Here is a 206,242-nt window from a genome sequence, read left to right as displayed (position 1 = left end):
GCGGGGTACAAACCCGCCGACCGGCATACGACCTCGAGCTGCGCGCTCCTCTCACCGAGCGGGGTAGAAGCCCACCGACCGGGGTACAACCACACACACTCAAACCCCGGATATCTACCCCGCTCGACACCGAAGTACCCCGCTCGACGAGAGGGCGCCCGGGCCTCGATACGCCCTCCTCTGCTGCGCCCTCCTCGGCTGCGCCCTCCGTACGTCCCCCGCTACTCACGGACAGGCTCCCCCTGGCTACTCGGCCGGCCACCCGGCGCGGCGGACCGCCGTGCAGAAGAAGGTTCGCTCCGCCGGCTGACGGTCGAACCGCTCGCTGACGCCCGAAACCACCGCTGACGCCGCTGCTGCACCGTCACCGGCCGTTTCGGCCGTCAACCGCAGCGGCGCCTGGATCTCGGAAGCACTCTCCGCGGTGCCCCTCGATACGCTCCCCGTTCTACTCCTCCACCACTCAGGACAGGCTGCTCCAGTACTACTCGGCCGCCCAGGAGGCGATTCGCTCCTCCCGCCGCGTCATCCGGAACGTTCCGCCCGCCCCGCTCCTCCGCTACTCAAGACACCGCTCGGCCGCCCGGGAGCAGGCGAGGTTTGGTCCAGGACAGCCAATACCTGCCCAGCCACAGGCGCCGGTAATGCCGGCCCGGGAGCACGCGACCGGAGGTGCGACGCACCTGTCCATAGGTCAGTGGCGGCGGCCAGACGATCGGAGCGGAATGCTGCCACTTCCCACGGGCGCTATTCGCGGCGAGGATTCCCACGGCACCGACCAGTGACATGGGCCAGTCGACAATGCCATTGCGAGCAAATCCGACAACGCCCAGGCGACCGCCCGGCCGGAGCAGATCGCGAAGACGCAGCAGCCCCTGCTCCGTGTCCGGCAGATGATGCAAGGTCGCATTCGACACGACCACGTCGAAGCTTTCCAGTTGAAATGGGTAGGAAAGTACGTCCCCATGGACCCAGCCGACGTCGCGGTCTGCCCAGCGATCCCGGGCACGCTCCAGGACGCCGGCGTCAGCATCCAAAGCGGTAACCTCGCATCCGGCGGCAGCAAGTCGCGCGCTCAAGAAACCGTCGCCGCAGCCAACGTCGAGGACGCGGCTGCCAGGCCGGGCGCAGCCGACGAGCAACCGGTCGTAGTGGATGTTGATGTTCCACGGTTCGCCTGAACGTGCCACACCCTCACCGTACGGCGACGATGCCCGTTTCGAGGCTCATCGACCCCGCACACGCGGGGACACTGTCAGTCCGGCTGATGCTCCGGCGCATCCGCAATCGCCTCGCGGATCACCGACCAGGCGATGGCTGACGAATATCCTTTGCGCGCAAGCATTCCCGCGAGACGGCGGGCCTGGACGGTGGCGTCAAGGCCATGCATGGTGCGCAGCTTCTTGTCGACGAGTTGTCGTGCTCGGTCGCGTTCGGTCTCGTCGTCGATCGCGTCGAGCTGATCGTTGATCACGTCGTCGTCGAAGCCCTTGCCGCGCAACTCCTGGGCGATCGCCCGCCGCGCGAGGCCGCGGCGGGAGAGCTTGGACCGCACCAGGGCTTCGGCGTTGGCGGCGTCATCGATCAGCCCGACCTCTTGAAGCCGGTCAAGCACCTCGGTCGCCACCTGATCGTCACAACCGCGCTCGCGCAGCGTGTCGGCCAGCTGCTGGCGACTGCATGGCGCGGCAGTGAACCGGCGCAGCACGATGGCCCGGGCGACTTCGTGCGGGTCGGCGTCGCGGCCGCCGCGATCCGCGGGCGGCTCGCGGTCGTTGCGTGCCTGGCGCGCCGCACGTCTTCCGACTCCCGCACCGCTACGGTCGGACACGACCGCCGAGCGGCCGCCGCTGCTGCGTCGCTCGCTCCCCCACCGCGTGGAGTCCCGATCCCCGGTCTCCCGCCCGTCTGCCTCGACGTCGCCGCCCGGCCGACCGGTTACGCTCGAACCGGCCCAGGGGCCGACGATCACGTCCGCGGGATCGAGGAAGTCCGGTAGCGAATCCTGTGCACTGTCAAAGGGATTCATCTGCAGCGCCCGCCTTCGTCATACGTGGAGGTCATCTCGGGGGACCAGACGCCCGCCGCCGGTCCCCCGAGATGAGGATCAGAAGTCGACCGCGGTGACCACGGAATCCTCGGCCGGCGCCTCGGTCTTGGGGCCGACGCCGAGCTTCTCCTTGATCTTCTTCTCCAGCTCGTCCGCCAGGTCGGGGTTGTCCTTGAGGAAGTTGCGGGCGTTCTCCTTTCCCTGGCCCAGCTGGTCGCCCTCGTAGGTGTACCAAGCGCCGGCCTTGCGCACGAAACCCTGCTCGACGCCCATGTCGATGAGGCCACCCTCGCGGGAAATGCCCTGGCCGTAGAGGATGTCGAACTCGGCCTGCTTGAACGGTGGGGACACCTTGTTCTTGACGACCTTGACGCGGGTGCGGTTGCCGACCGCGTCGGTGCCGTCCTTCAGCGTCTCGATGCGGCGCACGTCCAACCGGACCGAGGCGTAGAACTTCAACGCCTTGCCACCTGTGGTGGTTTCGGGGCTGTTGTGCACCATCACGCCATCCACGAAGTAGTTGTGCGTCCCGGCAACCTCGATGTCGAACCGGTGCATCGAGCGGGTGCGCGGCTTGACGTGAACGTCGAGCACGGATGCGGGAACCAGGACGCCGCGGGGCTCCACGAACTCCGGCTCCACGGCAAACTTGCCTTGCAGACGGGGCAGCAGCTTGTAGGCCATCGACGGATGCACATAGGGCGCGACGATCTCCTGGAACCGATCGGTCCCCGCACGTGACATCGTCAGCACGGCGACCTGTCGCTCACCGCTGAGGCGAAGCCGACAATCCACGCCGTGCACGTCCCGCAAGTAGGAGGCGACTCGCGCCCTCGATGCCTCGCTGAATGCCTCGACACAGATCTCGATGCGACCGCTACCCCCGGCCGTGCGCTCCTGCAAACCCTTGGACCTCATGGTGAACGAACCGTCGTCCATGAACCAGACGGCGAGAGCAAGTGGTGTCAGCGCCTTGAGGAAATCGTCCGTGAGGTGCTTCTTGCCGTCACCCCAGTAGATCACCTCACGCAACTCGCCGAGTTCAGGAAGAGGCGAAAGATCAACGTGCACAGCGCCGTTCGGCCGCTCAGATCGTGATTGCCCGATGTTGCCGAGCATCGCGCACTTCCAGTCCAGGTAGTCCACCTGCGTGGCGCCGTGGCCCATGCGGAACCGCACGCCGTGCCGGCCCTGAGTGTTGGGGGTCAGGTGACCGTCCCCCATCAAGCCACCGAGCACGACCTGCCACTGCTGGTCGCTGAGTCGCGCAGTCTCACTCACCATGACCCGGTCGCCGGGGATGATCTCGGCCGCTTCGCGCCAACCGCCGGGAGTGCGAATGAGGTGGTTTTCGGTCGCGGCGAACTGTGACCGCCCATTACCGCCGGACTTCTCGACCGTGAATTGCAGGAACTTGTCGGTGACACCGTTGTCGAACCACCCGGTGACCGGCCGGTTGACGATCCGATTGGTGTCCGGGTCATAGGTGCGAACCTCGACCTCAAGCTGCTGGTTGACGATCTTGCCGATCTTCTCCGTCGTGCCGTCTGCGAGCGTCACCCGGGTGCCGTAGGAGAAGCAGCCGAACATGACCCCGATCTTCTCGCGCAACTGGTTGATGAAGATCGCGGTGGTGCCGGTGTTGTTGAGCGCGCCGGTGATCTTGCGCAGCGCCTGGGACATCAGCCGGGCCTGCAGACCGACGTGGCTGTCACCCATCTCGCCCTCGATCTCGGCGCGCGGCACGAGTGCAGCGACCGAGTCGACGACGATGATGTCCAGCGAGCCGGAGCGGATCAGCATGTCGGCGATCTCCAGCGCCTGCTCACCGGTGTCGGGCTGGCTGACCAGGAGTGCGTCGGTGTCGACACCGAGCTTCTTGGCGTATTCGGGGTCGAGAGCGTGCTCGGCGTCGATGAATGCCGCGATGCCACCGGCGCGCTGGGCACTGGCCACCGCGTGCAGGGCGACAGTGGTCTTACCCGATGACTCGGGACCGTAGATCTCGACGACACGACCGCGCGGGAGACCGCCGATGCCGAGCGCGACGTCGAGCGCGATGGCGCCGGTGGGGATCACGTCGATCGGTGGCCGGACGTCGTCGCCCAGGCGCATGACCGCGCCCTTGCCGTGCGCCTTCTCGATCTGAGCCAGGACGGTGTCGAGGGACTTGAGCTTGTTGTCGCCAGCGCTCGGGCCACCGGTCGTCTTTGCTGCCATGTGCTGCACTCCTTCATGAGTTCGAGGTGAGTCGCGTCCACCGGCGACCGTCCGGGCTCGCTGTGCAGGTCGAGCTCTGGAACGTGTCAGACGCTAGGTCCCCGCACCGACAACCCGCCCTGAGCTGTCCACGCACCTGTGGACGACGGGCCGTCGTTCGAGGACTTGTGGACGAGCCTAGATCATCTTCCCGAACATCCGTACGAAGGGTGCCGGCGTGGCGTGTCGCGACCGGCCCGCCATACGACCGCCCACCCGGCGGCCCCGAAACTGCACGCGATGCGCACCCAACCTTTCGCCGCACGAAACAGTTGAGAGGGAGTGAGTAGCCGACCATACTTCGTGCCAGCCGTCACGGCACGGACCACTGAGGGGGTAGCGGTGCGCCATCCGACGGACGACGACTTCGCCACCTTCGTCAACACCTCGTCCGAACGGCTGCTGCGCACCGCGTGGATGCTTACCGGCGACGAGCGAGTCGCCGAAGAGCTCGTCCAGGAAGCCATGGCATGCATGTTCGTGAAGTGGCGACGGGTGCAGCACGACAGACCGCTCGCCTACGCCCCGCCGCATCGTCGTGAACCTGAGCAACGACCGCTGGCGCCACCGCGCGCACGAAACGGTGAGCAAACTCGGCATCGTGCCGGATCTCCCGGCCGCTGACCGGCATCACGACGTCGATGATCGCGACCTTGCCGTCCGGCTGCTGGAGCAGCTTCCGGCGCGGCAACGCGAGGTGGTCGTGCTGCGCCACTACGCCGGCCTCACCGAACAGGAGACGGCCGAGACCCTCGGCATCAGCCTCGGGACAGTGAAAAGCACCTGCCATCAAGCACTTTCAACCCTCCGCAGGGCCATGCACGACGCTGAGGAAGCATCATGACCGATCACGCCGAAGACATCGAGCAACTCTTCGCAGCTGCACGGCCAGGTGCCATGAGTGTCGATGCGGACCTGGCCCGGGAGACTGGCCGCCACCGCATCCGCTCCCGGCGGATGGCGCTCGCCGGCGCTGCTCTCGCACTCGTGGTGGCCGGCGCGGGCACGGTCCAGCTCGCCGGGCGCACGGGCGACACGACCAGTCCCGCCCGCACGACGCATTCGGCACCGTCGCCGTCGCATGCGGTGCCGTCCCCGCGGCATTCCCTCCCCAGCGGAATGCTCTTCGAACGCAATGGCGCGGCGAAGCGCCTGCCCTATGACCAGGTGACGCTGCCCGGCACGCCGAGCGGCAGCTACGCCATCGACGGCACCCTGGCGCACCTCACCATCAGTGCCGTGCGGGGCGAGCGGAAAACGCCGCTGCAGGTTACGGGGCCGTCCGCGAACGGCCTGTTCACCGCGCGCGACGGGGACACACAACTCGTGGCGTTCGCGGTGCCGGCCAGCACCAACACCGCCTACCTCGTCCCGAGCGGCACCGAGGCCCACCGGGGCGTGCCCCTCGCATCTGGCGGGCAGGTTGCCGTCGCCGCACTTCCGGCCACCTCGCAAGTCACCGGCGCGTGGTGGTGGACCGGCATTGGCAGCACCTTCGGAGCGACCGGCGGCGGCGCCGGCACGCTGCACGTACTCCCTGCCGAAGACCTCAGGATCTTCGTCCTCCCCGGGCTGCACAGCTGGGGAGTGTGGTCGGAGACCGGGCTGGCCTGGCGGACCTCCCTCACCAGCGTCATGGACACCGGGGGCGCCGACGGCGGCGGCCTGCCACGCACCTATGCCCGGCTGCTGCCGGCCTCGGCGACGCACATCGAGGTCACCAGGAATCCGTCGGTGCGTGATCCCCAGGTTGTCATCCGGAGAGTGCCCGGCACGGCATACCAGCTCGTGCTCGTCACCTCGATGGGGATCGGAACGAGGCAATGGACGGTCCTCGTCAGAGAGGTCAGCTGGGTCGACGCCGCCGGTCACGCGCACCACGACGCCGGCTGACGGCGGCCCCCGCCCGTATGCCGAGAGCGATCAGGCGTTCCGGCGCTCGCTGAGCGGCAGGTCGCGGCCGAGCCACCGCTCCTCAGGGATCTGCAGATCCCGGCACAGCGCGAGCCAGACCTCGCGGGGCTTGACCCCCTCAGCGAGCGCCTCGTCCGGGGTGCGGTTGCCCAGCTGTTGCAGGACGTGACTGCCGCCGAGGACCCCGGCATACGCCGAACCGAACTCGTCGGACATCAAGCGGCGGTATTCGGAGAGCTTCACGCGTCCAGGGTAGGCGCCGCAACGGACAGCCCGTCACGAGCGCGGCCACTGACAGCGCCAGCAGGCCGCCACGGGCGGCTACCGGCGGGTAAGTTGGCCCGGTATGACGACCAGCGATCGACTGCAGCACAAGCGCGTCCTGATCACCGGCGCCGCACGCGGCATCGGTGCCGCGCTCGCCAAGCGCCTGGCCGAACGCGGTGCGCGCGTCGCGGTCGCCGGTCTCGAACCGGAACTGCTGGAAACCGTCGCGCGCGAAATCGACGGCCCCTGGCGGCAAGTGGACGTCGCCGATCGGACTCAGGTGGACGCCGTCACCAGCGAACTTGTCGGCGAGCTCGGCGGGCTGGACATCGTGGTGGCCAACGCGGGCATCGCCCGGCAGTTGCCGATCGTCGGCGGCGATCCGGAGGTGATGGAGCGCACCCTGGCGGTCAATACGCTCGGCACCTACTACACCCTGCGCGCCGCCGCGCCGCACGTTGCGCACCCCGGCGGCTACCTGCTCGCGACCTCCTCCCTCGCCGCAGCCGTGCATGCACCGCTGATGGGCGCCTACTCCGCGTCGAAGGCGGCCGTCGAGGCGATCGGCAACACCCTGCGCTGGGAACTGCACGGCACGGGTGCGCGGGTCGGGGTCGCGTACTACGCGGAACTCGACACGGACATGACCAGTCGTGGCTTCGGGACCCGTGCCGGATCGGCGCTGCTGGGCGGGCGCACGTCGGTCACCGTCGTCACGCCGCTGTCCGCCGCCATCAACGCGCTCGACCGCGGGATAGCCCGGCGGTCGCGGATGATCTGGGCGCCGTGGTGGATCGCGCCGCTGCTGCCGGGCCGGATGATCGCGCAGCGGATTGCCGAGCTGAAGCCGATGCCGGACCTGCAGCGCGCGCTGCAGCTGGCCCGCGACGAGGAGACGGATTTCACCACAGCACAACCGAATTCGCCGGCCAAGGAGGATGTATGACGCGCGCCGGCCAACGGGTCCCACCAGGAACCTGGCGGACCAACGGACCGCTTGCCGCCGGCTTCGCGAGCCTCGCCGGTCGCGTCACCCACACGGCACCTCCGGCGGTCTTCACGGTGCTGGGCCGCGGCCGGCGAACCTTCTGGGGCTGGCTCGGCTTCGCCGCCACGCTGATGCCGTTCGGCTCCCTGGACCGCTGCGACGGCGAGCTGGTCATTCTGCGGGTCGCGCTGCTGCGCGGGAGTGACTACGAGATCGCGCACCACGAGCGCATCGCGCGCCGAGCCGGGCTGTCCGCGGATCAGGTCGAGCAGGTGGTCGGCGCGACACCGGAGTCGTCATACTTCAGCGAGCGGCAGCGTGCCCTCATTGCAGCAACCGATGAGCTCATCGCCGACGACGACCTTTCCGACGGCACCTGGACGCTGCTGCACGACCACCTCGGCGACCGCGGCAGTGTCGAATTCCTCCTGCTTGCAGGGCAATACCGGATGCTGGCCACGACACTGCACGCGTTGCGGATCGGGCCCGACCCCACCGAGTGACGCATTCCCCTCCGAGTGACGCCATTGCATCTGCGTCACTCGGTGGTACGTGAGTCAGTGAGCGTGCGGGTATGTCGGCGGCAGATGGGAAGCTATCCCGACGATGACCGACGACGTTCTGCAGCGCTTCTCCCCCGCCACGCGCGCGTGGTTCGAGGGGTCCTTCAGCGCGCCGACACCCGCCCAGGCAGGCGCGTGGGACGCCATCAGCAACGGCGACCACACCCTCGTCGTGGCACCGACCGGTTCGGGCAAGACGCTCTCGGCATTCCTGTGGGCCATCGACCGTATGGCGGCAGCGCCCGCACCCGAAGCTGCTATCGAACGTTGCCGAGTGCTCTACGTCTCGCCGATGAAGGCGCTGGCCGTCGACGTCGAGCGCAATCTGCGCTCACCCTTGGTCGGCATCCAGCACGCAGCCGATCGGCTCGGGATCGGCCGGCCGGAGGTCTCGGTGTCGGTGCGCTCCGGCGACACCCCGGCGAGCGAACGCCGAACCTTCGCACGACGCCCCAGCGACATCCTGATCACCACGCCGGAGTCGCTCTTCCTGCTGCTCACCTCGGGAGCGCGTGCGGCGCTGACCGGCGTCGAGACCGTCATCATCGACGAAGTGCACGCGGTCGCCGGCACCAAGCGCGGTGCGCACCTCGCGCTCTCGCTCGAACGCCTCGACGCGCTCCTGCCCCGCCCCGCCCAGCGCATCGGGCTGTCCGCCACCGTCCGCCCGGTGGAGGAGGTCGGGCGCTTCCTCACCGGCGGGCGCCCGGTCACCACGGTGCAGCCACCGGCCGAAAAGCACTGGCAGCTGGACGTGGTCGTGCCGGTGCCGGATCTGACCGACCTGGGACAGACCGCGGGGGACCTTGACCAGCCTGGAGACCCCGCAAGCCGGGCGTCCATCTGGCCGCATGTGGAAGAGCGCATCGTCGACCTCATCGCGGCGCACACGTCGACGATCGTCTTCGCCAACTCCCGCCGCCTGGCCGAGCGGCTGACGGCGCGGCTCAACGAGATCTGGGCCGACCGACTGGCCGGCGACGCCGAGAGCTCTGCGCCCTCCAGGGGCGCCTCGCCCGCGCAGGTGATGGCCCAAGCAGGTCAATCACACGGTGCGCCAGCGGTCCTGGCGCGTGCACACCACGGCTCGGTCGCCAAGGAGCAACGTGCCGAGATCGAGGACGCACTCAAGTCCGGTCGGCTGCCGGCCGTCGTCGCGACGAGCTCACTGGAGCTGGGCATCGACATGGGCGCAGTCGACCTGGTCGTCCAGGTCGAGTCGCCACCGAGCGTCGCGAGCGGTCTGCAACGCGTGGGGCGGGCTGGGCACCAGGTCGGTGCCGTGTCGCACGGCGTGTTCTTCCCGAAGTTCCGCGGCGACCTCGTGCAGACGGCGGTCGTCGTCGGCGGCATGCGGGCCGGAATGATCGAATCCCTCGCCATACCAAAGAATCCCATCGATGTGCTGGCACAGCACATCGTGGCGATGTGCGCCATGGACGACTGGTCGGTGGACGAGTTGCAGCAGCTCGTATGCCGCACGGCATCCTTCGCGACGGTGCCGCGGACGGTCACCGAATCCGTGCTGGACATGCTCGCCGGACGCTACCCGTCCGACGAGTTCGCCGAGCTCCGGCCGCGGATCGTCTGGGATCGCATCACCGACACCCTCAGCGGCCGGCCCGGAGCGGGACGGCTCGCGGTCACCAGCGGCGGCACGATCCCCGACCGAGGCCTCTACGGCGTCTTCCTCGCCGGCGGGGACGGGCCGGGGCGGCGTGTCGGCGAACTGGACGAGGAGATGGTCTATGAGTCACGGGTCGGCGACGTCTTCACCCTCGGCACGACGAGCTGGCGCATCGAGGACATTACGCACGATCAGGTGCTCGTCACGCCGGCGCCCGGGCAGCCGGGCAAACTGCCCTTCTGGAAGGGTGACGCTCCCGGCAGGCCCGCCGAATTAGGTCTCGCACTCGGCGGATTCGTGCGCGAGCTGGTGGCGCTCGACGACGCCGGTGCACGTTCGGTCGTGGCGGATACCGGGCTCGACGAGTGGGCCGCCGACAATCTGCTCGCCTACCTGCGGGAGCAGCACGAGGCCACCGGTCAGGTTCCGCACGACAAGGCGATCGTCGTCGAACGCTTCCGCGACGAGCTCGGCGACTGGCGGGTCGTCATCCATTCGCCGTATGGCGCCCCGGTCCATGCACCCTGGGCGCTCGCGATCGCCGCGCGCATCCGCAAGCGCCTGGGCATCGACGTGCAGACGATGCACGGCGACGACGGCATCGTGCTGCGCCTTCCTGACATCGATCCCGACAGCGACGCCGCCGACCCCGCCCGACTGCTGGAACTCGTCACGCTCGATCCGGAGACTATCACCAGTGTCGTCACCGACGAGATCGGCGGATCTGCTTTGTTTGCAGCGCGTTTCCGTGAGTGCGCCGCACGCGCCCTGCTGCTGCCGCGGCGCAATCCGGGACGCCGCCAGGCGCTCTGGCAGCAACGCCAACGCTCGGCGCAACTGCTCGAAGTGGCATTCCGCTACCCTTCCTTCCCCATCGTGCTCGAAGCCGTGCGCGAGTGCCTGCAGGACGTGTTCGACGTGCCGGGGCTCGAGACGCTGCTGCGGGACATCGCCGCCCGGCGGGTGCGGGTCGTGCAGGTCGACACCGATGCGCCGTCGCCGTTCGCGACCAGTCTGCTGTTCGGCTATGTCGCCCAGTTCCTCTATGAAGGCGACTCCCCGCTCGCCGAACGCCGTGCCGCTGCCCTGGCGCTCGACCCGTCGCTGCTGGCCGATCTGCTCGGCACCGGCGAGGGGGCATCGCTGCGCGAGCTGCTCGATGCCTCCGTCGTGCGCGACACCGAGCTCTCCCTGCAACGGCTCACCCCGGAGCGCGCCTGTCGCCACGCCGAGGACCTCGCCGACCTGGTCCGGGTGCTCGGTCCCCTGACGATGGACGCGATCGAGCTGCGCACCCGCCCGGAAGTAAAGCACGAAACACGTTCCTGGATCGACGAATTGGTGTCTGCACGGCGCATCATCGAGGTCCGCTGGGGCGAGACGCCGCGCTACGCCGCAGTCGAGGATGCGGCCCGGCTGCGGGATGCCCTCGGCGTGGCGCTGCCCGCCGGCATACCCGCGGCGTTCCTCGAGCCGGTCGCCGATCCGCTCGGTGACCTGGTCGCCCGGCATGCCCGCACCCACGGACCGTTCCCGGACGTCGAGGTCGCCGAGGCTCTGGGCATCGGGCGGAGCGTCGCCCACGACGCGTTGCGCCGGCTGACCGGCGCCGGTCGCCTCGTCGAGGGCGAGCTGCGGCCGACCGAGCTCGGCGGCGGGATTCACGGCGTCGACTACTGCGATCCCGAAGTGCTGCGCACCATCAAGCGCCGCTCGCTCGCGGCGCTGCGCGCCGAGGTCGAGCCGGTGCCTGCAAGCGACCTGGCGCGCTTCCTGCCGGCGTGGCAGGGCGTCGGCGGCAAGCTGCGCGGACTCGACGGCGTGCTGCGGGTCGTGGAGCAACTCGCGGGCGCGAGACTGCCGGCCAGCGCGCTGGAGACCCTCGTGCTGCCGGCACGGGTCGCGTCATACGACCCGGGGATGCTGGACGAGCTGATGGCCGGCGGCGACGTCGTCTGGCAAGGCCATGCGGCGCTTCCGGGCGACGACGGCTGGGTGTCGCTCCATCCGGCGGACACCGCAGCTCTGACGCTCGCGGCGCCGGATGAGACGGTCGACCTCACCGACCTGCACCGAGTCCTGCTCGGCCTGCTGGCCGGCGGCGGTGCCTACTTCTTCCGCGCCCTGACCGATGGTGTCGGCGCAGCGGAGCTACCCGCCGGGGACGACGAGGTGCTTGCCGCGCTCTGGGACCTGGTCTGGTCGGGGCGGGTCAGCGGTGACACCCTCGCGCCGGTGCGGGCGCTGCTCGCCGGCGGACGCACCGCGCACAAGGCGCGCGCACTGGGCCCGCGGCGTTCTCGCTACGGACGCGCAGCCGCCCTCGGCGGGATGCGACCGGCCCGGCGGACCGTCACGCGCGGCGGACCGCCCACCGCCACGGGCCGCTGGTCGGTGCTGCCGGAGCCCACGACCGACGCCACTGCCCGGGCATTCGCCACGGCGGAAGTGCTGCTCGACCGGCACGGCATCGTGACCAGAGGCGCTGTGCAGGCCGAGGGCGTGCCGGGTGGATTCGCCGCCGTCTACCGCGTGCTCGCCGCCGCCGAGGACTCCGGCCGGGTGCGGCGCGGCTACTTCGTCGAAGGCCTCGGCGCGGCACAGTTCGGTGGCTCGGGCGCGGTCGACCGTCTGCGTGCGAGCGGCAAACGCGTTGAGCCGCAGCGCAATCCGTGGGATGTCGTGCCCGTGGCCGAGACAGCCGCCGTCGTCCTCGCCGCCGCCGACCCCGCCAGCCCGTTCGGCGCCGCGCTGCCCTGGCCCAAGCGCGACGACGCGCCGGCCGAGCACCGCCCGAGCCGGCGGGCCGGTGCCATGGTCGTCCTCACCGACGGTGGGCTGACTCTCTTCGTCGAGCGTGGCGGGCGCACCGTCCTCAGCTTCACCGACGCCGTCGACCGGCTCGAAGCGGCTGCCGCTGCCCTGGCGAAACTCGTGCTCGCTCCAGCCGATTCACACCGCACGCCGCGGCTGCGCGGGCTGACCGTCGAGAGCATCGACGGCGCGCCCGCACTCGGTTCCGCGCATCCGCTCGCACCGGCGCTGCTCGACGCCGGCTTCCACACTGCGCCGAAAGGGCTGCGTCTGCGGCGCTGACGCCCGATGTCAGCTGGTCACATCGCGCCGCTGCAGGAGCACCGCGACGAGTACGAGCGCGACGACGGCATACAACGCGAGTCGCAGCACCAGCGTGATCCCGGTGACGACGGCGGTCTCGGGCGCCACGACATAGCGCAGCAACAACCCGGGAAACCACTGTCCGCCGAACGACAGCCGGTCACCGAGGATGTTCTCCAATGGACCGGCCCACACGATCCCGGCGCCGAGCCCGATCGGAACCGACCGGGTCACCGTGCCGATCATGGTGCCGAATACACCCCAGCCGACCACGAAGCACATCGTCCGCAGGTAGTCCTCCGCCGCCATGCGCCATGAGGCCAGGTCGAGCCAGGCGCCGGTGTCGATGCCCTTGCCGGGCGCCATGGCGTATGCCGTGACGATCCCGGCCAGGAAGAGCACGGCAACCACGACGGCCCCGACCGCGATCCGGGCGGCGAACGTCCCGGCCGCCAGGACGACTCGGCGGGGTTGCTGCAGCAGCGAGGCTCGCCACGTGCCCCGGGTGAACGAACCTGCGCTCATCCCGACGAAGAGCGCCAGGATCAGCACCGAGGTGAAGGACACGGCCGCGCGGACCGCAAGCGTGGCTCCTCCGGACTGACCGAGTGCCTGCAGGCTCACGCCGCCGGCCGCGCGCGGGGGCGCCTGATCGATCATCACGACGGTCAGGATGGCCGAGTAGACGATCGTCAGCGGTATGGCGATCAGCCAGGTTCGCTTGGCGGACAACCGGATCCACTCCGCGGTGAACGTGTTCTTCATGATCTGGTTCCTGTTCCGACCAGGTCGAGCACCCGGTCCTCGAGTGACTGACGTTGGTGGTGGAGTTCGACCAGGCGCACGCCGTCCTCGATCGCACAACGGCTCAGCTCACCGGCCAGCTGCGCGGGGTCGCCGCGGCCCACCTCGACCGCGAAACCATCCGCGCGGCGCTCGACGGCCAGGCCCCGGCCGGACAGCATCCTGCCCAGCGCGTCGTTGTCGGAGGTGTCCAGCCCGCGCAACAGGATGACCTCGGCGCGCGAGCCCGGCAGATCCTGCAGTGCCCCCGAGTAGCGCAGGCCGCCCTGGTCCAGCACGACGACCCGGTCGCAGACGTGCTCCAGCTCGGCCAGCAGGTGCGACGAGATCAGCACGGTACGGCCCTGCGCCGCGATCCGGCGCACCATCGCCCGGATGTCGCGCATCCCCGCCGGGTCGACGCCGTTCGTCGGCTCGTCCAGGACGACCAGCTCGGGGTCACCGAGCAGCGCCGCACCGATGCCCAGCCGCTGCTTCATGCCCAGGGAGTAGGACCGATACGGATCCCCCTCTCTCCCCTGCAATCCCACCAACTCGAGCACCTCGGGTATGACGCCACGGTTGTGTCCGCCCAGCCGCGCGAAGTAGTGCAGGTTGTCCCGGCCGGACAGGTTCCCGAAGAAAGCCGGACCTTCGATGAGTGCACCGACGCGCGAGAGGTAGTCGCCCGGGCGGGACAGGTCGTGTCCCAGGACGGTGCCGCGACCGCTGGTCGGGCGAACCAGGCCGAGCAGCATCGCCATGATGGTCGTCTTGCCCGCACCGTTGGGGCCGATCAGGCCGGTGATCGAACCTCGTGCGAGGTGCAGGTCGACGCCGTCCACCACCGTGCGCCGGCCATACCGTTTGGTCAGCCCGGTCACGGCGACCACGTCCACCCGCTCGGCGTCGCGCGCATTGTGTCCGGGCCGGGTTTGCTTCTGTGCATTCATGATTCAAGCGTGGCCGGCCGCAGTCGCGCGAGCATCGCCCTGACGTGGAGATCGTCATACGTCAGCTGTTGAGGCGCCGGGCAGGCTTCGATACGTTCCCCCCGCTTCGCTCCTCCACCACTCAGCCGACCACCGTCTGGCTGGCCGGCTCCAGGTATGCCGATCGCGCGGTATGGCGCGCGCTGGGCATGCTCGGCAGCTCGCCCACCCTCCGCTCGGCGAGTCAGTCCGGAGCAGGCGGACCGGCGAGGCCGTGCTGGTAGGCGATCACCACGAGTTGGGCGCGATCGCGCGCATGCAGCTTGGTCATCGCCCGGCTCACGTGGGTGCGCACCGTCGCCTGGCTGACGAACCAGCGCCGGGCGATCTCGTCGTTCGACAAGCCTTCTCCGACCAGCCCGACCACCTCGCGTTCGCGCTCGGTCAGCAGTGCGGCAATCGGCGACGGCTCGCGTCGTACAGCGGAAGCGCCGGCATCCGGTTGCATCGCGAACCTGGCAATCAGCCGACGGGTGACCGTCGGAGACAGCAACGCGTCGCCTCCGGCGACGACGCGCAGCGCCCGCACGAGCTCGTCCGGCTCGGTGTGCTTGACGAGGAAGCCGCTGGCGCCGAATCGTAAGGATTGAAAGACGTATTCGTCAAGATCGAAGGTCGTCAGCATCACTACCCGGACACCGCGAAGCTCCGGGTCCGAGGTGATCTGCCGCGTCGCCTCCAACCCGTCCAGGTCTGGCATCCGGATGTCCATCAGCAACACGTCGGGCCGCAGCCGCCTGGCCGCGTCGACCGCCTCACGCCCGGTGGTCGCCTCGGCGACGACCTCGATGTCCGGCTCCAGCCCGACGAGGGTGGCGAATCCACGACGTACCAGCGCCTGGTCATCGGCGACAACAACGCGAATCACGCTGTCGTCCAATGAGCTTGGATGGCGTAGCCGCCTTCGGGTCGCGGCCCGTGCCGCAACACGCCACCGGTTGCACGGACACGCTCCGTCATACCGACCAGGCCGTGGCCGCCGCCCGGAGGTTGCGCGATGCTGCCGATCGCCGGGCCGTCGTCCGTCAACTCCACGCGCAGCTCCGTGCCGTCCGACCGCAGCACCAGCCGCAACCGTCCGCCCGGCGCGTATCGCACGGCATTGGTCAGTCCCTCCTGCACGACCCGGTATGCCGCCGCCTGCACCGGCGCCGGAATCCCCTGCAATTGCCCACGATCGACGTTCACGTGCAAGCCGGCCTCCCGCGCACGCTCGACCAGCTCATCGATCTCTCGCAGGTCCGGTTGCGGCCGGGTCGGGGCCGTGCCCGGCTCGCGCAGCGAGCCCACGATCGCGCCCAGCTCAGCGAGCGCATCGCGGCTGGCGATCCGCGCCGCGCGCGCCGCCTCCGCCGCTTGCCGCGGCTCGTCATACGCCAGTCGCTCGGCGAGCGCGGCCTGCACGGTAATGGCCGTGAGCGCGTGCGCGACACTGTCGTGCAGGTCCCTTGCCAGCTCGAGTTGCTGCTGCACCTGAGCTCGCATCTGCTGCTGCTGCACCACTTTCCGGCGTTCGAGCGCACGATCGGCCACCGTCCGCAACCACTCGGCCAGCACCAGTGCGGCGATGCCCCAGCTCACGACGATGGTCACGCGGGTGATCAGGTTCGGGCCGCCGCCCAGCCAGGCGCACAGTGCGACGGCAAGCACGGCAAGCGGCCCGAGTCGCAGCGCGAGGCGACGCTCGCCGTAGAAGCCGAAGCAGAAGACGCCGAGCGGCAGGAGGAAGTAGGTCGGCCCGTTCGGGTAGTTGCGCAGCAAGTAGACGCCGACGGCCACGCACGGCACCACCAGGCTGGCGAGCGGCGAGATCCGGCGCGCCAGCACCGCCGCCATACCCACCAGCCCCACGGAGATCGCGACTGCGTCGATGCCGCGCTCACCCCCACCGTGGGCATGCAACTGGTTCGCCGACCCGATGACGGCGACCGCACCGAACGCAGCGAGCACGTCCAGCAGATGCCGCTGCCACCACGGGGGGACGACGCGTGCGAGGTCAGTCATGCCGCCAGCGTAGGCAGCCCGGATGCGCCGATCGTCATACCAGTGTTGAGATGATGTGGACATGAGGAGCGCGGCCCGTGCCTGAAGGCGACGCTGTATGGCGCACCGCCCGGCGTCTCGACGACGCGCTGCGCGGTGGAGCGCTCGTGGGGTGCGAGCTGCGCTGGCCGAGCCTCGCCGGCACGCGGCTGCATGGCATGACGACACTGGAGATCGTGCCGCACGGCAAGCACATCCTGCACCGCCTCGACTCCGGGCTCACCCTGCACAGCCACCTGCGAATGGAAGGGTCGTGGCGGGTGCGGCGCACGGCCGACATGACCCCGAACACCGTGCGCAACAACGACATTCGCGCGTTGCTGGCGACCGCGGAGCGCACCGCGATCGGGTTGCGGCTGGGCATGCTCGACCTGGTCGACAGTCGCGACGAGCGACGACTTGTCGGCCACCTCGGCCCCGATCTGCTCGCCCGCGACTGGCACGACGATGCGGCTCACACCGCCCTCACCCGGTTGCGCAGTGCGCCCGGGCGCCTGATCGGCGCGGCGCTGCTCGATCAGCGCAACCTGGCCGGACTCGGCACGATCTGGACCACTGAGACGCTCTTTGCACGGCGCATCGACCCGTGGGCGCCGGTGCAGGCCCTCTCGGACGAGAGGCTGCTCTCCGTCGTCGACACCGCACACCGCTTGCTGGTCGCGTCGATCAGCCGGACCGGATACGTCGACACCGCAGCGGCATACGGGCACATCGGCGAACCCTGTCCACGGTGTGGCCGGCTGCTGCGAAACGGCCGGATCGGCGAACCGCCGACGCAGCGATCGCTGGTCTTCTGTCCGGGCTGCCAGGCGCGGGCGTGACTCAGGCCGCGGAGGAGACCACGGCGGCGGAGTCGGGGACCGGCAGCGGCACGGGCGCCGCCAGCTCCTCGGCGGCGGCGAGCCGCTGGGACACCGACAGCAGCGCCTCGGACATGCGCACGCCGAGCGCATCGCACACGGCCGCCAGCAACTCGGAGGACGCTTCCTTCTCGCCACGCTCGATCTCGGAGAGATATCCCAGCGAGAGCTGGGCCGCCTGCGCGACCTCCCGCAGCGTGCGTCCCTGCTCGCGACGCACGCTGCGCAGCACGCCACCGAGCTCACGACGGAGCAGGATCATGGCGCCTCCCTCGGCATCGACAACGGAACGAACGCCCTCAGCTTAGCTCCCGGCACCGTCAGCCCACCGGGAGGACGCTCCACGCATCGATCAACACCCGCCGCCCGGTCAGACATTCCCGCTCCCGGACACGCACGAAGCAAGCAGCTCCAGCACCGCGTCCACGGTCTGCTCGCGGATCGCGGCCCGGTCTCCGGACAGTTCCAGCATGCGCACCTCGTCGACCGGCACCCCTGGCGCGTCGTCCCAGCCGACCGCGATGAACACCCGACCCACCGGCACGTCGTCCTGAGGGTCGGGACCGGCGACGCCGGTCGTCGCCAGACCGTGCGTCGCGCCGAGCAGCCGCCGCACACCGTGCGCCATCTGCCGCGCCACTTCGGCCTGCACCGGGCCACCGGCGGCCAGCAGCCGCTCACCGACGCCGAGCACGCTGGCCTTCACGTCTGTCGCGTATGACGTGACGCTCCCCCGCACCACCGCACTCGCACCGGGAACGGCAGTCAGCGCGGCACACACCAGGCCGCCGGTCAATGACTCGGCCACCGCGACGGTGTCTCCGCGCCGGGCCAGCGCCGCGATCAGTTCCGCTCCGGACACGATCAGCTCCCGCCTGTCGCCCGGCGTGCCCGGCGGGCTCGCGAGCGTTCGCTGTTCTCGCGCAGCTTGAGCGCCCGGAAGACATAGTCGACACCGGTCGCGACGGTGATCGCGAGCGCGGCGATCATCACCACCCAGGCGACCACGTCGAACCACCCGGTGATGGGCAGCAGGAAGAGCCCGATCGCCACCGCCTGCAGCACGGTCTTCAGCTTGCCGCCACGGCTGGCCGGCAGCACTCCGTGCCGGATGACCGACAGCCGCAGCAGGGTGATGCCGACCTCGCGGATCAGGATGACGGCGGTGACCCACCAGGGCAGCCGCCCGATGACGGACAGGCCCACGAGCGCCATACCCATCAGGGCCTTGTCCGCGATCGGGTCCATCATCTTGCCGAAATCGGTGACCAGGCCACGGGATCGAGCCAACTGCCCGTCGATGCGGTCGGTGACCGAGGCGATCGCGAAGATGATCACGGCGATCGTGCGAGATCCGGTGTTGTGCCCGCCGTCGGCCAGCAGTGCCCAGCCGAAGAACGGCACGAGCAGGATGCGGAACATCGTCAGCGCGTTGGCGATGTTCCAGGTGCTGACGCCGGTGCTGGGGGTGGACGCCGGGTCGGGCATCGGTGGCGCGATCAACGGCTCACCGGCCGCGCGCCGCCGCTCGAACTCCGCACGGCGGCGCTCGATCTCGGCCCGCGCGATCGGTTGCCGCACCTTGTCCACGGCCGGTTCCTCGCGAGCGGTGGGCCGGTCCTCGCGACGGGCCGCGCTCACGCGGTGGACCCCGCGGGCTGCGCGACGAGGTCAATGCCGACCGTGCCGGTCACCCGCGCCACGACCACGTCGCCGACGGCGACACTCCCCGGCTCGACCGTCAGGATCGTCTCGCCGTCGACGTCCGGCCCCTGCTGACCCGCCCGACCGCGCACCTGTACCCCACGAAGTTCTCCGCTCGTGCCTCGCTCCGATACTTCGTGGGGGCCCCAAAATTCGGCGTCGTCACCGTCGGCGGTGCCGTCGGACTCGACGAGCACCTCGACGGTCTCGCCGACGCGATCGGTCGCGCGCTGCTCGTTCAGCTGCTCCGCCAGCGTGCGGAAGTGCTCCAGCCGGGCGGCGACCTCGGCGTCGGGCAGCTTCCCGTCATACGTCTCGGCCTCGGTGCCATCCTCGTCGGAGTAGCCGAACACCCCCACCACGTCGAGGTTCGCCTGCACCAGGAAGTCCTCGAGCTGCTCCAGGTCCTCGTCCGTCTCGCCCGGGAAACCGACGATCACGTTGCTGCGGATGCCAGCGTATGGCGACCGCGAGCGCACGTCGGAGAGAAGCTGCAGGAAGGAGTCCTTGTCGCCGAAGCGGCGCATCCGGCGCAGCAACGGGCCGCTCGCGTGCTGGAAGGAGATGTCGAAATAGGGCACGACGCCGGGCGTCGACGTCATCACGTCGAGCAGGTCAGGACGAATCTCCGCGGGCTGCAGGTAGGACACCCGCACCCGCGAAATGCCTTCCACCGCAGTGAGTTCCGGCAGCATCGTGTCCAGCAGCCGCAGGTCCCCGAGGTCCTTGCCGTATGACGTGGAGTTCTCCGACACCAGAAAGATCTCGCGCACGTCGTGCTGTCCCAGCCAGCGCGCCTCGGCGAGCACGTCGGCGGGCCGGCGCGACACGAACGCACCCCGAAAGCTCGGGATCGCGCAGAACGCACACCGGCGATCACAGCCGGAGGCGATCTTCAGCGGAGCCCACGGCCGCCCGTCCAGCCGGGCCCGGATGACCCGCGGCGACGAGGCCGGCGATGCGACGTCGACGTCGTCCGGGCGGCGTATGTCGCCGTGGCCGGGCTGCGCGACGCCCGCGCCCTGGCGGTCGACCGGGCTGATCGGCAGCAGCCGGCGCCGATCGGACGGTGTGTGCGAAGCAGGCGCGTGGCCGCCCAGGACGGCGCTCAGCTGGGCGGACATGTCGGCGTAGGTATCGAAACCGAGCACCGCGTCGGCCTCGGGCAACTGGGCGGCGAGTTGTTCGCCGTACCGTTCGGCCAGGCAACCGACGGCGACCACGGCCCTGGTGCGGCCGTGCTCCTTCAGGTCGTTCGCCTCCAGCAGCGCGTCGATCGAGTCCTTCTTGGCCTGCTCGACGAAGCCGCAGGTGTTGATGACGGCGACGTCGGCGTCGGCGGCGTCGTCGACCAGCGTCCAGCCGGCGCCGGCCAGCCGGCCGGCGAGTTCCTCGGAATCGACCTCGTTGCGAGCGCACCCCAAAGTGACCAGAGCGACGCTGCGGGATTCCATGGGTCCAACTCTATGGGACGCGGCCCCGGCCACCGCCACCCGTGATGTGATGGCGGTATGGCGAACACCGACACCTCCTCCAGCCTCGACCACGTCCGTGCCCTGCTGGCGCAGCACCCGCTGATCGACGGCCACAACGACCTGCCCTGGGCGGCACGCGACCTGGTGCAGTACGACTTCGACAAGCTCGACCTGGCCGCCGGCACCGCCGACCGGACACACACCGACATCGTCCGGCTGCGCGAGGGGTGCGTCGGAGGGCAGTTCTGGTCGGTCTACGTCCCCTCGAACCTGCCTGGCAGCGCCGCCGTCACGCAGACGCTGGAACAGATCGACGCGGTCCATCAGATGATCGGCCGGTGGCCGGACACGTTCGGGCTGGCGCGGACCGCCGACGAGGTGGAGTCGGTCTTCGCCTCCGGTCGCGTCGCGTCGCTGCTGGGCGCGGAGGGCGGTCAGTCGATCGACAGTTCACTCGCGGTGCTGCGGATGATCTACGTCCTCGGGGTGCGTTACATGACGCTGACGCACAACGACAACAACCCGTGGGCCGATTCGGCGACCGATGAGCCGGTGCACGGCGGGCTGACCCGCTTCGGCGTCGAGGTGGTCCGCGAGATGAACCGCATCGGGATGCTGGTCGACCTCTCGCACGTCAGCGCCGACACCATGCGCGCCGCGCTCGCGGTCTCCGAGGCGCCGGTCATCTTCAGTCACTCCTCCGCGCGTGCGGTGTGCGACTACCCGCGCAACGCTCCCGACGACGTCCTGGAGACGCTGCGCGACAAGAACGGCGTGATCATGTCGACCTTCGTGCCCGGCTTCGTGTCCCAGGCGTGTGCGCAGTGGCGCAATGACGCCGCGGACGCCGCCCGCGACGCCGGCATCACGCCCACCGACCTGGGTGCCTTCGGACCGTTCGCCGACCAGTGGGCGCACGAGCACCCGATGCCGGTCGCGACCCTGGACGACGTGATCGCGCACTTCGTGCACATCCGCGAGGTCGCAGGCATCGACCATCTCGGAGTGGGCGGCGACTTCGACGGTGTGTCGGTCCTGCCCGAGGGGCTGGGCGACGTCTCGGCATACCCGAAGGTCTTCGCCGCGCTGCACGATCTCGGCTGGTCCGACGAGGACCTCACCAAGGTCGCCGGCGGCAACGTGCTGCGCGTGCTGCGCGACGCCGAGGCCGTGGCCCGTGACCTGCAGACCACCCGGGGCCCGAGCGTCGCGACGATCGAGGAACTCGACGGCTGACGCGGCGGGCGCCGTTTCAGCGCCCTAAACCTCGACCGTCGAGACTTCGGGACCAGCCCGCAATTCCACAAGGACCAGTAGATGGTGCACTGAAGCGCACCATCTACTGGTCCTCCCGCTCGGGACCTCGCCGACTCCGCGCCCGCGAACAACGCCGTCATGCGTTAAGAAACCGTCAAGAGGCGCAAAGGCCGCGTCAACGGGGCAGGTTCGGCGCGCGCGCCGGATGACGCTGGATGCCATGACCGAATATCTCGTCGCCGGCATCATTGCCGTCGCGCTCCTGGCGTATCTCGTCTACGCCCTGATTCGCCCGGACAAGTTCTGATGAGCGAGTGGGTCAGCGGCGTACTCACGATCGCGTGCCTGGTCGCGGTGCTCGCCGCTGTGCACGTGCCTCTCGGCGACTACATGGCCAAGGTCTTCACCAGCGAAAAGGACCTCGCCATCGAGCGGGTGTTCTATCGCGCAGCCGGTGTGGATCCGAAGTCCCAGCAACGGTGGACACGGTATGCCGTCTCGTTGCTGACGTTCTCCGGCATCGGCATCGTCGTGCTGTGGCTGCTGTGCGTCTTCCAGGGCCGCTTACCGCTCGACCGCGGCGCGGCAATGGACTGGCACACCTCGATCAACACGGCCGTCTCGTTCGTCACCAACACCAACTGGCAGAGCTACTCCGGTGAGTCGGGCGCGAGCGCGTTGCTGCAGACGACCGGGCTGGCCGTCCAGAACTTCCTGTCCGCCGCTGTCGGGCTGGCCGTCGCGGTGGCGCTGGTGCGCGGCCTGGTTGCGCGCAAGACCGGCCTGGTCGGCAACTTCTGGGTGGACGTGGTCCGCGCGACCATCCGAATCCTGTTGCCACTGTCCGTAATTGCCGCGATCGTGCTGCTGGCCGGCGGGGTCGTCCAGGACCTGTCGGCACCGATGGTCATCGACACCATCACCGGCTCGCACCAGACGATCGAGAGCGGACTGGTCGCGAGTCAGGAGGCCATCAAGGAGCTCGGCACCAACGGCGGCGGCTACTTCAACGCCAACTCGGCGCACCCTTTCGAGAACCCCAACGGGTTCACGAACCTTTTCGAGATCTTCCTCCTGCTGGTCATCCCGTTCTCCCTGCCGCGCACCTACGGCCGGCTGGTCGGCGACAAGCGCCAGGGGTATGCCGTGCTCGGCTTCATGGCGTTCCTCTGGACGACCATGCTGATCGTCATCACCTGGGCCGAGCAGGCCGCCTCACATGCGGCGACCGGCGCGATGGAGGGCAAGGAGGTTCGCTTCGGCGTGTGGGCCTCGGCGTTGTTCGCCAACTCGACCACGTCGACCTCGACAGGTGCAGTGAACTCCTGGCACGAGTCGTACAGCCCGATCGGCGGCGGCGGCGCCCTGGTGAACATGCTGCTCGGCGAGATCAGCCCGGGTGGTGTCGGATCCGGTTTGTATGGCGCGCTCATCGTCGCCATCCTCGCGGTGTTCATCGCCGGCCTGATGGTCGGGCGCACGCCGGAGATCCACGGAAAACAGGTGGGGCGCAAGGAGATCACCTATTCCGCGCTCTATTCGGTGACCACTCCCGCGCTCGTGCTGCTCGGCACCGCGTCGGCGCTGATGGTCAGGAGCGCGAAGGGCGCCATACTCGCGACCGGCCCGCACGGCCTGAGCGAGATCCTCTACGCCTACGCGTCGGCGGCGAACAACAACGGTTCGGCGTTCGGCGGACTGAGCGCTGATCAGCCGTTCCTCAACCTGACGCTCGCCGTCTGCATGCTGCTCGGCCGCTTCCTGCCGACCATCGCGGTGCTCGCGCTGGCCGGTTCCTTCGCGGCACAGCATCGCCGGCCCACCACGGACGGCACGATGCCCACGCACACCCCGCTCTTCGCGGGCCTGATGGTCGGAGTGGCGCTGCTTGTCACCGGCCTGACGTTCCTACCCGTGCTCGCTCTCGGCCCACTCGCGGAGGCCTTGCGATGAACCAGCGGAGCGAGCGATCAGAAGAAAGCACCACAGACGTCATGACTGCTGAACCTGCTTCTGCGGCAACGCATCCGACCAAGAACGAGTCACCGTCGTCGCTCTCCAACCTCTGGCGACAGCTGGGCCCGGCACTGCCTGGGGCGCTGGTGAAGTTCGACCCACGGCATCTGTGGCGGCAGCCGGTGATCTTCGTGGTGTGGGTCAGCGCGGTGCTCACCACGGTGCTGGCAATCGGCCACCCCTCGTGGTTCGCCTGGCTGGTGTCGGTGTGGCTGTGGGCGACGATCTTCTTCGCCAATCTTGCCGAATCGGTGGCCGAGGGGCGTGGCAAGGCCCAGGCGGACAGCTTGCGCAAGACCCGCGCGACGGCAACCGCCCGGCGTCTCACCGACACGGGCGAGGAGGAGATCGCCGCCTCCGATCTGCACCTGGGCGACCGAGTCGTGGTCGGGGCCGGGCAGCAGATCCCGGGCGATGGCGATGTCGTGGAAGGCATTGCCACCGTTGATGAATCGGCCATCACCGGCGAATCGGCGCCCGTGGTCCGCGAGGCCGGGGGCGACCGGTGCGCGGTCACCGGGGGCACCACCGTGCTGTCGGACCGGATCGTCATACAGATCACGGCGAAGCCGGGCGAGACCTTCATCGACCGGATGATCGCGCTCGTCGAGGGTGCCGAACGGCAGAAGACCCCCAACGAGATCGCGCTCGGCATCCTGCTGACCGTCCTGACGATCATCTTCCTGCTCGCGGTCGCGACGATCCCGCCGTTCGCCGGCTGGGCCGGTCACCGCCCGAGCGTCACCGTGCTCGTCGCCCTGCTGGTCTGCCTGATCCCCACCACCATCGGGGCACTGCTGTCCGCGATCGGCATCGCGGGCATGGACCGGCTCGTGCAACGCAACGTCCTGGCGATGTCCGGCCGCGCGGTGGAAGCTGCGGGCGACGTGACCACGCTGCTGCTGGACAAGACCGGCACCATCACGCTCGGCAACCGGCAGGCGTCCGACATCGTCGTCGTCGGCGCCAACGACGCGGCCGAGGTGCACCGGCTGGCGCACCTGTCCTCCCTCGCCGATGAGACCCCCGAGGGTCGCTCGATCGTCACGTGGACTGCGGATCAGCTTGGTACGACGATGGATTCGCCCGCCGACGCGGTCGTGGTGCCGTTCACCGCGCAGACCCGGATGAGCGGCCTGGACCTGCCGGACGGCACCATGCTGCGCAAGGGAGCGGCAGCCTCGGTCGCCAAGCTCGTCCGGGAGACCGGCGGCACCGGGGCCGACGCCGCCATGGAGATCGCCGACCGCATCTCGGCGGCAGGCGGCACCCCGCTCGTCGTCGCGGCCGGCCGCCAGGGCGGGTCGATGAACGCCGTCGGCGTCATACATCTGAAAGACGTCATCAAGCCCGGTATGGCGGAGCGCTTCGCCGAGCTGCGCAAGATGGGCATCCGCACGGTGATGATCACCGGGGACAACCCGTTGACTGCCAAGGCAATTGCCGACGAGGCCGGGGTCGACGACTTCCTTGCCGAGGCGACGCCCGAGGACAAGATGCGGCTGATCAAGGCCGAGCAGGAAGGCGGCCGGCTGGTCGCGATGACCGGTGACGGCACCAACGACGCGCCGGCGCTTGCCCAGGCCGACGTCGGCGTCGCCATGAACACCGGCACCTCGGCCGCCAAGGAAGCCGGCAACATGGTCGACCTCGACTCGGACCCGACGAAACTGATCGACATCGTCGGCATCGGCAAGCAGTTGCTGATCACCCGCGGCGCGCTGACGACGTTCTCGATCGCCAACGACCTGGCGAAGTACTTCGCGATCATCCCGGCGATGTTCGTGGCCAGCTACCCGGGCCTGACGGATCTGAACATCATGAAGCTGCACTCGGCGAACTCGGCGATCCTGTCGGCGGTCATCTTCAACGCGCTGATCATCATCGCGTTGATCCCGTTGTCGCTGAAGGGTGTTCGCTATCGTCCGCTGCGCGCCGACCAGCTGCTCACACGCAACATCCTGATCTACGGAGTCGGCGGAGTGATCGTCCCGTTCATCGGCATCAAGCTCATCGACCTCCTCGTCCAGTTCCTCCCCGGGATGTGATCCTCATGGCAACGTCATCACTCACCATCGGCCGCCAGACACTGGCTGCGGTCCGGCTGTTCATCATCCTCACCGTGCTGCTCGGCGTGATCTACCCCGCCGTCGTCTGGGGCGTCGGGCGCGTCGCCTTCCACGACCAGGCCACCGGATCACTGATCCGTGTGGACGGCAAGGTGGTCGGCTCGTCGCTGATCGGGCAGCAGTTCACCGGTGCGCAGTGGTTCCACGGCCGGCCGTCGGCCACGAACTACACCGGCAGCACCAGTGGCGGCTCCAACCTCCCTGCGGACGACAAACGCCAGGAAGCCGCGGTCGCGGCACGCGCGAAGGCGCTCGCCGGCCTCGGCGGGACAGCTCCCGACGCGCTGACCATGAGCGCCAGCGGGCTCGATCCGGACATCTCCCCGGCATACGCGAAGTTGCAGGCGCCATCGGTCGCCAAGGCGCGGGGCATCTCCCTCGCCGAGGTCGACAAGCTCATCGCGGCCGCGACCACCGGCCGAGACGTCGGGTTCCTCGGCGAGCCGAAGGTCGACGTGCTGCGACTCAATCTCGCGCTGCAGCGCCTGACCGCGAAGGGGTGAGCCGGATGGACGGCCAGGAGGCAGTCACCGAGCTCAGCGGGGACAATCGTCGTATGACGCGTGGCCGCCTCCGCATCTACCTCGGTGCTGCCCCGGGTGTGGGCAAGACCGTCAAGATGCTGCAGGAAGGCCACCGCAGGCAGCAACGCGGCACCGACGTGGTCGTGGGCGTCATCGAGACCCACGACCGCGCCTACACCGCCGAGCAGCTCGAAGGGCTGGAGATCGTCCCGCAGCGGGAGCTCCGGCACGGCGACACCGTGCTGCACGAGCTGGACGTCGATGCGGTGCTGCGCCGCCGGCCGGACGTGGTGCTCGTCGACGAGCTGGCACACCGGATCATCGGCGGCCCCCACGAGCGCCGCTGGCAGGACATCGAGCAGTTGCTGGATGCCGGCATCGACGTGCTGTCCACCGTCAACGTCCAGCACCTGGAGTCGCTGAACGACGCCGTCTTCCAGATCACCGGCGTCCGGCAGCAGGAGACAGTGCCGGACGCGGTGGTGCGGGCGGCCGACCAGATTGAACTGGTCGACATGACCCCGGAGGCCCTGCGCCGCCGGCTCGCGCACGGGCACGTCTACCCCGCCGAGCGGGTCGACGCAGCGCTGGCCAACTACTTTCGTGGCGGAAACCTCTCCGCGCTGCGCGAGCTCGCGCTGCTGTGGACCGCAGACCGGGTCGACGAGGCATTGTCGCGCTACCGCGACGATCACGACATCGAGTCGATCTGGCCGGTGCGCGAGCGGGTCGTCGTCGCACTCACCGGCGGTCCCGAGCAGGAGACTCTCCTGCGACGCGGCGCGCGCATCGCCGGCCGCGGCGCCGGCGGGGAGCTGTATGCCGTGCAGGTCGTCTCCGACACCGGCCTGCGCGACGTGAAACCCGAATCAGCTGCTGCGGCAAGGCAACTCGTGACCGAGCTGGGCGGAACGATGCACACGGTCACCGGCACCGACGTGGGCGAGGCGATCCTGGAATTCGCGCGCGGCGTCAATGCCTCCCAGATCATCATCGGCGCGTCGCGGCGCACCCGGCTGCAGCGGATCTTCGGCCGGGGCGTCGGCGACACCGTCGTCGACGGGTCCGGCGACATCGACGTGCTGATGGTCTCCCACGAACTCGCCCACGGCGGCCGACGCCCGGCGGTGACCTGGGTCGGCGTCGGGCTGCACCGGGAAGTGGCCGGCTGGCTGCTCGCCACCGTGGGGCTGCTGGTGCTCACGGTGCTGCTGGACCGCACCGCGCACACTCACGCACTCCCCCTCGAGATGTTGATCTACCTGGCCTACACGGTGCTCACCGCGATCGTCGGCGGCATCTGGCCGGCGTTGGCGACTGCCGTGCTGTCCAGCCTGGTGCTGAACTGGTTCTTCACCTCCCCAACCGGAACTCTGACGATCAACCAGCCAGAGAACGTCGGCGCCGTGCTGGTCTTCGTGATCGTGGCCGCGTCTGTGTCGTGGGTCGTGCACCTCTCGGTCCGGCGCACCTCGCAAGCCGTTGCCGCAGAATACGATTCGCGGGTTCTGGCTGAGCTCACCCACTCGCTGCTGGCTGTCAAGGACCCACTGCCCGAGCTGCTGGGCCAGGCCCGCGACCTCTTCTCGGTGACCGGCGCGGCCATCGTCCGCACGACGCACTCGGGCGTACCCGGTCAGCCGGTGATGGTCAGCGGTGAGGTGCCGCTGACCGAGCTGGAGGCGCGGCTGAGCCGGGTCCCCATCGACGAGGACCACCAGTTCGTCCTCGGCGGGGACGTCGTGGACGCCAGCCAGCAGCGACTGATGGAGGCCTATGCAAGCGTGGCGGCCGCCATACTCCACCGCAACGAACTGGCCCGGCAGGCGGCCGCGGCCGCCGGGCTGGCCAAGGACAATCGCTCGCGTGCAGCTCTTCTCGCGGCGGTCTCGCACGACCTGCGGACCCCGCTGTCCGCCATCAAGGCCGGCGTGTCGAGCCTGCGCAGCACCGACATCCGGCTCACCCCCGCCGATCAGCGAGAACTGCTGGAAACCGTTGAGGATGCTACCGATCGGTTGGACGGGCTGATCGAGAACCTGCTCGACATGTCCCGCATCCAGTCCGGCAACATCACTGCACGCACCGACGACGTGCTCGTCGCCGACCTGGTCGCGCACACGCTCCGCTCGGTCAGCGCCCCGGACCGCGTGCACGTCTGGCTGCCGGACCCGCAGGTCAGCTGCCTCGCCGACCCGGGTCTCGCCGAACGCGTGCTCGCCAATCTGGTGGAGAACTCGTTGCGCTATTCCCCCGGCCGCCAGGAGGTCGTCATCTCGGCCGAACGCCTCGGTTGCTGGGTCGAGGTGCGCGTCGTCGACCGTGGCCCCGGCGTCCCGGAGTCGCAGCGCACCGGCATCTTCGCGCCTTTCCAGCGGTATGGCGACAGCCCGCGCGGCAACGGCGTCGGGCTCGGCCTGGCCGTCGCCAAGGGACTCACCGAAGCAATGGACGGCACCCTGGACGCCGAGGACACTCCCGGCGGCGGACTCACCATGTGCGTGCGCCTGCCCGTCGTGCCGCCGGCCGATCCCGTGGAAGGACACGCATGACCAAGATCCTGGTGGTCGACGACGAGCCCGCACTGGTGCGCACGCTCAGCATCAATCTGCGCGCCCGTGGCTACGAAGTCACGCACGCGTTCGACGGCCGCACCGCGTTGCAGTGCATTGCCGAGGACACCCCGGACGTGGTGGTGCTCGACCTGGGGCTCCCCGACCTGGATGGCGTCCAGGTCATCCGCCGGGTCCGCCGCACCAGCGAGCTGCCGATCATCGTGCTGTCCGCCCGGCACGACTCCGACGACAAGGTCGAGGCACTCGACGAGGGCGCTGACGACTACGTCACCAAACCGTTCGGCATGGACGAGTTGCTCGCGCGGGTACGAGCAGCCGTGCGGCGCCGCACGCCCAGCTCCGCGCACCCCGAGCCGGTGCGCACCGACCACTTCACCCTGGACTTCGCCGAACGGGTCGCGACACGCGACGGCAGCCCGGTGAAGCTGACGCCCACTGAGTGGAACCTGCTGGAAGCACTCGCGATCCGGCCCGGTCACCTGGTGCCGCAAGCCGAACTGCTGCGCGAGGTCTGGGGTCCCGGCTATGAGAAGGACACCCACTACCTGCGAGTGTATGTCGCGGGGCTGCGCCGCAAGCTGGAGCCTGAACCCGGCCGCCCGCGCTACCTGCTGACCGACCCCGGCCAGGGCTACCGCTTCAGCTGCTGACCGGCCACGGGCAGAGCCGGGGATTCAACTGCTGACCGGCTTGCGCCGCATGGCATGCGCGGCCAGGACCACGAGGCCGGGGATCCACCCGACCCACGCACCCCAGACCAGACCGCTGTTCGCGAACGTCCCGGCAGCCCCGGGCATCGTGGGACCGGTCGACCAGATCTCCACAGCGGCCACGCCCGCAATGCCGCCGCCGATCACCACCGCCAGCCACCCGGCGAGGAACACCGCGAAACCGCCGTTGCCCGCGCGGGTGGACATCGTCGCGGCCATTATCAGCACGAGCGAGACCACCAGGATGATCACCACCCCGGCCAGCAGCGCCGTGAGATATTTTCCACTGCTGCCGGCCGGCCAGGGCAGTGTGCCGAGCAGGCCGAGCAGGTAGCCCTTGAGCGTCCCGGGGTTGCGGGAGACGTTGTGCAGGACCGCTTGATAGTTGGCGTAGGAGCTCGCGACCGCGAGCAGGGCCGCGACGACGGCGCCGAGGATCGCCGCCGGGAAACCGCTCGACCCGCGATCGACCGGCAGCATGGGCCGGCCGGATGCAGGTATGCCGGATGGCGGCGCAGGCGCGTAGCCGGGGACCGGCCGCTGGTAGCCCGCCTGCGGCTGCGGGGCTCCTGCCGGCATACCGAACGGCGGCGTGTTGCCGGTGGGCCGGCGTGCGTACTGAGCGGTGTCTCCTGATGCCGCCCGCGGCACCGACGGCGGCGGACCGTCGCGGCGGATCTCCTGGGTGCGGTCCTCGTCGTCAGTCATCGCGCCGGTCCGTCAGCTGCCAGGCGTCCTCGCTGCCGTCGGAGTCGTCGTCGGCCGCGGCGTCATACGGCTGCTCGCCGGGCAGCGGATCGTCGCCGCGCAGCAACGCGAGAGTGGTGGGCAGGTCGTCGGGTTTGACGAGCACGTCGCGGGCCTTCGAACCCTCCGACGGGCCGACGATGCCGCGGCTCTCCATCAGGTCCATCAGCCGGCCGGCCTTGGCGAAACCGACCCGCAGCTTGCGCTGCAGCATCGAGGTCGAGCCGAACTGGCTGTTGACCACGAGCTCGGCCGCCTGCAGCAGCAGGTCGAGGTCGTCGCCGATGTCCTCGTCGATCTCCTTCTTCGGCGCGGAGACCTGCACGTCGTCGCGATAGCGGGGCTTGAGCTGGCCGCGAACGTGCGAAACCACTTCTTGCACTTCGGTTTCGGTGACCCACGCGCCCTGCACGCGCATCGGCTTGGAGGCGCCCATCGGCAGGAAGAGGGCGTCACCCTGACCGATCAGCTTCTCGGCGCCCGGCTGGTCCAGCACCACGCGCGAGTCGGCGAGTGAGGAGGTGGCGAACGCCATGCGCGAGGGGACGTTGGCCTTGATCAGGCCGGTGACCACGTCGACCGACGGGCGCTGGGTCGCCAGCACCAGGTGGATGCCTGCGGCGCGGGCGAGCTGGGTGATGCGGACGATCGACTCCTCGACATCGCGCGGCGCGACCATCATCAGGTCGGCGAGCTCGTCGACGATGACCAGCAGGTAGGGGTAGGTCTGCATGACCCGCTGCGACCCCGGCGGCGGAGTCACCTTGCCGGCGCGCACGGCCTTGTTGAAGTCGTCGATGTGCTTGTAGCCGAACGCCGCGAGATCGTCGTAGCGCGTGTCCATTTCGCGCACGACCCACTGCAGCGCCTCGGCGGCCTTCTTGGGATTGGTGATGATCGGTGTGATGAGGTGCGGAATGCCTTCGTATGCCGTGAGTTCCACCCGCTTGGGGTCGACCAGCACCATCCGCACCTCGTCCGGGGTCGACCGCATCATGATCGAGGTGATCATCGAGTTGACGAAGGACGACTTGCCGGCGCCGGTCGCACCTGCGACCAGCAGGTGCGGCATCTTCGCGAGATTGGCGATGACGTAACCGCCTTCGACGTCCTTGCCGACGCCCATCACCATCGGGTGCGTGTTGCTGCGCGCGGTGTTGCTGCGCAACACGTCGCCGAGGCTGACCTTCTCGCGGTCGGTGTTGGGGATCTCGATGCCGATCGCGGACTTGCCCGGGATCGGCGACAGGATGCGGACGTCGGCGGAGGCCACGGCATACGCGATGTTCTTGGAGAGAGCGGTGACCCGCTCGACCTTGGTGCCCTGGCCGAGTTCGACCTCGTAGCGGGTCACCGTCGGACCGCGGGTGAAGCCGGTGACTTGCGCGTCGACGCCGAATGAGTCGAGCGTGTCGGTCAGTGCCTCGACCACGCGGTCGTTGGCGGCCGAGCGAGACTTCGGCGGGGTGCCGGGCTGCAGCACGTCGTTCGGCGGCAGCGTGTAGGTGACGTCGCCGGCCAGCTGGAGTTGCTCGACACGCTGTGGCAGCGGTGTGGTCGGGGGCGCCTGCAGCGGGACGTCGGTCGTGGGGGCCTCGGGCGGGCCGCCCTTGGTGCCGGGCAGCGGCATCGCGCCGCGCCGGTCGGAGGCAGGCTTGCCGGCGCCGCGTGTGTCGGCGGGCGTGCTTTCGACGGCAGGCGCCTCGTGTGCACCGTCATACGGCTCGGAGTCGCCGGGGTCCTTCTCCCCCGGCCGCAGCACCCGGCCGCTCTTGGTGCGCCTCGGGGTGACGATCGCCGCCTGCTCGAAGGCCTCGTCGCCGTCCAGGCCGGGGTCGCCCTCCGCGCTCTTGCCCTTGCGCCGGCGGCGGCGCTTGCCGCCGTCAATCTGGTCGCCGTGCAGGTCTTGCGCAACCGCGTCGATGGCTTCGTCACCGTCGTCGTGAAGACTGCTGTGCGCGAAGAGCCGCTCGCGCAGCACCGCGAGGCGAGCGGGGATCATCGTCACCGGCGTCGCCGTCATCACCAGCACGCTGAAGACGAGCAGCAGCACCAGCAGCACCATGGCGCCGGCCGTGTGCACGGCGGCGACGACCGGGCTGCTGGCCAGGAATCCGATGATCCCGCCGGCGCCGCGCAATGCGGCGGTCTGGTTCGGTTGCGGAATGCCCTTGGCAATGCTGGTGATCCCGCACACCGCGATCGCGAAGAGCGCCAGGCCGATCATCACCCGGTTGGTGCCCTGATCACCTCGCGGTGAACGCATCAGGTGCACGCCGGTCAGCACCAGCACCAGCGGCAGGACGAGCGCACCGAGACCGAAGGTGCCTGCGACGATGGCGTGTATGACGCTGCCCGCCGGGCCGCTCAGACTCCACCACTCGCGAGCCGCAATGACCACGGCTGCCGCGATGAGGGCGAAACCCAGCCCGTCACGGCGGAGTTCGGGCTCGAGATCGCGCGCGGAGTGCCCGACGCGACGCGCCGCACCGCCGGCGACGTGGGCGACACCCATCCAGGTGCCTTTGGCGGCGCGCAACGGCAGCGGCAGTCCACCGCTGGCGGGCTTGCCGCCGGACCGGGCCGTGGCGCCGGTCGCCTTCTTGGCCGGCGGGCGCGTCGAACTGCGCCCCGAGGCGGGACGTGAACGCGCACCGGACCCGCCCGACCCGGACTTGCTGCGGGTCGCGCGCGCGGTCGACGAGGACGAGCGAGTAGCCACTGAACCACCGTACGCGAGAGTCTCACCAGCCTCATACGAAACACGCCGGGCTCCTGGCGCGTGACGCCGCCCGGGGCGCCGGATCGAGAGCCGGTGCGGCCGCCTGGAAGTAGACGCCAGGTGCGAAAATCCGTCGACCGCTCGCCAGCAGCCCGCGTAAGGTTCCGCCCGTGGTGGTCGCGACCGCACGCCAAGACGCGTGCCTACCAGGCGAAGTCGCTCGCTTGCTGGCGAGCGTGCCCGGGTGGTTCGGGGAGCCAGCCGCGAATGCGGATTACATCGAGGCAGCCCGCACCATGGAAACGTGGACCGTGAGGAATGATGCAGGCGTAGTTGTCGGCGTCATGCTGGTCAGGCGGCAGTTTCCGCACGCCGCCGAAATCCACCTGATCGTGGTCGACCGGTCGTCGCACGGCAAAGGAATCGGCTCAGAGATGCTGCGTGCACTTGAGGCCGATACGGCGCTGCACGGAGTGCGATTGCTCGAAGTGAAGACCTTGGGCCCGTCGAGCGCGGACGCCAACTACGCCCGGACCCGGCACTTCTACGAGAAGGCGGGATTCCTGGCAATGGATGAGACCGACCTTTGGGGCCCGGAAAATCCGTGCCTGATCATGGTGAAGCCTCTAGCCGAGCACTGAACTCCGGTCCCCTCGGAGTGGCACCAGCGTCCTGGCTGAATCGAGAGTCTGCAGATGCCTTCGCGTCGCGCCGCTGTGGCTCCGCAACTGCCGGTGGCTCGGGTTGCTTGCCGAATCGTGCCGCAGGAGTGGTTCGCGCTGGTTGGGCACAGATCTCGTGTTGCCGCCGTCTCGATGGCGAAAGACAGACGTTCTAATTGAGGGGTGGTCGACCTGACTTTGCCTACGCCACATGACCTTTCGTGAACGCCATGAGCAACACAGGGACAATAGTGGGCGTCCAACGCTTTGCGCTCATCCTCATCGGGATTCGGCTCACCTCATGGTAGTTGTCGACTGAAGTCCGACGCTGGGCGAAACGGTGAGGTACACCGCAGATCCCCACTGCGCTGCAACTTTCGCGGCGAATCCCGACGGGGTCGCATCAACGCCAATTTCGACAGCGTTCGCACTGTAATCAATACCCCAACGCCGAAGCGTGACACCGTTCGCCGCAAACAGCGACGATGCGGTGACCTGCGCGAGGACGCGATGGAGGTCGTCCAGCGAGTACCTGCACGGCTTGACCGTGACGGCGGCGCCCTCCTGCCGGAGAGCGGCAATAGCGTTATCCACGGACGCGGTGGGACCCTCATCAGCGGATGCGTTGGTGTCGTTGCCGGTGTCACACGCCGTCACCGAGGCGTCCCCCTCTGTTGCCACTCCGCCATAGCGCGACGGCACCGCATCGATCGCGGCCCGCAGGTTGTCGAGTCCGTGAAGGCGCGTCGCCGACGCAGCCAACGCCGCGTCGGTCTGACCTCTCGCGCCACTGCCGGGCGCCGCCCGAGATGGCACGATGGACACGATAAATGCCACAGCAAGAACGACCGGCGCAAGCCCGGCAACAGCAAACCTTCGTACCCTCATGACAAGGCCCATCCTCCCGTGGTCACGTAGACCGTCACCACACCGTGAATTAGGTCTAAGCCGACGTTCGGTCGCCGGCAAGAGGTATACGAGGAGGCGGATTCCTGGCACTCGATGAGATCCATCTGTGGGTCCGGAAAATCCGTGCCTGCTCACGGTGAACCTCTACCCGGGCACTGGACTCCGACCCCCTCGGCATGGCGCCAGGCAACCCTCGGCGCCCTGCCGAGTATGCCCAGCGCGCGCCCCACCGCGCGCTGGGCATACTCCCGCCGCAGTTCCCACGGTTCGGACACGGCTTCCACGGCGGTGATGAGCCGTAGTAACGTCCCGTCTCAGGTCATGAGTCTCAGCGCGAAGCCCCGGCTTGCTGAGCGGCAACCCTCCACCGCGGTGGGGTGCTCCGGGTGACGACCGGGCCGGCGTGACAACACGTCGGCAAGCGCGGATCGACTCTGCCTTGCATCTTCCGTCGATCCCTCGATCGGCGAAGGAGCAGCACGTTGAGCATCACCATCGACCCCCTGCAGGACACCGCGACCGCATCATTCGGTGCAGCCCGGACCTCACGCCCGGCGCCCTCACGCCCGGCACCGTCGCGGTCAGCCCAGAGCCTCCCGCGCACGGTGTCCGCCGAGCTCGGCGTCCCCACGGTGCACCGGACGGTCACCGACTACGCCAACTTCGACCACGGTGCGACGACCCCCGCACTCGTCTCCGTCGCGGAGGCGGTCCGGACGACCGAGCGTCGCTACGGCTCGGTCCACCGCGGAGCCGGCTACGCCAGCCGCGTCACGACGGCCTGGTTCGAGGCTGCGCGCGCCGAGGTCGCGAGCTTCGTCGGAGCCCGCCCGGGCGACGAAGTCGTCTTCACCCGCAACACCACCGACGCGTTGCGTCTCCTCGCGCACTGCCTCCCGCAGAACACGCAGGTCTTCGCCTGGGAGTCGGCACATCACGCCGCCCTGCTGCCGTGGCCGGAGGAGCGCACCACGCGCCTGCCGGTCCCGGGCAGCGCGGAGCACGCGGTGCGCCTCTTGCGCGAGGCGCTGCGTCATACGGACGCGGAACACACGCTCGTCGTGATCACCGGTGCCTGCAACGTCACCGGCGAGATCTGGCCGGTCGCCGAACTCTCCGCTGTAGCAAGGAAGTTCGGTGCCCGTACGGTGCTGGACGCCGCGCAATACGCACCGCACGTGCCCCTGGACATCGACGCCCTGGACGTTGACTGGGTCGCCTTCTCCGGCCACAAGCTCTATGCCCCGTATGGCGCAGGCGTGCTCGCGGGCCGGCGCGACTGGCTGGACGCCGCCGATCCCTACCTGCCTGCGGGCGGAGCGACGATACGTGTCCGCCGGGAGCGCACCGACTGGCAGACCGGCCCGGCCCGGCACGAGGGCGGCACGCCCAACGCCACCGGCGCCATCGCGATCGCGGCTGCCTGCGCCGCCCTGCGCGCGAACCGCGCCACGATCGAGGCGCACGAGGCCCAGCTCTACGCGCGCCTCTCGGCCGGGCTGTCGGCCATCGACGGCGTCCGCATCGTCAGCGCGCTCGGCGACCGGCCGAACGTCGGCGTCGTGACGTTCACAGTCGAGGGCTACGACCCGTCGCTGGTCTCGCAGGTGCTCGCGGACGAGCACGCCATCGCCGTACGCGACGGCCGGTTCTGCGCCCACCTGCTGTGCGATGCGATCGTGGGTGATGGCGCCTCCGCCGTCCGCGCCAGCCTGGGCCTGGCCACCACCGGCGAGCACGTCGACCGGCTGATCACCGGCGTGCGCCGCCTGGTCGAGGACGGCCCGGCGCTGTCCTACGTGCGCACCGAGGAAGGCTGGTCGGCGCCCGCCGACCCGCGCGACCTGTCCGAGCCGTTGCCCTGGTGACTTCACCGGCCGTAGTCCTGCGCATCGCAGACCGCCTGCGCGGTGCCCAGCCGGACGTATACCAGCGTGACAGATGTGACGCACGCCACCAGTGTTATGTGATCTCGCTGACTTTTTCCACAAAAGTCACGAAATGATCACGGTCCGACTTGGAAATCCTCGCCGGACCACGTAGTTTCATCGTTCGGTGGTTCAAACCTCGTCCCCCTGGCGACGGTACGACCCATCACCGGGACTGCGCCCCCTGTTCAGTTCCGGCCCCTACTGTCTGTGGCTCGCTGCGCACAACCTCGTCGAGCGGCCACCACAGCCCGGGATGGTCCCGGAGGCACGACGAGGATGGGGAACCCAATCTGGTTGCAACCGCAGCCTTGGGGTGAGAGCAGGTCCGCGGACCTGCCGGGCACCTGACAGCCCGACCCGACAGCTAACCCCGTATGCGCACGTCAGGAGAGGAATCAATGGACCTCAGCAAGAACCTCAGCAGCAAGACCCGCGTCGTCGGCATCGGGGTTGCCGCCGCCGCAGCGCTCGCCGCAGCCGGCGTCGCCACCGCAGGTAGCGCCCACGCTGCCTCGTTGAGCACCTGGGAGCGCGTCGCCGCGTGTGAGAGCGGTGGCAACTGGTCGATCAACACCGGCAACGGTTTCTACGGCGGCCTGCAGTTCACCCACTCGACCTGGATCGCGTATGGCGGTGGCGCCTACGCGTCCAACGCCAACCTGGCCAGCGAGTCGGCCCAGATCACCATCGCCGAGAAGGTCCTGGCTTCCCAGGGCCCCGGCGCCTGGCCGGTCTGCTCCGTCCGCGCGGGCCTGACCCAGGGTGGCGGCTCGCCCGTCACCGCACCGCCCGCGTCCTCGGCTCCGAAGCAGTCCGCTCCGCAGTCCTCCGCCCAGCAGCAGTCCAGCAGTGCACCGCAGACGTCGCGCTCCAGTGCGCGACCCACCTACACCGCACCCAAGGTCTCCTCGGTCCCGCAGGTCGCGATCTCCGGCAAGACCGTCACGGTCAAGGCCGGCGACACGCTGAGCCAGCTCGCCGAGAAGCTGCACATCAAGGGTGGCTGGCAGGAGCTCTACGCTGCCAACAAGGGCACCGTGAACAACCCGAACCTGATCTTCGTCGGCCAGCACCTGCACCTGCCGGCCTGATCCGATCGGATCGATTGCCGCTCCACGCGGCGATCACTCGAAGGCCCCGGCTCACCATTCGGTGGGCCGGGGCCTTCGGCATACCAGCCCGCCTCATTCCGCCGAGCGTGGTACTTCTCCACCGAGCGGGGTAGAACCCGAGCCTGGGAAGGCCCGGATTTGTACCCCGCTCGACGCGGATCTACCCCGCTCGGCGAGAGAGACCGGAGGGCTCACTCGCCCTCAGTCCGGGGTGTGATGGACTGGCACGTATGCCGACCGACCGCACTCCCACCGTTGAAATGCTCTGGGAGGCGTGCGATCCCGACGAGACACTGTCGACGCGCTTCGGCTTTCGCGACGCCGCGGCAGCGGCCACCTGGGTGACTGCCACCGTCGAGCAGCACTGGGCGGTCCGAGTCGTCTCGTGCGACCACATCGTGATGAGTTTCCACAATGTGCTGGCCTGGCTGAGCACTCCGGACGGTCCCATGCTCGCCAAGTGGTCGATCGCGCAGGACGGCTTCGCGCGCCTGGCGAACGCCGGTGATCTCGTCGCCTGGCTCGACCGGCAAGGTCTTCCCGTCTCCGCGCCGATCGCCACGAACGACGGCCGGCATCAGGTCGACGTCGGCGGGCGCTCAATGTCCCTGCAGCACACGATCGACGGCGAACTGCTGGACGTCGACGATCCGCAGCAGGTGTATGCGGCGGGCGTGACCCTGGCCGCGCTGCACGCGGCGCTGGCGGCATTCCCGCAAGCCGAGCGGTTCGGCGGCGCCCGCGGCTGGGGACGGCAACCGCTCAGGACACAGGTATCCGCCTGGCTCGACTCTGCGTCGGAGCAGGCCCCGCTCGCTGCTCGGCGACGCCTGCGCGAGATGCTCGAGCGTTCTCCGGACCAAGTTCTGCCGACCCAGCTGATCCACGGCGACTACCGGGCGGCCAACATCCTCTGCGCGGACCGCGAGATTGTCGCCATACTCGATTTCGAGGACGCCGGGCACGGGCAGCGCGTTGCCGACCTAGCCCGCTCCGCGGTCCTGCTCGGCACCCGCTTCCGCGATTGGGGCCCGGTCAGTCCGCTGGTGCGAGAGGGGTTCCTCGACGGGTACCAGTCCGTGACCTCGCTCACCGATGCCGAGCATGCCTGGTGGGACCCGCTCGTGTTGTGGTTCTCGCTGACGATGATCCCGTCGGGAGATGACCCCACTGGGTGGGCGGACGCCGCGCTGCGCCAGCTCGGCTGATCGCAGGGCTAGCCGGACGCACCAAACCCACCGAGCGGGGTACTTATCTGCCGAGCGGGGTAGAACCCGAGCCCAGGAGCGTCCGTGCTTGTACCCCGCTCGGTGCAGATGTACCCCGCTCGGCGAAGAAACGGGAGCCGGGAACGCTCAGGCGTCGATGACGATCGGGATGATCATCGGCCGGCGCCGGAGCTTGCCGCCGACATAACCGCCGACGGCGCGACGGATGACCTGCTGCAACTGGTAGGTGTCGCTGATGCCCTTCGCGCGAGCCTCCTCCAGCGCCGCCTCCAGCTTGGGCCGCACCTTGTCGAAGACGTCGTCCTCCTCCGCGAATCCTCGCGTCTGGATCTCCGGGCCGGCCGCGATCTTCCCGGTGTCGGCGTCCCGCACCACGATGATCGTGACGAAGCCCTCGTCGCGCAGGATCCGGCGATCCTTGAGCATCGTCTCATCGGTGGTGCCGACGAGGGAGCCGTCGACATACACATAACCGCAGGGCACGGCGCCGACGATCCGAGCGCGCCCGTCGACCAGGTCAACGACGACGCCGTCCTCGGCGAGGATGACGCGCTCGGCCGGCACTCCCGTCGCCTCGGCGAGCTCGCCGTTGGCGACCAGGTGCCGCCATTCGCCGTGGATCGGCATCACATTGCGCGGCCGCACGATGTTGTAGACGTAGAGCAGTTCGCCGGCGCTGGCGTGCCCGGAGACGTGCACCAGCGCGTTCCCCTTGTGTATGACGCTGGCGCCGCGCCGCATCAGGCCGTTGATCACCCGGTAGACGGCATTCTCGTTGCCCGGGATGAGCGAGGACGCCATCAGCACGGTGTCACCCGGTCCGATGTCGATGGTGTTGTGATCGCCGTTCGCCATCCGGGACAGGGCCGCCATCGGCTCACCCTGCGAACCGGTCGAGACCAGCACGATCTGGTCGTCGGCGAACTTGTCGATCTTCTTCAGGTCGACCAGCACGCCGTCGGGCACGTGCAGATAGCCGAGGTCGGACGCGATGCCCATGTTGCGCAGCATCGACCGGCCGACGAACGCGACCTTGCGCCCATGCGCCTGCGCCGCGTCGAGCACCTGCTGCACGCGGTGCACGTGCGAGGAGAAGCACGCGACGATGATCCGGCGTTCGGCCTTGTCGAAGACCCGCTCGATGGCGGGGGTGATGTTGCGCTCCGGCGTCGTGAACCCGGGCACCTCAGCGTTGGTGGAGTCGGTCAGGAAGAGATCGACACCCTCCTCCCCCGCCTTCGCGAACGCGCGCAGGTCGGTGATGCGGCCGTCCAGCGGGAGCTGGTCCATCTTGAAGTCGCCGGTGATCAGCAGATTGCCACCACCCGTGCGGATGAAGACCGCGAGCGCGTCCGGGATGGAGTGATTGACCGCGAGGAAGTCGCAGTCGAAGACACCGAGCTTCTCGTTCCCGCCCTCCTTCACGGTCAGCGTGTATGGCGTGATCCGGTGTTCCTTCAGCTTGGCCTCGACGAGGGCGAGCGTCAGCGTCGACCCGATCAGCGGGATGTCCGGCTTCAGGCGCAGCAGGTAGGGCACGGCGCCGATGTGATCCTCATGCCCGTGGGTGAGCACGATCGCGTCGATGTCGTCGAGCCGGCCGGAGATGTATTCGAAGTCCGGCAGGATCAGGTCGACGCCGGGGTGGTCCTCGGGGAAGAGGACACCGCAGTCGACGACGAGCAGCCGGCCGGCATACTCCACGACCGTCATGTTGCGGCCGACCTCGCCGAGGCCGCCGAGCGGCACGACGCGCACGCCGCCCTTCGGCAAGGGGCCGGGCAACTCCAGTTCGGGGTGCGGGTGGCTCATGCACACCCCTCCTTCGCCCGACCCCACGAAGTTCTCCGCTCCTTCGTCGCTCCGATACTTCGCGGGGGTCCCGACAGGGTGCGCATTCGCCCTGAGTCTTCTGGTCGCTCGCTGCGCTCGCTCATGCCGTGATGTTCGATTCGTCGAGCGCGCGGCGCAGGATGTCGTGTTGCTCCGCAGTCGCGGGCAGCAGCGGCAGCCGGCAGAAGTCGGACTCGATGATGCCCAGCTGCTTCAGGGCGGCCTTGGCCATGATGGCTCCTTGGGTGATCGTCATGATGGCGTCCATCACCGGGATGAGACGCCGATGTATGGCGCGGGCGGTCGCCAGCTCCCCGGCATCCACCGCCTGGATCATCGCAGCGAACTGGTCGCCGGCGACGTGTCCGGTGACGGCGACGTGGCCGACCGCACCGATGGACAGCCACGGCAGGGCGAGCACGTCGTCGCCGGAGAACCACAGCAGGTCGGTCTGCGCCATGACCTTGCTGGAGGTGTAGAGATCGGCCTTGGCGTCCTTGACCGCCCTGACCTGGGGTATCTCCGCGAGCCGCAGCAGCGTATCGGGTGCGAGCGCGGTGCCGGTGCGTCCCGGGATGTCGTAGAGCATCACCGGCACGTCCGCCGCAGCGGCGATGGCCCGAACGTGCTCGATGATGCCGGCCTGCGGGGGCTTGTTGTAGTAGGGCGTGACGACGAGCGCGTTCGTGGCGCCGGCGGCGACCATCGCCTGTGCCGCAGCCATCGAGTGCGCGGTGTCGTTGGTGCCCACCCCCGCCATCACCGGGACCTTGTCCCCGACCGCTTCGACGACCGCGCGCACGACGGCAACGTTCTCCTCGTCCGTCGTGGTGGCGGACTCGCCGGTCGTGCCGTTGACCAGGATGCCGTCGTGACCGTGCCGGACGAGATGGTCCGCGAGCCGCTGTGCTCCATCCAGGTCGAGTGACCCGTCCTCGTGCATGGGAGTCACCATGGCCGTCAGCAGCCGTCCGAAGGGGTTCGTCATACGCCCCAGGCTAGTCGGCGGTGGCGCAGTGGTGGGGAGGCCTTCCGGGTGCCGCGAATCCGGTGGCTCGCGCGGAAATGAAAGATCGCGTCGTCACCCGCTCGGGGGTCCGGGTGACGACGCGATCAACGGTTACATCGGGTGGCCGGGGAAAGCGTTACATCTGTTAAATGTGATCTGGATCACATTTTGTAACGACCGTCCATGTTGTATGTCGCGACGCTCGTGCACCGGGCACCGCAGGCGCTCGCGCTGATAGCGTCTGGACCTGTGAAGCAGTACCTCGACCTGCTCGACCGGGTCATCTCCGACGGCACCCGCAAGGACGACCGCACCGGCACCGGCACGCTGTCGGTCTTCGGGCACCAGCTGCGCTTCGACCTGGCCGAGGGTTTCCCGGTGCTGACCACCAAGAAACTGCACCTGCGCTCGATCTTCGGCGAGTTGCTGTGGTTCCTGCGCGGCGACACCAACGTCGCCTGGTTGCACGAGCGCGGTATCTCGATCTGGGACGAGTGGGCCGACGTGAACGGCGACCTCGGACCCATTTACGGGCATCAATGGCGGTCCTGGCCGACCCCGGACGGGCGCACCGTCGATCAACTCGCCCAGGTCATCGAGGGCCTGCGCACCAACCCGGACTCCCGGCGGCACATCGTCTCGGCGTGGAACGTCGCCGACGTCGACCGGATGGCGCTGCCGCCGTGCCACACCATGTTCCAGTTCTACGTCGGCGCGCCTTCCGCGGACGGGCGACGGACCCTCTCGTGTCAGCTCTATCAGCGGTCGGCCGACGTCTTCCTCGGGGTGCCGTTCAACATCGCGTCCTATGCGCTGCTCACCGCCATGGTCGCGCAGGTGACCGACCTGGTGCCGGGCGACTTCGTGCACACCCTCGGTGACGCGCACCTCTATCTCAACCATCTCGATCAGGCGCGGCTGCAGTTGACGCGCGAACCAGGTCCGCTGCCGACCCTGCGGCTCAACCCGCAGGTCCGCGAGATCGACGGGTTCGAGCTGCCGGACATCGCGCTCGACGGGTATGTCGCGGCGCCCTCGATCAAAGCCCCGATCGCGGTATGAGCGCCGACGCATGACGATCACCTTCATCGCCGCGGTCGCGCGCAACGGCGTGGTCGGCCGCGACGGGCGTATGCCGTGGCGAATCCCGGGCGAGCAGAAGGGATTCAAGGCCGCCACCATGGGTCACCCGATGGTCATGGGCCGGCACACCTTCGAGTCGCACGGGCTGCTGCCGGGCCGCCGGCACATCGTGCTCACCCGCGATCTTTCGTGGTCGGCCGACGGCGTCGAGGTGGCCCACTCGGTCGACGAGGCGCTCCTCCTCGCCGACGACGAGGATTTCTTCGTCACCGGCGGCGCTCAGGTGTGGGAGCTTTTCGCGTCATACGCGGACCGGATGGTGCTCTCGGAGATCCCGCTCGATCCCGAGGGCGACACGGTCTTCCCGGGCTGGCCGTTCACTGATTCGCCGGTATGGCGTGAGGCGTCCCGCAAGCCACACGACGGCTGGACCGTTGTCACCTACGAACGGCGCAACCCGCGCACCCAGGTGGAGGTCGGACCCGGAGTCGCGGCGGCGTCGGCCACGCAGATCAAGGCCGGCGTGACGTGTGCGATCGGCGACGGCGAGCGGCTGCTGCTGACCCGGCGGCAGGACAACGGGCTATGGTGCCTGCCCGGCGGCGCCGCCGAGATCGGCGAGACCTGGTCGCAGAGTGCGGTCCGCGAGGCGCACGAGGAGACCGGGCTGGAGGTTGCCGTCGACTCGGTGCTGGCGGCATACAGCCGGCCGGACATCGTGATCGTCCACCCGGACGGTCGCCGGCGCACCCCGTTCGGCGTGTGCTTCCGGGCACACGTGGTCGGTGGCACCGCGGGCGTGTCCGACGAGGTGAGCGAGTCGCGCTGGTTCATGGCGCAGGAGGCGGCGCGGCTGCCGATCATCCCCGCGCACCGTCCGCTGGTGCGGGCGTTCTTCGAAACCGACTCCGGCGTCACGCTTTTCGACTGATGTGCCGAGTGACGCGTTCCGCACAACCGGCCCGCGCCACTGATCGAGAGGACCCCTCGTGCATTGACAGGACCCATAACGCGCCCGGATTTCGGGTCCTCTCAATGCATATGGGTCCTCTCAGTCAGGCAGGAGGGCGGAAGCGCGCCTTCACCCGCAGCGCTACTGGAAGAACTCCTCGTGGTGGATGCGCGCGGGGTCAATTCCGTGCGACGGGAGCGTGTCCCGGACGTTGTGCACCATGTCGATCGGACCGCACAGAAACCACTCGTCCACGTCAGCAATCGGCGCCGAGACCGCTTCGACGATGCGCTCGAGACGGTCGCCGTCGATCCGGCCGGCTCGCATCGGGTCGTCCACGGCCACGCGCGAGAAGACCTCGACGAGGTCGAAGCGATCGCCGTACAGCTGCGCAAGTTCCGCCAGTTCGGCGGCGAACATCGTGCTCGCGGGCGTGCGGTTGCCGAAGACCAGTGTCACCCGCGAGCCGGGCTCGTCCTCCAGCACCGAACGCACCACCGAGATCACCGGGGTGATGCCGGAGCCGGCGGCGACCGCGACGATGTGCCGCTTCTCCGCGGGGTTGGTGGGGCAGACGAAGTCGCCGAGAGGCGCCAGCACCTCGATCCGATCCCCCACTGCGACAACGTGATTGAGCCGGGTCGACATGGCGCCGCCCTCGACCTCGTTCGACGCGATCCGCAGCCGGCCGGTGGCGGCCGCTTGCGCCCGCGACATGCAGATCGAATAGGAGCGACGCACGTCGGCACCGTCCAGCTCGGCGCGCAGCGTCAGGTGCTGACCCGGCTGGAACGCGAAAATCTCGCGCAACTCGTCCGGTATGCCGAACGTCACCGCGACTGCGCGGTCGGTCAGCCGTTCCAGCCCGACGACCGGCAGCGGATGGAACTGCGGACGGCGGTGATGCACGGACGGTTTCAGCAGGCTCATATCCGATGCAAGCTTCGCACGATGCGGGCGCATTCCCGCACCCGGCCACCCCGGGCGGCCCCGGCGGCGGGATGGGAAACTGACCCCATGAGTGACACCGGGGTCCGCACCGCACGAGCAACCGACGTGCCGGCGGTTGCGCGCGTGCAGGCGCAGGTATGGCGCCGGGCGTATGGCGACCTGGTCGATCCGGCGGTGCGCGACGCCTTCACGCAAGCCGCGTTCGAGCCGGCCTGGCGCGAGTCGTTGCAGTCGCCGCCGACGCCGCGCCACCGGCTGCTGGTCGCGACCGAAGGCGAGACCGTCGTCGGATTCGCCGCGATCGGGCCGGCGACCGACGAGACCGACGCCACCGTGGGCGAGATCTACGCGCTCGGCGTCTCACCGGCGCATCGCGGGCACGGCAACGGCTCGCGGCTGCTCAATGCTGCCGTCGACACCTTGCAGGCGGGCGATTTCGCGACGGTCACCGCGTGGACACTGAACCAGGACGAGCCCACTCGCGCCTTCCTCACCTCGGCCGGTCTGCAACCGGACGGCGCCTGGCGAGACCGGGTCATCGCCGCCGACGGCCGGACCACCCGCGAGGTCCGGCTCACCGCCGCCGTGACCGACCGCACCGACACCGCGTCCTGAGAGCCCCTGCCTGCGCGTGGCCGGCGCCGGCCCACGGCATACCGTGGGTGCGTGACCACTCAGCCGACCTGGATCGAGCTCGACGGCGTCGTGAACATGCGCGACCTCGCGGGCCTGCCGACCACCGACGGCCGCACGGTGCAGCCCCACCGGCTGCTGCGGTCGGACAACCTGCAGGATCTGACGCCCCACGACATACAGGTCCTCGTGCAGGATCACGAGGTGACCGACATCGTCGACCTGCGCACCGACGTGGAACTGCGGATCACCGGCCCGGGTCCGCTGCGTCAGGTCGAGTCGATCACCCATCACCACCACTCACTCTTCCCGGATGACAAGGAGATCGACGCGCGCGACGCGCTCGTGCTGCCGTGGCACAAGTCCGCGGAGCCCGTGGAACCGGCGCGGCACGAGGACGCCCAGGCCGGCCACTACCTCGGCTACCTGGTGCGGCGCCCCGACTCGGTGGCGGCGGCGCTCGACGTCATCGCGACGAGTGCGGGCGCGACGGTCGTGCACTGTGCCGCCGGTAAGGACCGCACCGGCACCATCTCCGCGATGGCGCTGTCGGTCGCAGGGGTCCCCCGCGAGGAGATCGTCGCCGACTACGTCGCGAGCACCGAGCGAGCCGAGCGGATCGTGCGGCGGCTGATCGGTCTGCCGGGGTATGCCGACACGTTGCGCGACGTCCCCATCACTGCGCACCACTCGCGGCCGGAGACGATCACCCGCGTGCTGGACGCGATCGACGCCGACTATGGGTCGGTTGCCGGCTGGCTGCGATCGGTCGGCTGGACCGATCTGCAGTTGGACAGGCTGCGCGCGAAACTCGTTGACTGAAGGGGTGTTCGCGCTCAGCGCGGCTCCGAGCGAGCCTGGGCGACGGCGACGAATCGCTCGAAGAACGCGCGCCAGGTCCGTTCCAGCTCGTCGTCGTGGTCGCGGGCGGTCTGCTTCACCTCGGCCGGGTCCAGGCCGAGCCGGCGCAGGTAGTCCTCGTCCCAGCCGGCCACCCGCTCGGCGCTGCACTCCGGGTGCCACTGCGTCGCCCAGGCCACGTCACCGAGCCTGAACGACTGGTTGCGGCAGTGCATGCTGGACATCAGCAGCGGTGCACCCTCGGGCAGGCGCGTGATCTGGTCGCGGTGGCTCTCGATGCCCACAACCGGCGCCGAAAACGCAGCGAACAGGGGGTCATTCGCCCCCGCGGGCTGCGGCGTCAGGGTGGTGACACCCTTCTCGGGCGTGCCGTAGTCGGGCTCCACCCGGCCACCGCCGACGTGCGCGAGCAACTGCGCGCCGAGGCAGATCCCGAGCATCGGCACCCCTGCGTCCAGGCAGTCCAGTGCGAGGGCGCGCTCCGCCGCAAGCCACGGCCTCCCGTCATCGGCGTCGGGCAGGAATCCGCCGCCGAGCATGATGAGTGCGTCGAGTTCGGTTGCGGATGAAGGGATCTCGTCACCGTCATCGGCCTTGCGCAGGTCGACGGTCACCCCGGCGAGTTCGGCCCACGCCAGCAGCCGGCCGGGCCCACTGTCCACTTCGTTGCGAATGATGGTGAGCGTCAGCGGTTTCGTAGCCACCGGACCAGCCAAGCACACCCAGCGGGCACTGTCATACGAGGCCGAGGAAGTGCTCCAGACCGACGGTCAGCCCCGCATGCTCCGGCACCGCGCGGACGCCGGCGAGCACACCCGGCATGAAGCTGACCCGGTCGAAGGAGTCGTGCCGGATCGTCAGCGCCTCTCCCTCGCCGCCGAACGACACCTCCTGGTGCGCGACGCGGCCGCGGAGCCGTTGGGCGTGCACCCGGATGCCGTCGACGTCGGCGCCGCGGGCACCGCGCGGGTCGCTGGTCGTGGCATCGGGCACCGCCCCCAGGCCGGCGTCGAGGCGGGCCCGGGCAATGAGCTCGGCGGTGCGCGCCGCCGTGCCGGAGGGCGCATCGACTTTGCCGGGGTGGTGGGTTTCGACGATCTCGACCGACTCGTAGAAGCGCGCCGCCTGCTGGGCGAACGACATCATCAGCAGCGCTCCGACCGCGAAGTTCGGTGCGATCAGCACCCCCACCGCGGGGTGAGCGGCCAGCAGCGACTCCACTGCGGCAAGCCGTTCGGTCGTCCAGCCGGTCGTCCCGACGACCGCATGGACCCCGTGCTGGATGCAGTGCCGGACGTTGCCCGGCGACGCGTCCGGCACGGTGAAGTCGACCGCGACCTGGGCGCCGCCCAGGTCACCGAGCTCGTCGCCCGCGTCATACCGGCCGGTGAGCACGAGGTCGCTCGCGCCCTCCACCGCGGCGCACGTGGTGCTGCCCATCCGCCCGGAGGCGCCGATCACCGCAACCCGCAGAGAAGTCGTCACCCGGCCAAGGTTAGACGAGGCGCCACGCAGCACGCGCCATACGCAAGCCTCGACCGTCGAGGGTTACGGCACTCCGACAGCGGACTCCCGCCCCTCGCCCAGGAGTCCGCCCGCCTGGCGTCTTCATGGCCGTACTATATTATTCGTTACCTAAGTTAATGATCTGGTATGCCGCCTGACGACCGTCCCGACATACCCGTAGCCCGAAGGCGCACGAACCGACGATGACCGAAGCACCCCAGCCCGAACTGAAGACCCGCAGGCCACGCGGCAAACGCCGCCGCTACGAAGCGGACCACCCCCGCTACAAGTGGGTTGCGCTGTCCAACACGACGCTCGGCGTGCTCATGGCCACGATCAACTCCTCAATCGTCATCATCTCGCTGCCGGCGATCTTCCGTGGCATCCACCTGAACCCGCTCGGTGCCGGCAACATCAGCTACCTGTTGTGGACGCTGATGGGCTACCTGGTCGTCTCCGCGGTGCTCGTCGTGGCACTCGGACGCCTCGGGGACATGTTCGGCCGGGTCAAGATCTACAACCTGGGCTTCGTCGTCTTCACGGTCGGCTCGATCCTGCTGTCGCTCGATCCCGCCACAGGGGGCAACGGCGCGTTGTGGATCATCGTAATGCGCATCATCCAGGGCATCGGTGGCGCCATGCTGATGGCCAACTCGGCGGCGATCCTGACCGACGCCTTCCCGAGCACTCAGCGCGGTATGGCGCTCGGCATCAACATGGTGTCCGCAATCGGCGGGTCGTTCATCGGGCTGATCCTCGGTGGCGTGCTTTCCCAGTGGCACTGGCGCGCGGTCTTCTGGGTGAGCGTGCCGATCGGGCTGGCCGGAACGGTGTGGGCTTATAAGTCATTGCACGAGCTCGGCACGAAACGGGGCGGGCGCCTCGATATACCTGGCAACATCACCTTCGCGGTCGGCGTGACCGCACTGCTCGTCGCGATCACCTACGGCATCCAGCCGTACGGCGGGCACTCGATGGGCTGGACCAACCCGTGGGTGCTGGCCGGTCTCATCGGCGGCGTGCTGGTGCTGGCGGCCTTCTGCGTCATTGAGACCAAGGTGCCGGACCCGATGTTCTCGATGAAGCTGTTCAAGATCAAGGCGTTCAGCGCCGGCAACTTCGCCGGCTTGCTGGCCTCCATCGGCCGTGGCGGCATGCAGTTCATGCTGATCATCTGGCTGCAGGGCATCTGGCTCCCGCTGCACGGGTATAGGTACGAGGACACCCCACTGTGGGCGGGCATCTTCTTGCTGCCGCTGACGATCGGCTTCCTGATTGCCGGGCCTGTGTCGGGATTCCTCTCCGACCGGTTCGGAGCACGCGCCTTCGCGAGCGGCGGATTGCTGCTGACCGCAGCGACTTTCGTGGGGCTGATGCTGATCCCAGTCAACTTCCACTACTGGATGTTCGCCGTGCTGCTGTTCATCAACGGCATCGGTTCGGGCATGTTCTCCGCTCCCAACACCACGGCGATCATGAACTCCGTCCCCGCAGACCAGCGCGGCGCGGCGTCCGGGATGCGCGCGACGTTCTTCAACTCCGGCACGTCCCTGTCCATCGGCATCTTCTTCTCGCTGATGATCGCCGGCCTGGCCAGGAACCTCCCGGACGCGATGCGCACGGGCCTGATGGGTCAGCATGTGCCCGCCGCGGTCGCGGACCAAATCGCCGGGCTGCCTCCGGTCGGGTCGATGTTCGCCGCGTTCCTCGGCTTCAACCCGATCGAGAGCCTGCTCGGCCCGACCGGCGTGCTCGCCAAGATCCCGGCCGGCAACGCACAGACCCTGACCGGCAAGGAGTTCTTCCCGCACCTGCTGTCCGGGCCGTTCCACGACGGTCTGGTCGTCGTGTTCACTGCCGCAGCGATCATGATGATCGTCGCCGCGATCGCCAGCCTGATGCGGGGCAGCCGGTACGTGCACGAGGAGTCCCACGAGATCCTGCCGCCGAACGGAGAGGACGAGGTCCTGCCCACGGTCGACGTCGCCGGGTCTCGGGGATAATTCTCGAGTGACCGACCTCGCGCCCGGACCGCTCAGCTCCTGGACTTGGCTCACCTCATGGCGCTTCGACGCCGTGGGGGTCGTGCTCAGCGTGCTGCTGCTGGTCCCCTACGTCTGGCTGCTGGTGGCCGCGTGGCGACGCGGCGTGCAGTGGCCGTGGTGGCGGATCGCTTCGTACGTCGTCCTCGGAGTCGGCACGCTGCTCTACGTCACCTGCGGCGTCGTCGGTGTCTACCGGCAGACGTTCTTGTGGATGTTCGCGGCGCAGGTGGCGATCATCGGCACCGTAACTCCGATGGGTCTGGCTGTTGGTGATCCGTTGCGCCTGCTCGCAGCCGCCACGGGATCCACCGACACCGTCCTGCATCGCGTCGTCCGCTCCCGGATCGTGCGGCTACTCATCTTCCCCGCGGTGAGTTCCGTGCTCGACATCGGCGGGATCCTGGCGGTTTTCTTCACCGGATATGGTCAGCGGGCAATTGAGTCTGAACTCGTCGGCACGCTGTTGATCCTGCAGCTGCTGATCGTCGGATTGATCTTCGTACTGCCGACGCTGGCGGAAGACCTGCTGCCCGGATGGGCGACACCAGCCGTCCGGACGTTCCTGGCGTTCTTCGACGGCATCGCCGACGCCGTGCCCGGCATCCTGGTGATGGTCGCGAATACGACTCTCTTCCCACATTTCCCGGGATTCTCAGCCGCCGCCGATCCCCTCCGTAGCGGCCTGAGCCACTACATGGACCAGAAGTACGCGGGCGGCGCGCTGCTCGCGGTGGCCGAGGGGATCGGCGTACCGATGCTGGCGGCCGTCTTCGTCGAATGGCTGCACAGCGACGCCGCGGAGGCTCGCGCCACAGACGCCGAGCTGGACCGGGCAGAGGCAGCACGCACACCCGCCGCGACGACCGCACCCGAAGGATGCCATGCCGACCAGCCGGAGACCGTGGCTGACCAGCCGTGGTGGCTCACCGACCCACGGCTCGCGGACCGCTACGGCAAGCGTGACGACTGAGCTGACGACCGACGACGCGCTCCTCGCCTCCTGGGTGGGGGACGTTGCCGCGCTCGCGCCTCGGGGTGATCCGGATTCCGCCCGATCCTCGGGGGTCGAACTGCTCGCCCGCTGGGACGAGCCGCCCCGGCGCTACCACACCCGTCAGCACCTGATCGAGATGCTGGCGGCGACCGACACGCTCGCCGCCAGCATCGGCCTGGGGCCGCGGGAGCGGCGCATCGCACGGGTGGCCGCCTGGCTGCACGACGCGGTGTATGACGTGCGCACCGACCCTGGCGACAGCGAACGCGCGAGCGCGCAGCTCGCCCGAAACCTGTTGATCTCCCTGGGTGTCGGTGCAGCCGAGGTGGAGTTGGTGGAGCAGTTGATCCTGCTGACGATCGACCACGGCACGCAGCTGTCCGGCGACGTTGCGGCTGTCTTCAGCGACGCCGACCTGGCGATCCTGGCCGCTCCGCACGAGCGCTTCGACGAATACTGCGCGCAGGTGCGGGCGGAGTATGCGCACGTGCCGGCCGCGTCATACGCCGAAGCGCGCAGCGCAATCCTGCGCGACCTCGTGGAACGTCCGGAGGTCTATCGCACGGCGTACGCGCGCGCTGCCTGGACGGTCGCCGCGCGTAGCAATGTCGCCGGGGAGATCTCGCGCCTGGTGTGAACCCGTGCGTTCAGCTACCTGCCTTCGCCCGTTCGCCAATGCCCGACGTATGACGCCCGGCTGGCACTGCTGCAGCGCGCGCTCCCTACCGGGATCCGATCCTGCCCATCGACACCGTGGTTCCATCACGCTCGGCGAGCCCGTATCGAGGCGCAACCCACCGCTGACGGTCGAAATCACCGGTGACGCCGCTGCTGCACCGTCACCGGCCGTTTCAACCGTCAACCGTCGCGGCGCGCCACCTGGGTGGCCTCGATACCCTCCCCCCGCTGCTCGACCACCCTACGAGTCGAAGCCCAGTCCGAGCCGGTCCAGGCTGCGCAGCCACAGGTTGCGCTTGCCGGCGTTCTCATCGGCGCGGGCGAGCGACCAGCGGGTGGTCTGAATCCCGATGGATGCCAACGGTTCCGGTGGGAACGGCAGTGGCTTGGTCTGCACCAGCGGAGTGCGGGTGCGTTCGGTGTCGCGACCATCGAGCAGGTCGAGCATCACCTGCGCGCCGAAGCGCGTCGCGCCGAGGCCGAGACCGGTGTAGCCGAGCGCATATGCCACGCGGTGGTCGTATGCCGAGCCGAAGAACGCACAGAAGCGGGTGCAGGTGTCGATCGCGCCGCCCCAGCGATGACTGAAGCCGATGCCCGCCAGCTGAGGGAACGTCGCGTCGAAGTGTTCGGCGAGCTTGCGGAAGGTCTCCGGGCGGTCGTCGTGGGCGGCGTCGAGTTGCCGGCCGTAGTGATAGACCGCGTCATACCCACCCCACAGGATGCGGTTGTCCGCGCTCAGCCGGTAGTAGTGGAACTGGTTGGCGCTGTCGCCGAAGCCCTGCCGGTGCTGCCAGCCGATGGACGCCAGCTGCTCGTCGGTGAGCGGCTCGGTCATCAGCACGTGGTCGTAGACCGGCACGCAGAAGAGCCGCAGCCGGCGCAGCAGGGACGGAAAGATGTTGGTGCCCAACGCAACCCGCTGCGCGTGCACCACCCCATGGTCGGTGCGCAACTCGATCTCGTGGTCGTGGCGGCGCAGTTCGCGCACCGGGGTGTGCTCGACGATGCGCACACCGAGGCGCTCGGCCACTGCCGCCAGACCCCAGGCCAGCTTCGCCGGGTCCACCAGCGCGACCCCGCGCCGATCCCAGACCCCGCCGAGGAAGGTCGGCGAGTCGAGCTCGGCCCGCACCGCCTGCCGGTCCAGCAGCACACTGCCGGGCTCGGTCACCTCCTCCACGAGCTGGTAGGACTCCGTGGCGACGTCGATCTCACCGGTGCGCTCGAAGTCGCAGTCGATGCCGTAACGCCGCACGGTCTCCTCGATCTGGTCGAGGTTCGCCATACCGAGCCGGTCCAGCTCGTCCTGGGCGGCCGCACCGAAGCGGCTCAGGCCGTTGTCCCTGCCGTGGGTGAGACTGGCTGCGCAGAAACCACCGTTGCGGCCGGACGCCGCCCAGGCGATGCGACCGCCTTCGAGCAGCAACACCTCCCGATCCGGGTCAGCTTCCTTGGCGAGCACCGCAGCCCACAGACCGCTGAATCCGCCTCCGACAACTGCAAGTTCGGTCGACGTGTCGCCGTCGAGGGCGGCACGCGCCGCCGGCCGGGCAGGGGTGTCCAGCCAGAACGACTCGCGGCGCGCGGTGGAGATCCGCGCGTCGATGGTGTCCATCGTGATCAGCCTTCGGTGTGCTCGTCTGCCACGTCGAGGGCGGCATCGATGATGTCGAGGCCGGTGCTCAGTTCGTCCTCGCTGATGGTCAGCGGCGGCACGACGTGGGTGCGGTTCATGTTGACAAACGGCCACAGTCCGGACTGCTTGCACGCAGCAGCGAACGCACCCATCGGTGCAGCGGCAGCACCGGAGGCGTTGAACGGCACCAGCGGCTCGCGGGTCTCCTTGTTCTTCACCAGCTCGATCGCCCAGAACATGCCGAGGCCGCGCACATCGCCGACGCTCGCGTGCTTGTCCTTCAGCTCCTGCAGCCGTGGCTCGACGACGGTCTCACCCAGCTTGCGCGTGCGCTCCAGGATGTTCTCGTCCTCGAACGCGTGGATGGACGCGACGGCAGCCGCGCACGCGAGCGGGTGACCGGAGTAGGTCAGGCCGCCCGGGTAGGAGCGTTCGGCGAACCGCTCCGTGGTGCGGGGTCCCATGATGACGCCGCCGAGCGGGACGTAGCCGGAGTTGATCCCCTTCGCGAAAGTGATCAGGTCGGGGGTGACACCCCAATGGTCGATCGCGAACCATTCGCCGCACCGCCCGAAGCCCGCCATCACCTCATCGGCGATCAGCAAGATGCCGTATTCGTCGCACAATTCGCGCACACCCTGCACGTAGCCCGGCGGTGGCACGAGGATGCCGTTGGTGCCGACGACCGACTCCTGGATGATCGCCGCGATCGTCTGCGGACCCTGCAACTGCACGACGTCGCGCAGGTGCTGCAGAGCGCGCTCGGACTCCTGCTCCGGGGAGTCGGCGTGGAATGCCGAGCGGTAGGGATAGGGACCGAAGAAGTGCGCGACGGCCTGTCCGGTGGATTCGTTCTCCCAGCGGCGCGGGTCGCCGGTCAGCGCGATCGCCCCACCGCTCGCCCCGTGATAGCTGCGGTATGCCGAGAGCACCACCGGGCGCCCGGTCTGCAGCCGGGCCATGCGGATCGCGTGCTCGTTGGCCTCCGCTCCACCATTGGTGAAGAACACGCGGTCGAGGTCGCCCGGCGAGCGTTCGGCGATCAGCCGGGCCGCCTCGCCGCGCACATCGCTGCCCATCGCCGGCGCGATCGTCGCCAGGCGCGCAGCCTGCTCCTGGATGGCGGCCACCAGCTTCGGGTGCCCGTGGCCCAGGTTGAGGTTGACCAGCTGCGAGGCGAAGTCAAGGTAGCGGTTGCCGTCGTAATCCCAGAAGTACGAACCCGATCCACCCGCGACGGGCAGTGAGTCGACGTGCGCCTGCGCACTCCAGGAGTGGAAGACATGGTCGCGGTCATCGGCCCGGACCTGCTCTGCGGCGGCCGGGTCCGGTGTCATTGCGGTGCTCATTTCTTGTCCGCGTTCGTCGGGAAGCCGAGGTCGACGCTCGAGCTGCCCGGGTCGGGCCAGCGGCTCGTCACGACCTTGCGCCGCGTGTAGAAGTTGATGCCCTCGGGACCGTACATGTGGGTGTCGCCGAAGAGCGAGGCCTTCCAGCCACCGAAGGAGTAGTAGCCGACCGGCACCGGGATCGGCACGTTGACGCCGACCATGCCGACCTCGACCTCGAACTGGAAGCGCCGTGCCGCTCCGCCGTCGCGCGTGAAGATGGCCGTGCCGTTGGCGAACTTGTGGCTGTTGATCAGCGCCATACCTTCGTCGAAGGTGTCGACCCGCACCACGGCGAGCACCGGGCCGAAGATCTCGTCGGTGTAGGCGATGTTGTCCGGCTGCACGTTGTCCAGCAGCGTGACGCCGAGGAAGAATCCCTCATCCGTGCGTCCTTCGCGACCATCGACGACAACGGTGGCACCGTCCTTCTCGCCCCGGTCGATGTAGTCGACGACCTTGTCGCGGTGCGCAGCACTCACCAACGGGCCCATTTCCGAGGTGGATTCATTGCCCGGGCCGATCTTGAGGTCGGGCAGCCGACGGCCGATCGCCTCGACCAGCGGGTCGGCGACAGAGCCGACCGCCACGACTACCGAGATCGCCATACAACGTTCGCCGGCCGAGCCGTATGCCGCCGACACAGCCGCGTCGGCCGCGACGTCGAGGTCGGCGTCCGGGAGCACCATCATGTGGTTCTTGGCGCCGCCGAGCGCCTGCACGCGCTTGCCCGCCTTCGTGCCGGTCTCGTAGATGTACTGCGCGATCGGGGTGGATCCGACGAAGCTGATCGCGTCGACTCGGGGGTCGGTGAGCAGTCCGTCGACCGCGACCTTGTCCCCCTGCAGCACGGTGAAGACGCCGTCCGGCAGGCCGGCTTCCTTCCAGAGCTGCGCGAGCAGCAACGACGCCGACGGGTCCTTCTCGCTCGGCTTGAGGATGAACGCGTTGCCGCACGCGATCGCGTTGGCGCACATCCACAGCGGCACCATCATCGGGAAGTTGAACGGCGTGATGCCCGCCACGACCCCGACCGGCTGCCGGATGGAATAGACGTCGACGCCCGTCGACGCCTGCTCGCTGAAGTCGCCCTTGAGCAGATTGCTGACGCCACACGCGAAGTCGACGTTCTCCAAGCCACGCGCAAGCTCGCCCGCAGCGTCGGAGAGCACCTTGCCGTGCTCGGCGGTGATCAGCGCGGCGAAGTCGTCGGTGTGCTGGTGCACCAGCTCCCGGAAGGCGAAGAGCACGCTGGTGCGGGCCGCGAGCGACGACGCGCGCCACGTGGCTGCCGCGGCGGACGCGGAGGTCACCGCGGCGTCGACATCTGCGGGGGTGGCAAGCAGCAGACCGCCGGTCTGCTCACCCGTCGCCGGGTTGTACACGGGCGAGGTCTGCGTCGACTCCCCGGCGGTGCGCCGGCCGTCGATCCAGTGCGGGATCTGTTCCATGCAGCCAGATTACGTGACATGACTTGCCCACACAATAGGTATTATGTAATGTCACAAAAATGATCCAGCTGATCGCCGCCCAGCTCAGCGAGCCGACGTCGCGTGGGCTCGCTGATGCAGTGGGTCGCGCGGTCGCCGCCGGATCACTCACTGCCGGAACGAAATTGCCGCCTATCCGGCAGGTCGCCGACCAGCTCGCACTGTCCCCCACCACCGTCAGCTCGGCCTGGGCAGCGTTGCGCCGGGCAGGAACCATCCGGACCGACGGGCGGCGCGGGTCGTTCATCGCCGAGCCGCGTGGCGGTCTGGCCGGACGCCGCTACCAGCATGCGATCGGCAGTCCGGTGCAATTCGCCCTCGACCTGTCGACCGGAGTGCCCGACCCGCACCTGCTGCCGTCGCTGGCCGCAGGAGTGCGGGCCATGGGCGAGGCACCCGCACCGCACAGCTACCTCGACGACCCGGTCGTGCCCGAGCTCGCCGACTGCATTCGCTCCACCTGGTCCTACTCCCCCGAGCGGCTCACGATCGTCGACGGGGCGACCGATGGGCTTGAGTCGATCCTGCGGTTGCTGGGCAGTTACGGCGCACGGGTCGCCGTGGAGAACCCGGCGTTCCCGCCATTCCTGGACCTGCTCGACCAGGGTGGAATGCAGCCGATACCAGTCGGTTTCGATACGCACGGGCCGTTGCCAGGACAGCTCGCGACAGCAGTGGACGCGGGTGCGTCGATCTTCATCTACCAGCCGCGCGGGCAGAACCCGACGGGTGTCTCCCTCACTGCCGCTCGCGCCGCCGAGTTGGCATACGTCCTCTCCGGCACTGCGGTCACCGTCATCGAGGACGACTCGCTCGACGGCATCGCGGCCGGCGCGGCCATCAGCCTCGGCACGCACCTTCCCGGCCAGGTGCTGCATCTGCGCAGCTTCTCCAAGGCGTACGGGCCCGACCTGCGGATCGCGGCGGTCGGCGGACCGGCACGGTGGATCGTCGCGCTCGAACGCCAACGGCAACTCGGCCAGGGCTGGACCAGCCGGCTGCTGCAGCGGCTGCTGCTCGGCCTGCTGACCTCGCCCACGAGCCAGCACGAGGTCGCGGCAGCACGCGACACGTATGCCGAGCGACGCCGGCACCTCGTCGAGTCGCTCCGATCCGCCGGAGTAGCGGTCGGCGGGGATGACGGCATCAATCTCTGGGTGCCGGTGCTCGACGAGGTCGCTGCGCTGCAGAGTCTGGCAGCCGGCGGCATCGGTGCGGCCCCGGGCTCACCGTTCCAGCTGGACGCCCCGGCAGCTCCGCAGCACATCCGGGTGACCGTCGGCCTCGTCTCCGAACGACGCGAGGACGTGGCGCGCGCGCTGGTCGCGGCCGCAACCGCAGGAGGACTGATAAGCCGGTGACGCAAACACCGGCACGTCGAGCATCCGGCCGTCATACCGACGGCGAAGGTCCTGAGGCTTATTCTGCGTTGACGTTGCGGTCGCAAGCTCCCTGCAACCCCAACGCATCTCAAGCCTCCTGTGTCTGTTCAGAACAAGCTGCGAACGAGGTTCACCATGTTTCAATTCATCGACGGCAGGCGTGTCGCCGGCACCGGCGGCACCATGCCCCTCATCAACCCGGCCACCGAAGAGGTGATCGAGCAGCTCGATCTCGCCTCCTCGGCCGACGTGGACGCCGCCGTGCACGCGGCGACGCGCGCCTTCCCTGCGTGGTCCGCCGCGACCCCGGCCGAACGGTCCACCGTGCTGACCGCCTGGGCCGCGCTGCTCGCCGAACGCGCGGAAGATTTCGCGCAGCAGGAGAGCGCGCAGGCCGGCAAGCCGATCCGGCTGGCGCGCGAGTTCGACGTGCCGGGCACGATCGACAACGTCGCGTTCTTCGCAGGGGCGGCCCGCCACCTGCCCGGCCTCGCGACCGGTGAATACTCCGCCGGCCACACCAGCAGCATCCGCCGCGAGCCGATCGGTGTGGTCGGCTCCATCGCCCCGTGGAACTATCCACTGCAGATGGCGGCGTGGAAGATCCTGCCGGCCGTCGCCGCGGGCAACACCATCGTGCTCAAACCGTCGGAGCTGACCCCGCTGACCAGCCTGCTGTTTGCCGAAACCGCCCGGGCCGCAGGCATTCCCGCCGGAGTCATCAACGTGCTCACCGGCACCGGCCTCGATGCGGGCACACCGCTCATCGAGCATCCGGACGTCGCGATGGTGTCCTTCACCGGCTCCACGGCCGTCGGCCAGCAGATCGCGGCACGGGCGGCGGGCGCCGCGAAGCGCACCCACCTCGAGCTCGGCGGCAAGGCACCCTTCGTCGTCTTCGACGACGCCGATCTCGACGCCGCGATCCACGGCGCCGTGGCCGCGTCGCTGATCAACACCGGGCAGGACTGCACCGCCGCGACCCGCGCTTACGTGCAGCGGCCGCTCTATGACGCGTTCGTGAGCGGCGTCGCGGACCTGATGCGCACGGTGCGTCTCGGACCGACCGGCGACCCGGCCACCGACCAGGGCCCGCTGATCAGCGCCCGGCAACGCGACCATGTCGCCGGTATGACGCAACGCGCGGTCGCCGCCGGCGCGACGGCGGTCAGCGGTGGCTCGGTGCCGGAGGGTCCCGGCTTCTACTACCCGCCGACGCTGATCACCGGCGCGGCGCAGGACAGCGAGATCGTCCAGCGCGAGGTCTTCGGTCCGGTACTCGTCGCACTGCCCTTCGACAGCGACGACGAAGGCATCCGGCTGGCAAACGACACGCCATACGGGCTCGCCGCGTCCGCCTGGACCCGCGACGTCTACCGGGCCGGGAGGGCCACACGGGAGATCCGCGCCGGCGCCGTCTGGGTCAACGATCACATCCCGATCCTCAGCGAAATGCCGCACGGCGGCTACAAGCAATCGGGCTACGGCAAGGACATGAGCCAGTATTCGTTCGAGGAATACACCGTCGTCAAGCACGTCATGCACGACATCACCGGAGTCGCCGAAAAGCCCTGGCATCGGACAATTTTCGGCGCCTGAACTCACCCGCGGATCCGGTCGCGGTCCCGGTCCCGGCGCCACCCGAGTGTCGCCAGGACCGCGGCTGCGAGCGCCCAGGCCAGCACGATCGCCACGTCCTGCCAGGGATGCCCGGGCGACCGGACCCCGAAGTCGGCCGCCTGCCCCTGGGTGGCGATCGCTGCCCACGCAAGATTGCCCCAGTGCAGTGTCGGCAGGTATGGCGACAGCGCCGCGACCGGAGCGGGCAGTCCGCTCACCGGTGTCATGAACCCGGAGGTGTAGGACAGCGGCAGGAAGACCAGGTTCCCGATGACACCGGCCGCGCCCGGTCGCACCCAGTAGGCGAGGGCGAATCCGAACGGCGCCAGGCACACGACCCCGAAGAGTACGACCACCCACAGTCGCAGCAAGTGCCCGAGCGGCAGGCCGACGCCGACGCATCTGGCGAGCACCGCGTTCCCGGCGAGCACCACTGTGGCAGCGGCGAATCCGAGCAGCACCTTGCCGCCGAAGAACGACCACATCGGCATCGCCGAGACTCGCAGCCGGCGCAGCCAGCCCGATCCGCGTTGCTCCGCGGCGGCGACGCCGACAGCAAAGATCGCCTGGTTGACCACACCGAAGCATGTGAACGAAACCATCAGCATCGCGGCGACGGGGAGGCCACCTCGGAGATGACCATGCACGGTCGCGCCGAAGAGCACGAACAGCACCATCGGCATGGTCACTAGTGCGACGAACCACCCGCTACGGAAGCCGCTGCGCCACTCGGCGCAGAAGATCGCGACCGCTGCAGTACCTCCCCACGGCATACGGGCCCTGGGAGCTGGTGGCACCGACTCGATCATGCCGCTTCCTCCCCGGTGAGTGCGACGAACGCGGACTCCAGGTCCGCGTCGACGACGGTGAGATCGGCAATCCGGTGACCGGCCGTGACAAGCGTCCGGAGCAGTCCCTCCGGGTCGGTGGTCAACAGGTCGAAGCGGCCGTCCGGGGTGCGCGAAACGCTGCGGACACCACCATGATTCGCGAGCTCTTCCCCACGGATCGCGGCACGCAGCTGCACGCGCCGCACGCCGACGGCGCCGACGATTTCCGCCGTCGTGCCGTCCGCGATCTTGCGTCCGTGGTGCAGCACCACGACCCGGTCGGCGACCTCCTGCGCCTCGCGCAGGTCGTGGGTGGCCAGCAGGATCGACCGGTCCTGAGCTGCGAGTCGGCGGATCGCTCGCAACAGACGGCGCCGGCCCGCCACGTCGAGCGCCGCGGTCGGTTCGTCCAGGACCAGCAGGTCCGGCCTCCCGGTGAGCGCGAGGGCAAGCGAAAGTCGTTGCCGCTCACCGCCGGACAGCTCGCCCACCCGGCGGCCGGTCAACCCATCGAGGTCGACGGTCCTGAGCAGCTCCCCGGCCGGAGCGACCCGCGGGTAGAGCCGTTGGGTGAGACGCACGGTCTCCCCGACGGTCAACCCGGCCGGTCCGGTGGTGTCCTGCAGCATCGCGCCCATGCGGGCTCTGGCCCGGCGCGCCGTCGGCGGCATACCGAAGACGCTGACCGTTCCGGCGCTCGGGTTCCGCAGGCCGAGCAGCATGTCGAACAATGTCGACTTCCCAGCGCCGTTCGGCCCGAGCAGCGCGACGATCTCACCAGGACGCAGCACGAGGTCGACCGAGTCGACCGCCGTGGTGCCGCGAAAACAGCGGCTGACGCCGCACAAGACTGCCATGGGTTTCATGTGCTCGACCCTGCCGGTGCGGGGGCGATCGCAGCAGTGCCAACGGCCACCCTTTCCGCCCATGACCTTCGGCACGGGCGCTGCGGCTCGTGGGGTTCTAGGGTCGAGGAATGCGGATGGTCGATCGGTTGCAGTTCCTCAATGGGCTGATCGCCATTGCGATCTTCGCGGTGGCGCCGCTCTTCCTGGGCGGGCTGCCCGACCTGCCGGACCCGCTGCGAGTCGTCTACTGGGTGTGCATCGCGCTCGTCGGCGGGCTCTTCACGCTGATCGCGGGGACGCCGATCGCCTTCCCGCGTAACCCGCGGACCTGGACCATTGCCGGTGCGCTCGTCGTCGGCTGCTACGTCGCCGCGGCCCTCGGCTCGATCTACGGCTTCGGCATCATGCTGCTCGCGTTCGCCACCGCGTTCTGGGCGAATTTCGTTCCGATCCGAGTCTCGATCCTGACTATCGTGCTATTGCTGCCGCTGAACACCGCGCTCGCTTTCGCCGTTGCCCACGGGGCGACATCGAATCTCGTGCTGAACGCGTCGCTGACGCTGCTCGTCGAGTGCTTCGCGCTCGTGACGACCACCCAGGTCGCTGCCGCCGAGCGAGCACGCCAGGACGCAGAACGCGCCAATCACGCTCTGCGAGAAGCGCAAGCGCAGTTGCGCACCCAGAGCGCGACCGAAGAGCGGCTGCGGATCGCCCGGGAACTGCACGACGTCGTCGGCCACCGGCTCGCCGGTCTCACGCTGACGCTGGAAACGGCGCGCCATCTCCCGCCCGAGCAGGGCGCGCCATACCTGGAGAACGCGCAGCGGGCGGGCAAGGAGCTGCTCGGACAGGTGCGCAACGTCGTGAGCGAGTTGCGCGAAGGGCCCGCGACCCCGGCCTCCCTCGGCGAGTTGGGGCACACCTGGCCGGGACTCGACGTGCACCTCACCGACCTCGACCTCGCCGAACGGCTGCCGGAGGACGTGCGGCACGCAACCGTGCGTCTGGCTCAGGAGGCACTGACCAATGCGGCACGGCACGGTGCGGCGACTCGGGCGTGGGTGACCCTGGAGGACTGCGACGGTAGCTTCTCGGTCGTGGTGCGCGACAACGGCGTCGGCACCACCACAGCGGTAGAAGGGAACGGATTGCGCGGCATGCGAGAGCGATTCGAGGCCCTTGGCGGATCGGTTGTCTGGCACGGTATGCCGAACGGCGGGTTCGTGGTGCAGGCGTCCGCGCCGCTGGAGGCCCCGTCGGCCGTCGGGGGCGCCATGGTGCAGGAGCACGTATGACGGTGGCACCCTCGATCCGCGTCCTCGTGGTGGACGACCAGACGATCGTGCGCGACGGCATCGTCGGCCTGTTGCAGCTCAGCGGGCGAGTGCAGGTTGTCGGCGCGGCGGCGGATGGCCGGGAAGCTCTGGAAATGCTCGCGGTTGAGCGGCCCGACGTCATACTTCTCGACTTGCGGATGCCGGTGCTGGACGGCATCGCAGTGCTGCGCGAGCTGGGCCGGCACGACGACCCACCGCCGTGTCTGGTGCTGACGACGTTCCAGGACGACGAGCAGGTGCTGGAGTCACTGCGGGCGGGCGCCCGCGGCTACCTGCTCAAGGACGTGTCGCTCGAGGACCTGATCGCCGCCGTCGAGACCGTCGCGGGCGGCGGGTCGATCGTGTCGTCATCCGTCACGCAGCGACTGCTCCAGCGGATGAGCGAATCTTCCTCTGCTGCATCCGAACCCGCCGATCTTCCGGTGCATGTCGAGCTGACCGTGCGCGAACGCGAGGTCCTGCGCATGCTGGTCGGCGGCTTCTCCAACAAGGAGATCGCGTCCGCCCTCCACCTCGCGCCCGGCACGGTCAAGAACCACGTCTCGACGGTGCTGGCCAAGCTCGGCGTCCGCGACCGCACGCGCGCCGTGCTTCGCGCGCTCGAACTGGACCTGGTCTGAGCCTTCGGCCGCCGAGAGCCCACCGAAAGTACAGCACTTGTCGCCAGCACGGTCGGCTCGCAGCATCTGCTGCCCACTCGGCACGTTCCCCTGGACGATCAGAGGAGTTCGGCCAGCTCGCGGCGCAGGTTCTCCGCCCAGCGCGCGCGGGTGGCCGGCATCGTCGGTAGTCCGGGAGGTGCCGGGTCGGACATCCGCGCGGCAAAGGTCATCGCGGCCGCAGCCATCAGCGAGACCAGGTCGGCCGGATCACGTTCCGCCAGTGCGGGTTCGAACGCGAAGAAGTCCATCGCTGACACCACGCTGCCACTCATGGCGCAGTCCGTGGCCAGGAGCGCGTGGTCCAGCCACGGAGCACCGCGGCGCGCCTGGCCCCAGTCGATCAGCACGTCGCGACCGGGCGCGAAGATCAGGTTGTCGGCACGCACGTCCCAGTGCAGCACCGACTCTCCGTCGATGAGTGTCGCTGCCCGCTCGGCGTGCGCAGCCAGCTGATCGTGATGCTTCGCCCACCACGGATCGACCTGGCCGAGGCGTTCGCCGAGCAACTTCCAGGCGTCGGTGAAGAGCGGCGCGTGCCCCCGGGCCGAAGGCAGCCAACCGGCGCTGACGTCATCGAGCACACGCCGCACCTTCGCGACCACCCCGCTGGCTCGGCGCAGGTCATCAGCCGACCACGGCACCCCGGGAAGCTCGCCGGGCAGGTCTTCGAGCAACAGCGCAACCCAGCGGCCATCGTCATACAGATCAAGCAGCCGCGGCAGGCACGGGTGCTCGGGCAGGCCGGCGAGCAAGCGTCCCTCCGAGCGGATCAGCCCCGGCGTGTCCGGATTGAGTTCGGGGCCGCACGCCTTCGCGAAAACCCTTGTGCCGGAATCAGATCGCAGACGCGCTGCGGGCCCGGGCGACATACCGCCGGTGCAGTCGATCACGTCGGCGATCGGGTCGCCCAGCCGCCCACGGACCCACTGGCGCACCTCGACCGGCGCCTGCGCGAACCCGATCCGCTGCCCCCGCGCGTGCTGGTGCGAACTCATGGGCTGATCTTCGTCCGCCCCGAAGCCTGGCCGGGTGACATGCGGCCTCGCGACTTCGGGCGACGGCTGCGCCGCACGATGTATGCCGTGGGCGTCACTCCGTTGTAGCGAATCACCCGCTCCCCCACGATCTTCAAACCCCTTGCCTTCGCGACGGATTCGGCGAAGACACGCTTGTCATCCGACAGCAGTACACACCGGCCGTCTGCGGTCAGCACCCGCTCGATCTCCCGCAGGATCGCGGGGTAGAGCGTGCGGTTGAGTTCGTTGCTGCCGATCCGCTTGCCGAACGGCAGGTCGCTCACCACCCGGTCGACGGACCCATCCGGGAGAGGCAGGTCCGCCGCGTCTGCCTCGATCACCTCGACCCGTCCGCCGAGCCCGTGCGACGCGATGTTGTGCCGGGCGGCCGCAACCGATGCGCCGTCGTTGTCGACACTGATGGATCGGCCGACGCGCAGCATGCCATCCAGCACGGGTACCGTCCCTACTCCCCCGCACACGTCCAGCAGGGTCTGCCCATCCTGCAGCTTCGCCAACCGCACCAGACCAGCGGAGACCGGTCCGGGAGTCGTCGCCGGCAGCCGTTCGAATGCTCCGTAGCGGGCTGCCCAGGCCCACGGTCCCAGCTCCGCGCGAGCACTTCCGCTCTGAGTGGCTTCCCGCGACAGATCCAGATTCACCGCCCAGTGCGACGGGTCATTGCGCCAGCCGAGGCGGTCCTGGACCGCGTCGATGATCCCGGCCCGGCGTTTCTGCTCCGCAGACCCGGGCAGATGCACCCGGAAAGTGACGCTCGCACCCAATCCGTAGCTATCCCAAGGAATTTCACCCACGGCGCTCGCCGTTTCCGCCGCGGTACCCCCATCATCGGGCAGGTCCAGCGGCACGGCGACCCGATCGACCATTGCGGGCAACCGGTCACGTTCGACGGCGGAATCACATCGCACCGTCCCAGGACCGGCCAGCACCGATCGCACTTCGTCCCGCTCGAGGAGATCACCCCGGACGAGGTCCTCCAGGCCCGCGGGGCAGGTCAGCAGCAACGACACGCAGTGAGCCTAGCCTCGCGCGAGGCGGCAGGATCCCAAGCATGCCCAGCGCGCGCCATACCGCGCGATCCGCATACTGGCGAGGGTGGGCAAGCCCCGGCATACCGGAAGACCCGGCCGCGCCCTGACGCGCGACCGGGCCTTCCGGCAGTCTCAGCCCGCTGCGGGCGTTGCCGGGGCCACCGGAGCAGCACCGCTCGCCGACTTGCGAGCGTGCACCAGGCCGAGCCCGCCGAGGATCAACAGCAGCACGGCACCGATGTAGGACAGGATCGCGGCGATCCCGGCGATCGTGCCCATGGTGGCGAATGCGTAACCGTAGAGCAGCAATCCGCGCAGGGTGTCACCCTGGAAGACTTCCTGCTTCAGAGCGGTCAGTTTCTGGGCCTCGGCCGAGTTCGGGTCCTTCGCCGCTGCCGCCATCTGCTGGGTGGAGATCTGGGCGTAGGACTTGCCGCCGGTCATCTCCTGCAGGTGAGCGGCGATGAAATAGTTGGCATAAGCCTTCGCCTGCGGGCCGGTGGTCATCTGCTGACCCGAGTACTTGCCGAGCTCCTTCTTCATCTCCGGAGTCGTCAGCGCCGGACCGCCCGGCATGGTGATCTGCTGCTGGGACAGCTGCGAATGCACCTGGTCCCCAATGAAACTGTGGGCCCAGGTCAGCAGACCTCCGGCAACCAACAGGATGACAGCGACAAGAACGGCTGACCACGAAACCAGCCGGTCGACGAATGCACGCATAAAACCTATCTCCTCGAAATCGTGAGTGTCATCACCCACACCGGGTAACTACTACGCAGAGTAGTAGTAGTTACCCGGTGCGGCAAATCGGCTGCTGCCGGCCGGCTGTGACCCGGCCGGAAACGACAAGACGGCCCGGTCACGCACGAAGCGTGACCGGGCCGTCCTGGTCGTATGGCGGATCAGTCCTCGACGGACACCGGCTCGGCGTCGGCCTCCGCCGACTCCTCACCGTGCCCGCCAGCGTCCTTGCCGCGACCGCGTCCGCCACGACGGCGGCTGCGCTTGCGCGGCTCGCGCGCCGACGCGTCGTCGGACTCGTCCGACTCGGTCTCGGCCACCTCGGCGTCGTCGGCAACAGCCGGCACCGACGCCTCGGTCGCACCAGGAGCTGCCTCCTCGGCACCGCCCTTGCTCTCCTCGACGACCGCGAGCGACAGCTTGCCGCGCGGGTCGATCTCCTTGAGCTCGACCTGCACCTTCTGGCCGATCTTCAAGACGTCCTCGACAGCGTCGATCCGCTTGCCGCCGACCAGCTTTCGCACCTCGGAGATGTGCAGCAGGCCGTCCTTGCCCGGGAGCAACGACACGAACGCACCGAAGGTCGTGGTCTTCACGACGGTGCCCAGGAAGCGCTCGCCGATCTCCGGCATCTGCGGGTTGGCGATCGCATTGACCGCGGCGCGCGCGGCCTCGGCCGACGGGCCGTCGGTCGCGCCGATGTAGACGGTGCCGTCGTCCTCGATGGACAGGTCGGCGCCGGTGTCCTCCTGGATCTGGTTGATCATCTTGCCCTTCGGGCCGATGACCTCGCCGATCTTGTCGACCGGGATCTTCACCGCGATGACACGCGGGGCGAACGGCGACATCTCGTCGGGAGCGTCGATCGCCTCGTGCATGACCTCCAGGATGTGCAGGCGCGCGTCGCGTGCCTGGGTCAGCGCACCGGCCAGCACGTCGGCGGGGATGCCGTCGAGCTTGGTGTCCAGCTGGATGGCGGTGACGAACTCCTTGGTGCCGGCGACCTTGAAGTCCATGTCGCCGAAGGCGTCCTCGGCGCCGAGGATGTCGGTCATCGCGGCATACTCGGTCTTTCCATCGACCTGAGCCGACACCAGACCCATCGCGATGCCCGCTACCGGCGCACGCAACGGCACACCGGCGTTCAGCAGCGACAGGGTAGATGCGCACACCGAACCCATCGAAGTGGATCCGTTGGAGCTCAACGCTTCCGACACCTGACGAATCGCGTACGGGAACTCCTCACGCGTCGGCAGCACCGGCATCAGTGCACGCTCGGCGAGCGCGCCGTGGCCGATCTCGCGGCGCTTGGGCGAACCCACGCGACCGGTCTCACCGGTGGAGTAGGGCGGGAAGTTGTAGTTGTGCATGTAGCGCTTGCGCGTCACCGGCGACAGCGTGTCCAGCTGCTGCTCCATGCGCAGCATGTTCAGCGTGGTGACGCCCATGATCTGGGTCTCGCCGCGCTCGAACAGCGCCGAACCGTGCACCCGCGGCAGCACCTCGACCTCAGCCGAGAGGGCGCGTATGTCGGCCAGCCCACGCCCGTCGATGCGAACCTTGTCCCGCAGGATGCGCTGGCGCACCAGCTGCTTCTGCACCGAACGGAAGGCAGCCGAGACCTCCTTCTCACGACCCTCGAACTGCTTGCCCTCACCGGCGAGCAGCTTCTTGAGGTTCTCCTTGATGTCGTCGAGCTTCTCCTCGCGGTCCTGCTTGCCCGCGATGGTCAGCGCGGCCGCGAGCTGGTCGCTGGCGTCCTTCTCCACGGCGGCGTAGACGTCGTCCTGGTAGTCCAGGAAGAGCGGGAACTCCTGCACCGGCTTGGCGGCCTGGGTCGCCAGCTCGGTCTGCGCCTCGCACAGCACCCGGATGAAGCCCTTGGCGGCCTCCAGGCCCTGCGCGACGATCTCCTCGGTCGGTGCCTGCTTGCCCTGGTTCTTGACCAGGTCCCAGGTCGACTCGGTCGACTCGGCCTCGACCATCATTATTGCTACATCGGAGTCACCGGCGGCGTCCGTCACGAGGCGGCCGGCGACGACCATGTCGAAGGTCGAACGCGCGCTGTCGGAGAAGTTCGGGAAGGCGACCCACTGGCCGTCGATGAGCGACACGCGCGTGGCGCCGATCGGGCCGGAGAACGGCAGACCGGAGATCTGCGTCGACGCCGAGGCGCCGTTGATCGCCAGCACGTCGTACTGGTGGTCCGGGTTCAGCGACAGCACCGTGATGACGACCTGGACCTCGTTGCGCAGCCCCTTGACGAAGGCGGGGCGCAGCGGGCGGTCGATCAGGCGGCAGGTCAGGATCGCGTCGGTCGAGGGACGTCCCTCACGACGGAAGAAGCTGCCCGGGATCTTGCCCGCGGCATACATCCGCTCCTCGACGTCCACGGTGAGCGGGAAGAAGTCGAACTGGTCCTTGGGCTGCTTGCCCGCGGCAGTGGTGGACAACAAGGTCGTCTCGTCGTCCAGGTAGGCGACGACCGCACCAGCGGCCTGCTTCGCCAGGCGCCCGGTCTCGAACCGGACCGTGCGAGTGCCGAACGAGCCATTGTCGATGACTGCTTCGGCGAAAGTGATTTCTGGACCCTCCATTGGGCCCTCCTGTTCTTTTCATCAGGCCACGCATCGTCGTTGTGCGTGGTGCTTCCTTCGATTACGGGTGTATGGCGCACGCGGCCGCATCCTTGTCGGGCCTCGCTGCCGTCACCCGCCTACGACAACAAGGCGGTCACCGGATCGGTAACCGCCTTGTCGGCATAAGTCTTGTGATGGTGTACGCGCTCAGCGACGCAGCCCGAGACGCTTGATCAGCGAACGGTAGCGCTCGATGTCGACCTCTTCGAGGTAGCGGAGCATGCGCTTGCGCTTGCCGACCAGCAGCAGCAGGCCGCGGCGGCTGTGGTGGTCGTGCGGGTGCTGACGGGCGTGCTCGGTGAGGTCCTTGATGCGCTGCGTCAGCATCGCGATCTGCACCTCGGGCGAACCGGTGTCGCCCTCTTTGGTGCCGTATTCGGACATGATCTGGGCCTTGACGGCAGTCTCCAGAGGCATGAGTGGGGGATCTCCGTTCGTCATGAGTTGCGCGGTGCACCTGGGCATTTCCACCAGGGCGCTCTTGGTCCGCGGCCGGTTTCACGGCGAGTCAAGGCTAGCAGCCGGACGGCGCTGTCCCTAATCGGCAGATAGCGACCACCGAGTGCGGCAACGTCATACGTCGTGGTCCACGACAGAGTCGGGCTGGGAGCGCGCTGCGTCATACGTTCTAATTGTCGGTCATGGGCAAGTCTGCGCGCACCGAACGAAGTCGCTACGAGAGCGAGGTGGCGGCGTATGTCGCGGCCGGTGGCGACGAACAGGTGCAGCGAGTCATCACTGCCGTGCACGGTCTCGCACGGCGCCTGTCGCAGTGGTACACGCAACAGCTGTCCCACCACGACCTGTCCCCCGGCGAATGGGCCGTGTTGCGGCACCTGGCGGCCGAGTCCGACGACAACGTATCCACCCCGTCACAGCTGGCCGACGCGACGGCGGTCGCGCCGTCGTCGATGACGCACCGGCTGGACCGGATGGCCGAACGGGGGCTGATCAGCCGCACGCCGGACGCCGAGAACCGCACCCGGATCCTTGTGCAGCTGACCCGGCAGGGCTGGGACATGTTCCGGCAGGTCATCCGGGAGGGCGACCTGGTCGAATCCGACGTGCTGGCACAGGTCCCCACCGCCCAGCGGGCCAGGCTCGCCCAGTTGCTTGAGCTCGCGATCGCCGGCCTGGACGACGCCCTCAAGTAGCTCCGCCGAGCGCGAGTATGCCGAGCGCGCCACACCGCGCGCTCGGCATACTCCCGTCGGGCCGGAGACTCAGCGCTTGGACCCTGCCCGCAGTCGACGGTGCAGACCGGCTCCGGCCAGCGCCGCGCCACCGAGCACCGCCGCACCGGCGAAGAGAATGCGCTCGTTGTCGCCACCCGACTGCGGGCCGTCGGTGATGATCGGCGGGCCGGTCGTGGTCGAGGTGCCCGTCGACGTCGCCGTGGAAGTGGCCGTCGAGGTCGAGGTGCTGGTCGGGCTGCCCGTCGGCTTCGACGTCGGGCTGGAGGTCGTGCAGGACAGTGCCGGCGCGGTCGCGCTGCCACCGGCACGGATCTTCAGGTAGGGCTGCTGGGTGAACGCCAGCAGCGCCTGCACGGTCGAGCGGTGTTCCTTGTCACCGGGCACAGCCTTGGCCCCCTGAGCAGTCAGCGACGCGAAGGTCGCCTGGTCATAGGCGATCGCACCCTGCAGCGCAGCCGGTGCCGAGCACCCGAACTGCAGGCTCTGCACGAAACCCTTTGCCTTGGCAGCGAGTTCGGGCTTGCCGCCGATTGCAAATGCGACTGCCGCCAGGCCCGTGCTGTTGGCGTTCGGAGCGGCCTGGGCCGCGGGCTCGACGACCCCGCCGTTGGCTCGCTGCTCGCTCGCGATGAAGTTCACCGCTTTGGCGATTGCGGTCTGGTGACCGCCGGCCGCGGCGAGCGCTTGCACCGCGAAGGAGGTGGCGTCGGTGTCGCCGGTGCAGGACCCGCTGAAGCTGATCCGGAAGCCCCCGTCCGAACACTGTTGCTTGGCAAGGAAATCTGCTGCCTTGCTGTCCGGCTGGCCCGCTCGCGCCATACCGATGACCGCGAGCGACTGACCGATCGCATTCGAGTAGTCGCCGTATGCCGACCGGTCCTTGAACTGCCCGCTGGGCTGCTCCAGCGACTTCAGCTGCGTGAGGTAACCCGCGGTCGGCAAGCCCTGTGCCTCGGCGAAGACCAGCAGCTTGGCGGTCGCTGCGGCATACAGGTCCTTGTCGTAGGTGTTGTATGACGCGGCGTTCTTGGTGACGTATGAGGCGGCTCGCGCGGCCTCGGTCTGCCCGGAGCCCAGCGTGTCGAGCCCGAGCACCCCGTCGATCGTCAGGCCGTAGTCGGCGTAGCTCGTGCCACCGGAGCTCACGCTGAAGTGGTCGCCACCCGATGCGAGCTGCGTGGCGAGGAAATGGGCTGCGGTGCTGCCGTCCGGTGCCACTGCGTGCGCCGGGGCCGCGAGCGTGAGTGCAGTGAGGCCGGCACAGCCGAGCGCGAGCGCACCCGTGAGACCCGCACGGGTGAGGAGAGAACTGGTCATGGGGAGGCCTTCCACGAGATCACGGCCCGCGGTGGTCGATCCGATGCGGATCTCGCGGGCCACGACGAGATCTCCGGTGGACGCGCAGGTGCTCCGGCTCGCCGGTGCCGGTGTGTCCCGGGCGGCATACGGTTGCGGGTCAGCGCCGGATTCGCACCGGCTTTCCCTGCTGTCTGGTTCGTGCGTCCATCGCGGAGCTTAGCCGCACCGTCAGCGCCTGGTTGCCATCCGCCCACGCCGCGCTGCGCTCGGTCCGGCTCGGAGCTACCTCAGTGCCCGGGAAACCAGATGCCGATCTCCCGCTCGGCCGACTCCGGGGAGTCCGAGCCGTGCACGATGTTCTGCTGCACCGGCAGACCCCAGTCACGCCCGAGGTCGCCGCGAATGCTGCCGGGGGCGGCTGCCGTCGGGTCGGTGGCACCGGCGAGCGAACGGAAACCTTCGACCACCCGGTCGCCCTCGACGATCGCGAAGGTCGCCGGACCGCTCGCCATGAAATCGACCAGCGGCTGGTAGAACGGCTTGCCCTCGTGTTCGGCGTAATGCTGCGCGAGCCGCTCCCGGTCGGGCGTCATGATCTGCAGCGAGGCCAGCGTGTAGCCCTTCGCCTCGATGCGGCGCAGCACCTCTCCCGTGAGGCCGCGCTTGAATCCGTCCGGTTTGACGATGACCAGGGTGCGTTCCATGGGTGCCATTCAAGCGGATGGCCTGGTAGGCGGAGCAGCGCGGGGCCTCCCGCCATACCCGGGCCTCCCCTACACGCGCGCCTCCCCCCTCTCGCGAATGACGGCTTCTTCGGCGAGCGACGGCGAGATTGCACCGTCGCTCGCTGAGGAAGCCGTCATTCGGCGTATGGGGGCGCGCGGCTGACCTACGCTACGAGGATGGGCTGGCTGTCCGCCTGGTGGAACGACGAAGTGATCGGTCACTACAAGGGTCCGTTGCTGCTCGCGTTCGTGGCGTTCGTCGTCACGTTCCTGACGACCCGTACGATCACCCGGCTGATCCGGGCCGGCAAGGGACCCTTCCACAACGTCAGCGACGGCGGGGTGCACCTGCACCACTCGACGCCCGGCACGGTGCTGCTGGTGATCGGTGCGTTCACCGCCCTCGGTGCGCGCCAGACCGGACCGATCGCCTACCTGGCGGCGCTGTGCGTCGGCGTCGGGGCGTCCCTGGTGCTCGACGAATTCGCGATGATCTTCCACCTGACCGACGACTACTGGACGCAGGACGGCCAGCTGTCGGTCAACGTCGTGATGCTGGTGACTGCCTGCCTGGGTATGGCGCTGGTCGGTGTCTCGCCGACCAGCGTGACCGGCCTGAGCGGCACCGCCCGCGCGGTCCGGGGCACGGTGACGGTCGCGCTACTGGTGCACCTGGTGCTGGTGCTCGCCACCGTCGCGAAGGGCAAATATCCGACGGCAGTGATCGGCTTCTTCCTCGCTCCGGTCGCGTGGTATGCCGCATTCCGCATCGCCCGGCCTCGCTCGCGCTGGGCCACCCGGTGGTATTCCCCCGCGAAGCTGGAAAGGGCAACCGCACGGGCCACGAAGTTCGATGACCGGTGGGGACCGGTGCGCCGGCATTGGGACGACTTCGTCGCCGGGACGCCGACGCCGCCATCCGGACCGGACGCCGGCGCGCGCTGACGTCAGGCAGCGATCTTGTCCAGGAAGAGCAGCCCGAAGAGGAAGACCGACAACGCGAGGCGGTAGTAGACGAACGGGCGGAAGTCGTGCGTGGAGATGTAGCGCATGAACCACCGGATGACGGCATACCCGACGACGAACGCAAGGACCGTCGCGATCGCGATCTGTCCCCACCCGTCACCGCCGCTGCCGTGCAGGTCGGCGAGTTCGAACAACCCGGACAGCACGACCGCCGGTATGGCGAGCAGGAACGAGTAGCGCGCGGCGGCTTCCCGGCTGTAGCCCATGAACAGACCGCCGGAAATCGTTCCGCCCGAACGGGATACGCCAGGGATCAGCGCGAGAGCTTGCCATAGCCCGAAGCGGATGCCGTCCTTGCTGTCGAGATCATCCAGCGTTTTGTGCTGATCGGTGGTGGCGTCCGCGACGGCGATGATGATCGCGAAGACGAGCAGCATGCTGGCGGTGACCCACAGGTTGCGCAACGGCCCTTCGATGAAGCCCTTGAAGGCCAGGCCGAGCACGCCGATCGGGATGGTGCCGACGACGACCAGCCACCCCATCCGGGCATCCGGATCGGCGCGCGGCACCTTGCCGGCAACCGAGAGCGCCCACTGATTGATGATGCGGACGATGTCCCGCCAGAAGTAGACGATGACTGCCGTCTCGGTGCCGAGCTGGTTGACGGCGGTGAACGCCGAGCCACCGCCGTCGTTGCCCCAGAAAAGCCGGCCGACGATCAGCTGGTGCGCCGAGGAGGAGATCGGCAGGAACTCGGTCAGTCCCTGCACGATCCCCAGCACGATCGCTTCGATCCAGGTCATGCGGTGTCCTGTTCCTGGCGGTGGGCGGTCAAGGCATCCATCTTGCGGCCCTGGACGAGCGCAGTCACCCACAACGCGAGAAACACCAGGCCGACCACGAACATCATCGGCAGCACGAATCCCGCGAGCACCGAGGCGACCTCGACAAGCCAGCCCAGCGTCACGCCCCACGTGCGGCGCAGCGTGCCGGACGCGACCACACACAGCACCGCGAGCACCAGCCCCACCACGAGGTATGCCGTGTGGGCGGCGTTGTCCTGCGATTTGGCGATCGCCCACGCGACCAGCGCCCCGAGGAACACCACGACGGTCTGCGACCCGACGACGATGCCGGCGAAGCGGCGCGTCATCTTCTCGCCCACGCCGTAGACGAGCATGCCGCGGATCAGCACAGGTGGCCTCACGACGTCGTGACGCCGAGCAGCGCGCGGACGTCCGCTGCCGTGGCGATCGAGCCGGTGGCCAGCACTCCCCCGGCGACGCCGCCCTCATCGGCGAGCTCCGCGGCACGGTCGATCGCGTCGGCAAGATCCGGCACGACGTCGACCCGGTCCTCCCCGAAGATCTCCACGGCGAGGGCGCCCAGCTCCTCGGACCGCATGCTGCGATGCGACGAATTGCGGGAGATCACCACGTGATCCAGCACCGGCTCGAGGGCCCCGAGCATGTCCTCGGCATCCTTGTCGGCAAAGATCGCCAGCACGCCGACGAGGCGGCTGAAGGTGAAGGAGTCGTTCATCGCGTCGCGCAACGCCCGGATGCCGGCGGCGTTGTGCGCCGCGTCCACCAGCACCGTCGGCGAGCGCCGCACGATCTCCAGACGCCCCGGCGAGTCCAGGTCGGCCAGCGCCGAGCGCAACAGGTCGATGTCGAGCGGTCGCTCACCGCCGCCGAGGAACGCCTCGGCCGCGGCAATGGCGGTCGCGACGTTGTGCGCCTGGTGCACCCCGAACAGCGGCAGGTAGAGATCGGGGTAGACGGCTGCGAGGCCTTGCACGGTGAGTTGCTGGCCGCCGACCGCTTGGTCGCGCTCGGTCACCTCGAAGTCGATCGTCTCCCGCTTGGCGGAGGCGCCGACCTGGGCGACGCGCTCGGCGATCAGCTGGTCGACGCCCGGCTCCTGCTCCCCGACGACGGTGATGGCGCCGGACTTGATGATGTCGCGCTTCTCGAGGGTGATCTCCTCGACCGTCGAGCCGAGCAGCCGGGTGTGATCCAGCGAGATCGGGGTGATGACGGCGACCTGCCCGTCCGCGACATTGGTGGCGTCCCAGCGGCCGCCGAGGCCGACCTCGACGATCGCGACGTCAACCGGGGCGTCGGCGAAGGCGGCGTACGCCATGACGACCAGGAACTCGAAGTAGCTCGTGGTGGGCTCGTCCACGGCACGTGCTTCGTTGTCGATCAGCTCGACGTAGGGCAGCACGTCGTCATACGTCGCGATGAAGCGCTCGGGCTCGATCGGCTTGCCGTTCAACGAGATTCGTTCTCGCATGTCGTGCAGGTGGGGCGAGGTGAAACGCCCGGTGGAAAGGCCTGTCTCGCGCAGGATCCGTTCGACGGCGCGTGTCGTGGTCGTCTTGCCGTTGGTGCCGGTCAGGTGGACGACGGGGAACGTGCGCTGCGGGTCGCCGAGTAGTTCGAGGATGCGACGCACCCGCTCCAGCGACGGCTCCGGGCTGGACTCCGGGGTGCGCGCGAGGATGGCGTCCTGCACTTCGCGCAGCCGCGTGCGTACGGCGAGGGCACGCTCGGCCTCACGTTGCGCGGCATCCGGCCGGCCGCTAACCATGGTTCTCCTCCAGCTTCAGGTGCAGCCACACCGAGTCGGGCACGCCACCGCCGGTGTGCTCGCGCCCGGTCTCGGTGAAGCCGTAGTGCTCGTAGAAGCCGCGCGCGCCGTCGTTGCCGTCCAGGTAGGACAGGACAAGTTCGTCATACCCGTCGGCCTTGGCCCTGGCGATGGCGGCACGCAACAGCATCCCGCCGACCCCGGAGCCCTGGAACTCGGGCAGCACGTAGAGCTTCCACAGCGCCAGATGGCCGTCGAGGGGACCGACCGAGGTCATGCCGATGATCTCGCCGTCGTATTCGGCGACGGTGACGCGACCGGCCCGTATGCCGGGGACGGTCGCGTCCGCGGTCCACCACTTGGCCAGGCCCATCGCGACGTAGTCGTCGCCGGCGATCGGCCCGTACGTCACCGGCCAGGTCTGCTGGCCGACGGTGATCACACCCTGCAGGTCGTCGCCGGTGGCGGCGCGCAGCAGCACCCCGCTGGCTACCTTCATCGCACGGCCTCCTTCGCCTGCTCCGCCCGTTCGACGGAGATCGACACGTGCTTGCCACCGCCCAGGTCGGCGTCGGTGGCACCCGGCAGCGTGTGTCCGGCACCTGCCGAACCGAACTGCACGGCCAGCGTCTCACGCATGATGAGTTCTTGGTGGGCGACGGTCGCCTGCCACGCCTCGTCGTCGCCGGCGATGCCCAGCCGGATCCGGTCGCTCACGTCGAGCCCGGCCTCGCGGCGCGCCTGCTGCACGGCGCGGATGATGTCGCGCGCCAGGCCCTCACTGCGCAGCTCGTCGGTGACCTCGGTGTCGAGCACGACGAAGCCGCCACCGGCCAGCATGGCCGGTGCACGGTTGCCCTCGGCCTGGTCGGTCACGACCGACTCAAGGGTGAATTCGCCCTCTTGCAAAGCCAATCCGCCGCTCGTGACAGTGCCGTCCGCAGCGACCGACCAGTCGCCGGACTTGCTGCCCTTGATCGCCTGCTGCACGTCCTTGCCGAGCCGCGGACCCGCGGCACGGGCGTTGACGGTCAGCTTCTGCTCGATGCCGAAGTCCGTCGCGCTCGCAGTCGCCAGGTCGACCAGCCGCACCTCCCGCACGTTGACCTCGTCGGCGATCAGGGTGGCGAAGTCCTGCAGCGCCGCGACGTCGTCGGTCACCACGGTCAGCGTTGTCAGCGGCAGCCGGACCCGCAGCTGCTGCGCCTTGCGCACCGACAGCGTGGTGGAGCAGATCGCCCGGGCGCGGTCCATCGCCCCCACCAGCCGCGCGTCGGCCGGGAGGTCGGTCGCGTGCGGCCAGTCGGTCAGGTGGACCGAACGGCCGCCGGTGAGCCCTCGCCATACCTGCTCGGCGACGAAGGGCAGCAACGGCGCCGCCACCCGGCATACGGTCTCGAGCACGGTGTATAGCGTGTCGAACGCGGCTTGACTGTCACTGTCTGGACAACCTGCATCTGTTCGGGGTCCCCGCGAAGTATCGGAGGGAGCCTGCGACCGGAGAACTTCGTGGGGTGATGTTCCCCAGAAGCGTTCTCTTGACCGTCGGATGTACCAGTTGGTGAGCACGTCCAGGAAGCCCTGCACGGCCTCGCACGCGCCGGCGACGTTGAACTCGTCCAGGTCCATCCGGACCGTCTCGACCAGTTCGCGCGTCTTGGCCAGGATGTAGCGGTCCATCACGTCGGGTGAGTCGGTCCGCCAATGTCCTTCCGTCTCAGCCGCGTTCGCGTAGAGACTGAAGAAGTACCAGCTGCTCCACAGCGGCAACAGCACCTGGCGCACACCGTCGCGGATGCCCTGCTCGGTGACGATCAGGTTGCCACCGCGCAGGATCGGGCTGCTCATCAGGAACCAGCGCATCGCGTCGGCGCCGTCGCGGTCGAAGACCTCGTTGACGTCCGGGTAGTTGCGCAGTGACTTGGACATCTTCTGCCCGTCGCTGCCCAGCACGATGCCGTGGCAGATGACGTTCTTGAACGCCGGCTTGTCGAAGAGCGCGGTCGCCAGGATGTGCAGCATGTAGAACCAGCCGCGGGTCTGCCCGATGTATTCGACGATGAAGTCGGCCGGGAAGTGGTGCTCGAACCAGTCGGCGTTCTCGAAGGGATAGTGCACCTGGCCGTAGGGCATCGACCCGGAGTCGAACCACACGTCGAGCACGTCCTCGACGCGGCGCATCGTCGAATTCCCGGTCGGGTCATCGGGATTGGGCCGGGTGAGCCGGTCGATGCCCGGGCGGTGCAGGTCGTCGACCTGCACGCCGAAGTCGCGCTCCAGCTCCGCGAACGAGCCGTAGACGTCGATGCGCGGGTATGCCGGGTCGTCCGACTTCCACACCGGCACCGGGCTGCCCCAGAAGCGGTTGCGGGTGATCGACCAATCGCGTGCGCCGGCGAGCCACTTGCCGAACTGCCCGTCCTTGACGTTCTCGGGCACCCAGTTGATCTCCTGGTTGTGCGCGAGCATGCGGTCCTTGAACGCCGTGACGCTCACGAACCAGGAGCTGACTCCCTTGTAGATCAACGGGTTCCGGCACCGCCAGCAGTGCGGGTAGGAGTGCTCGTAGGTCTCCCGGCGCACCAGCACTGTGCTCACGGTGACCGAGCCGGTCCCAGCTTTGAGGTCGTCGATGATGTGCGGATTCGCGTCGAAGACGAGCATGCCTTCGTACTCCGCCACGGGTGCGGTGAAGCGTCCGTCCGGGCCGACGGGCATGACCGGTGCGATGCCCTCGCGCTCGGTGACGATCATGTCGTCCTCGCCGAAGGCGCCGGCGCTGTGCACCAGGCCGGTGCCGTCCGTGGTCGTCACGAAGTCAGCCGGCACCACGCGGAACGCGTTCTCGTGGTCGGCGAAGTAGCTGAACGGCGGCGCGTAGACCGACTCGAGCAGGTCGTGGCCGGTGAGGCGCGTCACGACATACTCCTGCGGGTCGGCCTTGGCGTCGCCGAAGAGCTCCTTGGCGTATGCCGCCACCCGCGCGGCCGCGATCACGTAGCGCTGCGTGGTGCCCGTGGGCACGTCGGTCTCGACCACGACGTAGTCGATGTCCGGCCCGACCATGACCGCAAGGTTGGACGGCAGCGTCCACGGCGTGGTCGTCCAGATCAGGAAGTGCGCGTCCTTCAGAACGTCGAGTTTGCTTTCGGTGCAACGGAATCCGACGGTGACGGCCGGGTCCTGCCGCTGCTGGTAGACGTCGTCGTCCATGCGCAGCTCGTGGTTGGACAGCGGCGTCTCGTCGTTCCAGCAGTAGGGCAGCACGCGGAAGCCCTCGTAGATCAGCCCCTTGTCGTAGAGCGTCTTGAAGACCCAGCTGACCGACTCCATGAAGTCCGGGTTGAGGGTCTTGTAGTCGTTCTCGAAGTCGACCCAGCGGCCCATCCGCTCGACGTACTCGCGCCACTCGTCGGTGTAGCGCAGCACGGACGCGCGGGCGGCGTCGTTGAACTTGTCGACCCCCATCTCGAGGATCTCGTCCTTGGTCTTCAGCCCGAGCTGCTTCATCGCCTCCAGCTCGGCGGGCAGCCCGTGAGTGTCCCAGCCGAAGCGGCGCTCCACGCGCTTGCCGCGCATCGTCTGGTAGCGCGGGATCAGGTCTTTGACGTAGCCGGTCAGCAGGTGGCCGTAGTGCGGCAGCCCGTTGGCGAAGGGCGGGCCGTCGTAGAAGACGAACTCGTTGTCGCCGTCGGTGCCCGGGTCACGCTGCTCGACGGACGCCCGGAAGGTGTCGTCGGCCGCCCAGTAGTCGCGGACTGCCTGCTCGATCGCCGGGAAGTCGGCGGACGGCGCTACTCCGGTCGGTGCGGCGGCGGTCAGATCGACCTTGGGGTAGGTCATACGCGGTGTCTCTTTCGCGGTCGGGTCGTCCTGTTCGAGGACGACGCCTGCCCGGTCGGGCCGGCACCGCGGTACCACCTCGCTTGCCGTATGGCGAGACGCTCCTCGTCATACGACCGCTCGTGCATGAGCTGTGACGGGCTCGTCCCGTCCGGTTCTACTGGGCGCTCCCGCGCCGTTCTTCCGGAAGCTCGCCGCTGATGACGGCTCGAACGCTGATGTCCAGAGTCTATTCGCCGGATCTGTCTGCGACCAACTCGATTCGACCGACACCCGAGCGAGCGGTCACCGACGAGGCGGTCGCCGCACATCGCGACGACGACTCCGACACGGTGTAACACCGCCGCACGTTCTCGTGACAGCGCGACGGCCCGCGAGGTGAGTGCGCGGGGTTAGCGTCGCTACATCACTGACGAACGCCCCCGAGGGAGGCCAGCAATGACCACTGTCAAAGCCGCTCTGTTCCAGACCCACTGGCGTGGGGACAAGGAGTCGATGCTCGACGCCCACGAGGAGGCGGCGCGCCAGGCGGCCAGTCAGGGCAGCCAGGTGCTCTGCTTCCAGGAGCTGTTCATGGGGCCGTTCTTCGCGCAGGTCCAGGACAAGGCCTGGTACGAGTATGCCGAGGCGATCCCCGACGGCCCGATCGTGCAGCGGTTCAGCTCGATAGCGAAGGAGACCGGGCAGGTCATGATCCTGCCGATCTACGAAGAGGTCCAGCCCGGCGTGCTGTTCAACGCGGCAGCCGTGATCGACGCCGACGGGCGCTACCTCGGCAAGTACCGCAAGACCCACATCCCTCAATTGCACGGCTTCTGGGAGAAGTTCTACTTCCGCCCCGGCGCCAATGACGGCTGGCCGGTCTTCGAGACCGCGGTCGGCAAGGTCGGCGTCTACATCTGCTACGACCGCCACTTCCCCGAGGGCTGGCGCGGGCTCGGCCTGGCCGGTGCCGAGATCGTGTTCAACCCCTCGGCCACCTCGCGCGGGCTGTCCAACCACCTGTGGAAGCTGGAGCAGACCGCCGCTGCCGCCGCGAACATGTACTACGTCGGCGCGCTCAACCGTGTCGGCATCGAGCCGCTCGGCGACGACGACTTCTACGGCACGTCATACTTCGCCGACCCGCGCGGCGCGTTCGTGGGCGACGTCGCCTCCGACCAGATCGAGGAGCTGCTGGTGCGCGACCTGGACCTGGACGCGATCCGCGAGCAGCGGGCCACGTGGGCGTTCTACCGCGACCGCCGCCCCGACACCTACACCGCCCTTACCGACAAGTAGGCCGTATGGCGGCGGCGGATCTGGTGCCGCCCGCTCACGGAGGGCTACGTACCCGCACGTAAGTGACCACTCGGGGCAATTACTAGCGAGTACACGCGAATGAATACTCGACAGTAAGTGCCCACTCGGGCCACTTGACGACGCGGCGTGCTTCCCGTCGTACCCCCGTTGATCGAGAGGACCCACAACCGCACCAGCGGACCCAAAAATGGGCACCCGGATGGGGTCCTCTCAATCCGGATGGGGTCCTCTCGATCAGAAGGAGAGTGCGCGGCGTGGCCACCTCGATACGCCCTCCTCCGCTTCGCTCCCCCGGGCTACTCGGTCGCCCAAGCACGCTCCCCCGGGGCTACTCGACCTGCCAGGAGCGCTCACCGGCCACGGGCGCGCAGGGCGAGAAGGGCGACATACAGCCCGGCGACGTCGCGGACGTCGTCCAGGTCGATGCCGAGCCGCTCGGTGATCTGCTCCAGCCGGCGGTAGACCGCGGGCCGGGAAAGGTGGTGCGCCTGGGCGGTCGAGGACTTGTTGAGACCGTTGGCAATGAAAGTTTCGAGCAGGTCGACGAGTTCGGGGCTGTCCAGCAGCGCGCCGAGTTCGCGATCGACGAAGTCCTGCACGTCGTGGTTGGTGGCGAGCACCTCGACCAGGCCCGGCAGACGCAGGTCGGCGAGCCGGACCACACCCCGCCCGCTCCAGCCAAGGCGCGTCGCCGCCCCCAGAGTCTGCTCGGCCCGCGCGAACGACTGGCTGAGCCGGCCCAGCCCGTCCACCGCGGGGCCGGCCGCCACCAGCGCGATCCGCCCCTCGGATTCGCCCGCGAGCAGTCCGGCGAACCCGTCCACCGTGGACACCGGGTCCTCCGACGGATCTGTGGACACCAGGAGCCGCACCGTGCCGTGCTCCACCGGACCGACCAGCGCCCCGACGCCGCAGCGCCGGGCCACGGACCGAGCCTGCTCCAGCAACATCTCGCACGTGCGCTCGTTCCGGCCGAGCGCGACCGCCAGCGGTGTCAGCCGGCAGTGCCGGATGCGGAAACCCGACGCCCTCGCGCGCAACTCCAGCAGGTCGGCGCCGCCGTGCCCGCCGAGCAGGTCCGCGAGCAGCACCTCCTGCGCCTCCCGTTGCCAGTCGGCCCCGCCCGCCGACACCAGCTTGTGCAGGTTGAGCGCCTCGACGCCACGCCGCGCCACGACCTCGGAGCGATCGGCCGGTTCACCGTGCGCGAAGAGGATGAGCGAACCCCACGGCCGGCCCTGCTCGGTCAGTGTCGCCGCCACGATGCCGTCCGGGGTGGTGTAGACGTCGTCGGTGCCGGCGAAACGGGAAACATACTGCGACAAGCGAGTCCAGTCACGCAGCACCTCCCGCAACCCGGCCTCGCCCGCTGCGAGTTGCACCTGCCGCGCCGTGTTCTCCACCACCACCGGACACCCCGCGAGTCCGGAGATCTCGTCGACCAGCGCCTGCATCGGCGCGCGTTGCAGGGTCAGCCGGTGCAGCGTGTCGCGCACGTTCTCCGACACCGTCGACCGGCTGGTCGCCCGCGCCAGGATCGTCGACTGCACCGCTTCGGTGATCGTCACGAACGCGACCGGCCGCCACATCACGACCAGCGGCAGGTCCGCCGCCCTGCACGCCTTCAGCAGCGCCTGCGGTATGGCGTCGAAGGTCCGCCCGATGCCGAGAAACACTGCGGTGGCACCGGCTTCGGCGATCTGCGTGACGTACGCGACCTGATCCGGATCCGCCGCGAGCATGGCGCCGGTCGTCAGCACGACCTCCCCGCCGGTGAGCATGGCCCCGATGTCCGGCACCTCGCCGACGTGACACCAGCGCACCGGATCGGCAAGGTGATCGTGGCCGTGCGCAACCTCGGGCTGGCCCTCCTTGATCGCGGCAAGCTCGATCACTTCGGCCAACGTCATCGGCTGCATCGGGCACCTCTCCAGGGACCAGGTCTCGGTGTGCGTCGCACACCCGTCTGTGACCAACTCTTCCCGATCGCGCGCCCGACCGCCGCCGAACGCCGCCGATCCAGCCGATTACAACACGCAACGCGACGGCGGGGATGCGTGACACCGTGACCGAGCCCGCGCGCGCTGCGCGCCGATACTGTGACCGGCATTCTCCCGTCGCCTTGAGGAGCCGCGTATGACAACCCAGTCCGCATCCGTCGCCCGTGAGGGGCAGGTCGAGAATCCTGACGGCCGAGTCGAGCTGGTGGACACCGCCGCACTGCACGACCCGGCGCTCTCCAACCACGACCTGGTCCCCGTCCCGGTCGCCCGGCGCACCTGGAACACCTACAACTACACGGCCCTGTGGGTCGGGATGAGCCACAACATCCCGTCCTGGCTGCTCGCGTCCGGGCTGGTTGCCGCCGGAATGTCCTGGCAGCAGGCGGTTTTCATCATTCTGGCGGCCAACGTCATCGTGCTCATCCCGATTCTGCTCAACGGGCACGGCGGCACGAAGTACGGCATACCGTTCCCCGTGCTCGCCCGCTCGTCGTTCGGCGTCTTCGGGGCGAACCTGCCCGCGCTCATCCGCGCCCTCGCCGCGACCTGCTGGTTCGGAGTCCAGACGTGGATCGGCGGCGAGGGCATCTTCCTGCTCGCCGGCAAAATGTTCGGCAGCGGATGGGCGAACGCCGGGCACTTCGGCGGCTTCGCCTGGACCCAGTGGCTCAGCTTCTTCGTCTTCTGGCTGATCGAGATCGCCATCATCGTTCGCGGCATCGACACCCTGAAACACTTCGAGAACTGGGCCGCGCCGGTCGTGCTCGTCGCGGCGATCGCGCTGCTGGTCTACATGTGGCACAAGGCCGGCGGCGTCGGCGACATCCTCTCCCAACCGGGCACGCTGCACGGGCACGCGTTCTGGAAGGCGTTCGGGCCATCCCTGATGGGGATGATCGGCTTCTGGGCCACCCTCTCGCTGAACATCTCCGACTTCACCCGATTCGGCGGCTCCCAGAAGCAGCAGGCGCTCGGCCAGACCTACGGGTTGCCAACAACCATGACGCTTTTCGCGCTGCTGTCGGTCTTCGTCACGTCCGCGTCGGAGAAGGTGTATGGCGAGGTCATCTGGGACCCGATCCAGCTGGCGGCGCGAATCAACAACTGGGTCGGGACGCTGCTGGCGCTGGCTACGGTGATGGTCGCCACCCTCGCGGTCAACGTCGCCGCGAACCTGGTGAGCCCGTCATACGACTTCGCCAATGCGGTGCCGAAACACATCAACTTCCGCCGCGGCGCGCTGATCACCTGTGTGCTCTCGGTGCTGATCATGCCGTGGAAGCTGGTCTCCGACCCGGACATCTACATCTTCACCTGGCTCAACTTCGTCGGGGCGATCCTCGGCCCGGTGGCCGGGATCCTGCTGGCCGACTACTGGTTCGTGCGGCGCAGGAACCTGGTCGTGCGCGACCTCTACACTCGCGGCCGCGGCCTCTACTGGTATCGCGGCGGGTGGAACTGGATCGCCGTCCTGTCCTTCGTGGTCGCTGCGCTCCTCGCCGGCGGTGGGTCCTACTCGGCCCTCGACGCCAAGGGCAACAAGACCGGACCGTTCCCTGCCGACGGCATGATCCCGTTCCTGAAGCCGCTCGCGGACTACGGTTGGATCGTCGGGCTCGTTTCGGCGGCCATCATCTACACAGTCTTGATGAAGGCGACGAAAGCACCTGTCTCGTATGACAATTCGGCCGCACCGGCCGATGGCGACGAAGAAGGAGTGACAGTATGACGACAACCCTCATCACCGGAGGTCAGGTCGTTTCGCCGCAAGGAGCAGCGCCCGCGGACGTGCTGGTCGACGGGGAAACCGTCTCCGCGGTCCTTGCACCCGGCACGGCGAGCGCCCTCGGCATACAGGCGGATCGGACGATCGACGCGTCCGGCAAGTACGTGCTGCCCGGCGGCATCGACGTCCACACCCACATGGACATGCCGTTCGGCGGGACGTTCAGCGTCGACGACTTTGAGACGGGCACGCGCGCCGCGGCCTGGGGCGGCACGACGACAATCGTCGACTTCCCGGTGCAGAAGAAGGGCGGCTCCCTGCAAGAGGCGGTCGACCTCTGGCATGCCAAGGCGGAGGGAAAGGCGTGCATCGACTACGGATTCCACGCGATCCTCGCCGACGTCAACGACATGTCGCTGAAGGAGATGGACGCCCTGGTCGACCAGGGCGTGACCAGCTTCAAGCTGTTCATGGCCTACCCGGACGTGTTCCTGTCGACCGACGACCAGATCATCCAGGCGATGTACCGCGCGAGCGACAACGGCGCGACGATCATGATGCACGCCGAGAACGGCGCGGCGATCGACCAGATCGTGACCCGCGCGATCAATGCCGGACACACCGAGCCCAAGTGGCACGGCCTGACCCGGCCGATCGCACTGGAGGCCGAGGCGGTCAACCGGGCCGCGCAGATGGCCGACGTCACGGGCGCGCCGCTCTACTTCGTGCACCTGTCCAGCGGCGCCGCGGTCGACGTCGTGACGGCAGCGCGCGACGCGGGCCGCAACGTTTTCGGCGAGACCTGTCCGCAATACCTCTTCCTGGACGAATCCGATTTGGCCCGGCCGGATTTCGAGGGTGCGAAGTATGTCTGCACTCCCGCGTTGCGCCCGGCCGAGGAGCAGGCGAAGCTCTGGCGCGGGCTGCGCACCAACGACCTGTCGGTGGTCGCCACCGACCACTGCCCGTTCTGCTTCGCCACCGGCAAGCAGCTCGGCAAGGACGACTTCCGGGCTATCCCCAACGGCATACCGGGAGTGGAGCACCGGATGGACCTGCTGCACATGGGCGTCACCAAGGGTGAGATCAGCCTGGCCCGCTGGGTGGAGATCTCCGCGGCGACTCCGGCGCGGATGTTCGGCATGTATCCGAAGAAGGGCGTCATCGCACCCGGGTCGGACGCGGACATCGTCGTCTACGACCCAGCCGCCACGCAGACCATCTCGGCGCAGACGCACCACATGAACGTCGACTACTCGGTCTACGAGGGCTGGGAGTTCACCGGCAAGGTCGAGACGGTGCTGTCCCGCGGCGAAATCGTCCTGCACGACGGCGAATTCAGCGGATCGCCCGGGCGCGGGCAGTTCGTCAAGCGCTCCCTGTCGCAGTACCTCATCTGATGGACTTCGGTGTCGTCCTGCAGACCACTCCCCCGTCGGCGCGGGTGGTCGATCTCGCGGTGCAAGCCGACCGGTCCGGGTTCGACTTCGTGTGGACCTTCGACAGTCACATCCTGTGGCAGGACCCCTACCCGATCTTCGGGCAGATCCTGGACCGCACCCGGCGGGTGACCGTCGGGCCGATGGTGACCAACCCGACGACCCGCGACTGGACCGTGACCGCGTCGCTGTTTGCCACACTCAACGAGATGTACGGCAACCGCACGGTCTGCGGGATCGGGCGCGGCGACTCGGCCGTGCGAGTGGAGGGTGGCCGGCCGAGCACGCTCGCGGCGCTGCGCCAGGCCGTCGGCGTCATCCGCGGGCTGGGCTGCGGCGAGGCCATGCCGTATGGCGACACCACGCTCCGGCTCCCGTGGGCGAGCAAGTCCCGGTTGGAGGTGTGGGTGGCGGCATACGGGCCGAAGGCCCTGGAGCTGACCGGCCAGGTCGCCGACGGTTACATCCTGCAGCTGGCCGACCCGCAGATCACCGCCTGGATGGTGGGCGCCGTCCGGTCGGCCGCCGAGGCGGCTGGCCGCAACCCCGACGACATCACGATCTGCGTGGCGGCACCGGCATACGTCACCGACGGCAGTGCCGAGCAGGCCGCACACGCCCGCGACCAATGCCGCTGGTTCGGCGGGATGGTCGGCAACCACGTCGCTGACATTGTCGGCCGGTACGGCGAATCCTCAGGCGTGCCAAAGGCATTGACCGACTACATCGCGGATCGCGAGGGTTACGACTACAACCAGCACGGGCGCGCCGGCAACACGCACGCGCAGTTCGTGCCGGACGAGATCGTCGACCGCTTCTGCATCATCGGGCCGCCGGAGGAGCACATCCGCCGCATCGAGGAGCTGCGCGAACTCGGCGTCGACCAGTTCTCGGTCTATCTGCAGCATGACGATAAGGAGCACACGCTGCGGTCGTATGCCGACGACGTCATCCCCGTGGTCAACGTCCCCGGGCAGGCCCGCAGCTGATCGGCCGCCCCACCTGATCGAGAGCACCCCTTGTGCATCGAGCGGACCAGAAAGCCAGCCCGGTTTTCGGGTCCGCTCGATGCACAAGGGGTCCTCTCGATCGGGGACCTCAGAAAGCCCGACTCTCGGCGGCCGGGGTCACCGTAAGGTGCACCCCGTCCGCGATCCGGTAGGGACTGCCGTCCACGATCGCCCCGAGCGACCGCCGCAGTCGTGAGACCTCGGCCCGGGCGGCGACCACGTGTTCGCCGTCGCCGAACAACGCAACGCTCAGCTCGTACGGCGTGAGCCCCTCGCGGCCCGCGCCGGCCAGTTGCTGCAGAATCTGGGCATGCCGCTGCGACAGCGCCACCCGCCACGGCGCAGCGTCGGCACAGATCTCGACGGCCGGCTTCCGCCCGAGTTCCAGGTGCGCGGTGATGCGCCGGTCGGCCGCCGCCGTCCGCACCAGCCAGCCGAGGTCGAGGCGCTCCGGCATACACAGACCGAGCCCGGGCACGGCGAGCGGACGGTCGGCTTCGGGAACCGCGATCCGGTCCCTGGTGGCCACTCCTGCACTGTGCGCAACCCAGCCGGCGTCGTCGACGACCAGCGCCGGCCCGCCACCGGCGGACACGACCGGTTCGGCGGCTAGCCGCAGCCGCTCGAGCGCGGCCTCATGGTGACGTCGCAGCAGCGACTCGGCCAGCAGCACTGCCGTCTCGACGAGCGCGCTGATCGCCGGATGCAGGGTCAGTGCCGGGCCGCTGATGTCGACGATGCCCAGCAGTTCGCCACTGCGCGGATCATGGATCGGGAAAGCCGTGCAATACCAAGGGTGTTGGGCTTGCTCGAAGTGCTCACCCGAGAAGAGTTGCACTGGGCTGGCCTCCTCCAGCGCGGTGCCGATCGCGTTGGTGCCCACTGCGTCCTCGGTCCACCGCGCCCCCTCGCTGAAGCCCAGCCGGTCGGCCCGGCGGCGAACCTTGCTGTCGCCTCGGCGCCACAGGATGATGCCGTCTCCGTTGGTGACGACCATCAGGAAGTGCGACGCGTCGGCAACGCTGGAGATCACCCGGGCGAGATCGTCGATGACCAGATGCAACGGCGACTCACCGCGCAGTTGCTCGACGCGTGCCGGCGGCAGCGGATCGCGCGCTCCGGTCCGGTCCGCCACGAGTCCGAAGCCGAGCACCCGCTGCCAGGACCGCGAAACGAGCGGACGCGGCTGGATGGCGGACCGGCCACCGCCGATGAACGACTCGTGCATGCGCATGAGTTCGCGTGCATAGCGAGCCAGGTCGGTGCCCGGCTCAATCGCGTTGTAGCCGCTCACCTGGGGCAACTCCCTTCGGCGACGTCCGGCCCCGGGTGCTGGCCCGGAGCGTGGTTGCAACGTGCTGCAACGCTTCCCTCCAGCGTACCGACGCGCTGTGCTGTAGATCACCACACCGGCAGAAAGGCGCGCGATGACCGACACCCTGGAACAACCCACCACCACCGACACTGCGGGCGACCGCGCGAGCGCCTGGCTGGCCGACTTCGATGCTGCCCTGCGCGCACGGGACGTCGACGCCGCCGTCGACTTGTTCGTGACGCAGTGCTTCTGGCGCGACCTCGTGTCGTTCACCTGGAACATCAAGACCGCGGAGGGCCACACCGGCATACGTGACCTGCTGCGGCATACGCTCGACGACACCGATCCGGGCGGGTGGGCGCTGAGCGAGGAGCCGACCGAGGCCGGCGGGGTGATCGAGTGCTGGATCACCTTCGAGACCGCTGTCGGGCGTGGCAAGGGTCATCTGCGACTCAAGGAGGAGGAAAGCCGGCTGCGTGCCTGGACGCTGCTCACCAGCCTGCGCGAACTGAAGGGCTACGAGGAGAACCAGGGTGCCACCCGGCCGCAGGGCGTGGAGCACGAGTTGACCCGCGGCCGGAAGTCGTGGCTGGAGAAGCGGCAGGACGAGGAGGCGTCGCTCGGTCGCACCGAGCAGCCGTATGTCGTGGTGATCGGCGGCGGCCAGGGGGGCATCGCCCTCGGCGCGCGGCTGCGCCAGCTGAAGGTGCCGGCCGTCGTCCTCGACAAGCACGACCGGCCCGGCGACCAGTGGCGAGGCCGCTACAAGAGCCTCTGCCTGCACGACCCGGTCTGGTACGACCACCTGCCCTACCTCCAATTCCCCGCGAACTGGCCGGTGTTCGCGCCCAAGGACAAGATCGGCGACTGGCTGGAGATGTACACCCGGGTGATGGAGGTGCCCTACTGGACGCGCTCGACGGTGACCTCCGCGGCATACGACGAGGAGACGAGGACCTGGCGGGTGGTCGTCGACCGGGACGGTGAGGAGGTCGTGCTGGCGCCGAAGCAACTCGTCTTCGCGACGGGCATGTCGGGCAAGCCCAACCTGCCGAAGTTCCCGGGCATGGACGTCTTCGAAGGCGAGCAGCAGCACTCCAGCCAGCATCCCGGGCCGGAGAACTACACCGGGAAGAAGGTCGTCGTGATCGGCTCCAACAACTCCGCGCACGACATCTGCGGGGCATTGTGGGAGCACGACGCCGACGTGACCATGGTGCAACGGTCATCGACGCACATCGTGAAGTCGGCGTCGCTGATGGACATCGGGCTCGGCGACCTCTACTCCGAGCGCGCGGTCGCGGCCGGTGTCACGACCGACAAAGCCGACATGATCTTCGCCTCGCTCCCCTACCGGATCATGCACGAGTTCCAGATCCCGCTCTACGAGAAGATGGCCGAACGCGACAAAGACTTCTACGACCGGCTGGAAAAGGTTGGCTTCCAGCACGATTGGGGGGACGACGGCTCCGGCCTGTTCATGAAGTACCTGCGGCGCGGGTCCGGCTACTACATCGACGTGGGCGCGGCCGAGCTGGTCTGCGACGGCAAGGTGCAGTTGGCCCACGGCAACGTCGACCACCTCACCGAGAGCTCGGTCGTGCTCGAGGACGGCACCGAACTGCCCGCTGACCTGGTGGTCTACGCGACCGGCTACGGCTCGATGAACGGCTGGGTCGCCGACATCATCGACCAAGAGACGGCTGACAAGGTCGGCAAGGTGTGGGGTCTGGGCTCCGACACCACCAAGGATCCGGGTCCCTGGGAGGGCGAGCAGCGCAACATGTGGAAGCCCACGCAGCAAGAGGCGCTGTGGTTCCACGGAGGCAACCTGCACCAGTCACGGCACTACTCGCTCTATCTGGCACTGCAGCTGAAGGCTCGCTATGAGGGCATCCCGACACCGGTCTACGGGCTGCAGGAGGTGCATCACCGAGCCTGATCGCTCCCGCTCCTTCCGGGACGGCTCCCCGGGCTCGGTCTCAGCGGCGCGCTGCTACCTGCCGGTGTATGTCGCCGACGTGCTCCGGACCGTCACCCTTCTTGAGATTGTCGAGGTTGACCTGACCACCGAGCGCGAGGATCGGCTCGAAGTAGAAGATCTCGTCCTCGCCGAGGCTGCCTTGCTCGCTGACGGCCGCCTTGTGCAGCTCGCGCAGGTCTGCCGGGTGAGAGTTGGAGCCGGTGAGGTGCTGCGTGAAGAACACCACGGCATCCTGGGCCACCTCGACGTTGTGCTGGAAGTGCGGGTCGAGGCATTGGATGCGGTCGTGACCGTCGACCCGGTCGTAGTGATAGACGTGGCCGAAGCTGGTGATCGCGAAGGGGATGCTCCCGATCGAGGAACCGAACCACGTCTGCAGCACCGGCATCCAGCGGCCCGGGTCGACCAGCGCGACCCTCCCGCCGCCATACCAGCCGAGACCGTGGGTGCGCCACAGGCCGAGCAGCGCGTCCGGGAGACGCGCCTCGCCATACGACACGAAATCGTCGCTCGGGACGCGTGTGTTCGCATCCGGCGGGAAGGTGTCGATGAACTGCTGCACCGTGCTGGCGTCGGGCATTGGTCACTCCCCAGTGTTCCGGTTGATCTGACTGGCCATGACGACCGTATCGCCACGCGCCCGGAATCCACGACATTGCCCGGCCTGCGGTCGCTCACCCGTCCGGGCTCCCCAGCGCTCCAGCGCTCCCCTTTCCCCACGAGTGACGGCTTCCTTGGCGAATGACGGCGCAATTGCACCGTCATTCGACGGATTCGCCGTCACTCGGCGCCGGCACCAGCAGTCGGTATGTCGGCACTGCCCTCCCGGTAGATCTTCGCGATCGCGATCCGCCCGCCCCGCAGCGTGTAGAACCCCGCGATCGGCGCCGCGACGACTTGACCGTCGATCGCCATACGCTCCACCAGTTCGGCTGCAACCAGTCCATCCCCCGGCACCGCCCGCACAATCTCCAGCCGAGGAGCGATGGCCCCGAAGGCGCCGATGAAGAGTTCCGTCAGCTCGCCGATGCCGGAGCACCGGTATCGGCCGGTGACCCACTCGGCATCCGCGGTGAAGCCGCGCAGCAATCCATCGATGTCGCGATCGTTGAATGCCGCCACATGCGCTTCGAGAATGCCGATCGGATCGAGTGCTGCCATGCCTGCAGACTACGGTCGCCATACAGGGTCGCGTGCTCGCCCGGCCTGCCGACTGACGGCGAATTCGCCGAGCGACGGCGAAATTGCACCGTCGCTCACCGAGGAAGCCGTCATTCGCGGGAGGGAAGCGGGCACCGGGGAAGGGGAGGCGAGGCGGGCGCCGGGCGGGAAACCGATTCGTCAGCGCGCTCGGGCGGATGGGATCATGTGCGGCATGACTGAACCCGCCCACCAGCAGCACAGCCCACAGATCCCCGACAAGCCGACCGTGGACGGCCTGGAGGACAAGTGGGCCGCTGTATGGCGGGAGCAGGACACCTACAAGTTCGACCGTGAGCGCGCCCTGTCGCTCCCCCGCGACCGGGTCTTCTCCATCGACACCCCTCCGCCCACCGCGAGCGGGAGCCTGCATGTGGGGCACGTCTTCGGCTATACGCACACCGACGTGGTGGCGCGCTATCAGCGGATGCGCGGCAAGGAGGTGTTCTACCCGCTCGGGTGGGACGACAACGGCCTGCCGACCGAGCGCCGCGTGCAGAACTTCTACGGCGTCCGCGGCGACCACTCCGCGGCATACGATCCCGACTTCACCCCGCCGCTGCGTGGTGCCGAAGGCAAGTCAGTCAAGGCTGCCGACCAGGTGCCGATCAGCCGCGCCAACTTCATCCCGCTGTGCGAGGAGCTGACCACCGAGGACGAGAAGGCGTTCGAGTCGCTCTTCCGCCGGCTCGGGGTGTCGGTCGATTGGGCACAGACCTACCGCACCATCGACGACCGCTCGCGGGCCGTGGCGCAGGAGGCCTTCCTGCACAACCTGGAGCGGGGCGAGGCCTACCAGGCCGAGGCGCCAGGCCTGTGGGATGTCACCTTCCAGTCCGCGGTCGCCCAGGCCGAGTTGGAGGCCCGCGACTACCCCGGCGCCTTCCACCGGGTGGCCTTCCACCACGGCGACGAACCCGTCTACATCGAGACGACCCGCCCCGAGCTGATCCCCGCCTGCGTCGCGCTGATCGCGCACCCGGACGACGAGCGGTACCAGGCGCTCTTCGGATCCACTGTGACCTCACCGCTTTTCGGCGTCGAGATCCCGGTCCTCGCACACCGGCTGGCCGAGCCCGACAAGGGCGCCGGCATCGCCATGTGCTGCACCTTCGGCGACCTGACCGACGTGACCTGGTGGCGCGAGCTCCAGTTGCCGACCCGCTCGATCATCACCCGCAACGGGCGGCTGCAGGGCGAGACGCCCGCGTGGGTCGCCGGTGGCCCCGGCGAGCAGTTGTATGCCGAGAACATGGCCACCAAGACCGTCCACTCGGCCCGGATCGCCGTCGTCGACGCACTGCGCGAGTCCGGCGATCTCGACGGGGAGCCGAAACCAACCCAGCGCAAGGCCAATTTCTACGAACGCGGCGAGAAGCCGCTGGAGATCGTGACCAGCCGCCAGTGGTATCTCACCAACGGCGGCCGGGACGCCGAACTGCGCAAGGCACTCCTCGCGTGCGCAGAGCAGATCGACTTCCATCCGTCGTTCATGCGCAGCCGCTACACCAACTGGGTCGAGGGCCTCAACGGCGACTGGCTGATCAGCCGGCAGCGCTTCTTCGGCGTGCCGTTCCCCATCTGGTATCCGCTGGATGCCGACGGCGAGATCGACCACGACCACCCGATCGCAGCCACGGCGGACACCCTGCCGGTCGACCCGGCCACCGACGTGCCACCCGGTTACACGGCCGAACAGCGAGGCGTGCCAGGCGGGTTCGTCAGTGATCCGGACATCATGGACACCTGGGCGACCTCATCGCTCACCCCGCAGATCGTGTCCGGCTGGCCGGTGGCGGGCAACGCGGGTGGCCGCAACGACGACGAGCTCTTCGCGAAGATCTTCCCGATGGACATGCGGCCGCAAGGCCACGACATCATCCGCACCTGGCTGTTCGCGACCGTGGTGCGCAGTCATCTCGAGCACGACTGTGTGCCCTGGTCGGATGCGGCCATCAACGGCTGGATCCTCGACCCGGACCGCAAGAAGATGTCCAAGTCGAAGGGGAACGTCGTCACGCCGGAGGACGTGCTGACCCAGCACAGCGCCGACGCGGTGCGCTACTGGGCCGCCTCGGCTCGAATGGGCCAGGACGCGGCATACGAAGAAGACCAGATGAAGGTCGGCCGGCGGCTGGCCATGAAGCTGCTCAACGCGAGCAAGTTCGCGCTCTCTATGGGAGAAGTGCACGGCGACCTCGCGGCCGCTGTCACCGAGCCGCTCGACCTGGCGCTACTCGCTGGCCTGCGCACCCTGGTGGAACAGGCGACCAAGCACTTCGAGTCGTGGGACTACACCCGCAGCCTGGAGCTGACCGAAGAGTTCTTCTGGACCTTCTGCAACGACTACATCGAGCTGGTCAAGGACCGGGCGTATGGCGCCCAGGGCGAAGGCGCCGCCGTCAGCGCACGCGCGACGCTGCGCATCGCGCTGGACGTCCAATTGCGTTTGTTCGCACCGTTTCTGCCCTATTCGACCGAAGAGGTCTGGTCCTGGTGGCATGAGGGCACGGTGCACCGCGCGTCGTGGCCGCTGCCCGGGGAGTGCGGCCCGTCGACCGGCGACCCGGCGACGCTGCAGGTCCTCGGGGAGGCACTCGCCGGCATCCGCAAGGCCAAGTCCGATGCGAAGCTCGGCATGCGTGCCGAGGTGACTGCGCTGACCCTGGCGGCGCCGGCCGGCGCCCAGCACCTCGTGCACGCAAGCGAAGGCGACCTGCGGGCGGCCGGGAAGGTGACCGGGGCGCTCAGGTATGCCGACGCCGACTCGCTCCAGGTGCGCGACGTCGAGCTGGTGCCACCACCTCCGCGGCAGAAGTAGCGCCCCGGTAACGAATACGTCGCGTTCGGCCCGCGCGGGTAGCAATTGGGCCTAGGTTGGTGCGGTGAGTTCTGGGGAGGACCGATCGCCTCGCGTTCCTGATCGGCGGATGCTGCTTGTCGTCGCGGCGACCGCTCTTGCCCTGATGATGCTCGTCATTGTCACGACCGCTCGGCGGAACCCGATCCTGCAAACCCCCAATCACGACCCGAACCTGCACCTGCATTACGCGAGGCTCCGGCCGCCGACCCAGCCAGCGGCCCGCTCCGGCAGCCCCACCAAGCCGAATCAGCACGTCTCGCACATCCTGGGGACGACCTTCGTCGACATCGTCCTGGGCCTGCTGCTGCTCGTCGTGCTGTGGTTGCTGATCGCCGCCCTGATCGCGGCCTATCGGCGGTTGCGGCTCACTCGCCGCCGCGCGCACCAGGGCGGCGAACTGCCGGAGATCGATGATGCGGTGCTGGAATCCATCACTGCGGCTACGGGAAGACAGCAGCAGCTCTTGCTGGAGGGTGATCCGTCAGACGCGATCGTCGCGTGCTGGGTGGACCTGGAACGGGCCGTGGCTGCAGCCGGAGTCGAGCGGCATCCGAGTGAAACGTCCGCCGAGCTGACCATCCGGGTGCTCGACAGTTTCGAGGTCGACCGCACGGCCCTCGGTACCCTCGGGCGGCTCTACCGCGCGGCGAGGTTCTCCGAGCACCCCGCCAACGAGCAGGACCGGCAGCAAGCACTCGCTGCCCTGGTCCGGTTGCACTCGTCGCTGCACGTTGCCGACCGGGCGGGCGTATGACGACCCCACACCCGCAAGACCCCGGCACCCGCCGGAAGTGGCGGCGCCGCATCCTGATCGTCGTCGCCTGCTGGCTGATCGCCTGGGGGCTCACCGCCTGGCTGAATATGCATCCGGACTCACTCGGACTGCTGGCTGCACTGGCCGCCCTCGCCGCGGTGTACTGGCTGGCCAGCGATCGCTTCTCGGGATGGGATGCCACCTCCTGGGAAGGCTCTCCCGCGGGCCGGCGGCTACGCACTAACGCCGACAGCCGCATCAGCTACCTGACCCGGCTCATCGCCGACGGCCGGCAGCAGTCCCGCGACGAACCCAACGCCAGTGCCAACAGCCTGCAGGGCATCCTGCGCGACGCTGCGCTGGACCGGCTCCGCGAACGTGCGGCGGCCAGCGGAGCGATGGAGTTGCCGGACGACGAGCAGTTGCTCGCCGAGGCCGACCCGCGCCTGACGGCATACCTCCACGCGCAGCCCGCACCACCCACGACCACCGCAACCATCACCGACATCGTCAACCGCATCGAGGCACTGTGAGTGAACAACCAGTAGTCATCCCGTCCATCGCCGAGACCACCGAGCGGGCCGCGCAGATCCTGGACAGCGTCGACCGCGCGGTCGTCGGTAAGCGGCACGCACTCGAACTCGTCCTGGCGACCGTGCTCGCCGGTGGGCACGTGCTGCTCGAGGACAACCCCGGGCTGGGCAAGACGCTCGCCGCGCGCTCGCTGGCGCAGACCCTCGGCCTGGACTTCGCCCGTGCCCAGTTCACCCCCGACCTGCTGCCGGCCGACCTCACCGGGTCGTTCATCTTCGACCAGCGGACGGCCACCTTCGACTTCCGGCAAGGTCCACTCTTCACCGGGTTGCTGCTGGCCGACGAGATCAACCGCACTCCCCCGAAGACCCAGGCCGCGCTGCTGGAGGCGATGCAGGAACGTCAGGTCACCGTGGAGGGCCAGACCTTCCGGCTCCCCCACCCGTTCCACGTCATCGCAACCGCGAATCCCGTGGAGTACGAAGGGACATACCCCCTCCCGGAAGCACAGCTCGACCGATTCCTGAGCCGGGTGAGTTTCGGCTATCCCACCGCCGAGGAGGAAGTGGACGTCCTGCTGCGCCGGATGCGCCGCCAGCAGGAGGACATCACCCTCGAGCCGGTCACCGACGCCGCGGGCCTGCTCGGCATGCAGGCGGCGATCGAGCAACTCGTCGTCGAGGACTCGGTCGTCGACTACTGCGTCCGGCTCGCGGCCGCGACCCGGACGCAAGCGCAGGTGCTCATCGGCTCCTCGCCCCGCGGTTCGCTGGCGCTCATGCTCGTGGCTCGTGCGTTCGCAGTGGTGCGCGGCCGGGACTTCGTCACTCCTGAAGATGTGAAAGCCGTTGCCCCATCGGTCCTTTCGCACCGCGTCACGATCAAGCCGGAGCTGTGGATGAGCGGAGCCAACGCGTCCTCCGTCATTCGCTCGGTGCTCGACAACGTCCCTGCACCGGCAACCGCGAAGGGCTGACGAGCCACCCATGGCCGGCCAGACTGTCCGTCCGTCCCGTCAAACGGGCTGGAGCATCACCCCGGCGTTCCTGCGCGCGGCGGTCGCCGCCGCTGTGCTCGTCGGTCTCGCGGTCGCCTTCGGTCGGGCCGACCTGCTGGTGCTGGGCACACCGCTGCTCATCGTGACCGTCTGGACCCTCGCGACCCGGCCTCGCGCCATACCCGACATCACCGGCACGGTCTCCACGACGAGCCCGGTAGAGGGCACCACCCAGGCGTGGACGATCCGCGTCAGTGGCTGCGACACCGCGGAGCAGTTCTCGGCATACGTCGGTGACCACCGGCTGCTCACCCTGACGCCCGACCTGAGCGCACTCAGCGCTTCGCTCCGGGACGGCAGCTGCGTCACGACCTTGCGGTGGCGATCGAACCGGTGGGGCACCCATCAGATCCTCGGCAGCCGGCTCGCGGTGTTCGGTCCGTGGGGCGGCTACCGGTATGGCGCAGTGGACCTGCCCTCCATCACGGTCGCCACCATGCCGGAGATCGCGCGCTTCGACAGCACCCGCGGACTGCCCCACCCGCACGGCCTGATCGGCGTCAACCGGAGCAACATGCGCGCGGACGGAACCGAGTTCGCCGACATCCGCCAGGTCCAGCCCGGCGACCGGCTGCGGCGCATCCACTGGCCCGTGTCCGCGCGCACGGGCACGCTGCATGTGCGCACATCCTTCGCGGAGCAGGACACCGAGATCCTCATCGTGCTGGACGCCTCGACGGACGTCGGGGACAGCAATGTCGACGCCGGTGAGCAGAGCTCGCTCGACCTCGGCGTTCGCGCCTCGGCTGGGCTGGCCACCTACTTCCTAGGCCGCGGTGACCGCGTCGGTCTCGAAGTGGTGGGCGGCATGCGGCCGACCAGGGTGCCCATCGGCATGGGAGTGCTGCACCGCCGGCGCCTGCTGGACTGCCTGAGCGGGGTCGAACGCGGCCTCGGCGGCGCCAGCTTCCAGCGCGCAGCCGTGCGCAGCCACGTACACGCCGGCGGCATGCTGCTGCTGATCAGCCCGTTGCTCAGCCCGATGCCCCTGACGCTTGCGGCCGAACTGGCCCGGCGCGGCATCACCGTGCTCGTCGTCGACTGCTTTCCCGGCATGCCGGCCGACACCGACCGGGAGACGGCCCTGGCCGTGCGCGTGCGGCTGCTGGAACGGCGCCGCGAGATCAGCGCCATCGAGCGGCTCGGCGTGCCCGTCGTCCGATGGCAAGGACCGGGCAGCCTCGATCCGGTGCTTGCCCGCTTGTCCGCGCGTCCGCAGCCGAGGGCGGTGCAGCGATGAGGTTCATTCCAAATATGACGCGCATCCTCGGGCTGCACCGCGACCGTGCAACCGCCCTGGCCATCGCGATCGGCGCGGCTGTCGTGCTGCTGCTGATGACCGACATCGGGGCCGGTGCGGTGAGCTGGATGGGCCTGCTGTGCACCGTGATCGGGTGCGTGATCTTGGTGAGCAACAGCGACAGCTTCGCCGGGTTGCTGCTACTGGGCGCGATGGTTGCGCAGTGGCTGTTCAGCGGTGTCGGATCTACCTCCTGGCTGGTGCTGCCCGCCGCGTGGCTGCTGCTGATCGCGCACGTGTTGGTCGCCCTCGCGGGCAGCGGCCCGGACCAGGCCGCCATACCGCGCGCGATCGTGGCCAGCTGGACCCGGCGCACCGTCCTGGTCGGGCTCGCCACGACTGTGGTGGGCGCGTTGGCGCTGCTCATCGAGCCCGCCAACAGCGCCCTCGTTCCGTATGGCGTCGCGGCAGCCCTCGCGGGCCTGGTCGTCGCGACCCTGGTGACCCTGCGGCTCACCGCGGGGACGGAAACGCCCGGCTCCGGTCAGTGACCGGAGCCCGGGCGCCATACGAAATTGCTACGCGCTCAGGCGGATTCTTTGCGCGGCCGTTTGCGGGCGGGCACCTGACGGCGCACGATCGTCGGGTTGACGTTGTCGAGCACCACCTCACGCGTGACGACAACCCGCGCGATGTCGTCCTCGCTGGGCACGTCGAACATCACCGGCAGCAGCACTTCTTCGAGTATGGCGCGCAGCCCGCGCGCTCCGGTGCCACGCAGCATCGCCTGCTCGGCCACCGCCTCGACGGCATCCTGGGTGAACTCCAGCTCGACGTTGTCGATCTCGAACATCCGCTCGTACTGCTTGACCAGCGCGTTGCGCGGCTCGGTGAGGATCGACACCAGACCCTCGCGGTCGAGCGGCTCGACCGTGGTGATGACCGGCAGCCGGCCGATGAACTCCGGGATCAGCCCGAACTTCATCAGGTCCTCGGGCAGCACGTCGGAGAAGCTGGTCATCGGGTCCTTGGCAGTGCGCAACTCGGAGCCGAAACCGAGTCCCTGCCGGCCGGTGCGCGCCTCGATGATCTTCTCCAGGCCGGCGAATGCGCCGCCGACGATGAAGAGCACGTTGGTGGTGTCGATCTGGATGAACTCCTGGTGCGGGTGCTTGCGCCCGCCCTGCGGGGGCACGCTTGCGGTGGTGCCTTCCAGGATCTTCAGCAGCGCCTGCTGCACGCCTTCGCCGGACACGTCGCGCGTGATCGACGGGTTCTCGCTCTTGCGGGCGACCTTGTCGATCTCGTCGATGTAGATGATGCCGGTCTCGGCCTTCTTCACGTCGAAGTCGGCGGCCTGGATCAGCTTCAGCAGGATGTTCTCGACGTCCTCGCCGACGTAGCCGGCCTCGGTCAGTGCGGTGGCGTCGGCGATCGCGAACGGCACATTGAGCATCCGGGCGAGCGTCTGTGCGAGGTAGGTCTTGCCGCAGCCGGTCGGGCCGATCAGCAGGATATTGGACTTGGCGATCTCGACCGCCGAACCGTCCTTCTTCCCTGCCGCAGCGGCCTGATCGGCCGCCTGGATCCGCTTGTAATGGTTGTAGACCGCGACCGAAAGCGCCCGCTTGGCGGTCTCCTGCCCGATGACGTACTGCTCCAGGAAGTCGAAGATCTCACGGGGCTTCGGCAACTGGTCGAGGCCGAGCTCGGAGGTCTCGGCGAGCTCCTCCTCGATGATCTCGTTGCACAGGTCGATGCATTCGTCGCAGATGTAGACGCCCGGCCCGGCGATGAGCTTCTTGACCTGCTTCTGGCTCTTTCCGCAGAACGAGCATTTCAGCAGGTCGCCGCCTTCTCCGATGCGTGCCACGCGCCCTCCATCTTGTCTGCCGTGTCCCGGCCCGTATGCCGGTCGCTGCGCCGACGCTACCTGCCCGCGTCGGCCACCTGCTCCATTGAAACGCGGTGTCGCACAACAAGTCACGCCTGTCCGCTGACAGCGGAATTGTGACCGGACCCCCACCGACGCGAATGACGGCACCAGGGTCATCCGGCACCAGCGTGCGACCATGCGCCGCCGGGTTCCCGGACGCTCGTTACTCCTGGACTGCTTACTACTGCGCGGAGGCCTTGCGGCTGGACAGCACCTGGTCGATGAGGCCGTACTCCTTGGCCTCGTCGGCCGTCAGGATCTTGTCGCGTTCGATGTCGTTCTTGACCTGCTCCGGCGTGCGGCCGGTGTGCTTGGCCCAGGTCTTCTCCAGCCACTCGCGCATCCGGAAGACCTCGTTGGCGGTGATCTCCAGGTCGGAGGCCGTGCCACCGGTGCCCTCCATCGCCGGCTGGTGGATCAGGATCCGCGCGTTGGGCAGCGCGAACCGCTTGCCCGGCGCACCCGCACCCAGCAGCACCGCGGCGGCCGACGCCGCCTGGCCGATGACGAACGTCTGCACGTCGGGCTGGATGTATTGCATGGTGTCGTAGATCGCGGTCAGCGCCGTGAACGAACCACCCGGGGAGTTGATGTACATCAGGATGTCCCGGTCCGGATCCTGGCTCTCCAACACGATTAGCTGCGCGATGATGTCGTCGGCCGACGCGTCGTCCACCTGCACCCCGAGGAAGATGATGCGGTCCTCGAAGAGCTTGTTGTAGGGATCCGAGCGCTTCATGCCGTATGACGTGCGCTCCTCGAACTGCGGCAGGATGTAGCGGCTGCTCGGCTGCGGGGCGGCCAGCCCGGCATACGGCGAATTCATCTGTGCTCCAAAGCTGTTGGTCATGCGTTGCTCCCGCCCGGTGCGTCGGTCGACCGCTCGAAGACGTGGTCGACGAAGCCGTACTCGAGCGCTTCCTGTGCCGAGAACCAGCGGTCGCGGTCGGAGTCCTTCTCGATCTGCTCGACCGTCTGCCCGGTGTGCTCGGCAATCAGCTCGGCCATCTGCTTCTTGATGAAGACCAGTTGCTCGGCCTGGATCTTGATGTCCGACGCGGTGCCGCCGATGCCACCGGACGGCTGGTGCATCATCACGCGGGCGTGCGGCGTGGCGTAGCGCTTGCCGGCCGTGCCCGCCGACAGCAGGAACTGGCCCATGCTCGCCGCCATACCCATCGCGACGGTGGCGACGTCGTTGGGGATCCAGTTCATGGTGTCGAAGATCGCCATACCCGCGGAGATCGAACCGCCGGGGCTGTTGATGTAGAGCCAGATGTCCTTCTCCGGGTCCTCGGCCGCGAGGAGCAACAGCTGCGCGCAGATCGCGTTGGCGTTGTCGTCGCGGACGTCGGAGCCGAGGAAGATGATCCGTTCCTTGAGCAGCCGGTTGTAGATCTGATCGTCCAGGCCCATCTGTCCTTGCGTGGCCATGGACACCTCCTGTGCGTTGCTCACCGCGTCTCCATCGTTGTCGTGGTGCTGACTCATCTCACTGGACCCTAACGCCCGCGACGGACAACTTCGTCCCCGGTCGGGCCGATGTTCGCCCACGGCGCAATCGGGGCGTGGTCTGCGCCCGTTGCACCCGGTGGGAATGGCCGCCCCGTGGCCACCGGCATCGACGAAAACCCCTCTGCGCCAGGCGCGGAGGGGGTTCGTCAGTGCGTCATACGGAAGGTATGGCGGTGCCGTCTCAGACGGTGGCGTCCTCGGACTTCTCCGCGTCCTCGTCGGCGTCGTCCTCGACGGACTCCGCCTCGATCACCTCCGCGGACTCGTCGGTCGCACCGTCCTCGTCCTCTTCCTCGTCGTCGAGCTCGGACAGGTCGACTTCGTTGCCGTCGGTGTCGACGATGTTGATCACATCCAGGATCGAGGCGAGCGCCTTGCGGCGGGCAACCTCGCCCATGATCGCCGGCACCTGGCCCTGCTGGTCCAGCGCCTGCGCGAACTGGTTGGGGTCCATGCCGTACTGCGAAGCCGACATGACGATGTACTCGATCAGCTCCTCCTGGGAGACCTGGATCTCGTCACGTTCGACGATCTTGTCCAGGATGAGCTGGGTTCGCAGCGCCTTGCGGGTCGACTCGTCGACCTCGGCACGGTGCTCGTCGTCCTCGAGCCGGTCCTCGTTCTCCAGGTGCTGGTGCACCTCGTCCTCGATGACCTTCTCCGGCAGCGGCAGGTCCAAGGTCTCCAGCAGCTGGTCGAGGGCCTTGTCGCGAGCCTGCACGCCCTGCTCGAAACGCTTGCCGCGCTCCACCTGCTCGGCGACCTCCGACCGCATCTCCTCGATGGTGTCGTGCTGCGACGCCATCTGAGCGAACTCGTCGTCCAGCTCCGGCAGCTGCCGCTCCTTGACCGACTGCACCGTCACGGTGATCTCGGCGTCCTCGCCCTCGTGCTCGCCACCGGCGAGCGGCGCGGTGAAGGTCTTGCTCTCGCCCGCCGACAGACCGGTGAGCGCGTCGTCCAGGCCTTCGAGCATGTTGCCCGAGCCGATCAGGTAGTTGATGCCGGAGACGTCGTCGATGTCATCGTCGCCGATCGTGGCGGTCAGGTCGATCGTCACCGAGTCGCCGTCGGCCGCCGCGCGCTCGACACCGGCGAGCGTACCGAAACGCTCACGCAGCGCCTCGAACTCCGCGTCGACGTCCTCGTCGGAAACCTCGAGCGGGTCCACCTCGACAGTGATCTGGGTGAAGTCGGGCAGGTCGAATTCCGGGGCGGTGTCCAGCTCCGCGTCGAACTTCAGCGGCTGCTCCTCGTCGACCGGCACCTCGGTGACCTCGACCTCGGGCTGACCCATGGGGCGCAGCTCGTTCTCGATCAGCGCCTGGCTGTAGAACGCCGGCAGCGCCTCGTTGATCGCTTCCTGCAGCACGGCCGGACGACCGACCCGCTGGTCGATGATGCGCGCCGGCACCTTGCCCTTGCGGAAGCCCGGCACTTGGATCTGCGCACCGATCGCCTTGTACGCCTCGTCGACGCTCGGCTTCAGTTCCGCATAGGGAACCTCCACCGACACCTTGACCCGGGTCGGACCCAACTTCTCGACGGCACTCTTCACTGCAGGGACTCCAAATGGTGGTGGTTTCGGCTGGCGCACTAGCCTCAAATTGTCGCGGCGCGTATGGCGCACCAACACGTCATGCTAGCTGTCGGGGTAGCCGGATTCGAACCGGCGGCCTTCCGCTCCCAAAGCGGACGCGCTACCAAGCTGCGCCATACCCCGTGACTGCACCCACGGGACCGTGCCGGTTTGGCGCGCTCCCAGGCGGGCAGTAGGCTAACGCCTCGGTTCGGTCGATCGCACATCGGCGGTGTCCGGAACCACGCGGGCGTAGCTCAATGGTAGAGCCTCAGTCTTCCAAACTGATTACGCGAGTTCGATTCTCGTCGCCCGCTCGCTCGTGATGAGGGGTTGACGCGCACGTGCGTCAACCCCTCATCTGTTCGCTCGCCGATGTTCTTGGGCTCCGCTCCTCCTCCGGTTGGGGTCACAGGCTCCCCCGGCCAGCATCGTCGCTTCGCCGTTGTTCGAAGTTCCGCCTCCCGTTCCGAAATGCCTGACCCAGGGGCGTACGCAACCCTCGACGGTCGAGGAAACGGGACACGAAACCGGCCGGCGCCATACGCAACCCTCGACGGTCGAGGCCTACGTCGCGCATGACGCGGCAGGGTGTCCCGAAGGCGCGACGGTCGCGAGAACGGGACAAGAAGCCCGGCCTCGGGCGTCCCGAAGGCGCGACGGTCGAGCGTTAGGGATAGCGCGGCGTCCGGCCTGCGATAACGGTTCCGAGTGGGCACTTACTGGCGAGTATTTCGCCGTACTCGCCAGTAAGTGCCCACTCGGGTGTCAAAAGTTCGTGAGACCAACCGTCCGCGGGCGAGAATCTGGCGCGCCGCGCACTTCCGGCAACGATTGCCGGTCCGGCGCCAGGATCGGGACGGGGCGTGTGCGGAAGTGGCAACGGTCGCCGCTTCGGCACGGAGCAGCGCGAACTGGCGTCCCCATGGCGCGACGGTCGAGGGTTGGGGACGCCGCCAGGGGCAAAACCGTCCCGAAGGCGCGACGGTCGAGGATTGGGGACGCCGCCAGGGGCAAAACCCGTCCCGAAGGCGCGACGGTCGAGAGAACGGGACGCGAAACCGAGCGCCGCCCGCATGGCGCGCGCCACAGCACCCACACAGAAGTTACCCAGAGGTAAGAATTCACCTGCCCATGGGTCGACGCGGTCCGCTCACGTGTGCAATGGTGCAAGGACGGCGCCGCCGGCGAAAGGGCCGGTGGCCATCGGAAGGAGAGATTCCTCATGGGCCTGTTCGACAGTGCCAAGGACAAGGTTTCCGACCTGGCGAACGACAACCAGGACAAGATCAGCGACGGCGTCGACCAGGCGGGCGACGCCGTCGACGACAAGACCGGCGGCAAGTTCTCCGACCAGGTCGACAGCGCGCAGGACGCCGTGAAGGATAAGCTCGGCGACCTCTGAGCGACCACGCGAACGCCACGAGCGCCCACGCCGTCCGGCGTGGGCGCTCGTGTCACGTCCTGATGAGGTCGTGGCTGCTCAGTCCCGCCAGATGACCACGACTGCCCGGTCGTCGGCGAGGCCTCCGCTGCCCGTGGCGCAGATGCGGGCAGCTGCGCCACGCACGCCGTCCGTGAGTGCACGGTCGGCATGCCCGAGCATCCGGTCGATCCCCTGCGTGACATCCATACCCGGCTGCTCGATCACGCCGTCGGTGAACAACAGCAGAGCATCGCCGCGCTCCAGCCGGCCCCGAGCACGCCGGAACGTTTCCGGGCCTTGGTGCTCCAGAATGCCGAGCGCGATGCCGGACGCACCGTCCACGGGAGCAAAGCGGCCGGACCCGGCATGGAAGTGCACGGCGGGCGGGTGACCGGCCGAGCCGACGGTGAACTCACCGGTGGACAGGTCGATCGAGGCGTGCACCGCAGTGGCGAAGCCCTCCGACCACCCCTGCCGAACCAGGTAGTCGTTGGCGGCGGGGAGAAACCGGCCCGGCTCCATGGCCCCGAGCAGCCCGGCGAACGCCCCGCCCAGCAGCAGCGAACGGCTGCCCGCCGTCGTGCCCTTGCCGGACACGTCCACGACCGCGAGCTCGAACCGGTCGATGGCCGGGCAGTTGCCGACCACGAAGTCGCCTGAGAACGAGTCGCCGTATGCCGGCTGCACACTGGACTCGACGTTCCACCCGCTCGGCAGGATCGGCAACCGGCCCTGCGCCCGCAACCGCTCGCGCAGATCCATCAGCATCGAGCCGCCGACGGCGGTGGTCACCCCGACCCGGGTGTGTGTGCGGTCCACCACCGTCACCAGCGCCATCGTCGCCGCCAGGACCAGACCGAGCGCCACGGCGGACCCGTGCATCGTGTCGACCAGGCTCGCGACATACATGGCGGCGATGGCACCGAAGACAACGAGAGTGCGCCGGGCGTGCAGCACCATCCGGGCGGCCACCGCCAGCGGGATGAAGAGGGCGTAGGCCACATCGCTCGGCCAGGCGATCGTCCACCCGGCCACCACGACCGCGAGCGCAAGCAAGGTCGCGCTCGTGGTGTCCAGCCCCGGCTGGCCGGTGACAGCGGAAGGCCGTACAAGCCGCCTGGGGGCGAGCGACAGATCGATGGCCATGCATGCATCGTGTCGCCCGGCCGGACAGGTGGTCTGCAGAACTTACCGACTTCTTACCCACCCCTTGCCAAAACAATGGGATAAGCTATGCGTTCACTCCTGCGGGGGTAGGTGCCCCGTCGTCTCGTACTCCTCCACCATGTCGATCCGTCGCTGATGACGCTCGACGCCGGAGAACGGCGTGGCCAGGAAGACCCGCACCATCTCCTTCGCCTCGTCGATCGTGTTGAAGCGGCCGCCAATCGAGATGACCTGGGCGTCGTTGTGCTGCCGCGCGAGCTGCGCGAGCTCAGTGTTGTAACACAGCGCAGCGCGAATTCCCTTGACCTTGTTGGCCGCCATCTGTTCGCCGTTGCCCGAGCCGCCGAGCACGACCCCGAGCGAACCGGGGTCACCGGCAACCCCCTCCGCTGCGCGCAGCACGAATACGGGGTAGTCGTCGACATCGTTGTAGGTGCTGGCGCCGTGGTCGACCACGTCGTGGCCTTCTTCGTTGAGCCAGCTGACGAGCGCCCGCTGCATCTCGAACGCCGCGTGATCGCCACCGATGTGCACTCGCATGTTCGCTCTCCTCAGCTGAAGTCCGGGCCCGCGGTGCGGGTCCGCTTGATCTCATAGAACCCGGGTGTGCCGGCCACCAATAGGCAACCGTCCCAGAGCTTTCCGGCGGCCTCGCCCTTCGGTGCAGGAGTGACGACCGGGCCGAAGAAGGCCACGTCGCCGAACGACACGACCGGCGTGCCCACGTCTTCGCCGACCAGGCTGATCCCGCGCTGGTGCGACGCGCGTACCAACGTATCCACCTCGTCGCCGGGAACGTTGGCGTAGTAGTCCATCAGCGCCGCGGGCAGCCCGACCTCGCCGAGAGCTTCCGCGACCGCCTGCCGCTGGCCCTCCTCGGTGCCGCCCATCCCGCCCGGGTGGAGCCGGGTGCCGATGGCGTCATACAGCTTCTTCGTGTATTCGTCGCCATGGTCACGCGCGGCCGCGATCACGACGCGCACCGGACCCCAGCCGCGGTCGAGCATTTCGCGATAACTGTCGGACAGTCCGTCGCGGCCCTCGTTCAGCGCGGACAGGCTCATCACGCTCCAGGTCACGTCGATCGGGCGGACCTTCTCGACCTCCATGAGCCAGCGCGAAGTCATCCATGCCCACGGGCACAACGGGTCGAAGAACATCTCTGCGGACTGGCGCTGCGCGCCCTCGTCGGTAGTCACCTGCACATCCTGCCACCCGCCCGCCGGGCGGGTTCACCGTGCGAGGATGACTGCATCCGAATCCCAGTCCTCACAATGGAGCTGCACAGTGCCTGGCACCAATCTCACGCGTGAGGAAGCGCAGCGTCGCGCTTCCGCACTCACCGTCGAGTCGTATGACGTGACTCTGGACCTCACCACCGGTCCCGAGACCTTCCGCACCACATCCACGGTGCGCTTCGACGCGACGGACACCTCCCCGACGTTCATCGACTTCATCGGACCATCGGTCGAGTCGATCACCCTGAATGGCGAATCCATCGACCCGGCAAAGGCTTTCGACGGCGCGCGGATTTCTCTCCCCCAGCTCGCGAAGTCGAACGAACTGACCGTCGAAGCGACCGGCGCCTACATGAACACCGGCGAGGGCCTGCACCGCTTCGTCGACCCCGCGGACGGCGAGGTCTACCTCTACACGCAGTTCGAGGTCGCCGACAGCCGTCGCGTGTTCGCGGTCTTCGAGCAGCCGAGCCTCAAGGCGACCTTCGCGTTCACCGTCACGGCGCCTGCGCGCTGGCAGCTCATCTCGAACCAGCCGACTCCGGATCCGACCCCCACCGAGCAGACCTACACCGGGCCGTCCGGGGTGGCCGAGCCCGCCGCGACGTGGCGGTTCGAACCGACGCCGCGCGTCTCGTCATACATCACGGCGCTGGTTGCCGGACCTTACGACGTGGTGCGCGACGAGGTCCAGGCGACGAACGGCACCGTGCCGCTCGGTGTCTACTGCCGCAAGTCGTTGCGCGAATACCTCGACGCAGACAACCTTTTCGCCATCACCAAGCAGGGTTTCGCGTTCTTCGAGGAGCAGTTCGGCGAGCCCTACCCGTTCGCGAAGTACGACCAGGTGTTCACCCCGGAGTACAACGCCGGCGCGATGGAGAACGCCGGCTGCGTGACGATCACCGAGACGTATGTCTTCCGCAACCAGGTGCCGGAGGCGCTGATCGAGCGCCGGGCGCTGACCGTCCTGCACGAGCTGGCGCACATGTGGTTCGGCGACCTGGTCACCATGCAGTGGTGGGACGACCTGTGGCTCAACGAGTCGTTCGCCGAATGGGCGTCGACCTGGTGCCAGGCCGAGGTCACCGAGTGGGATACCGCGTGGACGACCTTCAGCAGCTCGGAGAAGACCTGGGCCTACAAGCAGGACCAGCTGTCCTCCACACACCCGGTCTACGCCAACATGCGCGACCTGGAAGATGTGGAGGCGAACTTCGACGGCATCACCTACGCCAAGGGCGCGTCGGTGCTCAAGCAGCTCGTCGCGTATGTCGGCATCGAGCCTTTCGTTGCCGGATTGCGTTCCTACTTCAGCAAATTCAGGTGGGGCAACACGACCTTCGGCGACCTGCTCGGAGAGCTCGAAGCGACCTCCGGCCGTGACCTGTCCACCTGGCGTGAGCTGTGGCTGCAGACCTCCGGCGCCAACGTGCTGCGTCCGCTTGTCACGGTCGACGACGATGGCGTCATCACCGCGTTGCAGGTCGAGCAGACGGCGGCTGCCGGCCAGCCGACCCTGCGGCCGCACCGCCTCGCCATCGGCAGCTACTCGCTGACCGACGGACAGCTCGCCGCGACGTCCTCGGTGGAGATCGATGTCGAGGGTGCTCTGACCGACGTGCCTGCGCTCGTCGGTGAACGCATGCCGGACCTGCTGCTGGTGAACGACCAGGACCTCACCTACGGCAAGGTCCGGCTCGACCCGGCCTCGCTGCAGACCGTGCTCGCCAATCCGACGGCGATCAAGGACTCCCTGGCCAGGGCCGTCGTATTCGGCGCGCTGTGGGATATGACTCGCGACGGCGAACTGGCCCCGCTCAAGTACATCCGCTACGCGCTCGCGGCCATCGGCGCCGAGACGGACTCCAGCCTGCTCGGCAGCCTGGTGATGCACGTGACGGGTGCGACCACGGTGTTCCTGTCGTCGGGAGCCTTCGGTCACACGTCCTCGTTCCTGCGGCCGGAGCACCGGCAGGCGGCCGCCGATGAGGTGGGTTCGGCGTTCCGCGCGCTGATGAACACCGCCGAGCCGGGCAGCGATGCGCAACTGCAGTTCACGCTGGCGTTCGCCCGCTTCGCACGCAACGCGGAAGACGTCGCGTATATCCGCGGATTGCTTGACGGCTCAGTGGTTCTCGCCGGTTTGTCGCTCGACACCGACATGAAGTGGACGCTGCTCACCTCGCTCGCCGCAGCCGGCGCCGCGACGGACGAGGAGATCGACGCGCAGCTCGCGGCGGACAACACCGCCACAGGAAACGCGCGTGCCGCGGGGGCGCGGGCGGCATACCCGACGGCGGAGGCGAAGGCCAAGGCCTGGCACGACCTGGTCGAAACCGACGCACTGCCCAACGAGACGGCCCGCGCCGTGGCGCTCGGCTTCGGGCGGGTGCACGACACGACCCTCCTGGAACCGTATGTCGAGCGCTATCACGCGGCCCTGCGGGAGGTGTGGGAGAAACGCACCTTCGCCATGGCGTCGAACTTCGTCACGGTCCTTTACCCGATCGCGCTGTCCGACCAGCCGCTGCTGGACGCCACGCAGGCATGGCTGGACGCCAACCAGGACGCTCCGGCCGGGCTGGTCCGGCTGGTCGCGGAGAACCGGGATCTGGTCGCGGTCGCGCTGACCGCGCAGGAGCGCGACGAAGACTGACCGGTTCTCCCGAGAGGGCAGTTGGTGTCGTCACCGAGGCTCGGTGACGACAACGACTGCCCTCTCGGCGTTCGGCCGGCTCAGCGGTCGCTGCGCCGAGTCACCGCTCGGATCAGCCGTTTTGCGCGCCGGGACACCATCAGGTCGTCGAGAGTGGTGGGCTCGCGGTCGGGGCCGCTGACCGGCAGCCGCCAGTTGGGATATTCCTCGTCGGTGCCCGGCTGGTTGATGGTGCGGACGTCTCCGGCGAGGTCGTTGACCGAGACGCCGAGCAGCTTGCTCGGCGACCAGGTGAGGAACTTGTGCAACGCGTCGACCTCGTCGTCGATCGACGTGCTCTCGCGCAGCAGCCCGCGCGAACGGAGCGCGGCGAGCATCGCGTCCCGCTGCTGCGCGTCGATGCGCTGCTCCTCCTCCAGCGGCCTGGTCAGCAGCCCGAGCTCGTTCCGGACCCGGAGGTGCTCACCCTGCAGGTAGCCCGCGGTTGGCGGCAGATCGTGCGTGGTGACGCTGGCGAGCGCGAGCGTCCGGTAGGTCTCCGGCGGCTTCGGACCACCGTCCGCCTCCCGCTCGAACCACAGCACGGATGTGCCAAGGACGCCGCGGTCGGCGAGGTAGTCACGCACCCAATCCTCAGTGGTGCCAAGGTCTTCGCCGATCACGACCGCGCCGGCGCGCTGCGCCTCCAGGGCGAGGATGCCGACCATCGCCTCGTGGTCGTAGCGCACGTAGGTGCCTTCCAGCGGCTTCTTGCCGGCCGGCACCCACCAGAGCCGGAACAGGCCGAGCACGTGGTCGACGCGGATGCCGCCCGCCATACGCAGCACCGTGCGGAGCATGTCGCGGTATGGCGCGTAGCCCTGCTCCGCCAGCCGGTCGGGACGCCACGGCGGCTGACTCCAGCCCTGCCCCAACTGGTTGTAGTCGTCCGGCGGCGCGCCGACCTGCATGCCCTCGGCGAGCACGTCCTGCAGCGCCCAGGCGTCGGCTCCTTGCGCGTGCACACCCACGGCCAGATCGTGTATGACGCCGAGACTCATTCCGGCAGCGCGCAATTCGCGTTGGGCGTCGACGAATTGCGACTGCACGACCCACTGCAGCCAGCAATAGAAATCGACGTCCTCGGCCAGCCTGTTCCGCTCGGCGGCAACCGCATCGCTGCGCGGATCGCGCAGTTCCCGCGGCCAGGTCGTCCAGTCCGGTCCGCGGTCGGCAGCGATCGCGCACCAGGTCGCGAAGTCGACGAGCGACCTGCCCTCCCGCTCGACGAAGGTCTCCAGGTCACGCCGTCGCCGGTGGGTGCTCTCGGTCCGGAAGATCAGCCGCAGCGCGGCCTGTTTCGCCTGCCAGCTGCCGTCGCGGTCGAGGTGATCGAGCTTGTTGAGCCGACGCGCGTCGTCGCTGTGCCACTCGACGAGCTGGTGCTGAGCCGCCGACAGGTAGCCCAGCTCCGGCACCTCCTCGACACGGATGTAGGCGGGGTTGACGAACCGCCGGGACGTCGGCAGGTATGGCGAGGGCTCCAGCGGCGGCACCGGCTCCGCAGCGTGCACCGGATTGATCAGCACGAAGTCGGCGCCCTGCCGGACGGCCCAGGTGCCCAGCTCGGCCAGATCCGCAGCGTCCCCCAGCCCCCACGACCGCTCCGAGCGCACCGAATAGAGCTGGGTGGTCAGGCCCCACGCCCGGTCGTGCTGCAACGCCGGCGGCAGCTCGAGGCGCTCCGGGGTGACGACGACGCTGGTGCGCGCGGAGCGGCCGCCGTCATACGTGATCTCGAGCTGGTGGTAGCCGAGCGGCAGGTCCCCCGGGAGTTCGATGGTGAACTCGGTGGTGGCGATGCCGTCGATCTGGCGGGGCTCGGCGTGCCCTTCGTTGGGCCTCAGGTCGCGGATCTGCCCGTTTTCCAGGGTGATTCGCGACTCGATCGACTCCTGCTCGGGCACGTGCACCGGCACCCAGGGGGTCCATCCTGCGCGCATGACGATCACCGGCGGCAGCACTCGGCGCCACGACTCACGTTCCTTGTCGGCGAGTGCGTGGTCGATGGCGCCGGCGCTGCTCGCGTCGACGTCGAGCGCGCCGAGCACCGCGACGATGGTGTCGGCACCGACCACGACGTGATTGCCGCGCCAGTCCCAATACTCGGTCGCGACGCCGTGCGCGCGGGCGAGCCGAGCGAGAGATTCGGAAGGAGCTGCGGGCATGGCCTCAGTCTGTCAGAGGCCGCGTGTCCCGCCGAGACGACCGGCCGGGGATGATGGGGCTCATGTCGTTGCTTGCCTCCGCCACCGACAAGCAGTCCACCGTCGACTGGGCCGTCGGAGCCCCGCTGATGATCGTGTGCGTCATCGTGGGCGCCGCCATCCTCCGCTGGATCGTTGTGCGCGCGATCGATCGCGCGGTCCACGCGATGGAGAACCGTGAGCGGCCGAGTCGGGCAGGGCTCGCCGGACGAGTACTGCGCCAGGCGACCGGTCTCGACTCCGAGCGGCGCAAGCAGCGGGCCGCGACGATGGGCTCGATCCTGCGCTCGGTGTCGACCATCGTCATCTTCGGCATTGCCGGCCTGACGGTGCTGGCCAAGGTCGGCGTGCCACTCGCGCCGCTCCTCGCGTCCGCGGGCGTCGGCGGCGTCGCGCTCGGCTTCGGTGCGCAGAGCCTGGTCAAGGACTTCCTCTCCGGGATCTTCATGATCGTGGAGGACCAGTACGGCGTCGGCGACGTCGTCGACACCGGGCAGGTGGTGGGGACGGTCGAGGAGGTCACACTGCGCGTCACGCGGCTGCGCGACGCGCAGGGCGTCGTCTGGTACGTCCGCAACGGCGAGATCCTCCGGGTCGGCAACAAGTCGCAGGGATATGCGACGATCTTCATCGACATACCCATCGGCAGCGACCAGTCGGTGGAGACCGCGCTGCAGGTGCTGCGCTCCGTCGCCGCCGAGATCGACGACGAATCTCCTTGGAAAGAAAAGCTGTTGGAGGAGCCCACCGTCGCCGGAGTCGAGTCGATGACCGGCGGCGCCGTCACGCTACGCGTCGTCGCGACCTGCGTCCCGAACGAGCAGTATGCCGTCGCCCGCGAGATCCGCGAGCAGGCGAAACTGGCCCTCGACCGGGCGGGCGTGCGCGCGCCACAGCTGCCGCCATTTACCGGCCCGGCGACCACCTGAGAGGATCGGCCGGTGACGACGTTCTATGACGAGGTCGGCGGCCACGAGACCTTCGAGCGGCTGGTGCACGAGTTCTATCGCGGGGTCGCAGGCGATCCCGCGCTACGTGCGCTCTATCCCGAGGAGGATCTCAGGCCCGCGGAGGACCGGCTGCGGATGTTCCTCGAGCAGTATTGGGGCGGCCCGACCACCTACAGCGAACAGCGCGGGCATCCGCGCCTGCGGATGCGTCACCTGCCGTATGCCGTGACCCCCGCCCAGCGCGACCGCTGGCTGTTGCACATGTTGACTGCCGTCGACTCGCTCGACCTGGACGCCGACCACGACGGACTGTTGCGCGACTACCTGACGCGCGCCGCCTATTCGCTGGTCAACAGCTGGGAGGAATGACCGCGGCGAGGTGACAACCGGGCCGCGGGGTCAGGTGGTCTGACAGGACATGCCAACGGGACACCGGGAACCACCGGGCTTCAGCGATTTCGTCGCCGCACGCGGCGCGTCGCTCGTGCGCACCGCCACCCTGCTCACCCACGACCACGCCGCCGCCGAAGACCGGCACGCTCACGGCGAAGACCGGCGGCGTCTCGGTGCAGAGCTCGAAGGGTGACCAGATCGAGACGATCCGCGGGACCGGCAGCACCGAGGTGTCGCGGACGATCCAGCTGCGGGCCGACCAGCGGAGGGGGGCAACGGTTGTCTTCACGCCGAGCACCCCAGGGCGATTCCAGGTCCTGGTCGACGGGACGCCCCAGCGCCTCGGGTATCTGGATGACAAGGGCCGACCGGCATACGACCCGGATCTGTTCGGCCCGGAGACTCGCGGCACCTGGTACGACTTCTTCCCCGACTCCGGGGTGGCCATCTTCGGCCCGCCCCCGATCTACGGTCCGGAGCCGGGAGCAACCGCCCGCATCACGATCCGCGCGGTCGACACCACCGGGCCGTGGACGGCAAAGCTGTACTGGTCGAAGAAGTGACGGAACGTCGCTGCCCGAAAATTCCCGGGAGTTGTGATCCTCAACCTGAGGCCTAGGTCCTAGCTGACTCGGACTGGTGTGCGGCCGATCAGCGCGCGAGCACGTGCCCGACGGGGGTGGTGAGGCGGCGCCAGCGGCCGGCGGCATACACGCCGGCGGAGTCGCCGACCGCGAACCCCAGCGTGTATGCCGCAAACGCAACCCCGGTCGCTAATTGCCCGCCGGCTTCCGGCAGCGGCCGGGACCAGACCGCCTGGCGCAGCGCCTCGACCGCGTGGGCGCCGGATCCCTCCGGCGCTCCGGCCGCGATCTCGGCGATGCCCGCGGCGGCCGCGGCCAGCAACGCCGCCACGGACACCGCGCCGACCTGCTGCCATCCGCCCTGGGGCGGGGAGACCGCAGCCCAGACGGTCCGCACCTCGGCCGGCGGAACCGGCAGCTGCGTGCTGGCCGGGTCGCGGGCGAACCGGTCGGTCAGCCCGGAAAGCGGCACCACGACGTCGAGTTCGGCCGGCTGGGCGAGCGGAAGCACCCGCAGGCCCAGGGTGGCGCCCTCCCCCGTGATCCCGTGGCCGGCCAGCACCCCGACCCAGGCCGCAAGCGCACCGCCCGCTGCCTGCAACCGCATTGCCCCGTCGCCGTCCAGCCGGCGTGCTCGCCCGACGTAGGTCACGAGGTCCCGCCGGGTGTCGGCATCGGCCAGGTGCAGGATCACCTGTGGCCCTTCGGGCGGCGTCGCATCCGAATCGGTTCTGCGACATACCGTTCCAGCACCGCACGGTGCTCCGGCGCAAGGCGTATCGGGCGCTGGGTGGCCATGTCGAAGACGACTTGTGACGTCTCGGCCACGGCATACACCTCCGCATCCGGATCCCGGGATGCACGCACCTCGTAGCTGGTGTCGAACGACGCCGCACCGAGGTCGGAAACCCAGAGTGCGACCACGAGCGGCTCGGCGCGCCAGTGCAACTGACGCACATAGTCGATCTCGGCCCGCGCGATCAGCAGCGGCGGCCGGCCGTCGGGGCCGGTCTCGACGCCGGCGAACCATTCGGCGAAGCCGAGGATGCGCGCCTCCTCGAGCAGCCGGAGATATTGCACGTTGTTGACGTGACCGAGGGCGTCCATGTCGGACCAGCGCATGGGGACGTCGACGTAGTAGAGGCGAGCGGGCATGTCTTCATCGTCCCAGGTGCCTCGCTACGCTCACCGGGTGACCTCAGACGACGAGACCGCCCAGCTCTCCCCAATCGAGGATCTGCTCGACGTGCTCGACCTGCGCCCGGCGGGCGAGGCGCGATCGACCTCGGTGATCGACGCGCCCGCCGGTGCGCCCGAGATGGACCTCAGCGAGCGAACCCTGCAGCTGTTCACCGGACGCAGCCAGGTCACTCCGCAGAAGCGCGCGTTCGGCGGGCAGGTGCTCGCCCAGTCGGTCATCGCGGGGGGACGCACCGTGGCTGCCGCCGGGTATGCCGGCCGGCCGATCCACTCGCTGCACGCCTATTTCATCCGTCCGGGCGACTCCGCGCACCCGATCGAGTTCGGTGTCGAGAACCTGCGGGACGGCAATTCCTTCTCGGTCCGGCGGGTCTACGCCATGCAGTACGGTCACACGCTGCTGTCGGCGACGTTGTCGTTCCAGGAACCGGCCGAGGCCCTGGACCACCAGGCAGCCATGCCTTTGGTGCCGAATCCGGATCGGGTGCGCACCACCCCCGAAGAGTTGGAGGGCGTCGAGCACCCGGCCGCCGAGCACTGGCGGCATCGCGCGCTGGACGTCCGCACCGTCGAAGGCGCGGTCTACCTGGTGCCCGGACGGCAGCACGCGGCGAGCCAGCACGTGTGGATGAAGACCCTCGACGCGCTCCCCGACGATCCGTTGCTGCACGCCGCGGTGCTCGCCTACGCCTCGGACTACACGCTGCTGGAGTCGGTGCTGCGACGGCACGGCCTGGTGTGGGCCGACCGGCGACTGCGCCCCGCCAGCCTGGACCATGCCATGTGGTTCCACCGCCCGGGCCGCATCGACGAATGGGTGCTCTACGAGCAGGAGTCGCCTTCGGCCTCCGGTGGCCGCGGACTGGGGATGGGCCGCATGTACTCGCTGGACGGGACGCTGATCTGCTCGGTGGCGCAGGAAGGCATGATCCGGGTCAAGGAGTAGCGATGACCGATCGGGAGGGGTTGCTCGCCGCGTGGGCCGCTGAGGAGCGCGAGCAGCCGGAGGGTTGGGACTTCAGCTGCCTCGACGGCCGGATGACCGAGGACGGGGAGCCCTGGGACCTCGCTGCCGTATGGCGCGCCGCGCTCGCTTCGGCGACACGTGTGCTCGACATCGGCACGGGCGGTGGCGAGTTCCTGGCGCGGTTCGCCGACGTGCTGCCCGCGTGCACCGTGGCGATGGAGGGATGGCCGCCCAACATCGGTGTCGCTGCGGGACGGCTGGCGCCATGCGGCGTCGGGGTGGTCGGCGCCGACGACGATCCGGGCAGCGCGGGCGATCCGTTGCCGTTCGCCGACGGGTCGTTCGACCTGGTGCTCGACCGCCACGAGGGATACCGGCCGGAGGAAGTCTTCCGCGTGCTGACGCGCGGCGGCACCTTCCTGACCCAACAGGTCGGAGGCGACGAATTTGGTGAAATACGAACAGCTTTCGGCATGACGCCGAGCGCTCCACACGTCACCTACGGGCGGTTTCGCGCCGACCTCGCTGACGCTGGGTTCGAGATCGTCGACGGCGGCGAGACCACCGGACACTACGTCTTCGACGACGTCGCAGCGATGATCGCGTATGTGCAACTGGTGCCGTGGGACGTGCCGGACGACTTCAGCGTCGGACGCTACTCCGACGTGCTCCTCGGGCTGCACGCCGCCGGCCCGGCGCAGGGTCGCCCACTGCGCGCCACCCGCAAACGCTTCTGGCTCCGGGCCGGCAAACCCGGGTGAGGACGCCGCGGCTCGCCGCGGGCATTGCGGTCGTTCGCAGCGGCTGCGTCATACCCTCTGCGCATGGGTGAGCGAACCCGCTGGAAACAGGACCGGGTCTACGTGCGTCGCAGGCGGATGGCCGCAGCTGCCGCCGCCTTGCTCTGCCTGACCTTGTGCGCCGCAGCGATCGGGGGCTGGCGCGCGCTGCGGCCGGGCCACACTGCCGCCCTGCCGGCCGGGCAGCAGTCGACGACTTCGGCCAAAAAGGCTTCGCCCACAAGCGGATCCCCCACGAGCCGGTCGGAGCACCCGGCTCCCCGTCAGGACGGACCCTCCTCCGGCACCCGGTTGCGGCTGATCGACCGCTTCACCGGCGGCATCACGCCGAAGTCGGTGGACGCGAGCGGCCACGGGCTGGTGCTCGCCAACAACATGATCTACAGCCACTCCATCACCGTCTACAACAGCTGGACCCACAAGCTGGTCAAGCGGTTGCCGGACACGATCGACCTGGCGAAGTTCGGCTTCCCCGATCATCCGGGCATCTCGCAGGGTGGACCGGTCGAGGCTGCGTGGACCAAGGACGCGAAATACGCCTACGTCTCCAACTACGTGATGTCCGGCCCCGGCTTCAAGGGCTCAGCGCAGGACGAGTGCTCACCCACGAGCGGATACGACCGCAGCTTCGTCTACCGCTTCAATGCCACCACGATGGCCTGGGACCAGGCGATCGAAGTCGGCGTGGTCCCGAAGTTCGTCGCGATCACCCCCGACCAGAAGCAGGTGGTGATCAGCAACTGGTGCGACTTCACGATCAGCATCATCGACCGGGCAACAGCCACGCAGGTCAAGGTGATTCGACTCGCCGCACAGCCGCGGGGCATCGTGATCATGCCCGACAACCGCACGGCATACGTCGCCGCGATGTACGGCAACAAGGTGTTCCGCGTCGACCTGCGCACCGGCGAGCACCACGTGATCCTCGCGGTGAGCAGGCCGCGCCACCTGGTGCTCTCCCCCGACAGTAAGACCCTCTACCTCGCGGCAAGCGGCACGAACACCGTCTACAAGATCAGCACACGCACCGACAAGGTTGTCGCACAAGTGATTTCGGGCCGCGAGCCCCGCAGCATGACCATCTCGCAGGACGGCACTGCCCTCTATGTCGTCAACTACTTCGGCAACACCGCGAGCAAGATCACGACCTCCGACATGAAGGTCGTGCAACAGGTCCCGACCGATCCGACTCCCATCGGCATCACGTATGACGATGCGACCCACCAGGTCTGGGTCGCCTGTTACGGCGGCAGCATGCTCATCTTCGACGACACCTCGCGCGGCGGCGCGACCTCGAGCCCGCCCGCCACCGCCACCGAGTGAGTGCCGTCCGGCCGAAGTGTGCTGAGATCTGCGTATGACGATCCCGCTCCCTCTCACCCCGGTCACACTGACCGGCCGGCTGGTCCGGCTCGAACCGCTCAGCCACGACCATCACGACCGGCTGATCGACGCGGCGAGCGACGGGCAGATGTGGGACCGATGGTATACCTCGGTGCCCCGTCCCGAGGGCATGGCTGCCGAGATCGACCGCCGGCTCGCGCTGCAGGACGCGGGCACGATGCAGCCGTTCACGACGGTCCGGGTCACGGACGACGTGGTGCTCGGTATGACGACCTTCATGGACATCGACCCGTCGGTGCCCCGTGTCGAGATCGGCTCCACCTGGAACCGCGAGTCCACCCACGGCACCGGCACCAACGCCGAGAGCAAGCTGCTGATGCTGACGCACACCTTCGAGGTGTGGCAGGTGGAGGCCGTTCGGTTCCGGACGCACAAGATGAACCTGCAGTCGCGCGCCGCGATCGAGCGGCTCGGCGCCGAACTCGAAGGGATCCTGCGCGCCGACTCGATCGACGCACAGGGCGTGGTGCGGGACACCGCGCAGTACAGCATCGTCGCGCGCACCTGGCCGATGGTCCGGGCCAACCTCCAGCACCGCCTGCGCCACCGGGTGGGCTGACCGGCCCGGAAGAGTTCGCTGGTCACCCACGCCGAGTGGACAGTTGTTGCTGCGAGTCGAGCCCGCTCACCGCAACAACTGTCCACTCGGCGCGAGCGATCTGGCGCATGCTGTTGCCCGCTGTCAGTGCGCGCGGCAACGATGTGTCACATGACCTCACGTGTTGCGAATCTCTGTTTCGACGCCGCCGACCCCTACGCCCAGACGATGTGGTGGAGCCAGGTCCTCGGCGACTACCACCTCGATCACGACGATCCGGCGCGGCCGGGCGATGAGGAGGCGGGACTGATCGGACCGAACGAAACGTTCCTTCTCTTCCTGAAGGTGCCCGAGACGAAGTCCATCAAGAACCGCGTCCATTTCTGCCTGCGATCGACCGACCTGACGCGGGACGAGGAAATCGAACGGCTGCTCGGGCTCGGGGCCACGATGGTCAACGACCTGCGGCGGCCGGACCGCGGCTGGGCGGTGCTCGCCGACCCCGAGGGGAACGAATTCTGCGTCCTGATGTCCGACGCCGAGCTTGCCGCCCGCGAGAACGCCTGAGCGCCCCACGCTCGCGCCGAGTGGACAGGTGTTGTCGTGAGCGCTTCCGGCTCGCAGCGACTACTGTCCACTCGGCGTGGGAGCACCAGCGACGCGCGCGCGTTATCCACAGTGATGATCAGGCAGTCAGCGCGGCGGTGCCCGCAGCGGGCAAGCTGCCGGGATGCACCGACCACCTGCGCCGCTACCCGACTCCCTGGGTTCGAGCTTCACCTGGTCCGAAGCGATTTCGCGCGGCGTCACCCCGGCTCGGCTACGACACCGGTCGCTGATCTCACCGACCCGAGGGCTCCGCCTGACGGAACAGGACATCGAGCTGCCCGGACGAGCGGCAGCGTTCGTGAAAGTGTTGCCGCGCGGGTCGGCGTACTCCCATCACACTGCCGCCGAGTTGCTCGGCCTTCCAGCGCCGAGCGCGACCCAGTTGCATGTCACCGTGCCGGACGGCGCGCGGGTCCGCCGCCGGGGCGTCGTGGAGCACCGGGGCATGGGGCGCGAGTTGGGGCAGATCGCCGGTATACCCACGACCTCCCCGGCGCAGACGTGGCTCGATCTGGCCTCCGATCTGTCTCTCGACAAATTCGTGATCCTCGGCGATGCGATCATGCACGCCTACCCGGACCACGGGTCGCGGCTGAGTCACCTGACCACGCAACACCCGGGTGCGCGCGGGATCCGCAGAGCACGAGAGGCCATCACGCTCATCCGTGCGGGAGTCCTTTCTCCGCAGGAAACGTTGTGGCGGTTGCGGTTTCGCGAGGCAGGCTTCGACGAGCCGGAGCTGAACGCGGAAATCCACGACACAGCCGGGCGTTGGCTCGGCATGGTCGATTTCGTATGGCGGGAGCAGCGTGTCGTCGTCGAATACGACGGCGACTACCACTTCACTGTCGCGCAGCGACGTGCCGATCAACTCCGCCGACGTGCCATGCGAGCCGCCGGCTGGACCGTGATCGAGATCAACGGCGCCGACAACCGCTCCCCAGCCGCTGCCATGCAAGCGATTGCCCGTGCGCTGGGCCGCTGACACCGGCCGGCCCGCGCCGAGTGGACAGTTGTCGCGGTGAGAGCTCCCGGCTCGCCGCAACAGGTGTCCGCTCGGCGCACGACGCCTCCGAGTCCGGGCTCCGCCGGCCCACTCGGCGAGGTGTGGTTGCCGCGTCGAGCCTCCCGCCAGCTGCCCACGCCGTATCGTGCGACCATGCCGCTGACCAGATGGAGCCACTCCTGCGTGACCGTCGATGACGGATCCGGAGTCGTGGTGGTTGATCCGGGGATCTGGAGCGAGCCGGAAGCACTGCTCCGCGCCGACGCCGTGCTTCTCACCCACGAGCACAGCGACCACGCCGACGTGCTCCGCATCGTGGGATCCGAGCTCCCGGTCTGGGCGCCGGAAGGAGCGAACTTGCTGGGCGTGCCTTTCCATCCGGTGCGGGCCGGTGAGGAGTTCGCTTGTGCAGGATTCACCGTCCGCGCGCTCGCGGGTCAGCACGCGAGGGTGCTGCCGGAGCACGTCACGTGCTCCAACCTGGGCTATGTCATCGAGACCGCCGCGGGCACGATCTATCACCCCGGCGACGCATTGGAGTTGCCAGCGGAAGCCGTGCAGACCGTGCTCGTACCGCTCCAAGCCTCCTGGCTCAAGACTGTCGAGGCGGTCGACTTCGTGCGTGCCGTCGATCCGGAACGAGCGATCGGCATCCACGACGGTCAGATCAACGCCCGTGCGATCACGAGCATCGGCCGCTGGCTGACGAAATCCGGATGTGACGGCTACCGCTGGGTCCCGCCAGGCCACTCCGTCTGAGCCGGGCCACAACTCTTCCGCGCCGAGTGGGCAGTTGTTGCGGTGAGAGCGCTCGGCTCGCAGCAACGACTGCCCACTCGGCGCGGGTCGGCCCGACTCAGTCGCGGGTGAGGCGGCGGTGGGTCACGCGGTGCGGGCGGGCCGCGTCGGCGCCGAGGCGCTCCACCTTGTTCTCCTCGTAGGCGTCGAAGTTGCCCTCGAACCAGTACCAGCTCGCCGGGTTCTCGTCGGTGCCTTCGTAAGCCAGGATGTGCGTCGCGACCCGGTCGAGGAACCACCGGTCGTGGCTGATGACGACAGCACAGCCGGGGAAGTCGAGCAGCGCGTTCTCCAGTGAACCGAGCGTCTCGACGTCGAGGTCGTTGGTCGGCTCATCGAGCAGCAACAGGTTGCCGCCCTGCTTGAGAGTGAGCGCGAGATTCAGCCGGTTGCGCTCTCCACCGGACAGCACGCCGGCCTTCTTCTGCTGGTCGGGTCCCTTGAAGCCAAACTGGGAAACGTAAGCGCGAGAAGGGATTTCGACCTGACCGACCTGGATGAAGTCGAGTCCGTCGGAGACGACCTCCCAGAGGTTCTTCTGCGGGTCGATGCCGGCGCGCGACTGGTCGACATACGAGATGTCGACGGTCTCGCCGACCTTGACCGTCCCCTCGTCCGGTTCCTCGAACCCGACGATCGTCTTGAAGAGCGTGGTCTTGCCGACACCGTTGGGACCGATGACCCCGACGATGCCGTTGCGCGGCAGCGTGAACGACAGCCCGTCGATGAGCACCCGGTCGCCGAAGCCCTTCTTGAGGTCCTTGACCTCGATGACCTGGGCACCCAGCCGCGGGCCGGGCGGGATCTGGATCTCCTCGAAGTCCAGCTTGCGGGTGCGCTCGGCCTCGGCTGCCATCTCCTCGTAGCGCGCCAGCCGCGACTTGCTCTTGGTCTGGCGCGCCTTGGCGTTGGAGCGCACCCATTCCAGCTCGGTCGCGAGTCGCTTGGCGAGTTTGGCGTCCTTCTTGCCCTGGACCTGCAGACGCTCCTGCTTCTTCTCCAGGTAGGTCGAGTAGTTGCCCTCGTAAGGGTAGAGTCGGCCGCGGTCGACCTCACAGATCCAGCCCGCCACGTGGTCGAGGAAGTAGCGGTCGTGGGTGACCGCGAGCACCGCTCCGGGGTATGCCGCCAGGTGTTGCTCCAGCCAGTTGACCGACTCCGCGTCCAAGTGGTTGGTCGGCTCGTCCAGCAGCAGCAGATCCGGCTTCGACAACAGCAGCTTGCAGAGCGCAACCCGGCGACGCTCACCACCGGACAGCACCGTCACGTCGGCGTCCCCGGGCGGGCACTGCAGTGCGTCCATCGCCTGCTCGATCTGGGAATCCAAGTCCCAGGCGTCGGCCGCGTCGATCTTCTCCTGCAGTTTGCCCATCTCGTCGCCGAGCTTCTCGTAGTCGGCGTCGGGTTCGGCCATCTCGAGACCGATCTCGTTGTACCGGTCCAGGTCGGCCTTGATCTGCCCGAGACCTTCCTCGACGTTGCCGCGCACGTCCTTGTCCTCGGTCAGCGGCGGCTCCTGCAGCAGGATGCCGACGCTGTATCCGGGTGACAGCCTGGCCTCGCCGTTGGAGGGCTGGTCGAGGCCGGCCATGATCTTCAGGATCGTGGACTTGCCGGCGCCGTTGGGCCCCACGACGCCGATCTTGGCGCCTGGGTAGAAGGACATGCTGACGTCATCGAGGATCAGCTTGTCCCCGACAGCCTTGCGCGCCTTGGTCATGGTGTAGATGAACTCGGGCATGCGCATCAGGCTATCGGGGTGACGGCGCCCCGCTGAAATCGTGCAACCCGCCCGGAGGGCGCCCCGCTCGTCGCCGCGTCAGCGGTGTCAGCCGGCCTGCTCGACAAGCGGCCCGGACGACGAAGCCGGCAGCTCGTCCGCATCGCCCTCCGGCGCAAATCCCGGGTCGCCGAAGGGCGGCTCGGCCGGTCCGTCCCCGGCGGCCCAGCCGTCGGGGTGTCCAGCGGAGCCCGGCCAGCCCTGCTGCCCGGCGAACCGCCGCTCGGCGACCGGCACCTGGTCGGACTGGCGCTGGGTGCGCAGCCGCTGGTAGGTCGCGATGCCGAACCGGAGGTCCGGGCCGATGCTGCGTGCTTCGATCTCGGGCGCCGAGCGCGTCTGACCGTTCGATTCCCACTGGTTAACCCGCAGCACGCCATGGACCACGACGGCGTCGCCCTTGGACAGCGACTTCTGCGCGTTGCTGCCGAGCTGGCGGTAGGCCACCACGCTGTAGAAGGAACTGCGTCCGTCGACGAAGTTGCCGCTCTGGTCCCGGTAGAACTCGTTGACCGCGACCCGGAAAGTCGTGAAGTCGCCCTTGCTGCCGGTGATCCTTTCAGGGTCGGCAGTCAGGTTGCCGCGGATCGTGAGGCTTGTCTCGTTCATGTCGCATCCTTCGCACTGTCGGGCGACGCGACCCGTGAGTCACGTCGGCTGGGAGCTCCAGAGTGCAAGCTGCCGGGCACGACGGGGAGGCAGCCCGGCCGTCCCGGTGTATGACGGCGACCCCCTCCCGGGGGATGTGGACGAACCCGCCGCGGCGACGTCAGCGCGCGGCCGCGGCGAGCGCCATACGCGTCTCCCGGTGCTCCTGCAGCACCTCGGTGACCGGCCCGACGATCTGCTCGGCGCCCACTGCGGCAACCGCAGTCCGCAACCGGGCACCCGCCCGCTCGGCCGCGCGGTCGGCGCCGCGCGTGGCCGCCCACCGGGCGAGCAACGCGAGCAGCACACCCAGCAACACGCCGAACACGAGCATCAGCAACGGAATCGGCAGCCCGAACCAGGTCGGCGAACTCGCGCTCACCCGCGCCATGCCGAGCACGGCCAGCACGACCAGCCAGACCAGTCCGATCACGGCGATCGCGGCCAGCAGCCACTGCACCACGGACGCGGCGACCCACCAGAACGAGCTACGGCCGCGCAATTCAGTGCGCATGACGGCCTGATCGAGCGAGTCGTGCAGCCGGTCGTCGCTCGGGGTCGCCGCCTCGTGCGCGGCATCCGCCCAGGCGGCGGGTAGCCCCTCGCCTGCCCGCCGACCGAGCTTGCGCGTCGCGACGTCCACCGCGGCTCGTGCCGCCGGACCCGGGGCGGGCAGCGAGGAACGCACCAGCGCCGACTCCCCTGCCGAGGCGTCGACCAAACGTCCGCCGTCCAGTCGGAGGCGGCGCAGCGGCGCCGGACGCACCCGGTGCACCCAGCGGATGAACGGCCAGCCGCCCTGGCGGTCGGCCTGCGCGCGATAATCGTTGCGGACCGCGTCGATCACCGCGGGCACTCCGGCCGCCCGGCACAGTGCGTCGGTCAGTTCGTCGCCGGCGGCCGAGCCCAGCTGCGCCTCCTGCGACGCGACCCCGTCCTGCAGAGCTTCGGCCACAGACCGTATGTCGGCCAGCAGCCGCTGCTCGGCGGCCGTGCGTTCCTGGACGAACGACGCGATCGTGCCGGCGAGATCGTCCACGCCGTACCCGCGCACCGCTGACGTCGGCAGGATGGTGACGTCGGTCAGCCCGTCGGCCGCGAGGAGGCGTCGCAGGTCGTCGACGCACTGCGAGATCTCGGCGCGGTCAAGCCGATCGATCTGGTTGAGCACGACCAGCGACACCGCGCTGTGACGGGCCAGCCGCTTGACGTACTCGTCGTGCAGCACCGCGTCGGCATACTTCTGGGGATCGGTGACCCATACGAAGACGTCGGCCAGCTCGATCACCCGGTCGGCCTCGGCGCGGTGTTGTGCGACGCGCGAGTCGAAGTCGGGCAGATCGAGCAGGACGAGCCCGCCGAGGGACGCGGCGCGCCGGGCGTTCACCGGCACCTGATGCCGAGCGCCGACGCCGAGCCAGTCGAGCAGTTCACCGCTCGGCTCGTCACCCCAGACTGCCGCAGTCGGCACCGAGGTGGTGGGACGACGGGCGCCGATCCGCGAAACCGGTTCTGCGACAAGGGCATTGAACAAACTCGACTTGCCGCTTCCGGTTGCCCCGGCGAGCGCCACCACCGTCCGGCCGCCAATGATCGCCTGGCGCGCGGGCACCTTGTGCAGCACCTTCTCGGCCCGCGCCACCGCCTCTGCCGGCAACCGGCCGTGACCGGCGCGCAGTGCCTCGTCCAGTGCTTCGGCGTGCGTGATGACCTCGTCCCATCCGGTGGCGAGTTCGGGCCCGCGCAGTGTCGTCATGTCAGTGTTCATCGGCGCGATCCAGCCTGCGGCGCCGGCTCGGTATGGCGGGCGGTCCTCACCTGCTCGACCGTCTGACGCAGCTCAGCTGCTGTCGTCGCGCCGACCGCCACGCCGTCGAGAACCTCCTCGAAGCGAGCGCGTTCGGCGTCATACAACTGCTCGGTGCGGGTGAGGAGCCTGCCCCGCGCCTTGCTCGCCAGCCGGCGGACGGCCTGGTCGCCGAAGATGGCTTCCAGGAGCCGCTGCGCAAGGACGGCGGACCCGCCGGCGATGCCGATTTCGGCGCCAGTGAGCCCTGCGGTCGCGGAGAACACGACCAGCATCAGCAACACGGCGATGCCGTTGACCCCGAATGCCAGGAACCGGGCAGTCGCCCGCTTGCCACCGGCCTCGGCTCGCACCATGTCCAGCACGTCGTCCTGCCAGAGGCGCACGAGACGCTCCGTTTCGGCGGTGAATCCGCCACTGACAGAGGCGAGTTCGGGGTGCGCCTGCACGAGCTCCGCTCCCCCATCGGTATGGCGCCATGACCGTGTCACGTTGATGGCGGCCGTTTCGCCGTGTGCCTGCAGGAGCGCGGCGACACCCGTGTGCAGTGCCTCTCCGAGATCGTCGACCGGCTGCTGGCGGACACGTCCGCGCAGCACGGCGCCGACCCGGTCGCGGACCTTGCCGACGCCCGCTTCGAATTGCCGGAAGACCTCGCCGGTGCCGACGAAGTCCTGCCATCGGGCCAGCACCTCCCCGCGCAGCAGCGTGCCGTCCTGCATGCCATCGGATACCCCGGCAAGGGCGGCGGCATACCCGGCTCGTGCCGATCCGCCGAGTTCGCCGAGCGCGGTCGATTGCGCCGCCACAGCCGTCTCGAGCGCCGCTGCCCGCTTGTCGAGCGAGTCGAGGGCACCTTGCAGGGTGCGCCGGATGACGATGCTGCGAGCGTGCTGATCGGCGGCGAGCGAGGCGAGCCAGCCGTTGATGCGAGCCACCTCGACCTCGGGCAGCAATCCGCCTGGGCCGAGAGCGGTTTCAGCGATCGCGAAGACGGGCGACTGGCCCAGGCCCTGCTCCATCAGCATGGTGGCGAAGTCGGCGCGGACCTCCTCCATCGCGTCCAGGGGCACCCGGTCGAGCACCACTGCGACCGAGGTGCCGCGGTGGATCGCCTGGTGCAGCAGATCCCAGGGAACCGCGTCGGCATACCGCATGGCAGTGGTGACGAACAGCCAGAGGTCGGCGGCGGAGAGCAACTGCCGCGCGAGATCGCGGTTGGCGGACACCACCGAGTCGATGTCCGGGGCATCGAGCAGCGCCAGGCCGGGCGGCACGTTGCCGGGCACCAATCGCAGGGTGCCGGGGTCTCCTGTCTCGTCGCGGTCGCCGGTCAGGCGCGCCAGCCCCGGCAGCACGCGGGTACCGGTGAACCACCGCTTGTCGGCCGGGTGGTGGATGAGTGTCGAGGCGCGGGTCGTCGGCCGCAGCACGCCACTCTTGGTGACGACCTCGCCGACGAGGGAGTTGACCAGTGTCGACTTGCCGGCTCCGGTCGAGCCACCGACCACGGCGAGCAGTGGCGCGTCCAGGGATGCGGCGCGCGGGAGGATGTAGTCGTCGAGTTGCGCGAGCAGCTCGGTGCGATCCCGCCGGGCACGCTGGACGTCGGGCACGTCCAGCGGCAACGCGGTCTCATTGACGGCGTGCCGCAGGCTCTGTAGCGCGCTGAGCAGCCGCGCTCCCTCAAGATCCTCCGCCACACGGCCCATCATTTCGTGGCGCGGCCCCGGACTCAACTTGGCCCGCCGGTGCCTCGCGATAGGAGCGGCTACGCTGAGCGCGTCCGGCCCCCGTAGCTCAGCTGGATAGAGCAAGAGCCTTCTAATCTCTAGGTCGCAGGTTCGAGTCCTGCCGGGGGCGCAAGTTGCAGGCGACTCGGGTGACCGAGGAACGAGGTCGGACGAGCCGCGGACAAGTGTGCCGGGTGTGAACCTCGCCGCCAGGCATCACCCAATGGCTGGAACAACCCGCCGCCCACTCATCCACCCTGCCCGCTGGTAGGCACGTCGTCACATCCACGAGACCGACATGCGAGTGGGGACACGGGGGTGCCACGCTGAAGCAGACCCGAACGGACAGTGCAGCTCGCGACGCCGAACAGATCTACTACCGGAGGTCGGTGATACGCCCCAAGCCCTTCTCACGCCACCACAGAGACTCCTTGTTCCACGGTCTGAGCAGGGATTCCGCAAGTATGTGTGAGATTCGGGGACTGTCCCGTGAGGGCTAACCGGCCCGCATCACCTGGCCCACCGTCCCATGGTGTCGGCCGTGCCGACCAGACACTCGACGCTGCAGGGGAATCCGGCCAGCGCATAGCCGGTCAGTCGCAGGTGCCCCTCCACGCACACCAGGTCGTCGAGCCGCGGTCCGGCGAGGATGAGCGGCGCGAAACGAACTCCCCGCGCCACCGCTTGCGCCGCATCGACGAACCGCTGGTTCGAGACGCCGAAGACGCGCACCCCGTCGCGAACGCGCCTCGCCGCGTCGGCCGGCAGGCGACTGCCCCCGGACAGCTCGTTCCAATAGGAATATTCGATGTAGCGGACCCTGGCCAGCTCCACCGGGCTGAGCTCGGCCCGGATCCAGTGCACGTCGGCCGGCGCGGGGAAGTCCTCGTCGAACACGTCCCGCTGCCGGCCGTAGCCGCGGGTTTCCCCGAGCAGATCGCGGCGGGCACGGTTCGCGGCTTCGTCACCGAGGTCAGGATCGGTCAGCAGCTCCCCGGGCAGACCTGCCGCGGCCAGTTCCGCACGCAGCCGTGGCCCGAACCTGTCGCTGGCCAGTTCCCCACGAAGGAACCAGGCGACCATCTCGTCCTCGGAGCTATCCCGCACGATGCGCATGGCCGTCAGTGAGCTACGACGGGCCGGATCATCGCTCGATTCTGCCCGACCTGGCTGGACCAGCCGCCGGCTTCCGTGCTCCGGGATGATTGCAGGAAGATTTCTGCGTCACCTGTCCTTCCCGGCGCCCGCCATACGTCCTCGTGGATGAACGCACGGCCACCGCCGAGCGCGAACCCGAAGAAGGAGCACGACATGTTGTACTTCCTGACCCACGTTCACACGCCGGACGCCACCTGGGAGCCCGGGGTCGAGGACCGCGTCGAGGCGTGGTGGAGCGAGATGGCCCAGCGCGGCCTGGCACTCGACGGGGCGCGGCTGGACATGTCCGGCGGCGCCTGGTGCGTGCGCGGCAAGGACAAGGACGCGGTGGTCACCGACGGGCCGTTCGCCGAGACCAAGGAACACGTCGCCGGTTACGACATCATCGAGGCGGCGGACCTGGACCAGGCGATTGCCGCCGCGGCGGCTCATCCGACGACGGAGGCGGGCGCGATCGAGATCCGTCCGGTCGCCCCCGGTATGCCAGCACCGGAGCTCACTGAGGCCAAGCCAGGGCACGAGCGCTACCTGATGCTGGTGTGCTGGGACCAGCACGACGACGTCGAAATCCGCGCGGAGGACCTGCCCGACGACGGTGAGGATCCGATGCGCGGCTGGCTGCAGCAGACCGGTGAGCGGCGGCTGCACGGGTGGCAGCTGCAGCCGCCGGCTCTCGCGACGACCGTGCGCCGGCTGGACGGCACGACCGTCGTCACCGACGGGCCGTTCGCGGAGACGAAGGAGCAGATCGGCGGCTACGACCTGCTGGAGGTCTCCGACCGTGCCGAGGCGATCGCCATCGCCGCCGCGCACGGACTCCAGACGCGTGACCTGCGGCCGGTGATGGGGTGACCCGACCCGAGGAACAGTCACCGGTCGCCCCCGTCTTCGCTGCGGAGTGGGGGCGGCTGGTGGCCGGCCTGATCGCGTGGTGCGGTGACTGGGAACTCGCCGAAGACGGCGCCCAGGAGGCGTTCGCCCGTGCGGTCGAACGCTGGCCGGTCAGCGGTATGCCGGAGCGTCCTGCCGCCTGGCTCGCGACGGTTGCCCGCAACGCCATCCGGGACCGGCTGCGCCGCTCGGACACCGAGCGGCGCAGGTTGACCCTGGCGACCGCGGATGCCTCGGTCGCCGTCGATCTGGACTGGGCGGACGCCGAAGACATCCCGGACGAACGGCTGCGGCTGATCTTCACCTGCTGCCACCCCGCCCTGGCGATGCCGGCCCGGGTGGCGCTCACGTTGCGCACGCTCGCCGGCCTGACCACCGCAGAGATCGCCCGCGCCTTCCTGGTCACCGAACCCACCATGACCAAGCGGCTGGTGCGCGCCCGCGCCAAGATCCGCGGAGCCGGCATTCCCTACCAGGTCCCGTCCGCGGACCGGCTCCCGGAACGCCTCCCCGGGGTGCTCGCCGTGCTCTATCTGCTGTTCAACGAGGGGTATGCCGCATCCAGCGGGGACCAGTTGCACCGGGTCGACCTGACCCGGGAGGCAATCCGGCTGACCCGGCAGCTGCGGTCCCTACTGCCCGACCCTGAGGTCACCGGACTGCTGGCGTTGCTGCTGCTGACCGACTCCCGCAGGGCGGCCCGGGTACGGAACGGCCACGTCATACCGCTGGCCGAGCAGGACCGCGCGAGCTGGGATCGCGGGCAGATCGAGGAGGCGCTGAGCCTGCTCGACGGCGTCGGCGGCACCCCCGGGCCGTATCGGGTGCAGGCCCTGATCGGGGCCGTGCACGCGCAGGCGCTGACGGCCGCCGACACCGACTGGGCGCGCATCGCGGGGTTGTACCAATTGCTCCCGGCGACTCCGGTCACCGAGCTGAATCGCGCGGTTGCCGTCAGCATGGCCGTCGGTCCGGCGGCCGCGCTCGACATCGTGGACGCGGTGGCGGAGCCGCTGGCGGCATACCACCTCCTCCACGCGACACGAGCCGACCTGATGACGCGGCTGGGCCGGACCGCAGACGCACGAGCCAGCCTGGAGCGCGCCATCGAACTCGCGCCGACGACACCCGAGCGGCGCCTGTTGCGGACCCGGCTGGCGGCGCTCACGGACTGAAGCGGAGTCGGGTCAGGACGTCGTGAGGCCAGTGTCGTCGTAGTAGCGATAGAGCGCGGTGTCGAGGAACTGCTGCCGGGACCGACCGACGATGTCGAGCAGATGCTGCTCCTCGGTTGCGACGCGAGGGGTGGCGTCACCGCGGTCGATGCGGGCGCGCACCATTGCCAATTCGCTTGCGGCGTCCTGGAGTTCACGCATCTCGTCCTTGCTCGGATCGCCGCCGTGCCGCTCCGCCCAGGCCAGTGCATAGCGCCGCTCCTTGATGGAGGAGAGCATGACGACCTCCGCGGCCGTCAGGAGACCCCGGTCGACGTAGTGACCGAGTTCGTGGGCGATCAGCCGGGCCTCGTGCCGCCGGGCGAGCACGATCAGCGTAATGAAGGCCGCGAAAAGCGGCAGCTGCAGCAGCACGTAGAAGACGAGCCAGCCGTGCTGCGACAGCACTGCACCGAGGTTCCAGACGCCGTGCAGGGTCACCGCGCAGCACCAGCCGGTGAACGGCGCCACCCACCGCAGCAGGCGGTGCGGTGTGGTCGCGGCGATCCCGATCCCGATCCCCGTGCACACGGTGAACATCGGGTGGGCGAACGGGCTCATCACCACGCGCACCAGGAAGGTCGAGAACAGCCCGCGGTCGCCCGCCTGCGCATATCCGGCCGCGAGGTAGACGACGTCTTCGACAGCCGCGAAACCGGCGGCGGTCAGCCCGGCATACACCATCCCGTCGACGACCCCGTCGACCTCGCGCCGGCGAAAGAGGAGCAACAGCAACGGCCCCAGGCCCTTCAGCGACTCCTCGACGACCGGCGCGACCCAGGTTGCCGCGGAGGGGTGGGATGCGACCACCGGGTCGATCAGCACCGATCCGACGTCGTTGAAGACCGAGGCGACGAACGTTGCGATGCACGCGCCCCACAGCAGGGCGAAGACCAGCATGCCGGTCGGTTCTCGCTCGAAACGGTCCAACCAGAGGAAGACGGGCACGACGATGCCGATCACGATCAGCGAGAGCACCAGGCCGAGTGCGGTGCCGACGACGCCGGACTGGTCGTCGACGAGCACGAGCATGCCCAGCCCGCCGAGGGCGAAGCAGATCGCGATGAGCGCGATGATCAGCCACTTGCGTAGGGCGGGGCGCCGGTCCGGGCGGGGGGCGAGCGTCACCGGGGAACTGTATGTCGTGACGCCCCGCCATACCAGCCGGGCGGCGCACGGCAGGTCCTAGAGTGTCCGGGTGAGCGAAGACAAGGCAGCCAGCGGACGGATCGTCTGGATCGACTGCGAGATGACGGGCCTGAGCCTGACCAACGACGCCCTGATCGAAGTGGCGGTGCTGGTGACGGACTTCGAGCTGAACCAACTCGGCGATGGCGTGGACGTCCTGATCAAGCCGCCGCAGGCAGCGCTGGACCAGATGAACGACTTCGTGCGCGACATGCACACGTCGAGCGGGCTGCTCGACGAGCTCGCGGGCGGAGTCTCGATGGACGAGGCGCAGCAGCAGGTCATGGACTACGTGCGGGGGTTCGCTCCGGAGGCCGGCAAGTGGCCGCTCGGCGGCAACACCGTCAGCACCGACCGCGGTTTCCTCGCGCGGGACATGCCCGAGCTCGACGCGCACCTGCACTACCGCATCATCGACGTGTCGTCGATCAAGGAACTCGCCAAGCGGTGGTATCCGCGGGCCTACTACAGCGCGCCGGCCAAGAACGGCGGCCACCGCGCGCTCGCCGACATCCGTGAGTCGATCACCGAACTGCGGTATTACCGGGAGGCCGTGTTCGTCCCGGCGCCCGGCCCGGACACCGACACCGCCAGGTCGATCGCCGCGAAAGTCACCGCGTAGTTCCGGGGGATGAGGGGTGGTCACGAGCACCCCCTCGGAGCAGGTACGATTGTCCGCGCTGCCTCCACCGGAAGCAGCCATGGTGGGTGTAGCTCAGCTGGTAGAGCGTCGCGTTGTGGTCGCGAATGTCGCGGGTTCAAGTCCCGTCACTCACCCCAATGAAGTGCCCTACGGATTACTGGGAAGCGACCGTGGGGCACTTTCGTTCTTGCACTCTCTTGCACAGTCGAGGACTACGGTGCCGCAGCGCGCCGACCCATCACCTGTACCAGCCGGTAAGTGCCCACTCGGCACGGTTACCAGCGAGTAAACGCGGATACTCGCCAGTAACTGCCCACTCGGGATACTCCACGGCGACGCGAGCGGTGCCTCCTGCTCGATGAAACTCGGTCGTGCGCCTACCGAGCGACGCGTGCCGGGTGCGTCGCGAACCACTCGTCGCGGCGCTCCTGCTGCTCCTGCTCGACCCGCAAGTCCAGGACGCTCGGCTCAGGCTGCTTCGTGTGATGCTTCGGCGCACGCTGTTGCTTCGGCTGCGGCGGTTGCTGCGCGGCCTTGGCGGCCTTCTCGGCCTGGGCAGCGTCGTATGCCGCCCGGCGTTCACGCCGCTCCGCAAAGACCTCATCGCGCGCGGCGGTCTCCGGCGGCTCGAACTCGGCGCGGACCTTCTCGACGGCGTCCCAGCGTTGTTCGCGAGTGACATGAGACTCCGCGACGGCACGCTCTTTGTGCACCTCCTGCTCGCGCGCCTTGCGCTTGGCGTCCGCTTTCGCGCGCTGGCGCTCCAGGCGGTCACGAACCACCCGGGCCTTCGCGGACTTCAGCAGGAAATCGTCGCGGCGCCGCAGCCGCGACTCCTCGACGGCGGCTGCTTCGGCGTCCAGATCGTGTGCCACGGCATCTTCTCCTCGGTCGTGTCCGCGTGCCCGGGGTGCGCTCGCATCCCGCGGGCCGACCAGACCAGTCTTACCCGACCGGCCTGCGGTGCTCGCATCGCCCACCAACTGCGCCGCGCCACCCGCCAGCAGGACTGCGCGCCCGTAGGCGTTCCGGTCGCCCGCCGCCGTGCGCATCGACTCGAGCCGAAGCTCGTGGGCGACTTCATACTCCTTGGCGGCCTTCAGATCCAGTTTGGCGAACTTGGCCGTGCTCTTCTCCGGCAGCAGGATCAACTGCTCGGCCGGCAGCCCCGACTTCAGCTGCCGGGTGCGGAGCAACTCGGCGTCAACCTCCGCACCGAAGAGCACTGCGAGGTTCGTGATCCACAGCCACAGCATGAAGATGATCGCGTTGGCGAAGATGCCGTAGGTCTTCTGATAGCTCGCGCCGTGGCTGAGGCTGATGTAGATCGCCAGCGCAGCCGACGCGACCAGCCAGACGACGAACCCGATCAGGGCTCCCCAAGTGAAGATGTCACGTTTGCTCTTCTGCACATTGGGTGCGCTCCAATAGAGCAACCCGATGATCAGCACGACGATGAACACCACCACCGGCCATTTGGCCCAGTCCCACACCGTCACCGCGGTCTGGCCGAGACCGACCGAGTTGCCCAGTTCGCGCGCCACCGATCCAGTCGTGACGATGGCGAAGATCACCAGCAGGATGAGGACGACCTCGACGGCGGTGACCCCGAGCAGGGATATCTTCAGGCGGATCGCCGAGCGGCCCTCGCGCACGCCATACATCGTGTTGGTCGCGCTGCCGAAAGCTGACACGTACCCCGAGGCGGCATTCAGGGCGAGCAGCACGCCGATGACGAAGGCAATGCCGCCACCGCCCTGCGTGGTGACGTTCTCGACGAAGCTTCGGATCGTGCCCAAGGACGTGTCGTGCGGACTCTTGCCCAGGATGGCCGCGACCTTGACGATCACATCGTCAGCTGTCCGCTTGCCGTTGCCGAAGAGGTTCAGCAGGGACAACACCGCGATGAGCCCGGGGAAGAGCGACTGCATGGACCGGTAGGTGAGCGCGGCGGCGAGATTGGTGCATCCGTCGGAGCCGAACTTGCCCGCCGCACGCTTCAGCGCGACCTTCCAGTCGGCTCTCGCCGTCAGGTCCGGCGTCTCCTTCGGTCGTTCGAGTTCTTCCTCGTCCAGCAGGAGCATCGACATCCGCGGCAGTCCTTCGATCGGGTTGGAAGATGTGCGTCGGCTCTGCAACCTAGCGCCCCCTGGCGCGCATTGGCGAGCATCGCGCTTCGCGCATCACTGCCCGGCCCCCTCGATTTCATCTCTGCGGGTCTCGCCTGCTATGTTCTTCCTCGCACCAAGCGCCATTAGCTCAATTGGCAGAGCAGCTGACTCTTAATCAGCGGGTTCGGGGTTCGAGTCCCTGATGGCGCACCGAAGGACCCTCCGACCAGGCGAAACGCCTGACCGGAGGGTTTCGTGCTTTCTCCCCGGATCGGTCCCAGCCTCGCGGGTAGCCTGGCGGCCCATCGCGTCTCCCCACGCGAGCCGCAGACTCGAAGGACGGTCATGGAAGCTGACCTCGGGCAAGGTGCTCGTCCCGCTCATCGTGATCGTGGTCGGCTTCTCGACGCAGTACCTGCTCGCCAACCGCTACGACTGGGAATGCGGCGCCTGCGGTCGCTCCTTCAGCATCTCCCCGGTCATCGCCGCACTGATGCCGCATCGCTTCGGGGGCAGAAGCTGGTGAAGTGCCCCTCCTGCGGTGCACGCACCTGGGCGAGCCCGTCCGCAAGGAATAGCCGATGTGTGTCGAACCTGATTTCATGCTCGACACCCGAGTTGCTCCTCGAAGCGACTCCGACGGTCAGATGTCGAGGCCGTCGACCCCGTAGATCCGGCAGCCGCCAACGCGGCTCTCGCCCAGGCTGTCGAGATCGCAGCTTTCGACCGGCGCGAACGTGTACTCGTCGTTATCGCGCTCGATCAGGAGCAGCCGGAGTCCGACGCGAGCCAGATGCTCATCGACGGCGCGCAGGACGGCCGGGACGTAGTTCCAGCGGGTCAGGTTCTCGCCGAGCGAGGCCACCACCGCATCCTCGAGATCGTCCGGAAACACGGGGACCGGCAGTCCCCGCCTGCGGCAGGACTCGGCCACCATGGTGCGGACCTGGTGCTCATCGTCCTCGCGTGCGCAGTCGACCCAGCCGATCGTTCTACGCTCCAGTCCGATCGCCGACAACAACTCCGCCGGTGCCGGGGCCTCGTCGAATTCGTCCACTAAGAACATGTCGGCCACATCCGGATGCCGTTCGCTCCATCCGGACAGCCCCCACTCGGTCAGGTCGCGCTGGTTCTCGGCAAGCAAGTGCCGATCCTTGTCGTCGAGCAGCAGTCTCGCGAGAGCGTCGAACATGTCCGGCATGACGTCGAGTCTAGGAGTGACCCACTGGCGGGTGCGGGCTCAGGCCAACCGGCCGGTGGATGGCTCTATGCAGCGAGATTGTGGATCTCTGTCTTCAGATCGTCGCCGGTGACGAGTCGCTGTATGACGTGACCCCGCTCACGACCCGGAGTTGCGGCGTAGCAGACTGACTCCCGTGCGAGCACTGGCGAAGACAGGGGCCCGACCGGGCCTGGAAATGATCGAAGCACCGGAGCCGATACCCGGCCCGACCGACGTCAAGATCAAGGTATGGCGGGCCGGTCTCTGCGGCACCGATCTGCACCTCGAGGGCTGGGACGACTGGGCGGCTTCCACGGTGAAACCTCCGCTGATCACCGGCCACGAGTTCTTTGGGGAGGTCGTCGAGATCGGCGAGGACGTGACCAGCGTCGCCGTCGGTCAGAAGGTCTCCGGCGAGGGACACGTCGTGTGCGGCGAGTGCCGCAACTGCCGCGCCGGACGCCGCCACCTGTGCATCCGGACCAGCTCGGTCGGCGTCAACCGCGACGGCGCGTTTGCGGACTTCGTCGTCATACCGGCGTCGAACGTGTGGGTGCAGCCCGACGATCTCGACCCCGACGTCGGCGCAGTCTTCGACCCGTTCGGCAACGCGACGCACACCGCGTTGTCCTTCCCCATCGCCGGAGAGGACGTGCTGGTCACCGGCGCCGGGCCGATCGGGGTGATGGGCGCCGCGATCGCCAAGCACGTCGGCGCCCGCTACGTCGTGGTGACCGATGTCAGCGACTACCGCCTCGAGCTGGCGAAAGCCGCAGGCGCGGACCGTGTCGTCAACGTGGCCCGCGAGCGTATCGCCGATGCCCAGCGTGACCTGGGCATGCGCGAGGGATTTGACATCGCCTTGGAAATGTCCGGAAACCCTTCTGCAGTCAGCGAATTGATCGACAACATGAACCACGGTGGCCGCATCGCGATGCTCGGCCTGCCCGGCGATCCGTTCGCGATCGACTGGGGCCGGGTCATCACGCACATGCTGACCATCAAGGGCATCTACGGCCGCGAAATGTACGACACTTGGTATGCCATGAGTTCCATGCTGCAGTCGTCGCCAGCCCTGGAGCGTGCAGTGCGCTCGGTCATCACGCACCGCTTCCCCGCCGAACGGTGGCAGGACGCGTTCGCCGCGGCCCGGTCCGGCGAGTGCGGCAAAGTCGTCATGGATTGGAGCTGAACAATGGTCTACGCCAACAAGGACACCCTGGTCGCGACGCTACGTGAGATCGACGATGCGGGTCTGACCAAGCACGAGCGTGAGCTCTCGACACCTCAGGCGGCGCATGTCGAAACCGCCGGCAGTGCCGCGCTGAACTTCTGCGCCAACAACTACCTCGGCCTCGCCGACCACCCCGACGTCGTCGCTGCTGCCCGGGATGCGTTGAGCCAGTGGGGATTCGGTATGGCGAGCGTCCGCTTCATCTGCGGCACGCAGACCCAGCACCGAGAGCTGGAGCACGCGATCGCCCGCTTCGTCGGCACCGACGACTCGATCCTGTTCTCCTCGTGTTTCGACGCCAACGGCGGCATCTTCGAGGTGCTCTTCGGCGCGGACGACGCGATCATCTCCGACGAGTTGAACCACGCCTCGCTGATCGACGGCATCCGCCTGTCGAAGGCGAAGCGGTTCCGCTACAAGAACGCCGACATGACCGACATGCGTGCGCAATTGGAAGCCGCGCGAGCGGGAGGCTCACGGCATACGGTGATCGTCACCGACGGCGTCTTCTCGATGGACGGCTACTACGCTCCGCTCGCTGAAATCTGTGATCTGGCAGATGAATTCGGCGCACTGGTAATGGTGGACGACTCGCACGCCGTGGGGTTCGTCGGCGAGCGCGGCGGCGGCACACCGGAGCGCAGCGGCGTGATCGATCGCGTCGACATCGTGACGGGCACGCTGGGCAAGGCACTGGGCGGCGCGTCCGGCGGGTATGTCGCGGCCCATCAGGAGATCGTCGACCTGCTGCGCCAGCGTGCCCGGCCCTACCTCTTCTCCAATGCGGTCGCGCCCTCTGTCGTCGCGGGATCACTGAAAGCCCTTGAGATTGCTGGAAACTCGCTCGATCAGCGCCAGCAACTGGCGGCAAACACCTTGCTCTTCCGCACCATGATGACGGAGGCCGGGTTCGAAGTGCTGCCCGGCAGCCACCCGATCACCCCGATCATGTTCCCGGGGGCGGACGGAGCCCGCCAGGCCGCGCAGATCGCCGACGCGATGCTGCGGCGGGGCGTCTACGTGATCGCGTTCTCCTATCCCGTTGTGCCCCAGGGCAAGGCCCGGATCCGGGTGCAGCTGTCCGCGGCGCACAGCGAGGACGATGTGCGCGCCTGCGTGCGGGCGTTCGAGGCCGCCCGCGCCGAGGTGCTGGATTGAGCAGACCGGATCCCCAGCGACGCGTTCAGTGGCGGAGAGTCGGGGTCACCGCGAAGTATTCGGAGGAGCGAAGCGGGGGAGAAACTTCGTGGGGTGACTTATAGATAGAGCCCGGTCGACCCGGTGTCGACGCGCTGCGCAGCCACGGCGTGCAGATCGCGTTCGCGCAGCAGCAAGTAGGTCTTGCTCTGCAACTCGACCTCGGCACGCTCCTCGGGGTCGAACAGCACCCGGTCGCCGACCGTGACCTGGCGCACGTGCTGCCCGACGGCGACGACTTCCGCCCAGGCGAGCCGTTTGCCGACCGACGCCGTGGCGGGTATGACGATGCCGCCACCGGACTTGCGCTCTCCCGCGTCACCTTCGGCGGACACCAGCACCCGGTCGTGCAGCATCTTGATGGGCAAGTTGCCCGCGCCGGAGTCAGCCACGCGAGCGACGCAGGAGTCCGACGGTCAGCAGCACGACGGAGACCCCGCCGAGCATCATCGCGAGCTTCTGCGTGTTGAGTTCGCCGCCGGGGGTGTGGGTGATCCCGCCGAGCGTCAGCTTGACGTCCTCCATCTGCCGCTTGGCGAGTTCCTTCGGCTGTGCCCGGAACGCGAGTTCATCGATCGTGCCGGCCAGCCGCTCGCGGGTAGCCGCCAGATCCGCCTCGATTTCCTTGGCGGATCGCGTAGCAGGTTTCGCGGGGGCCTTGTCAGCCATGGGTGTCTCCTCGACTCGAAGTTCATTCGGCACAGTTGCGATGCCCGCGTCGTGCCGGCGGCGGCCACGGAGCCTGCGACGTGCCGCGCCGTACGGCCCGCGCATCGCATGTCGGGCTCGCCTGAGACGATAACGGATGGCAATCGACGTTCGCATCGCCCGCACCCGCGCAACAGATGGAGGTTCACCGCATGACACGGCTGGAGATCGGTGATCAGGCACCGGCGTTCACGCTCACCTCGGACTCCGGCGAGGAGGTTTCGCTCGCCGATTACGCAGGCAAGCATCTGGTGATCTTCTGCTACCCGGCCGCGATGACACCGGGCTGCACCAAGGAAGCATGCGACTTCCGCGACTCGCTCACGACCCTGCGGGGCGCCGGCTACGAGGTCGTCGGCATCTCCCCCGACGAGCCGGAGAAGCTCGCGAAGTTCGTCGCCAAGGAGTCGCTGACCTATCCCTTGCTGGCCGACCCCAGCAAGGAGGCGCTCACGGCATACGGTGCGTATGGCGAGAAGAAGCTCTACGGCAAAACTGTCGTCGGCGTGATCCGCTCCACCATCGTCGTCGCACCCGACGGCACGGTCGAACTCGCGCGCTACAACGTCAAGGCGACCGGCCACGTGGCATCGCTGTCGAAGGCGCTGAAGCTGGCATGACGGTCCCGTCGCGCTGGGAGCAGGGACACCACGGGTACGGCGCTCGCTTCGCCCAGCTGCTCAAGGATGGTGTCGACATCACCGGCGAGGCCCGGCTCGCCGACACGCTGCTGCCCCGCGGTGGCACCGTGCTCGACGCCGGATGCGGCATGGGCCGCATTGCCGCCGCGCTGGAGGCCGCCGGCCACGACGCGTATGGCGTGGACCTCGACGCGGAGCTGCTCGAACAAGCAGGCCGCACCTACCCGGCGCTGCCGGTCGCCGAGCTGCGACTGGAGGATGTGAGCCCGGATTCCCTTGCGGCGCAGGAGTTTCCCACGTCTTACGACCTGATCGTGTGCGTCGGCAACGTGATGGTCTTCCTGGCGGAGCGGTCCGAGCGGAATGTGCTCCGCGCGCTGCGATCGGTCATCACCGACCGGGGCCGGTTGCTGGTCGGCTTCCACCAGGGCGGCGTCAACCCGGCCTCCCGCAGCTACCCGGCGGAGGAGTTCATCGCCGATGCCGAAGCGAGCGGGTGGCAGTTGGAGTCGCGGTTCGCGACCTATGACCTGCGCCCGGAGCCCGGCGAGGACTCATTCTTCGTGGGCATCCTGCGCGCCGCGTGACGCGGGGACTCCGACGGACTCGGAAGCCTCTAGACTTCACGTCCGAGCGGCCGTAGCCCAACTGGCAGGAGGCACGGGTTTTAGGTACCCGACAGTGTGAGTTCGAATCTCATCGGCCGCACCACGATCTATCCCGTTTCGGTGATCGGGCCCGTTGCGCCTGCATGACCCGCAGCAGACGGCACCCGCGGCGGGTGTCTGGATCGACGGGCGAGGGGGCACACCCGCCGCTACCTACCACGGCTTCGTCACCAGCTGCCGGCGGCGACCTGGGCACAGAAGGCGAGGCGTCGCACACAACACTACGTCCCGGCCCGTGGCACCAGCCCATCGCCGCCGGCCCGGTCTTGGTGCCCGACAGCACCGACCAGCGTGCCACTCTTGCCCCGAACCAATCACGCGGCCGGCCGCACCGTCGGCCCGCATACGTCACGATCTCCCAGGAGGGCTGCCATGACCGCAACCGAAAGGTCGGCCGATCGGCGACGGCGCATTCTGCGCGCTGCGGCACAGGTCATCGCCGAACGCGGATTCGGCGAGACCCGACTCTCCGACGTGGCCGAGGCGGCCGACGTCAGTGCGCCGCTGCTGGTGTACTACTTCAGCACTCGCGAGAAGCTGCTGATTGAGGCCCTGCGATTCACCGAAGACTGCTTCTACACCGAGATCTCGGAGCATCTGGATCGCTTGTCGACGGCCCACGACAAGCTGGCCGAGCTGGTACTCATCTGCTGCTCCCCCGAACGCTCGATCGGACTGCCGCAGGGCTGGGCGCTGTGGTTCGACCTGTGGAGCCAGGCTCTGCGCAACCCACAGGCAGCCAACGATCGCAGCGAGTTGGACACGCGCTGGCGTGGCGTCGTGCGCGAGATCGTCATTGAGGGACAGCAGACCGGAGAGTTCGCGACGACCGCTGACCCCGACCGCTTCACCCACCTGCTGACCGCTGTGCTGGACGGGCTGGGAGTGCAGGTAGCCCTGAGTGACGCGACGGTCACTCCAACCCTGGCGCTCCACGTTGCTGCTGAGTGCTGTGCCCTGCACCTGAAGACCGAGTTTCAATTTGATAACGATCCATTCGGCACCTTGACCATTTATTGAACGGCGATTCAAACTCGAGCATCCCTTGGATGCCGACCCGAGGCGCCAAGAGGCCCACTCTTCGCTAAGGAGATCGTCAGTGACCGAGGTTCTCGCGCATCCTGAGGTCCATACCGACCTGCCCGGACCGCGCAGCCGGGAGTTGCTGGCCCGGCGCGACAAGGCATTCGAAGGCCCGTTGCGCAACTACATCAACGTTCCGTTCGTCCTCGGCGAGAAGCACGGCCACGTGCTCACCGACGTGGACGGCAACTCCTTCGCCGACCATGTGTCCGCGTGGGGCGCCGCGCCATACGGTGCCCAGCCACCGTCGGTCCGGGACGCCGTCGCCACCGCCTGGGACCGCTATGGAATGGAGATCTCGCAGTACCTCAGCAGCGAGCCGGTGATCACGCTGGCCGAGCGTCTGATCGACCTCGCCCCTGCCGGCATCACGCGAGTGGCGCCAACCGTCACCGGCACCGAAGCAGTCGAGGGCGCTGTCAAGCTGGCCCGTGAAGCCACCGGCCGGCCGATCATCCTGGGGTTCCTCGGGCAATATCACGGTGAGTCGACCTATCTGACCGCGACGACGTCGACCGACATGCCCGGCAACACGAGCCATTACACGCAGTACGTTCCCGGCGTCATTCTGTTGCCGTACCCACAGCGCTTCCGGGCACCCTTTCACCGCGGCCCCGGACCCCACGACGACACGCTCTGCCTGGATTACCTGCGCGAGTGGATCCTGCGATACCAGGTCGAACCCGAGCAGGTCGCCGGGGTGCTCATCGAACCCGTCGCCGGAGAGGCCGGCATCCTCGCACCATCGCAGGCGTTCTGGGACGGCCTGACCGGCCTCTGCCGCGAATACGGCTGGAAGCTGCTGCTCGATGAGGTACAGACCTGCATGGGCCGGTGCGGCACCGTCTTCGCGGCCGAACGCTGGGGATTGCAGCCCGACCTGCTGCTGGTCGGCAAGGGCGTCACCGGTGGTGGCCAAGCGGTCGCCGGCGTCTTGGGCACCGAGGAAATGATGGCGAACGCGCACGCACACCTCGGCGGCACCTACGCCTGGGAGCCCGCAGCGTGCGCCGGTGCGCTCGCCGGACTGGACCTGCTAGCCGACGGTCGGATCCTGGCGAACGCCAAGTCCATGGAAGCCATTGCGCACGAAGAACTTTCGCCGTTGATCGATGAACTCGGCCAGGTCGGCGACGTTCGCGCGGCCGGCGCGTGGGCCTGCCTCGAATTCGTCACCGGCGCAGGATCGACGGTGCCGGATCCCGCCTTCCAGCATGCCGTGCACCGTGCGGCGCTGCGCAAGGGCGTGTTCGCCATCAGTGAGGACACCAAGCCGCTCTACCGGATGCAACCGGCGCTGACGATGGAACTGGAATTGTTCCGCTGGTCGTGTCGCCAGGTCGCCGATGCCGCCCGTCAGGTGTCCGCCCGCTAGCTCGCGGCGCGCCGATACCACCAGTCGCACGACAAACCGTCAGTTCCCCAACCGCCGCGCCCAAAGGTAGGAATCAACATGAACAAGCGGATCAGCGTGATCGTGGCGGGTGCCACGATCGGAATGATGTCGGTGACGGCCTGCACCGGAGGTTCGGCGTCTACGAACAAGGGGAATATGCACACGACCTTCGCCACCGGGTCCAGCACGTCAGTCCCGGCGGCGGCCACCCAGAAGGCCGTGACGTTCGCCTGGCAACCCAACTCGGTGCCCAACTACATCTTCCCGCTGGACTCGGCAACCTATTACACCGTCCAGAACATGGAGCAGTTCCAGAAACTGATGTACCGCCCGCTGTACATGTATGGCGTGAACGGCCAGCCCGTCGTCCAGGCCGACGACAGTCTGGCGGACGCACCGGTCTTCGACAATGCACGCCACACGGTCACCGTCAAGCTCAAAGACCGCAGGTGGTCCGACGGCTCTCAGGTCACCGCGCAAGACATCATCTTCTGGCAGCACTTGGTCACCGCTGAGAAGGACCAGTGGGGCGGCTACGTGACGGGGCTCTATCCGGACAACATCAAGTCGGTGAAGGCCGACAATCCGCACCAGGTGACCTTCACTCTCGACGGCGACTACAACCACACCTGGTTCTGGTACAACGAGCTGACCTACATCACGCCGCTGCCGCAGGCCTGGGACAAGACCTCCGACGGTGGCGCGCCCGGCAGCGGCGGCTGCACGGCCGACGTCAACAAGTGCAAGGCGGTCTACAAGTACCTGTCGGGTAAGGCACGCAAGCTCGCTTCGTACGCCAGTGACCCGTTGTGGCAGATTGTCGATGGCCCGTGGAAGCTGAAGGCGTTCGACTCGTCCGGTAACGCGACGTTCGTGCCCAACACCGCCTACACCGGACCGCACAAGCCGAAGATCCCGGAGTTCAAGGCGGTAGCGTTCACGTCCACCGACGCGGAGGTCAACGCCCTCCGGTCGGGCAGGTCGGTCGATGTCGGCTACGTCCCCGCGGCGCAGGCTTCCGTGCCGCTGTCCGGCTACCAGCTTGTGCCCTGGCTGTGGTGGGGCGTCGACTACCTACAGCCAAATTACAACAACCCCAAGGTCGGTGCGATCCTCAAGCAGCTCTACATCCGCCAGGCGTTGCAGCACGTGGTCGACCAGAAGAGCGTCATCAAGGGCGCGCTCGACGGCTACGGAAGCGAGACAACGGGGCCGGTGCCGCTCAACCCGAGCAATCCCTATGCATCGGCGTATGAGAAGTCGGATCCCTATCCATTCAGTGTCGCCGATTCCAAGAAGTTGCTGGCCGGCCACGGCTGGAGCGTGAAACCGAATGGCCGGACCACCTGCACCGCACCCGGTTCGGGGCCCGGCCAGTGCGGCGCGGGCATCAAGGCAGGTGCCGTGTTGGAGCTCAACCTGCAATACGCCGACTACGGCACGTCATACGACCAGAGCATGAACTCCTTCCGGTCCAACGCGGCTCAAGCAGGCATCACGATCAACGTGCAGAAGGCACCGGCGAACACCGTAATCGGCAACACCGTGCGGTGCCAGCCCACTGACTCCACGTGCTCGTGGCAACTGTCGGAGTATGGCGGCTACGCGCTGCGCCCCTACCCGGCCCCTCTGGGCCAGGAACTCTCCAGCGGCAACAGCGATGGCAGCTGGAACGACCCGCACGGTGACTCACTGATCCAGGGTGCGGTGCGCGGCAACTCCGACGACGGACTCACGCAATACCAGAATTACTTCGCCAAGCAGTTGCCGCTGATCTGGCAACCGCTGCCGGTGCAGCAGCTCAGCATGATCAACACCAAGCTGCAGGGCGTGGTCCCGCAGAACCCGATGCTCACGCTGACTCCCGAAAACTGGTACTGGAGCAACTGACTCGGAGGGAGTCAGATCTTACTCATGATCGGATACCTCGCCCGCCGGATCGCCCAGTCCGTGCTCGTCGTCTTCGTCGTCTCGGTCGTGGTCTTCCTGATGCTGCACCGTCTGCCCGGCGGACCACGCTCCATGCTGGGCAAGACGGCTACCCCCGCTCAGGTCGCCCAGCTGACCCGTCAACTCGGGCTGAACAAACCCCTGCCAGTCCAATACGGCAAATGGGTCAGCAACCTGCTGCACGGTGATTGGGGCTTCTCGATCACGCACAACCAAAGCGTGACGAGCCTGATCGGCGAACGACTGCCGAAGACCCTGCTGCTGACCACTGTGTCGCTCGCGATCGCCGTGCTGCTGGCGATCGTCCTGGGACTCCTGCAGGCGATGCGGCGCAACCGGTTCATCGACTACCTGATGACCTTCATCTCATTCGTCTTCTATGCCACACCGACGTTCTTCCTCGGACTGATCCTGGTGTTGCTGCTCGCCGTCCAGGTGCCCGTGTTTCCCTCATCGGCGCCGCAGTCGAACTCCATCGCTGGGCTTGTCGCGCACAGCAACGGTCTGGTGCTGCCGATCACCACCCTCGTGCTGGTGTCGCTGGCCTTGTTCAGCCGCTACGTGCGCTCGTCGGCGATCGACCAGCTCACAGAGGACTACGCGCGTACCGCGCGGGCCAAGGGCGCGAGCGAAGCGCGAGTGCTCTTCCGCCACGTGCTGCGCAACGTGCTGATCCCGGTCATAACCCTGCTCGGCCTGAGCCTGCCGTGGGTCTTCAGCGGCGCACTGGTCGTGGAGTCGGTCTTCAACTACCCCGGCATGGGGCTGTTGTTCTGGCAAGCGGCCACCGCACACGATTATCCGATTCTGCTCAGCGTGACGTTAGTGGTGAGCGTGGCCACGGTCGTCGGCTCACTGCTGGCGGACCTGGCCTATGCAGTGCTCGACCCCCGAGTGAGGTACTCATGACCCTTGGCCCGTCCAGGCCATCACCGGCCGAGCCCGAGCCGCCAGGACCGGAACTGGCTGGTGCCCCGGGCGCCGACGGCGCCCACCGGTGGCGTGCACTGCGCGTATTCGCCGAGAACCGGCTCGCCTTGGTGTCGGCGATCTTTCTCATCGCCGTCGCTGCGTTCTGCTATCTCGGTCCTTTGCTGCACCACACCGACCAGATCCACACCAACCTGGGGACCGTCAACGCTCCGCCAGGCACTCAGGGCCATCTGCTCGGTACGGATGACCAGGGATACGACGAGCTGGGCCGCCTCATGATCGGCGGGCAGACCTCGCTCGAGGTGGGTGTGGGCGCTGCGCTGCTGGCCACCGCCGCCGGAGCCGTGATCGGCGCGTTCTCCGGGTTCTTCGGCGGCTGGCTGGACGGGATCGTCATGCGCTGCGTGGACGGACTGCTGGCAATACCCACTGTCTTCCTCCTCCTTCTGCTGGCCGCGATCGTGACACCGACCAAGCTTTCGCTGATCGTGATCATCGCGCTGATCTCCTGGCTGGTGACCGCGCGCCTGGTGCGTGGTGAGGCATTGACCCTGCGGACCCGCGACTTCGTGTCGGCCGCACGCGTGATGGGCAGCAGCACTCCGCGGACCGTGCTACGCCACATCGTGCCCAACTCGCTGAGCGTCATCGTCGTCAACGCAACCTTCCAGGTCGCGGACGCCATCCTGGTGCTGGCGACACTGAGCTTCCTGGGCCTCGGACTCCCGGCACCACAGACTGACCTCGGTGGCATGCTGAACAATGGAATGACCTATGTCTACAACGGCACCTGGTGGGTCATCTGGCCAGCGGGCGTGCTGATCATCGCCATCGTCGTCGCGTTCAACTTCATCGGAGACGGCCTGCGCGACGCCTTCGAAGTCCGTCTCCAGCGTCGATAGGGACTCGTCAGATGACCGTGCAACCGCTGCTTCGCGTCGACGACCTGCACACCGAGATTCGGCTACGCCATGGCTCGGTGAAGGCCGTCGACGGGCTCAGCCTGGACATTCTGCCCGGCGAAACCCTGGGCGTGGTGGGCGAGTCCGGGTCGGGAAAGACCATGCTCGGCCTCTCGATCATGCGCCTGCTGCCACCCGGAGGGCGGATCACCGGTGGCCGGATTCTGCTGGATGACGAGGACGTCGTCGGGCTGCCGGACAAGCAGATGCGGCGTGTGCGCGGCGGCAAGATCGGCTACGTCTTCCAGGATCCGATGACCTCGCTGAACCCCACCGTCCCCATCGGCGAACAGATCGCCGAGAGTGTATTGCTGCACCAGGACGTGTCGAAGGCCGACGCGCGTATACGGGCGCTGGAGGTGCTCGAGCAGGTGGGGATGCCACACGCTGGGGAGCGGATGAGCAACTACCCTCACCAGCTATCCGGCGGGCTGCGGCAACGGGTGATGATCGCCGTAGCGCTGGCTGCCGACCCGAAGCTGCTCATTGCCGACGAGCCGACCACCGCGCTGGACGTCACCATCCAGGAGCAGATCCTGCAACTGCTGGACGAGTTGCGGCAAAGCCTCGGCATGGCGATCCTGCTGATCACGCACGACCTCGGCGTCATCGCCAGCCGGGCAAACCGGGTCGCCGTAATGTATGCCGGGCGGGTTGTCGAAGAGTGCGACACCGCAAGCGTTTTCGGCAATCCCCGCCACCCCTACACCGAGGCGTTGCTCGCCGCGCTGCCGGAGAGCGCCGCGGCCGCACACGAGACGCTCTACAGCATCCCCGGACTGCCCCCAGACCTGACCGATCCGCCCGTAGGCTGCCGATTCGCACCCAGGTGCCGCTACGCCACGGACGAATGCCGGGCCAGCTATCCCGAGTTAACCGCCGGCTCCAAGCACCGATTCGCGTGCTTCCATCCAACCGGATCAGCCGCCGGCGAGGCGATGTTCACAAAGGCCACCCCCGTCCCGATCGAGCTACTCACGACCGCGCCGGTGCAACGCGCGACTGCCGAGGCGACACCACCGAAGCCATTGCTGCAGCTGAGCCGGTTGGTCAAGGACTTCGACGTCACGAGTGGTGCGCTGCTGCAGCGCAGGACCGGCAAACTCTCTGCCGTGTCGGACGTGTCATTCGAGCTGGCCGCCGGCTCGACGTTCGGACTCGTCGGCGAATCCGGTTGCGGCAAGTCGACGATCGGGCGGCTCATCGTCGGCCTGGAGCACCCGACGTCCGGGACCATCACGATCGACGGGCGCGACACGTCCCGGCTGCACGGCCGCACCGGACGCGACCTGCGCACGATGATGCAGCTGATGTTCCAGGATCCCTACGCATCGCTCGATCCTCGTATGACGGTCGGCGCAATCGTCCGCGAACCTCTTGCAATTCAACGGGTGGGCTCGAAGCGCGACCAGCAGCAGCAGGTGCTGAAGCTGCTAGACGAAGTGGGGCTGCCGCGCACGGCGGCCGATCGATATCCACACGAGTTCTCCGGTGGTCAACGGCAGCGCGTCGGCCTGGCCCGAGCGCTGGCGGTCAGCCCCAAGCTCGTCGTGGCTGACGAGCCGGTGTCGGCGTTGGATGTCTCGGTGCAAGCACAGGTGCTCAATCTGATGGTCGACCTGCAGAAGGAGCACGGTCTCTCCTACATCTTCATCTCCCACGACCTCGGCGTCGTGCGTCACGTGTCGGACACGATCGGCGTGATGTATCTGGGCAAGCTGGTCGAGGTCGGACCCGCGGACGACGTCTACCGGGCGCCGTTGCATCCCTACACCAAGGGACTGCTTGACGCGATCCCGATCGCCGACCCGAGTGTGGAGGCCACCAAGGACAGGTTGCCGATCCACGGAGAGTTGCCCAGCGCGATCCATCCCCCGACGGGCTGCCGGTTTCGCACCCGCTGTCCTCTCGCACAGGACATCTGCGCGGACCAGGAGCCATTGCCAGTCTCTGTGAGCGGCCGGCTCGTGGCGTGTCACTTCCCGCTCAAGGTCACGCCCGGAGCCCCCTGCGCCGATGCCATCACGGAGTCCGCCACCGACGTCCTCGGCAACAAGCCGTCACCCACCACGGAATGACCGGACTGACATGACTTCACTCGCTGCTGACCTGATCCTGTATGGCGGGCACGTCCGCACAGGACTCAGGGATCAGCTTCACCAGGCTGTCGCGGTGCTAAACGGTCGCATCGTCGCGGTCGGCACCAACGCTCAACTGCACGAACTGCGCGGCCCCCATACGGTGTCCCTCGACCTGCGAGACCGGCTGGTACTTCCCGGTTTTCAGGACGCTCACATTCACCCGGTCGAGGGCGGGCTGACCCGGCAGCAGTGTGATCTGCACGAGCAGGCCACCGCACCGGAATATCTGGCGGCGATCTGCGAGTATGCCCGCAGCCATCCCGCGGCACCGTGGATCGTCGGCGGCGGCTGGTCGATGGATGCCTTCCCGGGCGGCGTGCCACACCGTTCCCCGCTCGATGCAGTCGTGCAGGACCGGCCGGTGTTTCTGCCGAACCGCGACGGCCACAGCACCTGGGTCAACTCGCGGGCCTTGGAACTGGCCGGTATCGATGAGCGCACGCCCGATCCACCGGACGGCCGCATCGAGCGGGACCCTGACGGCATGCCCACTGGAGTACTGCACGAGGGGGCTGCGCGACTGGTCAGCGGGCTGCTACCGCCGCTGACCGCCCAGGATCGCCGGGCCGGGCTGCTGGCCGGACAGCGTTACCTGCACTCGCTGGGCATCACCGGGTGGCAGGACGCCATAGTTGGTGGTGATGTCGCCGAACAGGACTCGTACCAAACGTATTGCGATGCGGCCGCGTCCGGCGAGCTGACCGCCCGAGTCGTCGGAGCGCTCTGGTGGGAGCGATCTCGAGGGCTGGATCAACTGCCCGAGCTGATCGCCCGACGTGACGCGTCTCGCATCGGACGGTTCGCGGCCACGAGCGTCAAATTGATGGTCGACGGCGTCCTGGAGACCCGCACTGCCGCGATGCGGACGCCGTACCTGCAGGCGGACGGGAGTCCGAGTGCCGACGTGGGTATGTCGTTCCTCGATGCGGAGACCCTGCGCGAGATAGTGGTCGAAATCGACGCAGCAGGTCTCCAGGCACATTTTCATGCCATCGGTGATCGTGCGGTGCGTGACGCCCTCGACGCCGTCGAAGCAGCGCGAATCATCAATGGGAACAACGACACTCGGCCGCACATCGCGCACTTGCAGGTCGTGCACCCGGACGATCGCGTCCGGTTCGCGTTGACCGGAGTCGCCGCCAACGCACAACCGCTGTGGGCGTGCTACGAGCCGCAGATGACCCAGCTGACCATTCCCCAGCTCGGGCCCGAACGTGCCGGCTGGCAGTACCCGTTCGCCGACCTGCACCACTCGGGTGCGGTGCTTGCCGCCGGCAGTGACTGGCCGGTCAGCACACCGAACCCACTGGAAGAGATCCACGTGGCAGTGAACCGGCGGGCGATCGACACGCCCTGCGAACCCGCTTTCCTCCCCGAGCAGGCACTCACTCTTCACGAAGCGGTGGCAGCGTTCACCATCGGCAGCGCCCACGTGAACCACCTGGACCAGCTGACCGGCACCCTTCAGGTCGGTAAGCGGGCCGACTTCGCGGTGCTGGACCGCGACATCTTCACTGAGCCGGCCGATCGGATCGGTGAGGCCGTCGTCGACCTCACCTTCGTCGACGGGGACCTGGTGTTCGAGAGGAATGTCTCGTGAACGCCAGCTTCCCGAATCTCTTCTCCCCCCTGCACATTGGCCCGGTCACCCTGCCGAACCGGATCGTGTCCTCGGCGCATGACACGGTGATGACCCAGGCGGGACAGGTCACTGACCAGCTGGTGGCGTATCACACTGCGAGGGCAGCGGGCGGGGTTGGCCTGATCGTCATACAGGCTGCCGGTGTGCACGAGTCCGCCCGCTACACCAGCCATGTGCTGATGGCTTCGGACGACTCGTGCATTGACGGCTATCGGCGGATCGCGGAGGCCGTGCACGAACACGGCACGCGAGTGTTCGGGCAGTTGTTCCACCCGGGCCGGGAGGTGATGGACCGCCGCGCCGACGGCTCCGCGCAGGCACCGGTCGCACCGTCTCCGGTGCCGCAGGAGCGCTTTCACGTCATGCCGCGGCAACTGCGCACCGAGGAAATTACCGACATCGTGCACGGCTATGCGGCGGCAGCGACCCGGCTGGCCGATGCCGGACTGGACGGCGTGGAAATTGTGGCCAGCCATGGCTATCTGCCGGCGCAGTTCCTCAATCCGCACGCAAACCTGCGCGCTGACGCATACGGCGGATCGCCGGAGAACAGGGCGCGCTTCGTGCGGGACGTCGCCGAAGCAGTGCGCACCGCGGTCGGCGAACGGGTCGCCGTCGGCCTTCGCCTGTCCATCGGCGAACACGATCCGGCCGGGCTCGACAAGGCGACTGCGCTGGATGCTTGTGCGCGGCTGGCTGCGGACGGAGTTCTCGACTACGTGAGCGTCACGGTGGGCACCTCGGCGTCACTGGCTGGGTCGGATCACATCGTGCCTGACATGACATGGAGCAGCGGGTATGTCGTCCCCGAGGCACGCGAAGTTCGCGAGGTGGTGCGCGGCCTGCCGGTACTGGTCGCCGGGCGGATCAATCAGCCGCAGGAGGCCGAGCGCATCCTGGCCGCCGGGGACGCCGACGCCTGCATCATGACCCGCGCGCTGATCAGCGACCCCACCATGCCGTCGCTTGCCCGCGAGGGTCGCACCGAGGACATCCGGGCCTGCATCGGCTGCAATCAGGCATGCATCGGGCACTTTCACCTCGGCTACCCGATCTCGTGCATCCAACGCCCGGAGACCGGTCGAGAGCTGGAATATGGCGCTGTGCGGCGGGCTGCAAGGGTCAAGAACGTGCTGGTGATCGGCGGCGGCCCGGCCGGCATGAAGGCGGCAGTGATCGCCGCCCAGCGGGGACATCGAGTGCGCCTCGTAGAGGCCGGGGCGCGCTGTGGCGGACAAGTGCTGCTTGCCCAAGAGCTGCCCGGACGTGCGGAATTCGGCGGAGCAGCGACCAACCTACGACGCGAGCTGGACCAGGCTGGCGTCGACGTCATACTGCGTCAGCCAGCCGATCTGGCATTTGTGGAGGGCGCCCGGGCCGACTCCGTGATCGTCGCCACGGGCGCCACGCCATACAGACCCGATCTGGAGATCGGTGGCGGACTGCCGGTGCTCGATGCGTGGCAGGTGATCGGCGGAGAGCGACCGCCGCCCGGTCTGGTCGTAGTGACCGACTGGAGGGGCGACTGGATTGGCATCGGGCTGGCTCGGATGCTCGCCATCGCCCGCCATCGCGTCGTGCTGGCCGTGAACGGTCACGGCCCTGGAGAATTCCTCCAGCAGTACGTCCGTGATCAGGCCGTGGCAGCGCTCGTGACGGCGGGCATCACGGTGCTCCCGCTGGTCCGGCCGTACGGAGTTGACGATGACTCGATCTATCTCCAGCACACGCTGACGGGTGAACCCGTCATCGTGGATGAAGCCAGCGCCCTGGTTCTCGCCTACGGGCACACGGCGCGACGCGGATTGCTGGAAGAGTTGCTGGCACGCGGCATCCCGGCCACCGGGATCGGTGATTGCGTCACTCCCCGCACTGTGGAGGAAGCCGTGCTGGAAGGCTTGGAGACGGCCAGCTCGCTGTAACGCCAGGCCGACCACGACTGGATTGACGCCCCGGAGCGACGGTCGGTGTGCCTCCGGCACGGTGCAACCACCCGTGTTCGCCGTGGTGACCCAACTGTCGCCGAGAGTCCACTCGGTGGGATGCCGGTCCCGCCTCGCGCACTGTGACGTGACCTTGTGCCCTACCCGGGCGCACCCCCGCTGCCTACCGTGGCTCCGACAGCAGACGCCGGCGGGGATCGGGGGCACAGATGAAGCAGCGGCATGCGCGCAGCGCCACGAACGGCCGTGGACCGTGGCGGCGGGCCTTCGGCATCGACCTGGCGTTGCTGCACGCGCCGTCGGTGTGGGACTTCCGCGAGGAGACGATCATCCAGGGACCGCTGGCGGACGTCATACCGTCGACGACCGAGTTCGAGATGTACCCAGTCGGGCTGACCAGCATCGCGGCATACCTGGAGAAGAACCACTACAACACGCGGATGGTCAACCTCGCCTACCGGATGCTGCGCGACCCGCATTTCGACGCGCGGGCGCACGTTGCCAAGGTGCACGCACCCGTCTTCGGCATCGATCTGCACTGGCTGCCGCACGCCAACGGTGCCCTCGGGCTGGCGGCGCTGGTAAAGGAGGTCCATCCGGACGCGAAAGTGCTGCTGGGCGGCCTGTCGGCCAGCTACTTCCACGAGGAGTTGCTGACCGACCCCTCGATCGACTTCGTGCTACGCGGTGACTCCACCGAGGAACCGTGCCGCCAGCTGCTGGCGGCGCTGCGTGACGGGACGCCCCTGGAGCAGGTGGCCAACCTCACCTGGCGGCGCGACGACGGCGAGGTGGTGATCAACCCGCTCAGTTTCGTGCCCGTCGACCTGGACTGGACGGACGTGCCGGCATACGACTTCATGCTGCACGCCGTCTTCAAGTACGGAAGCATGGCCGACTTCCTGCCCTATCTGAACTGGTTGCGTTACCCGTCCACGATGCTGCTCAATTCGCGCGGCTGCACCTTCGACTGCTCGATCTGCGGCGGCTCCCGGACTGCCTACCGCGGCATTGTCGACCGGCCACGCGCTGGCATGCGGTCTCCGGCGAAGCTGGTCTCGGACGCCGAGCAGATCGCGTCCTTCTCGGGCGCGCCGATCTTCATGGTCCACGACCCACGGCTCGGGGGTATGGCGCGAGCCGCCGAATTCTTCGAGCGCTTCGGCCGGGCCGGCATACCCAATGAACTGGTCATCGAGGTGTTCTTCCCCGCGGACCGGAAGTTCTTCCGCACGGTCGCCGAGTCGACCGCCCGGTGGAGCCTGCAGATCACCATCGAGTCGCCGGACCCGCAGATCCGCAAGGTCAACGGGAAGTTCGGGGTGTCCAACGAGCGCGTGGAGCAGACGCTGGCCGCCGCGCTCGCCGAGGGCTGCGAGAAGCTGGACCTCTTCTTCATGGTCGGCCTGGCCGGGCAGACGCCGGAGAAGGCGATGGAGACGGTGGACTACTGCCGGCACCTGGTCGAGCGTTTCGGCGGGGACAAACGGCTGCAGTTCTACGTGGCGCCGCTCGGGCCGTTCCTCGACCCGGGCAGCCGCGCCTACGAGCACGCCGAAGAACTCGGCTTCCATCGGCGCTTCACCACGCTGGCCGAGCATCGCGCGGCCCTGCTCGGCCCGACCTGGCTGGACATGCTCGCCTACGAGACCGACTGGATGACCCGCGACGAGATCGTCTCGACCACCTACGCGGTGGGCCGCGCACTCAACGAGCTCAAGTTCGAAGCCGGGCTGGTGGACCGGCCGACGCACGACCTGGTCGAGGAACACCTGACCAGCGCGGTGCGCGTCCTCGCCGAGGTCCAGGCTCTCGGCACGACCCCGGAGCCGGAACGCAGCCGCCGGCTGCGCGCCTTGCGTGCCCGCACCGAGCAGGCGAACCGGGACAGCCTGGTCGGCGAGGACGAACTCACCTGGGCCACGAGCACCGGCATCAAGGTCAGCTGGCTGCTGCTGCGCAACCTGACGGGCGCGCTCGGCCGCGAACTGGTCAACGGCACCGCACGTGCCCGTGGCCGGTATGACACGGCGGTCGCCACACCGGAGCTGCTCAGTCCGCCGCATCCGGTGCGGGAGCGGTTCCGCACGTTCGCGTCGCTCGAAGCCCAGGGCACACCCGCGGCCACCGGCTCACTGGCTGCCAAGGCCGCTCAGTAGGTCGAGCAATTCGCGATCTGCGTGCGAGATATCGAACGCACGGACCGCCGTCCGCTTACCTGACAGGGCCTACGGACCGCACCCGACCGGCACTAGCCAGAGCGTTTGGCGCCCGTGCCTCGATTCACGATCAGCCACACGATCATCGTGAGGATGCTGAACAGGACCCCGAAAATCGTCCAGACCACCTTGGCGATCCCCGATCGGTCGCTACGCCATACCCACACGAGCAGCACGATCAAGATGACCAAGTCGATGAGACCACCAACTGTTTTGATCATTTGTCAGGTCTAGCCCATCGAAGGCTCCGCGTGGGGTTGCGCCACTCACTTTCGGGATTTTGCTTTCCCGGCGGGGGTCTCTGGGATCGCCACGCGCGGCACGTGGCGACTCAGTACGTCGCGAGCAGTTCGTCGAGCATCTGCGGCATCGCGCCGACACCGACCGAGAGGTGACCCTCGCCGTCGAGCAGGTGCGCGGTGGCGCCGGCCACGTTCGCGGCCAGCCACTGGCCGTGCGCGAACGGCACCATGAGGTCGGCGCTGCCCTGCCAGACGAAGACGGGCACCCGGATCGAGGTGAGGTCGAAGCCCCACGGCCGGGTGAACGCGAGGTCGTCGTCGGTCCAGCCGTCGACGCCGTTCTTCAGCGCCTCGCGGAAGTTGGCGGCCATCTCCTCGCCGGACTCGGCGGTGATCTGCGCCCGGTCCACTTCCGGCAACAGCGAACTCAGCTCGGACAGGATCGCCTCGGGGGTCGCGTTCTTGAGCTCCTGCTGCATGCCGTCCAGCATCGGGCGCAGCGTCGTCTCGCCGCCGAGCGCCGCGCCGAACTCCTCGATGTTGCCCTCCCCCATGCCTGCCAGGAAGTCCAGGCCTTCAGCGTCGTATGGCGCCACGCCCGCGATGCTCAGCACCCCGGTGATCCGGTCGGGCAGCAGTGCCCCGGTCGCGAGCGCGTGCGGCCCACCGCCGGACCAGCCTGCGGTCATGGCCTTTTCGGCACCGAGGTGATCCAGGATGGTGACCACGTCGTCGGCGATGGCTGCGACACTTCGCCCGGGCCGGCGGGACGAATCGCCATACCCCGCACGTGAATACGTGACCAACCGGATGCCGCGCTCGGCCGCTTGCCGCACCATCGCGCTCCGCGGGAGCACCGAGCCCGGCGTGCCGTGATGGAAGAGCAGGACCGGGCCGTCCTCGGCGCCGGTGATCCGCAGGTCGAGTGTGCGTCCGTCGTGCGTGCTGATTAGCGTCATGCGGCAAGCCTGCCACGTGCCACTCCATCGAGAGGACCCTTCACGCATCGAGAGGACCCCATATCCGGCCCCGATATGGGGTCCGCTCAATCGGTATGGGGTCCTCTCGATCTGGGCGGGCAGGTCGCCCATCGCGCGCGGCGGGGGGCGGCATGCAAACATGGAGCGAATGAGACTCGAACTGCTCGGCAGCAGAGGACGAGCCGCGGCGCTGGTGACCGCGGTCGCCGCCGGAGCGCCGTTGCTGCGGCGGGCCATTCGGAGCCCCGCCGGCAGTCCGGAGTTCCGCAGTCGCACCGTTGGACTGGCCGCCTGGTGGGCTGGGTGCGCCGCTATCGGCGGCCGGCCCCGAGCCGGCGGAGGCGTGCTTCCGGCAGCAGTGACGGGTGCCGCCACGGCCGGGGTGTTCGGTGCCGGCGCGTTGCTGACCCGGCGCATTCCGCCGCTCCGGGACCAGGTCGCCGCGGTGACGGCTCATGCCTCGAAGGGGAACCTGCCGACGGTCGCGGCGCTCACGGCGCTGACCGGCGTCGGGGAGGAGTTGGTCTTTCGTGGTCCGCTCTTCGACCTCGCCGAGGACGGTCCCGCGCCCGTTGTGGTGAGCACCGGCGTGTACCTGGCAATCACTCTGGCGACGGGGAACCCGATGCTGGCCTTCGCGGCGATTCCGGTCGGCATACTGGCTGGAGCGCTGCGCGCCCAGACGGGTGGAGTGGTGGCGCCGTGCGTGTTCCACGTGACCTGGTCACTTGCCATGCTGGTTCTGCTCCCAGCCACGCACGACGCATCGCCCGTATGACGTCGACCTGCCGCGCAGGCAGGTCACCAGGGAAGGGAAAGCGGACATGAAGATTCTCGTCACAGGTGCCACCGGTTATGTCGGAAGCCGGCTAGTCCCGCGGTTACTGGCCGACGGCCACGCGGTGCGGGTCGCGGTCGCCGACGATCCGACCGACCTGCCGTGGTGGTCCGGTCAGGTCGAGGTGACCCAGATGGACGTGCTCGATCCGGATGCCGTGTCGCGCGCGGTGGCCGGCGTCGATGCCGTCTTCTACCTGATCCACGGAATGGGCGGAGACGACTTCGTCGAGCAGGACCGGCGCGGCGCTCGCAACATGACGGCCGCGCTCGACCGGCACGACGTGTCCAGGGTGGTCTATCTGTCCGGCATCGTCCCACCCGTGCCGCGCGAAGACCTGTCCGACCACATCGCCTCACGATTGGAGGTCGAGGACATCCTGGCCGGCAGCAACGCGACCAGCATCGCGTTGCGGGCGGCGATCCTGCTCGGGTCGGGCTCCACATCGTTCGAGATCGTCCGTCAGGTCAGTGAGCGTATGCCGGTGCAAACCCTTCCCACGTGGATGGATTCGGCGGTTCAGCCGATCGCCGTGGTCGACGCGCTGGAGGCGCTGGCCGGTGCGCTGAACGTCGACTGCGCCGACCGCTCGTTCGACGTCGGTGGTCCGGACCGGTTGCGCTACAGCGAGCTGCTCGATCGGTATGCCGCGGTCACCGGCATCCGGCGAGCCCAGGTGGAGGTGCCTCTGGTGCCCGAGCAGGTCGTGCAGAAGGCGGCCGGGCGCCTCGTCGATGTCCCGGCACCAGTCGTGGAGTCGCTGATCGAGAGCCTGCGCCACGACATGGTCTGCCACGAGGAAGACTTCCGCACCGCGCTGCTGCCGGCCGGCCATGTCCTGCTCGGGGTGGAGGAAGCGATCCGGCGGTCCCTCGCCGACGCACCGGATGACCCGGCCACGGCCGACCCCATGGCGCCGCTGCCGCACGACCCCGACTGGGCCGGCGGCGGACGCGAGGATTCGCTGGGTTCGAAACTTGCTGCCGTCGTCTCCCGAGCCATCCCCGACCGCGACTGACCGCGCACGCCCACGCCACGGCCGGGCTCAGCGCACCGTCACCGAGATCGAGTGATATCCCGTGGCACCGTTCGGAGCCGGCGGCGCCTGCGCTGCGATCTGTATGGCGCCCGAATCGTCCACCGCGCGCACGGTGAGCGTGTGGTGCCCGCTGGTCGCGTGCCATTCGAAGACCCACTGGCGCCATACGTCAATGTTGGCGGCGGCACCCAGCCGGGCGTCCTGCCACGGCCCGTCGTCGACCTGCACCTGCACCTTGGCGATGCCGACGTGCTGGTGCCACGCGACACCCGCGACGGCGACGGTGCCGGCGTCGACCTTCGCCCCGGACTGCGGCACGTCGATGCGGGAGGACGTCTTCACCGGACCGAGTTCCGACCAGCCGCGCGGCGTCCAGTAGCCGGCGTCCCGCGCGTACGTCGTCACCTTCAGCTCGGTGAGCCACTTGGTCGCCGACACGTAGCCGTAGAGCCCCGGCACGACCAGCCGCGCCGGGAAGCCGTGCGCGGCCGGCAGTGCCTGACCGTTCATGGCGACCGCGATGAGCGCGTTCCGGCCGTCGGTGAGCGCGCTCAGCGGGCTGCCCGCGGTGAACCCGTCGACACTGCGCGAGAGCACCATGTCGGCACCCGGATGCACGCCGGCCTGCGCGAGTAGGTCCCGCACCGGCCAGCCGGTCCAGATCGCATTGCCATTGAGGTTGCCGCCGACCTCGTTCGACACGCACATCAGCGTGATCATCGCCTGCTGCATCGGCTTGGAAAGCAAGGTCTCCCAATCGATTTCGATCTCGTGGTCGACCATGCCGGTCACGCGCAGCTGCCACGACGACGGGTCGACCTGCGGCACCACGAGGGCGGTGTCGATGCGATAGAACTCACCGTTCGGGACGATGTATGGCGTGACGCCCGGCACCCCCACGGAAGCACCGGCCGGCACGGTCACCGGATGCGCGACGCGCGGCAGCACGAAGGCCTCCCGTGCAGCCTGCACCGCCCGGGTGCCGCCGCTCCAGGCCCGTCCCGCCATACCGAGCAGGACCGCGCCAACCGCGGCTCCGGCGCCCAGCAGCGCGGTGCGCCGGGTCGTGGGCGCTGTCGGCTCCGCCCCGGCAAGCAGCATCCGGTCGCGCCACCAGCGCAGCACGCCGAGCCCGCATGCCGCGCCCACGATCAGCGGCAGGACGTCCACCGCTCGCGCATGCGGACGGGAGGTCACGGCAGCTGCCGCGACCGCCACCAGCACGACGAAGAGCACCAGCGCTGCGGTCATTCGGCGGCTGGAAAGCAACCCGATCAGCAGGCTCAGCAGCACGAGCACGACCCCGATGCCGGTAAGCAGCACCTGCTTGTCGTGGGTGCCGAAATTGTCGACGGCGAACGTCTTCAACCAGGGCGGCGTCCGGTCGATGAATGCGCCACCCACCGCGAGCACCGGCGACGGCGTGCCGCTGCTCCAGCCAAGGCGCAGCAGGACCCCGGCCAGGAATTCCGCGACGCCCACGGTCACGACTCCGGCGAGCAGGCCGCCGAGCGCCGCGACGCCGTGACGCCGGGCACGGGGTGGTTCGTGCTCGGGCGTTGCTGTTACGGCGGATTCGGCATGCTGGGTAACCACCGATCCATCGTCACACCCGGATCTGAGAACTACCCGCCGAGCAGCTCCAGCAGGTCAGGCCGCAACGCCTGCAGCGCCTTCCCGCGGTGCGAGATGAGGTTCTTCTCCTCGGCACTCAGCTCGGCCAGGGACCGGCCGTCCGGCAGTTCGAAGATCGGGTCGTAGCCAAATCCGTGCTCGCCACGCTGGTTTCGGCTGAGCCGCCCGTGCAGCTCGCCGCTGCGGTGGCGCTGCGTGCCGTCCGGCAGCGCGAGCACCACACAGCAGACGAAGTGCGCAGTGAGCCGCGCGGCCGGCACATCGCCGGTCTGGGCGAGCAGCAGGTCGATGTTGGCCTGATCGGCGCCGTGCGTTCCCGCCCAGCGCGCCGAGAACACACCCGGGCACCCGCCGAGTATGTCGACCGCCAGACCTGAATCGTCAGCAATGGCAGGCAAACCCGTCGCTTTCGCCACAGCCTGCGCTTTCAGTGCGGAGTTCTCGAGGAAGGTCACGCCCGTCTCCGCCACATCCTCGACGTCCGGGAACGACGCCGCGGACACGACCTCGACAGCGGAAAGCTCCGGCACGCCCGCAACGATCTCCTGCATCTCGCGCAGTTTTCCCGCGTTGCGGGTGGCGAGGACGACGGTCCGAGACGTCATCGCAGGCGCTCCCGGGCGGGGCCTTCCAGCGCCGCGGTCTGCAGCGCGGTCAGGTCACCGATTCCCTTGGCCGCCAGCGCAAGCAGAGCCTCGAGTTCGCTCCGGTCGAAGGGAGCCCCCTCGGCGGTGCCCTGCACCTCGACAAACCCTCCGGCTCCCGTCATCACCACGTTCATGTCGGTCTCGGCGGTCGAGTCCTCCGGATAATCCAGGTCCAGCACCGGCGTACCCCTGACGATCCCGACGCTGATGGCCGCGATCGAGCCGGTGAGCGGCTGCGCCTTGGCGGAGATCAGCCCGCGCTCCTTCGCGTCGGCGACCGCGTCGACGAGGGCGACGTACGCGCCGGTGATGGACGCCGTGCGGGTGCCGCCGTCGGCCTGCAGTACGTCGCAGTCGAGCACGATCGTGTTCTCGCCGAGTGCCTTGGTGTCGATGATCGCGCGCAGCGAGCGACCGATCAGCCGGGAGATCTCGTGCGTCCGGCCGCCCACCTTGCCCTTGCGGGATTCCCGGTCAGAGCGGGTGTTGGTCGAGCGTGGCAGCATCTCGTATTCCGCCGTCACCCAGCCGGTTCCCTGGCCCTTCAGCCAGCGGGGCACGCCCGCCGTGAACGACGCGGCAACCAGCACCCGCGTCTTGCCGAACTCCACCAGCACGCTGCCTTCGGCGTGGTCCAGCCAGTTGCGGGTGATGCGCACCTCGCGCAACTGGTCGGGGGCACGGCCGTCATGGCGAGTCACGTCATCAGTCATGGGAACAAGGGTAGGAGGGCTCCACCCTCATGTGATTGACCGGCACACGAACGCATCGAGGGCACACACAATCGGGAGAATTGTTTGTGCCTGTCAATGCATATGCGTGCCGCTCGATCAGGAAACCCGCGGTTCACTCCAGTCCCCGAACAGCCTTACGCAGCAACGTGTTCAACTGCACCAGCTCCTTGTCGGTCAATCCCCGCAGGATGTCCTGCTCCCGCCGCATGCCTTCGTGGACGTAGTGATCCCAGGCGTCCTGACCGGCTTGCGTCGGTCGCACCAGCACCCTGCGCCGGTTGTCGCTGTCGGTCTCGCGGGTGATCAGCCCGGCCCGTTCGAGCCGCGCCAGCCGGCCGGTCATCGACGCCTTGGTCACCCGCACGCTCTCGGCCAGCTGCGTAGGCGTCGCTTCCGTGGGATACGGCTGCACCATCAGCGCATGGAGAGTCTCGTAATCCTCGCGAGTGAAGTCCTCCTCGCCCAGAAAGGCTGCCGTATCCCGCCTGTTCTTGACGCGCAACAGCAACTGCATGCGTGTGATGGCACCCTCCACCTCGGGGGCGAACGCGGGGTTTCCGTCCCAGCGCGCGGCCCACCTGGCAACGTGTTCATCGACGGAGTCGTGGACGCGATCCATGACAGCACTGTAATCCGCCACTAAATTGTTTGTTGACGAACTATTTGAGAATGAACTAACTTCGCCGTATGACGGACCGCAGCCGAACTCGGCTCTCGACCGACTTCCGCTGGCTGGCGGCGGGGCAGGGCCTGTCCTGGCTGGGCGGCGCCTTCCAGCCGATCGCCCTGTCCGTGGGGATCCTCCTGCACGGCGGGTCGGTCGGCGAGCTCGGCGCGCTGATGGCGGTCCTCATGGTGGCGAACACTGTCTGCACCCTGGCCGGAGGTGTCTGGAGCGACCGGCTGTCGCCGCGCCTGGTCATGCTCTGGTCCGACGCAGTGCGGGCCGCGACCACCGCCGGCATGGGCGTACTCTTCGCGTCCGGTCACGCGTCGTTCCTGACCCTGGCGCCACTGGCGGCCGTCTCCGGAGCGGCAGGCGCGTTCTTCCAGCCGGCCATGCAGTCGCTGAAGCCCGTGCTCGTCGCGGCAAGCCAGCGACAGCGCGCCAACGCCCTGCTCAGCGTGCTGCAGGGCACCTCGCTGGTGATCGGCCCGGCCCTGGCCGGCGTGGTCGTCGGATTTGTCGGTGCCCCAGCCGGATTCTTCGTCAACGCAGCGAGCTTCCTGATCTCCTGCGGCACGGTATGGCGGATCCGGGCCATCGTCGTGCGCAAACCCCGAGGCGCGAGCTTCCTCGCCGAGTTGCGCGAAGGCTGGAGTGCGGTCCGGGAGCGCGACTGGCTCGTCGTCGGGATCGTCGCGGCCAGCGTCTATCACGTGGCCAATGGCGTCCTGCTCGTCCTCGTGCAGGTGGTCGCGATCCGCGATCTTGGTGGCGCGCACGCATTCGGGATGATCGCCGCCGCCGAAGGCGCCGGCGGCCTGATCGGCAGCGCCGTCGCGATCCGCGCCCGCCCGCGCCACCCCCTGCGGATCGGCTGGCTCACCTGTGCGCTGATGCCCGTCTGGGCCGCCGGCTATGTCTGGCCGGGCCGGCTCGACACGGTGATCGTCACCGGGCTGATCGCGTATGGCGGGCTGATGTTCTTCAGCGTGATGTGGGAGACCGCCATCCAGGACCACGTGCCTCATCAGTTGCTCGGGCGAGTGGCCTCCTGGGACATGCTGGTGTCCTTCGTCGGTATGCCGCTCGGCAACGCTCTCGCCGGGCCGCTTGCCGAGTGGTTCGGAATCAAACCCCTGATGCTCGGGTGCGCCGCCGTGCTCGCGTGCTGTGCGCTGGCCCCGCTCGCCTGGCGGGACAGCCGGAACGTGCGACGCGCAGGCCCCGTCGCGGATGCGAGCGTCCAGGCTACGGAAAGCGCCCGCCATACCTAAGCTGGGCGCATGGGACTCATGGACAAGTTGCGCGGCGAGCTCGTCGACATCATCGAGTGGATCGACGACTCGCACACCGCGCTCGCCTGGCGCTTCCCGCGCTACAACAACGAGATCAAGAACGGCGCGAAGCTGATCGTCCGCGAGGGACAGGAAGCGGTCTTCGTGCACACCGGCAAGCTCGCCGACCGCTTCGGCCCCGGGATGTACGAACTCACCACCGAGAACCTGCCGATCATGGCGACGCTGCAGGGCTGGCAGTACGGCTTCAACTCGCCGTTCCGCAGTGAGGTCTATTTCATCAACACACGGCCGGTCACCGACTTCCGTTGGGGCACAGCCAATCCCGTGACCGTGCGCGACCCCGACTTCAAGATGGTGCAGTTGCGCGCCAACGGGCTGTGCGTGGTGCGCGTGATCGATCCGGCGATCTTCCTGCGCGAAGTCATCGGCACCGACAGCACCGTGCACATCGACGAGATCGGCGAGTTGCTGCGGCGGGTCATCACGCTGGCCTTCTCCGACCTGGTGATGGAGACCAAGCTGGGCGTCATCGACCTGCAGGGCAAACAGGTCGAGCTCTCCGACAAGCTGCGAACCTTCGTCGCGCAGCGGGTCGACGACGAATACGGGCTCGGCATCGACTCGATCACCATGAACATCTCGCTGCCCGACGAGATCACCAATGCGATGACCCGCGGCGTCGCCAAGGGGGTCGAGACGGCCGGCTGGACCAGCAACCTCGGCGACATGCAGCGCTACCAGCAGGCGATGGCCGGCGAGGCGATGGTGGCTGCGGCCGGCAACCCCGGCGGCGGCGCGATGGGGCAGATGATGGCCGCCGGCATGGGCGCCGCGATGGGCGCGCAGCTCTCCGCCCAGACCGCGGGCTCGCTCGGCGGACAGCCCGCCGGCACACCTCCCCCGCTGCCCGGCGGCCCGACGTTCTACGTGGCGCTGAACGGTCAGCAGCAGGGGCCGTTCACGCTCGACCAGTTGCGATCCGGCGGAGGCGTGAGACCCGACACCCTCGTCTGGGCAGCGGGTATGCCGGCGTGGTCTGCCGCATCGACGGTCCCGGAGCTGTCCGCGCTCTTCGCACCCACCCCGCCGCCGCTTCCCGACGCGGCCCCGCCCGCACCACCGGCCGCGCCGGAGAGCTGACGGCATACCCATGACCGAGGAGCCGAGCCAGACAGCTCAGCCGCGAGCGGCCACACCACCATCGTTGCCTGCGCCACCGCCCCTTCCGCAACCGGCGGCGCTGCCCGACCCGGGGGCGCTCCAGGACCCGGCGCAACTCCAACGGTCCGAACAGACCCGCACCTACCCGTGCCCGCAGTGCGGCGCCAACCTGACCTACGACCCCGGTCACGACCAGTTGCTGTGCCTGTCCTGCGGACACGCCGAGGTGATCGCCGCGCCGCAGGGCAGTGTCGCCAAGCGCGACCTCGGGACGGCGATGCGCGAGCTGGCCCAGCGCGCCGCCGGCGATCAGGGCTCGCTGACCCGTGAGGTCGTCTGCCAGAACTGCGGCGGCGTCACGTCGTTCACCGGCACGCTCACCGCGACCAAGTGTCCCTACTGCGCGACCCCGATCCAGCGCGACGACCTGCAGCAGGCTCCCCAGCGGCTGCCGATCGACGGGGTGCTGCCGTTCCAGATCGATGAACGCACCGCGCGGAGCAACGTCGAGCAGTGGATCACCGGCCGCTGGTTCGCACCACGGGAATTCAAGACCTACCGCGAAGTCGGCACGTTCACCAGCATCTACCTGAGCTACTTCGCGTATGACGCCCAGACGGTCACTGACTACACCGGCCAGCGCGGCGAGAACTACACCGTCGAGGTCGGCGAGGGCAACGACCGGCACACCGAGACCCGCACCAACTGGTGGCCGGTCTCCGGGCGCGTCGCCAACGACTTCCGCGACGTCGTCGAACCGGCCAACACCGGGCTCGACGCCAAGAAGCTGGTCGCGCTGGAGCCGTGGCCGATCCCGGCGGCCCGGCCCTACTCCGCGCAGTACGTCGCCGGCCACCTGAGCCGCACGTATGACGAGGACGCGCAGCAGCGCTTCGAGAACGGCGCGCGGCACCAGATGGACAAGGAGATCCAGAGCACGGTCCGCCGCGACATCGGCGGCGACGAGCAACGAGTGGACCAGGTCCGGACGACGTTCCAGACGCTGGCTTTCGCCCAATTGCTGCTGCCGGTCTGGCTGCTCACCGTGACGTATGACGGGCGGCCGTTCCAGGTCTTCATCAACGGCGTCACTGGCGAGGTCCAGGGCCGCCGGCCATGGAGCGCAGTCAAGATCACTGCCGCCGTCGTCGCGGCAATAATCGTTGTCGCGATCGTGCTGGTGCTCGTTAAATTGGCGAAGTGACCGCTGACCAGCTCCGATCGATCCTCCGCGATGCGCTGAAAACCGCTCTGCGCGAGCGCGATCGGGTCACCACCCAGGCGTTGCGGTCGGCGATCGCCGCCATCGACAATGCCGAAGCCGTCCCCACGGCGGCGCGTGCCGGTGCCATCGAGGCCGCACCGACCGGGGTGGGCGCCACCGAAGCGCGACGTCGTGACCTGTCCGCGGCGGAGTTGCACGCGATCCTGCGGCACGAGGTCGACGAACGGTATGCCGCAGCACGTGTCTGCGTCACCGCCTCCCCGGAGACCGCTGCGCGGCTGCGTGCCGAGGCGGACGTCATCGCGCCATACACATCCCTGGTCCTGTCCTAAACCTCGACCGTCGAAGGTTGCGTACGCCCACGGCCGGCGCCCCGGCCCAGACCTCAGAGTTCGTATGACGCAAACGGCTCGGCGAGCTCCACGTCCCCCGGCCAGTTGCTCGCCGCCTGCGCACGGCACAGCTCGCGGTCGTTCCAGGCGGGGATGTGTGTGAGCATCAGCCGCTCCACCCCGCCGGCCGCGACAGCGGCTTCGGCCGCCCGCGAACCGGTCAGGTGCACGCCGCGCACCTCGTCGTCGCGGCCGTCGCAGAATGCCGAGTCGGTGAGTGCCAGGTCGGCACCGGCCAGCAAGCGCGTCAGTGCAGGCGAGCTGTCGGTGTCACCGGTGTAGGCGAGCACCTTCCCGTCGGCTTCGATACGCACGCCATACGCCTCCACCGGATGGTTGACCCGGAACGAGGTGACGGTGAACGGACCGACGACGAACGAGGCGCCGTCGGACAGGTCGCGGAAGTCAAACTCCGGAGCGAGCAGCGACGGGTCGCTCACCTCCGCCTCGGACACGCCGACAGCACGCGACACCCGCAGCGCGGTGCCCGCCGGACCCCACACCGGCACCGTCACCGGCTGCTCGGAATCCGGGTGGTAGCGCAGCATGACGTGCAACCCGGGCAAGTCAGCGCAGTGGTCCGCGTGCAGATGCGACAGCACGATCCCGTCGAGAGTGCGCGGGTCGATGAAGCGCTGCAGCGCGCCGAGCGCGCCGTTGCCGATATCGAGCAGGATGTTCCAGGTGCGGCCGTCCCGCTCGGCCTGGACCAGGTAGCAGGATGCCGGCGAGTCCGGCCCGGCATACGAGCCGGCACAACCGACGACGATCAGCTTCACGAAACTCCACTCTCCTCCACGCCGCGCCTTGTATTGCCGGGGAAGACGTGGTCGAACTCGGGGCCGAGCCCCAGGAATCGCTTTGCCAGCCTTCGGAATTCATCCGGATCTCCGGTGGTGGTGAACGAGTGTCCCGGCTGGGTGTCCGCCACCCGCAACAGATCCGCGTCGGCCAACACACGGTACAGGTCCTTGGCGGTTTCTTCAGCCGATGAGACCAATGTCACCCCGTCGCCCATCACGTAGGAGATCACCCCGGTCAGCAACGGGTAGTGGGTGCAGCCGAGCACGAGCGTGTCGACGTCGTCGCGTCGCAACGGCTCCAGATAGGCCCGCGCACACGCCAGCAGCTCCGGCCCACCGGTGACCCCTGCCTCGACGAACTCCACGAACCGCGGGCACGGCACACTCTCGATGAAGAGGTCGGGTGCTGCCGCGAACGCGTCCGGATAAGCCCGCGACTGATGGGTGCCTCGGGTGGAGATGACGCCGACGCGGCCGTTGGTGGTGGCGCGCACCGCCCGCCGGACTGCCGGCCGGATGACCTCGACGAGCGGCACGTCATACCGTTCACGGGCGTCGTGCAGCACCGCAGCCGAGGCAGTGTTGCACGCGATCACCAGCGCCTTGACCCCGTGGTCGACCAGTCGGTCGAGACAATCCAGCGCGAGCGCGCGCACCTCACCGATCGGCAGCGGCCCGTATGGCGCCCGCGCCGTGTCGCCGAGGTAGGCGATGTGCTCGTGCGGCAACTGGTCGAGCACCGCGCGGGCGACGGTGAGTCCGCCGTAGCCGCTGTCGAAGATGCCGATCGGCGCGTCGTCGCGACCGCCCGGCACCATCACTCCTCATCGCCGTGGCGCACGAACACGTTGTCGAGGACACCGATGTCGCCGACCTCGACGGAGACGCGCTGACCGGGTTCGACCGGACCGACACCCTCCGGGGTGCCGGTGAGGATCACGTCACCGGGCAGCAACGTGAACGCTTTCGAGACTTCGGAGACGAGGGTGGCGACGTCGAAGATCATGTCCTCGGTGGTGCCGTCCTGCACCGTGGTGCCGTCCACTCGGGTCACGACGCGCTGATGCGCCGGGTCCAGGTCGGTCTCGATCCACGGACCGAGCGGGCAGAAGGTGTCGAACCCCTTGGCTCGCGCCCACTGACCGTCCGACTTCTGCAGGTCGCGCGCCGTCACGTCATTGGCGCAGGTGTAGCCGAAGATCACCGATCGGGCATCGGCGGGCTCGACGTCCTTGCACATGCGGCCGATCACGACGGCGAGTTCGCCCTCGTAGTCGATGCGCTGCGACTGCGGCGGCATCACGACCGGATCACCCGGCCCGACGACGGCGGTGTTGGGGACGAGGAACATCAGCGGCCGCTCGGGGACGTCATTTCCCAGCTCGGCGGCATGTTCGGCGTAGTTGCGGCCGATGCCGATGATCTTCGAGCGCGGGATCACCGGCGCGAGCAGTCGCACCTGGTCGACCGTCGTGGTGACTCCGGTCAGCTCGATCTTGGTGTAGAGCGGATCTCCGGAGATCTCCGCGATCTTCTCGCCGGCACCGTCGACGAGCCCGAACGTGGGGTCCTCACCTGTCGTGTATCTCGCAATGCGCACCCGGCAACTCTATGCGCTCGTCCGAGTCAGTCGCGCCGCCGCCGGATGCGAGCGAGTGCGCCACCGGCGATCGCCGCCGCCCCCACGGCGGCGATCCCGGCACCCACCAGCACTTCGTCGTTGCTGCCGCCGCTCGCACCACCGTCGGTGATGATCGGCGGGCCGGTGGTCGTGGAGGTCGCCGTCCCGCTGGTCGAGGTGGGCGAACCCGACGAGGTCGGCGAAGAAGTGGGCGACGTGGGGCTGCTCGTCGGCGACGTGGGCGGACTCGTCGGTGGAACCGCCGGGATGGCGGCGATCACGGCCTTGGCCATCTCGGCGTAGCCGGCGTCGTTGGCGTGGATGTTCTGCTTGGAGCACATCCAGGTCCACTGGCAGATCCGCGCGACGTTGAGCGGTATGTCGCCGAACGGCGGGACGTTCACCATGTCGGTGAAGTCGGTGCTGGAGAACGCAGTGGCGACATCGGCGGTCGGTGCGTCAATTCCCTTGGCAGCACTCGCGATCGAACCATTGAGCTGCTCCTGCAACGCCACCGCACTCTTCGCAAGAGTCTGGCCGTCGGTCCCGAGCAGCCAGGCTGCGAGGAACGGGTTGTAGTAGTTGGCCACGACGATCCGGGCGTTCGGTGCGGCGGCGCGCAGCTTGCCGACGATCGTCGGCAACTGCGTAGCGACTTCCTGCAGACCCTTCACCACGCACGCCATGTCGATGCCGTTGGTGGTCGCGCACGTCTGCACGTTGTTGGCACCGATGTCGAGCGTGATCAGGCTGACCTGCGAATGTGCCTTGAGGAAGTCGACGGCGGCGGCGACCTGGTTGCCCTCGGGATAGGTGCACTTGCCGCCGTCCAGCATCGTGCCGGTGGTCTCGCCGGAGCACGCCAGGTTCTCCAGTTGCACGCCCGGCTCGGTCTGCTTCAGATGCGCCAGCACCCCGCCGACATACCCGCCGGTCTTGTCGTCGCCGACGCCGGGCTGGTAGCCCGCAGCGAGCGAATCTCCCAGCGCCACATAGTAACTGCCGGTCGAGGGCGCGGCCGACGCCGACTGGGCGAACACCGTGGCGCCGCTGGCCGCGACCACGAGTGCAAGGGCGCTGGCCATACGTAGGGCATGCGACATGAAGTTCCTCCCGGGGTGAGCTGGATCACCCGGATTCTGCCACGTTTGCGCGGTCCCGACGGCCGATCCGCGGAACCTGGCCTCGGTTGGACGGCGACCGCCCGTATGCCGCCGGCTCGCGGCGCACCACGAGCAGTCCGCCGGGCTAGCTCTCGCGGCCTGCCGCGGCCTCCAGCGTCGCGGCGTGATCGGGCACGAGGTTGGACTGGTCGTGTGGCGGGCGCTCGTAACCACCTGCCGGCGGCCGCTCGGGAATCTCCACCTCCGGACGGTCCACCGTCCGGAAGGGAATCTGCGAGAGCAGATGCGCAATCATGTTGATCCGGCCCCGCCGCTTGTCCTCGTTGTCCACCTCGAACCAGGGCGCTTCGGGGATGTCGGTGTGCACGAGCATCGTGTCCTTCGCCCGGGAGTAGTCCTCCCACTTCGTGATGGACAGCACGTCGTTGGGGCTGAGCTTCCACCTGCGCATCGGGTCCTTGGCCCGCGACCGGAAGCGCTTCTCCTGCTCGACATCGGAGACACTGAACCAGTACTTGAGCAGGATGATCCCGTCCTCGACCAGCAGCCGCTCGAAAATCGGTGCCTGGTGCAGGAACCGGTGGTATTCGCTGTTGGTGCAATAGCCCATCGCGCGCTCGACTCCGGCGCGATTGTACCAGGACCGATCCATCAGCACGATTTCGCCGGCCGCCGGGAGATGCGGGACGTATCGCTGGAAATACCACTGGGTGCGTTCGCGTTCGGTCGGCGCGGGCAGGGCTACAGTCCGGGTCACGCGGGGGTTCAGGTATTCGGTGACCCGCTTGATCGTCGAGCCCTTGCCGGCCGCGTCACGACCCTCGAAGATGACGACCACCCGGGCGCCGGATGCCTGGACCCAGGCCTGCATGTCGACCAGGTCAGTCTGCAGCCTCAGCAGTTCTTGTTCATAGAGCGGTCGCGCCAGTCGCTTGCCCATGCCAGTTCCCTCCGTCGGCGATGGACTCATTGTCTCCATGCGAGGGTCTGTCGGGACCGGGATCGGGGCAATCTGCGGTGGCTGTTGCCACGCAGGTCGACGACGCGGGGCCGGCGCGACCGCGCTCGCGGTCCAACGTCCCGCGTGCCCGCCCGACGTTAGACTCGCCCGATGTCCACCGTGCTGCCGCATGCACACTGGGCGCCGCTCGCCGCAGCGCATGCCGAGCGGGTCGACGCTCTGACACAGGGGCACCGCGAGCGCAGAGCCTCCGGTCGCCCGCATCCGGTCGAAGACTTTCTCTTCACCTACTACTCGTTCCGGCCGGCCCAGCTGCGGCGCTGGCACCCGGGCGTCGGCATCCGGCTCACCGATGCCGAGGATCACGGGACGTGGCGGTTCTACCGCTGGTATGACGCAGCCGCCGGTCTCGACACGGATGCTTTCGTCGAATCCCGCGGGGCCACAGTGAATTTCGTGCGCTCGCTACTCACGGCGACTGCTGGCCGGGCCCCAGCGCTGGGCTGTTTCGGGCTGCACGAGTGGGCGATGGTCTACCGCAGCGGCGAGGTCCGGCATGAGACGTGGCCGCTGCGGCTGGGCCGGTCCGGCACCGATGAGGTGGTCGAGCGCCATACGGTCCGGTGCTCGCACTACGACGCCTTCCGCTTCTTCACCGACGAGGCCCGCCCCCGCAACATGCTGCAGCCGACCCGCGAGCAGCAGGTGTCGCTGGAGCAACCGGGCTGTCTGCACGTCGGCATGGACCTCTACAAGTGGGCGTACAAGCTCACGCCGGCGGTGCCGAGCAGTCTGCTGCTCGACTGCTTCGAGCTGGCTCGGGACATTCGAGCCCTGGACATGGCTGCGTCGCCATACGACCTCCGGAAACTCGGCTACACCCCCGTGCCGATCGAGACCCCAGCGGGAAAGGCCGAATACGTGCGCCGGCAAAGGGAGTTCGCCGACCGTGGCCAGGTGCTCCGCCAGCGCCTGATCGCGGTGTGCGACCACCTCGCCACGGCGGTTGACGGCCGAAACGGCCGGTGACGGTGCAGCAACGGCGTCAGCGGTGGTTTCGGGCGTCAGCGAGTGCTTCGACCGTCAGCCGGCGGAGCGAAACTTCTTCTGCACGGCGGTCCGCCGCGCCGAGTAGCCCGGGGGAGCCTGTCCGTGAGTAGCGGGGGACGTACGGAGGGCGCCGCCGAGGAGGGCGCAGCAGAGGAGGGCGTATCGAGGCCCGGGCGCCCTCTCGTCGAGCGGGGTACTTCGGTGTCGAGCGGGGTAGATATCCGGGGTTTGAGTGTGTGTGGTTGTACCCCGTTCGGTGGGCTTCTACCCCGCTCGGCGAGAGGAGCGCGCAGCTCGAGGTCGTATGCCGGTCGGCGGGTTTGTACCCGGCTCGGTGAGACGAGCCCCTATCGGGCACTCGGAGAGCCATCACACGGAAAGGCCAGGGATCAAGCTGCGGGGAGGCTCGCCGGCCGGTGAGTTGCCTTGAGGCGGGCTCGCTCTTGGCGACCTTTCCATACGCTCCGCCGCTTCGCTCTCCCGCCACTCAGCGCACCGGCCAGGGCACACACGGCCACCCCCGGGCGCCGCCGAGGCCGCGGTGCTCAGGCTGCGTCGGGGGTGGGCATGCGGCCGGGGGTGAGGTCCCAGCACACCCCGGCCGCGGTGACGGCCGCGAGTAGCCCGAGGCGGTGGACCAGGTGGTGGTGGAACGCGCACAGCATCGCGGAGTTGAGCAAACACGTTTCCCCGCCGGCCCACCATGGGTTCACGTGATGGACTTCGCACATGCCCGGTGGCCGGTCACACCCAGGGAGGGTGCACCCGTGGTCTCGGGTGATGACGGCGGTGCGTAACCCTTTGGTGACCAGGCGCTCTTTGCGTCCCACATCCAACGGTTCACTCCGGGCGCCGAGGACGATCGGGATGACCTGCGCATCACACGCGATCCGGCGGGCGGCACCCGCATCCAGGATGTCACCGGTCGCGACCGCCTGGGCATGCCCGACACCCTCGGTCAACGTCCCCAGGTTCATCGTGATCAGGGCCGTCGCCCCGGCACCCGTGGGTGTTGCGTCCCCGCTGACCACTTTCGCTGCTGCGGTGATCAGTTCCGTCAACGCGTCCGCGCGACGTTTCCCCGGAGTCCGCTCATCCCGCACCGTCGCCGAGCCACTGCCCGACGCCCCTGTGCCAGAGTCACCACCGTCGTCACACGGGACCGGTTTCGGTGCCGACAACGCGAGAATGGCGGACGTGATCACCGCCGCACTCGCGGGAGCGAGTTCTGCGGTCAGGCGGGTCATCCCCGTCGGCGTCGTGAACCAACTCAAGGTTTCGACCGCTTCCAGTTTCGCGTCCTGCGCCGAGAGGGTGTCGGGGGCGTACTGGGCGATGATCATCCGCGTCAACGCCGACACCCCACGAGACCCCAACGCCGGATCCAGGTGCAGGAAGTGACCCAACAGTTCATCCCGCGACGCCGTCGGTAACACCGGGGCCACCTTGTCCGCGTTCGACAACGCCGCCCGGGCCACCGCCAGGGTGCACCTGCCTTCCCGCACAGCATCCGCCACCACGGCATTGCGGCGGTCACCGTAGGCTTGCGCGACCACCGCCATCGTCTTCGCATCCCGCGGCTCCACCATCGTGCCCGCCTCCACCGCATGGGAGGTGATCCACTGCACCCCCGACGCCGACACCGACGTGTTCACCTCACCCCGGATATGCGCCTCGGCGACCACCACGGTCGCCACCTGGCTACTGCGGACGTGGACCCCCATCAGCTGGGTCATCAGGTCCGACAGTCCCTCTTCCCCGAGCTGGTACAACGCACCCGGCACCTCATCCAAGGCAGCCCGGAACTCCCGCGCCAACTCCAGAATCTCCGCGCCACGACCCGGCACCACAACCGCCGGTGGCGCCGCTGACGCGCCAGGACGCGCCAAAACCGGCCCCTCTGGCGAGGTTGGTGCGGCAGAACTTGGCGATTCACCCTGGGTCACCGGTGAATCCACCGGATCGCCGGAAACGTCACCACCGGGCACCCCCGAAACCTCAACCTCGCTGGGCACCAGAGGTCCGGGATCGTTGCTCGTCATACCCGAACCTCCTTACCGTTCAGGGTGTTTCGCTGTACCTGCAGTTTACCTGAACGCACCCTGATAGCACAAGCGTTCTATCAGAATAATTTTCGAATTATATAGCCCCAACCACAGCACACGATCCACCCACGAAGTGACCTCGCGCGCCAGTGCTCACCGTCGCGACGTACGACCGATGGATGGGCTGAGTGCCCACAATCCAGCCGGATCAGACCCGCAACCGGACCGCCCGACGACGCGCGCACCGCAACACCGACCCTCACGGACGCGGCTGCACGCCCCGCTTGAGCAACCCGTAGCTGAAGGAGTCGACCAGCGCCGTCCAGCTCGCGTGCACGATGTTCGGCGCGACGCCGACGGTCTGCCAGCTGCTCGACTCGTCACTGGTCTCGATGAGCACCCGGGTCGTGGCGTCGGTGCCGTGCGACGCGTCCAGGATCCGCACGCGGAAATCGGTCAGCTCGAAGCCCGCGAGCTCCGGGTAGGCATCAGCGAGCGCCTCCCGCAACGCATGGTCGAGAGCGTTGACCGGACCGTTCCCCTCGCCGGTGGCGACCACGCGCCGGCCGGCCGCCCGCAGCTTGACCGTCGCCTCGGACAGCGCCTCCCGCCCGTCACCGGAGTCGGTGATGATGCGCCACGACTCGGTGGCGAAGTATTGCAGCGGCTCCCCCGTGACCTCCTCGCGTAGCAGCAGCTCGAACGACGCGTCTGCCGCGTCGAAGGTCCAGCCGTCCTGCTCCAGATCCTTGACCCGCTTGACGGTGCGTGCCGCGAGTTCGCGGTCGTGCGTGAGGTCGTAGCCGAGTTCGGTCGCCTTGAGTTCGATGCTCGCGCGGCCTGCCATGTCGGAGACCAGCGTGCGCATCGAGTTGCCGACCAGGGCGGGGTCGGTGTGCTGATAGAGGTCGGGGTGGACCTTGAGAGCGGACGCGTGCAGGCCGGCCTTGTGCGCGAACGCGCTGGCACCGACATACGGCTGCCGACCGACCGGCGGGATGTTGGTGACCTCGCTGACCGCATGGCTCAAGTGCAGCGCCTGGGCAAGCGCGGCCGGATCGACGACCTCGCGCCCCTGCTTGAGCTGCAGGTTGGCGACCACCGTCACCAGATCGGCATTGCCGGTGCGTTCGCCATACCCGTTCACGGTGCCCTGCACATGCGTTGCGCCGGCGTCGACCGCGGCGAGCGTGTTGGCGACTGCGCAACCCGTGTCGTTGTGGCAGTGCGCGCCGAGAATGCCGTCGGTCACGGCGCGCAGCTCGGTGACCGCGCGGAACACCTGTGGAGGGAGCATGCCGCCATTGGTGTCGCACAGCGCAACGACCTCGGCACCGGCCGCGAACGCCTCCTGCACCACCTGCACCGGGTATGCCGGATCCTGCACGTAGCTGTCGAAGAAGTGCTCGGCGTCGACGAACACTCGCCGGCCCTGCGCGACAAGGAAACTCACGGTGTCGCGCACCATCGCCAGGTTCTCCTCCAGCGTGGTGTGCAGCGCCTCGACGACGTGCCGGGGCGACGACTTGGCCACCAGGGTCACGACCGGAGCCCCTGACTCCACCAGGGCGAGCACCTGCGGGTCCTGCGCGGCTTCCGTGCCGGCCCGCCGGGTGGAGCCGAACGCCGCGAGCACCGCGTGCTGCAGGCGCAGCTCGGTGGCCGCACGGCGGAAGAACTCGGTGTCCTTCGGGTTGGCCCCCGGCCAGCCGCCCTCGACGAAGCCGAATCCGAGCTGATCCAGGTAGCCCGCGATGGCCAGCTTGTCCGGCACGGACAGGTTCAACCCCTCCTGCTGGGCGCCGTCGCGCAAGGTCGTGTCGTAGACGTGGAAGTCGGTCATCAGGGGATGCCTTTCCGGGCGGTTCGTCGGGTGGTGCGAGTGCGGCGGCGCGGACCCGATCCTTCGCTCATGCCGGCGGGGTGGGCCGGACACGAAAAAACCTCCCGGGGTAACGGGAGGTTGCGCGTCGGATCAGGTCCGACGCGCTAGCTGATAATGACCGTTGCGGTGGTGACCGCGGTCACGAGAAGTGCCACGGGGTCAGTCTGGCACCGACTATCCGAGTGATGACACCGCGGTCTCGCCATACGGACAGATCAGTCCGTCAACCAGCAGAAGATCAACCAGCAGGGCGGCGTGGTCGGGCTGGCCGTCGGCGTGCTGGTCGGGGGCTGGGTCGGCCGCGTCGTCCGAGTCGGGGTGGTCGTCGACGACGGCGGTGCCACCGGGCGCGAGGTCGACGAGGTGGTCGTGGGTGCCGGCCGCGTCGACGGCGGGGCGACCGGGCTGGTGGTCGACCGCGGCTGCGAACTGGGCGCGGTCGGCGAGGCCGACGTGCTGGTATGCCGCGAGATCGCGCGCACCGTCTGCGAGCGACTCGAGGAGGTCGTCACGTGTGTGGGCGACACGCGCGATCGATGGGCGCTCGAGCGTGCCGAGCGACTCGAAAAACTCGCGGCTGCAGTGCTTTTCGGCCCGGCGGTGGATGACTGCGTCGTAGCCGGGGCGGCGGCTGCGTGCTGACCACTGCTGTGCACGATGGCGTATGCCGAGCACATGCCCACGGCCAGGACACCCGCAGCGGCAGCGCCACCGATCGCCACCTTGCGACTCTGGCCCACTCCCCTGGCCCAGTGCAGCCACGCGACACCCCCGGCGACGTGGGCGGTCGCCGGTGCAGCAGTGGCCGCCGTCGCCCAGGCGATGCCGGAACCGAGCGCCAGCAGCGCAGGCAGCAACAGCGCGCCCAGATCCCGGTCGACGAGCCGCAGGTCGGCCAGACGCCGCTTGCAGGTGTGGCACTCCTCGACGTGTCGCCGCACGTCGGCCGCCGCGACGACCTCGGCGTCCGGCAGCAGCTCAACCAGGCGCGGCACGAACGGTGCGCACTCCGGCGCGATGCCGTGCGTCGACCCGTGCGCCCGGATGTAGGCGACCCGGAAGCCGAGCCGCGCGCGGCGCGCGAGGGCCGCGACCGCATTCGGGGACTTCCCCAGATCGGCGGCGATGTCGGTGTTCTTCTCGTGATCGACCGCCGTGCGCCACAGCACGCTCTGCCAGCTGGGCGGCAGCGTCGCGAACGCCTCACGGACCAGCCCGAGTTCGGCATGGTGCGCGACCGGGTCGAGCGGCGCGTGATCGGTGTCCTCGAAGTCGGTGATCTCATCGGTGAGCACGTCGGAAGCGGCGGCCCGCCGGGCTCGGGTGGTCGCCTGATTGCGGACCGCGGTCAGCAGATAACCGCGGACCGACGTCGCCGGTCCCGAGTCGTTGCTCAGGGCGTGCAGCATGCCGCAGAACGCGTCGGAGGCGAATTCCTCGGCGTCCTTGGGCTGCCGGCTGATCCGCCTCGCGGCCGCCAGTGTCGCCGGGTAGTGCCGAGACCAGAGCGCAGCCATGGCGTCGGCATCGCCGCGCCGCACGAGCGCCAGCAGCTGACGATCGTCGGCATCGGTCAGGGCGGTCATCGCCGGTCCTCCGTCCGTGCTGTGGGTGCGGTCGTGCGCGGCGCCCCGCCCCGATCCACCGCGTCCGAAATTCTCCCATAGCGAGCGTCCGCGTGGTTCGTTACGCCTCGGCATTCCGGCCGACTCACGCGCGCGTGGCCGGAGCCGGCCCGTCATACCCCGTGGTCGCCGGCCGGCCCGTCACAACGCACCGGCCCGCCGCACCACCTCGACCGACGCCTCGCCCACAGCCGACAACGCGCGGAGCAACTCGACCGGATCGGTCGCAACCGGCCGGACGCGGGACTGGGCGACCAGGTGACTGTAGGCGCGCACCGCCGTCGCGAGCGCCTGGAATTCGTCCGATGCGGGGTCGGGATCGTGCCACGACGACTGTCCCACCAGGAGCCGTCCTTCCGTGTCGGTGCCGTGCCGGGTGCCGCGGCCTTCACCGATGAAGAGTCGCGAGGGACCGAATCGTGACGTCGCGGGCGCAGAAATCTTCGCGTCACCATTTCGGTCCTCGTGCGTCTCTACCTACCGAACGGTCACTTACGACAGGAGAACCATGATGTCCCTGCACAACGGCGACTCACTCGGCAGCGCCCTGCCGGGCCAGTTGCGGCGCGAACTCACCCGGGCGCTCGCCTCGACGCCGCGTTCCCCGGGCCTGGATCGGTATGTCCGGTGGCTGCAGGACGCGATCAACCGGCTCACGACCGGCGCCCAGGCACAGGCCGTGTATGACGAGTGGGTCGACACGCATCCGCGGTGCGCTCGACGGGCGATGCACACCGGCGGTCGCCCGTAACCACGCCGGGCGAGCACCTACCGACGACAGCCGCGTCGGGGCGGCGTCTGCGCACTCAGGCGAGCCGGGTCAGCCAGCCGTGGGTGTCCTCGGCCCGGCCGTACTGGATGTCCAGCAACGTGCCCCGGATCCTGGTGGCGACCTCGTCGGTGTGACCCTCACGCCGGTGGTCGCAGGAGCCACCCTCCCAGCGCAGTTCGCCGACGGGGGTGACCACGGCCGCCGTACCGCACGCGAACACCTCGGCCAGCTCGCCGGCGGCCGCGGCGTCCTTCCACTCCTGAATCGGGATCCGGCGCTCCTCGGGTGACAGGCCGAGTTCCTTGGCCAGCTCCAGGATCGAGCTGCGGGTGACGCCTTCCAGGATAGTGCCGGTGAGCTCGGGGGTGACGATGCGGCCGTCCCGGTAGACCAGGAAGAGGTTCATGCCGCCGAGCTCCTCGATGTAGGTGTGCGTCGAGGAGTCCAGGAACACCGCCTGATCACACCCCGCGGCGATGCCCTCCAGCTGGCCGGCGAGCGAGGACGCGTAGTTGCCACCGCACTTCGCGTTGCCGGTGCCGCCTTCGCCCGCACGCGCGTAGTCGGTCGAGATCCAGAGGTTGACCGGCTTGACCCCGCCGCCGCCGAAGTAAGCACCGGCCGGCGAGGCGATCACCGAGAAGGTGACGGACTTGGCCGGACGCACCCCGAGAAACGCCTCCGAGGCGAACATGAAGGGCCGCAGGTAGAGGGAGGCCTCGCCGCCGTCGGCCGCCTCCGGCACCCAGCTCTTGTCGATCGACGTCAGCTGCTTGAGCGACTCGATGAAGTCCGCTTCGGGCAGCACCGGCAGCGCCAAACGCGTTGCGCTGCGGGCGAACCGGGCAGCGTTGGCCTCCGGGCGGAAGGTCCACACCGAACCGTCGGCGTGGCGATATGCCTTCATGCCCTCGAAGATCTCCTGCGCGTAGTGCAGGACGGCGGCCGCCGGGTCGAGCTGGAAGGGCTCGTATGCCGACACGGCCGCGTCGTGCCAGCCGGACGCGGCGTCCCAGGCGATGCGCACCATGTGGTCGGTGAAGTAGTTGCCGAATCCGGGGTCGGCCAGGATCTTCGCTCGCGCGTCGTCGCTGGCGCGGTCGGCCCGCTCGGTGACAGTGAACTCCAAGGCCATGGCTTCCTCCGGCTGGTCCTTAGTAGGACGTGGGTTGATCGGACTTCCAACCATGAGGGTATGCCCCTCCGCTGGGCGTCATACAAGTGGTCGTGGTGCATCCGGCGGCCGCCGGATGGCACGGCGTGCGCTAGGCGCGCGTCGCGATCGCGTCGCCGATCTCGGCCGTCGAACGCTGCGCGTCGCCGCGCTCGGCCAGGTCGCCTGCGACGGCGCTCTCGATGCGCCGGGCGGCGTCGTCCTGCCCCACGTGCGCGAGCAGCAGAGCCACCGACAGGATCGCTGCCGTCGGGTCCGCGATGCCCTTGCCGGCAATGTCCGGCGCCGAGCCGTGCACCGGCTCGAACATGCTCGGAGCCGTGCGGTCCGGGTTGATGTTGCCCGACGCAGCCAGCCCGATGCCTCCGGTCACGGCTGCGGCCAGGTCGGTGATGATGTCGCCGAAGAGGTTGTCGGTGACGATCACGTCGAAGCGGCCGGGGTCGGTCGCCAGATAGATCGTCGCCGCGTCGACGTGCGTGTAATCGGTGTGTACGTCGGGGAATTCGGCGCCGACCTCCTCAACCGTCCGACGCCACAGGTGGCCGGCGTGGGTCAGCACGTTGTGCTTGTGCACCAGGGTCAGCTTCTTGCGGTCGCGCGCCTGAGCCCGCGCGAAGGCGTCGCGCACGGCTCGCTCCGCGCCGAACCGGGTGTTGACGCTGACCTCCGTCGCGAGTTCCTGCGGGGTGCCGACGCGCAGTGCTCCGCCGTTGCCGGTATAGGGGCCTTCGGTGCCCTCACGGACGACGACGAAGTCGATGCCGTCGGGGGCGACCCGCGCCAGGTCCAGCGGGGACGAGGTGCCGGGGTAGAGCTTCGCCGGGCGCAGGTTGATGTAGTGATCCAGCTCGAATCGCAGCCGCAGCAACAGGTTTCGCTCCAGCACACCGCTGGGGACGGACGGGTCGCCGATTGCGCCGAGCAGGATCGCGTCGTGCCCGCGCAACTCCTCCAGCACGCTGTCCGGGAGCGTCTCGCCCGTGGCGTGCCAGCGCCGCGCGCCCAGGTCGTATTCGGTGCGCTCGACCTTCGTGTCAGTCACCGCGTCGAGGACTTTGAGCCCTTCGGCGACGACCTCCGGCCCGATGCCGTCGCCGCCGATCACTGCCAGGTTCAAGGTCTCCGAGGGTGCCGTCGTCATGGGCGTCAGCCTAGACCGCGGTCTCGCCATTCGATATCTGGATCTTGTATGACGGACAGTCGCCCGCGGTCACACCCAGCCCTCACCGCCGAGCGGGGTACTTCTCCACCGAGCGGAGTACAAACCCGGCTCGGGACGCCCTCCGCAAGTACCCCGCTCGATGCGGATGTACCCCGCTCGGCGACAGGCCACTCCGACCCGGCCGGTCGAGAAACGGACGCCCGCGAGACGACGACCAGAACAGACCGGTGCGGCAGCGAACTTGTTCGCTGCCGCACCGGTCTGTTCTGCGAGGAGTCGAAGCAATAAAGCTCAGTCGCGCAGGTCCATCGACTCCTGCAGTGCGCGACGGGCGTCCAGTTGTTCTTCGGTCATGATGCGTTCCTTCGGGTGCGGCGTGCGACGGGCGGGCTCCCCCGGAGGTCCCGGGCCGACGCACAGAAATTGTGGGAGGTATGGCGAGTGGGTGTCAGCGCAACGCGGGTTCTCCGCGGCGAGGGGCTGACTTAGGACTCGCCGCGGCAGCCGATAAGGATGAGGCTCCGCGTCATACATCTGAAGATACGCCGGGTCGTCCGGGTCGCGATACAGGAATCTCATTATTCGGGCGTCCGACAATCGGTCGTGCTCGCGGCCGGGTCCGCCGGTCGCGCCCCACCGCGGATTCTGCCGCTCGGCACTAGGCTCGGCCGAGTGAATGTCCGGCTCGTGCTGCTGCCCGAGGTCTCCTTCGACGGCAGACCGATCACCAGCGCGGCCATCGGCCGTCTGGTGGCCTGTCTCGCAGCCGATCTGCGCACCGGTGCCGGCAGCGCCCGCCTCATCGAGGACCTCTGGCCGGACGACCGGCCGGAGCACCCGGCGAAGGCGCTCCAGGTGGTCGTCTCCCGCACCCGTTCGGCGCTCGGCGCCGGGGTCGTCGAGAGCACGCCGGGCGGCTACCGGCTGCTGCTCGCCGAGGACGAGGTCGACGCGACCGCTCTGCGGGCTCGCGCGACTGCGGCTCGGCGCGCCCTGCGCGAGTGCGACGCGGCCGGCGCCCTGGAGCACGCGGACGCCGGTCTGGCGCTCTGGCCGGACGTCGCTGACACCGACCCTGACCCGGATGATCCGCTCACGACCCTGCGCTGTGACGCGCTTGCCGTCCGCACGACCCTCACCCGCGAGCGCGGCCTCGCGCTGGCCCGGCTGGGGCGGCACGCCGACGCCCTGGAGGCGCTCGCGCCATACCTGACCCGGATGCCGCACGACGAAGAAGTGCTGGCGACCGTGCTGCGGGCGGAAGCCGTCACGGGTTCGCGGGCCGCGGCGCTGGAGCGCTACGAGACCTATCGCAGGTCCGTGCGCGACCGGCTGGGCACCGATCCCGGCGCCGCGCTGCAGCAGGTCCATCTCGAACTGCTGGAGACCGACCGGCCGCAGGTGCACACCGGTGTCGAGCACGACCCGAACCCGCTGCTGGGACGCGACCGCGACCTCGAGGCCGTCGCTCATCTGGTGGGCACCTCGCGGGTGACCTCGATCGTGGGTCCCGGCGGGCTGGGCAAAACCCGCCTCGCCCATGCCGTATGTCGTCAGACGCTTTACCGCACAGTGCAATTCGTCGGACTTGCCGGTGTCACCGACTCGTCGGAGGTCGCCGCCGAGGTGGCCACGGTCCTCGGTGTCACCAGCGCCCGGACCCGTGCCGCTCGCACCACCGAGGCACCGGTGGATCTGGCCACGGCGATCGCCCGCAGTCTCGGCGGCGTCTCCGCACTGCTGGTGCTCGACAACTGCGAGCACGTGCTCGACGGCGTCGTGGAGCTGACCCGTTCGCTCGTCGCGGTGCTGCCCGATCTGCGCATCCTGACGACGTCACGCGCACCGCTCGGGCTGTCCTCGGAGACCGTCTATCCGCTTGCCGAGCTCGACCTCGACACCGCGGCCGAACTCTTCACGCAGCGTGCACGGGCGGTGCGGCCGGACGTCGAACTGCCCGAGGACGTCATACGCCGATTGTGTGCTCGGCTGGACGGGCTGCCACTGGCGCTCGAGCTGGCGGCGGCGCGCACGAACGTGCTGTCGGTCCGGCAGATCGAGCAGCGGCTGGAGCACCGGTTCGCACTGCTCAACCGCGGTGCGCGCGACGCACCGGATCGGCACCGCACGCTGCAAGCGGTGATCGACTGGAGCTGGCGCTTGCTCGGATCCGCCGAACAGGAAGCGCTGGCAACGCTTTCCGTCTTCGCTGACGGATTCGACCTCGATGCTGCGGGTGATGTGCTCGCAGCCGGTGGCCCGCCGACGGCCGACCCGGTAGAGATTGTGGAGCAGCTGGTCGACCAGTCGCTGCTGCAGCGAGCCGACCGCGACGGTCGACCCCGCTTCCGGATGCTGGAGACGGTGCGCGAGTTCGGCACCGACCAGCTGGCACACTCCGGGCGAACCACCACCGCCTCCCGAGCCGTGCTGCGCTGGGCGACGGCCGTCAGCCGCACCCGCGGGCCGCAGCTGTTCGGTCCCGACCCGGACGATGCCTTGCACTTCCTGCTCGCCGAGGAGGACAACCTGACCGCCGCGTTGCGCGCCGCACTCGACGGTGCGGACGCCGCTGCGACGGCCGCCGTGTTCGGCGCGCTCGGCTCACTGTGGTCCGTCCAGTCCCGTCACGAACGCGTCTTCGATCCCGCGTCCGACGCCGTGCGGGTCATCAGCCACTACCACCCGGGCGCGCAGGACCTCGAGATCACCCGGCAGGCGCTCGTCCTCGCGGCCGTCAACCTGAACATCGTCGGCAACCCGACCGGGTTGCGTGCGCTGGTGCTGCTGCGGCGGCTTCCGCCCGCGGCCACTTCCGGGATCGTTGAGGCGCTCGCGCGATTGCTCATGGTCGACGACGGCATGCTCCCGCTCGACGCCGATCGCGCGATCGAGGTCATGGACCGGGCTGACCCCGCGCTGCGCGCCGCGACCATGCTGCTCGTCGCGCACGTCCTCGAGAACGACGGCCGGGCCGACGAGGCGCTCCAGGTCGCCCGGACGGCAGAGACCGAGCCGGCCATTGTCGAATCGCCGTGGGGCACGCTCGTCAACCGGACCCGAGTGGCGGAACTGGCCGCCGCGGTCGGCGACTACGTGGGGGCCGAGGAGACGGCGGCGCGCGCCATCCCGCTGCTGGAACGCTTCGGCGCGCAGGGCGATCTGACGTCGATGCGCTGGACGGTCGCGATGCTGCGCCTGCAGCGTGCGGACGTCGCGGGCGCGACCGAGCAGTTGCAGGCAGCCGGGCTGCCACCGGCCGAGGACTCGTTCGGCGAGGGCACGACGGGTATGACGATCCATGCCGAGCTCGACCTGGCCGAGGGCAACGTGGAGGCCGGACTACGCCGCTACCGCGCGGCAGTCGAACACGCCGAGCGGAGGTCGAGCCTGGCACCATTCCTCACCGACGAGTCCACCTCGCCCTGGCTCTCGGTGGCGCGGTCCGCCAGCCTGGTCGCGCACGCGATCCACGACCGGCTGGACGAAGTCGCGGACCTTCCCGGACGGCTGACCGCCTCATTGCGCGCTGCCGTGACCGCGCAGGAGACTGGCCCTCTCTCCATGGTGATCCGGGTGGACCTACCGATCTGCGGGTGCGCCGTGCTCGGTCTCAGTTACGCGCTCGCGATGTCGGGAACATCCGTCGGCGAACGCGCCTGCGCGGCCCGCGGATTCGCGTTGTCCGAGGCGCTCGGGGTGTCGCGCACCTCGCCCGCCTTCGCGCTGCAGCGGGCGCGGGCCCTCGCCATACAGACGGATGCCCCGGCATACGACTCCGCTCGGGAGACGTATGCCGGGGCCGGTCGCGACGAGCTGCTGAAGCTGCTCGGCCAGTGGCTCGACGCACTGCCGCACTCCTGATCGAGCGAACCCCTTATCGATCGAGAGGACCCAATAATGGGCCGCATTATGGGGTCCTCTCGAAACGGATGGGGTCCCCTCAATCGGGGCGCGGTCAGAGCTGGCGGCGGTAGCCGCGCACCGCGAGCGGCACGAAGACCGCCACGACGATCGCGCAGGCGAGCAATGCCCACCCGACCTCGCTGTTGACGGTGCCGTGGTTGGCGAGCGAACGCAGCGCCGACACGACGTGCGAGACCGGGTTCACCTTCACGAACGCCTGCAGCCAGTCCGGCAGCGTCGAGGCCGGCACGTAGGCGTTGGACAGGAAGGTCAGCGGGAAGAGCACCATCATCGAGATGCCCTGCAGGCCTTGCGCCGACTTCATCATCGTGCCGAGGAAGGTGAACACCCACGACAGCGACCAGGCGGTCACGACGACCAGCAGTCCGGCTGCGACGACTCCCACGACACCACCGCCGGGCCGGTAGCCCATCGCCAGGCCGACCAGGATGGTCAGTGTCGTCGCGATGGCATAGCGGACCGTGTCGGCGACGGCCGGGCCGGCCAGCGGTGCGACCCGTGACATCGGCAGGGACTTGAACCTGTCGAAGACGCCCTTCTCCATGTCCTCGCGCAGCGTCACGCCGGTCGCCATACAACTCGTCAGGGCGGTCTGCACCAGGATGCCCGGAATCAGCAGCGGAAGGTACTTGCTGACGCCGCCGGCCACCGCGCCGCCGAAGATGTAGCCGAACATCGGTGTGAACAAAAGGGGTTGGAGCGTCACGTCGAAGAATTGCTCCGGGTTGCGTCGCATCTTCTGCAGTGCGCGACCAGTCATCAGCAGGATCTGCCGCAGTGTCTCGCGGGGGCTGACGCGGGCCCGCAGTTCGGGCAGGGCGGCGGTGAGCGTGGTCATCGGCTGATCTCCATCTCGTCGAGCTGCCCGGAGGCAGCGGGGCCGGTGCTGGCGTGGTCCGGTTCGTCGCTCGCGGGCGAGCCGGTCAGTGCAAGGAAGACCTCGTCGAGGGTCGGCTCCTCGACCTTGACCTCCTGCACGCTGATGCCACTACGGCGCAACGCGATCAGCGCCTCAGCCGCATCGTCGGCACGTTCCAGGGGGACGGTGAGGCGCGCCGCCTCCGGGGTGCGGCTCGCGGGCCGGCCGAGCACAGTCGCGACTGCCCGCGCGGCAGCGTCCATGTCAGCCGGATCCGCCAGCCGGACCGCGAGTGTCGACCGGCCGACCGACGCCTTGAGCTCCCCCGAGGTGCCCTCGGCGACCTTGCGGCCGTGGTCGATGACCGCGATCCGGTCGGCCAACTGGTCCGCCTCGTCGAGGTATTGCGTGGTGAGCAGGATGGTCGAGCCCTGCCGGACCAAGTCGCGGATCGTGTCCCACATCTGCCCGCGGGTGCGCGGGTCGAGGCCTGTGGTCGGCTCGTCGAGGAAGATCAGCGGCGGTGAGGAGATGAGGCTCGCGGCCAAGTCGAGCCGGCGTCGCATGCCACCGGAGAATTTCTCCAGCAGCCGGTCGCCCGCGTCCGTGAGGCCGAAGCGTTCGAGCAGGTCCGCCGCTGTCTCCCGCGCCTGTTGCTTGCGCTGCCCATGGATTCGTGCGAAGAGCACGAGATTCTCACGGGCAGTGAGCTTTTCGTCGACAGATGCGTATTGCCCGGTGAGTCCGATGAGCTGGCGCACCTTGTGCGGTTCGTGGTGCACGTCGACGCCGAAGATGCGTGCCGAGCCCGCGTCGATGCGCAGCAAGGTCGCCAGCATGCTCAAGGTGGTCGTCTTGCCGGCACCGTTCGGGCCGAGTACGCCATACACCTCCCCCGCGTGGACCTGCAGGTCGATGCCGTCGACCGCGCGCAGTTCCCCGAACTTCTTGACGAGGCCCTGTGCCTCGACGGCGAGATCGGTCATCGCATGTCTCCTTTCGTGGTAGGTCGCGGGAAGATTGCCTTCCACATGTCAATTTATCTTGACATTCCATTTTGTCAAGACTGATTGACGTCGTGGTCATGGCCTTCCGGCTGCCACTCAGGATGCGCGCCGCTACCTTCGCGACGGTTTCAGCGCGGTTTCACGTCCTACCCGGGCGCGTCCCATACACGAATGACGGCGACAACACGACCACCGGACGCCCGCGAGACGACGACCACATCAGGGAGCGGGTTTCCCGGACTTGTTCGGGAAAACCGCTCCCTGATGTGCGAGGAGTCGAGCACAAGAACTCAGCGGGCAGCAGAGCCTTCGACGTAGTCGGCGTCGGTGTCGTTGTCCTTGATCCAGCTCATCAGGCCGCGCAGTTCCTTGCCGGTCTTCTCGATCGGGTGCTGGGCGCCCTTCTCGCGGTAGGCGAGGAACTCCGGCGCGCCGGCGTCCTGGTCGTCGATGAAGTGCTTGGCGAAGGTGCCGTCCTGGATGTCAGCAAGCACTCCCTTCATGTTCTCCTTCACGTGCGGGTCGATGACCCGCGGGCCGGAGACGTAGTCGCCGAACTCGGCGGTGTCGGAGATCGACCAGCGCTGCTTGGCGATGCCGCCCTCGATCATCAGGTCGACGATCAGCTTCAGCTCGTGCAGGCACTCGAAGTAGGCGACCTCGGGCTGGTATCCGGCTTCGGTGAGCACCTCGAAGCCGTACTGCACCAGCTGTGACGCGCCACCGCACAGGACTGACTGCTCCCCGAAGAGGTCGGTCTCGGTCTCCTCGGTGAACGTCGTCTTGATGCCGCCGGCACGCAGCCCGCCGATGCCCTTCGCGTAGGACTTCGCGAGGTCCCATGCGGTGCCGGACGCATCCTGCTCTACGGCGAGCAGAACCGGCACGCCACGCCCGTCGACATACTCGCGTCGGACGATGTGGCCCGGGCCCTTGGGCGCGACCATCAGCACGTCCGCGTCCGCCTTGGGCTTGATGTAGTCGTAGCGGATGTTGAAGCCGTGCCCGAAGACCAGCGCGGCGCCGGGGTTCAGGTTGGGCTCGATCTCCTCGGCATACACCGTCCTCTGCACCTGGTCGGGGGCCAGAATGACGACGACGTCCGCCTCCTTGACCGCGTCGGCGACCGGCAGCACGCGCAGGCCCTCGTTCTCGGCCTTGACCGTGGACTTCGAACCCTCGCGCAACCCGATCCGGACGTCGACGCCGGAGTCACGCAGGTTGAGCGCGTGTGCGTGTCCCTGGCTGCCGTAGCCGATGACGGCGACCTTCCGGCCCTGGATCACCGACAGGTCGGCGTCGTCGTCGTAGAACATCTCGGCCACTGGAATCTCCTTGATTGATGTGTGAATTTCGTTGGTATGGATACGGTTTCAACCGTTGTATGGCGAGGCCGGCTACGCGCTGCGGCGCCCCCGGTCGGTGATGGACTTGCCACCCCGGGCGACGCCGACCAGACCCGACTGCACGATCTCGCGCACGCCGTAGGGGTCGAGCACGTCCAGTAGCGCCGTCAGCTTGCCCGGCGTGCCGGTCGCCTCGATGACGACCGCGTCGAGCCCCACGTCGACCACATTGCAGCGGAACATCTGGGTGATCTGCACGATTTCGGCCCGACTGCTCGCGTCGCAGCGGACCTTGATGAGCAGGAGCTCACGCTGCACCGAGGCCGACTCGTCGAGTTCGACGACCTTGAGCACCTCAACCAGCTTGTTGAGCTGCTTGGTCACCTGCTCCAGCGCGGTCTCGTCGACGTCGACCACGATCGTCATCCGGGAGATGTCGTCGTTCTCGGTCGGGCCGACCGCGAGGGAGTCGATGTTGAACCCGCGCCGCGAGATGAGCCCCGAAATGCGTGCGAGCACACCGGGTTTGTCCTCCACGAGCACCGAGAGGGTATGGCGCGCCATCAGTGGACTCCTTCCGCTGCGTCGTCGTCGCGATCCCACACGGGCGTCATCGCCCGCGCGGTCGTCACCAGGTCGTTGCTCACGCCGGCGGGCACCATCGGCCACACCATCGCGTCCCGCTCGACCACGAAGTCGATGACGACCGGGACGTCGTTGATCTCCAGCGCTTTGGCGATGGTCGCGTCGACATCCTCGGTCTTGTCGCAGCGCAGCCCGACGCAGCCGTAGGCGTCGGCGAGCTTGACGAAGTCGGGCACGCGCGAGCCGGCCGCCGAGGTGTGCAGGTCGGTGTTGGAGTAGCGCTCGCCATAGAACAGCGTCTGCCACTGGCGCACCATGCCGAGGCTGGAGTTGTTGATGATGGCGACCTTGATCGGGATCTTGTTGATCACGCAGGTCGCGAGTTCCTGGTTGGTCATCTGGAAACAGCCGTCTCCGTCGATCGCCCAGACGGTGCGGTCGGGTTCGCCGACCTTCGCACCCATGGCCGCAGGCACTGAATAGCCCATAGTGCCGAGGCCGCCGGAGTTGAGCCAGGCGTTGGGCCGTTCGTACTGCACGAACTGCGCGGCCCACATCTGATGCTGGCCGACACCCGCGACATACACCGCGTCGGGCCCGGTGAGCGCGCCGATGCGCTCGATGACGTACTGCGGCGGGATCGCCGTCGCATTGTCGGCAGGGCGGTAGCCCAGGGGGTAGGTCTGCGCCCAGCCGCGAGTGCGCTCGCGCCAGGCGGTGTAGTCGCCCGCGCGCCCGGCCTCGGCGTCCGCACGCAGCGCCACGGTGAGATCCTCGATGACCGCCTTCGCGTCGCCCACGATCGGCACGTCGGCGCCCCGGTTCTTGGATACCTCGGCCGGGTCGATGTCGGCGTGGATCACCTTGGCGCCCGGCGCGAACGACGACAGGTCCCCCGTGACGCGGTCGTCGAAGCGGGTGCCGATCGCGATCAGCAGGTCCGCCTTCTGCAGCGCCGTGACCGCTGCCACCGAGCCATGCATCCCGGGCATGCCCAGGTGCAGCGGATGGCTGTCGGGCACCACGCCACGCGCCATCAGCGTCGTGACGAGGGGTATGCCGGCCAGGTCGACCAGCTCGCGCAGTTCTTGCGCCGCCTCGGCGCGCACGATGCCGCCGCCGAGGTAGAAGACCGGCCGCTTCGACTCGCGGATCAGCCGGGCGGCGGCCCGGATCTGCTTGTGGTGCGGGCGGGTCACCGGTTTGTAGCCGGGCAGCGCCACATCGGCGGGCCAGGTGAAGGTGGTCGAGCCGGTCAGCGCGTCCTTGGTGATATCCACCAGGACCGGACCGGGGCGACCGGTCGAGGCGATGTGGAACGCCTCCTTGATCGCGGCCGGGATCTCAGCCGGGTCGGTCACCAGATAGCTGTGCTTGGTGATCGGCATGGTGATGCCGCGAATGTCGGCTTCCTGGAAGGCATCGGTGCCGATCGTCTTGGAGCTGACCTGACCGGTGATGGCGACGATCGGCACGGAGTCCATGTAGGCGTCAGCGATCGCGGTCACCAGGTTGGTGGCGCCGGGGCCGCTGGTCGCCATACACACGCCGACCTTGCCGGTCGCCGACGCATAGCCTTCGGCGGCATGACCGGCACCCTGCTCGTGCCGCACCAGGATGTGCCGCACCTTGACCGAGTCGAGCAACGGGTCGTATGCCGGCAGGATCGCCCCCCCGGGTATGCCGAAGACGACCTCGGCACCAGCCGCCTCCAGCGAGAGCACCAGGCTCTGCGCGCCGGTCACTTCGATCGGGGGCGCCGGCGACCGCACCGCCGGCGCGAGGTCAGCCGGCGTGGGAATCTGCCGCGGCGCTTGGTCCCTCAGCCCCGTGGCTGAGTCTCCTGCTCTGTTCACTGTCACCTTGCTGTCCTTACCGTCGGAGCACGCTCGCGCATAAAAAAACCCTCAGCCCGGAATCCGGGTGGTGAGGGTCAGCGCGCGAGCCGAATGAATCAGCTTGCGCGCCTGAGAAGTACGAGAATCCGTGCCACCGCTCCAGTGTCGTCGGCGGACCGCGTGGGCGTCAACATTCTGAGATGAGCGTCTTGCATTCCGGACATGTGACCCGCGCCATACGCGGTGGCGCGGCATCTGACAGTGCTCCCAGAAACCCACCAGGCAACGTCCAGCGCCAAGTGTCACTATCATCTGGATCCGAAGGGGTCGAGAACACGCGCACCGAGGCCAATACCCAGTCTCACGCGCCGCTCTGCATAGGCTGCATGTATTCGTTTGGGGGCGAGGTTTCCGAAATGGCACTGATGGGCACGACGTTATGGGTCACGCTGGCGTGCGCGGCAGTGTTGATCCCGCTCGTGACGGTCTTCGTGTGGTCACGACTGCGCGGGCCTCTCGCGGTGCGCGCCATCATCAGATTCTTCCTGCTGATTCTCGGGCAGGTCGTCACCGTGGCACTGGTCGGCGTCCTCGCCAACAACTACGGGCAGTTCTATACCTCGTGGAGTGACCTGTTCGGCACCGACCACACGCCGCCGATAGTCGCGCAGTACGGAGCGCACACCGGCCACAAGCACCGCGGGGCAGCGACCGTCGTACTCCGCGTCGCCGAGAACTCCATCGGCACGCAAACCGGCGTGCTGCGCCTGCTCGGCGCGACCAACTGGTCGACGCCCGCGCAGCGCGACACGCGCGGCGAGATTCAGTCGGCGATCATCAGCGGCTACGGCTCCGGCCTCAGCAACCAGGCATTCATCTACCTGCCGCCGCAGTACTTCTCCCCGAAGTATGCCCACTTCCGCTTTCCCGCCGTCGAGACGCTCACCGGGTATCCAGGATCGGCGCAGAATCTCGTCGACATCATGGACTACCCGAGCCGGGCGCTCGCCATGGTTCGGGCGCACGAAGCCAAACCGATGATCTACGTCATGCTGCGGTCGACCGCAGCCCCGCCGCGCGACACCGAGTGCACCAACATCGCGAACGGGCCCCAGGCCGAGACTTTCCTCGGGCACGAATTGATCAGTGCGGTCGAGCACGGTTTGCGAGTCCAGCCCGGGCACTGGGGCGTGATCGGCGACTCGACCGGAGGTTACTGCGCCGCGAAGCTCGCGATGGCCGAACCGTCGGTCTACGCCGGCGGCGTCTCGCTCTCCGGCTATTACCACGCGCTCAACGGGGGGACGGCCGGCAACTTGTTCGGCGGTTCGCTGCAGCTGCAGCACGAAAACGACATGCGGTGGCTCCTGCGGCACCGGCCCATCCCCCCGGCGTCGTTGTACGTGACAATCAGCAAGCAGGAGACGAACAAGGACGAGGGTTACGAGGAGACGATGCGCTTCTTGCACGAGGTCAAGCCGCCGATGTCCGTCACTGCGGCCATCCTGAAGTCCGGCGGCCACAACTTCGCCACCTGGGATCGTGAGCTTCCCAAGGCGATGCGCTGGCTGGCCGAGCACATCGACAGCCCGACGAAGCCCGCGCACCGCCACCACCACTGCCACCATGACGCGGCGATCTCCGCCGACTCCGCGCACACCGATCCCAAGTCGTACTGATCGGCCGGCTTCGCCCCCGCCGGGGCTAGAGTCCGGTCGTGAACATCCGACCGATCACCGACGACGAGCTCCCGGCATACATCGACACCACGCGTCGGGAGTACGCCGAGGACAAGCACCGCAACGGCGGCATCCCGCTGGACGAGGCACTGCGTCAGTCCGAACGCGAGACCGCGCAACTATTCCCGGACGATCGCCTCTGCCCCGGGCACGAGATCTTCATCGGCGAGGACGACGCCGGCGCACGCGTCGGGCGGCTGTGGATGGCTCCGCGGGGCGGCGCACCGGACACGGCGTTCATCTACGACATCCAGGTCGAGCCCGCGGCACGCGGTAAAGGCTACGGCCGTGCCATCATGCAGGCCGCGGCACAGTGGGCGCGCGACAACGGCTATCGCGCGCTGTCGCTGCACGTCTTCGGCGGCAACGACATCGCGATCAACCTCTACGAGTCGCTCGGGTTCACCACCACGGACCGCTTCATGCAGCTCGAACTCTGACCACACCACCACCGAGCGGGGTACAACACGCCCGAGCGGGGTACATCCGTGGACCATTCCGGACCGTGGATGTACCCCGCTCGATGACGATGTACCCCGCTCGGCGAGTGCGCTCAGCGCCTGGTCGGCACCTCGCGGATCGCGCCGCGGTCCGCGGACGTCGCCATGGCGGCATACGCCTGCAGCGCCTTGGAGACCACGCGGTCACGCACCTTCGGCTGCCAAGGGTTCTCGGACGCCTCCATCTCAGCGCGACGGCGCTCGAGTTCGGCGTCGTCGATCTGCAATTGCAGCGTGCGGCTGATGACGTCGATCCGGATCGGGTCACCGTCGCGGACCAGCCCGATGGCGCCGCCGGAGGCCGCCTCCGGGGAGATGTGGCCGACGCACAGGCCGCTCGACCCGCCGGAGAACCGGCCGTCGGTGATCAGGGCGCACACCTTCCCCAGGCCGGTGCCCTTCAGGAATGCGGTCGGGTGCAGCATCTCCTGCATGCCCGGACCACCCGCGGGGCCCTCGTAGCGCACGACCAGCACCTCACCCGGCTGGACGACCTTGTTCAGGATGACCTCGACGGCCTCTTCCTGGGAGTCGACGACCCGGGCGGGCCCCTCGAAGTGCCACAACTCCTCCTCGACGCCGGCAGTCTTGATGACCGCGCCGTCGACGGCCAGGTTGCCGCGCAGGATGGCCAGCCCGCCCTCGGCGGTGTAGGCGTGCTCCTTGTCGTGGATGCAGCCGTTGGCGGCATCGGTGTCCAGACCGGACCAGCGGTTCTCCGTCGAGAACGGCTCGACCGTGCGCACCCCGCCGGGCGCGGCGTGGAACAACTCGATCGCCTCGTCGCTTGCCAAGCCCGAGCGGATGTCCCAGTCGTCGAGCCACTCCTCGAGCGTCGATGCGTGGACCGTGGTGACGTCGGCCTCCAAGAGGCCGGCTCGGCGCAACTCGCCCAGGATCGCGGGTATGCCGCCGGCCCGGTGCACGTCCTCCATGTGGAAGAACGAGTTGGGCGCCACCTTGGCGAGGCATGGCACCCGCCGGCTGATCTCGTCGATGACGGCCAGGTCGAAGTCCTTGACCTCGCCTTCCTGGGCGGCGGCCAGGATGTGCAGCACCGTGTTGGTCGAACCGCCCATCGCCACGTCCAGTGCCATGGCGTTGCGGAACGCCGCGGAGGTCGCGATGTTGCGCGGCAGTGCCGAGTGGTCGTCCTGCTCGTAGTAGCGCTTGGCCAGGTCGACCACGACGCGGCCGGCGCGCTCGAAGAGTGCGCGGCGTGCGGCGTGAGTGGCCAGGGTCGAGCCGTTGCCCGGCAGAGCGAGGCCGAGTGCCTCGGTCAGGCAGTTCATCGAGTTGGCTGTGAACATGCCCGAGCAGCTGCCGCAGGTCGGGCAGGCGCTCTCCTCGACCTTGGCGAGCGTCTCGTCGTCGACGTTGTCGTTGGCCGAGGCCGAGATCGAGGTGATCAGGTCGGAGGACGGGTGCACGACTCCATCGACCGAGACCGTCTTGCCAGCCTCCATCGGGCCGCCGGAGACGAACACGGTCGGGACGTTCAGCCGCATCGCGGCGTTCAGCATGCCCGGAGTGATCTTGTCGCAGTTGGAGATGCACACCAGCGCATCTGCGGTGTGCGCGTTGACCATGTATTCGACCGAGTCCGCGATGATCTCGCGACTCGGCAGGGAGTAGAGCATGCCGCCGTGCCCCATCGCGATGCCGTCGTCGACCGCGATCGTGTTGAACTCGCGCGGCACGCCACCGGCGGCACGAACACCTTCGGCGACGATCTCACCGACGTCCTTGAGATGGACGTGACCGGGCACGAACTGCGTGTAGGAGTTCGCGATCGCGACGATCGGCTTGCCGAAGTCGCCTTCCGTCATGCCGGTCGCACGCCACAGAGAGCGGGCGCCGGCCGCGGCACGGCCGAAAGTGGTGGTCCGGGACCTCAATGCTGGCATGGCCCCAGCGTACGGCGAATGTCCACGGAATGGGACGCCGGTCCCATCAATCGGACGATCGTGCTGTGTGGGTCGCCACCAGCCTGCCCGTGCCAGGTGCGAGGTCCTTCCACGGCACGTCGACCTCGATGATGGCCGCCGTGCAGGTCGGGAAGCCGTCGTCGAGGGCCGCATCGCCGCCGGTGAGCGTCGCGGCGAGACCGGGAACGCCGGGAGCGTGCCCGACCAGCGCGATGGAGCGAGCCGAGTGGCCGTCCTGCGCGACCACGCCCAGGAGCCGCTCGACGGACGCGTTGTAGATGCGAGGGTCGTGATCGACGAGGGCTCCGAGCCCACTGCTCTCGACGAGTTCGGCCCAGGTCTCCCGGGTGCGCACCGCAGTCGAGCAGAGCACCAGGTCGACCCGCACCCCCTGCCGCTTGAGCCAGTGGCCCATCGTGCGTGCATCGGCTCTGCCGCGCTCGGTGAGCGGGCGTTCGTGATCCGTGGCACTACTGGGATCGGCGGCCTTGGCGTGCCGGAGCAGCACCAACTGCCGGCTTGCGGCGTTCATAGCCACCCGTTCCCGGGCCGGGCTTCGTCATACCCGCGGGCCGGCAACGGCTCAGTACGTTCGCGCATGGTCTGCAGCATGTCACTTCGCGCCGGTCGCGACGGCGGTGCGCAACGTGCCGTCGCTCACGTATCCGGCGAGCGCGGTGCGCAGGAAGCGCAGCGCACGAGGTTCGAAGGCGGTGGTGGCCCCGCCGACGTGCGGCGTGATGAGGGCACCCTCGGTGGTCCACAGCGGGTGGTCCTCGGGCAGCGGCTCCGGGTCGGTGACGTCGAGCGCCGCGCGCACGTGACCCGCCCGACACGCCTCCACCAGCGCGTCCGTGTCGACGACGCCGCCGCGAGCAACGTTGACCAGCAACGAGTTCCGCGGCATGCGCGCCAGGAATGCGGCGTCGACGAGGTGCCGGGTCGCATCGGTGAGCGGCAGGATCAGGAAGACGACGTCGTGATCGGGCAGTAGCTCCGGCAACTCGTCGACGCCGTGCACGGCGTCGACGATGTCGTCCCCGCCGCGCGCGGTCGACGCAACAGCCGTGATCGAAACCTCCATCGGCTCGAGACGACGGGCGATCTGCGCGCCGATCGAGCCGTAGCCGATGATCAGTGCGTGCCGGTCGGCGAGCGACGGGAGGCCGGCCATGCGTTGCCACTCCCCGTGTTCCTGCGCACGCACAGCCTGCGGTATGCCGCGCTGCGCGGCGATGGCGAGCCCGACGGCGAGTTCGGCCGTGGACGTGTCGTGGATGCCGCGGCCGTTGGCGAGCACCACGCCGTCGGGCAGGTAGGGCAGTGCAGTCTCGAAACCGGCCGTCACCAGTTGCACGGCCCGCAGCTTGGGCACCTCGGCGAACCGGGCGAACCGCTCCGAAACGCCCATGTATGGCGGCACCACCACCTCGATGTCGTCTCGCGGCGGCGCGCTGCTCATGTCCCAGCAGACCAGCTCCACCCCGTCAAGATCCGCCAACTCGGCAACCCACCGCTCCTCGGGCAACGACACGACAGTCATGGCCCCGAACTTAGCCAGGCCTCCCCGCCCGCCGGACCGCGGGGCCACCCACCGATACGGCGGTGACCAACCCACGACGAAGCCGGCCGACCACGCCACGCACGGCGTCGGTTGCGTCGTCGGCCCGGGCCGATGCAGCGCAGCGGAGCGCTAGCGGAGCGAAGCGGAATGCGCCCGGGACGGCGGCGTAGCCGACGTCCAACCTCTGCGAGGGACGGTGCCGCCCCGCTCAGGAGGTCAGCTTGACGAGGATCAGCTCCCGTGCCTTGGCGGCGTCGGCCTGGCCCTTCAGCTCCTTCATCACCTGCCCGATCAGCGCGCCGGCCGCGTTGAGCTTGCCGTCGCGGACCTTGGCGGCGATCGCCTCGTTGGCCGCGATGACCTTGTCCACGGCGGCTTCGAGAGCACCGTCGTCCTTGACGAGTTCCAGCCCCCGTGCGTCGGCGACCTCGGTCGGTGAGCCCTCGCCGTCGATCACACCGTCGAGGACCTGGCGGGCCATCGAGTCGTTGAGCCGGCCGGCCTTGACCAGGCCGTCGAGCTCGGCGACATGTGCCGGGGTGACGTTGAATTCGTCGATCGCCTTGCCCTCGGCATTCGCGCGCCGGGCGAGCTCGCCGGTCCACCACTTGCGGGCACCGGCGGGTGACGCGCCGGCCGCGACCGACTCGTCGATCAGGTCGATCGCGCCGGCATTGATGACGTCGCGCATCTCCAGATCGCTGTAACCCCAGTCGGATTGGAGCCGCTTGCGACGCTGGGCCGGCGGCTCTGGCAACGTGCCACGTAACTCCTCGACGCGCTCGGCAGCCGGCGCGACGGGCACCAGGTCGGGCTCGGGGAAGTATCGGTAGTCGTCGGCGTCCGACTTGGGGCGGCCGGCCGTGGTGACGCCGGTGTCCTCGTGCCAGTGCCGGGTCTCCTGGGTGATGGAGCCGCCGTCGTCGAGAATCGCTGCCTGGCGGCTGATCTCGTAGCGCACCGCGCGCTCGATCGACCGCAGCGAGTTGACGTTCTTCGTCTCGGTACGGGTGCCGAGCTTCTCGGTGCCGATCGGACGCAGTGACACGTTGGCGTCGCAGCGCACCGACCCCTGCTCCATTTTCACGTCGCTGATGTCGAGGGCCTTGACCAGGTCGCGAAGCGTCGCGACATACGCCCGGGCGATCTCCGGCGCCCGATCTCCAGCGCCCTCAATGGGTTTCGTGACGATCTCGATGAGCGGTATGCCGGCGCGGTTGAAGTCGACCAGGGAATATTCGGCGCCCTGGATGCGGCCCGTGGCGCCACCGACGTGCAGCGACTTGCCGGTGTCCTCCTCCATGTGCGCTCGCTCGATCTCGACGCGGAACGTCTCGGTGCCGTCACCGGAGGCAGCCGGGATCTCCACGTCGAGGTAGCCGTCGAAGCAGATCGGCTCGTCATACTGGCTGGTCTGGAAGTTCTTCGGCATGTCCGGATAGAAGTAGTTCTTCCGGGCGAAGCGGCACCACTCGGCGATGCCGCAGTTGAGCGCCAAGCCGAGCCGGATCGCCGACTCGACCGCCTTGCCGTTGACCACCGGAAGCGCTCCGGGCAGGCCGAGGCACACCGGGCAGACGTGCGAATTCGGTTCTGCGCCAAAGACGGTCGCGCATCCGCAGAACATCTTGGTGTCGGTGTTGAGTTCGACGTGCACCTCGAAACCCATCACCGGGTCGTACCTGGTGAGCGCCTCGTCGTAGTCGACCACTGCGTCAGCCATCAGTTGTCCGCCTTCCCTGCGAGGGCCGGTGCTTGCGCCAGGATCGGGGCACCCCACGAATCGTGCAGGGCAGCCTCCAGGGCCGCCGCGACTTCGTAGAGCCGCTCGTCCTTGGTGGCCGGAGCCAGGATCTGGAACCCACTGGGCAGGCCGTCCTCGGCCGCGAGACCGTTGGGGATAGACATGCCGGGGATGCCGGCGAGGTTCGCCGGGATGGTGGCGACGTCGTTGAGGTACATCGCCATCGGGTCGTCCAGTTTCTCGCCGAGCTTGAACGCCGTGGTGGGCGCCGTCGGCGTGACGAGCACGTCGACCTTTTCGTATGCCGCGGCGAAGTCGCGCGCGATCAGCGTGCGGACCTTCTGCGCGTGCCCGTAGTAGGCGTCGTAGTAACCGGCCGACAACGCGTAGGTGCCCAGGATGATCCGGCGCTTGACCTCGTCACCGAAGCCGGCCTCGCGGGTGGCAGCCATGACCTGCTCGGCGCTGGGGTGCTCGACGCCCTCGGGACCGACCCGCAGGCCATAGCGCATCGCGTCGAAGCGGGCCAGATTGGAGCTCGCCTCGCTCGGCAGGATCAGGTAGTAGGCAGCCAGCCCCTTCTCGAAGCTGGGGCAAGTCACCTCGACGACCTCGGCGCCACGGGAGACGAGCAACTGCACCGACTCGTCGAAGAGCCGCTTGATGCCGGGCTGAAACCCCTCGCCCGAAATCTCTTTGATGACACCGATTTTCATGCCGGAGACGTCACCGCGCCGAGCCGCTTCGACCACCGGCGGCACCGGCGCGTCGATCGAGGTCGAGTCCATCAGGTCGTGGCCGCCCATCACCTCGTGCAGCAGCGCCGCGTCCAGGACGGAGCGGGTGCACGGACCGGCCTGGTCCAGCGAGCTGGCCAGCGCGATGATGCCGTAGCGCGACACCCCGCCATACGTCGGTTTGGTGCCGACCGTGCCGGTGACGGCGGCGGGTTGGCGGATCGAGCCGCCGGTGTCCGTGCCGATGGCGAGCGGCGCCTCGAACGCGGCGACCGCCGCGGCCGAGCCGCCGCCGGACCCGCCGGGGATGCGGTCGAGCGCCCACGGGTTGTGCGTCGGGCCGTATGCCGAGTGCTCGGTCGAGCTGCCCATGGCGAACTCGTCCATGTTGGTCTTGCCGAGGATCGGCATTCCGGCGGCGCGTAGCCGGGTGACGACGGTCGCGTCATACGGCGGAATCCAGCCGGCCAGGATCTTGCTGCCGGCAGTGGTCTCCAGGCCTCTGGTCGCCAATATGTCCTTGACCGCGATCGGCACGCCGGCGAGCAGACCAAGCGGCTCCCCGGCGGCGCGTGCCTCGTCGACGCCCTGGGCCGCCGCGAGCGCCCCCTCGGCATCGACCTGCAGGAAGGCGTGGATGGCGCCGTCGACCTCGGCGATGCGGTCCAGGTGCGCCTGCGTGACCTCGACTGAGGTCGTCTCGCCGGAGGCAAGGGCGTCGGCGAGCTGCGCCGCGGTCAGGCGGGTGTAGTCGGTCATGCGGTCCTCAGTCCTCGTCCAGGATGCGCGGCACGGCGAAGCGCTCGGCCTGCACCTTCGGCGCGGCGGCCAGCGCCTCCGCCGGGGTCAGGCTGGGGCGCACGACGTCGTCGCGCGTGACGTTCTCCAGCGGCAGCGGGTGCGACATGGGCGGTATGTCGGCGGCGGCGATCTCCCCGACCGTGGCCACGAAGCCGACGATCTGGTCCAACTGACCGGCGAGACGGTCGAGTTCGCCGTCGGTGAGCTGGATGCGGGCGAGCATGGCGACGTGGGCTACCTCGTCGCGGGAGAGCGCAGACATGCAGCGAAGTCTATTCGTGACCGCCTGGGCCCGATCTCAGCGGCCACCTCCAGACAGGACGATGATAGAAAGACGATGAAAGACTCCCCGTCAGTTAGGAGACCGTCATGCCTGGACTCACCATTTCTTCGCAGTATGGCGCGGGCGGCAACGTCATCGCGCCCCGCGTGGCGGAGGCGCTCGGCTTCCGGCTGCTGGACCGCACGATCGACGGCAAGGTCGCCGAGGAACTGCAGGTGTCGCTCGAGGAGGCCGAGAAGGGCGAACGCAAGCAGAGTTTTGCCGACCGGTTCTTCGCCGCCCTCGCTCCCCTCGCCGACACCGTGACGGGCGACCCCGAGATCCTCGCGTCCGCGCGGAGCGGCGCCACCGAGGAGTTCCGGGTCGAGGCGAGCAAACTGATGGAGGGCGCTCTCGCCGACGGTGCCGTCATCCTCGGCCGTGGTGGAGCGGCCGCGCTGCACGGCACCCACCCCGAGGTGTTGCGTGTGCGGCTGTATGGCGATCCGGAACTGCGTGTCATCGCCGCCGTGAAGTACTACGACGCCGACGAGGCGACCGCGCGCGAGCGCCAGCACCGCACCGACGAGGCCCGCGCGAAGTATGTCCAGCATCTCTACGGCCGGGACATCAACGACTCGAACCTCTACCACCTCGAACTCAACACTCCGTTGTTCGAACTCGACCAGTGCGTCGACGTGATCGTCGGCGCCTACCGGGCGTTCGCCGCAGCGTCCGCGGCCGCATGAGCGACGGTGAGTCGATTCATCTGAACAGGGCGCGTGCCGAGTCGTTCGGGGCGGTTGCGGCGGCGTACGACGAGTTGCGCCCGGCATACCCGCCCGCGCTGATCGGCGCACTGACGACGCGACCTGGACTACGTGTCCTCGATGTCGGTGCCGGCACCGGCATCGCGAGCCGCCAGCTGCGCGACGCGGGCGCGAATGTTCTTGCGGTCGAACCGGATCCGCAGATGGCTGCCGTTGCGCGCGCGTCCGGCATTGACGTGGAAGTCGCGGCCTTCGAGGAGTGGGAGCCGCGCGGGCGGACGTTCGAGCTGGTGTGTTTCGCGCAGTCGTTCCACTGGGTCGATCCGGAGGTTGCGGTAGCCAAGGTATGGCGAGTGCTTGCGCCGGGCGGCGGGCTGGCGCTGATCTGGAATCGTTTCGTCGAGACCGATCCGCCGCACGACCGGATAGCCGAGATCGACGACCGCTATCTCACCGACACGGTTCGCGGCCGGCCGTCCGAGCAGCGTGAACGCGCGGTCGACGCGCTGCTGACCGGCACCGGGTTCGAGGTCTCGCACTCCAGCTTCCGCGAAGAGCGGCGCTATTCCCGCGAGGACTGGCTCGACCTGCAGTTCACCTATTCGCGCTACGTCGTACTGGACGGCCCCACCCGCCAGGCGGTGCGCGCCGAACTGGCCGCGCTCGTCGGCCCCGACGGAGTGCGCATCGAGAACGACGCGCTGCTGGTGTTTGCCCGGAAACCGGGGGCGGACTCGCAGTAGATTCGGGAGGTGGCCGAACCGGCCGCGCTCCCACGCCCGAGAGGTCACCAGACGTCATGAGAGCCGAGCCCTCGCAGCGTCTACTGCCCACTCGGCGCGCGGCGCGGCGAATCTGTCGGTTGTCTGCCGCGCTCCTCGTCGGCACGGTGGCCCTGGCCGCGTGCGGTCACGGGTCCGCCGGGGCGAGGTCCGCGCCTGCCACGTCCGGGGCGAAGTCGACCTCGGCCATGTCTGGGCACGCGACCCCCGGTATCTCGGCGCGCATCAGGTTGCCCACCACCACCGTGCGCGCCGGCGACACGTGAACGCATGCCTCGACGGGAGTCACTTCCACCCACCACCACCGTGCGCGCCGGCGACACCCTGACGGCGTGGGTGGTCGTGGACAACGCATCCGGGCACGCGTTGCAGTTCCTCGGCTGTGGGCCGCCGTTCGACCTCCTCCTCGGCGATTCGAACTACCAGCAGCAGGCGGTCCAGCCACTGTGCGCGGAGCAGATCACGATCCCGACGGGCAATTCCTCCTACCGGACGTCGATCATGGCGAGCTACAGCACCTGCTCCCCCGAGTCCGACCAGGACACGCCCGCATGCGGCCCGGACGGGAACCCGCCGCCGCTGCCTGCCGGTCACTACACGGTATCGTCGGTCGCGGTCAGTCCGAAGCTTCCGGTGCCGCCGAGCGTGGCGCTCACCGTCATGGGGTAGGCCGCCGACAAATGGGTGCCGGTCAGCTGGGTCGCCTACCCTTGTTCGTATGGCGAGCAGGATCGCACCCAGCACTGTCATCTGCACGGCGCAGACCGAGCTCCTCGGCGACCGGATGATCGTCCGGCTCCCGGCCGAGGCGAGTGCCGCGCTACCCTCGCGCGGGCAGGTCGCCGCCACCGTGTGGCTCGACGGGCACACCTACTCAACGGTGGTCGAGCCGGACGGCCGTCGCGGCCACTGGCTGGCTATCGGCACCGGACTTCGCGACGAATTGCCGCTCGACGCAGGGCAATCCGTGCAGTTGCGGATCGCGGCGGTCGAGGACTGGCCGGAGCCGGATGTCCCCGACGACCTGGCCACGGCCCTGGCCGGAGCCGAGGACGTCACCGCGATCTGGCGGGACATCACCCCGATGGCCCGCTGGGAGTGGGTGCGCTGGATCAAGGCCACCAACAACCCGGCCACCCGCGCCCGGCGCGTCGACGTCGGGCTGTCCAAGATGCGCTCCGGCAAGCGCCGCCCGTGCTGCTTCGACCGTTCCTCCTGCACCGACCCCGAGGTCGCCAAGAGCGGCAAGCTCGTGCCGCCTGGCCGAGCGGGGTAGATACGCGCCGAGCGGGGTAAGAACCGGGCGTCCGGGGTCCCGTACCCGGTCGGCGGGCAGGTACCCTGCTCGGCGATCGATGGCTGGTTCTGGACGGCGTTGGCGGCTCAGGTGGTCTCGCGTCGTCGCCAAGTAGCCCGAGTGGGGAGTTACTGGCGGGTATCCCGTGCGTACTCGCTGGTAACTGCGTCGAGTGGGCACTTACTGGCGGGGTATAGGTTCCTGGGTGGCCGTCTCCATCGACATCCCAGCCGACGTTGCCGCAGCTGTGGATGCCCGTGTCCGGTCCGGCAGATATGCGAGCCAAGGCGACGTCGTCCGCGACGGGTTGCGCCTGCTGAGTGAGGAAGACGGCATCTTTCGTGATGCCGAGGTGGAGCACTGGCTGCGCACGACAGTTGTGCCGATCGCCGAGGCGACGGTCGCCGATCCATCGCGGTCACTCACCGCAGAAGAGGCACGCGCTCTCGTCGCTGCCAAGCGCGCCGCACGCGCGTGAACCGCACTTCAGGTTGTGTGCGCGTCCCGAGGCGCTCAGCTCGACCTGAGAAAGCGTTCGATCGCAGCCGCCCAGGCCACCGGCCTCTCGAACTGCGCCATGTGACCGGCTCCGGGAATCACTTCGAGCCGCGCACGTGGGAGCTCATCCGCGAGATCCATCGCCAGCTGCAGCGGACACGTCAGGTCGAACTCTCCGTGGAGCACCAGAGTCGGCACGCCCAGCTCGGCAAGCACCTTCGGCGCGTCGTCCGGCCGGCTCGGACCGAGCCCGCAAGTGACGAGTTCAGTGAGCCAATCGCCGGAGAATTTCACTGTGCCGAGCAATCTTCGGTATACCGCAAACAGCGACTCGTCCCACACATCGAGTGGAACCTGGTCGAGTGCCCAGTGCCGGGTCAGCGATGCCGGATCCTCGGGAACGCTCGCCGGCCACACCCGGCTCGGACACTGGGCAACGCGCGCACGCCACTGCTCGGACCGATGCTGGTGGCAACCTGTCGCTCCTCCGCGTACGAGGTCGACGCAAGCACAAGTGATCGCACGCGCTCTGGGTGACGTTGCACGAGCAGCTGGGCGAGCCCGCCGCCATACGAGAAACCCGAGGAGGTGGATCTGTGCTGCCTCGTAGGCGTCGGCGACCGCCAGGACGTCATCGACGACCTTGGCCGGCTGACAACTCCCGGCCGGCAAACCACGAGAGCTGGAACCACAACCGCGCAGATCCATCGCGAGCACCCGGCGGCTCGCAGCGAGCGGAGCGATGCCGGGTGGAAGGTAGTGGTGGTCCCAGTCGGGTCCGCCGTGGATAGCAAGAACCGGAGCGCCGGCCGGTCGGCTCGGTCCCAGCTCACGCACGAAGACCTGCCCGACGTCGATGGCGACTCTGCGGCCACTCACGCGATCACCGAGCACGCACGATGTCCGCAGTGATGTCGAGGTGTCCCCGATGCTGGGACAACTCTTCGTAGACGTGCATGAGTATGCCGCCCTGGGTCGGGACCTCGCCAGGGTCCAGATTGTCCTCACGCAGCGGTCCGCGCGGTGGCGCGGCACCGTCGAATCCGTCCAGATCGGAACGGAATTGCGCACGCTGCCGCTCCACCAGAGCGACCAGCTCCGCCACCGTCCCGGACGATGTGAACTCGGCTTCCCGGTCGCGCACTATCGGCCGGTTCGCCAGCACGGACCCACCCCAGAACTCCAGGACGCCGCAGCAGTGCCGCACGATCTGGTATGCCGTATTGCCTCCCGCCAGCCCGGTCTCGGCATTGGCCAGGTCGTCGCCAAGCTCGCGCAGGGTTGCCGTCATACCGTCCAGCGCGCGGTCGATATACGTGGTAACGACCACCAACGCGACGTGCCGACTCATCGCGAAAACCCCACTGATCCATATTGTTTCGTCGCTTCACGAGAAGGCGGCGGTCCCAAATGTGCTCCTCGTCGCTGGTCCACGGCCTGACGTCACAGGCCGTCATCCGCCTGGGTAGTGCTCGTACCTTAGACCCGGTCGCGCGTCAGGATGCGCGACTCAGGACGCGCCGAACACACCGCTCGACATCATGCGCGTCATCCGGCAAGCCGCCGGGACAGGTAATCTGCTGCTCGATATGGCGAGGAGAGCAGGGGTATGACGAGCGTCGGTGCGGACGATCTGAGACTGCGGCCGGTGGTGCGCGAGTCGACTGCCGTGATGATCGCCGATCAAGTGCGAGATGCCATCGAACGAGGAGACCTCCGACCCGGCGCACAGCTCGGGGAAGCCGAGCTCGCGCGCCAGCTCGGTGTCAGCCGAGGGCCGTTGCGCGAGGGGCTGCAGCGACTCACGCAAGAGGGCCTGTTGTTGTCGATTCGCAATCGCGGGCTGTTCGTCATCGAGATGACCCCGGATCGGGTGCGCGACATGTACACCGCCCGGCAGGCGGTCGAGCGCGCCGCAGCCGAGCAGATTCATCTGGCCGACCCGCACGAGGCCGGCACCGAGTTACTAACGATCGCCGACACCATGCAGGAGATGGTCGACGCCGACGACGCCACCGGAATGGGCGAGGCGGACATCGCCTTTCACGACCTGCTGGTGCGACTCGCGGGCAGTCCCCGGTTGTCCCGGATGCACCGCACTCTGCTCACCGAAACGCGCATGGGCATTCATGCACTTGGCCCAACCTACCGAGGCGACGATGCGCGCGTCGCCGAACATCGCGAGATCGCGCAGTCCTTTGTCGACAGAGATCCAGAGCGGACCGATCGGTTGCTTCGGTTGCACATGGCCGACGCAGTGACCCGATTGACACATGGCCGCAACGAATGATTCACCTGCCCACCATCGGTGGCAGGACCGGCACACGTACGACTATTCCGCGGTATATCCGCCATCGATCGGCAGGACCGCACCAGTGATGTAGACGAGGCGGATGATCCGAGGAAGTAGATCGCCTCGGCCACTTCGGCTGGCTGCGCCAGTCGCCGCATCGGGATGGGGGTCGCCTCACGCTCGGAGCGCTATCCGTCTGGCTGTGACAGGTTGGTTTGGCCCCACTGTGACGGTCTGATTTGGCCCCACGTGCGACTTGCCGGGGCGGTTATGACGGTTTGATCTGGCCCCACCCGAGCCTTGGCTTCATCTACTGGTTCGAGGATCGGGGTTGGGATGGAGTCACGGGTGGAGTTGTTCGCGGTGATCCGCCGGGACGCGCGGGTCGAGGGCCTGGGCGTCCGTGCGCTTGCCAAGCGGCACGGGGTGCACCGGCGCACGGTGCGGCAAGCGTTGGCGTCGGCGACGCCACCGGCACGCAAACGCCCGGATAGGTCGTCACCGCGGCTGGACCCGTTCAAGGACGCGATCGATGACATGCTGCGCTCCGACTTGGACGCGCCCCGCAAGCAGCGGCACACCGCCACCAGGATCCTTGCCCGGCTGGTCGAGGAACACGCCGCGACCAACCTGTCGTATTCGACGGTGCGGGACTACGTGCGGATCCGCCGCGCACAGATCGACCTGGAGGCCGGCCGCCGTGTCGAGGACGCGTTCGTCCCGCAGGAGCACGCACCGGGTCAGGAGGCCGAGGTCGACTTCGGCGAGGTCTATGTCGTCATCCAGGGCGTGAAGACGAAGTGCCAGATGTTCATCTACCGCCTGTCGTTCTCGGGGAAGGCAGTCCACCGGGTGTACCCAACGTGCGCGCAGGAAGCGTTCCTGGAAGGTCACATCGACGCATTCGAAACGTTGGGTGGGATCCCGACTCGCCATATCCGGTACGACAATCTGACGTCGGCGGTGCTGGCGGTGCTGCACGGTGGTGACCGCCGCCGCAAGGAGAACGACCGCTGGGTGCTGTTCAAATCGTTCTACGGGTTCGACTCCTTCTACTGCCAGCCCGGCATCGCCGGCGCACACGAGAAAGGCGGCGTGGAAGGGGAGGTCGGCTGGTTCCGCCGTAACCACCTGACCCCGATGCCGGAAGTCGAGTCCCTGGACGAGCTGAACGACAAGATCAAGGGCTGGGAGGCCGCCGACGATGCCCGGCGAATCACTGGCAAGCTCAACGCGATCGGCGCGGACTACGCCGCCGAGCGAGACTTGTTGGCACCGTTGCCGGTCGACCGCTTCGATCCCGGGCTGGTGCTGCACCCGCGCGTGGATCGGTCGGCGATGATCACCGTGCGGATGATGAAGTACTCCGTGCCCGCGCACCTGATCGGCCGCAAGGTCCGGGTCTCGTTGCGCACCTCTCACCTGGTCGTGTTCGACGGGCACACCGTGGTGGCCACGCATCCGCGGATCGCATCCCGCGGCGGGCATGTCGTCGACCTCGACCACTATCTCGAGTTGTTGAAACACAAGCCGGGCGCACTGCCCGGCTCGACCGCACTGGCATCGGCCCGCGCGTCGGGTGCGTTCACGGCGGCGCATGATGCGTTCTGGGCCGCGTCCCGCAAGGTCAACGGCGACACCGAGGGCACCAAGCAACTCATCGACGTCCTGCTACTGCACCGTTCGTTACCGACCGAGGCAGTGGTCGCAGGGATAGAGACTGCCCTGACCGTGGGTGCGGTCACTGCCGAGGTCGTCGCGGTCGAAGCCCGCCGCCACGCAACGACATTCGAACACGCCGCCCGTGGGGCCAACGCGGACCGTCACCGCGTTGCTCGTGACAACGTCCGTGAGCAACGCGTTGTCAGCCTCACACAACGACGTCTGACTGACCCGGCCGCGGTGATCGCATGCCTGCCTGCTGATACCCGGCCCTTGCCGTCCGTGGCTGCCTACGACGAACTCCTGTCACGCCGCCACTCCGTAGCTTCTGAACCTGACTTGTCGAAAGCGAGTACCAGCTGATGCCCACCGCGCCCGCGACCACCATCACCCCGACCCTGCGCCGCCGGCGTGGCCTGACTGAGGAAGCCGCCCTGGCTGCGGTCGACCAAGCCTGCCGCCGGCTCCGACTGCCCACGATCCGCGGGGTGCTCGACGAAGCCATCGGCGTGGCCAAGAAGGAGCAACTGTCCTACCCCGGGTTCCTGGCCGAACTACTCCTCGCCGAGGTCGACGACCGCGACCGCCGCTCCTCGGTCCGCCGGGTCAAAGCAGCCCAGTTCCCACGCTCCAAATGGTTGGGTGACTTCGACTTCGACGCCAACCCGGCCATCGAAGCCGCCACCATCCATCAACTGGCCAAGGGCGACTGGATCCGCAAAGGCGAACCCCTGTGCCTGATCGGGGACTCCGGCACCGGCAAGTCCCACTTGCTCATCGGGTTGGGCACCGCGGCCGCCGAACAAGGACACCGAGTCCGGTACACCCTGGCCACCAGGCTGGTCAACGAGCTCGTCGAAGCCGCCGACGAGAAGATCCTGGCGAAGACGATCGCCCGCTACGGCCGCGTCGACCTGCTCATCATTGATGAACTGGGGTACATGGAACTCGACCGCCGCGGGGCCGAGCTGCTGTTCCAAGTCCTCACCGAGCGCGAGGAAAAGAACAGCATCGCCATCGCCAGCAACCAGAGCTTCGGCGGGTGGACAGACACCTTCACCGACCCCAGGTTGTGCGCCGCGATCGTGGACCGGCTCACCTACCACGGCACCATCATCGAAACCGGCACCACCAGCTACCGGCTCGCCCATGCACGTGGTCAAGCTGCGAGTTGATCGCCCAGAGGTCGGTCGTCGGCAAGTGCGGGTCCTGCGCGACATCCGCCAGCTGATACCTGGCTACCGCTGGATAGTCCTCCGAGTGGCCGGTTGATCCGCGCAACCTCGATAGCCGAGCTGACGGGTCTGATGAACATTTTCTTGAAAGTAGTGCGCCGGTCAGCAACCTGCCCCTACAGTTGCGCCACCGCAGCAGAATTGCCGCGGCCGTTACCTCCTGAGTCGTGCCGGTTTAGTGTGTCGGCCAGGTGACGCCTGTCGCGGTGATGATTTCGGTCGCTTGGTCGGTGAGGGGGTCGGCGGCGGTGA

General features: G+C 68.4%; 183 protein-coding genes, 6 tRNA genes, 2 pseudogenes and 2 riboswitches. Of the genes and pseudogenes, 95 read left to right on the top strand and 96 right to left on the bottom strand.

Annotated features, from left to right (window positions below; genetic code table 11):
• Positions 1-563: 563 nt before the first annotated feature.
• From EFY87_RS12180 to recA, 5 genes and pseudogenes are all read right to left on the bottom strand, one after another.
• Positions 564-1,190, bottom strand: a complete 627-nt coding sequence (locus EFY87_RS12180) for a class I SAM-dependent methyltransferase (RefSeq protein ID WP_123271736.1) — start codon at positions 1,188-1,190, stop codon at positions 564-566.
• Between the two features lie 65 nt (positions 1,191-1,255).
• Positions 1,256-2,029, bottom strand: a complete 774-nt coding sequence (locus EFY87_RS12175) for a regulatory protein RecX (RefSeq protein ID WP_123271735.1) — start codon at positions 2,027-2,029, stop codon at positions 1,256-1,258.
• A 78-nt stretch (positions 2,030-2,107) separates the two neighbouring features.
• A complete protein-coding gene (locus tag EFY87_RS21165; protein WP_281276202.1) occupies positions 2,108-2,608 on the bottom strand; it encodes a hypothetical protein in 501 nt (166 codons plus the stop codon).
• 171 nt (positions 2,609-2,779) lie between these two features.
• A pseudogene (locus EFY87_RS21160) lies at positions 2,780-3,640 on the bottom strand (LAGLIDADG endonuclease); the annotation flags it as partial.
• Positions 3,635-4,270: pseudogene (gene recA / locus EFY87_RS21155) on the bottom strand (recombinase RecA); the annotation flags it as partial. The pseudogenes recA and EFY87_RS21160, both read right to left, overlap by 6 nt.
• A 577-nt stretch (positions 4,271-4,847) precedes the next feature.
• Here recA and EFY87_RS12165 point away from each other — a divergent pair.
• Positions 4,848-5,153, top strand: a complete 306-nt coding sequence (locus EFY87_RS12165; RefSeq protein WP_158607616.1) for a sigma-70 family RNA polymerase sigma factor — start codon at positions 4,848-4,850, stop codon at positions 5,151-5,153.
• A complete protein-coding gene (locus EFY87_RS12160) occupies positions 5,150-6,202 on the top strand; it encodes a hypothetical protein (RefSeq protein WP_123271732.1) in 1,053 nt (350 codons plus the stop codon). The genes EFY87_RS12165 and EFY87_RS12160 overlap by 4 nt, the downstream gene beginning before the upstream one ends.
• Before the next feature lie 30 nt (positions 6,203-6,232).
• Here EFY87_RS12160 and EFY87_RS12155 read toward each other — a convergent pair whose 3' ends face one another.
• Positions 6,233-6,466, bottom strand: coding sequence for a DUF3046 domain-containing protein (locus EFY87_RS12155; RefSeq protein WP_123271731.1), 234 nt, complete (start codon positions 6,464-6,466; stop codon positions 6,233-6,235).
• A gap of 103 nt (positions 6,467-6,569) precedes the next feature.
• Here EFY87_RS12155 and EFY87_RS12150 point away from each other — a divergent pair, with 103 nt between their 5' ends.
• The 3 genes from EFY87_RS12150 (at position 6,570) to EFY87_RS12140 (ending at position 12,764) form a co-directional block, all read left to right on the top strand.
• Complete coding sequence (locus EFY87_RS12150) at positions 6,570-7,436, top strand: SDR family NAD(P)-dependent oxidoreductase (protein ID WP_123271730.1); 867 nt, start codon at positions 6,570-6,572, stop codon at positions 7,434-7,436.
• Positions 7,433-7,981: a carboxymuconolactone decarboxylase family protein gene (locus tag EFY87_RS12145; protein WP_123271729.1), complete on the top strand. Its 549-nt coding sequence runs from the start codon at positions 7,433-7,435 to the stop codon at positions 7,979-7,981. Before EFY87_RS12150 ends, EFY87_RS12145 begins: the two co-directional genes overlap by 4 nt.
• 103 nt (positions 7,982-8,084) lie before the next feature.
• Positions 8,085-12,764 (top strand): ATP-dependent helicase, encoded by a 4,680-nt coding sequence (locus EFY87_RS12140; protein WP_123271728.1) that lies wholly within the window; start codon positions 8,085-8,087, stop codon positions 12,762-12,764.
• 9 nt (positions 12,765-12,773) lie between these two features.
• Here EFY87_RS12140 and EFY87_RS12135 read toward each other — a convergent pair whose 3' ends face one another.
• The 4 genes from EFY87_RS12135 to EFY87_RS12120 form a co-directional block, all read right to left on the bottom strand.
• Positions 12,774-13,550, bottom strand: a complete 777-nt coding sequence (locus tag EFY87_RS12135) for a hypothetical protein (RefSeq protein ID WP_123271727.1) — start codon at positions 13,548-13,550, stop codon at positions 12,774-12,776.
• Positions 13,547-14,521 carry an ABC transporter ATP-binding protein gene (locus EFY87_RS12130; RefSeq protein WP_123271726.1) on the bottom strand — a complete coding sequence of 325 codons (975 nt, stop codon included), beginning with the start codon at positions 14,519-14,521 and terminating at the stop codon, positions 13,547-13,549. Before EFY87_RS12130 ends, EFY87_RS12135 begins: the two co-directional genes overlap by 4 nt.
• A 223-nt stretch (positions 14,522-14,744) precedes the next feature.
• Positions 14,745-15,428, bottom strand: a complete 684-nt coding sequence (locus EFY87_RS12125; protein WP_123271725.1) for a response regulator — start codon at positions 15,426-15,428, stop codon at positions 14,745-14,747.
• Positions 15,425-16,564: a sensor histidine kinase gene (locus tag EFY87_RS12120; protein WP_158607615.1), complete on the bottom strand. Its 1,140-nt coding sequence runs from the start codon at positions 16,562-16,564 to the stop codon at positions 15,425-15,427. Before EFY87_RS12120 ends, EFY87_RS12125 begins: the two co-directional genes overlap by 4 nt.
• Before the next feature lie 77 nt (positions 16,565-16,641).
• Here EFY87_RS12120 and EFY87_RS12115 point away from each other — a divergent pair, with 77 nt between their 5' ends.
• The gene (locus EFY87_RS12115; RefSeq protein ID WP_123271723.1) at positions 16,642-17,424 is read left to right on the top strand and encodes a DNA-formamidopyrimidine glycosylase family protein; all 783 of its coding nucleotides are present in this window, start codon (positions 16,642-16,644) and stop codon (positions 17,422-17,424) included.
• Between the two features lies 1 nt (position 17,425).
• On the opposite strand, the gene EFY87_RS12110 is transcribed toward EFY87_RS12115, so the two are convergent.
• The 4 genes from EFY87_RS12110 to EFY87_RS12095 form a co-directional block, all read right to left on the bottom strand.
• Positions 17,426-17,725 carry a helix-turn-helix domain-containing protein gene (locus EFY87_RS12110; protein WP_123271722.1) on the bottom strand — a complete coding sequence of 100 codons (300 nt, stop codon included), beginning with the start codon at positions 17,723-17,725 and terminating at the stop codon, positions 17,426-17,428.
• Between the two features lie 108 nt (positions 17,726-17,833).
• Positions 17,834-18,325 carry a CinA family protein gene (locus EFY87_RS12105; protein ID WP_220093605.1) on the bottom strand — a complete coding sequence of 164 codons (492 nt, stop codon included), beginning with the start codon at positions 18,323-18,325 and terminating at the stop codon, positions 17,834-17,836.
• A 2-nt stretch (positions 18,326-18,327) separates the two neighbouring features.
• The gene (gene pgsA / locus EFY87_RS12100) at positions 18,328-19,104 is read right to left on the bottom strand and encodes a CDP-diacylglycerol--glycerol-3-phosphate 3-phosphatidyltransferase (protein ID WP_342769121.1); all 777 of its coding nucleotides are present in this window, start codon (positions 19,102-19,104) and stop codon (positions 18,328-18,330) included.
• Positions 19,101-20,621 carry a MiaB/RimO family radical SAM methylthiotransferase gene (locus tag EFY87_RS12095; protein WP_123271721.1) on the bottom strand — a complete coding sequence of 507 codons (1,521 nt, stop codon included), beginning with the start codon at positions 20,619-20,621 and terminating at the stop codon, positions 19,101-19,103. Before EFY87_RS12095 ends, pgsA begins: the two co-directional genes overlap by 4 nt.
• A gap of 57 nt (positions 20,622-20,678) precedes the next feature.
• Here EFY87_RS12095 and EFY87_RS12090 point away from each other — a divergent pair, with 57 nt between their 5' ends.
• The 7 genes from EFY87_RS12090 (at position 20,679) to EFY87_RS12060 (ending at position 29,794) form a co-directional block, all read left to right on the top strand.
• Complete coding sequence (locus EFY87_RS12090) at positions 20,679-21,878, top strand: dipeptidase (RefSeq protein WP_123271720.1); 1,200 nt, start codon at positions 20,679-20,681, stop codon at positions 21,876-21,878.
• Between the two features lie 226 nt (positions 21,879-22,104).
• Complete coding sequence (kdpF, locus tag EFY87_RS12085) at positions 22,105-22,206, top strand: K(+)-transporting ATPase subunit F (RefSeq protein WP_220093604.1); 102 nt, start codon at positions 22,105-22,107, stop codon at positions 22,204-22,206.
• Positions 22,206-23,852 (top strand): potassium-transporting ATPase subunit KdpA, encoded by a 1,647-nt coding sequence (kdpA, locus tag EFY87_RS12080; RefSeq protein ID WP_123271719.1) that lies wholly within the window; start codon positions 22,206-22,208, stop codon positions 23,850-23,852. Before kdpF ends, kdpA begins: the two co-directional genes overlap by 1 nt.
• 41 nt (positions 23,853-23,893) lie before the next feature.
• Positions 23,894-25,963, top strand: coding sequence for a potassium-transporting ATPase subunit KdpB (gene kdpB, locus EFY87_RS12075; RefSeq protein ID WP_123271718.1), 2,070 nt, complete (start codon positions 23,894-23,896; stop codon positions 25,961-25,963).
• A 5-nt stretch (positions 25,964-25,968) separates the two neighbouring features.
• A complete protein-coding gene (gene kdpC, locus EFY87_RS12070; RefSeq protein WP_123271760.1) occupies positions 25,969-26,547 on the top strand; it encodes a potassium-transporting ATPase subunit KdpC in 579 nt (192 codons plus the stop codon).
• Between the two features lie 53 nt (positions 26,548-26,600).
• Positions 26,601-29,120: an ATP-binding protein gene (locus tag EFY87_RS12065; protein ID WP_123271759.1), complete on the top strand. Its 2,520-nt coding sequence runs from the start codon at positions 26,601-26,603 to the stop codon at positions 29,118-29,120.
• Positions 29,117-29,794 carry a response regulator transcription factor gene (locus EFY87_RS12060; RefSeq protein ID WP_123271717.1) on the top strand — a complete coding sequence of 226 codons (678 nt, stop codon included), beginning with the start codon at positions 29,117-29,119 and terminating at the stop codon, positions 29,792-29,794. Before EFY87_RS12065 ends, EFY87_RS12060 begins: the two co-directional genes overlap by 4 nt.
• 24 nt (positions 29,795-29,818) lie before the next feature.
• On the opposite strand, the gene EFY87_RS12055 is transcribed toward EFY87_RS12060, so the two are convergent.
• Positions 29,819-30,562 (bottom strand): hypothetical protein, encoded by a 744-nt coding sequence (locus EFY87_RS12055; RefSeq protein WP_123271716.1) that lies wholly within the window; start codon positions 30,560-30,562, stop codon positions 29,819-29,821.
• Entirely contained in the window at positions 30,555-33,323 is a 2,769-nt protein-coding gene (locus EFY87_RS12050; protein WP_220093603.1) for a DNA translocase FtsK, read from the bottom strand. Before EFY87_RS12050 ends, EFY87_RS12055 begins: the two co-directional genes overlap by 8 nt.
• Before the next feature lie 170 nt (positions 33,324-33,493).
• Between EFY87_RS12050 and EFY87_RS12045 the strand changes: the two genes are divergently transcribed.
• Complete coding sequence (locus tag EFY87_RS12045) at positions 33,494-33,964, top strand: GNAT family N-acetyltransferase (RefSeq protein ID WP_181445483.1); 471 nt, start codon at positions 33,494-33,496, stop codon at positions 33,962-33,964.
• Positions 33,965-34,279: 315 nt separating this feature from the next.
• On the opposite strand, the gene EFY87_RS20025 is transcribed toward EFY87_RS12045, so the two are convergent.
• Positions 34,280-34,885: a hypothetical protein gene (locus EFY87_RS20025; RefSeq protein WP_148043316.1), complete on the bottom strand. Its 606-nt coding sequence runs from the start codon at positions 34,883-34,885 to the stop codon at positions 34,280-34,282.
• 326 nt (positions 34,886-35,211) lie between these two features.
• Positions 35,212-35,324, top strand: a riboswitch (SAM riboswitch).
• Between the two features lie 52 nt (positions 35,325-35,376).
• On the opposite strand from EFY87_RS20025, the gene EFY87_RS12035 reads away from it, so the two are divergent.
• From EFY87_RS12035 to EFY87_RS12025, 3 genes are all read left to right on the top strand, one after another.
• Positions 35,377-36,762 (top strand): aminotransferase class V-fold PLP-dependent enzyme, encoded by a 1,386-nt coding sequence (locus tag EFY87_RS12035; protein ID WP_245988608.1) that lies wholly within the window; start codon positions 35,377-35,379, stop codon positions 36,760-36,762.
• A 317-nt stretch (positions 36,763-37,079) separates the two neighbouring features.
• Positions 37,080-37,219, top strand: a riboswitch (cyclic di-AMP (ydaO/yuaA leader).
• 4 nt (positions 37,220-37,223) lie between these two features.
• On the top strand, positions 37,224-37,916 hold the full coding sequence (locus EFY87_RS12030) for a LysM peptidoglycan-binding domain-containing protein (RefSeq protein WP_123271714.1): 693 nt from the start codon (positions 37,224-37,226) through the stop codon (positions 37,914-37,916).
• A gap of 251 nt (positions 37,917-38,167) precedes the next feature.
• The gene (locus EFY87_RS12025; RefSeq protein ID WP_123271713.1) at positions 38,168-39,145 is read left to right on the top strand and encodes a phosphotransferase; all 978 of its coding nucleotides are present in this window, start codon (positions 38,168-38,170) and stop codon (positions 39,143-39,145) included.
• A 147-nt stretch (positions 39,146-39,292) separates the two neighbouring features.
• On the opposite strand, the gene EFY87_RS12020 is transcribed toward EFY87_RS12025, so the two are convergent.
• Positions 39,293-40,978: a ribonuclease J gene (locus EFY87_RS12020; RefSeq protein ID WP_123271712.1), complete on the bottom strand. Its 1,686-nt coding sequence runs from the start codon at positions 40,976-40,978 to the stop codon at positions 39,293-39,295.
• Between the two features lie 121 nt (positions 40,979-41,099).
• Complete coding sequence (gene dapA / locus EFY87_RS12015; RefSeq protein ID WP_123271711.1) at positions 41,100-41,987, bottom strand: 4-hydroxy-tetrahydrodipicolinate synthase; 888 nt, start codon at positions 41,985-41,987, stop codon at positions 41,100-41,102.
• A gap of 270 nt (positions 41,988-42,257) precedes the next feature.
• Between dapA and EFY87_RS12010 the strand changes: the two genes are divergently transcribed.
• The gene (locus EFY87_RS12010; RefSeq protein ID WP_245988610.1) at positions 42,258-43,070 is read left to right on the top strand and encodes a thymidylate synthase; all 813 of its coding nucleotides are present in this window, start codon (positions 42,258-42,260) and stop codon (positions 43,068-43,070) included.
• 10 nt (positions 43,071-43,080) lie between these two features.
• Positions 43,081-44,022 carry a dihydrofolate reductase gene (locus EFY87_RS12005; protein WP_123271709.1) on the top strand — a complete coding sequence of 314 codons (942 nt, stop codon included), beginning with the start codon at positions 43,081-43,083 and terminating at the stop codon, positions 44,020-44,022.
• A gap of 162 nt (positions 44,023-44,184) precedes the next feature.
• Here EFY87_RS12005 and EFY87_RS12000 read toward each other — a convergent pair whose 3' ends face one another.
• Positions 44,185-44,973, bottom strand: coding sequence for an FAD-binding oxidoreductase (locus EFY87_RS12000; RefSeq protein WP_158607614.1), 789 nt, complete (start codon positions 44,971-44,973; stop codon positions 44,185-44,187).
• Positions 44,974-45,060: 87 nt separating this feature from the next.
• Between EFY87_RS12000 and EFY87_RS11995 the strand changes: the two genes are divergently transcribed.
• On the top strand, positions 45,061-45,609 hold the full coding sequence (locus EFY87_RS11995; RefSeq protein ID WP_123271707.1) for a GNAT family N-acetyltransferase: 549 nt from the start codon (positions 45,061-45,063) through the stop codon (positions 45,607-45,609).
• A 51-nt stretch (positions 45,610-45,660) separates the two neighbouring features.
• Complete coding sequence (locus EFY87_RS11990) at positions 45,661-46,449, top strand: tyrosine-protein phosphatase (protein WP_245988607.1); 789 nt, start codon at positions 45,661-45,663, stop codon at positions 46,447-46,449.
• 14 nt (positions 46,450-46,463) lie between these two features.
• Here EFY87_RS11990 and EFY87_RS11985 read toward each other — a convergent pair whose 3' ends face one another.
• Both EFY87_RS11985 and dapB read right to left on the bottom strand, forming a co-directional pair.
• Entirely contained in the window at positions 46,464-47,192 is a 729-nt protein-coding gene (locus EFY87_RS11985; protein WP_158607613.1) for a type 1 glutamine amidotransferase, read from the bottom strand.
• Between the two features lie 31 nt (positions 47,193-47,223).
• Positions 47,224-47,973: a 4-hydroxy-tetrahydrodipicolinate reductase gene (dapB, locus tag EFY87_RS11980; RefSeq protein ID WP_123271705.1), complete on the bottom strand. Its 750-nt coding sequence runs from the start codon at positions 47,971-47,973 to the stop codon at positions 47,224-47,226.
• A 224-nt stretch (positions 47,974-48,197) separates the two neighbouring features.
• Between dapB and EFY87_RS11975 the strand changes: the two genes are divergently transcribed.
• Genes EFY87_RS11975 through EFY87_RS11965 form a run of 3 tightly spaced genes read left to right on the top strand, consistent with a single transcriptional unit; the run spans position 48,198 to position 51,670 of the window.
• Entirely contained in the window at positions 48,198-49,997 is a 1,800-nt protein-coding gene (locus EFY87_RS11975) for an MFS transporter (protein ID WP_123271704.1), read from the top strand.
• A gap of 7 nt (positions 49,998-50,004) precedes the next feature.
• The gene (locus EFY87_RS11970) at positions 50,005-51,009 is read left to right on the top strand and encodes a cytochrome c oxidase assembly protein (protein WP_123271703.1); all 1,005 of its coding nucleotides are present in this window, start codon (positions 50,005-50,007) and stop codon (positions 51,007-51,009) included.
• Positions 50,999-51,670 (top strand): HD domain-containing protein, encoded by a 672-nt coding sequence (locus EFY87_RS11965; RefSeq protein WP_158607612.1) that lies wholly within the window; start codon positions 50,999-51,001, stop codon positions 51,668-51,670. The genes EFY87_RS11970 and EFY87_RS11965 overlap by 11 nt, the downstream gene beginning before the upstream one ends.
• Before the next feature lie 282 nt (positions 51,671-51,952).
• On the opposite strand, the gene EFY87_RS11960 is transcribed toward EFY87_RS11965, so the two are convergent.
• The 3 genes from EFY87_RS11960 to EFY87_RS11950 are packed head-to-tail and all read right to left on the bottom strand — an operon-like array spanning position 51,953 to position 56,189.
• Positions 51,953-53,329, bottom strand: coding sequence for an NAD(P)/FAD-dependent oxidoreductase (locus tag EFY87_RS11960; protein WP_123271701.1), 1,377 nt, complete (start codon positions 53,327-53,329; stop codon positions 51,953-51,955).
• A gap of 5 nt (positions 53,330-53,334) precedes the next feature.
• A complete protein-coding gene (locus EFY87_RS11955) occupies positions 53,335-54,699 on the bottom strand; it encodes an aspartate aminotransferase family protein (protein WP_123271700.1) in 1,365 nt (454 codons plus the stop codon).
• Positions 54,696-56,189 (bottom strand): CoA-acylating methylmalonate-semialdehyde dehydrogenase, encoded by a 1,494-nt coding sequence (locus tag EFY87_RS11950; RefSeq protein WP_123271699.1) that lies wholly within the window; start codon positions 56,187-56,189, stop codon positions 54,696-54,698. Before EFY87_RS11950 ends, EFY87_RS11955 begins: the two co-directional genes overlap by 4 nt.
• A 59-nt stretch (positions 56,190-56,248) precedes the next feature.
• Between EFY87_RS11950 and EFY87_RS11945 the strand changes: the two genes are divergently transcribed.
• Positions 56,249-57,589 (top strand): aminotransferase class I/II-fold pyridoxal phosphate-dependent enzyme, encoded by a 1,341-nt coding sequence (locus tag EFY87_RS11945; RefSeq protein WP_123271698.1) that lies wholly within the window; start codon positions 56,249-56,251, stop codon positions 57,587-57,589.
• Positions 57,590-57,745: 156 nt separating this feature from the next.
• A complete protein-coding gene (locus EFY87_RS11940; RefSeq protein ID WP_123271697.1) occupies positions 57,746-59,209 on the top strand; it encodes a gamma-aminobutyraldehyde dehydrogenase in 1,464 nt (487 codons plus the stop codon).
• A gap of 2 nt (positions 59,210-59,211) precedes the next feature.
• Here the strand turns inward: EFY87_RS11940 and EFY87_RS11935 are convergent, their stop codons facing one another.
• Positions 59,212-60,039 carry an ABC transporter permease gene (locus tag EFY87_RS11935; RefSeq protein WP_123271696.1) on the bottom strand — a complete coding sequence of 276 codons (828 nt, stop codon included), beginning with the start codon at positions 60,037-60,039 and terminating at the stop codon, positions 59,212-59,214.
• The gene (locus EFY87_RS11930; protein ID WP_158607611.1) at positions 60,036-60,926 is read right to left on the bottom strand and encodes an ABC transporter ATP-binding protein; all 891 of its coding nucleotides are present in this window, start codon (positions 60,924-60,926) and stop codon (positions 60,036-60,038) included. The genes EFY87_RS11935 and EFY87_RS11930 overlap by 4 nt, the downstream gene beginning before the upstream one ends.
• A gap of 110 nt (positions 60,927-61,036) precedes the next feature.
• Here EFY87_RS11930 and EFY87_RS11925 point away from each other — a divergent pair, with 110 nt between their 5' ends.
• Together EFY87_RS11925 and EFY87_RS11920 are read left to right on the top strand one after the other, a co-directional pair.
• Entirely contained in the window at positions 61,037-62,203 is a 1,167-nt protein-coding gene (locus EFY87_RS11925) for a sensor histidine kinase (RefSeq protein WP_123271694.1), read from the top strand.
• Positions 62,200-62,865 carry a response regulator gene (locus tag EFY87_RS11920; RefSeq protein ID WP_123271693.1) on the top strand — a complete coding sequence of 222 codons (666 nt, stop codon included), beginning with the start codon at positions 62,200-62,202 and terminating at the stop codon, positions 62,863-62,865. Before EFY87_RS11925 ends, EFY87_RS11920 begins: the two co-directional genes overlap by 4 nt.
• 98 nt (positions 62,866-62,963) lie before the next feature.
• Here EFY87_RS11920 and EFY87_RS11915 read toward each other — a convergent pair whose 3' ends face one another.
• From EFY87_RS11915 to rpsO, 5 genes are all read right to left on the bottom strand, one after another.
• Complete coding sequence (locus tag EFY87_RS11915) at positions 62,964-63,902, bottom strand: aminoglycoside phosphotransferase family protein (protein ID WP_123271692.1); 939 nt, start codon at positions 63,900-63,902, stop codon at positions 62,964-62,966.
• Positions 63,899-64,954, bottom strand: a complete 1,056-nt coding sequence (locus tag EFY87_RS11910) for a methyltransferase domain-containing protein (protein WP_123271691.1) — start codon at positions 64,952-64,954, stop codon at positions 63,899-63,901. The genes EFY87_RS11915 and EFY87_RS11910 overlap by 4 nt, the downstream gene beginning before the upstream one ends.
• A gap of 153 nt (positions 64,955-65,107) precedes the next feature.
• Positions 65,108-65,695, bottom strand: a complete 588-nt coding sequence (locus EFY87_RS11905; RefSeq protein WP_123271690.1) for a hypothetical protein — start codon at positions 65,693-65,695, stop codon at positions 65,108-65,110.
• Positions 65,696-65,877: 182 nt separating this feature from the next.
• Complete coding sequence (locus tag EFY87_RS11900; RefSeq protein ID WP_123271689.1) at positions 65,878-68,313, bottom strand: polyribonucleotide nucleotidyltransferase; 2,436 nt, start codon at positions 68,311-68,313, stop codon at positions 65,878-65,880.
• Positions 68,314-68,502: 189 nt separating this feature from the next.
• Positions 68,503-68,772 carry a 30S ribosomal protein S15 gene (rpsO, locus tag EFY87_RS11895; RefSeq protein WP_123271688.1) on the bottom strand — a complete coding sequence of 90 codons (270 nt, stop codon included), beginning with the start codon at positions 68,770-68,772 and terminating at the stop codon, positions 68,503-68,505.
• Positions 68,773-68,996: 224 nt separating this feature from the next.
• Between rpsO and EFY87_RS11890 the strand changes: the two genes are divergently transcribed.
• A complete protein-coding gene (locus EFY87_RS11890; protein WP_123271687.1) occupies positions 68,997-69,509 on the top strand; it encodes a MarR family winged helix-turn-helix transcriptional regulator in 513 nt (170 codons plus the stop codon).
• Between the two features lie 69 nt (positions 69,510-69,578).
• Here EFY87_RS11890 and EFY87_RS20020 read toward each other — a convergent pair whose 3' ends face one another.
• Together EFY87_RS20020 and ndk are read right to left on the bottom strand one after the other, a co-directional pair.
• On the bottom strand, positions 69,579-70,868 hold the full coding sequence (locus EFY87_RS20020; protein ID WP_148043315.1) for a prenyltransferase/squalene oxidase repeat-containing protein: 1,290 nt from the start codon (positions 70,866-70,868) through the stop codon (positions 69,579-69,581).
• Positions 70,869-71,137: 269 nt separating this feature from the next.
• A complete protein-coding gene (ndk, locus tag EFY87_RS11875) occupies positions 71,138-71,554 on the bottom strand; it encodes a nucleoside-diphosphate kinase (protein WP_123271686.1) in 417 nt (138 codons plus the stop codon).
• A 198-nt stretch (positions 71,555-71,752) separates the two neighbouring features.
• Here ndk and EFY87_RS11870 point away from each other — a divergent pair, with 198 nt between their 5' ends.
• Positions 71,753-72,520, top strand: a complete 768-nt coding sequence (locus tag EFY87_RS11870) for a hypothetical protein (protein ID WP_123271685.1) — start codon at positions 71,753-71,755, stop codon at positions 72,518-72,520.
• A 2-nt stretch (positions 72,521-72,522) separates the two neighbouring features.
• Here the strand turns inward: EFY87_RS11870 and EFY87_RS11865 are convergent, their stop codons facing one another.
• Genes EFY87_RS11865 through ileS form a run of 5 tightly spaced genes read right to left on the bottom strand, consistent with a single transcriptional unit; the run spans position 72,523 to position 78,979 of the window.
• Entirely contained in the window at positions 72,523-73,344 is an 822-nt protein-coding gene (locus EFY87_RS11865) for an undecaprenyl-diphosphate phosphatase (RefSeq protein ID WP_123271684.1), read from the bottom strand.
• Positions 73,341-73,748: a DUF4233 domain-containing protein gene (locus tag EFY87_RS11860; RefSeq protein ID WP_245988606.1), complete on the bottom strand. Its 408-nt coding sequence runs from the start codon at positions 73,746-73,748 to the stop codon at positions 73,341-73,343. The genes EFY87_RS11865 and EFY87_RS11860 overlap by 4 nt, the downstream gene beginning before the upstream one ends.
• Positions 73,745-75,136 carry a bifunctional folylpolyglutamate synthase/dihydrofolate synthase gene (locus EFY87_RS11855; RefSeq protein WP_123271683.1) on the bottom strand — a complete coding sequence of 464 codons (1,392 nt, stop codon included), beginning with the start codon at positions 75,134-75,136 and terminating at the stop codon, positions 73,745-73,747. Before EFY87_RS11855 ends, EFY87_RS11860 begins: the two co-directional genes overlap by 4 nt.
• Positions 75,129-75,635, bottom strand: coding sequence for a GNAT family N-acetyltransferase (locus tag EFY87_RS11850; RefSeq protein ID WP_123271682.1), 507 nt, complete (start codon positions 75,633-75,635; stop codon positions 75,129-75,131). The genes EFY87_RS11855 and EFY87_RS11850 overlap by 8 nt, the downstream gene beginning before the upstream one ends.
• The gene (gene ileS, locus EFY87_RS11845) at positions 75,632-78,979 is read right to left on the bottom strand and encodes an isoleucine--tRNA ligase (RefSeq protein ID WP_123271681.1); all 3,348 of its coding nucleotides are present in this window, start codon (positions 78,977-78,979) and stop codon (positions 75,632-75,634) included. Before ileS ends, EFY87_RS11850 begins: the two co-directional genes overlap by 4 nt.
• 438 nt (positions 78,980-79,417) lie before the next feature.
• Here ileS and EFY87_RS11840 point away from each other — a divergent pair, with 438 nt between their 5' ends.
• Positions 79,418-80,260 carry a nitrilase-related carbon-nitrogen hydrolase gene (locus EFY87_RS11840; protein ID WP_123271680.1) on the top strand — a complete coding sequence of 281 codons (843 nt, stop codon included), beginning with the start codon at positions 79,418-79,420 and terminating at the stop codon, positions 80,258-80,260.
• Between the two features lie 371 nt (positions 80,261-80,631).
• On the opposite strand, the gene EFY87_RS11835 is transcribed toward EFY87_RS11840, so the two are convergent.
• Positions 80,632-82,191 (bottom strand): PucR family transcriptional regulator, encoded by a 1,560-nt coding sequence (locus tag EFY87_RS11835; RefSeq protein WP_158607610.1) that lies wholly within the window; start codon positions 82,189-82,191, stop codon positions 80,632-80,634.
• A gap of 226 nt (positions 82,192-82,417) precedes the next feature.
• Here EFY87_RS11835 and EFY87_RS11830 point away from each other — a divergent pair, with 226 nt between their 5' ends.
• Genes EFY87_RS11830 through EFY87_RS11820 form a run of 3 tightly spaced genes read left to right on the top strand, consistent with a single transcriptional unit; the run spans position 82,418 to position 86,438 of the window.
• Entirely contained in the window at positions 82,418-84,013 is a 1,596-nt protein-coding gene (locus EFY87_RS11830; protein WP_123271678.1) for an NCS1 family nucleobase:cation symporter-1, read from the top strand.
• The gene (hydA, locus tag EFY87_RS11825; protein WP_123271677.1) at positions 84,010-85,410 is read left to right on the top strand and encodes a dihydropyrimidinase; all 1,401 of its coding nucleotides are present in this window, start codon (positions 84,010-84,012) and stop codon (positions 85,408-85,410) included. The genes EFY87_RS11830 and hydA overlap by 4 nt, the downstream gene beginning before the upstream one ends.
• Positions 85,410-86,438, top strand: coding sequence for a TIGR03842 family LLM class F420-dependent oxidoreductase (locus EFY87_RS11820; RefSeq protein WP_123271676.1), 1,029 nt, complete (start codon positions 85,410-85,412; stop codon positions 86,436-86,438). The genes hydA and EFY87_RS11820 overlap by 1 nt, the downstream gene beginning before the upstream one ends.
• A 109-nt stretch (positions 86,439-86,547) precedes the next feature.
• On the opposite strand, the gene EFY87_RS11815 is transcribed toward EFY87_RS11820, so the two are convergent.
• Positions 86,548-87,753 carry a sigma-54-dependent transcriptional regulator family protein gene (locus EFY87_RS11815; RefSeq protein WP_181445480.1) on the bottom strand — a complete coding sequence of 402 codons (1,206 nt, stop codon included), beginning with the start codon at positions 87,751-87,753 and terminating at the stop codon, positions 86,548-86,550.
• 133 nt (positions 87,754-87,886) lie between these two features.
• Between EFY87_RS11815 and EFY87_RS11810 the strand changes: the two genes are divergently transcribed.
• Positions 87,887-89,716 carry a flavin-containing monooxygenase gene (locus EFY87_RS11810; protein ID WP_123271675.1) on the top strand — a complete coding sequence of 610 codons (1,830 nt, stop codon included), beginning with the start codon at positions 87,887-87,889 and terminating at the stop codon, positions 89,714-89,716.
• A 40-nt stretch (positions 89,717-89,756) separates the two neighbouring features.
• Here EFY87_RS11810 and EFY87_RS11805 read toward each other — a convergent pair whose 3' ends face one another.
• Positions 89,757-90,338 carry a T6SS immunity protein Tdi1 domain-containing protein gene (locus EFY87_RS11805; protein WP_123271674.1) on the bottom strand — a complete coding sequence of 194 codons (582 nt, stop codon included), beginning with the start codon at positions 90,336-90,338 and terminating at the stop codon, positions 89,757-89,759.
• Between the two features lie 200 nt (positions 90,339-90,538).
• Positions 90,539-90,919 (bottom strand): nuclear transport factor 2 family protein, encoded by a 381-nt coding sequence (locus EFY87_RS11800; protein WP_123271673.1) that lies wholly within the window; start codon positions 90,917-90,919, stop codon positions 90,539-90,541.
• 214 nt (positions 90,920-91,133) lie between these two features.
• On the opposite strand from EFY87_RS11800, the gene valS reads away from it, so the two are divergent.
• The 6 genes from valS to EFY87_RS11770 all read left to right on the top strand — a co-directional run bounded on the left by valS (position 91,134) and on the right by EFY87_RS11770 (position 97,957).
• Positions 91,134-93,779 carry a valine--tRNA ligase gene (valS, locus tag EFY87_RS11795; RefSeq protein ID WP_123271752.1) on the top strand — a complete coding sequence of 882 codons (2,646 nt, stop codon included), beginning with the start codon at positions 91,134-91,136 and terminating at the stop codon, positions 93,777-93,779.
• Positions 93,780-93,888: 109 nt separating this feature from the next.
• Positions 93,889-94,575 (top strand): DUF4129 domain-containing protein, encoded by a 687-nt coding sequence (locus tag EFY87_RS11790; RefSeq protein ID WP_123271672.1) that lies wholly within the window; start codon positions 93,889-93,891, stop codon positions 94,573-94,575.
• Positions 94,572-95,108: a hypothetical protein gene (locus tag EFY87_RS11785; protein WP_123271671.1), complete on the top strand. Its 537-nt coding sequence runs from the start codon at positions 94,572-94,574 to the stop codon at positions 95,106-95,108. The genes EFY87_RS11790 and EFY87_RS11785 overlap by 4 nt, the downstream gene beginning before the upstream one ends.
• Complete coding sequence (locus tag EFY87_RS11780; RefSeq protein WP_245988605.1) at positions 95,105-96,085, top strand: AAA family ATPase; 981 nt, start codon at positions 95,105-95,107, stop codon at positions 96,083-96,085. Before EFY87_RS11785 ends, EFY87_RS11780 begins: the two co-directional genes overlap by 4 nt.
• Before the next feature lie 10 nt (positions 96,086-96,095).
• On the top strand, positions 96,096-97,406 hold the full coding sequence (locus tag EFY87_RS11775; RefSeq protein WP_123271670.1) for a DUF58 domain-containing protein: 1,311 nt from the start codon (positions 96,096-96,098) through the stop codon (positions 97,404-97,406).
• Positions 97,407-97,420: 14 nt separating this feature from the next.
• Entirely contained in the window at positions 97,421-97,957 is a 537-nt protein-coding gene (locus EFY87_RS11770; RefSeq protein ID WP_123271669.1) for a hypothetical protein, read from the top strand.
• A gap of 35 nt (positions 97,958-97,992) precedes the next feature.
• On the opposite strand, the gene clpX is transcribed toward EFY87_RS11770, so the two are convergent.
• The 5 genes from clpX to EFY87_RS11745 form a co-directional block, all read right to left on the bottom strand.
• Positions 97,993-99,279, bottom strand: a complete 1,287-nt coding sequence (gene clpX / locus EFY87_RS11765; RefSeq protein ID WP_123271668.1) for an ATP-dependent Clp protease ATP-binding subunit ClpX — start codon at positions 99,277-99,279, stop codon at positions 97,993-97,995.
• Positions 99,280-99,523: 244 nt separating this feature from the next.
• Positions 99,524-100,192, bottom strand: a complete 669-nt coding sequence (locus EFY87_RS11760) for an ATP-dependent Clp protease proteolytic subunit (RefSeq protein WP_425459361.1) — start codon at positions 100,190-100,192, stop codon at positions 99,524-99,526.
• Entirely contained in the window at positions 100,189-100,776 is a 588-nt protein-coding gene (locus EFY87_RS11755) for an ATP-dependent Clp protease proteolytic subunit (RefSeq protein WP_123271749.1), read from the bottom strand. Before EFY87_RS11755 ends, EFY87_RS11760 begins: the two co-directional genes overlap by 4 nt.
• A 262-nt stretch (positions 100,777-101,038) precedes the next feature.
• On the bottom strand, positions 101,039-102,415 hold the full coding sequence (gene tig, locus EFY87_RS11750) for a trigger factor (protein ID WP_123271667.1): 1,377 nt from the start codon (positions 102,413-102,415) through the stop codon (positions 101,039-101,041).
• A gap of 91 nt (positions 102,416-102,506) precedes the next feature.
• Positions 102,507-102,580: transfer RNA gene (locus EFY87_RS11745), tRNA-Pro, on the bottom strand.
• 102 nt (positions 102,581-102,682) lie between these two features.
• Between EFY87_RS11745 and EFY87_RS11740 the strand changes: the two genes are divergently transcribed.
• A tRNA-Gly gene (locus EFY87_RS11740) sits at positions 102,683-102,753 on the top strand.
• 908 nt (positions 102,754-103,661) lie between these two features.
• On the top strand, positions 103,662-103,841 hold the full coding sequence (locus EFY87_RS11735) for an antitoxin (protein ID WP_123271666.1): 180 nt from the start codon (positions 103,662-103,664) through the stop codon (positions 103,839-103,841).
• Between the two features lie 78 nt (positions 103,842-103,919).
• On the opposite strand, the gene EFY87_RS11730 is transcribed toward EFY87_RS11735, so the two are convergent.
• From EFY87_RS11730 to EFY87_RS11720, 3 genes are all read right to left on the bottom strand, one after another.
• Positions 103,920-105,008, bottom strand: a complete 1,089-nt coding sequence (locus tag EFY87_RS11730; RefSeq protein ID WP_123271665.1) for a PP2C family protein-serine/threonine phosphatase — start codon at positions 105,006-105,008, stop codon at positions 103,920-103,922.
• Positions 105,009-105,101: 93 nt separating this feature from the next.
• Positions 105,102-105,569, bottom strand: a complete 468-nt coding sequence (locus EFY87_RS11725) for a ribose-5-phosphate isomerase (protein WP_123271664.1) — start codon at positions 105,567-105,569, stop codon at positions 105,102-105,104.
• A gap of 11 nt (positions 105,570-105,580) precedes the next feature.
• Positions 105,581-106,189 carry a mycothiol-dependent nitroreductase Rv2466c family protein gene (locus tag EFY87_RS11720; RefSeq protein WP_123271748.1) on the bottom strand — a complete coding sequence of 203 codons (609 nt, stop codon included), beginning with the start codon at positions 106,187-106,189 and terminating at the stop codon, positions 105,581-105,583.
• A 127-nt stretch (positions 106,190-106,316) separates the two neighbouring features.
• Here EFY87_RS11720 and pepN point away from each other — a divergent pair, with 127 nt between their 5' ends.
• The gene (pepN, locus tag EFY87_RS11715; RefSeq protein WP_123271663.1) at positions 106,317-108,926 is read left to right on the top strand and encodes an aminopeptidase N; all 2,610 of its coding nucleotides are present in this window, start codon (positions 106,317-106,319) and stop codon (positions 108,924-108,926) included.
• An 80-nt stretch (positions 108,927-109,006) separates the two neighbouring features.
• On the opposite strand, the gene malQ is transcribed toward pepN, so the two are convergent.
• Entirely contained in the window at positions 109,007-111,133 is a 2,127-nt protein-coding gene (gene malQ, locus EFY87_RS11710) for a 4-alpha-glucanotransferase (RefSeq protein ID WP_123271662.1), read from the bottom strand.
• A gap of 62 nt (positions 111,134-111,195) precedes the next feature.
• Between malQ and EFY87_RS11705 the strand changes: the two genes are divergently transcribed.
• Genes EFY87_RS11705 through EFY87_RS11695 form a run of 4 tightly spaced genes read left to right on the top strand, consistent with a single transcriptional unit; the run spans position 111,196 to position 113,078 of the window.
• Positions 111,196-112,101 (top strand): mechanosensitive ion channel family protein, encoded by a 906-nt coding sequence (locus tag EFY87_RS11705; RefSeq protein WP_245988604.1) that lies wholly within the window; start codon positions 111,196-111,198, stop codon positions 112,099-112,101.
• Between the two features lie 12 nt (positions 112,102-112,113).
• Complete coding sequence (locus tag EFY87_RS11700) at positions 112,114-112,491, top strand: globin (RefSeq protein ID WP_123271660.1); 378 nt, start codon at positions 112,114-112,116, stop codon at positions 112,489-112,491.
• Between the two features lie 49 nt (positions 112,492-112,540).
• Positions 112,541-112,708, top strand: a complete 168-nt coding sequence (locus EFY87_RS20320; protein WP_158607609.1) for a hypothetical protein — start codon at positions 112,541-112,543, stop codon at positions 112,706-112,708.
• The gene (locus EFY87_RS11695) at positions 112,689-113,078 is read left to right on the top strand and encodes a hypothetical protein (protein WP_123271659.1); all 390 of its coding nucleotides are present in this window, start codon (positions 112,689-112,691) and stop codon (positions 113,076-113,078) included. Before EFY87_RS20320 ends, EFY87_RS11695 begins: the two co-directional genes overlap by 20 nt.
• 88 nt (positions 113,079-113,166) lie before the next feature.
• On the opposite strand, the gene EFY87_RS11690 is transcribed toward EFY87_RS11695, so the two are convergent.
• Together EFY87_RS11690 and EFY87_RS11685 are read right to left on the bottom strand one after the other, a co-directional pair.
• Entirely contained in the window at positions 113,167-113,793 is a 627-nt protein-coding gene (locus EFY87_RS11690) for a DUF8185 domain-containing protein (RefSeq protein WP_123271658.1), read from the bottom strand.
• Positions 113,790-114,254, bottom strand: a complete 465-nt coding sequence (locus EFY87_RS11685; protein ID WP_123271657.1) for an acyl-CoA thioesterase — start codon at positions 114,252-114,254, stop codon at positions 113,790-113,792. The genes EFY87_RS11690 and EFY87_RS11685 overlap by 4 nt, the downstream gene beginning before the upstream one ends.
• Before the next feature lie 37 nt (positions 114,255-114,291).
• Here EFY87_RS11685 and EFY87_RS11680 point away from each other — a divergent pair, with 37 nt between their 5' ends.
• The 7 genes from EFY87_RS11680 (at position 114,292) to EFY87_RS11650 (ending at position 120,382) form a co-directional block, all read left to right on the top strand.
• Positions 114,292-115,245 carry an acyl-CoA thioesterase gene (locus tag EFY87_RS11680; RefSeq protein WP_245988603.1) on the top strand — a complete coding sequence of 318 codons (954 nt, stop codon included), beginning with the start codon at positions 114,292-114,294 and terminating at the stop codon, positions 115,243-115,245.
• 2 nt (positions 115,246-115,247) lie between these two features.
• Positions 115,248-116,027 carry a class I SAM-dependent methyltransferase gene (locus tag EFY87_RS11675; RefSeq protein ID WP_123271655.1) on the top strand — a complete coding sequence of 260 codons (780 nt, stop codon included), beginning with the start codon at positions 115,248-115,250 and terminating at the stop codon, positions 116,025-116,027.
• Between the two features lie 63 nt (positions 116,028-116,090).
• Positions 116,091-117,389 carry a YncE family protein gene (locus tag EFY87_RS11670; RefSeq protein WP_148043314.1) on the top strand — a complete coding sequence of 433 codons (1,299 nt, stop codon included), beginning with the start codon at positions 116,091-116,093 and terminating at the stop codon, positions 117,387-117,389.
• 34 nt (positions 117,390-117,423) lie between these two features.
• The gene (locus EFY87_RS11665; protein WP_123271653.1) at positions 117,424-118,029 is read left to right on the top strand and encodes a GNAT family N-acetyltransferase; all 606 of its coding nucleotides are present in this window, start codon (positions 117,424-117,426) and stop codon (positions 118,027-118,029) included.
• A gap of 150 nt (positions 118,030-118,179) precedes the next feature.
• On the top strand, positions 118,180-118,575 hold the full coding sequence (locus EFY87_RS11660) for a VOC family protein (protein ID WP_123271652.1): 396 nt from the start codon (positions 118,180-118,182) through the stop codon (positions 118,573-118,575).
• A 163-nt stretch (positions 118,576-118,738) separates the two neighbouring features.
• Positions 118,739-119,602: an endonuclease domain-containing protein gene (locus tag EFY87_RS11655; RefSeq protein WP_123271651.1), complete on the top strand. Its 864-nt coding sequence runs from the start codon at positions 118,739-118,741 to the stop codon at positions 119,600-119,602.
• Positions 119,603-119,776: 174 nt separating this feature from the next.
• The gene (locus tag EFY87_RS11650) at positions 119,777-120,382 is read left to right on the top strand and encodes an MBL fold metallo-hydrolase (RefSeq protein ID WP_123271650.1); all 606 of its coding nucleotides are present in this window, start codon (positions 119,777-119,779) and stop codon (positions 120,380-120,382) included.
• Positions 120,383-120,479: 97 nt separating this feature from the next.
• On the opposite strand, the gene ettA is transcribed toward EFY87_RS11650, so the two are convergent.
• The 4 genes from ettA to EFY87_RS11630 all read right to left on the bottom strand — a co-directional run bounded on the left by ettA (position 120,480) and on the right by EFY87_RS11630 (position 126,359).
• Entirely contained in the window at positions 120,480-122,162 is a 1,683-nt protein-coding gene (gene ettA, locus EFY87_RS11645; RefSeq protein WP_123271747.1) for an energy-dependent translational throttle protein EttA, read from the bottom strand.
• A gap of 87 nt (positions 122,163-122,249) precedes the next feature.
• On the bottom strand, positions 122,250-122,810 hold the full coding sequence (locus EFY87_RS11640) for a single-stranded DNA-binding protein (protein ID WP_123271649.1): 561 nt from the start codon (positions 122,808-122,810) through the stop codon (positions 122,250-122,252).
• 160 nt (positions 122,811-122,970) lie between these two features.
• Positions 122,971-124,617 (bottom strand): GTPase, encoded by a 1,647-nt coding sequence (locus tag EFY87_RS11635; RefSeq protein ID WP_123271648.1) that lies wholly within the window; start codon positions 124,615-124,617, stop codon positions 122,971-122,973.
• Positions 124,614-126,359: a GTPase family protein gene (locus EFY87_RS11630; RefSeq protein WP_158607608.1), complete on the bottom strand. Its 1,746-nt coding sequence runs from the start codon at positions 126,357-126,359 to the stop codon at positions 124,614-124,616. The genes EFY87_RS11635 and EFY87_RS11630 overlap by 4 nt, the downstream gene beginning before the upstream one ends.
• Before the next feature lie 86 nt (positions 126,360-126,445).
• Here EFY87_RS11630 and EFY87_RS11625 point away from each other — a divergent pair.
• Positions 126,446-126,519: transfer RNA gene (locus tag EFY87_RS11625), tRNA-Arg, on the top strand.
• 380 nt (positions 126,520-126,899) lie between these two features.
• On the opposite strand, the gene EFY87_RS11620 is transcribed toward EFY87_RS11625, so the two are convergent.
• Together EFY87_RS11620 and EFY87_RS20015 are read right to left on the bottom strand one after the other, a co-directional pair.
• On the bottom strand, positions 126,900-127,505 hold the full coding sequence (locus tag EFY87_RS11620) for a hypothetical protein (protein ID WP_123271646.1): 606 nt from the start codon (positions 127,503-127,505) through the stop codon (positions 126,900-126,902).
• A gap of 5 nt (positions 127,506-127,510) precedes the next feature.
• On the bottom strand, positions 127,511-127,702 hold the full coding sequence (locus EFY87_RS20015; RefSeq protein WP_148043313.1) for a hypothetical protein: 192 nt from the start codon (positions 127,700-127,702) through the stop codon (positions 127,511-127,513).
• Between EFY87_RS20015 and EFY87_RS20920 the strand changes: the two genes are divergently transcribed.
• Positions 127,701-128,399 carry a YciI family protein gene (locus tag EFY87_RS20920; protein WP_245988602.1) on the top strand — a complete coding sequence of 233 codons (699 nt, stop codon included), beginning with the start codon at positions 127,701-127,703 and terminating at the stop codon, positions 128,397-128,399. The two genes, EFY87_RS20015 and EFY87_RS20920, sit on opposite strands and share 2 nt — an antisense overlap.
• Positions 128,396-129,613: an RNA polymerase sigma factor gene (locus tag EFY87_RS11605; protein WP_123271645.1), complete on the top strand. Its 1,218-nt coding sequence runs from the start codon at positions 128,396-128,398 to the stop codon at positions 129,611-129,613. Before EFY87_RS20920 ends, EFY87_RS11605 begins: the two co-directional genes overlap by 4 nt.
• Positions 129,614-129,625: 12 nt before the next feature.
• Here the strand turns inward: EFY87_RS11605 and EFY87_RS11600 are convergent, their stop codons facing one another.
• Entirely contained in the window at positions 129,626-130,780 is a 1,155-nt protein-coding gene (locus EFY87_RS11600; protein ID WP_123271644.1) for a PrsW family intramembrane metalloprotease, read from the bottom strand.
• Positions 130,781-130,850: 70 nt separating this feature from the next.
• Here EFY87_RS11600 and orn point away from each other — a divergent pair, with 70 nt between their 5' ends.
• On the top strand, positions 130,851-131,462 hold the full coding sequence (gene orn / locus EFY87_RS11595) for an oligoribonuclease (protein ID WP_281276201.1): 612 nt from the start codon (positions 130,851-130,853) through the stop codon (positions 131,460-131,462).
• Positions 131,463-131,544: 82 nt separating this feature from the next.
• Positions 131,545-131,620, top strand: a tRNA-His gene (locus EFY87_RS11590).
• Positions 131,621-131,860: 240 nt separating this feature from the next.
• Here EFY87_RS11590 and EFY87_RS11585 read toward each other — a convergent pair.
• On the bottom strand, positions 131,861-133,573 hold the full coding sequence (locus EFY87_RS11585) for a YihY/virulence factor BrkB family protein (protein ID WP_123271643.1): 1,713 nt from the start codon (positions 133,571-133,573) through the stop codon (positions 131,861-131,863).
• 158 nt (positions 133,574-133,731) lie between these two features.
• On the opposite strand from EFY87_RS11585, the gene EFY87_RS11580 reads away from it, so the two are divergent.
• Both EFY87_RS11580 and EFY87_RS20315 read left to right on the top strand, forming a co-directional pair.
• Positions 133,732-133,804 (top strand) — tRNA-Lys (locus EFY87_RS11580).
• A 157-nt stretch (positions 133,805-133,961) separates the two neighbouring features.
• On the top strand, positions 133,962-134,120 hold the full coding sequence (locus EFY87_RS20315) for a hypothetical protein (RefSeq protein ID WP_158607607.1): 159 nt from the start codon (positions 133,962-133,964) through the stop codon (positions 134,118-134,120).
• A 117-nt stretch (positions 134,121-134,237) separates the two neighbouring features.
• Here EFY87_RS20315 and EFY87_RS11575 read toward each other — a convergent pair whose 3' ends face one another.
• Positions 134,238-134,795: a DUF6630 family protein gene (locus EFY87_RS11575; protein ID WP_123271642.1), complete on the bottom strand. Its 558-nt coding sequence runs from the start codon at positions 134,793-134,795 to the stop codon at positions 134,238-134,240.
• A gap of 175 nt (positions 134,796-134,970) precedes the next feature.
• Between EFY87_RS11575 and tdh the strand changes: the two genes are divergently transcribed.
• Both tdh and EFY87_RS11565 read left to right on the top strand, forming a co-directional pair.
• Positions 134,971-136,008, top strand: coding sequence for an L-threonine 3-dehydrogenase (tdh, locus tag EFY87_RS11570; protein WP_123271641.1), 1,038 nt, complete (start codon positions 134,971-134,973; stop codon positions 136,006-136,008).
• Positions 136,009-136,011: 3 nt separating this feature from the next.
• Positions 136,012-137,208 (top strand): glycine C-acetyltransferase, encoded by a 1,197-nt coding sequence (locus EFY87_RS11565; protein ID WP_123271640.1) that lies wholly within the window; start codon positions 136,012-136,014, stop codon positions 137,206-137,208.
• Between the two features lie 98 nt (positions 137,209-137,306).
• Here EFY87_RS11565 and EFY87_RS11560 read toward each other — a convergent pair whose 3' ends face one another.
• Together EFY87_RS11560 and EFY87_RS11555 are read right to left on the bottom strand one after the other, a co-directional pair.
• Positions 137,307-137,603: a GroES family chaperonin gene (locus tag EFY87_RS11560; RefSeq protein WP_123271744.1), complete on the bottom strand. Its 297-nt coding sequence runs from the start codon at positions 137,601-137,603 to the stop codon at positions 137,307-137,309.
• 28 nt (positions 137,604-137,631) lie between these two features.
• Positions 137,632-137,916 carry a DUF3618 domain-containing protein gene (locus tag EFY87_RS11555; protein WP_123271639.1) on the bottom strand — a complete coding sequence of 95 codons (285 nt, stop codon included), beginning with the start codon at positions 137,914-137,916 and terminating at the stop codon, positions 137,632-137,634.
• 191 nt (positions 137,917-138,107) lie between these two features.
• On the opposite strand from EFY87_RS11555, the gene EFY87_RS11550 reads away from it, so the two are divergent.
• The 12 genes from EFY87_RS11550 (at position 138,108) to EFY87_RS11495 (ending at position 153,473) form a co-directional block, all read left to right on the top strand.
• Positions 138,108-138,575, top strand: coding sequence for a peroxiredoxin (locus EFY87_RS11550; RefSeq protein WP_123271743.1), 468 nt, complete (start codon positions 138,108-138,110; stop codon positions 138,573-138,575).
• Positions 138,572-139,183: a class I SAM-dependent methyltransferase gene (locus tag EFY87_RS11545; protein ID WP_123271638.1), complete on the top strand. Its 612-nt coding sequence runs from the start codon at positions 138,572-138,574 to the stop codon at positions 139,181-139,183. The genes EFY87_RS11550 and EFY87_RS11545 overlap by 4 nt, the downstream gene beginning before the upstream one ends.
• 46 nt (positions 139,184-139,229) lie before the next feature.
• Positions 139,230-139,307, top strand: a tRNA-Leu gene (locus EFY87_RS11540).
• 329 nt (positions 139,308-139,636) lie between these two features.
• Positions 139,637-140,284, top strand: a complete 648-nt coding sequence (locus tag EFY87_RS11535; protein ID WP_123271637.1) for a TetR/AcrR family transcriptional regulator — start codon at positions 139,637-139,639, stop codon at positions 140,282-140,284.
• A gap of 79 nt (positions 140,285-140,363) precedes the next feature.
• Positions 140,364-141,722: an aminotransferase class III-fold pyridoxal phosphate-dependent enzyme gene (locus EFY87_RS11530; protein WP_158607606.1), complete on the top strand. Its 1,359-nt coding sequence runs from the start codon at positions 140,364-140,366 to the stop codon at positions 141,720-141,722.
• 78 nt (positions 141,723-141,800) lie between these two features.
• Complete coding sequence (locus tag EFY87_RS11525) at positions 141,801-143,633, top strand: ABC transporter substrate-binding protein (protein ID WP_123271635.1); 1,833 nt, start codon at positions 141,801-141,803, stop codon at positions 143,631-143,633.
• 24 nt (positions 143,634-143,657) lie between these two features.
• Positions 143,658-144,602, top strand: coding sequence for an ABC transporter permease (locus EFY87_RS11520; protein WP_123271634.1), 945 nt, complete (start codon positions 143,658-143,660; stop codon positions 144,600-144,602).
• Complete coding sequence (locus EFY87_RS11515; protein ID WP_123271633.1) at positions 144,599-145,528, top strand: ABC transporter permease; 930 nt, start codon at positions 144,599-144,601, stop codon at positions 145,526-145,528. Before EFY87_RS11520 ends, EFY87_RS11515 begins: the two co-directional genes overlap by 4 nt.
• 11 nt (positions 145,529-145,539) lie before the next feature.
• The gene (locus tag EFY87_RS11510) at positions 145,540-147,666 is read left to right on the top strand and encodes an ABC transporter ATP-binding protein (RefSeq protein WP_123271632.1); all 2,127 of its coding nucleotides are present in this window, start codon (positions 145,540-145,542) and stop codon (positions 147,664-147,666) included.
• Positions 147,667-147,676: 10 nt separating this feature from the next.
• On the top strand, positions 147,677-149,329 hold the full coding sequence (locus EFY87_RS11505; protein ID WP_123271631.1) for an amidohydrolase: 1,653 nt from the start codon (positions 147,677-147,679) through the stop codon (positions 149,327-149,329).
• Positions 149,326-151,293 carry an oxidoreductase gene (locus EFY87_RS11500; protein WP_123271630.1) on the top strand — a complete coding sequence of 656 codons (1,968 nt, stop codon included), beginning with the start codon at positions 149,326-149,328 and terminating at the stop codon, positions 151,291-151,293. Before EFY87_RS11505 ends, EFY87_RS11500 begins: the two co-directional genes overlap by 4 nt.
• 230 nt (positions 151,294-151,523) lie before the next feature.
• Positions 151,524-153,473, top strand: coding sequence for a TIGR04190 family B12-binding domain/radical SAM domain protein (locus tag EFY87_RS11495; protein ID WP_123271629.1), 1,950 nt, complete (start codon positions 151,524-151,526; stop codon positions 153,471-153,473).
• Positions 153,474-153,565: 92 nt separating this feature from the next.
• On the opposite strand, the gene EFY87_RS11490 is transcribed toward EFY87_RS11495, so the two are convergent.
• Both EFY87_RS11490 and EFY87_RS11485 read right to left on the bottom strand, forming a co-directional pair.
• The gene (locus EFY87_RS11490) at positions 153,566-153,754 is read right to left on the bottom strand and encodes a hypothetical protein (RefSeq protein WP_123271628.1); all 189 of its coding nucleotides are present in this window, start codon (positions 153,752-153,754) and stop codon (positions 153,566-153,568) included.
• Between the two features lie 110 nt (positions 153,755-153,864).
• Complete coding sequence (locus tag EFY87_RS11485; protein WP_158607605.1) at positions 153,865-154,734, bottom strand: alpha/beta fold hydrolase; 870 nt, start codon at positions 154,732-154,734, stop codon at positions 153,865-153,867.
• 169 nt (positions 154,735-154,903) lie between these two features.
• Between EFY87_RS11485 and EFY87_RS11480 the strand changes: the two genes are divergently transcribed.
• Together EFY87_RS11480 and EFY87_RS11475 are read left to right on the top strand one after the other, a co-directional pair.
• Positions 154,904-155,533 carry a CPBP family intramembrane glutamic endopeptidase gene (locus EFY87_RS11480; protein ID WP_158607604.1) on the top strand — a complete coding sequence of 210 codons (630 nt, stop codon included), beginning with the start codon at positions 154,904-154,906 and terminating at the stop codon, positions 155,531-155,533.
• 46 nt (positions 155,534-155,579) lie between these two features.
• Complete coding sequence (locus tag EFY87_RS11475) at positions 155,580-156,611, top strand: NAD(P)H-binding protein (RefSeq protein WP_123271626.1); 1,032 nt, start codon at positions 155,580-155,582, stop codon at positions 156,609-156,611.
• Between the two features lie 27 nt (positions 156,612-156,638).
• Here EFY87_RS11475 and EFY87_RS11470 read toward each other — a convergent pair whose 3' ends face one another.
• The 4 genes from EFY87_RS11470 to EFY87_RS11455 form a co-directional block, all read right to left on the bottom strand.
• On the bottom strand, positions 156,639-158,228 hold the full coding sequence (locus EFY87_RS11470) for a molybdopterin-dependent oxidoreductase (RefSeq protein ID WP_245988601.1): 1,590 nt from the start codon (positions 158,226-158,228) through the stop codon (positions 156,639-156,641).
• Positions 158,229-158,257: 29 nt separating this feature from the next.
• Positions 158,258-158,872: an RdgB/HAM1 family non-canonical purine NTP pyrophosphatase gene (rdgB, locus tag EFY87_RS11465; RefSeq protein WP_123271625.1), complete on the bottom strand. Its 615-nt coding sequence runs from the start codon at positions 158,870-158,872 to the stop codon at positions 158,258-158,260.
• On the bottom strand, positions 158,869-159,627 hold the full coding sequence (gene rph, locus EFY87_RS11460; protein ID WP_123271624.1) for a ribonuclease PH: 759 nt from the start codon (positions 159,625-159,627) through the stop codon (positions 158,869-158,871). Before rph ends, rdgB begins: the two co-directional genes overlap by 4 nt.
• Before the next feature lie 133 nt (positions 159,628-159,760).
• Positions 159,761-160,267, bottom strand: a complete 507-nt coding sequence (locus EFY87_RS11455) for a MarR family winged helix-turn-helix transcriptional regulator (RefSeq protein WP_123271623.1) — start codon at positions 160,265-160,267, stop codon at positions 159,761-159,763.
• 68 nt (positions 160,268-160,335) lie between these two features.
• On the opposite strand from EFY87_RS11455, the gene EFY87_RS11450 reads away from it, so the two are divergent.
• The 4 genes from EFY87_RS11450 to EFY87_RS11435 are packed head-to-tail and all read left to right on the top strand — an operon-like array spanning position 160,336 to position 164,331.
• Positions 160,336-161,589 (top strand): MFS transporter, encoded by a 1,254-nt coding sequence (locus EFY87_RS11450; RefSeq protein ID WP_123271622.1) that lies wholly within the window; start codon positions 160,336-160,338, stop codon positions 161,587-161,589.
• A gap of 9 nt (positions 161,590-161,598) precedes the next feature.
• Positions 161,599-162,753 carry an SPFH domain-containing protein gene (locus EFY87_RS11445; RefSeq protein WP_123271621.1) on the top strand — a complete coding sequence of 385 codons (1,155 nt, stop codon included), beginning with the start codon at positions 161,599-161,601 and terminating at the stop codon, positions 162,751-162,753.
• Between the two features lie 10 nt (positions 162,754-162,763).
• The gene (locus tag EFY87_RS11440; RefSeq protein WP_123271620.1) at positions 162,764-163,978 is read left to right on the top strand and encodes a TFIIB-type zinc ribbon-containing protein; all 1,215 of its coding nucleotides are present in this window, start codon (positions 162,764-162,766) and stop codon (positions 163,976-163,978) included.
• Positions 163,975-164,331, top strand: coding sequence for a GatB/YqeY domain-containing protein (locus tag EFY87_RS11435; protein ID WP_123271619.1), 357 nt, complete (start codon positions 163,975-163,977; stop codon positions 164,329-164,331). Before EFY87_RS11440 ends, EFY87_RS11435 begins: the two co-directional genes overlap by 4 nt.
• A gap of 53 nt (positions 164,332-164,384) precedes the next feature.
• Here EFY87_RS11435 and EFY87_RS11430 read toward each other — a convergent pair whose 3' ends face one another.
• The 5 genes from EFY87_RS11430 to ppk2 all read right to left on the bottom strand — a co-directional run bounded on the left by EFY87_RS11430 (position 164,385) and on the right by ppk2 (position 168,879).
• Positions 164,385-165,170, bottom strand: coding sequence for an MBL fold metallo-hydrolase (locus EFY87_RS11430; protein ID WP_123271618.1), 786 nt, complete (start codon positions 165,168-165,170; stop codon positions 164,385-164,387).
• On the bottom strand, positions 165,167-166,012 hold the full coding sequence (gene murI, locus EFY87_RS11425; protein WP_123271617.1) for a glutamate racemase: 846 nt from the start codon (positions 166,010-166,012) through the stop codon (positions 165,167-165,169). Before murI ends, EFY87_RS11430 begins: the two co-directional genes overlap by 4 nt.
• A complete protein-coding gene (locus tag EFY87_RS11420; RefSeq protein WP_123271616.1) occupies positions 166,012-166,794 on the bottom strand; it encodes a fumarylacetoacetate hydrolase family protein in 783 nt (260 codons plus the stop codon). Before EFY87_RS11420 ends, murI begins: the two co-directional genes overlap by 1 nt.
• A gap of 26 nt (positions 166,795-166,820) precedes the next feature.
• Positions 166,821-167,900, bottom strand: coding sequence for an SGNH/GDSL hydrolase family protein (locus EFY87_RS11415; protein ID WP_158607603.1), 1,080 nt, complete (start codon positions 167,898-167,900; stop codon positions 166,821-166,823).
• A 163-nt stretch (positions 167,901-168,063) separates the two neighbouring features.
• Positions 168,064-168,879, bottom strand: a complete 816-nt coding sequence (ppk2, locus tag EFY87_RS11410; protein WP_181445479.1) for a polyphosphate kinase 2 — start codon at positions 168,877-168,879, stop codon at positions 168,064-168,066.
• Positions 168,880-169,050: 171 nt separating this feature from the next.
• On the opposite strand from ppk2, the gene EFY87_RS11405 reads away from it, so the two are divergent.
• Positions 169,051-169,929, top strand: coding sequence for a 3-methyladenine DNA glycosylase (locus EFY87_RS11405; RefSeq protein WP_123271614.1), 879 nt, complete (start codon positions 169,051-169,053; stop codon positions 169,927-169,929).
• Between the two features lie 566 nt (positions 169,930-170,495).
• On the opposite strand, the gene EFY87_RS11400 is transcribed toward EFY87_RS11405, so the two are convergent.
• From EFY87_RS11400 to EFY87_RS11385, 4 genes are all read right to left on the bottom strand, one after another.
• Positions 170,496-171,992, bottom strand: a complete 1,497-nt coding sequence (locus EFY87_RS11400) for an HNH endonuclease signature motif containing protein (RefSeq protein ID WP_123271613.1) — start codon at positions 171,990-171,992, stop codon at positions 170,496-170,498.
• A 262-nt stretch (positions 171,993-172,254) separates the two neighbouring features.
• Positions 172,255-173,838 (bottom strand): citramalate synthase, encoded by a 1,584-nt coding sequence (gene cimA / locus EFY87_RS11395; protein ID WP_123271612.1) that lies wholly within the window; start codon positions 173,836-173,838, stop codon positions 172,255-172,257.
• Positions 173,839-174,095: 257 nt separating this feature from the next.
• Positions 174,096-175,466: an RNA polymerase sigma factor gene (locus EFY87_RS11390; protein ID WP_158607602.1), complete on the bottom strand. Its 1,371-nt coding sequence runs from the start codon at positions 175,464-175,466 to the stop codon at positions 174,096-174,098.
• 180 nt (positions 175,467-175,646) lie between these two features.
• Positions 175,647-175,847 carry a hypothetical protein gene (locus EFY87_RS11385; protein WP_123271610.1) on the bottom strand — a complete coding sequence of 67 codons (201 nt, stop codon included), beginning with the start codon at positions 175,845-175,847 and terminating at the stop codon, positions 175,647-175,649.
• A 166-nt stretch (positions 175,848-176,013) separates the two neighbouring features.
• On the opposite strand from EFY87_RS11385, the gene EFY87_RS11380 reads away from it, so the two are divergent.
• A complete protein-coding gene (locus EFY87_RS11380; protein WP_123271609.1) occupies positions 176,014-176,256 on the top strand; it encodes a hypothetical protein in 243 nt (80 codons plus the stop codon).
• A 55-nt stretch (positions 176,257-176,311) separates the two neighbouring features.
• Here EFY87_RS11380 and EFY87_RS11375 read toward each other — a convergent pair whose 3' ends face one another.
• The 3 genes from EFY87_RS11375 to EFY87_RS20310 all read right to left on the bottom strand — a co-directional run bounded on the left by EFY87_RS11375 (position 176,312) and on the right by EFY87_RS20310 (position 179,195).
• Positions 176,312-177,412 carry a branched-chain amino acid aminotransferase gene (locus EFY87_RS11375; RefSeq protein ID WP_123271608.1) on the bottom strand — a complete coding sequence of 367 codons (1,101 nt, stop codon included), beginning with the start codon at positions 177,410-177,412 and terminating at the stop codon, positions 176,312-176,314.
• Between the two features lie 130 nt (positions 177,413-177,542).
• Positions 177,543-178,595, bottom strand: a complete 1,053-nt coding sequence (locus EFY87_RS11370) for a 3-isopropylmalate dehydrogenase (protein ID WP_123271607.1) — start codon at positions 178,593-178,595, stop codon at positions 177,543-177,545.
• Between the two features lie 312 nt (positions 178,596-178,907).
• Positions 178,908-179,195 (bottom strand): hypothetical protein, encoded by a 288-nt coding sequence (locus EFY87_RS20310; RefSeq protein WP_158607601.1) that lies wholly within the window; start codon positions 179,193-179,195, stop codon positions 178,908-178,910.
• A 93-nt stretch (positions 179,196-179,288) separates the two neighbouring features.
• Here EFY87_RS20310 and EFY87_RS11365 point away from each other — a divergent pair, with 93 nt between their 5' ends.
• Complete coding sequence (locus EFY87_RS11365; protein WP_158607600.1) at positions 179,289-182,480, top strand: ATP-binding protein; 3,192 nt, start codon at positions 179,289-179,291, stop codon at positions 182,478-182,480.
• A gap of 94 nt (positions 182,481-182,574) precedes the next feature.
• Here the strand turns inward: EFY87_RS11365 and EFY87_RS11360 are convergent, their stop codons facing one another.
• The 5 genes from EFY87_RS11360 to EFY87_RS11340 form a co-directional block, all read right to left on the bottom strand.
• Positions 182,575-183,381, bottom strand: coding sequence for an ABC transporter permease (locus tag EFY87_RS11360; RefSeq protein ID WP_123271605.1), 807 nt, complete (start codon positions 183,379-183,381; stop codon positions 182,575-182,577).
• Positions 183,378-184,388: an ATP-binding cassette domain-containing protein gene (locus tag EFY87_RS11355; RefSeq protein WP_123271604.1), complete on the bottom strand. Its 1,011-nt coding sequence runs from the start codon at positions 184,386-184,388 to the stop codon at positions 183,378-183,380. The genes EFY87_RS11360 and EFY87_RS11355 overlap by 4 nt, the downstream gene beginning before the upstream one ends.
• 311 nt (positions 184,389-184,699) lie before the next feature.
• Positions 184,700-185,734 (bottom strand): ketol-acid reductoisomerase, encoded by a 1,035-nt coding sequence (gene ilvC / locus EFY87_RS11350; RefSeq protein WP_123271603.1) that lies wholly within the window; start codon positions 185,732-185,734, stop codon positions 184,700-184,702.
• A 72-nt stretch (positions 185,735-185,806) separates the two neighbouring features.
• Positions 185,807-186,319 carry an acetolactate synthase small subunit gene (ilvN, locus tag EFY87_RS11345; RefSeq protein WP_123271602.1) on the bottom strand — a complete coding sequence of 171 codons (513 nt, stop codon included), beginning with the start codon at positions 186,317-186,319 and terminating at the stop codon, positions 185,807-185,809.
• Positions 186,319-188,196 carry an acetolactate synthase large subunit gene (locus tag EFY87_RS11340; RefSeq protein WP_220093606.1) on the bottom strand — a complete coding sequence of 626 codons (1,878 nt, stop codon included), beginning with the start codon at positions 188,194-188,196 and terminating at the stop codon, positions 186,319-186,321. The genes ilvN and EFY87_RS11340 overlap by 1 nt, the downstream gene beginning before the upstream one ends.
• A 398-nt stretch (positions 188,197-188,594) precedes the next feature.
• Here EFY87_RS11340 and EFY87_RS11335 point away from each other — a divergent pair, with 398 nt between their 5' ends.
• Together EFY87_RS11335 and EFY87_RS11330 are read left to right on the top strand one after the other, a co-directional pair.
• Positions 188,595-189,857 carry an alpha/beta hydrolase gene (locus EFY87_RS11335; protein ID WP_158607599.1) on the top strand — a complete coding sequence of 421 codons (1,263 nt, stop codon included), beginning with the start codon at positions 188,595-188,597 and terminating at the stop codon, positions 189,855-189,857.
• Between the two features lie 38 nt (positions 189,858-189,895).
• The gene (locus EFY87_RS11330; RefSeq protein WP_123271600.1) at positions 189,896-190,357 is read left to right on the top strand and encodes a GNAT family N-acetyltransferase; all 462 of its coding nucleotides are present in this window, start codon (positions 189,896-189,898) and stop codon (positions 190,355-190,357) included.
• 113 nt (positions 190,358-190,470) lie between these two features.
• On the opposite strand, the gene ilvD is transcribed toward EFY87_RS11330, so the two are convergent.
• The 6 genes from ilvD to gatC form a co-directional block, all read right to left on the bottom strand.
• Entirely contained in the window at positions 190,471-192,324 is a 1,854-nt protein-coding gene (gene ilvD / locus EFY87_RS11325) for a dihydroxy-acid dehydratase (RefSeq protein ID WP_123271599.1), read from the bottom strand.
• Between the two features lie 46 nt (positions 192,325-192,370).
• Positions 192,371-192,877 (bottom strand): SixA phosphatase family protein, encoded by a 507-nt coding sequence (locus EFY87_RS11320; protein ID WP_123271598.1) that lies wholly within the window; start codon positions 192,875-192,877, stop codon positions 192,371-192,373.
• Positions 192,878-192,958: 81 nt separating this feature from the next.
• Positions 192,959-193,888: a 2-hydroxyacid dehydrogenase gene (locus tag EFY87_RS11315; protein WP_123271738.1), complete on the bottom strand. Its 930-nt coding sequence runs from the start codon at positions 193,886-193,888 to the stop codon at positions 192,959-192,961.
• A 229-nt stretch (positions 193,889-194,117) separates the two neighbouring features.
• Complete coding sequence (gene gatB / locus EFY87_RS11310) at positions 194,118-195,632, bottom strand: Asp-tRNA(Asn)/Glu-tRNA(Gln) amidotransferase subunit GatB (protein ID WP_123271597.1); 1,515 nt, start codon at positions 195,630-195,632, stop codon at positions 194,118-194,120.
• A complete protein-coding gene (gene gatA / locus EFY87_RS11305) occupies positions 195,632-197,149 on the bottom strand; it encodes an Asp-tRNA(Asn)/Glu-tRNA(Gln) amidotransferase subunit GatA (RefSeq protein WP_123271596.1) in 1,518 nt (505 codons plus the stop codon). The genes gatB and gatA overlap by 1 nt, the downstream gene beginning before the upstream one ends.
• Positions 197,150-197,156: 7 nt before the next feature.
• The gene (gatC, locus tag EFY87_RS11300) at positions 197,157-197,453 is read right to left on the bottom strand and encodes an Asp-tRNA(Asn)/Glu-tRNA(Gln) amidotransferase subunit GatC (protein WP_123271595.1); all 297 of its coding nucleotides are present in this window, start codon (positions 197,451-197,453) and stop codon (positions 197,157-197,159) included.
• Between the two features lie 107 nt (positions 197,454-197,560).
• On the opposite strand from gatC, the gene EFY87_RS11295 reads away from it, so the two are divergent.
• The 5 genes from EFY87_RS11295 to EFY87_RS11275 all read left to right on the top strand — a co-directional run bounded on the left by EFY87_RS11295 (position 197,561) and on the right by EFY87_RS11275 (position 200,780).
• A complete protein-coding gene (locus tag EFY87_RS11295) occupies positions 197,561-198,202 on the top strand; it encodes a cytidylate kinase-like family protein (RefSeq protein ID WP_123271594.1) in 642 nt (213 codons plus the stop codon).
• Positions 198,199-198,966, top strand: a complete 768-nt coding sequence (locus tag EFY87_RS11290; protein WP_123271593.1) for a class I SAM-dependent methyltransferase — start codon at positions 198,199-198,201, stop codon at positions 198,964-198,966. Before EFY87_RS11295 ends, EFY87_RS11290 begins: the two co-directional genes overlap by 4 nt.
• A gap of 309 nt (positions 198,967-199,275) precedes the next feature.
• Positions 199,276-199,674, top strand: coding sequence for a hypothetical protein (locus tag EFY87_RS11285; protein WP_148043312.1), 399 nt, complete (start codon positions 199,276-199,278; stop codon positions 199,672-199,674).
• Between the two features lie 49 nt (positions 199,675-199,723).
• The gene (locus EFY87_RS11280; protein ID WP_123271591.1) at positions 199,724-200,281 is read left to right on the top strand and encodes a YdeI/OmpD-associated family protein; all 558 of its coding nucleotides are present in this window, start codon (positions 199,724-199,726) and stop codon (positions 200,279-200,281) included.
• A gap of 226 nt (positions 200,282-200,507) precedes the next feature.
• Positions 200,508-200,780 (top strand): type II toxin-antitoxin system ParD family antitoxin, encoded by a 273-nt coding sequence (locus EFY87_RS11275; RefSeq protein WP_220093602.1) that lies wholly within the window; start codon positions 200,508-200,510, stop codon positions 200,778-200,780.
• A 35-nt stretch (positions 200,781-200,815) separates the two neighbouring features.
• Here the strand turns inward: EFY87_RS11275 and EFY87_RS20675 are convergent, their stop codons facing one another.
• Complete coding sequence (locus EFY87_RS20675; protein WP_148043311.1) at positions 200,816-201,679, bottom strand: alpha/beta fold hydrolase; 864 nt, start codon at positions 201,677-201,679, stop codon at positions 200,816-200,818.
• Between the two features lie 4 nt (positions 201,680-201,683).
• Positions 201,684-202,151 (bottom strand): mycothiol transferase, encoded by a 468-nt coding sequence (locus tag EFY87_RS11265; protein ID WP_123271590.1) that lies wholly within the window; start codon positions 202,149-202,151, stop codon positions 201,684-201,686.
• 258 nt (positions 202,152-202,409) lie between these two features.
• Between EFY87_RS11265 and EFY87_RS11260 the strand changes: the two genes are divergently transcribed.
• The 3 genes from EFY87_RS11260 to istB all read left to right on the top strand — a co-directional run bounded on the left by EFY87_RS11260 (position 202,410) and on the right by istB (position 205,930).
• A complete protein-coding gene (locus EFY87_RS11260; RefSeq protein ID WP_123271589.1) occupies positions 202,410-203,090 on the top strand; it encodes a GntR family transcriptional regulator in 681 nt (226 codons plus the stop codon).
• A 339-nt stretch (positions 203,091-203,429) separates the two neighbouring features.
• Positions 203,430-205,118: an IS21 family transposase gene (gene istA / locus EFY87_RS11255; RefSeq protein WP_123271588.1), complete on the top strand. Its 1,689-nt coding sequence runs from the start codon at positions 203,430-203,432 to the stop codon at positions 205,116-205,118.
• Positions 205,118-205,930, top strand: a complete 813-nt coding sequence (istB, locus tag EFY87_RS11250) for an IS21-like element helper ATPase IstB (protein ID WP_123271587.1) — start codon at positions 205,118-205,120, stop codon at positions 205,928-205,930. The genes istA and istB overlap by 1 nt, the downstream gene beginning before the upstream one ends.
• The last annotated feature ends 312 nt before the right edge of the window (positions 205,931-206,242 follow it).

The sequence above is a fragment of the Flexivirga caeni genome, from assembly GCF_003724155.1.
GTDB classification, from domain to species: Bacteria; Actinomycetota; Actinomycetes; order Actinomycetales; family Dermatophilaceae; genus Flexivirga; species Flexivirga caeni.
The sequence above is the reverse complement of the archived record's forward strand: the minus strand, read 5'-3'. Positions and strand labels throughout refer to the sequence as shown.

Bases quoted from the DNA above. Each gene is read 5' to 3' on its own strand.
- EFY87_RS12175 (WP_123271735.1), bottom strand. From the start codon at position 2,029: ATGAATCCCTTTGACAGTGCACAGGATTCGCTACCGGACTTCCTCGAT.
- EFY87_RS21165 (WP_281276202.1), bottom strand. From the start codon at position 2,608: ATGCACCGGTTCGACATCGAGGTTGCCGGGACGCACAACTACTTCGTG.
- EFY87_RS12160 (WP_123271732.1), top strand. From the start codon at position 5,150: ATGACCGATCACGCCGAAGACATCGAGCAACTCTTCGCAGCTGCACGG.
- EFY87_RS12150 (WP_123271730.1), top strand. From the start codon at position 6,570: ATGACGACCAGCGATCGACTGCAGCACAAGCGCGTCCTGATCACCGGC.
- EFY87_RS12145 (WP_123271729.1), top strand. From the start codon at position 7,433: ATGACGCGCGCCGGCCAACGGGTCCCACCAGGAACCTGGCGGACCAAC.
- EFY87_RS12140 (WP_123271728.1), top strand. From the start codon at position 8,085: ATGACCGACGACGTTCTGCAGCGCTTCTCCCCCGCCACGCGCGCGTGG.
- EFY87_RS12135 (WP_123271727.1), bottom strand. From the start codon at position 13,550: ATGAAGAACACGTTCACCGCGGAGTGGATCCGGTTGTCCGCCAAGCGA.
- EFY87_RS12130 (WP_123271726.1), bottom strand. From the start codon at position 14,521: ATGAATGCACAGAAGCAAACCCGGCCCGGACACAATGCGCGCGACGCC.
- EFY87_RS12120 (WP_158607615.1), bottom strand. From the start codon at position 16,564: ATGACTGACCTCGCACGCGTCGTCCCCCCGTGGTGGCAGCGGCATCTG.
- EFY87_RS12110 (WP_123271722.1), bottom strand. From the start codon at position 17,725: ATGATCCTGCTCCGTCGTGAGCTCGGTGGCGTGCTGCGCAGCGTGCGT.
- EFY87_RS12095 (WP_123271721.1), bottom strand. From the start codon at position 20,621: ATGGAATCCCGCAGCGTCGCTCTGGTCACTTTGGGGTGCGCTCGCAAC.
- EFY87_RS12090 (WP_123271720.1), top strand. From the start codon at position 20,679: ATGGCGAACACCGACACCTCCTCCAGCCTCGACCACGTCCGTGCCCTG.
- kdpF (WP_220093604.1), top strand. From the start codon at position 22,105: ATGACGCTGGATGCCATGACCGAATATCTCGTCGCCGGCATCATTGCC.
- kdpA (WP_123271719.1), top strand. From the start codon at position 22,206: ATGAGCGAGTGGGTCAGCGGCGTACTCACGATCGCGTGCCTGGTCGCG.
- kdpB (WP_123271718.1), top strand. From the start codon at position 23,894: ATGACTGCTGAACCTGCTTCTGCGGCAACGCATCCGACCAAGAACGAG.
- kdpC (WP_123271760.1), top strand. From the start codon at position 25,969: ATGGCAACGTCATCACTCACCATCGGCCGCCAGACACTGGCTGCGGTC.
- EFY87_RS12065 (WP_123271759.1), top strand. From the start codon at position 26,601: ATGACGCGTGGCCGCCTCCGCATCTACCTCGGTGCTGCCCCGGGTGTG.
- EFY87_RS12060 (WP_123271717.1), top strand. From the start codon at position 29,117: ATGACCAAGATCCTGGTGGTCGACGACGAGCCCGCACTGGTGCGCACG.
- EFY87_RS12055 (WP_123271716.1), bottom strand. From the start codon at position 30,562: ATGACTGACGACGAGGACCGCACCCAGGAGATCCGCCGCGACGGTCCG.
- EFY87_RS20025 (WP_148043316.1), bottom strand. From the start codon at position 34,885: ATGGGCCTTGTCATGAGGGTACGAAGGTTTGCTGTTGCCGGGCTTGCG.
- EFY87_RS12030 (WP_123271714.1), top strand. From the start codon at position 37,224: ATGGACCTCAGCAAGAACCTCAGCAGCAAGACCCGCGTCGTCGGCATC.
- EFY87_RS12025 (WP_123271713.1), top strand. From the start codon at position 38,168: ATGCCGACCGACCGCACTCCCACCGTTGAAATGCTCTGGGAGGCGTGC.
- EFY87_RS12020 (WP_123271712.1), bottom strand. From the start codon at position 40,978: ATGAGCCACCCGCACCCCGAACTGGAGTTGCCCGGCCCCTTGCCGAAG.
- dapA (WP_123271711.1), bottom strand. From the start codon at position 41,987: ATGACGAACCCCTTCGGACGGCTGCTGACGGCCATGGTGACTCCCATG.
- EFY87_RS12005 (WP_123271709.1), top strand. From the start codon at position 43,081: ATGACGATCACCTTCATCGCCGCGGTCGCGCGCAACGGCGTGGTCGGC.
- EFY87_RS12000 (WP_158607614.1), bottom strand. From the start codon at position 44,973: ATGAGCCTGCTGAAACCGTCCGTGCATCACCGCCGTCCGCAGTTCCAT.
- EFY87_RS11995 (WP_123271707.1), top strand. From the start codon at position 45,061: ATGAGTGACACCGGGGTCCGCACCGCACGAGCAACCGACGTGCCGGCG.
- EFY87_RS11975 (WP_123271704.1), top strand. From the start codon at position 48,198: ATGACCGAAGCACCCCAGCCCGAACTGAAGACCCGCAGGCCACGCGGC.
- EFY87_RS11960 (WP_123271701.1), bottom strand. From the start codon at position 53,329: ATGGACACCATCGACGCGCGGATCTCCACCGCGCGCCGCGAGTCGTTC.
- EFY87_RS11955 (WP_123271700.1), bottom strand. From the start codon at position 54,699: ATGAGCACCGCAATGACACCGGACCCGGCCGCCGCAGAGCAGGTCCGG.
- EFY87_RS11950 (WP_123271699.1), bottom strand. From the start codon at position 56,189: ATGGAACAGATCCCGCACTGGATCGACGGCCGGCGCACCGCCGGGGAG.
- EFY87_RS11945 (WP_123271698.1), top strand. From the start codon at position 56,249: ATGATCCAGCTGATCGCCGCCCAGCTCAGCGAGCCGACGTCGCGTGGG.
- EFY87_RS11940 (WP_123271697.1), top strand. From the start codon at position 57,746: ATGTTTCAATTCATCGACGGCAGGCGTGTCGCCGGCACCGGCGGCACC.
- EFY87_RS11935 (WP_123271696.1), bottom strand. From the start codon at position 60,039: ATGATCGAGTCGGTGCCACCAGCTCCCAGGGCCCGTATGCCGTGGGGA.
- EFY87_RS11930 (WP_158607611.1), bottom strand. From the start codon at position 60,926: ATGAAACCCATGGCAGTCTTGTGCGGCGTCAGCCGCTGTTTTCGCGGC.
- EFY87_RS11925 (WP_123271694.1), top strand. From the start codon at position 61,037: ATGCGGATGGTCGATCGGTTGCAGTTCCTCAATGGGCTGATCGCCATT.
- EFY87_RS11920 (WP_123271693.1), top strand. From the start codon at position 62,200: ATGACGGTGGCACCCTCGATCCGCGTCCTCGTGGTGGACGACCAGACG.
- EFY87_RS11915 (WP_123271692.1), bottom strand. From the start codon at position 63,902: ATGAGTTCGCACCAGCACGCGCGGGGGCAGCGGATCGGGTTCGCGCAG.
- EFY87_RS11905 (WP_123271690.1), bottom strand. From the start codon at position 65,695: ATGCGTGCATTCGTCGACCGGCTGGTTTCGTGGTCAGCCGTTCTTGTC.
- EFY87_RS11900 (WP_123271689.1), bottom strand. From the start codon at position 68,313: ATGGAGGGTCCAGAAATCACTTTCGCCGAAGCAGTCATCGACAATGGC.
- rpsO (WP_123271688.1), bottom strand. From the start codon at position 68,772: ATGCCTCTGGAGACTGCCGTCAAGGCCCAGATCATGTCCGAATACGGC.
- EFY87_RS11890 (WP_123271687.1), top strand. From the start codon at position 68,997: ATGGGCAAGTCTGCGCGCACCGAACGAAGTCGCTACGAGAGCGAGGTG.
- EFY87_RS20020 (WP_148043315.1), bottom strand. From the start codon at position 70,868: ATGACCAGTTCTCTCCTCACCCGTGCGGGTCTCACGGGTGCGCTCGCG.
- ndk (WP_123271686.1), bottom strand. From the start codon at position 71,554: ATGGAACGCACCCTGGTCATCGTCAAACCGGACGGATTCAAGCGCGGC.
- EFY87_RS11870 (WP_123271685.1), top strand. From the start codon at position 71,753: ATGGGCTGGCTGTCCGCCTGGTGGAACGACGAAGTGATCGGTCACTAC.
- EFY87_RS11865 (WP_123271684.1), bottom strand. From the start codon at position 73,344: ATGACCTGGATCGAAGCGATCGTGCTGGGGATCGTGCAGGGACTGACC.
- EFY87_RS11855 (WP_123271683.1), bottom strand. From the start codon at position 75,136: ATGGTTAGCGGCCGGCCGGATGCCGCGCAACGTGAGGCCGAGCGTGCC.
- EFY87_RS11850 (WP_123271682.1), bottom strand. From the start codon at position 75,635: ATGAAGGTAGCCAGCGGGGTGCTGCTGCGCGCCGCCACCGGCGACGAC.
- ileS (WP_123271681.1), bottom strand. From the start codon at position 78,979: ATGACCTACCCCAAGGTCGATCTGACCGCCGCCGCACCGACCGGAGTA.
- EFY87_RS11840 (WP_123271680.1), top strand. From the start codon at position 79,418: ATGACCACTGTCAAAGCCGCTCTGTTCCAGACCCACTGGCGTGGGGAC.
- EFY87_RS11835 (WP_158607610.1), bottom strand. From the start codon at position 82,191: ATGACGTTGGCCGAAGTGATCGAGCTTGCCGCGATCAAGGAGGGCCAG.
- EFY87_RS11830 (WP_123271678.1), top strand. From the start codon at position 82,418: ATGACAACCCAGTCCGCATCCGTCGCCCGTGAGGGGCAGGTCGAGAAT.
- hydA (WP_123271677.1), top strand. From the start codon at position 84,010: ATGACGACAACCCTCATCACCGGAGGTCAGGTCGTTTCGCCGCAAGGA.
- EFY87_RS11820 (WP_123271676.1), top strand. From the start codon at position 85,410: ATGGACTTCGGTGTCGTCCTGCAGACCACTCCCCCGTCGGCGCGGGTG.
- EFY87_RS11810 (WP_123271675.1), top strand. From the start codon at position 87,887: ATGACCGACACCCTGGAACAACCCACCACCACCGACACTGCGGGCGAC.
- EFY87_RS11805 (WP_123271674.1), bottom strand. From the start codon at position 90,338: ATGCCCGACGCCAGCACGGTGCAGCAGTTCATCGACACCTTCCCGCCG.
- EFY87_RS11800 (WP_123271673.1), bottom strand. From the start codon at position 90,919: ATGGCAGCACTCGATCCGATCGGCATTCTCGAAGCGCATGTGGCGGCA.
- valS (WP_123271752.1), top strand. From the start codon at position 91,134: ATGACTGAACCCGCCCACCAGCAGCACAGCCCACAGATCCCCGACAAG.
- EFY87_RS11790 (WP_123271672.1), top strand. From the start codon at position 93,889: ATGCTGCTTGTCGTCGCGGCGACCGCTCTTGCCCTGATGATGCTCGTC.
- EFY87_RS11785 (WP_123271671.1), top strand. From the start codon at position 94,572: ATGACGACCCCACACCCGCAAGACCCCGGCACCCGCCGGAAGTGGCGG.
- EFY87_RS11775 (WP_123271670.1), top strand. From the start codon at position 96,096: ATGGCCGGCCAGACTGTCCGTCCGTCCCGTCAAACGGGCTGGAGCATC.
- EFY87_RS11770 (WP_123271669.1), top strand. From the start codon at position 97,421: ATGACGCGCATCCTCGGGCTGCACCGCGACCGTGCAACCGCCCTGGCC.
- EFY87_RS11760 (WP_425459361.1), bottom strand. From the start codon at position 100,192: ATGACCAACAGCTTTGGAGCACAGATGAATTCGCCGTATGCCGGGCTG.
- EFY87_RS11755 (WP_123271749.1), bottom strand. From the start codon at position 100,776: ATGGCCACGCAAGGACAGATGGGCCTGGACGATCAGATCTACAACCGG.
- EFY87_RS11735 (WP_123271666.1), top strand. From the start codon at position 103,662: ATGGGCCTGTTCGACAGTGCCAAGGACAAGGTTTCCGACCTGGCGAAC.
- EFY87_RS11730 (WP_123271665.1), bottom strand. From the start codon at position 105,008: ATGGCCATCGATCTGTCGCTCGCCCCCAGGCGGCTTGTACGGCCTTCC.
- EFY87_RS11725 (WP_123271664.1), bottom strand. From the start codon at position 105,569: ATGCGAGTGCACATCGGTGGCGATCACGCGGCGTTCGAGATGCAGCGG.
- EFY87_RS11720 (WP_123271748.1), bottom strand. From the start codon at position 106,189: ATGTTCTTCGACCCGTTGTGCCCGTGGGCATGGATGACTTCGCGCTGG.
- malQ (WP_123271662.1), bottom strand. From the start codon at position 111,133: ATGCCCGCAGCTCCTTCCGAATCTCTCGCTCGGCTCGCCCGCGCGCAC.
- EFY87_RS11705 (WP_245988604.1), top strand. From the start codon at position 111,196: ATGTCGTTGCTTGCCTCCGCCACCGACAAGCAGTCCACCGTCGACTGG.
- EFY87_RS20320 (WP_158607609.1), top strand. From the start codon at position 112,541: ATGCCAACGGGACACCGGGAACCACCGGGCTTCAGCGATTTCGTCGCC.
- EFY87_RS11685 (WP_123271657.1), bottom strand. From the start codon at position 114,254: ATGCCCGCTCGCCTCTACTACGTCGACGTCCCCATGCGCTGGTCCGAC.
- EFY87_RS11675 (WP_123271655.1), top strand. From the start codon at position 115,248: ATGACCGATCGGGAGGGGTTGCTCGCCGCGTGGGCCGCTGAGGAGCGC.
- EFY87_RS11670 (WP_148043314.1), top strand. From the start codon at position 116,091: ATGGGTGAGCGAACCCGCTGGAAACAGGACCGGGTCTACGTGCGTCGC.
- EFY87_RS11665 (WP_123271653.1), top strand. From the start codon at position 117,424: ATGACGATCCCGCTCCCTCTCACCCCGGTCACACTGACCGGCCGGCTG.
- EFY87_RS11660 (WP_123271652.1), top strand. From the start codon at position 118,180: ATGACCTCACGTGTTGCGAATCTCTGTTTCGACGCCGCCGACCCCTAC.
- EFY87_RS11655 (WP_123271651.1), top strand. From the start codon at position 118,739: ATGCACCGACCACCTGCGCCGCTACCCGACTCCCTGGGTTCGAGCTTC.
- EFY87_RS11650 (WP_123271650.1), top strand. From the start codon at position 119,777: ATGCCGCTGACCAGATGGAGCCACTCCTGCGTGACCGTCGATGACGGA.
- ettA (WP_123271747.1), bottom strand. From the start codon at position 122,162: ATGCCCGAGTTCATCTACACCATGACCAAGGCGCGCAAGGCTGTCGGG.
- EFY87_RS11640 (WP_123271649.1), bottom strand. From the start codon at position 122,810: ATGAACGAGACAAGCCTCACGATCCGCGGCAACCTGACTGCCGACCCT.
- EFY87_RS11635 (WP_123271648.1), bottom strand. From the start codon at position 124,617: ATGAACACTGACATGACGACACTGCGCGGGCCCGAACTCGCCACCGGA.
- EFY87_RS11620 (WP_123271646.1), bottom strand. From the start codon at position 127,505: ATGCGCATCGTGCGGGATAGCTCCGAGGACGAGATGGTCGCCTGGTTC.
- EFY87_RS20920 (WP_245988602.1), top strand. From the start codon at position 127,701: ATGTTGTACTTCCTGACCCACGTTCACACGCCGGACGCCACCTGGGAG.
- EFY87_RS20015 (WP_148043313.1), bottom strand. From the start codon at position 127,702: ATGTCGTGCTCCTTCTTCGGGTTCGCGCTCGGCGGTGGCCGTGCGTTC.
- EFY87_RS11585 (WP_123271643.1), bottom strand. From the start codon at position 133,573: ATGTCGATGCTCCTGCTGGACGAGGAAGAACTCGAACGACCGAAGGAG.
- EFY87_RS11575 (WP_123271642.1), bottom strand. From the start codon at position 134,795: ATGCCGGACATGTTCGACGCTCTCGCGAGACTGCTGCTCGACGACAAG.
- EFY87_RS11565 (WP_123271640.1), top strand. From the start codon at position 136,012: ATGGTCTACGCCAACAAGGACACCCTGGTCGCGACGCTACGTGAGATC.
- EFY87_RS11560 (WP_123271744.1), bottom strand. From the start codon at position 137,603: ATGCTGCACGACCGGGTGCTGGTGTCCGCCGAAGGTGACGCGGGAGAG.
- EFY87_RS11555 (WP_123271639.1), bottom strand. From the start codon at position 137,916: ATGGCTGACAAGGCCCCCGCGAAACCTGCTACGCGATCCGCCAAGGAA.
- EFY87_RS11550 (WP_123271743.1), top strand. From the start codon at position 138,108: ATGACACGGCTGGAGATCGGTGATCAGGCACCGGCGTTCACGCTCACC.
- EFY87_RS11545 (WP_123271638.1), top strand. From the start codon at position 138,572: ATGACGGTCCCGTCGCGCTGGGAGCAGGGACACCACGGGTACGGCGCT.
- EFY87_RS11535 (WP_123271637.1), top strand. From the start codon at position 139,637: ATGACCGCAACCGAAAGGTCGGCCGATCGGCGACGGCGCATTCTGCGC.
- EFY87_RS11525 (WP_123271635.1), top strand. From the start codon at position 141,801: ATGAACAAGCGGATCAGCGTGATCGTGGCGGGTGCCACGATCGGAATG.
- EFY87_RS11520 (WP_123271634.1), top strand. From the start codon at position 143,658: ATGATCGGATACCTCGCCCGCCGGATCGCCCAGTCCGTGCTCGTCGTC.
- EFY87_RS11515 (WP_123271633.1), top strand. From the start codon at position 144,599: ATGACCCTTGGCCCGTCCAGGCCATCACCGGCCGAGCCCGAGCCGCCA.
- EFY87_RS11510 (WP_123271632.1), top strand. From the start codon at position 145,540: ATGACCGTGCAACCGCTGCTTCGCGTCGACGACCTGCACACCGAGATT.
- EFY87_RS11505 (WP_123271631.1), top strand. From the start codon at position 147,677: ATGACTTCACTCGCTGCTGACCTGATCCTGTATGGCGGGCACGTCCGC.
- EFY87_RS11495 (WP_123271629.1), top strand. From the start codon at position 151,524: ATGAAGCAGCGGCATGCGCGCAGCGCCACGAACGGCCGTGGACCGTGG.
- EFY87_RS11490 (WP_123271628.1), bottom strand. From the start codon at position 153,754: ATGATCAAAACAGTTGGTGGTCTCATCGACTTGGTCATCTTGATCGTG.
- EFY87_RS11485 (WP_158607605.1), bottom strand. From the start codon at position 154,734: ATGACGCTAATCAGCACGCACGACGGACGCACACTCGACCTGCGGATC.
- EFY87_RS11480 (WP_158607604.1), top strand. From the start codon at position 154,904: ATGAGACTCGAACTGCTCGGCAGCAGAGGACGAGCCGCGGCGCTGGTG.
- EFY87_RS11475 (WP_123271626.1), top strand. From the start codon at position 155,580: ATGAAGATTCTCGTCACAGGTGCCACCGGTTATGTCGGAAGCCGGCTA.
- rdgB (WP_123271625.1), bottom strand. From the start codon at position 158,872: ATGACGTCTCGGACCGTCGTCCTCGCCACCCGCAACGCGGGAAAACTG.
- rph (WP_123271624.1), bottom strand. From the start codon at position 159,627: ATGACTGATGACGTGACTCGCCATGACGGCCGTGCCCCCGACCAGTTG.
- EFY87_RS11455 (WP_123271623.1), bottom strand. From the start codon at position 160,267: ATGGATCGCGTCCACGACTCCGTCGATGAACACGTTGCCAGGTGGGCC.
- EFY87_RS11450 (WP_123271622.1), top strand. From the start codon at position 160,336: ATGACGGACCGCAGCCGAACTCGGCTCTCGACCGACTTCCGCTGGCTG.
- EFY87_RS11445 (WP_123271621.1), top strand. From the start codon at position 161,599: ATGGGACTCATGGACAAGTTGCGCGGCGAGCTCGTCGACATCATCGAG.
- EFY87_RS11440 (WP_123271620.1), top strand. From the start codon at position 162,764: ATGACCGAGGAGCCGAGCCAGACAGCTCAGCCGCGAGCGGCCACACCA.
- murI (WP_123271617.1), bottom strand. From the start codon at position 166,012: ATGGTGCCGGGCGGTCGCGACGACGCGCCGATCGGCATCTTCGACAGC.
- EFY87_RS11415 (WP_158607603.1), bottom strand. From the start codon at position 167,900: ATGGCCAGCGCCCTTGCACTCGTGGTCGCGGCCAGCGGCGCCACGGTG.
- ppk2 (WP_181445479.1), bottom strand. From the start codon at position 168,879: ATGGGCAAGCGACTGGCGCGACCGCTCTATGAACAAGAACTGCTGAGG.
- EFY87_RS11405 (WP_123271614.1), top strand. From the start codon at position 169,051: ATGTCCACCGTGCTGCCGCATGCACACTGGGCGCCGCTCGCCGCAGCG.
- EFY87_RS11400 (WP_123271613.1), bottom strand. From the start codon at position 171,992: ATGACGAGCAACGATCCCGGACCTCTGGTGCCCAGCGAGGTTGAGGTT.
- cimA (WP_123271612.1), bottom strand. From the start codon at position 173,838: ATGACCGACTTCCACGTCTACGACACGACCTTGCGCGACGGCGCCCAG.
- EFY87_RS11390 (WP_158607602.1), bottom strand. From the start codon at position 175,466: ATGACCGCCCTGACCGATGCCGACGATCGTCAGCTGCTGGCGCTCGTG.
- EFY87_RS11380 (WP_123271609.1), top strand. From the start codon at position 176,014: ATGATGTCCCTGCACAACGGCGACTCACTCGGCAGCGCCCTGCCGGGC.
- EFY87_RS11375 (WP_123271608.1), bottom strand. From the start codon at position 177,412: ATGGCCTTGGAGTTCACTGTCACCGAGCGGGCCGACCGCGCCAGCGAC.
- EFY87_RS11370 (WP_123271607.1), bottom strand. From the start codon at position 178,595: ATGACGACGGCACCCTCGGAGACCTTGAACCTGGCAGTGATCGGCGGC.
- EFY87_RS20310 (WP_158607601.1), bottom strand. From the start codon at position 179,195: ATGAGATTCCTGTATCGCGACCCGGACGACCCGGCGTATCTTCAGATG.
- EFY87_RS11360 (WP_123271605.1), bottom strand. From the start codon at position 183,381: ATGACCACGCTCACCGCCGCCCTGCCCGAACTGCGGGCCCGCGTCAGC.
- EFY87_RS11355 (WP_123271604.1), bottom strand. From the start codon at position 184,388: ATGACCGATCTCGCCGTCGAGGCACAGGGCCTCGTCAAGAAGTTCGGG.
- ilvN (WP_123271602.1), bottom strand. From the start codon at position 186,319: ATGGCGCGCCATACCCTCTCGGTGCTCGTGGAGGACAAACCCGGTGTG.
- EFY87_RS11335 (WP_158607599.1), top strand. From the start codon at position 188,595: ATGGCACTGATGGGCACGACGTTATGGGTCACGCTGGCGTGCGCGGCA.
- ilvD (WP_123271599.1), bottom strand. From the start codon at position 192,324: ATGCCAGCATTGAGGTCCCGGACCACCACTTTCGGCCGTGCCGCGGCC.
- EFY87_RS11320 (WP_123271598.1), bottom strand. From the start codon at position 192,877: ATGAACGCCGCAAGCCGGCAGTTGGTGCTGCTCCGGCACGCCAAGGCC.
- EFY87_RS11315 (WP_123271738.1), bottom strand. From the start codon at position 193,888: ATGACTGTCGTGTCGTTGCCCGAGGAGCGGTGGGTTGCCGAGTTGGCG.
- gatB (WP_123271597.1), bottom strand. From the start codon at position 195,632: ATGGCTGACGCAGTGGTCGACTACGACGAGGCGCTCACCAGGTACGAC.
- gatA (WP_123271596.1), bottom strand. From the start codon at position 197,149: ATGACCGACTACACCCGCCTGACCGCGGCGCAGCTCGCCGACGCCCTT.
- gatC (WP_123271595.1), bottom strand. From the start codon at position 197,453: ATGTCTGCGCTCTCCCGCGACGAGGTAGCCCACGTCGCCATGCTCGCC.
- EFY87_RS11295 (WP_123271594.1), top strand. From the start codon at position 197,561: ATGCCTGGACTCACCATTTCTTCGCAGTATGGCGCGGGCGGCAACGTC.
- EFY87_RS11290 (WP_123271593.1), top strand. From the start codon at position 198,199: ATGAGCGACGGTGAGTCGATTCATCTGAACAGGGCGCGTGCCGAGTCG.
- EFY87_RS11285 (WP_148043312.1), top strand. From the start codon at position 199,276: ATGCCTCGACGGGAGTCACTTCCACCCACCACCACCGTGCGCGCCGGC.
- EFY87_RS11280 (WP_123271591.1), top strand. From the start codon at position 199,724: ATGGCGAGCAGGATCGCACCCAGCACTGTCATCTGCACGGCGCAGACC.
- EFY87_RS11265 (WP_123271590.1), bottom strand. From the start codon at position 202,151: ATGAGTCGGCACGTCGCGTTGGTGGTCGTTACCACGTATATCGACCGC.
- EFY87_RS11260 (WP_123271589.1), top strand. From the start codon at position 202,410: ATGACGAGCGTCGGTGCGGACGATCTGAGACTGCGGCCGGTGGTGCGC.
- istA (WP_123271588.1), top strand. From the start codon at position 203,430: ATGGAGTCACGGGTGGAGTTGTTCGCGGTGATCCGCCGGGACGCGCGG.
- istB (WP_123271587.1), top strand. From the start codon at position 205,118: ATGCCCACCGCGCCCGCGACCACCATCACCCCGACCCTGCGCCGCCGG.